The sequence below is a fragment of the Bacillus sp. 01N42_2 genome (genome assembly GCF_056399565.1).
In genome coordinates, this window is the sequence record NZ_JBFTRO010000002.1 from 230,687 (window position 1) to 461,372 (window position 230,686).

Sequence of the window (230,686 nt, forward strand, 5' to 3'; positions counted from 1 at the left end):
TAAAAATGGAGAACCAGTTTTCTCATCCCCCGTGCTTACATCTATTAAAATGATTTCTTGCTGTTGAGCATTATAAACAATAAGTTCATCTGCTTCTTCTCCCTCCAAAAACCCTAAAATAGGTCCTCTGCGAGAATTATACTGAATACTTGGGTGATAGAAATACATTCTGTTTTTAATATACCAGTTAATAACTCCATCGAATTTTTTGAGATAATCCCTTATGATATCAGACTGTTTGAGTGTTAATTCTTCAATTTTTTCTTGCTGATTCTCTAGTTTTCTTTTTTGTTCTTCTAATTGTTTTATCCAATCTTGTTCTAATAATTCTGCCATAAAACAAATTCCCCCTTTTTTGTATAGTATAACATATCCACATTATCCACGAATTACCCATATGTTATATACTGTGCAACTGCCTGAAGTGCCGTCAGCCCTTGCCACCCTTGTTTTCAAGCAATATCCCTAAAATGAATTCCACGTATGCTTTTTGAAGGGAATCAATAAAAATATGCAGAAAAAAAGACTCATCTTGTTTATAAGATGAGCCTGCTTATATTTTAAATTTCTTCATGGCGTTGTTCATGGCATCCTGGTTAATTCCAATGTATCAAAGGGTTGTCCGCTGATCTGAGTGATTGAAAATCTCCTGCAGCACGGCAACATCTTTTGTTTGCTTGTAAAAATGGTACCCGAATGTTTTCCTCAGCGTGTGTGTGCCTATATCAATATCATCCAAACCGACATGCTCAGCGGCAGCCCTTAAAATTTTATAGGCCATCGACCGGGAAATGGGCTTGTTGACCCCTTCGCGGCTTTTGAAAAGATATTCAGCATTAATCGGTTTGATGAATACCTAAACAGCTAAAAATCAGTGGGCAAAATGTGGGCACGAGGGATACATCCCACACGAACCCATTCTACATCACACGCTTAAACATCTTCTCCATCTCATACGTGCTGTGATGAATAATAATCGGCCGGCCGTGCGGGCATGTGAACGGGTCTGTCGTTCGGCGCAAATCGTCCAAGAGCGCTTTGATTTCATCGTTGCGCAAATGGCGGTTCGCTTTGATCGAGCCTTTACAGCTCATCATAATGGCCGCTTCCTCCCGCAGCTTTTTAATGTCGATCCGCTTGGCGTCAAGCACCTGCTGAATGATTTCTTCAATCAATTCAGCCTCTTCTCCTTTTGGAAACCAGGCCGGATGACAGCGGACGATATAACTGTTCGTGCCGAATGCTTCTAAAAATACCCCGACGCTTTCAAGCTCCTGCTGGTGCTGTTCAATAATCAGCGCTTCATTTGCCGCATAATGAAAGGTGAGCGGCACGATCATATCCTGCACTTCAGGCTCAACCTGCCCGACTTTTTCCCGGAAATATTCGTATTTAATCCGCTCTTGAGCCGCATGCTGGTCAATGATATATAACCCGTTTTCGTTTTGGGCTAAAATATAGGTCCCGTGCATTTGGCCGATCGGATACATCACCGGGACCCTTTCTTCCCGTATTTCTTCAGAGACAGCCTCCTCTTCAGGCTCCGGAATATCGGAAACAGGCGCTTCCGGTTCCGGCATGCTGATCTCCGACGGCACGTCATCAGCCGCTTCCTTCGGGAGGAACTCTTCTTCTATTACCGAAGCCGGCTCTTTTACGACCGAACTCAGCTTCATCGGCGAGTACGACGTTTCCGGCATTTTTTCCGGCAGTTTCCGCTCAGGGGCACTTTCCTCGAACGTTATGAATTGCTGTTCGTTTTTGACCGGCGCCGGCGCTGATTTTTTCGGAAGCTGGGCGCTCGGAATAAGCCGCTGCTTTTGAAATACTTCCTTTATCCCGTCGCGGATCAGCTCATGCAGTTCCGTCTCTTTGCTGAGGCGGACTTCAAGCTTCGACGGATGGACATTGACATCGACCAAAATCGGGTCCATCGTAATTTCGATAAACGTAATCGGGTGGCGGCCGATCGGCAGAAGCGTGTGATAGCCCTCATGCACCGCTTTTACAAGCGGGAAATTCTTAATGTATCTACCGTTAATGACAGATGACATGTAGTTTCTGGATGCACGCGTGATTTCCGGCAGCGCAATGTAGCCCTTGACTTCAAAATCAAGCGAGCTGACATGGAGCGGTATCATTTTTTTCGCAACCGCCGTCCCGTAAATCGCGGCCAGCACATGGCGCACGTCTCCGTTGCCGTTTGTCTGCAGAAGATTTTTCCCCTGGTGGCGGAGGCGGATGGATACTTCCGGATGCGCAAGGGCGATCCGGTTGACGACATCCGTAATATTACCGAGTTCCGTATGCACGGTTTTCATATATTTTAATCTGGCGGGTGTATTGAAAAACAGGTTGGTAACGATGATCTCCGTTCCTTTTCTGCTGGAGGATTTCTGTTCAGAAATGATATTCCCGCCTTGAAGAATGAGATGAGTTCCCGCTCCCTCGCCGATGCTCGTTTTGATTTCCAGATGAGAAACAGACGCGATACTTGGCAAAGCTTCTCCGCGGAAACCGAGTGTTCTCACCCGGAACAGGTCGTTTTCATCTTTGATTTTACTGGTCGCGTGGCGGCGGAAAGCCCGTTTGCAATCATCGGTTTCCATACCTTCGCCGTTGTCAAGCACCCGAATCGACGAAAGTCCCGCTTCCTCTATATCGATTTCAATGACTGTGCTGTTTGCGTCGATGGCGTTTTCCACCAATTCTTTAACGACAGATGCAGGCCGTTCCACCACCTCACCGGCCGCTATTTTATTTGAAAGTTCATCTGACAGCTGGATGACTTTTGCCAAGTCCGTCACCTCTTTCTATTTTAATTTTTTTTGCAGCTTGTACATTTCATTCATTGCCTCAAGCGGCGTCATATCAAGAATATTGATTGACTTGAAAGCTTCAAGCACTTGTTTTTCTTTTTGAGAAACAGCCGGTGCCTTCTGTTTTTTATCACTGTCAGCAAAAAAGGACAGTTGTGCCGGTTCTTCTTTGACGGCAGGCTTTTTCTCAGGTGCCGCCGGAAGCTCCGGTTTATCTCCTGTCTGCTCAAGCTGTTTTAAGATCTCCTGCGCGCGGCTGATCAGATCATCCGGGAGCTCGGCAAGCTGGGCGACATGAATGCCGTAACTTTTATCTGCGGCTCCTTCTTTAATTTGATGGAGAAACACGACCGTGCCGTTATATTCCTCGGCGCGCACATGAACGTTTTTCAGCTGAGGGAGCTTATCTTCAAGCACCGTCAGTTCATGATAATGCGTGCTGAACAGTGTTTTAGCGCCGATATGATCATGAACATATTCAATAATTGCCTGTGCCAGCGCCATTCCGTCGTACGTTGATGTCCCGCGTCCGATTTCATCAAACAGAATCAGGCTGTCTTTTGTGGCGTTTACAATCGCGTTTTTCGCTTCCAGCATTTCCACCATAAAGGTGCTTTGTCCGGAAATCAAATCATCCGCAGCCCCGATTCTCGTAAAGATTTGATCAAAAATCGGCAGAACCGCTTCTTTTGCGGGCACAAAACAGCCGATCTGGGCCATGATGGACAAGAGTGCGATCTGTCTCATATACGTACTTTTACCTGACATATTCGGACCCGTAATCAGGAGCATTTCCCGTGAATCGCCCATCAGGCAATTGTTCGGCACGTATTCTTGACTGTCCATCACTTTTTCAACGACAGGATGTCTCCCCTCAATGACTTTGACCTCGTTATCAGAAAAGACGGGTTTTGTGTAATGCCTGTTTTCACTGATCGTGGCAAAGCATTGCAGCGCGTCCAGCTCACTCATTTGCTTAGCAAGACGCTGCAGACGCGGAATAAATTTCTTAACTTTTTCCCGCAGTTCGGCAAAAAGCTCATATTCCAGCTCGCAAATGTTGTTTTCCGCCTCTAAAATAAGCGCTTCTTTTTCCTTTAATTCCGGCGTAATGTACCGTTCGGCGTTTGTGAGCGTCTGCTTCCGCTCATACCGCCCGTCCTCAAGCAGATGAAGGTTTGCTTTTGTGACTTCAATATAATAGCCGAACACTTTATTAAAGCCGACTTTCAATGAACGGATGCCTGTATAAGCGCGTTCCTGCTGCTCCAGTCTGGCAATCCAGTCTTTGCCGTTTTTGCTGGCGTCACGGTACTCATCGAGCTTCTGGTGATAGCCGTCTTTTATTAAGTTGCCTTCTTTTAAAGATAACGGCGGGTTTTCATGAAGCGCATCCTCTAACAGATCAAGCAGATCATTGCACGGATCAATCAAACCGGCGCGTTCTTTTGCTTTTTTATGGTTAAGAGACCCTACAAGCTCTTTAATGCTCGGCACCTGTTTTAATGATTCTTTCAGCTGGATTAAATCCCTTGCATTGACGTTTCCGAATGCGACCCGGCCCGCAAGACGCTCTAAATCATACACTTCTTTAAGGCGCTCGCGCAGATCTTCACGCTCAAACAGATGATTGATCAGCGTCTCCACCATTTCCTGGCGTTCTTCGATTTGGGATGCTCTGATCAGCGGACGGTCAATCCATTGTTTGAGAAGCCGGCCGCCCATTGCTGTCTTCGTTTCGTCCAAAAGCCAGAGCAGCGAGCCTTTTTTGCTTTTTGAACGGATCGTTTCCGTCAGTTCAAGATTCCTCTTGGAATACAGGTCAATTTTCATCGCTTCTTCCAATTCATACACTTGAACCGGCTGCAGATGATCCAGACTCCGTTTTTGCGTTTTCTGCAAATACGTATATAAACGCATAAACGTCTTTGTCAGCTCTTCGCCCGGCAAGTGCTTTGCGATTTCGATCTGTTCTGTCATTTCTCCGTCTTCGATGGAAATCGTTGCGCCGCACCGTTCTTTCAGCTGGGCCGCTGTCTTTTCATTAAACTTGCTTGAGACGACAATCTCCTTTGCGCCGACTGAATAAATCTCTGACATGACATCTTCAATCCGCTCAATAAATACGGCCAGGTTTTCTCCGGTCGTTAAATCCGATAAAGCGAGGCCGTATCCGTCACGAAATTCGGAAACGGAAGCGATAAAGTTGTTTTCCGACTCATGAATGCCTTTTCCGTCCATCACGGTTCCCGGCGTGATCAGCTGGACGACTTCCCGTTTCACAACGCCTTTAGCCGCCTTCGGATCTTCCGTCTGCTCACAGATCGCGACTTTATAGCCCTTTTTAATCAGCTGTTCAATATAAGCCGCCGCAGAATGATAAGGCACGCCGCACATCGGAATTTTGTCAGCTGAACCTCCGTCTCTGCTCGTCAGTGTAATTTCAAGCTCTTGTGACGCTTTTTTTGCATCTTCAAAAAACATTTCATAAAAGTCACCTAGCCGAAAAAATAAAAAGGCATCCTGGTGCTCTGCCTTTATTTTCAAGTATTGCTGTATCATAGGCGTATAACTAGCCATCATTTAATCCCTCACTATGTATCTTCTGTTTTCCGCATCCCATTATAACATAAACAAAAGAGTGATATCTTTATATATAAAAAAGAGACTTGGGGTGCTGACTCCCCTAGCCTCTGCTTATTCTTCAGGATCTCCGACTAAAAATTCAGGGTTAATATCCTCTAATTCTTCGTCAAGATCGTCTTCCCAATCATCATCATCGTCTTCTTCCCAGTCTGGATTTACTTCTACGACTACTTTCGTTTCCCCGACCACTTCCGCTAAAAACTCCCGCTCGGCCTGAACGACGATTTTATTTCCGTTAGGAGAAATGGTGACCTCAAGACAATTCGGCTGCTGCAGCACTTTGGCGATGACTTCGTGTTCGTCATCTAAGTAATTAGTATCTCTGTATCTGAGTTTAATCACATCAACATATTTCACTCTCTCGGTTACAACTTCCGTTTTTGTATTATCAGCGTAAGAGTACCAGACGTTTATATCATAATACCCTTCAATTTCTACAGTCTTCCCGATCTTTTCGGCATCATATTTGTGATTGATAATCCAGCCGCCCAATATACTTGACGGTTTTTCATCAGGTGAGATTGTATTTGTGCACTGGGTGAATTTTCTGCCTTTCGCAACTACCGCTTTCGTAATAATTTCCCTGTATTCAGACATTCCGATAGGCCTCCTTGTTCTTCTTCGTGTTATCTTATGCTGGGCATTTGTCTCATGTGCATTTTTATAATAAAAATATAAAAATACAAAGTTTCTGTTTCATTGTATGCAGCCTCGCCCAGAAACTTTACTTTTAAGTCTGATAAAACTTTTTGAGGGAAAATGGGCCGAAACAACAGATAAGATGAAAATTTAGTACATATAACAATTAGTTCTTGAAAGACAAAAAAACACGGGCCGATGATGGCCCCGTGTTTAAAGAGAACAGCTGTTGTTCGAATGTTTTACTTTTGAACCGGTTTCTCCTGTCAGCAGGTTGCCGCCGGTAGACGTAATGATTTCATTTGTCACCTGATTGGAAATCGTATGGGCGACAAGCTGAAGAAGATCATTGACCTCAATCTGGGAATCTCTGAATTCCTGAATGATCGGAATTCCTTCAAGCTCTTCCTGCAGGGCGTCAATTTTACTTTCCACTTGTTTCAAAGCTTCAAGCTTTTCATAATGCTTCAGGTTAACGGCTTGCTTTTGCAGAGCTTTAATCTGATTGATAATCGCAGAGACTTTTTCATTTTCATTAATCTGCGCCTCGGCGCGTTTGAAAAAATCAACTTCTTCTGTTTCAGAAATCATTTTCGCAAGGTTTCTTGCCTGCTGGACAATGTCTTTCTTAGAGTAAAGCGTCATTATTATTTCACCTCGATTGCTTCTCCTGCCATCACACCGTCAAGCGACCATGTTTTCGCCTGTTCGATTTTGACGCGTACAATCTTGCCGATGGCGTCTTTCGGCCCTTTGAAGTTGACGAGCTTGCTTTTTTCCGTATAGCCGGCAAGAATGTCAGGGTTATTTTTGCTTTCTCCCTCAACTAATACTTCGACAGTCCTGCCTTCATATTCCTTCATTTTTTTGGCTGAAATTTCTTTCACCAAGTCATTGAGGCGCTGAAGACGTTCTTTTTTGACCCTCATCGGAACGTTGTCTTTCATCTTCGCTGCAGGCGTGCCTTCACGGGGAGAGTAGATAAACGTATATGCGCTGTCAAATTCCACTTCGCGATATAACGAAAGCGTTTCTTCAAACTGTTCATCCGTTTCATTCGGGAAACCGACAATGATATCGGTAGTGAGTGAAGCGTTCGGCATCGCCGCTTTAATTTTTCCGACAAGCTCCAGATAGCGTTCTCTGTCATATTTACGCGCCATCATTTTTAACATCGCCGAGCTTCCTGATTGAACCGGAAGATGGATATGGTCAAGCAGGTTGCCGCCTTTGGCGAGCACTTCGATCAGATGGTCATCAAAGTCACGCGGGTGGCTCGTCGTAAACCGGATTCTCGGAATATCAATTTTACGCAGTTCGTCCATTAAATCACCGAGTCCGTACGTCATGTCCTCAAAATCTTTTCCGTACGCATTAACGTTTTGACCGAGCAGCGTAATTTCTTTATAGCCTTCGCTTGCAAGTCTTCTGACTTCCTGGATTATTTCTTCAGGACGGCGGCTCCGCTCTTTTCCGCGGGTATACGGCACAATGCAGTATGTGCAGAACTTATCGCAGCCGTACATAATGTTGACCCAGCCTTTAATTTTTCCGTTGCGGACCTTCGGAAGGTTTTCAATGACATCCCCTTCCTTCGACCACACTTCAATAACCATCTCTTTTGATAAATAGGCTTCTGATAACAGTTCCGGCAGGCGGTGAATGTTGTGCGTGCCGAAAATCATATCGACAAACGGGTGCTTTTTAAGGATGCGGTTTACGACTGATTCTTCCTGTGACATACATCCGCATACACCCAGAATCAGATCCGGGTTATTTTTTTTGAGCGCTTTTAAATGGCCGAGCTCACCGAACACTTTGTTTTCAGCGTTTTCCCGGATGGCGCAGGTGTTTAATAAAATGACATTCGCATCATCGACCGAATTTGTCGCTTCATAACCGAGCGCCATAAAAATACCCGCCATGACTTCCGTATCATGCTCGTTCATTTGGCATCCGTACGTGCGGATATAAAACTTCCTGCCTTCTCCGAGACCTTTAAATTCTTCTGAGATTTTAAAATCGTTATGATATTGAACGGATTCTTTGCCCCGTTTTTTCGCATCTTTTAAAGAAGGCGGAATATATACGGCTTCAAAATACTTACTGTAATCCTTTTCGGATTTTTTGTCCGCTGGATTTACTTGTCCGCTTTCCTGCTTTTGCTTTTCATTCATGTTCGAATGTCTCCTTTCAACCGAAACTTCCACCCTCAAGTATACTGGTTAAAAGCGTTTGGCACAACCGCCAGCCTATTATTGTACACCTTATTGAGAATAAGAATCAATAAGAAATAAAAAAGAGGGAATCATTTCCCTCTTATACAAGCTGAAGCTCTTTTGCCGCTGAACGGATCACTTCAAGCGCCCGGTCAAGCTCCTCTTTTGTATGCTCCGCCGTAATTATGGTGCGGATTCTCGCTTTTCCCTGAGCGACCGTCGGATACACGATGCTTTGGGCAAAGACGCCGCGGGTCAATAAAAGGTCTGATAATGCCTGGGCTTTTTCTTCCTCCCCTATTAATATCGGCACGATCGGTGTTTCGCTTTTTGTAAGGGTCAGCCCCATTTGAACCAGTTTGTCTTTGAAATACGCCGTGTTCTCCCATAGCTTTTCCATATGCTCCGGCTCTTCCAGCAGGACGTCAATGGCTTCTATGCATGCGGCCGTTACCGCAGGCGGATGAGAAGTGCTGAATAAGAAAGGACGGCCTTTATGGCGCAGATAATCGATCAGAACCTGCGACCCTGCGGCATATCCGCCAAGAACCCCGATGGCTTTGCTTAATGTGCCCACCTGAATGTGGACTCTTCCGTCAAGCCCAAAATGATTAACCGTTCCCCTTCCGTTTTTTCCGAGTACGCCGGAAGCATGCGCATCGTCAACCATGACAAAAGCATCGTACGCCTCTGCAAGTTTGACAATGTCAGGCAATGGAGCGATGTTGCCGTCCATTGAGAATACGCCGTCCGTGACGATGAGGCGCATACGGTAATTCATTGATTTTTTCAGCACCCTTTCCAAATCGGCCATATCGACATGGCGGTACACCTTTTTATCTGCTTTCGTCAGCCTGATCCCGTCGATAATGGAAGCGTGGTTCAATTCGTCAGATATCACGATATCCTCTTTTGTAAGAATGCTTGATAAAACGCCTTGATTCGTTGTAAATCCTGATTGAAAAACAAGTGCCGCTTCTGTTTTTTTAAAGTTTGCCAGTTTCTTCTCCAGCTCATTGTGCATTGTAAATGTTCCCGCGATTGTCCGGACGGACCCCGTACCCGCTCCGAATTCCTCCGCAGCGCGTTTGGCCGCTTCGACAAGCCTTGGATGCGACGTCAGACCGAGATAATTGTTCGATGAAAGCTGAATAACGTTCTCCCCTTTGACTGCCACCGACGGCCCCTGCTTCGTTTCAATTTGTTTCATTTGCTGCCATGTGTTATTTTCTTTCATTTTATCAAGCTCTGCTTTTAGATATTCAAATTCTTTCATGATAGAACCCTCCCTTTATGGAATCAAAATGACTTTGCCGCACTGGCCCTTTCTCATCAGGTCAAACCCTTTTTCAAATTCTTCAAGCGGAAACTGATGGGTAATCACCGGAGTCAGATCAACAAGGCCGGATTCAAGCAGATGCGATACCTGACGCCATGTTTCAAACATTTTTCTGCCTGTGATGCCCTGAACGGTCAGCCCTTTAAAGACCACGTCATTTGTCAGGTCAATCGTCACCGGGTGTTCCGGCAGACTCAGCATATGAAATCTTCCTCCGTTGGCCGCCATCTTTAATCCTTGTATTATCGCTGCAGGGTGCCCTGACATTTCGCAGACAAGGTCTATTCCTTCTCCGCCAGTTAAGGCGTCAATGACCTTAAGCGGATCTTCCTTGTCAGCTGGAATCGTGATTTCGGCTCCTAATTTTTTTGCAAGAGCCAGTCTGTAATCATTTTTATCAATGGCCGCAATACGGGATGCGCCGGCCGCTTTAGCCACCGCCACCGCCATGAGTCCGATCGGCCCGCAGCCGATAATTGCAGCAGTGCCGCCCGCCAGATGGCCGCTTTCCAGCACCGTGTGCACCGCGTTGCCAAGCGGCTCTTGAACTGAGGCGACGGCAGGATCCATGTCAGCAGGGTTTTTCCAAATGTTTTGAGCCGGCACTTTGACATATTCAGCGAAGGATCCGGCTGTATCTACGCCAAGGATCTTTGTATGAGTGCACACATGATGTTTTCCTGTTAAACAGGGGACACAAGTTCCGCAGACGAAGTGGGTTTCCGCCGATACATAGTCACCTGTTTTGACATTTGTGACGTGCTTGCCTGTTTCTGCTACGATACCGCTGAATTCATGTCCGAATACTTGAGGTGTTTTGATTCGTTCCTGCGCCCATTGATCCCAATTATAAATATGCACATCTGTACCGCATATAGATGCGGCCTGTACTTTAATGAGAACTTCATTCTCATTAATGGAAGGTATGGAAATTTCTTTCAAAATTGCTCCGAAAGCGTTTTCATTTTTGACGACAGCTTTCATCTTTCCTTCCAACATGTACACTCCCCCTCAAAAAAACACTGTAATAACTGGATTGTAACATGGCTTAAGAAGGAGGTAAACAGCAGTGTCTATTCAGTAAATACAATTGCTTCCGTCCGGAAAAATGGGCGGGATTTTTTTTGAATATTATATGAATAAAGCCATTTATCATCTCTTCGTACTATCAATATAATATTGTGAGAAAATATGACAGCAATAAAAACAACCTGCTCGCCTTATGCAAGCAGGTTGAGAATGAACAGGTTTTGGTTTAACGGGGTTCGACGATTAACTTAATCGCCGTTCTTTCTTCTCCGTCAATCTGTATATCTGTAAAAGCCGGAATACAAATCAAATCTACGCCGCTTGGCGCGACAAAGCCTCTGGCAATCGCAACCGCTTTAACAGCCTGATTTAAGGCACCCGCCCCAATTGCTTGAATTTCGGCAGCTCCGCGTTCCCTTAATACGCCGGCAAGCGCGCCTGCCACTGAATTTGGACTTGATTTCGCTGAAACTTTTAAGATTTCCATTTCTGCTCCCCCTTAGTTTTACAATGGATAAGTGAGTGTTCATTAGAACAATCATTATTAGATGTTGCTATCCAAAAAGCCATCCCCACAATGCTTTTCAAAAATAGCGGGCTACCTTCCATTTCTACTATATTCACTAAGAAGTTGCTATATTCCTGCTTTTCCTTTTAATATTTTTATAAAATAAACACATGATCACCTATTCAAAGAACATATGGTCATCATTGATTAAAATCCGTTCGATATTTACGGCTTTTTTCGTTTGCTCGTCGATGTCGATGAGCACTCCGCTCAGTGTTGTCTTACCTTCCGCAACGGTAAACCGGACAGGAAGATTGGTTTTAAACCGCTTGATGACCGTTTCTCTGTCCATACCAAGGATTCCGTCGTACGGACCCGTCATGCCTACATCAGTAATATATGCCGTTCCTTTCGGCAAAATGCGGTTATCTGCCGTTTGTACGTGTGTATGCGTGCCTACCACGGCAGAGGCTCTTCCGTCTGTGTACCAGCCGATCGCAATTTTTTCGCTTGTCGCTTCGGCGTGAAAATCAATAAAAATGTACGGTGTGCGCTTTTTCGCTTCTTCTATTAACTCATCCGCTTTAGCAAACGGATCATCAAGCGGCGGAAGAAACGTCCGTCCCTGTAAATTCATGACGGCAAGCTCTTTTCCGTTCGATTTAATATAGGTAATGCCTTTTCCCGGCGTACCTTCCGGGAAGTTCGCCGGCCGGACAAGATGCGGCACATCATCAATAAAGTCGAAGATCTCTCTTTTATCCCACGTATGGTTTCCCATTGTAATGGCATCGGCTCCGGCTTCCATCAGGCTGTGGTAGATCTTTTCCGTCAGTCCTTTTCCGTGTGCTGCATTTTCTCCGTTAATAATCGTAAAATGCGGTTTATGTTTCGCTTTCAGTTTCGGGACATATTCTTTTACCATGTCGCGGCCCGGGGAACCGACAACATCCCCGATAAATAAAATTCTCATAAATTCCATTCCTTTCTTTTCTGGGGCTCAAAAAAATAAAGTGATGCGCTAAGCATCACTTTATTTTGCATACTCTACGGCTCGAGTTTCTCTGATCACGGTCACTTTAATGTGGCCCGGATAATCAAGCTCGTCCTCAATTCGTTTACGGATATCACGCGCCAAACGATGGGCTTCTAAATCATTAATGGAGTCCGGTTTGACCATGATGCGAACTTCACGGCCTGCCTGAATCGCAAATGATTTTTCAACACCTTCGTAAGACTCGGAGATTTCTTCAAGCTTTTCAAGTCTGCGGATATAGTTTTCGAGCGTTTCACTTCTCGCACCCGGTCTTGCGGCTGACAGTGCATCAGCGGCAGCGACCAGAACGGCGATAATGGAAGTCGGCTCTTCGTCTCCGTGGTGTGACGCAATACTGTTAATGACGACTGGATGCTCTTTATATTTGGTCGCAAGCTCCACTCCGATTTCCACGTGGCTTCCTTCCACTTCATGGTCAATTGCTTTACCGATGTCATGCAGAAGACCGGCCCGCTTGGCAAGCTTTGCATCTTCTCCAAGTTCGGAAGCCATTAAACCGGCTAAAAACGCCACTTCCATGGAATGTTTCAGTACGTTTTGCCCGTAACTTGTACGGAATTTCAATCGGCCGAGAATCTTGATCAGGTCCGGATGAAGTCCGTGAACGCCGACTTCAAACGTCGTCTGTTCACCCATTTCCCGGATATAGTCATCAACCTCGCGGCGGGATTTTTCAACCATTTCTTCAATGCGCGCCGGGTGAATACGGCCATCCTGCACGAGTTTATCAAGAGCGATTCTTGCCGTCTCCCGTCTGATCGGATCAAATCCGGAAAGAATGACTGCTTCAGGGGTATCATCAATAATCAGGTCGATACCTGTAAGCGTTTCAAGCGTACGGATGTTACGCCCTTCACGGCCGATGATACGTCCTTTCATCTCATCATTCGGAAGATTGACGACCGATACCGTCGTTTCGGCAACATGATCTGCTGCACAGCGCTGCAAAGCAAGCGACAGAATGTTTTTCGCCTTTTTGTCCGCCTCTTCTTTCGCACGGTTTTCGGTTTCTTTTGTCATGATGGCGATATCATGTGAAAGCTCATTTTCAACCCGGTCAAGAATGATTTGTTTCGCTTCATCCCGTGTCAGGCTCGAAATGCGTTCGAGTTCTGACTGCTGCATACGAATCATCTCATCCACTTTGCTTTCCATCTCTTCAATATGTTGTTGTCGTTCATTCAGAGAATGATCTTTCTTCTCCAACATCGCTTCCCGTTTATCAATTCCTTCATGTTTACGGTCAAGATTTTCTTCTTTTTGAAGTAAACGGTTTTCTTGTTTTTGAAGCTCATTTCGTCTTTCACGAACTTCCTGTTCAGCATCTATTCGAAGTGTATGGATTTCGTCCTTTGCTTCAAGCAGAGCTTCTTTTTTCAGTGCTTCAGCATCACGCTTTGCATCTTCAAGGATTTGCTCGGCAGCACCGCGTGCGCCCGCAATCTTTGCTTCGGCAATGGTTTTACGAACATAGTAGCCAACAACTAAACCGAGCAGAGTCAGCAAAATGGAGATGAGAACCGTCATTAGGGTCATACTTTCACCTCCTCTTGCTATGAACTTGGTTGTTGCTTAAATAAGTGCCGGCATGTACATTGTCAGATTTTCTCAACATACAGAACCTTCACAGGGAATGAATCTCTCATGCCCTTGTCAAGTTTAAATGGTTTAACAATCATGTTAAAAAAACAAATGTTACAACTTCATTGTAATTGTGTCGGAAATACTTGTCAAGCTTGCCAGCTTAACGATTCGCCTTCGGCTCAGAATCTTCACCATGTATATATCATACCACACCTTTATCTGCTTTTCGCAAATGAAGGCTCGTTTAGTCCGGCTGGTTAAGCAATTGGTAAATTCTATTGTTTACCTGCCCTAATTTGGCGTTATTCTGAATATTTGACAGTAAAATGACATATTTGCCTGCCGAATGGCTGAAGCTGTTCAAAATGTTGTAACCGGGCATCACACCGTGATTGGAATAGCTTCCCGGATCAATGTAAAATCCCATACCGTAAGCGACACTGCTTCCGGCTGTGAACATTTTTGTAAAGCTTTGTTTTGAAAGGAGCGTGCCGTTGACGACCGCTTTATCAAATTTATAAAGATCTTCAGCACTCATATACATGTCGCCCGCCCCATACAGCTGCGATAAGTCCAAAATGTGAGGCGTTACAAGCTGTCCGCTTTCATCAACTTTGTAGCCGACGGCAGGATATTTGGCTTCAGCAAATGTTTTGTAAAATCCGGCATGTTTCATTCCGGCCGGTTTGAATACGTGGTCTTTTATATATTGTTCGTATGACTCCCCGCTGACCTGAGATACGATATAGGCGAGCACTGAATAATTGGAATCTCTATAATCCCAAACCCCAGGCTGCCGTTTAATTCCGCGGTATTCTATATCCTTAATTAAATCAATGGGAGAAATCGGTCCCTGACCCTCAATATGTCCGTTTATGCCGGACGTATGATTGAGCAGGTTTTTCAGTTTGATGCGCGTGCCGTTAGGAAAATTCGGCAAGTATGTACTGACGGGGTCACTCGTCTGAAGCAGCCCTTTTTCTTCAAGCTGCAGGACAGCCGTCGCAATTAACGCCTTTTGTGAAGAACCGATATAATATGATGTTTCCGGATTGTTTTTGATTTTTTGTTTTCGGTCCGCATAGCCAAAACCTTTTTTCAGCACAACTTTTCCATCTTTTACGACCATTGCTGTGCCGCTGAACCCGATCTGTTGCAAGTAATTGCTGATTCGTTTATTGTGATCGATTGATTTAGGTGTTTTCTCTTTTTGCGTCTTTTCTTTTTTTTGTTGAGTCTGGTCATTTGAAGAATCAGATTGAGCGGCGGGAGCACTTTTAACAGAATCCTTCTCCCGGTGATGCGCTGTGACGGTCCAGATCATAATAAAAACAGTGACAAGCAGCAGAAAAAGAAACAGCCCTCCCGTTTTCATCAATTTCTTCTTTCTTTTTTTGTTAATTCTTGTGCGGCGGGGGCTCGTCATCTTTTTTCCTCCTCAGATATAATTTCAACTTTCGCCATGATGTTAGACGAGTGAAGGGTGAAAAAAGTTGTAACATTTCAGATAAAATTTTCCGAAACAGCCAGTGTTTTTTTTAACACACAAAAAAAGAGCGGAAATTGCTTATTCCGCCCTTTTAATCGTGCTTTTATTCTTCAAATTCAAGCTCTTCCTGAGTTTCTTCCGATTTTTCCGTAACACCGTTATTGTCCAAACCGTAATGTTCACGGATTTGTTCTTGAATCATCAGCATGATGTCTTTATTTTCTTTTAAGAACTGCTTGGCATTTTCACGGCCCTGTCCGAGGCGTTCTTCTTCATATGAATACCACGAGCCGCTTTTTTGCACGATATCAAGTTCAGTTCCAAGGTCGATGATTTCCCCTTCTTTGGAGATTCCTTCACCGTACATGATGTCCACTTCAGCCGTACGGAACGGAGGAGCGACTTTGTTTTTTACGACTTTAATTCTCGTTTTATTCCCCATCACGTCGTTGCCCTGCTTTAATTGCTCGGCACGGCGCACTTCAAGACGCACGGAAGAATAGAATTTCAGCGCGCGTCCGCCCGGTGTCGTCTCCGGATTTCCGAACATAACGCCGACTTTTTCACGAATCTGGTTAATAAAGATTGCGATTGTTTTAGATTTATTGATGGCCCCGGAAAGCTTACGGAGCGCCTGAGACATGAGACGCGCCTGTAAACCGACGTGTGAGTCACCCATGTCACCTTCAATTTCAGCTTTTGGAACAAGCGCCGCAACAGAGTCAATGACTACGATATCAACAGCTCCGCTTCGCACCAGCGCTTCAGCAATCTCCAGCGCCTGCTCTCCCGTATCCGGCTGAGACAGAAGCAGCTCTTCGATATTGACACCGAGCTTTTGCGCATAAACAGGATCAAGGGCATGCTCAGCATCAATAAATGCTGCCTGTCCGCCTTTTTCCTGAACCTCAGCGATTGCGTGAAGCGCTACGGTCGTTTTACCTGAGCTTTCAGGTCCGTACACTTCAATAATCCGTCCGCGCGGGTATCCGCCTATTCCGAGAGCGGTATCAAGTGCAAGGGAGCCGCTCGGCACCGTTGAAATTCTTGTATCCGTTTTTTCCCCGAGCTTCATGATGGAACCTTTGCCGAATTGTTTTTCTATTTGCTTAAGAGCCATATCTAAGGCTGCCTGACGATCACTCATTTATTTTTTTCCTCCTTTATCTTGCCACTACATATACTATACCTTGTTTACTGACATTTGCCAAGAAAAAAGCGAACGCATATTCGGATTTTTTCCGCGTTCGCTTTTCTTCAAAAGAACATAATTCCCTTCGTAAAAATTAAAAATCAGAGAAAACGCCCTTTTAAAACTTTATTTTTGATCCAGCATTTTTAAAATGAGATGGCAGCCGTATTTAGCGGCACGCTTTCTGATGCCGGTTCTTGATCCGGCAAAGTTAAATTCATGCACCTCTTCTTTTCCTTCCGCGGAAATGCCGATAAAGACGCGGCCCGGGGCATGCCCTTCCTGCGAATCCGGACCCGCAACTCCTGTAAAGCTGATACCGATATCGCTTCCGGTCAGCTTTCTGACACCGGCGGCAAGCTCGCGCGCGCACTCTTTGCTGACCGCTCCGCTATCTGTGAGTGTCTCGGCTTTCACACCGAGCACATGCTGTTTCACGCTGTCGGAATAACAGACCACGCCCCCTGCAAAAAGTTGAGACGCGCCGCTTAAATCAGTCACCCACTCTGAAAACAGTCCGCCTGTAAAGCTTTCGGCAGAGGAGATCGTGATTCCGTTCTGTCTGCATGCTTTTGAAAGCTCCTTCACCAGGGACGTATCATCATATCCGTAGAAAAATTCACCGACACGCTCTAAAATGGCGGCTTCCGTTTCTTTTAAAAGCCGTTCTGTTTCTTTTTCATCGGCATGTTTCGCCGTTAAACGAAGCGTGACCTCGCCGTCAGCAGCAAGCGGCGCAATCGTCGGATTCGTCTGCGCGTCAATGATATCTTCTAAATCAGCTTCAAGCTGAGATTCACCGATTCCGAAAAACCGCAGCACGGTTGAAACGATTTTCTCATTTGAACCGAGCTTTTTAAGAAGCAGCGGCTTCGCTTCATTTTCAAACATCGGACGCAGCTCGCTCGGCGGTCCGGGAAGCAGCATATAAAGCCTTGATCCGTGCTCTGCAAGCATTCCCGGCGCCATGCCGAAATGATTCGCCAAAACGTCCGAGCCCTCAATAACGAGCGCCTGTTTGCGGTTATTCGGCGACATGGTCCGTTTTGTTTTCGCAAAATACTCTTCAATCGACCGGAACGCTTCGTCATTCAGAACGAGCGGGCGTCCCAATGTGTTTGCAATGGTTTCTTTTGTTAAATCGTCCTTGGTCGGTCCGAGGCCGCCTGAAAAAATAATCAGGTCCGAGCGCTCTTCGGCAATGCGGATGACTTGCTTAAGCCGCTCCGGATTGTCACCGACAGCGGTGTGGTAAAACACGTTTACGCCGATTTCCGCCAGCTCTTTACTGATAAACTGAGCGTTCGTATTGGCGATCTGGCCGAGCAGAAGCTCTGAGCCGACTGCAATGATTTCCGCTTTTTTTGCTAATTCCATGTTCAAGTCCTTCTTTCTTAGTTAGATGTTTTTAACGCATCCCAGTTCTTCGCAAAATAATCCCAGCCGGAAATGACTGTGAAGAGCACAGCCACCCATAAAGCGATATCGCCGAACGGGAAAGAAACGAGCTCAAACGGGAGATTATGAAGTAAAAGCGCTGCAACAGCGATGATCTGAGCCCATGTTTTAATTTTCCCCAGCATATTGGCGGCTACGACTTCCCCCGTTCCCGCCAGCACAAGTCTTAGTCCCGTTACGGCAAATTCGCGGCTGATGATGACGATGACCATCCACGCCGGCGCAAGGTCAAACTGTACAAGCGTAATTAATGCCGCAGACACAAGCAGCTTGTCAGCCAGCGGATCTAAAAATTTCCCGAAGTTTGTCACGAGGTTCAGCTTTCTGGCATAGTAGCCATCCACCCAGTCAGTCGTTGATGCGATAATGAATAAAACAGCTCCCGTAAGATGTGCGACCGGAATCGATTCATCCCCTATATGAAGGCTGCCCCACTGAAAAGGAACAAGCATGATAATCATAAATACAGGAATTAAAGCGATTCTTGCCAGTGTGATTTTATTCGGTAAGTTAAACATAAAGCCCCTCCAATAATATGTACTCGGACGTGAAGAAAAAGTCATCTTAATCGTTCAGATGACTTTTTCCCCTTTTATTTTTTCATCTTGATTGTTATGGTCTGCGCCATCACATCATGCGGATTGAGTTCATAGGACAGAACCTCTCCGTTGATTTTAATTTTCAGGTTAGGGGCATAGCCCGTGCGTATTTCAATCTGCTTTTGATCTGTGATGTCTTTTTTGTAGGTTTCGCCTTTTTGCAGCGTTCCTTCTTTTAATGAACCGCCGCTGTCATCACGGACGCGGATCCAAGCGTTGTCGGAAGCAATCAGTTCAAGCTTGTACTTATCAGCTCCGGAAACATTGTATGAAGAAGCGGAGCCTTCTGTTCCGGCCGCTTTGATCTCTGTCTTTTCACTGCTCTTTTCTTTCTTTTTCTGCTCTGGCGCTTTTTTGTCTTTTTTGCTGTCAGTCTGCGCTCCGTCATTTGTATTGCCGTCGTTTTTCAGCGCAGAATCCTTAGGAATCTCATACTTGCTCTCACTTTGGGTGACGGCCTTATTGCTGTCAGTCTGCCCGGACTTGCTTATTCCAAACTGAATAATCGCATACAGGATCGCAATGACGATAATCACACCGATGACAATAAGAACGGTCGGAAGCCATTCCGCCGCCTTTGAGGACTTAGGCAGCTCCCTTTGCATGGCGAGACCGGAGATTTTCTCCGACACATCGTCATGATACGTGTTCGGGATGTCTTTTTTATATTCTTCAAATAATTGGTCTGAATCAAGCCCGACAGCTTCTGCGTATTGCTTGATAAACGCCCGCACATAAAAATTGCCGGGAATGACATCATAGGAGCCTTCTTCCAGAGCGGTTAAGTATCTTTTCTGAATTTTCGTCGCCGCCTGGAGTTCATCCAATGACATCCCTTTTTCCTCTCTGGCTTCTTTAAGCCGGATTGCTAATTCTGTCACAACAAACACCTTCCAATATTAAAAATCAAAGCTTGAAAAACCGGTCTGATCAAATATTTGCGGTTCTTCTGCATGTTCATATGTAATGACTTCGTCAGGATCATTTCTGAGTTCGATAATATAATCGAAATCATCGAGCGTATACTCCGAATTTTGAACAAAAATATCCGGGTGCTCCACGACCTTTGTCGCCGGGAGCCTCATAATTTCACTGACGAGCTGAAGATGGCGCTCAGAGCCCCGTCTTGTCGAAACGATGCCATCAAGGATAAACACGTTTTCCGTGCTGTATTCATCGGCAACCAGCTGGCTGCGGATTGTTTGTTTTAACAGCGTTGAAGATACGAAAAGCCACCTTTTGCTGGCACAGACGCTTGAGGCAACGATGGACTCCGTTTTTCCGACCCGCGGCATTCCCCGGATTCCGATCAGTTTGTGCCCTTCTTTTTTAAACAGCTCAGCCATAAAGTCAACCAAAAGGCCAAGCTCGTCCCTTTCAAAGCGGAAGGTTTTTTTATCATCGGCATCACGCTGAATGTATCTTCCGTGACGGACTGCGAGACGGTCGCGAAGCCTCGGTTCTCTCAGCTTCGTTACTTTAATGGTCTCCATTGTTTTTAAAATTGATTCCAATCGTTTAATTTGATCTATATGCCGGCATCTGAGCAGCATTCCCCTTCTGGAAAGGTCGACACCGTTAATTGTGACAATATTAATTGACAGCATCCCGAGAAGAGATGAAATATCCCCGAGCAGGCCGGGGCGGTTCACTTGAATTTCATATTCAAAATACCATTCGAGCTTTGCCAAATGATATACCCCCTCCATTGTGGCAAATTTTTACCTTCCTTTATCATAAAACATTTTTCTCTAATTAGAAAGAAGAATGTTGCTCTATAGAGGAAAACATAAAAAAAGAGAGGAGAAATCCTCCCCTCTTAATGAGTGCTGTTATTTTCAACAAGCTTCACCATCATATTTGCAATGGCGCGCTGTTCATCTTCAGAAGCAACGCTCCAAAGATCAGCAAGCACTTTTTCCTGATGGTTTTTCGAGTCGACTTCGTTCGCAAGGTAACCGCCGATTTCTGTAGCGAGGTCAGTGATCGTTTCATCACTCATCCCTTTTTCCTGTGCATAGTTCAATCTGTCACCAAGGAAATTCTTCCAATTATCCCAGTTTTCTAATACTGACATGTTGGCTTCCTCCATTTCATCTGTTGTTACAAAATTATTTTGTCCGTGCAGATGCAAACTATACACACATTTTTTTCAGCAGTGCCAGCCGCCGTTTACCGATAATATATGTCCGGTAATATAGGAAGCCTTCTCCGATAATAAAAACGCTGCCGCTTCGGCGATTTCCTCGGGATTTGCCAGCCGGCCCGCGGGTATTTCCTCTGCCAATGCTTCTTTTTCATCAGACGTAAACTGATCAAGCATATTCGTATCAACGGCGCCCGGTGAGACTGCGTTCACGCGGACGCCGCTCGGAGCGAGCTCTTTGGCAAGCGCTTTGACGAACGAATGCTGCGCTCCTTTGACCATGCTGTATAACACTTCGCACGATGCGCCTGTTTCTCCCCATACGGAACCGATCGCGACGATGCCACCGCTTTTTTTCCGGATCATGCCGGGCACCAGATTACGCGCCAACAAAAACGGGCTCGTCACATGCAGCTGCACCATCTCCCGGGCCGTGTCATCCGTCACGTCCGTAATCAGGCCGAAATGACTTTTGCCGCTGTTTAATATCAGAGCGTCCACAGGCTGTTTAACGGAGCGGCTGAGTGTCTCCGCGCCTTCCGGTGAGGACAGATCCGCCTGAATAACGGAAGCTTTTACACCGAATGATGCGCTCAACCTTTCCGCAAGCCTGTGTGCGGCTTCTTTATTAGAATGATAATGCAAAAGCACGTCATATCCGTTTTTTGCGAGGACTTCACTTATACTTTGTCCGATTCCGCCGCTTGCTCCGGTGACGAGCGCTGTCTGTTTCATCAATCAACATTCCTTCTTTCCCCAGAAAAACATCCCTCAGGGCGTGAGGGATGTTTTTTTATGATTTTGGCACGACTTTGCAGACTGTCAGCCTGTCTTCTGACACTTCTTCTTTAATGACCCGCTCTACGTCTTCCAGGGTAATCTGCTCCAGTACGGTTACAACATCAAACAGACTCATATCTAAAAAGGCGTAGCGCGTGAATTGGTTGGCGATATATTCAGGCGAATTGAGCGCTTTTAAAAATGACCCGATTTTCTTTTTTCTCGCCAGGTCAAGTTTTTCCGCAGTCACGGCTGATCCCGCATCAAGCAGCATCTGTTTTAATTCGTCAGCAAGCTTATCCGGCTCCGGTGTATCTCCTCCGACAGAGGCAAAACCGAATCCGTATTCAGCCGTATAATCAAAGCTGAAGGTTTCATCAATGTAGCCTTTGTCGTACAAGTCGCCGTAATGCGGTGAGCTTTTTCCGAAGAGACATTCAAGCATGAGGTTCATGCTGAGCTCGTGCTTCAACAGCTCCCGCCCCGTTTTATAAGGGTTTTTCGCCTTTAAGCCGACAAGACATTTTGAGCCTTGGACGTTCATTTTTAATTCCTGCTCCCGGCGGAAAACCGCTTCCTGCTCCTGAACTTCTTCACGTTTGATTTCAGGCTGATCTGTAAACGGCTTTTTCTCCTGGTTTTTCCGCACCTGGCTGATGATCGCTTCAGGATCAACGGGACCGACGATAAAGAGCAGCATATTGCTCGGGTGATAAAATGTTTCATAGCACTCATACAGCAGATCTTTCGTAATATGTGAGATGCTTTCTACCGTTCCGGCAATGTCAATTTTCACGGGGTGGTCTTTATACATATTTTCGATAAGACCGAAAAACAGCCGCCAATCCGGATTATCATCATACATGTTAATTTCTTGGCCGATGATGCCTTTTTCTTTTTCCACTGATTTTTCCGTGAAATACGGATCTTGAACAAAATCCACGAGTGTTTCCAGGTTTTTCTCTACATTTGAAGTGCTGGAGAACAGATAAGCGGTTCGTGTAAATGAAGTAAAGGCATTTGCCGATGCCCCCTGCTTACTGAAATCCTGAAACACGTCGCCGTCCGCTTTTTCAAACAGTTTATGCTCAAGAAAATGCGCGATTCCGTCAGGGACGTGAACCATTTCTTCCTTATTTAAAGGAACGAACTGATTGTCAATGGAACCATACTTTGTCGTAAACACGGCGTATGTTTTATTAAAGCCCTGTTTCGGCAGCACATAGACATCAAGGCCGTTTGCCATTTTTTCATGATACAGCGTTTCTTGCAGCTGTTCGTAGTTTATCGGTTTAGTCAAGATGCTCCCCCCGTCCCTTTTAAGAAATAAGTCGTATCCAGCTTGATGTTCTTTCCGACATTGATAATGTCCTCTTTCGTCACTTTCTCGATATTGTCAAGGAAAGTTTCGATCGGTATCTCCACTTGGGCTGAAGCCTGCTGATACAGAAATTCCGCTAAGCCGTATGCCGTATCAATCGTTTCTAACACTTGGTTTTTAATAACGGCTTTCGTTTGGGCGATATCGTCCTCTGAAAAATCACCGTTTTGCATAGCCTGAAATTGTTCTTCAATAATGGTGACGGCCTGCTTATAATTTTTCACTTCAATGCCTGACATGACCATCAGGAGCCCTTTGAAGCTTTCCACCCTTGAGGCTGCATAATAGGCGAGGCTCGCTTTTTCACGGACATTTATAAACAGCTTTGAATGAGAAAAACCTCCGAACAGCCCGTTAAACACTTGCAATGCCGGATAGTCCGGATCTGTGTATGTCGTATTGGTCCGGAATCCGATATTCAGTTTGCCTTGTTTGACGTCCTCTTCATCAATGACTTCCTTCGGGTCAGGCTGTTCATTCGCCGTGCTTCTTTCTAAAGGCTGCTGCGCCCGTTCGGCCGTTTTAAAATACGTATCAACAGCCGTTTTCACTTGATCTGTGTCAACATCACCGATGACATACAGGTCCAGCTGATCTTCGCGTATGGCTTTTTGATAGGCTTCATACAGATCTTGCGGCATAATATGTTCGACATCATCGATCTCACCGTTGACGTGAAGGGCATACGGTTCGCTTTTGCACATTTCCTGAACGAGACGGAGATTAGAATATCTCATTTTATCGTCATATACGGCTTGAATCCGCTGTTTCAGCGTCCGTTTTTCCTGCGTGACATAAAGGGGCAGGAAGGCGCCGTTTTCCAAAGCAGGCGAAAAGACAAGCTCTGATAAAAGCTGAAGCCCTTTTTCCAATAATGGTGTGCGGTCCTTCAGATATTTTTCATTGGGAATCTCAAGCCGGAACGTAATAACATGACGTTCTCCCTTTTTTGTCAGATCAGCGGAAACGGATGTCCCGTACAGCTCATCGAAATAAGAACGCAAATCAGCGGTTTTCGGCCGGCTTTCTGTACCGCGGAGAAGCACATGAGGAAACAACGCCCTTTTTGTTACGAGCTCTTTTGTTAAAGGAGCCAGCATTTTAAACGTCAGTGAAACGGTTTTAAATTTCTCAGTCTTTACGATGTGGGCGGTGATTCCGCCGTGCTTTGACTTCATTTCATTTACGTAAGTCATGTGAAACCTCCTTCGTTCATTCTTTAATAGTATGTATTATGACCAAAATTCAGCATTCGCAAAAAAGAGTGCGCAGATGTAATTATATCAACTGGAGGATTTATAAGGAAACAAAAAACCTCTGCCAGAAAACAGGCAGAGGCATTGTACGTTATTTTTTCAAATTGAAAGGCCACCAGTTGGCTCTTCCGAATATTTTCACCATGACCGGTACAAAAAACGGAAGGACAACAATTGCATACATGAGGAGGCCGGTTAATACCACGGTTGCAATTTCCAAAAGGGAAAGAACGCCTGACGGCAGCATGGCCGCAAAGGTTCCCGCTAAAATAATTGCCGCCGAAATGATGACCGATCCCATATTTTTCATACTGCTGATCATCGCGGCTTCCGTTCCTTCTTTTTTCAGCTCATTAAAGCGGTCCATTAAAAAGATGGAATAATCCACACCAAGAGCCATCAGAATGACAAAGCCGAAAAACGGCACGGCCCAGTTTACGCCCGGATACCCGAAGAAGTGTGTAAAGATGTATTCCGTCACCCCGATGGATGCGAAATACGTCAGGACGAGCGAAGCCACTAAATAAACCGGCATAATGAGGGAGCGCAGCATCACGATGAGAATCAGAAAAATGCCCGCCAGCATAAACATTGCCGTCCGTTTGAAATCTGAATCCGATACTTCTTTTAAATCGGCATTCATGCTGGAAACCCCGGAGACGCCGAAAGAGGCATTTTTCAGATCCGTGTTCGGAATGATCCTTTTAACGCTCGCTTTGATCGCTTCAATATCTTGAATAGCCGTATTTGAATAAGGGTTGTTATCAAGAACAACTGTTAATTCTGTCGTTTTTCTGTCATCAGACATGTACGTATTAAACACGCTTGTGAAATCGCTGTTTTCCAAGGCGTCTTTCGGCACAAACCAGCCGGCCATTTCTTTGTCTGACGCCTTATGAAGCTCACCCAGATAATCATTCGCCCCCATCATGCCGCTTGACACTTTCTTAAGCCCTTTTACACTATCGTTAAGGCCGGAAGAAAGATCGCTGAGCTGGGAAGAAAAATCACCGAGACCGCTCTGCATTTTTTTCTGACCTTCCGCGAGCTGCCCTGCCGCCGATTCAAGGCGCGGCATTTGTCCGGCGAGAGCCCCCTGGCCGTCTGACACTTGCTGAAGGCCGTTTTCAATTTGGGTCAGGCCGTTAATCATAGTGTTAATTTGGGTGTCAATCTTTTTCTGGGCGGCTGACAGTCGGGAAAATTGTTTTTCCGCTTGCTGCAGATGATCCTTTTGACTGTCAACCTCTTTAGAAAACGCTTCGGCGTCTCTATTTGCTTTGGAAACGGCTGACTGTACATCTGTAAAAGCAGATTTGATCACTTGATAGGACGGATCAGCTTTCACTGCCGGTATCGATGCTTCCAGTTTTGCAAACGGCAGCCGGTTAAGCTGTTTGTTCAAATCAGCAAGCTGCCTGCTCGCTTCATTTTTCATCGGCAGAACGGTTTTGACCAGCTTTAAAGCGTTTTGCGTTTCTGAAGCGAGACCGCTGTTTTGGCTGAGCTGCATAGAGAGCATTTGTTTCTGTTCTTCAATCTGCTTTCTCATTTGAGCGACGCCGGCTTTATTCTTATTGACGCCCGCCTGCAGTTTATTCAGGTTTTCTCCTATATCAGAAAGCCCGGATTTCAGAGACAGTGTTCCGTCAATAAGCTGATTGACGCTTTTTCCCGACTCTTCAATTTGCGGCTGTGAATCAGCTAACGACTTTGCGGCATGCCCTAAACCGTCCGTTATTTTTTCAAGTCCTGTATTGCCTTTATCAAGCCCTTCTTGAAGCTGTTTTGCCTGATTTGTGACAAATAATTGATTCAATCCGTTTCCCGCAGGGCGCGTGGCGCTTCTGACCGTTTTCACACCTTCTGTCTTTTCAAGTTCTCTGCTGATTTTTTCGATATCAATCAGGTGTTTTTCGGTATTTAATTTGTCGTCATTTTTGATGACAACTGTCGCCGGAAGAAGTTCTCCGGGGCCGAATGCGTCTGAAATCGTATTAAACGCGCGAACGGATTCATATTTATCCCCGATTTCGTCAAGGCTGTTGTAAGATAGAGCGCCTTTGTAAAGAAGGATAGGCGGGACGGTAAATACCGCCACGATTGCAAGACTGATGAGCGGCCTTTTAAATGAAAACCGCCCTGCCGTTTCCCATGCTTTGCTTTGCGGATGGGAAATATCGCCCTTAACAGGCCAAAACAGTCTTTTTCCTAAAACAGCCATAAAAAACGGCACGATCGTCATGAGTGCAAGCAGCAGCACTGCGACGCCGACCGCAACGGCGGCTGCCGACTGATACAGTTTAAATGTCGCAAATCCGATGCAGGCAAATCCGATCAATACCGCTCCGCCGCTGTATAAAACCGTCTTTCCGGCCGTTTTATAGGTCACGACGATCGCTTCTTTTATATCAGCGCCGTGAGACAGTTCTTCTTTAAAGCGGCTGAGAAGCAGGATGCAATAGTCTGTGCCGATTCCGAACATAATCGCAACCATAAAAATCTGCGTAAAGGTTGAGAGCGGGAAATCCAGCTGATCGACTAAAAATGCGACAATGGACTGGCTGACTAAATAAGAAATTAATACAGATAAAAGCGGCACAAACGGAGCAACCACTGACCGGAATACAAGAATCAGCACGATCAGGATAAAAGCAACCGTTATATATTCAGTCTTTTTTAAGCCGTCCTGCGAGCTTTTCAACACATCTTCGTCAATCAGCGACTGGCCTGTGATGCCGTATGATACGCCGTACGGTTTCAGTTCTTTATCAATTTTGTTTTTTATTTTGAGGATGTCATTTTTCGATGTATCAAGCTGCAGCTGAACGAGCATCGTTTGTCTGTCTTTTGACAGAAGTTGTTTTTTGACGTCTTCATTTTTTTCCCCGAAATATGAGGTCACCGTTTTAATATGAAGCGCTTTTTTATGTTCAGATAAGGTGTCCACAGCCTCCTGCAAACGAGCTTTTTTGTCTGTCATTAAGCCTTTCTCGTGAAATACGATGACGGCTGAAGAAGACGGTGCGTCTGAATCAGACATTTCATCAAGCAGTTTATGGGCGTAAGAAGAGGAATATCCGTCCGGTACGGAAATCTGGCCTTTCTCCCGTGTCAATTCAGCCATATCAGGCGCTGTAAGCATAAACATCACCGTTGCGGCGATCCATGCCGCGGCGATAATCCAGCGGGCTTGGATAATCTTTTTCATTATGTCTGCCGATCCTCCTCTGTCATCATCAGTCGATATAATTTTTCGTATATATTAACGAACATTTCCGCCTCGTCTTCATCAAAATGCATAATGTATGAACGAACGAGATCCTCAATCCGCCGCTCCACTCGGTGAAATACTTCCGTCCCCTTTTCCGTGACGTTTAACAGAATGCTCCGGCGGTCGCTTTGGCTCCGTTCTCTTTTGATGTATCCTTTTTCATACAGGCGGTTCGTCATGGATGTAATGGCGCTTTTGTTGACGTGGCATACCGCTGCCAGTTCAATTGATTTGCAATCGGGATTGAGCATAATATAGCGGAGTATGTAATATTGATCCAATGTCAGCTCTTTGTTCACTTTTTCGGCGATAATGCTGTCAATTTTTTTTAAGACGTGCAGGTATACATCGGAATAACGCTGAATGAGCTGTTTTACTTTTTCTTCATGCACATTTTCCCCCTCCTTTAATAGTTAATATGTTTAACTATTAAAGGATAACGAGCTGACGGTATCATGTCAATATTCAGAATCAAATAAAAAAAGACAGTGCAGATTACACCGTCTTTAATGATTCCTTTTTTTCTTTTGCTTGTGAAGAGATATTTAACAGCGCTAAAAATACTGATACAATGCCGCAAAAAGCAGATAAAATGAAAATCAGCCAGCCCGCATTTGACATCAGTGCGGCAAATATCGGCGGTCCCGCCGCTACTCCGATAAACCGCATGCTGTTATAAAATGAGGTGATGGTTCCCGATTCCTCGTTGTCTACGCCTTCTGTGATGACAGCGTCTAAAGCCGGCAATGCCATTCCGATACCGATACCGCTGACACACAAGAAGATAAATAATAAATAAAAACTGTGATTCCACCACAGGCCGATAAATGACAGTGTCACGGCACTCATTCCGAAAACGATGCAAAACTTCATTTTGCCTTGGTCTTTCCCGATTTTTCTGCCTGCTATATACGAACTGACGGATAAAAATAAAAGCGGGATTGCCAAAAGCGCTCCTTTCGCCACACCGTCAATTCCGTACTTCTTCTCCAGCGAGTCTGATAAATAAAACAGAACCCCGAACAGCAAAAACATAATCACGCAGCCGATGATAAATACCGTAAAGAGCCAGCGGCCGTCACGCTTAAATATGTGACCCACATTTTTCACGAATTCGGAAATAGAAGGCACTTCTTTTTGCTTTTTTTCCGGCTTATCCACCATAAACAAAACGAGAAAAAAACTGATGAGCGAAAAAAACGGAATGAACCAAAACGGCATAAACCAGAACCAAGCAGCCAAGAGCGACCCGAGAATCGGACTTAGTACTTTCCCGGCTGTGTTTGACGTTTCAATGTCGCCGAGCCCCGCGGTAATCCGCTCATCATCACCCTTGAACAAATCACCGATAAACGGCATCACAACAGGAGCCGCCCCTGCCGAACCGATTCCCTGAAGCACCCGTCCCGCCAAGATAATGGGATATGGATGCTTGAACGCGGTCGAAGCTATCGCGGCAATCGCGCCGCCCGCACCGGCTATGAGAAGACAAGGCAGAAGGACCTTTTTTCTTCCGAATTTATCGGACAGATATCCGGCAATCGGAATACAAATAATCGCCACAATCGAATATACCGTTATAATTAACGATACTTGAAAAGACGATATGGACAGCTTCTTTTCAATCATCGGAAGGACAGGAATCAGCATCGAATTCCCGAGTGTCATGACGAGCGGTACAGAAGCCAAAGCAATGATATTTTTCGTTCCATTTTTCTTCTTACTCAACTTATTCACCCATTCACTATACTTGGTTGTTTCCTGTTTTATTGTGTCTTGCGGCAAACAAAGTATGTACGAACGGCGCAAATAAAAAAACAGACACATGACGCGTCTGTCTTAAAAACGTTTTCTGACAACATGAAAGCTGAACTTATCAGCCCGGAAATAATTTAATGAATACAGCACAGGCTCATCATGCTGATTATAGTGGGTTTGTTTCAGCAATAAAAGCGCCGTCTCCGGTTCGCACTCCAAAACCGGTGAAATCGTATCGTGGTATCCGATCGGTTCAATATCAGCAACGGCATAGCTGATCACAGATTCGGAGTTTTTTTCCAAGAGATCAAAAATGGATTCCTGTTCATGACAGAAAGAATTCGGCAGAATATCCATCGGAATCGTATCCAGACAGTAAACGACCGGAGTGCCGCTTGCCGTTCTCACGCGCTCCAAATAAAAAAGCTCCTGCTCAGGCTCAAGCCGGAATCTTGCGATATCTTCATCAGACGGTGTAATAACCTGAGACGACAAAAAAATCGTACCCGGCACCATGTTCGCTTGCTGAATCATTTTCGTCACACTGTTGAGCTGTTCAATACCTGAAAGAAACAGCGGTTTTGTATGGACGAAAGTGCCCACACCGTGCCTTCTGATAATCACATGCTCCTCTTCAAGGATACGTAAAGCTTCACGCAGAGTTGCCCGGCTGACACCCATCGATTTTGAAAGCTCAAATTCAGAAGGAAGCTTTTCCTTTTCGGTGTAAATTCCGTTTTGTATATCCTCTTTGATTCGCTCAATCACTTTTAAATACAAGTGACGATTGTCAGCTTTTGTAGACATGTTTCCCCTCCGTAAACCACTTTCATAAATTATTGAACAATTGGGACAACTATATCATGTTTTGATAAAAAAATAAATAGGAATGATTTTGGCGGTATCATTTTAAGCGAAAGCTCTCTCCTTTTTAAGAAGAGAGCTCATCATATTGTTCTTTTGATAATAGTACTTCCCTCGGTTTGCTTCCTTCATACGGGCCGACGACGCCCCGTTCCTCCATTGCGTCGATCAGACGCGCGGCCCTCGTGTATCCGATCCTGAACCGTCTTTGAAGCATGGAGACAGATGCCGTCTGCATGCCGATAATCAAATCGACCGCTTCGTCATACAGATCATCCGTCACTTCACTGTGTGTTTCCGCGGTTTCTTCCGGAATCATTTCTTCTTGGTACTGCGCTTTTTGCTGTGTGATGACATGATCTACGACATGCTCAACCTCTTCATCCGATAAAAATGCTCCCTGGACCCGCACAGGCTTATTCGCGCCTACAGGCAGAAACAGCATATCTCCGCGGCCGAGAAGCTTTTCAGCGCCGCCCATATCTAAAATCGTCCGTGAATCGGTCTGAGATGAGACGCTGAAGGCAATTCTCGACGGGATGTTGGCTTTAATCACTCCGGTAATGACATCGACTGAAGGCCGCTGTGTCGCGATAATCAAATGAATGCCTGCCGCCCGAGCCATCTGTGAAAGTCTCGTAATCGAATCTTCCACGTCGGAAGAAGCGACCATCATCAGATCGGCAAGCTCGTCAACGATGACGACGATGTACGGCAGTTCGGGCTGCTTTACTTCTTCTTCGGCATTTGACCGTTTGATATGGTCGTTATAGCCTTCTATATTTCTCGTGCCTGTATGGGAGAACAGTTCATAGCGCCGCTCCATCTCATTGACGACCTTTTTTAAAGCCTGTGAGGCCTTTTTCGGATCTGTCACGACCGGCGCAAGCAGATGAGGAATGCCGTTATACACATTCAGCTCAACCATTTTCGGGTCAATCATCATCATTTTCACTTCATGCGGTTTGGCTCGCATCAGGATACTCGTAATAATACCGTTGACACAGACGCTTTTCCCGCTTCCCGTGGCCCCAGCGACGAGCAGATGGGGCATTTTGTTCAGTTCGGCAAGCACTGCCTCCCCGGAAATGTTTCGCCCCAACCCGATCAGAAGCTTCGCATCCGGCTTGTCGTTGAGCTTGGATTCAAGCACTTCTTTTAACGAAACCATCGCAACTTCAGCGTTCGGCACCTCGATGCCGATTGCTGATTTCCCCGGAATCGGCGCTTCTATCCGGATATCCTTCGCGGCAAGCGCGAGTGCGAGGTCATCACTCAGATTCACGATTTTACTGACTTTGACCCCAACGTCCGGATAGACCTCATATTTTGTGACCGCCGGACCGAGATGAACCTGCGTCACTTTCGCCTTTACGCCGAAGCTTTGAAAAGTCCGTTCGAGTTTTCTTGCATTCTCGTAAATGTTCTTCTTATCTGTCTGCTGGCCTGTATGTTTCGGGTCAGCCAGAATGTCCAATGAAGGCATTTGGTAATCCTTATTTTCAAGCTCTGTAAACGTCATGGGCGGAGCCGCAGCCGCCGGTTCGTCACTGTCTTGAGCGGCGCCGGAGGGCTCTTCTTTTACCATTTGAGCCGTCTCCTGCGTCTCTTCAGAAATCACCGGTTCGTCACGCTTCTCCTGACGGTCTGAGAAGCTTGAAATAATCGGCTCTGAATGGATGAGCGGCGTAATGATTTCCTCATCCTCTTCTTCTTGCTCAGGCACTTCTTTTTTCTTTTGAACCCGTTTTTGTTTTTTGCCCGATTTGGTTTTTGTTTTCGGCGAAGACATATTCGTTCTGACCGTTTTCATATCCTCAAGAAATGCCTGCCATTGACCGCGGATAAACCGGCCGACGGGGCTCGTCCACTTTTTGAGCGTTTCCTGCAGTGAACGCCCCGTTACAAGAATCAGCCCCATTAAGATCAGCACGATCGCCATGATCTGTGAACCCGTTGATGCAAATAAAAAGTGGGAAGCTGCAAACAGTACCGCGCCGATCATACCGCCGCCCAAATCAGGCGAGGCGGCCTGCTGTTTCATATCCATCATAAACAGCTCCCACGTGTTGCCGATGACACTTGCGGACCGAATCGACCCGTGATGAGACAGATTTTTAAAGAGCTGTACGTGAGACAGCAGCAAAATACTGGCGATAATACAGTACAATCCGGCTTTCCTTCTCGTTAAAAGACTTGGACTCTTCTTTTTCCAAAACAGCGAAATTCCCAGAAGGAAGAGCGCAATTAAGCATAAAATAAACCACTCTCCAGCAAAAAAACGGAACAAGTACACAAATGTCTGTCCCACAACGCCGAGCTGCAAAACAGCAATAATCGAGATTGCAACGCAGAGCAGTCCGCTTAGTTCGTATTTTAGATTGAGCTTACTCTCTTGTTTCTTTTTAGATTTCCGTTTTTTCTTTGCCACACTCATCACCTTACTGCGTTAAAAAATGTAAAATCATACATCATGAAGAAAAGCAGCCTTTTACCGGCTGCGTTTTCTGTAGGATTCCCCTATTATAGCATATTTTGCCCCCGAGAAACGGACTGAATGCCAGTTAGATTTTCAACTTGATTTTTTGCCCCGGAGCGATGTCCGGATTCAGAAAATCCATCGGGTTCGTACTTAAAATCTGTACGACTTCAGCTTCATTTCCCTTCATTTCGACTAACAGCGGCACACCGGCATAGTCTACCTGTTCATGCGCGCTTTGCTCTCTTTCCTGACCGTAAACGACTTCTTGAGGCATGACGGTATAAAGGATCATTGAATCATCATTCCTTCCTCGCCCTTTCGTTCTTCAATCAGCTGATTCAGCTTTTTTATCGCCTGTCCGACGCCGCCGACCGCATCAATTAATCCGTAATCAGCCGCATCTTTTCCGACTACGTTCGTTCCGATGTCCCTGGTCAGGTTTCCTTTTGAAAACATCAGTTCTTTGAATTTTTCTTCGGAAATATTTGAATGATGGGTCACAAAGTTGACGACCCGCTCCTGCATTTTGTCCAAGTATTCAAATGTTTGCGGAACCCCGATAACCAGACCTGTAAGCCGAACGGGGTGAATGGTCATAGTCGCTGTTTCCGCGATAAAACTATGATCACATGACACGGCGATCGGCACACCTATCGAGTGTCCCCCGCCGAGTACGATTGAAACGGTCGGTTTTGACAAAGATGCGAGCATCTCTGCAATCGCAAGCCCCGCTTCCACATCACCGCCGACGGTGTTTAAGATAATCAGAAGTCCTTCAATTTTCGGATTTTGCTCAATGGCGACGATTTGCGGAATGACGTGTTCATATTTGGTTGTTTTATTTTGCGGCGGCAGCTGGACATGCCCCTCAATTTGGCCGATGATTGTCAGACAGTGAATATTGGTATCTTGAGACATTTGAGGCAGAGATGTCTCTCCCAGCTGCTGAATTTTGCTCATAATGCTGTCTTTCGCATCTGATTTTTCGGGCTGCTGTTCTTCGGTGTTTTCCATACGATGATCCATTTTATCTTCACCCTTTCCGAATGTCTCTTTGTATTATGAACAAAGAAGCGGGTTTCCATCCGGGAGATGAACAAAAACAAAGCCGGAGCATCATGCGCTCCGGCTTTTGTGTCCATTATACTTCCATAATGATCGGAATGATCATCGGCTTGCGTTTTGTTTTTTCATAAAGGAATTGGTTCAGCGCATCGCGCATGGCTTGTTTCAGCGTGGACCATTCTACGGCGGATGTTTCCGTCGCTTCTGTCACGATTGAGCGGACGAGCTCAGTAGCTTGTACAATTAAGCCTTCTGATTCTCTGACATATACGAAACCGCGCGTAATGATTTCAGGACCCGATACGAGGTTCTTTTTCTGCTTATCAAGCGTAATCACGACAATGAGAATGCCGTCTTGTGACAATAAGCGGCGGTCTCGCAGCACGATGTTGCCGATGTCGCCGACACCTAGGCCGTCAATCAGAACGTTTCCGTACGTGACTTTATCCCCGATTTTCACATTCTGACCGCGGAATTCAACGACGTCGCCTTTTTCAATTAAGAAAATGTCGCTGCGTTTCATGCCGATTTCTTCAGCGATTTTGGAATGCGCTTTTTGCATTCTGAATTCACCGTTAACCGGAATTAAATATTTCGGTTTTAACAAATTAAGCATGAGTTTTAATTCTTCCTGCGAACCGTGACCGGACACATGCACGCGTTTTTGGGCGAAAATGACTTGAGCCCCGGCGCGGACAAGCTGGTTGACGGTTTTGGAATATACCAATTCATGTCCCGGAATCGGTGTTGATGCAATGACAACGGTATCTCCTTCTTCAATGTTAAGCTGCTTGTGCGCCTGCTTGGCCATCCGCGTAAGAGCGGCTAACGGCTCACCATGGCTTCCGGCTGTAACAATTGCCACTTCCCGTTTCGGATATTTTTTGACATCCTGCACCGGAATGAACAATTCATCTTCTGCTTCAATATAGCCGAGCTTGCGCGCAAGCTGAAGCACGTTTTGCAGGTTTTTTCCGGCGATTGCAAGTTTGCGGCCGTTCTGGGCGGCAGCCTGAATCACTTGCTGAATCCGGTTGATATTAGACGCGAATACGGCAACGATGACGCGGTTGTCTGAATTGTACATCGCATCGGAAATTTCACCGCTTACATGTGCTTCTGACGGAGTATATCCCGGGCGCTCCGCATTGGCGCTGTCAGAAAGCAGGGCAAGCACACCGCCGTTTCCGATTTTGGCGATTTCGCCGATATCACATGATTGGTGATAAGCAGGTGTCTGGTCAAATTTGAAGTCTCCCGTGCATACAATAGAGCCAAGTGATGTTTTAAAGCTGACTCCCACTGAATCCGGAATGCTGTGGATCGTTTTAAAGAACGATACTTTTGTTGATTCAAATGTAATGACTGATTTGGAGTGAACTTCACGTAAATCAGCTTTTCGATTATGCCCGTACTGCTTGAGTTTTTCTCTCAGCAAAGCAAGCGTTAGCTTCGTTCCGTATACCGGCACCGACAGCTTGTTCAATAAATAAAAGACGCCTCCGATGTTTTCATCGTGTCCGTGTGTCAGAAAAATGGCCTTCACGCGGTCAGCCCGTTCTACCAAGTAAGAAATATCCGGAATCACGACATCAATACCGAGCATTTCATTTTCAGGGTGCATGAGCCCCGCATCTACTACAAATATGTCCGAGTCAATTTCAATGACATATAGGTTCTTCCCAATTTCTCCGACACCGCCAAGGGCGATAATTCTGACGTTTTCTGTATTTTTCTTTTTCAAAATCTGTATCCTCCTAGTCTCATACCCGTCCATCATCACTTGTTCCTATTATAACTGATATCAATTTTAGAAAACAAGAAGAAGCGGAAGGTTTAGGGAAAACCAATATGTAGACAAAACGGTCAAACTCACGATAAAAATGAGAATGACCGCGTATTTTAACTGTATAAATTTTTTCTTACAGTTCGCTGATGACGCTGCTCAGGCTCAGGCGCTCATCTTCATTCAGCGGAATAAGAGGAAGACGCACAGATCCGACATCAAGGCCTTTCAGCTGAAGCGCCGTTTTGACCGGAGCCGGATTAGGCGCTTTAAAGAGCTCCTTCATGATCGGGAGAAGCTTCTGATGAATCAGTGCCGCGGTTGCCGTCTGCCCGTTTGTATAGTTTTTAATCATTTGCTGCATGTCAGAACCTACAATATGGCTGGCCACTGACACGACTCCTCTTCCGCCGACTGCGAGGATAGGAAGGGTTAACCCGTCATCACCTGAATAGACGTAAAAATCTTCCGGTGTTTCGGCGATGATTTTCGTAATCGCGTCAAGATCACCGCTCGCTTCTTTAATCGCAGAGATATTCGGAATCTCCGCAAGTCTGATGGCCGTTTCCGGCGCAAGCGAAGCGACCGTTCTGCCCGGCACGTTGTAAAGCATAACAGGAAGAGACGTTTCTTCAGCTATGGCTTTAAAATGACGGTACATGCCCTCTTGGGAAGGCTTATTATAATAAGGCGTGACAAGCATAACGCAATCGACGCCGGCTTCTTCAGCTTTTTTTGTCAGTTTGATGGAGTCTTTCGTATTGTTGCTTCCCGTACCCGCAATAACAGGCACGCGTCCGTTCACTTCTTTGACTGTAAATTCAAAGAGTGCAATTTTTTCTTCCGTTGAAAGTGTCGGAGATTCGCCGGTCGTCCCTGCGACGACTAAAGAATCCGTGCCGTTTTTCAACAAATAGTCGATTAATGTAGACAGTTTTTGAAAGTCTACATTCCCTTTACTGTCAAAAGGGGTAATCATCGCTGTAGAAATATTTCCGACATTCATTTTTTTCACCTCATCATGATTCAATCACATTTACTTTGAAAGTTCAAACACTTCATGCAGCGCATTTACGGCCGTTACCATATCTTTTTCATGAACGAGCACCCAGATCGTCGTATGGCTGTCGGCGGATTGCAGAATCGGAATGCCTTTATCTGAAAGTGCGGAGACGATTTTTGACGTAACACCCGGCACACCCATTATTCCGGCACCGACCGCTGACACTTTCGCACAGCTTTCCGTCACTGTCGGTTCATAGCCTAATTCGGCCAAAATGCTGCGCGCGGCTTCCGTTTTACTGCCGGCTACGGTATAAACGATTTCACTCGGCGTAATGTTAAAGAAATCTACGCTGATGCCGGCGTTCGCCATTGCTTTAAAGACTTCTGTCTGAACATTGTATTGCCCCATTTTGGCGGGAACTTTAAATTGCGTTACGTCTTTTACATGAGCAATCCCCGTGATCAGCCGTTCGAACACATCGCTGCCGACGTTAGACGAATGATGGGACGTCACCAGAGTTCCTTTTTCTTTTGAATAAGTCGAACGCACGCGGATCGGCACCTTTGCCTGCATGGCGATTTCCACCGCGCGCGGGTGAATGACTTTCGCGCCCTGATAGGCTAGGTTGCAGATTTCCGTATATGTGACATTCGGAAGCGGCTTAGCATTTTCCACGATTCTCGGATCAGCTGTCATGACGCCTTCCACGTCCGTAAAAATGTCGATAAACTCAGCATCAACCGCCGCGCCGAGCGCCGCTGCTGATGTATCGCTTCCTCCTCTGCCGATCGTCGTCGTGTCGCCTTTTTCAGTCGCTCCCTGAAATCCTGCCACAACGACGGCATCATGGCTGGCGAGTGTCGCGAACAGCCGCTCTGTTTTCATTTCTATAATCTTGGCGTCAGTATGCTGGGCATTGGTTAAAAAGCCGGCCTGGGCTCCTGTTAAAGCTGCGGCTTTTATGCCGTTTTCCTTCAGCATGCTGGTAAAAACAACAGACGAAATCGTTTCTCCGCAAGACAGAAGCATATCCTGCTCTCTCGGAGAAATGTCGGACTGGCTGCCGTAAAGAAGCCCGATCAAAGAATCCGTCGCGTACGGGTCTCCTTTTCTTCCCATCGCCGATACGACAACGACAACTTTATATCCTTCACTGATGGCATCTTTAATGTGTTCTAACGCAAGCTTGCGGCCTTTGTCATCTTTTACGGATGTTCCGCCGAATTTTTGAACAATGATTTTCACTATTTTCACTCCAAATTAGTCTGACGTAACAGAAGAGAGCAGGCAGAGCCTTACTCTCTTCTGTTCGCCTATAGAAAATACGTTTGTTTTATACGAGGTTCAGTTTTTGCAGGCTTTCCGCAATTTGAACTGAGTTCCAAGCGGCGCCTTTTAACAGGTTATCAGAAACAACCCACAAATGAAAACCGTTTGCTCTATCCAAATCTTTACGGATTCTTCCTACAAATACATCCCGTTTGCCGACGCAATCAGCAGGCATCGGGTAAAGCTGCTCCGCCGGATCATCCTGAAGCGTAACACCCGGAGCCTCTTCTAAAAGCTGTTTAATGTCTTCCACGGTTGCGTCATCACGGTCAAGCTCAATGTAAACAGATTCTGAGTGGCCTGTTTCAATCGGCAGTCTGACACATGTCGCAGCCACTTCCAGCTTCGGCATATGCATGATTTTTTTCGTTTCATTAATCATTTTCATTTCCTCAAACGTATAGCCGTTATCTTGGAATTTATCAATTTGCGGAATGGCGTTAAAAGCGATTTGATAATGCTTTTTGTCCCCTTTAACCGGCATAATGGACGGTTCTGCAGGCTCATTGTTTAAAATCGCCTTCGTCTGGCTGTACAGTTCTTTCGCCGCTTCATTGCCGGCTCCGGACACAGCTTGGTAAGTAGATACAATGACTTTTTGCAAGCCGTATGCTTTGCGGATCGGTTCAAGCGCCGCCACCATCTGAATCGTTGAACAGTTAGGGTTGGCGATAATGCCGTTATGTTTATGCAGATCACCTTCGTTCACCTCAGGCACTACAAGCGGTGTATTTTCATCCATGCGGAATGCGCTGGTATTGTCAATTACGATGGCTCCCCGTTTTACAGCCTCAGGCGCCAGGCTTTGTGATACGCTTCCGCCGGCGCTGAATAGCGCGATATGAACGCCTTCGAAGCTTTCCGGAACAGCTTCCTGCACTGTATACTCTTCGCCTTTAAACGTTACTTTCGTACCAGCAGAACGCTTTGAGGATAGTAGTGTGAGTGTTTCGATTTCAAAGTTTCTGTCTTCCAATGTTTTCAGCATTTGCTGCCCTACGGCTCCCGTCGCTCCGACAACTGCTACGTGTAATCCTCTTCCCATCTGTAAAACTCCTTCCGCCAATTAAGCATCATTTGTTGAATTGACTTTGCATTTTACGTTTTATTTTACCATAGAATAGTCACGGATTGACCGAATTTTTTTATTCCGGAATGATTTTATGTGTCTTGATTTTTTATTACTGATGCTGTACAAGCACAGGCTGAACCTGCTGATGCAAAAGCGCTTTTTCTACCGTAATCGGAAGGAGATCCATTCTGGCGACAAGAGATGTCGGTTTTCTCACGTGGTCATCCTGGCCGAATGGGATGAAAAATATGTTTTTTGCGGACATCAGCCTCATTAAATTCGTTCCGTTTAAACCGAGGCCGTCATTTGTCGAAATGCCGAGCACGACCGGGCGGCTGTTGCGGATCGTGGCTTTCGCAGCCATAAGGACGGGGCTGTCAGTCATCGCATTTGCGAGTTTGCTCATTGAGTTTCCGGTTAAGGGGGCGATGACCATGCAGTCGAGCGGAAGTTTCGGCCCGAGAGGCTCCGCTTTTACGATGGAATCAATTACCTCAAAACCTGTTGTTTCTTCAATTTTTCTGACCCAATCTCCCCCCTCTCCAAAGCGCGTATCGGTCGATTGGACGGTCGACGTCACAATCGGCCGGACTTCAGCCCCTTGTCTGACAAGTGCTTCTATTTGCGGAAAAACCTCCTCATATGTGCAATGTGAGCCGGTTAATCCGAATCCGATTCTTTTCCCATTCAGAGACATGGCTAATTCCCCTCTTTCTTTAAGTCTGCCAAAAGCTTGCTCAATACGTTCGCAATAATCTGTCCGGCTGTTTTCGGAGCCACAATTCCCGGAAGACCCGGAGCAAGCAGCGCTTTAATGCCCTGTTTTTCAGCATATTTGAAATCCGTTCCGCCCGGACGGGATGCTAAATCCAAAATCAAGGTCTTCGGCGTCATGCGCGATAAAACGCTTTGATTCAGAATCAGACTCGGTACGGTGTTAATACAAATATCAATATCATTTACATGATCAGTAAGTTCTTCAATTTGAAAAGGAGAAAGCCCCATTTCCGATATACGGGCCAAATGAGCCGAACTCCGCGCGCCCACTTTTACCTTCGCTCCTAACGCTGCAAACGTCCGGGCGATCGTCATACCGGTGCGCCCCATGCCGAGAACGGCGACATTTGACCCGTGAATGGTATAATCCGTATGCTGAATCGCCATCATGATTGTCCCTTCAACTGTGGGAATCGAGTTGAATATCGCGATGTCATCCCGCTCAAATAATTTAACAAGCTTGCGGCCGGCTTCGCTGGCGATGCCCTCAAGGTATGCATTAGAGATGCCTGAATAAATCACGCAATGCTCCGGTGTCTGCTCAAGGTAGCTCTGCTTTAATACCACTTCTTCATTTGAAAAAACCGTTGAGACAATGCCTTCTCCGGTCGTTGCCGATACAGGCAGGATGATACTGTCTATTTTCGGAAATGGAATCTCATCAATTTTACATTTGACGGTTCCTGTAAAACCGTCATCCAATTGGTCAAATCCTGCAAGATAAATATCGGCATGCTGTTCTGTCAGCTTCCTTATAATCTCAAGCTGTCTTGCGTCACCGCCAATAATCGCAATTGTCAATCCGGTTAACATTTGAAACGTTCACCTTCTTTACAGTTACTGGATCTTTTAAGTGTCATCCTCCTCTTCATCGTATGTGCAAAGAGAAAGGGCGGTGAATGTACAGCGTCTTTTTCATAAAAAAAGCACCGGCTCTTTGAGCCGGTGCTTGCGAAAAATGAATACAGTCTACTCTTCAGGAGGAGTGATCTCCCCGGGAACGTCTAAAATGATCATGTCTGACCCGATTTTTTGAATATGGTTCCAGGGGACACGGATGTCGTGGCCTTGTTTTCGCAATCCAAACCATTTTACCGTCGGGATCAACAGCGCGGTAATTTGCCCGTCCTGTTCATTAATTTCCAAATCAGTCTGGCCGAGCACACCGAGCCGCTCCGCCCGTTTAATGTCTACAATTTCTTTACCTGACAGTTCACTGAGCCTCATGATAGCCACCCCCTTGTACTATATGATTCCGGGCAAAAAAAAATGCCTGCCCCCCTAGAGAGGCAGACTTCCCGTTTAAGATGAGGCCGGCATATTTCCGGTCGGACTGATGAGCGATAATGCGTAATCATCCGTAAATAATCGGCGGCTGAGACCGTTGACGCTTTCCAGGCTGACTGCATTTAATTCAGCGATAATTTCATCCATCGTCTTATGCTTTCTGAGCAGAAGTTCGTTTTTCCCGTTCCGGCTCATTTTGCTGTTTGTGCTTTCTAAGCTGAGCATTAAACTTCCCTTCATTTGCTCTTTGCTGTTTTCCAGTTCTTTCGGGGTAATGCCGTCACGTTTTAACACCGATAACGTTTCTTGAATGGTTTCAGACAGAAGATCGAGCTGATTGGCGCCGGTGCCTCCGTAAATCGTCAGCATACCGCTGTCTTCATAAGAACTGTGATAGCTGTATACAGAATAAGCCAGTCCTTTATCTTCACGCACATCCTGGAAAAGACGGCTGCTCATGCTTCCGCCCAGCACATTGTTTAAAACGATTAAATCGTAAACATCCGGATCTCCGACTTTCAGACCTTTGAAACCAAGGCAGAGGTGCGCCTGTTCCGTGTCTTTTTTTCTGGTGAGCTTTTCATAATGAAACTCAGGCTCGCTGATGCCGCTAGCTTTGCCCTTCGCTTCGTATGTACCGAACCATTTCTCCACGTCTTTAATGAATTGTTCCGTAACATTTCCGGCGACAGAAATGACGACGCGGTCCGGTGTGTAAAAGTCATCCATATGCTGTCTGAGAGAATCGCCGTTAAACGATGAAAGGGTTTCCTCCGTCCCGAGAATCGGGTAGCCGAGCGAATGATTGCCGTATGTCGCTTTGCTCAGCAGATCGTGGACAATGTCGTCCGGCGCGTCTTCGTACATTTTGATTTCTTCATATACGACGTTCTTTTCTTTTTTGAGTTCATCTTCGTCAAAAGCAGAATGAAAGAACATATCAGCCAGCACATCAAGTGCGTAGTTGGCATGCTCATCCAGCACTTTGGCGTAATAACACGTATATTCTTTTGAAGTGAAGGCATTCACTTGGCCGCCTATCCGATCGAAGGATTCTGCGATTTCCCGTGCGGACCTGGTATTTGTTCCTTTAAAAAACATATGCTCGAGAAAGTGCGAAATACCGTTTGTATCCGGCGTTTCATGGCGTGATCCCGTTCCGATCCAGACGCCGATTGCCACAGACCGCACCGTTGGATTATTTTCAAGCACAACTCTTACACCGTTTTGGCATGTATAGCGTTTTATCAAGTTTGTTCCTCCTATTCAAAGACAGGCAAACTGCCGCCTGCTACTTCATCAGCCTGTTTTCATCCATTAAGTCAGACACCGAGCCGAGCGCATAGCCTTTTTCTTTGATTTTTGTAATCAGTGTTTCCAGGCTTTTCGCAGTCGGATCAGTCGGATGCATTAAAATCATGGCTCCGTTATGTATTTTGCTCAACACCCTTGTTTGTAAAACAGCCGGAGACGGTTTTTGCCAGTCTATGGTGTCAACGGTCCACATGATGGTGCCCATTCCTTTTTCCGCCGCAAGGTCGACCACAGCTTTTCTGAAGCTGCCGCTTGGCGGCGCAAACCATTTCGGCTTCATGCCGAGCGTCTCGCTGATTTGTGCATTGGTTTTGTCAAGCTGTTCGGAAATGCTTCCTGAAGTCAGTTTGCTCATATCAGGGTGATTGTATGAATGATTTCCGATTTCGTGTCCGTCTGCCGCTATTTTTTTCCCAAGTTCCTGATTGTTTTTTAGCCATTTCCCTTCAAGAAAGAAAGTTGCTTTGACCTGATGCTGTTTCAGAATAGGCAGCATTTGCTCCACGTATTCATTTCCCCAGGCGACATTTATCAGGAAAGCGACCATCGGTTTATCGGGATTTCCTTTATAAATGGGTTCGGGCGCAAGAGAATCGAGATGGACTTTCGGTTTTACCTGCTCATAGACAAGATCATCTTCATGAAATTCTCCATCCTTTTTCATTTGTTTATAGGATTTTTCCACATTGACCTTTAAACCGTTATATCCTGGTATACTCTTCCATATTTTATCAATTCTCGCATCTTGCGGCTTCACTTCATACTCCGGCGCTTTTTGCAGCAATTCCTCATAAAGCGGATCTTTTGATGCTGACACAGTCACTGCGTCTTTTTTCATTGCGTCTATGTAATCAACTGTATACGGGTTTTTTATCATTTCAAACGAAACAAAAAAAAGAAATAAAAAAACGGCAAACGGCACGAATTTTTTCAACATGTCCTTCCCCCCTCATCACACATTATGTATAAAGAGGACAAGGTAGAACCCGCTGTTGTCTTTCTCAAAATAAAGAAGCCGGGTCTCCCAGGCTCCTTGTTAGGTTTTCATTTAAGATTGTTGTTGTTCCTGCTCTTTTTCTTTCTCTTCGCGCAGCACTGCTTTACGCGACAGGTTGACACGTCCCTGTTTATCAATTTCCGTTACCTTCACAAGGATTTCGTCACCGATTTTCACAACATCCTCAACCTTGCCGACCCGTTCGAGCGCAAGTTCAGAGATGTGAACGAGACCGTCTTTTCCGCTGAAGATTTCAACGAAAGCGCCGAATTTCTCAATCCGTTTGACTTTACCGAGGTAAAGCTGGCCTACTTCGACTTCTCTGACAAGATCTTCGATGATTTTTTTCGCTTTTTGGTTGCTGCTTTCATCAGTAGAAGAAATAAAAATGGTGCCGTCTTGTTCAATGTCAATTTTAACACCGGTATCTTCAATGATTTTGTTGATTTGTTTGCCGCTCGGCCCGATAACGTCACGGATTTTATCCGGATTGATTGTCATCGTTAAAATTTTCGGTGCATATTGAGAAAGTTCTTTTCTTGATTCACCAAGCGTGCTGAGCATGCTGTTCAGGATTTCCATTCTTCCTTTTTTCGCCTGCTGAAGCGCTTCTTCAAGGATTTCTCTTGAAAGGCCTTCGATTTTAATGTCCATTTGCAGCGCTGTTACGCCTTTTTCCGTACCGGCTACTTTAAAGTCCATGTCACCGAGGGCATCTTCCATTCCTTGAATATCCGTTAATACTGTGTAGTACTCGCCTGATTTCACAAGTCCCATCGCGATACCTGCAACAGGCGCTTTAATCGGAACACCGGCGTCCATCATGGCAAGCGTGCTCGCGCAAATGCTGGCCTGTGAAGTGGAACCGTTTGATTCAAGCACTTCGGATACGAGGCGAACCGTATACGGGAAGTCTTTTTCATTCGGAATGACCGGCTCAAGCGCACGCTCTCCAAGAGCCCCGTGACCGATCTCACGGCGTCCCGGTCCGCGCATCGGGCCTGTCTCCCCTACGCTGAATTGCGGGAAGTTATAATGATGCATAAACCGTTTTGATTCTTCCACGCCTAAACCGTCAAGAATCTGAACGTCGCCAAGAGCGCCTAATGTACATACGCTGAGCGCCTGGGTCTGTCCTCTCGTAAACAGCCCTGAGCCATGCGTTCTCGGCAGAAGGCCGACTTCTGAAGAAAGCGGGCGGATTTGATCGACGCCGCGGCCGTCAGGACGGACTTTTTCTTCTGTGATCAAACGGCGCACTTCGTTTTTCACAAGTTTAGACAGTGTCTGTTTCACTTTTTTGATCGTATCTTCATCGTGCTCTTCTTCTTCAAATTTCGCGACGACTGCATCTTTCACTTTACTGATCGCATCTTCGCGCGCATGCTTTTCATGAACTTGAATGGCGCTGAGCAGATCCGGCTCCGCAAGACTTTTCACTTTCTCGCTGAGCTCTGCATCAATTTCATACAGTGCGATTTCCGTTTTTTCTTTGCCGACTGCCGCAACAATTTCTTCTTGGAAAGCGATCAGGCGCTTAATTTCTTCGTGGCCGAACATAATCGCTTCAAGCATGATTTCCTCAGGAACTTCATCCGCTCCCGCTTCCACCATGTTGATGGCGTCTTTTGTGCCTGCAACGATAAGGTTAATATCACTTTTTTCAAGCTGGTCAACCGTCGGATTGATGATGAACTCCCCGTCAATGCGGCCTACCGTCACACCCGCAATCGGGCCTTCAAACGGAATATCGGAAACGCAAAGAGCGAGTGATGAACCGAACATTGCAGCCATTTCAGATGAGCAGTTTTGATCGACACTCATGACAATGCTGATGACCTGTACTTCGTTACGGAATCCGTCTGCGAAAAGCGGGCGGATCGGGCGGTCAATCAGACGGCTGGCTAAAACGGCCTTTTCACTCGGACGGCCTTCTCTTTTAATAAAGCCGCCCGGAATTTTACCGACTGCGTATAATCTTTCTTCATAATTAACGGTAAGCGGGAAAAAATCTAGCGGTTTCGGTTCTTTTGATGCGGTTGCTGTGCTGAGCACTGCGGTATCGCCGTAGCGGACCATAACAGCGCCGTTTGCCTGTTTGGCAAGCTGGCCGGTTTCTACTGTAAGCTGTCTGCCGGCCCAATCTATGGTAAAGACATGTTTCTCTTGTCCCATTCGATTACGAGCTCCTCTCTTAATGTGTGAAATAATCAATTACTCCTATTATGAACGAAATGAATTGAACATATCAATGTCAAAGTAGTATGTAAAAGGATTTCATTATTTTTTATTATTATTTTTTTCGCTTTAATACGATAAAAAAGCGGGAATCCTCCCGCTTTTTACGATTATCGACGTAAGCCTAGTTTGTTAATTAACTCACGGTAACGAGTTACGTCTTTATTACGCAGATACGTAAGAAGATTACGACGTTTACCTACCATTTTAAGAAGACCGCGACGTGAGTGGTGATCTTTCTTATGAGTACGCAAATGCTCGTTCAAGTTGTTAATTGAGTCTGTTAGGATAGCGATCTGAACTTCTGGAGATCCAGTATCAGATTCGTGTGTTTTGAACTCACTGATGAGTTGATTTTTACGCTCTTGAGTAATTGCCATCCTGTTTCACCTCCATATTATAATTAGCCCCAGTTACCTAGCAACCGTCGGTGACTTCGGATTGCCAAGCAATGGTTTTAAGACTACGAAACATATGATACTAAAAATCGCGCCCATATGCAAATCTTTTAGAATAAAATTTGTGTACTTTTGATGTTTTTTCCGTTATTTGCTGAAAAAACGGATCGCTTCTTGTTTGTCTTTCTCAATCTGAGCCGTCAGTTCGTCGATGCCGTTAAACTTCCGTTCGCTCCGGATGCGTTTATACCACTCGATTTTAACGTCTTCTCCGTATACATCCTGTTGAAAATCAAATAAATGAACTTCAATTGACGGCTGATCGGGACGCTTTTCATAAAAGGTCGGTTTGTAGCCGATATTGCAGACGCCTTCATACACCCTGCCTTTTATTTCGGCCTTCACGGCATACACGCCTGTCGGCGGCACGATATAACTGTTGTGCAGACCGATATTCGCCGTCGGAAAGCCGATGGTGCGGCCTCTTTTGTCTCCGTGGATCACAGTGCCCCTGATAAAATACGGCTGGCCGAGGAGCGTGTGTGCCAGCTCCACGTCGCCATCCTGCAGCGCTGACCGGATATAAGTTGAGCTGATCTTTCTGTCCTGCTCAGTCTGTTTTTCGACAGTCGTGCATTCGGCCTTGCCGTCTAAATCGTCCGGCAGCGTAGCCATCGTGCCTTTTCCGTATTTTCCGTACGTAAAATCAAAGCCTCCCACCGCGTGCCGGGCGTTCAATCCTAAAATATACTCCTCGGCAAACTGTTTTGGAGAAAGAGCCGCAAACGATTCATCAAACTTTACGATATACAGCACATCAGCGCCTAAACGGCTGATCTGGCTGATTTTATCTTCAAGCGGCGTAATCAGATCCTTTGGCTCTTTGTCTCTGCCCAGAACATGGGAGGGGTGCGGATGAAACGTCATGACGGCAAGCGACAGGTTTTTTTCTTCGGCAATTTGTCTGGCTGTTCCGATTACTTTCCGGTGTCCCAAATGAACGCCGTCAAAGTAGCCGAGGGCCATGACAGACGCCGGCTGCTCTTCTTTTTGTAAATGATGCGGATGAGAAATATGTATCGTCTTCACAGAACGGTCACCTTTTTTCTTATTGTTCGCTTTTTTGCATCAGCACTTTAGCCGGTTTCAGCAGTCCATGTTTTGAAGGGTGCGGCATATAAATGGCCACACATTCTCCGGCTTCGGTACAGACAGCTATACGGGCGTCAGCTGTCATTGCAGAAAATTCCGCCGGTATGTCAAACACTGACCCGTTTTCAGCTTTCTTAGCTAATGTATCACTTATGACCCATTTCGGCAAATGATTGAGCGCTCTTTCGATAGGCACCGCATGCTCTGCAACCGTGCCGGCTGAAACCTGCTGCTCAAGCTCTTCAAACGTAAAACACTCATCCAGGCTGAAATCGCCGGAAGCGGTGCGGATGAGGTGGGACATATGAGCGGGATAGCCAAGCTTTTCACCGATTGTCACCGCCAATGTTCTGACGTAAGTGCCTTTTGAGCACGTAACTGTGAAACGGAATGACGCTGTATCATCCTTATAAGTGACAGGTGAAGTAAGCGCGATATCCTCAATCGTGATATTCCGCTTCGGCCGTTCCACTTCAATACCCGCTCTGGCGTATTCATAGAGCTTTTTCCCGTTGATCTTGACCGCGGAATACATCGGCGGCACTTGTTCCTGCGGCCCCTTCAGTTCGTCTAAAACGGCTTTGATATCCGCTTCTTTTATCGGCTCCTTGACAGGTTTTACGCTGACGGTTTCCCCCGTCTGGTCTTCAGTCGATGTGGAGAAACCGAGAGTGATCTCAGCATCGTACGTTTTTGATTTGTCGGTGACGTACTCAACAATCTTTGTGGCCCGTCCGACACAGATCGGCAGTACGCCTGACACTTCCGGATCAAGCGTTCCCGTATGCCCGACTTTCTTTGTTTTTAACAGTTTTCTTATTTTCATTACACAGTCGTGAGAAGTCATGCCGACCGGTTTATGTAAAAGGAGAACTCCGTTAACCATCTGTCTTTCGCTCCTTTGTTATCATTGTATCCCTGTAAAACGCAGAAAAGAGGACAGACGACAACGCCCATCCTCTTTTCCCGTTATTCAGACGGTTTATCTGAATGCAGTTCGTGAATCAGTGTTTCAATACGGTTGCCGTATTCAATTGATTCATCAAATTCAAATTCAAGCTCTGGCGTTTTGCGGAGTCTGATTCGGCTGCCGATTTCAGAACGGATAAATCCCTTCGCTTTCTCAAGCCCTTTCAGCGCCTCCTCTTTCTTTTTCTCTCCGCCGAGAACGGAGATATACACCTTCGCTATTTGCAAATCACCTGAAACACGTACGTCTGTTACAGTCAGAAATCCGATTCTCGGATCTTTCAGCTTTCGGCTGATAATATCTCCGAGCTCTTTTTTCATCTGTTCGCCGACACGGTTTGCTCTCATACTCAATTCAATCACCTCTAAGTTAAAACCACTCTGTTCTAGTGATCGTCCGTTCTATTTCGGGAAAGGAGTCAATAAACGCGAGTACGCGCTGAATCTCCTTTTCCGCCTGAACGTGAGAGGAGGAGACGACGGCGATTCCGAAGCTGGTCCTCTGCCAAGTGTCCTGATAGCCGATTTCTGCGGCCGACACGTTGAACTTATTCCGGACCCTCGTTATAATCCGCTTCAGAACGGCCCGTTTCTCCTTTAATGATCCCGCATCGTAAATGATGCATTCACATTCCGCAAATCCGATCACTTTCTTTCGATTTCCTGCATGACATACGCTTCAAGGATGTCACCTTCGCGAATGTCATTGTATTTCTTAATTGTAATACCACATTCATATCCTTGTGAAACTTCTTTCACATCATCTTTGAAGCGTTTCAGAACGTCTACTTCGCCTTCGAAGATAACGACGCCGTCACGGATCAAGCGGAGTCCGCTGTCACGTGTAATGTGGCCGTCTGTTACATATCCGCCGGCAATCGTACCGATTTTCGACACTTTGAATGTTTGGCGCACTTCAACCTGGCCGATGACTTTTTCTTCGTATTCAGGATCAAGCATTCCTTTCATCGCCGCTTCAATTTCTTCGATGACTTTGTAAATGATACGGTGAAGGCGGATATCTACATTTTCTGCTTCAGCCGTGCTCTTAGCATTTCCGTCTGGGCGCACATTAAACCCGATAACGATTGCATTTGAAGCAGATGCGAGAATGATGTCTGATTCCGTAATCGCACCGACGCCTGTGTGAATGATTTTCACTTTTACGCCTTCTACTTCAATTTTTTGAAGAGCGGCCGTTAACGCTTCTGCAGAACCTTGAACGTCCGCTTTTACGATTAAGTTGATGTCTTTGACATCACCTTGTTTAATTTGTTCAAACAGATCATCGAGGCTCAGCTTCGCTTTGTCGCTGCGCTGTTCGTCCAATTGTTTGGAAGCGCGCGCTTCACCGACAGAACGGGCTGTTTTTTCGTCTTTAAAGACGAGGAATTGATCGCCAGCCTGCGGTACGTCGTTTAAGCCTGTGATCTCTACAGGTGTGGACGGTCCGGCTGTTTTCACGCGGCGGCCGAGATCATTGACCATGGCCCGCACGCGGCCGAATGTGTTTCCGACAACGATCGGATCTCCGACATGCAATGTTCCCGTTTGAACGAGAAGTGTCGCGACAGATCCTCTTCCTTTATCAAGCTCAGCTTCAATAACCGTTCCTTTTGCCTGACGGTTCGGATTGGCTTTCAGCTCTTCCACTTCACTGACAAGCAGAATCATTTCGACAAGCTCGTCAATTCCCTTGCCTGTAAGCGCGGACAGAGGAACGAAAATCGTTTCTCCTCCCCATGCTTCAGGAACGAGTCCATATTCAGTCAGCTCCTGCATGACACGGTCAGGGTTCGCGCTCTCTTTATCCACTTTATTCACGGCAACGATAATCGGAACCTCAGCCGCTTTCGCATGGTTGATGGCTTCGACCGTTTGCGGCATAACGCCGTCATCGGCCGCTACGACTAAAATGGTAATATCGGTTACTTCCGCTCCGCGCGCGCGCATCGTTGTGAACGCCGCGTGTCCCGGTGTATCTAAGAACGTGATTTTTTTGCCGTTTTCTTCGATCTGGTAAGCCCCGATATGCTGGGTGATTCCGCCCGCTTCTCCTTCAACAACCTTTGTTTTTCTGATGCTGTCAAGAAGGGTCGTTTTCCCGTGGTCAACGTGGCCCATGATTGTCACGACAGGCGGACGGATTTGAAGATCTTCTTCTTTGTCAGCCTCTTCATACTTTTCAAGCTCAGTTTCTTCAAGCACAATCACTTCTTCTGTTTCCACACCGTATTCAGATGCGATCAGTTCGATTGTGTCTTTGTCAAGCTCCTGGTTAATCGTAGCCATTACGCCCAGAAGCATCAGTTTTTTAATGAGTTCAGACGGCTCTTTGCCCAGTTCCTCGGCTAAAGCTCCGACTGTTAAAGAGCCGGAAAACGTAATTTTCTCAGGAAGCTCTTTTTTCGGCTTCAGCGGTTTTTGCTGATGCTGATTTTTGTTGTTATGATTGCGTTTGTTTTTGTTTTTGTTGTTGTTGTTCTTCTTGTTTTTGTTAAATTGATTATTCTGCACGTCATTCTTCTTTCCGTCTCGAATTTTGTTTGGTTGATTCCCAGCAGGCTGCTGATTAACCCCTTGCGGCTGCTTGTTTTTGTTCGTTTCCGCAGGCTTTTGAGATTTAACGCCGGCGCCGCCTTTTTTAAATTTCGCATCAAGCTGCTTAATGGTCTTTTCTTCAAGCGTTGCCATATGGTTATTTACTACTATATCCATGTTTTTCAGCGCAGTCAAAATTTCCTTACTTGAAACATTGATGGCTTTTGCATATTCGTATACTCTCATTTTAGCCATTCGTTCACCCCCAAAAATATTAATCGAGCAAGCTGATCAGCTTATTCGCAAAACCTTGGTCAGTGACGGCGACAACGACACGTGATTCCTTGCCGATAGAGCGGCCGAGATCCGCGCGGCTTTCGACTTTTTTATAAGGTACTTTATAATAATTGCATTTATCGGATACTTTTTTTGCAGTATTCGCAGATGCATCTTCTGTCAGCAGAACAAGTTTTGCACGCGCATTTCTAATTTCTTTTATAACCAAGTCCTCGCCCGACACGACCTTACGAGCTCGATTGGCCAGACCCAGCAAGGGAAACCATTCCATTCCAGACATGTTATTTTTTCACCTTTTCCGCCAGTTCCAGCAATTCTTCGAAAATCTGGTCATCGATTTGTGATTGAAATTGATTTTGCAATGTGTTTTTCTTTTTCGCAGCTAAGATGCATTCTTTCTCCAGGGTGATATAGGCACCCCGCCCGTTCTTCTTGCCTGTCGGATCGACTGAAATCTCTCCTTCTTTTGAACGGACAATTCGGATCAGTTCCTTTTTAGGCTTCATTTCCCCCGTTACCACACATTTACGCAGAGGAATTTTTTTTCGCTTATTCACCTAAAGTCACCTCTTATTCATCCGATTCTGCTGTTTCAGGCTCCATAAAGAGCGGCTCTAAATCGTCATCTTCTTCATGCTCTCTCGGAAAGATGCCAAGTTCTCTTGCATCCGTTTCACTTTTGATATCAATTTTCCAGCCTGTCAGTTTCGCAGCTAAGCGGGCGTTTTGCCCTCTTTTTCCGATCGCCAGAGAAAGCTGGTAATCAGGAACAACGACAGTCGTGGCTTTTTCTTCTTCGTTGACGATGACATCCAGCACTTTAGATGGGCTGAGCGCATTGGCAACAAATTCAACCGGATCATCAGACCAGTTGACGATATCAATTTTTTCGCCTTTCAGTTCATTGACGATCGCCTGCACGCGCTGGCCTTTAGGACCGACGCATGAACCGACGGGATCAACGTCAGCATCATCAGTGCGGACAGAGATTTTGGAGCGGTCGCCCGCTTCTCTGGCAACGGATTTCAGCTCGACCGTTCCGTCATAAATTTCCGGCACTTCGATTTCAAAAAGACGCTTCAAAAGACCGGGATGCGTTCTTGATACGTAGATCTGCGGCCCTTTTGTCGTTTTTTCGACTTTTGTGATAAATACTTTAATCCGATCGTGAGGTTTATAGCTCTCATTCGGCATTTGTTCGTTAACGGGCAGCAGCGCTTCAATCTTGCCGAGAGACACGTAAATAAACTTGCTGTCTAAGCGCTGTACAATTCCCGTCATGATGTCTTCTTCACGATCGATAAATTCCGAGTAAATCACGCCGCGCTCAGCTTCACGGACACGCTGCGTCACAACTTGTTTCGCCGTCTGCGCGGCAATGCGGCCGAAGTCTTTCGGCGTTACTTCTATTTCAACGACATCTCCGACAAGGTAGTTCGGATGGATGTGCTGGGCGTCGTCAAGCGAGATTTCAAGCCTTGAATCGTATACCTCGTCTACGACATCTTTTCTTGCGAACACGCGGATGGTGCCCGTTTCACGGTTCAGATCGACCCGTACGTTTTGCGCCTGGTTAAAATTTCGCTTATACGCAGAAATTAAGGCAGCTTCAATTGCTTCGATGATAATGTCTTTACTGATGCCTTTTTCTTTTTCAAGAATCGTGAGGGCATCTAATAGTTCACTGCTCATGTTAGCGGTCTCCCCCCTTAAACACTAATACTTCATTGATTAAAATGTTACAGCTAATCTTGCGTTAGCTATTTTTTCATACGGAATATTGACCCGTTTCTTTCTTGTTTTAATTGTCATCTCTATTGTAGCAGTTTGTCCATCAAATTCAGCCAATTTGCCTTCAAACACTTTTAAACCGTCAATCGGTTCGTACGTTTTCATGTACACATTTTTACCCAGTGATTTTTCGAAGTCGGCTTTTTTCTTTAATGGACGCTCGGCTCCAGGAGAAGATACTTCAAGAAAGTAGTTCTGAGTGATCGGATCGGCCTCATCCAGCTTTTCGCTTAACGCTTCGCTGACTTTGGCGCACTCCTCAATATCAACACCGTTATCGGAATCAATAAACACGCGAAGGAACCAGTTTTGACCCTCTTTGACAAATTCAATGTCTACGAGTTCAAGCTGAAGGTCATCCAGTATGGGCTGAGCCATTCCTTGAACGGTATCAGTCACTTTTTTGCTCATGTTTTTCCTCCTTGTGCTGTCGATATCATATCAGCCGTTCCTCTGCATAAAAACCCTGCTTCTAAAGAGCAGGGGCTTTGAGAAAACGATGGACATGTCGAGGCAAAATTGCCTGTTCAATACAAAAGAGCGGGTTTCCCCACTCTTTGCCTCGGTAATCGTTAGCATTTCCAATAAAACTATACCATAACCATATATTTAATGCAAATCAAACTCCGCTCAGACGGCTGTCCTCAAAGCTTAAAACAGAGACAGCTGATTTTGATCCGGGAGCGACTCCAGACAGCCGTGGCGGTCTAAATACTCTAAAATGGTTTTTGACACTTTTCCGCGTTTTTGAAGGTCCTCTTTTGAAAGGAACTCTCCTTCTTCCCGCGCTTTTACAATATTGAGAGCGGCATTGGTTCCAAGCCCCGGAATCGAGTTGAACGGCGGAATCAGACTGTTGCCGTCAATGATAAATTCCGAAGCGCTGGAACGGTATAGATCGACCTTCTGGAAAGAATAGCCGCGTTCACACATTTCAAGCGCAAGCTCTAACACGGTCAGGAGGTTTTTTTCCTTCGGAGAAGCATCAAGCCCTTTAGAGCTGATATCATCCATCACCGCTCTGATGGCAGTCGAGCCCTTAATCATCGTATCAATGTCAAAGTCATCTGCACGCACGGTAAAATACGCAGCATAATATAAAAGCGCGTGATGCACTTTAAAGTATGCAATCCGCACCGCCATTAATACGTATGCGGCGGCGTGGGCTTTCGGGAACATGTATTTGATTTTTTTGCATGAATCAATATACCAGTTCGGCACATTGTTCTTTTTCATTTCTTCTTCCCATTCCGGCGTCAGGCCTTTGCCTTTACGGACAAATTCCATGATCTTAAAGGCCAGTGAAGGCTCAAGGCCCTGATAAATCAAGTAAACCATAATGTCATCACGGCAGCCGATTACTTCGCTCAGTTCACACGTATTGTTGTGTATCAGTTCCTGCGCATTGCCGAGCCATACGTCCGTTCCGTGGGAAAGCCCGGAAATCTGGACAAGCTCAGAGAACGTCGTCGGCTTCGTATCCTCAAGCATCTGCCGCACAAATCGCGTCCCGAATTCAGGAATGCCGAGGGTCCCCGTTTTACAGCCGATCTGTTCTTCAGTGACGCCGAGCGATTCTGTGCCTTGGAAAATCTTCATGACTTCCGGATCATCTGTCGGAATCGTCTTCGGATCAATTCCGCTTAAATCCTGAAGCATCCGGATGACTGTCGGATCATCGTGCCCCAATATATCAAGCTTCAGCAGGTTGTCATGAATGGAGTGGAAGTCAAAGTGAGTTGTTTTCCATTCAGAACCCGTCGCATCAGCCGGGAATTGAATTGGTGAAAAGTCGTAAATATCCATGTAATCCGGCACAACGATAATGCCCCCCGGGTGCTGACCGGTCGTTCTCTTAACGCCGGTGCATCCCTGTACAAGGCGGTCGATCTCCGCGCCGCGCATATGAAGGTTGTGGTCGCCCGCATAGCCTTTCACATATCCGTAAGCCGTCTTTTCCGCAACGGTGCCGATCGTTCCCGCGCGATAAACATTATCTTCCCCGAACAGCACTTTCGTGTAGTTATGGGCATGCGGCTGATACTCACCTGAGAAGTTCAAGTCGATATCGGGTACTTTGTCACCTTTAAAGCCTAAGAACGTTTCAAACGGAATATCATGTCCGTCCTTTTTCAAAGGAGTGCCGCAAGACGGGCAGCTTTTATCCGGAAGGTCAAAACCGGAACCGACTGATCCGTCATTAAAGAATTCGGAATACCGGCAGCTCGGGCACACATAATGCGGAGCAAGCGGGTTCACTTCAGTAATTTCCGTTAAGGTCGCCACAAGTGATGAACCGACGGACCCCCGGGAGCCGACGAGATAGCCGTCATCCAAAGACCGTTTGACAAGCTTATGTGAAATGAGATAAATAACGGCGAATCCGTGGCCGATGATGCTTTTTAATTCTTTTTCTATTCTCGCTTCAACAATTTCGGGGAGCTCCTCACCGTAAATGCTTCTCGCGCGCTGATAGCTCATTTCACGGATTTCTTCATCAGCACCTTCAATTTTCGGCGTGTACAGGTCGTCTTTAATCGGCTTGATCTCTTCGATCATCGAAGCGACTTTCTGCGTATTATGAACTACGATTTCTTTCGCTTTTTCCGCACCCAGAAAAGAGAAAGCCTCCAGCATTTCATCTGTCGTTCTGAAGTGCACTTTTGGCAGTTCATGCCTGTTTAACGGGTTGGCGCCGCCTTGGGAAGAAATTAAGATCTTTCGGTAAATTTTATCCTCATCGTTTAAATAGTGGACATTTCCTGTGGCAACGACCGGCTTATTCAATTTTTCCCCGAGCTTCGTAATGTTGGCGATGATTTCTTTCAGCGCTTTTTCATCCCGGACGAGCTCAAGCTGCAGCAGGTGTCTGTATACTTCCGGCGGCTGCACTTCAAGGTAGTCATAGAAGGATGCGATATCTTCAACCTCTTCAGGTGATTTTTGCATCATACCTTCAAAAACCTCTCCCCTGTCACAGGCAGAGCCGATTAACAGGCCTTCTCTGTATTTATTAAGCTGTGACCTCGGAATGCGCGGCACTCTGTAGAAATATTGAATATGAGAAATCGACACGAGCTTAAACAGATTTTTCAGGCCGGTCTCATTTACGGCAAGCAATGTTGCGTGATAAGGTCTCGATCTTTGGTAAGCATTGGATTGTCCCATATTCTCATTCAGCTGATCATGATAAAAAATATCTTTTTCAGCCGCGTCTTTGAGCATTTTCAACAGCAGGTATCCCGTTGCTTCAGCGTCAAAGACCGCACGGTGATGCTGGGTTAATTCAATATCAAACTTTTTACATAACGTATTTAAGCGGTGATTTTTAAATTCAGGATACAGGAAACGCGCGAGTTCCAGCGTATCAATGACCGGATTTTTCGCTTTTTCCGTTTTCAGAAGGCGCTTGTACGCTACATTTAAAAATCCCATATCAAAGCTGGCGTTATGAGCCACAAGCACATCATCGCCAATCCATTCTTTAAAATCCCGGACGACGTCAACGACATCGGGAGCGTCGCGGACCATGTCATCCGTAATCCCGGTAAGCTCTATCGTCGTTGCTGACAGCGGATGATGCGGATTGGCGAACGCTTCAAATTTATCAATGATTTCTCCGCCTCTTATTTTGACTGCGGCCAGCTCAATGATTGTGTCATACACGGCGGACAGACCTGTCGTTTCAACGTCAAAGACGACATATGTGTCCTCTTCAAGAAGACGGTGAGCGGGATTGTATGCGATCGGAACGCCGTCATCTACGATGTTGGCTTCCATTCCGTAAATCATTTTAATGCCGTGTTTTTTCGCGGCGGAATAGGCATCCGGGAAGGACTGCACGACGGCATGATCAGTTAAGGCAATCGCTTCATGCCCCCATTTTTTCGCCTGTTCGACAAGCTTTCCGATTCCCGTTACAGCGTCCATTTGACTCATCGGGGAATGCAGATGAAGCTCTACCCGCTTTTCGCCTTCAGGAGCCGTGTCTTCACGGGTTTCGGCTTTTATTTCATTCACGTCATTTGCAATCATGACGAGGTCTCTGACGAATGTATCGTTTTGGATGCTTCCCCGCGCTTTCACCCACATGCCCTTTTTCAGTGTTTTCATCAGGGCGGCGTCTTCTTTTTCTCTCGCAAACATTTTTACTAAAATACTGTTTGTATAGTCCGTGATTTTGAAAATGCAGAGCGTGCGTCCGCTTTTCAGCTCGCGTGTTTCAGCATCAAACACATAACCCTGCACCGTAATTCTTCTTTCTTCATCCATGATGCTGTCAAGCGTCCGGATTTCTTCGTTCTCTTTAATTTGATAGCCGATGACAAGCGGGCCGGACGGCGCTTGATCCTCATCGCCCTCTTTTTCCTTCTTCTCCATTTCGATAAGCGCCTGCATCGCCCGCTCCTGATCTTCAGCAAGCTTTTGCTCGCGGAATTTCTGGACTTCTTGGTCAGACACGAAAGTTTCGGTATCCAGCTGCAGTTCCGGAAAACCGAATTGGCGATAGCTGTGCTGAATCAGAGCGCTGTATTTATTTTTGAGCGCCGATGCTTCTGTATCTGTTTTTGTTTTCACGATCAGCTTGTTTCCCTTGAGCTTCGGTTTCTGCTGATTCAAAAGTGCCACCATCGGCGGCGAGGTTCCTTCAAGCTCTTCGATACAGCGTGTCCAATAATCCTGTACAAGCTCCTCTGACACTCTAGGATCAATGACTTGAATGGACGACGTGACCCGGGCAATGTGAGCAAACGATTGTGTTAACCTCATCATGAATGAGTCATATATTTGATACGGCAAAAGAGCCTTAAAGCGAAATTGAAAATGCCAGGCCTTTTCTGCTTTATGGATTGTCAGTTTATCAATCTCTCCGTCTTCAAAGTATGTCATGAAGGTATCATCTGTCATATTAAGCTGCTGAAGAAGAATCTGAAACTGTCTTCTGTTTACTGATAACTGTTCCATTCAGACAGTATCCCTCCCTTAAAACATCATAAGTGAAGGTACCTCCGCAGGTGATGAGGTACCTTCTTTTTTCTCTATTTTAACATGATTTTGTACGATTCGTTATGGTGATTACTTCGTCTTGATAAATTCAGAAAGCTCATCCACTGAAACTTCGGCAGATTCACCGGTTTTGCGGATTTTTACTTCTACGATGCCTTCATCTGCACGTTTACCGACAGTGATGCGGATCGGAAGGCCGATCAGGTCAGAGTCAGCAAATTTCACGCCTGCGCGTTCAGCGCGGTCATCGTATAACACCTCATAACCTTCGGCTTGGAGTTTACCGTATAGCTGCTCGGCAAGCTCTTTTTGCGCTTCGTTTTTCATATTCAGCGCCAAAATATGAAGATCATACGGAGCAACGCTTTTCGGCCAGATCAGGCCTTTTTCGTCGTGGTGCTGTTCGGCGATTGCTGAAAGCGTTCTTGATACGCCGATTCCGTAACATCCCATCAGCATCGGCTGCGCACGCCCGTTTTCATCAAGGTATGTCGCATTCATCGCTTCAGAGTAACGCGTACCGAGCTTAAAGACTTGTCCGACCTCAATCCCTTCAGCGAAGCGGATCGTGCCTTTTCCGTCAGGTGACGGATCGCCTTCCTGAATGATTCGAAGATCGGCATATGCTTTTACAGACGCATCGCGTTCGATGTTTACGTTTCTGTAATGGCGGTCTTTTTCATTCGCGCCGCTTACTGCGTTTACCATGACTTTCACAGCCTGGTCGGCATAAATCTCAATGTCGCCGGCAGCGCCGATCGGCCCCGCAAATCCCGGCTCCGTGCCAAGCTTCTCCGCTACCTCTTCATGAGACGCAAGCTCAACCGCTTCCGCGTTCAGAAGGTTTTTCACTTTTACGTCATTGACCTCATGATCGCCCCTTACTAACACGAGAACAAATCGGTCATCTGCTTTAAACAGCATGGATTTGATGCAGGCGCTCGGTTCAATCTGAAGGAAAGAAGCCAGCTCTTCAATGCTTTTAACATTCGGCGTATCAATTTTCTCCAGCGCCTCGGGTTTTTCATTGGAAGGCTCGCTTTTCATCACAACTTCGGCCATTTCCGTGTTGGCTGCGTAAGAGGATTCATCGGAATAAGCGATGGTGTCTTCCCCTATTTCGGAAAGAGCCATAAATTCATGCGTGTCTTTTCCGCCCATTGCGCCTGAGTCAGCGATAACGGGACGGACGTTTAATTCGCACCGTGCGAAAATGCTGCTGTATGCGCCGTACATGTTTTGGTATGTTTCCTCCAGACTTTCTTCAGAGGCATGGAAAGAATACGCATCTTTCATGATGAATTCGCGTCCCCGCAATAACCCGAAACGCGGGCGTTTTTCATCTCTGAATTTAGACTGGATCTGGTAAAGAGTGAGCGGCAGACGCTTATAAGATTTCACCTCATCGCGCACGAGAGAAGTAATGACTTCTTCATGCGTCGCGCCTAAAGCAAATTCGCGGCCGTGACGGTCTTTCAGACGCATCAATTCAGGCCCGTACGTATACCATCTGCCTGATTCCTGCCATGTTTCGGCCTGCTGAAGGGCCGGCATCAGCATTTCCACCGCGTTGATTTTTTCCATTTCTTCACGCACGATCTTCTGAATGTTTTGAATGACCCTGTAAGCAAGGGGCATGTAGCTGTAAACCCCGCTCGTATTTTGTCTGATAAATCCCGCTCTCAGCAGAAGCTTATGGCTTTTTGCTTCAGCATCAGCCGGCACTTCTCTCAGGGTCGGAATAAGCGTCAAACTTTGTCTCATGTCTTCGCACCTCTGATTTTTTACTAGTCAATTATAAGAATAAACGCTGGATATCGTTCCATGTGACAACCAGCATAAGAAGCATTAAGAAAGCTACGCCGATAAATACGACAAATGCTTCCTTGTCACGGTTAATCGGCTTACCGCGGATTGCTTCAATGAATAAAAACAGCAGCCGTCCGCCGTCAAGCGCCGGGATCGGCAGCAGGTTGACGATTCCAAGGTTGATGCTTAAAAATGCCGCAAACTGGAATAGATTGATGATGCCGGTTTTTGCAACCTGATCCGTCATATCATAAATCCCCACAGGACCCGAAAGCATATCAAGCTTAAACTGGCCTGTCACGATTTTGCTTAAGTTGGTCAGGATCGCCTTTGTGACATCAACAGTAGATGTCGCGCCGTAAGCGATCGCTGCGAACGCGCCTTTTTCAGTCGGCGCATAAGAGCCGAAGCGGCCGATTGTTTTTTTGTTTTCATCTTTTACGGCTTCAGGGGTAACCGAGATATGAAACGATTTGCCGTCCCGTTTGACGGCGACATCGATTTTTTTCCCGGGATTGTCTTTTACCGCTGTCACGATGTCAGTCCATGACCGCATTTTTTCACCGTTAATGCTCTGGATATAGTCGCCTTCTTGTAAACCGGCAGCCGCAGCACGTCCATTGTCTGTCAGCTTCCCGAGCTCAGGCTGATTCGAAGGCACGCCCTGAATAAATCCAAGCATGACGAGAATGACATACGCTAAGATGAAGTTCATAATCGGACCGGCAGCAATCGCCTTAATCCGCTGCCATACGGGTTTTGACCCGAATTGACGGTTGTAAGGCGCAATCTGCACTTCTTCTCCGTCTACGATGAAAAAAGAGGTCTGGCTGACAGTAAAGGCCGCCAGCTCATCTTCTTTCCCCTGCTCGTACCCGGTAATCTTCATTTCGTGCTCAAGATCAGCCGTCTCTACCTCGATAATTAAAGCGTCGGGGTATTTTTCCTTTTGATTAATGATGACTTTTTCCACTTCGTCGTCTTTATTAAAAAGAAGACCGACGGTATAACCCGGTTTGACTTCAATCATCTCCGGATCTTCACCGGCCATGCGGACGAACCCGCCGACCGGAAGGAGCCTGATCGTATACACGGTTTCATTCTTTTTAAATGAAAAGATTTTGGGCCCGAAACCGATCGCAAACTCGCGGCAAAGGATTCCCGCTCTTTGGGCGAGCAGTAAATGCCCCAGCTCATGGAAGAAAACGAGCGTTCCGAAAATAATAATAAACGCGATAACTGTATTCACGAACATACCACCTTATGTGAGTATTGAATTAACGTATCCCCGGGTGTCTTTGTCCACTTCTTGGATATCCGCAAGACTCGGATCCTGAATTACGCTGTGGCGGTTCAATGCTTTTTCAATCAGATCTTCAATCGTTAAGAACGAAATCCGTCCGCCAAGAAAAGCGGCAACTGCTTCTTCATTAGCCGCATTTAAAACCGTCGGCATCGTTCCCCCTATTTTACCTGATTCAAAGGCAAATTGTAAGCAGCGGAACCTTTCAAAGTCAGCTTTCGCAAAATGGAGGCTTCCGATCTCCCATAATTCAAGCCTTTTTGTTTCAGGCAGAGGCAGCCGGTCCGGATATGTCAGCGCGTATTGAATCGGCACCCTCATGTCCGGATTTCCGAGCTGGGCGATGACGCTTCTGTCGTGAAATTCAACCATCGAATGAATGATGCTCTCCTTATGTAAAACAACGTCAATCTGTTCATACGGAATGTCAAACAGCCAATGCGCTTCAATGACTTCAAGCCCTTTATTCATCATTGTAGCCGAGTCAATCGTAATCTTTGCGCCCATCGACCAGTTTGGGTGATTAAGGGCATCGGCAATCGTTACAGACTCAAGCTCCTGCCGCGTTTTATCTCTGAAACTGCCGCCGGATGCGGTAATGATCAGACGCTCGATATTTTTGCTCTGTTCGCCTTGCAGCGCCTGAAAAATAGCGGAATGTTCGCTGTCGACCGGAAGAAGAGGAACGCCGTATTGTTTTGCGTGTCCTTTCACTATATGCCCGGCAGTGACGAGAGTTTCCTTATTTGCAAGCGCAATTGTTTTTTTCTGTTCAATCGCTTTCAAAGTCGGAATTAAACCGACGCTTCCGAGCAGCGCATTGACCACGATATCCACTTCATCCATGACTGCCGCTTCAATCAGGCCTTCTTCTCCGATGCCGATTTGACATTCATGAGAAAAAGACGCCTCTTTCACTTTTTGATATGTATCCATGTCGCCGACTGCTACATATTTCGGCTGAAACGTTCTGATCAACGGTATCGCTTTCTCGGCATTTTTACCGAAAGTCATCGAGACGAGACGGAATTGATCTTGATGCATGCGCAATACGTCTAACGTCTGCTCTCCTATTGATCCTGTTGCTCCTAAAAGACAAATATTCTTCAAAATGCCACTCCCATTCTATGCGTCCAGATCGGTCTTGTTTTCATATTAGCCTTTCTCATGAAAAAAGCGCAAGCAGAAAGTATAAGAACGGCATGACAAACAAAAAGCTGTCAAATCGATCTAAAATGCCGCCGTGCCCGGGAAGGATTTTCCCCGAATCCTTCACATCATAGTGCCGCTTAAGCGCTGATTCAACCAAATCCCCGATCTGTCCGAAAACAGACAGAACAAGTGTGATGACCAAAAGAATCGGGTATGAAATCGGAAGATGCGCAAACAGCTGGAAAACAGCCGTAAAAATAAGAGCGATCGCAATACCGCCAAGAAACCCTTCCACCGTTTTGTTGGGACTGATTTCAGGCCACAGCTTCCGCTTCCCGAGCGACTTTCCGACGAAATATGCGCCCGAGTCTGTTGACCATATGACAACGCAGGCATAAAAGATATACAAAAGCCCGTTTGTTTCAATGTTTCTGATTTCAATAAAATAATGAAAACACAGTCCGATATATACCGTCGCGAGGACGATGAACCCGACTTCGTCAAACGTAAAGGTGTTTTTCACAAGCACCGTATAGCTGAGCAGTATCAGTACGGCGAAAATCGTCACTTCCATTTTCGCGTCAAAAAAATGATACTCATCCGGCATCATATACAGCCATAACAGCAAGAGGCTGATCAGCCCCGGAAAAGAAAAAAATCTGAGCTTTTTCATCCGCAAAAGCTCAAAAAGCGCTATACTTCCCATCACGTAAACAAATACGGTGAACGGCAATCCTCCGAAAATAACCAAAAATAAAAATAGTGCCGCTGCCAGAACACCCGTTAACAATCTTTGTTTCATTTCCACCATCCTCTAAATTCCGCCAAACCTCCGGCCCCGCTGCTGAAATTCTCCCACTGCCTGCAGAAAGTGATCTTCTTTAAAATCGGGCCACAGGACATCTGTAAAAACAAATTCACTGTAAGCCACCTGCCAAAGCATAAAATTGCTCAGTCTGATTTCTCCGCTCGTTCTGATAAGGAGTTCCGGATCCTGAAGTGATTCCGTCATTAAATGCCCGGAAAAGAGCGCTTCATCAATGTCTTCGATATTCAGCGTGCCGCTTTTCACCTGTTCGGCCAATGCTTTTGCCGCATTGACGATTTCCGTGCGCCCGCCGTAGTTCAAAGCGAAATTGAGAATCAGCCCGTCATTTTGTTCTGTATCTTTTACGGCCTTCTCAATCGCCCTGTACGTATGAGAAGGGAGCGCAGATTCATCTCCGATAATTTTCACCTGTACATTTTCCTCTATCAATTCAGGAAGGTACGTATTCAGGAACTCTTCCGGAAGCTTCATTAAAAAGTCGACTTCCATCTTCGGGCGCTTCCAGTTCTCCGTGGAAAACGCATAAAGCGTCAGAACTTTGACGCCGAGCTGATTTGCGAGCTTTGTCACCCTTTTTACCACTTTCATTCCTTCATGATGTCCGGCAATCCGCGGAAGTGAGCGTTTCTTCGCCCAGCGCCCGTTTCCGTCCATAATAATGGCGATGTGTGCGGGAATTTCACCCTTCAGTATGTCTTCTTTTGTATACCGTTCTAAGTTGGAAGCCGCATTCTGCTGATTCTTCCAATTTTTGAGTATGTTGAGCATGAGATTCCTCCGTCACCCAAAAAGGTTGCATTGCTGATGATCAATGTAATCAACAGTATTAACAAAAAAACCCCCTGTAAACATGAGAGGGTCTTTTCACATTATCTATTGTACATAGTTTTTCATTAAACTTCCATGATTTCTTTTTCTTTGTCCTTTGTGACACTGTCAATTTTTGACACATATTCATCTGTCAGCTTTTGAACATCTTCACTGGAAGCACGAAGCTCGTCTTCTGTAATGTCTCCGTTTTTCTCAAGCTTCTTGAGTTCATCATTGCTGTCACGGCGGACATTACGGACTGCTACTTTCGCTTCTTCCGCATATTTTTTCACGACTTTGACAAGTTCTTTACGTCTTTCTTCCGTCAGAGCCGGGATCGCGATGCGGATAATTGTGCCGTCACTTGTCGGAGTTACGCCAAGATCAGCTTTCAGGATCGCTTTTTCAATATCGCCGATTGCTGTTTTGTCATACGGTGTGACAACAAGCATACGCGCTTCAGGCACATTGATGGAAGACAGCTGGTTTAAAGGTGTTTGGGCACCGTAGTATTCTACTGTCACTTTATCCAATAGAGACGGGTTGGCACGTCCTGCGCGGACTGACGCCAATTCCCGTGAATAAGCGGCAACCGCTTTTTCCATGCGTTCTTTTGTTTGTGTTAATACTTCGTTTGACAACGTTATTTCCCCCTTACGATCGTTCCGATTGATTCGCCGATTACGGCACGCTTAATATTTCCTTCTTCCATAATAGAAAAGACGATCAGCGGAATATCATTATCCATACATAGTGAAGAAGCCGTAGAATCCATGACTTCCAGCCCGTCTTTTAACACATCGAGATAAGATAATTGTTCGTATTTAACGGCTGACTCATCTTTTCTCGGATCAGCATTATACACACCGTCGACATTATTTTTCGCCATTAAGATCACATCCGCTTCGATTTCAGCGGCACGCAGCGCTGCGGTTGTGTCCGTAGAGAAATAAGGGTTTCCTGTTCCCGCGGCAAAAATCACAACGCGTTTTTTCTCCAGGTGGCGGATGGCTTTTCTTCTGATGTAAGGCTCAGCGACCTGACGCATTTCAATTGATGTCTGCACTCTGGACTGGATTCCGAGAGTTTCAAGACTGTCCTGCAGGGCAAGTGAGTTCATGACAGTGGCAAGCATGCCCATATAATCGGCAGTCGCACGGTCCATTCCTAAGTCACTGCCTGTTTTTCCGCGCCATAAGTTGCCGCCGCCTACGACTACGGCCACTTCGACGTCAAGCTCAGCGATTTCTTTTACCTGTTTAGCTATGGATTGGATGACAGTCGGATTAATCCCGTTTCCCTGTTCTCCTGCCAACGCTTCTCCGCTAAGCTTTAAAACGATACGATTGTATTTTGGTTTTTCCATAATAACCTCCAAGTGTAAACATTGCCGTTTCCTATTATGCAAGAGAAAAAAAAGTTTGTAAATATAGTTTTAAAAATAGGGAACACAAGTAGTGTCCCCTATACTGCCTGAAAAGCCGCGAAAGATTCGCCGAGGCTTTCCGCCATTATTTTTTCACTTGGTTCATAACTTCTTCAGCAAAGTTTTCTTGGCGTTTTTCAATACCTTCTCCAACTTCGTAGCGGACGTATGTTTTAACAGATGCGTTTTTCGCAGCCACAACTTGTTTCACTTTTTCGTCTGGGTTTTTAACGAAAGGTTGGTCTAATAAGCAAATTTCTTCGAAGAATTTGTTCAGACGGCCTTCAACCATTTTAGCTACGATGTTTTCCGGTTTGCCTTCTTGAAGAGCTTGCTGAGTCAGGATCTGACGCTCATGGTTTGCTTCTTCTTCAGACACTTGGTCGCGTGAAATGTAACGAGGATTTACCGCTGCAACATGCATTGCGATGTCTTTTGCAAGATCTTCGTCAGTTGTTCCGCTAAGAACAGATAATACGCCGATGCGGCCGCCCATGTGAAGGTAAGCACCGAACGCTTCGCTGTCTTCTTTTGTAAGAACAGCAAAACGGCGAAGAGTGATTTTCTCTCCGATTTTAGCAACGTTGCTTGTGATGTATTCTTCAACAGTAGAACCGTTTTCCATCTTTTGTCCCATTGCTTCTTCAAGATCAGCAGGAGCGTTTGTAAGAAGGTGGTCAGCAAGCGTGTCCAGAAGCTCTTTGAAGCCTTCGTTTTTCGCAACGAAGTCAGTTTCAGAGTTTACTTCTAAGATAACGCCTTTGTTGCCGTCAGTTTTAATAAGAGTAGAACCTTCAGCAGCGATACGGTCAGCTTTTTTAGCTGCTTTCGCAATTCCTTTTTCTCTCAGAAGGTCGATTGCTTTGTCCATATCTCCGTCAGTTTCAGTCAACGCTTTTTTACAGTCCATCATACCAGCGCCTGTTTTTTGACGCAGTTCTTTTACCTGCTGTGCAGTAATAGCCATTTAAATTCCTCCTTATATGTGTAAACAAGATATGTATAGATACATTTTTCTTGAAAAAAGGTGATAAAAGGCAGTCCCTCTTATCACCTTTTGATTAGGTTACGCAGTTGTCGTTTCTGTTTCAGGTGCAGTCTCTTCAGCAGCTTCCGCTTCTTCTTCGCCTTGCTTCGCTTCTAAGATTGCATCTGCCATTTTAGAAGTAAGAAGTTTGACAGCGCGGATTGCGTCATCGTTTGCAGGGATTACGACATCAATTTCATCAGGATCACAGTTTGTATCTACGATTCCGATGATAGGAATGTTCAATTTGCGAGCTTCCGCAACAGCGATGCGCTCTTTGCGAGGATCGATGATGAATAATGCATCAGGAAGACCCTTCATGTCTTTAATTCCGCCGAGGAATTTTTCAAGACGCTCTAATTCTTTTTTCAATTGAACAACTTCTTTTTTCGGAAGTACTTCAAACGTACCGTTTTCTTGCATTTTTTCAATGTCTTTAAGACGTTTAATACGTTTTTGGATTGTTTCAAAGTTTGTTAATGTACCGCCCAACCAGCGTTGGTTGACAAAGTACATGCCAGAGCGCTGAGCTTCTTCTTTAACAGAATCCTGAGCTTGTTTTTTTGTTCCGACGAAAAGGATTTTTCCGCCTTCAGCAGCAAGATTTTTAGTGAAGTTGTAAGCTTCCTCTACTTTTTTGACTGTTTTTTGAAGGTCAATGATGTAGATTCCGTTACGCTCCGTGAAAATGTAACGCTTCATTTTTGGGTTCCAACGGCGTGTTTGGTGACCGAAGTGAACACCAGCTTCAAGCAATTGCTTCATAGAAATGACTGACATGTTATTTCCTCCTAATATAATGGTTTTTTTTCCTCCGCTTAAGTCATTTTTGTACAGAACTGCCGCCTGCAGCACCCTCTGCATAAATCGTTAAGCGTGTGTATTTAACACCAAGACATAATATAACACAGCTTTATGCGACAATCAAGAATCCTTTACAGCTTTGCCGCGAAATTTTAAAAACAACTCGATTTCTGTCTTTCCGCTCTTCATCCGTTTGGCAATTTCCGCGGGAGTGAGCCCCTGTTCATATAATTCTGAAACGCGATCTTCAAACGAATGCGCGCCGTTTTCCTCACTTTCAGCCTGTTCCGTTGCACTGATGAGCTTTTCCATGTGATCCGGAATATCAGGCTCTTTTTGCGGTTTGACGGGCCGGGATTCCGCGTCTTCTGCGTCCGGCGCTTGATCAGCCCGGTTTTTGGCATCTTCGAGTCTTTCATTTTCTTCTTTTAACTCAAGCAGAAACGCAGCAAGGGTGTTTTCCGTCTCTTCAAGAATCTTCTTCTGCTGACGCTCCGTCTCCTTGAGGGCTGAAAACCTCGTGTACAGAATAATGACGGCATAAAGCAGTATGCCGTGAAGCATAAAGCTTAAAAGCCATAATAGTGTTGACATGTTTTTCACTCGCTAACCATGAGTTCATTATTGAATTACTTTTTCAAGCAGATGCTTTAATTTAAACAGCGCCTTTGAATGAATCTGCGAAATCCGGGAGGTCGAAAGATTCAGGACTTGTCCGATTTCGGTCAGTGTCAGTTCTTCTTTATAAAATAAGCTGACGACAAGCTGTTCTTTTTCAGAGAGCTCGTGAATTTTGCCCGCAAGCTGGGCGATCAGCTCGTCCTTCATGATTTTTTCTTCCGGCGGCACATTTTTGTCATCTCTGATCATGACTTGAATATTCTCACCGTCATCCTGGTCGTGAAGCTTTTCATCAATTGATAAGAGATTGGCAAAAAACCCTTCATTCATCGTTGATACTACGTCCTGCTCCGTCATCCCCAGTTCTTCTGCGATCTCTGAAGGCGTCACATTCCGAAGGTAGCGCTGTTCAAGTTTTTCGATCGCCGCTTCGACTTTTTTTGTCTTCTCCCGTGAAGTTCTGGGCAGCCAATCTTCTTTACGCAGCCCGTCGATGATTGCACCGCGAATTCTAAACGAGGCATAGGTATCAAATTTTAAATCCCGGCCGGGGTCAAATTTTTCTAGGGCATCATATAAACCAAGCATACCAAGGCTCATTAGATCGTCTTTATGCACCGACTTCGGCAGTCCGACGGAAATTCTGCCGACATGATATGTGACCAGCGGCATGTAACGGCGCATTAAATCATCACCGGCTTTAGGATCTTTCCACTCTTTCCAGCGCGACCAAAGCACCTGATCTTCATAATTCAAGGATTGCATTGTTATCCCCCTACCTCATACCTTAATTAAATCGTTGTTTCACCTTGTTTAACAGTTCGGATGTGCAGCATGCAGGACTTTGGCTCAAATTCAATCGTCCGGCCGCTTGAGCCGCCGGTATCTTCACTGATGACCGGAATGTTATACAATGAAAGCTGCTCTTTAATGGCCGCTACGTTCCTTGGGCCGATTTTCATCAGATCGTTTGTCATTTTAAACTTAAACATCTCAGCTCCCCCTGCGAGCTTTGCCTTCAGGGCAAACCTGCGGCATCCGGCTTTCAAAAGCATGTCAATCGTCGTCTTTACGGCGGTGTCTGCATATTTTGCGCGGTTCAGTTCCGCCGTTTTCGATAAACCGGAGTCCGGCAGCATCACGTGAACGAGTCCCGCCGTTTGTTTGTCTTTATCGTATAAAACCAGTCCCACGCATGAACCGAGTCCCGAAGTCCGGATTTTATCCGGATAACGCGCGATTTGAACATCCGCAATCCCCACTTTAACAACTGCGGCTTCCGCACGGCTCATAAAGCCGCACCCAATGAGACGAAGAGCTTTTCAAAAGAATCATAGTCCGGAAGCATAAACATATGGGCTTTGAGCTCCTGCTGGCTGCCTTGGTCAAAAATAGAAGTATCCACGACAATGGCATGTTCCCCGACTTGGCTGAGCTCCATCAGTCCTTCACTGATAACCGCACCGAACATATCCAGTGAGATTTCCGGCACACTCGGATAAATCTCGAGCTTCGTCAAATCAGCCAATGCCGTTAAATAGGAACCTGCTAAAATATTGCCGAACTCATGTAAAGCAGAAGAACTCAAATGATCCTCACCCAACTGGTCAATATCAAAATCCGGATTTCCGATCAGCTCTCTGATAAACTGTTCCGCTTGATCAAAAGGCATGATGAGAAAGATAGAACCGGTCATGTCGCCTTCCATTCTTAAAAAGATACTGGCGACCGGCGTTTCGGCACCTCCGAAAAAATCAGCGAGCTCATCAAATGTCAATAAGGTCGCAAACGGCACTTCCATATCTATCTTTCTGTTCAGCAGCTGAGCCATGGCAGAGGCTGAGTGACCCGCCCCGATATTTCCGACTTCCCGCAAAATATCCATCTGCTCTTCTTTGATCGCTTCAAACTTACTCATGTTGTCTTATCCCCTTTAAGCATTCGGCTCTCCGGATGCAGATGCAGAAGCACCTTTATCCAGCACCGCATGCGCATCAATAATATTGAGGAGCCTGTTATCTTGCTTGACGATCTGTTTAATCCACACATCCGCTTCCTTTGTCTGGCTTTCAGGCGCGGATTCAATTTCATTTTCATGCACGGTGATGACGTCATTAGCCTCATCCACAACCCACCCGACATCGGCGTCGCGGTAAGAAATAATGATAATCCGCGTCTCTTCTGTGATGTCCTGTTCAGGCTGGTTCAGACGTTTTCTTAAATCAAGAACCGGCGTAATCACCCCGCGCAGATTGATAACACCGCGGATATAAGGTTCCACACCCGGGACTCTCGTCGGTTTTTGCCACTTTTCAATTGATTTCACCTGGGAAACTGAGATAGCGTATTCTTTCCCGTTTATCATAAACACAATCATTTTTTCACCTGTTTTGATTTCAGCAGTCATAAGGGCACCTCCTCGTGTCGTTTTAGTAGATCAGCGCATTGCAATCAATAATCAGCGCCACTTCTCCGTTTCCGAGAATCGTAGCGCCGGAAATCGCAAAGACGTTCGTTAAATAGTCTCCGAGTGATTTCAGTACGACTTCCTGCTGGCCGATAAAAGAGTCCACGACAAAAGCAGTAGATTTATCGCCCTTTTTCACGACGATCACATGGAACTGATCCGCATCCTGTTTTGAATCCGTAATGCCGAATTCTTTTTTCAGGTAGACAATCGGAACAATCTGTCCTCTGAAATCAATCACTTCTCTGTCATGCGTCTGCAGGATATCTTTCTTTTCGATCACAGCCGTCTCTATAATAGAAGAGATCGGTATCGCAAAGGTCTCTTCTTCAAGTTTAATGAGAAGGACGGAGATAATTGAAAGTGTCAGCGGAAGCTGAATACTGAAAAGAGAACCCTGCCCTTCAGCGGATTTGACACTGACCGAGCCGCCGAGTGATTCAAGTTTGTTTTTCACAACGTCCAGGCCGACACCCCGGCCCGAAATATCAGAAATTTGATCGGCAGTCGAGAAGCCCGGAGCAAAAATAAGCTCGTAAATCTCATTATCTTCAAGCGTTTCAGCATCACGTTCGGTGATGACATTTCGTTCGAGCGCTTTTTCGAGAATTTTCTTTCTGTTCAGGCCGGCCCCGTCATCTTCAACCTCAATAAAGACATGGTTTCCGCTGTGATATGCCTTAAGTACGACATGGCCAGATTCCGGTTTTCCTTTATTCACCCGCACTTCAGGCGCTTCGATGCCGTGATCGATGCTGTTTCTGATTAAATGGACAAGCGGATCGCCGATTTCATCAATCACCGTGCGGTCAAGCTCTGTTTCAGCGCCGATGATGGACAATTCAATTTTCTTATTTAATTCCTTTTGAAGCTGGCGGATCATTCTCGGGAAACGGTTAAAGACGGTTTCTACCGGAACCATCCGCATATTCAGAATAATAGATTGAAGGTCTCCTGAGATTCTGGTCAGGCGTTCAACGGTTTCAGTCAATTCATTGTGATCAAGCTCTTTGGCGATCTGCTCAAGACGTCCGCGGTCAATGACAAGCTCTTCAAAAAGGTTCATTGAAGAATCCAGTCTTTCAATGTTGACACGAATCGTTTTCGAGCCGCTGTGATGCTTCGGCTGTTCTTCCGTTTTCGCTTGCGGGTTCGGCTGCTTTTCAGCCTTTTTAACCGGAACGTCCTTCACCGGTTCAGCTGCTTGCGGTTTTTCAGCTGTTTTTAACGGCGCACCGACAGAAACTTCGACGTTCTCCACTTCTGAAATGCCGCTGATGAGGTCTTTAATTTCCTCAGCAGACTGCTTTGTCAAGAAGCACACCTGAAAATCCGTTCCGAAATCTTCCGTCTCAAGCACTTCCGCAGCTGGTATCGTTTTTGCGACTTCACCCGCTTCATTCAGCTTTTCAAATATCATGTACACGCGCACGGCTTTGAGCATGCAGTTTTCATTCAGGGAAACCGTTATTTCATAGCGGCTGAATCCTTGCTCTTCTGCCTCTTCGATGACAGTCCGTTCGAACTCATCATAATTCCATTCAGCTGAAGCTTGTTTCGTTGAAGCCGGCGGTTCTGCTGTTTCAGCTGAAGCGGCAGTCTCATGCACCGCGTTTACATCGAGCTTTGCGCTCACTTCAGAAATATCACGTTTGCCGTCTCCTCCGTCAATAATGGACTGCACCATCTCTTCAAGATGATCCAGCGCTTCAAACAGCACATCCAGCCAATCTGATGTGACCGGCATCTCTCCGTTGCGGATGGCGTCCAGCACATTTTCCATCAAGTGAGTTAAATGTGCCAGATCAGTATATCCCATCGTTGCGCTCATGCCTTTCAGCGTATGGGCAGCTCTGAAGATGTCATGCACAATCTGAAGGTCTGACGGATCTTTTTCCAACAGCAGCAGCTTTTCGTTACATGTCTGTAAGTGCTCTTTACTTTCATCAATAAAGACATCTAAATATTGATTCATATCCAATTGATTCACACCCTCTCTTTTTTCACACATCCGGTGATGGATGCCGCGATTTCTTCCACATGTTTAATCTCATGAATGAGGCCCGCTTTTATCGCTGACTTCGGCATCCCGAACACAACACAGGATTCGTCGGATTCCGCAATCGTTTTAACGCCGCCTGTTCTGAGCATTTCTTTTACCCCTTCGGTTCCGTCGCTGCCCATACCGGTCATAATAACGGCTACCTTTTCATAATCGGACAATCGGCTTGCCGAACGAAACAAATAATCGGCCGACGGTTTATGCCGGCTTTCCGTATCATGAACGTCAAGAATGATGCGGAGCCTTCCGCCTTCCTCGGCAACCGTCATATTTTTTCCGCCGGGCGCGATGTACACCCATCCGGCTTTCGCCTCTTCACCGTTTTCCGCTTCTTTAACCTGAATATCTGACAAATGGTTGAGTCTGTCTGCAAGTGAAGCGGTGAAGCCTTCAGGCATGTGCTGAACGACAAATACAGGCGCCTTTAAATCCTTCGGAAGCTTCGGAATCACCTTTTGCAAAGCCCGCGGTCCGCCTGTAGAGGTCGCAATGAACACGGCCTGCTTAGCAGATTTTGCTTTCGGCCTCTCAAATCCCACAGCAGCCGGACGTTCCGGGGTGAGGGGTTCTTTCACCGCCGGCTCAGTTTCTTTTGCGAAGGACAGTCCCGCCGCAATCACCCTTTCAATCAGCTGTTCTTTAATTTTATAAAGATCAAGTGAAATCGCTCCGGAAGGCTTGGTGATAAAATCAAAGGCACCCATTTCCAGGCAGTTGATCGTTCGGTCTTTTCCTTGCTGCGTCTGACTTGATACCATGATTACAGGAAGTTTATATATGCTGATAATTTTCCGCAATGTATCCGTTCCGTTCATGACCGGCATTTCAATATCAAGCGTGACAACATCCGGCTTGAGAAGCTCTATTTTTTTCAGCGCCTCTTCTCCGTTTCTGGCTGTCCCGATGACTTCTATCTGCACTTCCGCAGCCAGAAAATCGGTAATCATTTTTCTCATAAAAGCTGAGTCATCAACGACAAGCACACGAATCACTGTAAAGTCCTCCTCATTAAAAAAGAAGATAATCTCTCAATAAATGCCGGTTTCTCTTCTCTTGGTTTGTTTTCTTCCGTTTGAAACAAGACATCCGTCAGAAGACGGACGGACCTGCTGGCTTTTGCTTGAGGACTTTTTATTAAAAAAGGCACCTGGTCAATGACAGCTTGACTTACCAGCGGATCATCCGGGATGGAGCCGGCGAAACGCACCTCCACGCCTAAAAACGTGTGAATCGCGTAAGATAGGCGGCTGTATGTGTCCAGCGCCTGTTTTTGGGCCCGGGCGCGATTGACGGCAATGTTTATGGTCAGCCGCTCATCCGCGAGGGTGAGATGTTTGATCGCGCTGTAGGCATCCATAATTGCCGTCGGCTCAGGCGTTGTCACGGCGAGAATGTCTTCAGCCGATAAAATAAACGGCAGCTGTTCTTTTGAAAGTCCCGCTCCCATATCAAACAGAACGTAATCAAAATCGCTTAATACAGCGGAAAGACCATTCATAAATGCTGACCACTTCTCTCTGTCAGCTTGATAAATCGCCTCAAGCCCCGTTCCTCCGGATATGTAGTGAAGGCCTTTCGGACCGGAGGACAGTGATTGAGCCAACGCGTACCGATTCTCCATCACATCAATAATAGTGCGGGTAGGTGCCGCACCGATCAGCACCTCAATGTTGCCCATCCCGATGTCAAGATCAATGATGAGTGCTTTTTTTCCTTTTTCCTGCAGGGCAACGGCCATGTTTAATGTTAAATTAGATTTTCCGACGCCGCCTTTGCCGCTGATGACGGCTAATGTCTTCGCTTTTTTTTCATAAAACTCCGGCTTGGCCATTTGCCGCTGTCTCATTTTTCTTCTTAATGACTCTGCCTGATCGGGTTTCATGTCAAAAGCATCCTGACAAATTGTTCTGGTGAAGCCGACAGGATGTCTTCAGGCACATCCTGTCCATTTGTCAAATAGGCGGCCCCGATTCTCGATTCAGAAAGCACTTGAAACACGGAGCCGAGTGAGGCGGTTTCATCCGTTTTCGTAAAAATGAATTGATTGACCGGCACACCGGAAAATTGTTTCAGCACCTGTTTCATATCTTCATATTTTGCAGATGAAGATAACACGAGAAAGGATTGTAAGCCTGCTTCAAACGGAATCATCTCTTGCAATTCCGTAATATACTGCTCTTCTTTAAAGTTTCTTCCGGCTGTATCAATGAAAACATGGTCATATTCAGCGAATTTTTCCTGCGCTTTCAGACAGTCTTCCTTTGAATAACATACTTCAAGAGGAGCCTGAAGCAGTTCCGCATATGTCTTCAGCTGTTCGACTGCGGCAATCCGGTAAGTATCCGTCGTCATAAATGCAATTTTTTTGTGCTCTGTCAGCGTTGATGCGGCTGCAAGTTTTGCAAGTGTGGTCGTTTTGCCGGCCCCGGTTGAACCGAAAAGCACGACGTATTTTGATTGAATCCCTTCCTGCCACCTGTCTGCTGAGGGGAGTTTTTTCACTAACAAATCCTGCAGTTTCGGGCTGACATTGTCTTCAGTTAAATCACCGGCGGCAATCGAAGAACGTAGCAATTCACTCAAAACGGCGTTTTGCGTATGATCCGGAAGACCTGCTTGCTTCAATAGTCTCTCGGCTTTTTTTATTGGTTCGGGGAGCACTTCTTTATAACGTGCCAGATCACCAGATGTAGCATGATCCGGAAGACGCGGCGGCTGAACAGGCTCGGCTTTTTTCACCGTTTCCGTCTTTTTCATGTCTTCACCGGGAGCCGGCGGCGTTTTTCTCGTTTCCCTGACGTCACGATCTAAAACGGCGACTACTTCAACAGCCGGCTGCGACCGCAGCCCCAGCCATTTTCGCTTCTTTACTTGTTTGGAATGTAAAATGACGGCATCGTTGCCGAGTTCCTTTTTAATTTGCTTCGCGGCATCCTGCATTGAAGCGGCTGTAAATTTTTTTATTTTCATTAAATATCCACCACTCCAATGCTCTGTACTTCAACGTTTGCTTCCAGCTCATTATAAGAAAGAACCGGAAGATCAGGGAAATAGCGTTCTAACAGCTGTTTTACATACATTCTGACAGCAGGCGAACAGAGAAGAATCGCCGTCTCCTGCCGGATGGAAAGCTGCTCGGCCTCTTTAGCGACAGAACGGATGATACTGTCTGAAACCTCAGGATCAAGCGACAGGTAATTGCCCTGTTCAGTCTGCTGCACGCCGTCTGCAATTGCTTTTTCGACCCGGCCTGAGCATGTGATGACTTTCAGCGTTTCATGGTCTCTCGCATATTGGGCCGTGATTTGTTTGGCGAGCGACTGTCTCGCGTATTCCGTCAAAAGATCTGAATCGGTCGTTAATCTTCCGTAATCGGCAAGTGTTTCAAAAATGGTCACCAAGTTTCTGATTGAAACTTTTTCTCTCAGCAATTTAGCAAGCACCTTTTGAATATCGCCGACAGAAAGAGGATTTGGCGTGACTTCCTCAACAAGCACGGGATAATTTTCCTTCAGATGATCGATCAGCTGCTTTGTTTCCTGTCTGCCGACCAGTTCATGGGCATACTGCTTAATTTTTTCCGTAATATGCGTAGATACGACTGACGCCGGATCAACAACTGTATACCCCAGCATGTCCGCTTCATCTTTCGCAGCTTCGCTGATCCATTTTGCGGGAAGCCCGAATGACGGTTCAATCGTTTCAATTCCTTCAATCACGTCATCTTCAGGCGTCGGTGACATCGCTAAGTAATGATCAAGCAGGAGCTCTCCTTTAGCGACTTCATTGCCTTTAATTTTCAATCTGTATTCATTCGGCTGAAGCGCGATATTATCCCTGATGCGCACAACCGGAATGACAAGCCCTAATTCAAGCGCCAGCTGTCGTCTGATCATGACGATGCGGTCAAGAAGATCACCGCCCTGCCCCGCGTCTGCGAGCGGCACCAATCCGTATCCGAACTCAAATTCAATCGGATCAATATGTAAAAGCTGCACAACGCTTTCCGGGCTTTTCAGTTCATCCGCCTGAGCCTCTTCTTCAAGAATTTCTTCCTCTTCTTCGCTCGGCTTATCCGTTTTGGACAGCTTATAAGCGCCGAATGCAAGCAGACCGGCAATCGGCCCCGTCAGCAGAATGCCGATCGGCGTGAGAAGACCAAGCAAAAGAACAGTTCCCGCGGCTACATATAAGAGCTTCGGATAAGCGAACAGCTGGCCTGTAATATCATGACCGAGGTTCCCTTCAGATGCCGCTCTCGTCACGACAATCCCCGTAGCCGTTGAAATAAGCAAGGCCGGCATTTGAGAAACGATACCGTCACCGACCGTCAGCATTGTAAAGTGAGAAGCAGCTTCTTGTATGCTCATCCCCTGCTGCAGCATGCCGATTACGATCCCGAAAATAATATTGATCATCACGATGATGATACCCGCGATCGCATCCCCTTTGACAAATTTGCTCGCACCATCCATCGCGCCGTAAAAATCCGCTTCCCGCGCGACTTTTTCACGTCTGTGTTTCGCGTCCTGCTCCGTAATCATGCCGGCGTTTAAATCCGCGTCAATACTCATTTGTTTTCCGGGCATCGCATCGAGCGTAAATCTCGCCGCCACTTCCGATACCCGCTCGGCGCCTTTAGTAATGACGATAAACTGAATAATAATCAAGATTATGAAGACAACAAGCCCTACCAGCACATTTCCGCCGACAACGAAATTCCCGAATGTCTCAACAACCTTTCCCCCTTCTCCATGAGAAAGAATCGAACGAGTCGTCGACACATTGAGCGCAAGCCGAAACAGCGTCAATAACAGCAGCAATGACGGGAATATCGAAAATTGCAGCGGTTCTTGCATATTCATTGTGGTGAGAAGCACGATCAACGCAAGAGAGATATTAATGATGATCAATATACTTAACAACCATGGAGGGAATGGAATCACCAGCATTGCCACAATGAGGACAACACTTATTAAAACCGATAAATCTCTTGTTGACATGCTGTTTTTCTCTCCTTTTGAATCTGAAATTCACTATACTTTTTGTTTTGTTTTATAGACATAAGCCAAAATTTCCGCAATGACTTTGAAAAACTCTTCCGGCACGGCCTGGTCGATGTCAACCTGATCATATAACGCACGCGCGAGCGGCCTGTTTTCAATCGTCATGACATCATGTTCTTTGGCAATCTGCCTGATTTTTAATGCGAGATGATCGACCCCTTTGGCAACAATATAAGGGGCATCCATTTTCTTTTCATCATATTTTAGAGCGATCGCATAGTGGGTCGGGTTGGTAATGATGACGTCAGCTTTCGGCACTTCCTGCATCATTCGCCTCATCGCCATTTCCCGCTGCTTCTGCTTAATTTTGGACTTGATAATCGGGTCGCCCTCCGATTTTTTGTATTCATCTTTTATATCCTGCTTTGACATTCTGATGTTTTTCTCATAGTCAAAACGCTGATATAAGTAATCGAGCCCGGCCAGCAGCATTAAAGCCCCTGAGCCCGCAAGCCCCATCCAAAGAGTGAGCTTAGATACAAATGTGAGCACTTCCGCAGGCGTTAAAAGCGGAAGGCGGAGAATATCGCCATAATGCAGCCAGAGCACCATAAAGGCGGCAAAACCGACTACGGCAATCTTCAAAATCGATTTAACCAGTTCAACAATCGCCCTCATGCTGTATATCCGCTTAAATCCTTTCAGCGGGCTGAGCTTGTTCAGGTCAGGTTTGAGAACTTCTGCAGAAAACAGAAAACCCACCTGCATGTAGTTGCTCACGACACCTGCCAAAAGCGCGACCAGCATAATCGGCGCAAGGATGAGGCTGATATCTTTCACTGTATCCACAAAAAGCTCATGCACGTTAGACGCTGACAGATCTAACGCTATCGATTTCGTATAAAACGTTTTAATAAAGGACAGCAGCCTGTCCCGCATGTAAGGGCCGAGCGCGATCAGCGAAAGAAAGATAATCAGTAAGGAAACGGCTGTATTCACATCCGTACTTTTCGGGACCTGACCTTTCTTTCTTGTATCTTTTCGTTTTTTCGGGGTGGCTTTCTCCGTTTTTTCACCGGCAAAGAATTGCAGATTCAGTCTGAGTCTCATCACGTCACACCGACCAATGCCAATAAATTTCGCATTGTTTCAACGGTAAGGCTGAAGATATTGCGGACGAGGACAAACATCACCGCCATACAAACGATCAGCATAATAAAACTCACGGCTATTTTCAGAGGAAGCCCGACAACGAAAACGTTCAGCTGCGGCACCGTTCTCGCCACAATGCCAAGCGCCAAATCAACTAAAAACAGACTGGCCACAACCGGCGCAGACATTTGAAAAGCGATAATAAACATGGCATTGAAGCTTTTTGCGATAAAAAGTCCAAAGTGCTCATTTCCAAACGACGGAAATGCCTGATCAAGCGGAATATACTGAAAGCTGTAATAAATCCCGTCCAATAATAGATAATGGGCGTTTACGCTGAGCATAAATAACAGTGCCAGTGTATAAACGAATTGGCCGATCAGCGGGCTTTGCGTTCCTGATTGCGGATCAATGACATTCGCGATGGAAAAACCCATCTGAAAATCAATAAAGGAACCCGCGATCTGAATGGCTGCCAGCATCATGAAAGCAATCAGCCCGAGGCTCAAGCCTACAACGGCCTCTTTTATGACAAGCAGCATATACTGTTCCCCTATGTCAACTGACGGCGCATGTTTCAGCGTACTGAAGCAGATCACCGAAAGAAAGAAAGCAAACCCGATTCGGTGAACCGCCGGCAGGTTCCGGTGCCCGAATATCGGCACCGTTACAAAAAAAGCAGAAATTCTAATAAAAACCAATAAAAAAGCGGGAAATAAATCAATGATGGAATTCATTTGATTCTACCCTGCAAATCGGTTCAGATGAGAGAACAGATCAGTTGTAAACGAAAGAATCGTCGACAGCATCCAAGGACCGAAAAAGATCAGTCCGAGCATTACCGCCACGATTTTCGGAATGAACGCAAGCGTCTGTTCCTGGATTTGAGTTGTCGCTTGAAAGATACTGACGAGCAAACCGACGATCAGCGCGATCGCCAGCAGCGGCCCGCAGATCATCAGTGTTACGTATACGGCTTTTTCCGCCATGGAAATTACAAATTCTGAACTCACAATTAGCACCTACCCTAAAAGCTGTCAAGCAAAGATTTCACGATTAAATACCATCCATCGACCAAAACGAAAAGCAATATTTTAAAGGGCAGAGAGATCATAACCGGCGGAAGCATCATCATTCCCATTGACATTAAGACGCTCGCCACGACCATATCGATAATTAAAAACGGAATAAAAATCATAAAGCCCATTTGAAAAGCGGTCTTGAGTTCCGAGATCGCATAAGCGGGCACCATCGTCGTCAAAGGAATATCCTGAATCGATTCGGGCTTTTTCATTTTGGCGTAGTTCATAAACAGCGCCAGATCCTTTTGCCTTGTATGCTTGCTCATGTATTCTTTAATCGGCTTCTCGGCTTTTGTATATGCTTCATCGAGACTGATTTTGTTGTTCATCAGCGGCGTTAAGGCATCCTTATTAATCTCTGAAAAAGTCGGAGCCATAATAAAAAACGTTAAGAACAGCGCAAGACCGATTAATACCTGATTCGGAGGCATGTTCTGCGTCGCCAGTGAGGTTCTCACAAAAGACAGGACGATGACGATTCTCGTAAAGCAAGTCATCAAAATCAAAATACCCGGCGCCACTGAAAAGACGGTCAAAAGCAGCAGTAACTTAACAGTAGAGCTGACTTCGGTCGGACTGCTTGAATTAAAAAGATTAATAAATTCATTCATGATGATACGGGCCTTTCTTTTTTCCTTCAGAACGGCTTTGTTTCAGCTCGCTCAGCTGTTCTTTCAGCGCTTTTGAAAACGAGGGAAGCATCGTTTGCGGCTTTTTTTCTCCATCCTTACGCGGATTTACGAGTTTGGTCCATTCCACTTTTGAGGACATCGCCTCTTCGTATTGGCTCAGAATCGCCTCTCGCTCTTTTTCATCTTCAATTTCTTTTAAAAGCTGTATCGTCTCGCCGACACCGACTACAAGTACGCTGTTCCCCACTTTAATCAGCTGCACGGAACGGTTTTGGCCGACTGACGTTCCGCCGATATTTTCTACATATTGAAACGGCTTCAGCAGACGGTTTCTTTTATTCATCAGTTTGACAAATCCATAGATCAGCAGAATGACAAATAATAACGCCCCAATCATCTTTACAAAATCAAAAGCGGAGACAGAAGATGCAGAAGCATCCCCTATCTCTTGATCAGACGTTTGTTTCGATGTATCGTTTTTTTTCTCTGTTTTGTTTGTTGATTGTTTGTCAAACCATTCGTTGACGGTGGAATTATCAGACTCCGCCGCAAATGCAGGAAACGGATGTACATTGAGTAAAACGAAACAACAAATCAAAGCTAGTAAACCATGACTCTTTTTCAACAGTCGTACACCCTTTAGCTTAATGTTTTATTAATAGCTTCAAGCACGCGGTCCGCTTGGAACGGCTTCACGATAAAGTCTTTTGCGCCGGCTTGAATCGCGTCAATGACCATTGACTGCTGGCCCATTGCCGAACACATGATGATTTTCGCCTGCGGATCGATTTGTTTAATTTCCTTTAGTGCGGTAATTCCGTCCATTTCAGGCATTGTAATATCCATTGTCACAAGGTCGGGTGAATGCTCTTTGAATTTTTCGACCGCCTGTGCTCCGTCTGAAGCTTCAGCTACAACGTCAAAACCGTTCTTCACCAAAATATCCTTGATCATCATTCTCATAAATGCTGCATCGTCTACAATTAAAATTCTGTGTGCCATAATCTGTTTCTCTCCTCTATGTTCGCTTATTTTAAATTGTTAAGGCGGTCTGCCTGACTTAAAATGTCAGTAACTCTCACGCCGAAGTTTTCTTCTATGACAACGACCTCGCCCTTTGCTACGATCCGCTGATTGACCAGGATGTCAACGGGTTCACCCGCCAGCTTGTCAAGCTCAATAATGCTTCCCGCAGAAAGTTCAAGGATTTCTTTGACGCTTCTCTTCGTTCTGCCGAGCTCGACCGTAACGGAAAGCGGGATATCCATCAGCATATCAAGGTTGTTTCTTGAACCGTGCGCCGCCGCTGCATTTTGATCAAACGCCTGGAATTCCACCGGAGCGACTTGAACGGGAGCAGCTTTTTTAGCGGTTCCCTGTCTCTTCGGAAGCTCGGGTTTTGCCTGCGGTTCCTGCTGAACGGCCGGTTCCGGCTGCGGCATTTCGTATGTTTCCTGCGGCTGTGATACGGCTTCCGCGGCTTCTGCCACAGGCTGATCTGTATTCATCAGCTCCGCGATCAGATCTTTCGCAAACGTAAGCGGATAAAGCTGCATAATGCTCGAATCGATTAATTCACCGACTTTCAGGCGGAATGAAACTTTTACGAGCAGGTCATCCTCGGGTATTCTGTCCGTCCCTTTTTCTTCCGTCACATCCAGAAGTTCAACCCGCGGCGGAGAAATGTCGATCTTTTTACTGAATACGGTCGACATCGATGTAGCAGCCGAGCCCATCATTTGATTCATTGCTTCCTGCACAGCGCTCAGGTGGATTTCCCCGAGGGACGGATCGGCGCCTTGGCCGTCTCCGCCAATCATCAAATCCGCGATGATGGCTGCGTCGCTTTGTTCTACGACGAGCAAATTGCTGCCGTCAAATCCTTCTGTGTAGTTCACTTCAATGGCAACATACGGATGAGGAAATTCATCACTGATTTTGCTTTTTGAAATGACGGTCACACTCGGTGTCGTAATGTCCACTTTTTGATTTAAAAGAGTGGACAGCGCCGTAGCTGAGCTGCCGAATGAAATATTCCCGATTTCTCCGATCGTATCGCGCTCAAGTTCAGACAAGGTCGCCTTTTGAGGCTGTTCTGTATCCTCTTGACTTCCTGTGCCATTAAGAAGAGCATCGATTTCATCTTGAGATAATCTATTGTTCATCTTGTTCACCTCTTATGTCGTGATCTAAAATTTGCACTGCCTGTCTTCGATTCACCCGGCCGGCCTGCCCTAAAAACTTCGGTTTGTTTCCGACCAATACAGTAAGAGGATCAGTCACTGATTTGTCCAGAGTTATACAGTCCCCGGCTTCCAAACTTAAAAATTCTTCTATTGTCAGTTCAGAAGCTCCCAAGAGAGCTACTACGGGAATTTGTGCCGTCATGATGCGCTTTTCAAGCGACTTCGTTTCTTCGGGCTTCGCTTCATTCCGATCTGATTGCATCCAATAATGTACGGAAAGCTTAGGGATTATCGGCTCAAGCACGACATGGGGAATACAAAGATTAATGACACCGCTGATTTCACCGATCTGCGTATTGAGAGAAATGACCACGACGGTTTCATTTGGCGAAACCATCTGCACAAACTGAGGATTCACTTCAAATTCAGTCATTTCAGGATCAATATCAGCAATGGATTGCCAAGCTTCTTTGTAATTGCCCAGTGCATTTTCAAATAAGTTAGAAATAATGTTCGTTTCTATTTCCGTAAGATTGTCAGCTTTGTTATGGGTGATGCCGATGCCTCCCATGACGCGGTCGAGCATGGCGTATGCGATGGTGGGATTAACCTCCATCATGATCCTGCCTTCCATCGGATGAACATCGAACAAATTCAGGATCGTCATGTTCGGTATGGAACGGATAAATTCTTCATACGGCACCTGGTCAACTGAGCTGACAGATATATGGATATATGTTCTGAGCTTGGCGGAAAAGTGTGTTGTGAGAAGCCTCGCAAAGTTATCATGTATCCGGGTTAAACTCCGTATCTGATCTTTCGAAAACCTGAGCGCCCGTTTAAAATCATATACCTTTACTTTTTTCTCTTTAACTTCCTTTTTCAGCTCTTCCGCATCCGCCTCACCCGTCGAAATGGCTGAAAGCAGTGCGTCTATTTCATTTTGAGAGAGAACTTCTCCAGACATTTTCTTCACCTCCGTATTCTGTCAAATTTGTTTTTATTGCAGATTAAAGGAGGTAATGTACACTTTCTGAACTTTTCCTTCTTGGAGATAGCTGTTTACTTTTTCTTTTAAGGATTGTTTAAACGCTTCTCTTCCTTTATCTCCCTCAATCTCTCCGGCGCTTGTATCGGCTAAAATGGAAATGATGTTGTCTTTCACCTGAAAATCGCGTTTTTCAAGTTCTTCCTTCGCTTTTTCCGAGTCGGTTTCAAGCTTGATGCCGATGCGGATGATGCTGTCGGACTTTAAGTTCGTCGTGATATCGTCGACAGACACAGTGGCTGCAACGACTTCATCGATTGTAGGCTTTTTGTCTTTGTCTGAATGTCCGCTGACGACAAAATATGCTGCCGTTCCGAGGCCGGCAACGACAATTAAAATAATCAGCATAATAATGACTAATTTTTTTTTCATTCTTCTTCCTCTATTCCCTGATCCAGTGAAAATATTTGTATGCTATGGTAAAACGAAATGACTTTTTTAAGAACTGCTTCTTCCGGTTCTTTCACTACGAACTTTTTGCCGTTGGACAGCGTAATCGTCGTGTCGGGGAAGCACTCAATCTGTTCGATAAACAGCGCGTTCAGCGTAAAAGGCTGGCCGTTTAAACGGGTGACTTGAATCATTCAATCCGGAGAAGCGGCCTTACCGCCTCCCCTCCCTCCTTACCGTTTCAGATTAACCAGCTCCTGAAGGATTTCATCTGAAGTCGTAATGATTTTTGAGTTTGATTGGAAACCTCGCTGAGCAACGATCATTTCGGTAAATTCATCTGTCAGATCAACGTTTGACATTTCAAGATAGCCTGCCAAAAGCTTACCTGAGCCGTTTTCGCCCGGAGCGGTGACAGCACTCGCAGCTCCTGAACTTAATGATTGTCTGTAAAGGTTTCCTCCGATTTTTTCCAGACCGGCGCTGTTAGGGAACGTGACCAGACCGATTTGTCCGGCATCATGAACCGCATCCCCTGCATCAGTGTATGTAACGGTTCCGTCTGCACCGATACTGTAATCTTTCGCGTCAGTCGGAATATTGATTTTGCCCCCGCCGATTTTTTCAAGGTAGTAGCCGTCAGTCGTAACAAGGTTGCCTTTATTGTCCTTCCCAAAATTCCCCGCACGTGTGTAAACGATTCCCGCACCTGTATTAATCTGAAAGTAGCCGTCTCCGTCAATGGCTAGGTCGGTTTTATTCTGTGTAGCCTGCGGGGCGCCGGTTGAATGAACGACATCAATGGAAGAAGTCGCAGCACCCAAGCCGATTTGTTTTGAATTGGTCACGTTTGAACCGCCGGAGACTGTCTGGCTGATCAAATCTTTAAATGTAACGCGGCTTTTCTTAAATCCCACTGTGTTGACGTTGGCGATGTTATTGCCGATTACGTCTAGTTTTGTCTGAAAGTTTTTCATGCCGCTGATACCGGAATATAATGAACGTAACATGTTAAATTCCCCCTAGGTTTCTTTTTATTTAGATGTATCGCTGACTGCCGTGACATCCCACGGGCTGACCTCTTTGCCATTTTCAAGCACGAGCACGTAATTACCGTTTGAGTGTTTGACTGAATTGACAGGGCTTGTCTGGTCCTTCCCGTCGCTGTCGCTGAATGTGACATTTTTGCCGATCCAGTTCACATACATCGTAAACGGATCTTGATTTTCTACAAATTTAGTCATCGTCGTATTCATATTCATCATTTGCTCCAATGAAGAAAATGTCGCCATCTGACTGATGAATTCTTTGTCATCAACCGGATTGAGCGGGTCCTGGTTTTGAACCTGTGTCATTAAGATCTTCAGAAATTCGTCTTTCCCTAAATTCGTGCTGCTGTTTACGGCGGCGGTGCTCTTCGTATTAGAAGCGCCCGCTGCAACATAATCCGAGTTTACAGATGTCAACTATTCTTCCTCCATTTCATTGAGAGAAAGCTCCTCCAGCATATCTCCGAAATCGCCTGACTGCTGCTGGTTTTTCTGCTCTCTCTGTCCCTGCTGCTGCTGTTTATTGTGATCGGCTGTCTGACCGTAAACCGGCTGCTGATCCCCGCTTTGAAGCGGGACGGTAAAACGGTCGATTTGGACCGACATATTCGGAAGCGACTGTTTCAGCTGAGGAAGATGCTGTTCCAGCAGCTCTTTCGCAGACTGGCTTGATGCGATTATTTTGCTTTGAAACATCCCGTTTTCGTTTGTCACCTTTATCGTGACAAAACCGAGGTTCTCAGGATTAAGACGAATCGTAAAGCTTCCGGTCGTTTTCCCGAAAGGCGTGTATTTCATCTGTTTCCAGCCGCTGATGACCTGGTCTGTTAACGGTTTATTTTCTGCCGGCGGCTGTTCGGCTCCTGCGGACGCTTGCTGAATGCCGGCAAGACTTCTCGTTCCCGAAAACAGTATATGCGCGGACAATTTGCTGTCAGATGCTTTCACTTGAGAAATCGTGCCGCCGTTTTGCTGTTCCGTTTTCCCGGCAGACTCTTGGGACGATTCAGATGATTGAGATAACACAAAAGCTTTCAGCTCAGTTTCAGCCATATTCCATTCCTTTGTTCCTTTTTGAGAAAGGCCCGCAAGCTGCTCAGCGACGCTTTGAAAGCTCTTCAGCTCAGCGGCCGACATAGAATAAAGCTTAGATGCAGATTCATTTTTCGGAAACAGCGTCTGCCGCAGGTCTTGAATCACGCGGTCCGGTACGCCTTGTTTTTTCAACGCTGCTAATAAACGGTCGCCTTCCTGATAAACCGCCTTTGCCTGTGCGCTGTCCGGCTGATTCTCTTGATGCGCAAATAGCTGGGCTGCGGCTTCTTGAATGAAAAGGAGGCCTGTTTCAAGCGCGTCTCGCCCGGAATCCCCGTCATTAGCGGGCGAACCCGGCTCAATCTTTTCAGGCTTCACCCCATGCCGTTTGCCGGCTAACATGTCTTCAACAGATTCAGCAAGCTGCTTCAATAAAGGAAGAGCTGTTTCAGCCGTTTGCTTTCCTTCAAGGGCTTTGACCGCCTCAAGCAGCTGTTTCAGCTGAAGTTCTTTATCTTCCGGGCCGGCTTTCAGCCAATCACCGATTTTCGAGAGAGCATCATTCAGCTCTGCATCACTTGTTTTCGCCTCATCTCCGGGCTTCTGTTGAGAAGTGATTTCCGACAGAAGCCGGTTCTGAAATAGGCCTAAGCTGTTTACATTCATCTTCACATTGCTGTTTTGCGCAGTCTGCGTGCGATTCCCCGTTATTTCAAGCAGCTTCAACTTACATCACTCCTTATTTCCGTCAGCGGATAGTTTTTCTGTATATTTAGCCGCTTGTTCAGGAGTCATTTTCGTCAAGATTTCAGCAAGCTGCTTTTTACTTAGTCCGTTTAAAATATCGAGGGCTTCTTTTTCTTTCAGCTTTACGATAATGCTTGCCGCTTTACCGCTGTCCATACTTTTATAGATGTTGATCATTTTATCTTTTCCCGCTGAACCCGAAGCGTCTTTTTTCGTTTCATCCGTTTTCTGCTGCTGTTCCGTTTTCTGCTGCTGTTCCGCTTCCTGTTTCAATGAACGGATTTTCTGGTTCAGATTGTCGATTTCGGATTTGCTTGTGTCCAAATCTTTATTTAAAATGTTGATTTCACTTTTTTGTTCCTTTATGGTCTTTTCAAGAGAAGCCGTTCGGTCTTCCTTCTGCTTTTCCGCTGCGCTTTTCGTTTCTTTCGTTTCGGGTACCAATTCTTTTAAAACAGGCGTTTTTGCGGCTGTTTCCTGAATCGGCTTCATCACATCTACGCCGGCAGCCCAAAGGACGATGCTTGCAACGATGATCAGAAAAATCAGCGGGATAATGATAAAAAGCAGGATTGAACCGAACTTTCCAGATCCCTTTTCTTTATCGGCCATTTTATTCGCTCCTAATGCCCCTGAATCATAAACTGCTTGATTGAAATATCGTCCATTTCCCTCATTTCTGCAGCTTTGTCTTCAAGAGCAAACATATTAAATTGTTTTTCCCGCATTTTTTCAAATTTCTTTACTTCAATGTTTTTTTCGGTGAGCTGTTCCTGCTTCTCATTCATTTCATTTCGTTTCATAATGACAAGTTTTTGATAATGATAGATGGTGTTCTCAAGATTGGAGACGAATTGCTGATAATGTCTCATTTCCTGAACGCTCATCCCGCATTTCAGCTTTGATTCTTTGTCTTTTTCGAGCGATTCTTTTTTGCTCATATTTTCATATAGTTTTTCAGCCACTGTTTCAAATTCAGAAACCGATTGTCTGTATTCAGACAATGTTTGGTCTTTTTCATTCTCTTTTAATTCCAGCAGCTTTTGAAATCTGAATTGGTACGCCACGATGTTTATTCCTCTTTTCCTGTCATACTCGTCAATACCGCAATACTGTCTTCCAATTGAGCAGGTTCTTCCGTTCCTTGTTTTAAAAATTGAATGAGCTGCGGATAAAACTGAATCGCTTCATCAATTTCTCTCGATGACCCTCTTTTGTAAGCTCCGATATTAATGAGGTCTTCAGAGTTTTGATAAGTTGACAGAAGATCGCGGAATTTGTTGGCCGCCTCTATATGCGCGGCGTCTGAAATATTAGACATAACCCTGCTGATGCTCTTCAGGATATTCACCGCCGGGAACTGCCCTTTGTTGGCAAGCGCCCGATCGAGAACGATATGCCCGTCTAATATTCCGCGCACCGTATCGGCAATCGGTTCATTCATGTCGTCTCCGTCAACGAGAACCGTATAAAAAGCGGTTATCGTCCCTTGTTCATTCGCACCCGTTCTTTCCAGTAAACGGGGCAGAATAGCGAACACGGAAGGTGTATATCCTTTTGTTGTCGGCGGTTCCCCCGCTGCCAGCCCGATTTCACGCTGAGCCATCGCAACCCTCGTGACGGAGTCCATCATGAACATGACATTCCGGCCTTTATCACGGAAATATTCCGCAATGGCGGTCGCTGTATATGCCGCTTTCAAACGCATTAATGCAGGCTGATCAGAAGTCGCGACTACGACAATCGAGCGTTTCAAGCCTTCTTCGCCTAAATCCTTCTCAATGAATTCCCGCACCTCGCGCCCCCGTTCACCGACGAGTGCGATGATGTTTAGATCGGCTTCGGTCTGCTTTGCGATCATTCCCATCAAAGTGCTTTTTCCGACTCCGCTTCCGGCAAAAATTCCGATTCTCTGCCCTTTTCCTACTGTCAGCAGACTGTCAATCGACCTGACACCGACACCCATCTTTTCCCGTATCGGCGGCCGTTTCATCGGGTTTGGCGGCGGCTGTTCCGTCGAAACGGGAGACAATCCTTTCGGAAGCGCCCTGCCGTCAAGAGGCTCACCGAACGCATCAACAACCTGTCCGATCAAACCTGCGCCTACTTTGATACGGAGGGACTCGCCGGTAGCCTCCACAATGCTGCCCGGCGCAATGCTTGCCGCTTCCAGATAAGGCATTAACAGTATGTTTTCATCCTGGAAGCCTACAACCTCAGCTTTAATCGCTTTTTTTGAATGACCTTTCGGATAAATGAGACAAACATCTCCGATCGAGCTTTCGGGCCCTTTTGATTCAATCATCAGCCCGATGACACGTTTAACCTTACCGTAGCGTTTGTACGGATCCGCTGTTTCAATCGAGTCTATTAAATACTGTGTCTTCATTGCTCCGCTCCCGCCTCAAGCGCCGTTAAAAGCTTTTGCTTTAATTGCATCAGCTGGGTGTCTATTCCTGCATCAACCCGTCCGAACGGTGTTTCTATGGAGCACGTTCCCTTTGCAGCTTTTTCATCTGCATACAAGCTTAACCTGCATTCTTTGTATAACAGCTGCTGAATTTCATCCATATGCTGATGAACCGTCTCATAATATTCCGGGTCCACATAAATGGAAATGTCATCATAATCTTTCACTTCGGCTATTACCTGTTTGACTAACAGAAGAAAAGCTTCTTTATCATCACTTTTTTGCCGCCATACTTTTTTAGCGAGCGCAACGGAAAGCTCAATGATTTCTTCCTCAGCGCTTTCCAGCTTTTCCTCGACTGACTGTCTGGCCATTTCCATAACGGCATTGGCCCGGCTGATGAGGTCTGCGTATTCGGCCTGAGCCTCGGCTTTTCCCAATGCCATGCCTTCGTTATATCCTTCTGCCTTTGCATCTTCCATCAGTCTTTGTTTTTCATCCGCCCAGCGGCTTTTCTCTTCCTCAATCTGCCGGAGGGTGTAATCCAGCTGATTTTTCGCTTCTTCAGATACCCTGTCGGCTTCTGCTTTGGCAAAAGCCATGAGAGCTTCAGGATTTTCTTCCTCCAAGTCGAGCTGGGGATGCGTTTTCCTGACTTCCTGCAAGGAAAGCTTGCGCCGTTTTTGTTCAGGAGAAAATGATGATTGCTGTTTAATGATATTAGACAATAATATCGTCTCCTCCGCCTCGCGCGATTACAATTTCACCGGCTTCTTCAAGCTTGCGGACGACGCCCACGATTCTTGATTGCGCCTCTTCCACATCACGCAAACGCACAGGCCCCATAATTTCCATTTCTTCTTTAAACGTTTCAACCATACGCTGTGACATATTGCTGAAGACGATCTCTTTGACTTCCTCGCTCGCAACCTTCAATGACAGCAGGAGGTCGTCATTTTCAACATCCCTGATCACGCGCTGAATCGCACGGTTATCAAGGGTGACAATATCTTCAAAGACAAACATCCGTTTTTTGATTTCATCCGCCAATTCAGGATCTTGTATTTCTAATGAATCAAGGATCGTTTTTTCCGTTCCTCTGTCTACGCCGTTCAACACTTCAACAACGGCTTCTATGCCGCCTGTCTGCGTATAATCCTGCGTAAAGGAGGAGGACAGCTTTTGTTCAAGGACCCGCTCCACTTCATTTATGATTTCAGGAGACGTCCTGTCCATAACCGCAATCCTTCTCGCCACCTCAGCTTGAACGTCCGGGTTCAGCTCAGACAAAATCTGTCCGGCCTGCACCGGGTCAAGGTAGGATAAAATCAGCGCCATCGTTTGCGGATGTTCCTGCTGAATGAAATTCAAAATCTGTTCGGGCTCCGCTTTTCTTGCGAAGTCAAACGGCTTTACCTGCAATGAAGAGGTCAGCCTGTTTAAAATGCTTACCGCTTTGTCTTCTCCGAGCGCTTTTTCAAGCACTTGGCGGGCGTAATTTAAACCGCCTTGAGAAATATAATCCTGAGCGATTGCGATATTATGAAATTCTTCAATGATTTCATCTTTTCTCTGATGATCGACGCTTCTGACTCCCGAAATCTCGAGAGTCAATCTTTCAATTTCTTCTTCAGACAAATGCTTGTACACAGAGGCTGATACATCAAGACCTAAGGAAATCATGAGGATGGCTGCTTTTTGTTTTCCTGTAAGCTTGTTCTGATCACGTTTCGCCATTTTCCATTCCCCCTAATCCTCGTCCAGCCAGCTTCGAAGCAATTTTGCAAAGTCTTCCGGTTTTTCTTTAGCCATTTTTTCAAGCTGTTTTCGTCTGACTGTTTCTTCCGTTTCATTTTTCTCTTCGTTGATATCAGGCAATCGAACCGGCTCCGGCGCCGTTTCATATTCGTATTCTTCATACTCATCCTCTTGAGAGCGTTTCTTTCTGATGAGGAGAATAATAAGCAGAATAATGGCTGCAAGCAGCACCCCGCCTGTAATGTATACCCAGATCGGGAGACCTGAAGATTGTGCCGAATTTGTGTTCAGGCTTGTTTTTCCGTCAAACGGCTGTACGGATACAACGATTTTATTGTTGATATCATTGGCTGTCAGGTTTTGATTTTGCGTTTCATTTTTATCAAGGGACGTTCTGACAACCGTTCCTAAAATCTTCTGTATATCAGCCTGTCTCTGTGCTGATAATGAGGCGGCATTTTTCGGATTCGGCGGTTCCACCATGACCTGAATGCCTAAATCACGCACTTTATACGGGCTTTCTGCGATTTCTTTATGAATGCGGTTGACTTCATAGTTGATTTTATTGCTGCTTTTTTCGTAGTCTCCGCTGTTTGAACCGTCATTCGCCTGTTTATAGTTCGCGGTGTCATTGCTGCCCGTTCCGGCTGTTCCGCCGTTGGCCGCGCCGTCGCCTTTATACGTTTCCGCAACTTTTTCGGCGCTTACCGCTATGCCTTCCATGTTATCTTTATCGACAGGCTCGACAATGTCTTCAGTGCGTTTTTCTTTCGTGAAGTCAATATCTGCCGTAACCGAAACCACGACTTTATCCTGCCCCATCATTGTGCCGAGCAGTGATTGGACATGTTTTTGAATATCCTTTTCGACCTGCGACTTAATCCCTTGCTGAGAAGCATAACTGTCAGAAACGGACCCTGCACCGCTGTCACTTTTGTCATAATATGTAGAATTTTGATCCATTATGACGATATTATCTTCTTTTAAGTTCGGGACACTTTTAGAAACGAGATGGTACAGCCCGTTGATCTGGCTTTGATCAAGCGAGTAGCCCGGTTTAATCTGCAAAACGATCGATGCGGATGCTTCCGGCTGATCTTCACCGACAAACACGGCTTCTTTCGGCATATTGATCATGACCTTCGAGCTTTTAATACCGTCCATTTCATTTATCAGGTTTGACAATTCAGTCTGAGTCGCCTCAACTTTTAAAACGTCAAACTCATTATCTGTCAGGCCGAAGCCCGCATTCTGTCCGAAAAACGAATAATCAATTGAACCCGTTTTCGGCAGGCCTTCCGCGGCAAGCTGGACTTTAAGCGAATCCACTTGGCTCTCAGGAACCTTAATGACCGTGCCGCCGTCAGCAAGTTCAGAAGACACCTTTTTCGTATCGAGCTCTTCTTTAATCTTCCCCGCTTCTTCCGCGGACAAGTCTTTATAAAGAGGCACCATCTTTTCAGACGAAGTAAAAATAATAACGACGATGAGTAAAATAATGAATGCGGCCAAGCCGCTTACCATGAGTATCTTCTGTGTTTTTGATCTGTTATTCCAAAACGCTGCCGTTTTGGTTTTCATTTGCGTTAGAGTACGATTCATGTTAACCCCCGGTCATTCCAGTCATTCTCTTTCATCTGACCACTACATCTGCATTCTCATGATTTCCTGATAGGCTTCCACGGCTTTATTGCGGAATTCGGTAGCGGCCGTCAGAGAAATATTTGCTTTTTGGGCAGCGATCATGACCTCGTCAAGGTTTACATCCTTTCCTGCAGCCAGTTTGTTCGTTATTTGGTCAGATTGCACTTGCGACTCATTTAACGAATCAATTGAGTTTTTTAAAAGCTCCGAAAAGCTTGTTTGATTTGAAGAATCAGTTTTTTGAGCTTGATTTAATTGATTCGTTACGTTTTGAGTGTTTTGGGTTTGTTGAAGCTGAAAAGGAGTAATAGCGTTAACCACTTACATCACCTTACTTTCCGATTTCTAAAGCCTTTAAAAGCATGCCTTTGGAGGCGTTCAATGCCGTCACGTTTGCTTCATATGATCTCGTGCTGCTGACAAGATCCACCATTTCCTTTAATGGGTCTACATTAGGTTTTTGTACATATCCGTCTTTATTCGCATCGGGATTTTCCGGATCGTAAACGAGATTAAAAGCGGATGGGTCTTCCGTAATCGAAGATACTTTTACGCCATTTCCGGCGTTTCCGATTCCGTTCATCTTGGAATTTAAAAGGGACGAAAATGATTCGCCTCCGGATTGGAGAGAAACCAGCTTTCTTCTGTAAGGCACCCACTCGCCATTGACCTGCTTCGCTCTCGTTGTGTCCATATTGGCCAGGTTGGACGATACGACGTCCATCCGGACACGCTGTGCAGTTAAAGCAGACCCAGAAATATTTAAGCTTTGAAAGCCACTCATTATTTTCCTCCTGTCAAGACTGTTTTCAGGGAATTGAATTTGCCGCTCATTCTTTCAACCAAAGCCTGATAATTAATTTGGTTTTCGGCTAAATCTGTCATTTCTTTGTCGATATCGACATTGTTTCCGTTTTGTTGGTACGATGTGTCACCGCTGGACACGATGGAATAATCGTCCCCCGAATCCGTAAAGTCAACGTGTCGATAGTCGGTTTTTACAGCCTCAAGATTGGATGTTTCCTGATCTAACAAATTTCGGAAAGAGACTTTTTTTGCCTTATAGTTCGGTGTATCTATATTGGCGATATTATTAGTTAAGACTTTTTGCTTAATGTCCGCTCTCCCCAAGGCATTCTCAAGATTTTGTATAGTTCCAGAAAATAAGTCCAAATCCACTTACCTCCATTTCAGATATTTTTCTCCTAAAAATCCTTGTCGAGAATTGTAAAACCATATGCTTATTGTAAGAAATAACAGGCTTAAAGTCTATGAAGTTAGGCTAAAAAAAAGTGCTCATTTGTATCTATTTTGCGCATAGGTATTAAGTCCTAGAGTATTTGGACTACAAGCATTTGGTTAATATAAGACTGAAAATAGCTGAATTTCTGTATCTTCCCCTTTTTCTCACACAGCAAGATGGATTATCTCAGATCAGATTCCAATAATCAACTTTAAACTCCAACTTTTCACCTATTGTCCATAAAAAAAGCAGGATCCCCACTTTTAGGGATCCTGCTTTTGGATTAATGAGATTTTAGGTTTTCCAATTCAATAAGGAATTTATTGTTCAGAACTTTAATGTAAGTCCCCTTCATTCCCAGTGATCTGGATTCAATAACGCCGGCGCTTTCGAGCTTTCTCAGCGCGTTAACGATGACTGAACGGGTAATGCCTACACGGTCGGCAATCTTACTTGCCACAAGCAAGCCTTCGTTTCCGTCAAGCTCTTCAAAGATATGCTCAATCGCTTCAAGTTCACTGTAAGACAAAGAACTGATCGCCATTTGAACAACTGCTTTGCTTCGCGCTTCTTCTTCGATTTCTTCTGCTTTTTCTCTTAAAATCTCCATTCCTACAACGGTTGCTCCGTATTCAGCAAGAATGAGATCATCATCTTCAAATTGGTCCTGCAGACGGGACAGAATCAATGTGCCCAGACGCTCTCCTCCGCCGATAATCGGCACAATCGTCGTTAAGCCCGCTTGGAACAGGTCTCTGTTTTCAACAGGAAAAGCCGTATATTCGCTGTTGATATCAAGGTTTGAAGATGTCTCCGGAACGTTGAAAAGGTTTTTCGTGTACTCTTCCGGGAACTGGCGGTCTTCAAGCATTTTTTTCATGCGGTCATTTTCGATCTGCTGATTAATAGAGTAGCCCAAAAGCTTTCCTCTGCGGCTGACGACGAAAATATTAGAATCGATGACGTCGCGAAGCGTTTCTGCCATTTCTTTAAAGTTTACGGGTTTGCCTGCCGCAGCCTGCAGCATGCTGTTAATAATTCGTGTTTTTTGTAGTAAAGCCATGTTAAATAATCCTCCTAGAATTCCTGTTATTAAATTTTCACAATATAAATTGACTTAGATCTTTGTTGTTTGCAATCGATCCGAGCTTTTCTTCAACGTATTGCGGCGTGATGGCGACTTTTTCCATCGTCACGTCCGGCGCTTCAAACGACAGGTCCTCCAAGAGACGTTCCAATATCGTGTGAAGCCTTCTTGCTCCGATGTTGTCCGTATCCTGATTCACATGATAAGCCACTTCGGCGATCTTACGAATAGCTTCGTCAGAAAATTCAAGAGATATACCTTCTGTCTGCAATAAAGCCTGATATTGTTTTAACAGCGCATTATCAGGTTCGACGAGAATTTTCACAAAATCATCCACCGTCAGCTTGCTCAGTTCTACACGTATCGGAAAGCGCCCCTGCAGCTCCGGAATCAGATCAGACGGTTTGGCCATATGGAATGCCCCGGCGGCTATAAACAGCACGTGGTCGGTTTTGACGGAGCCGTATTTCGTGACGACGGTCGAGCCTTCGACAATCGGAAGGATATCCCTTTGGACGCCCTCTCTCGAGACATCGGCCGAGGAAGAAGCTCCTCCGTTTTTTGCGATTTTATCTATTTCGTCAATAAAGATGATGCCGCCCTCTTCAGCTCTTAACACGGCCTCCTGGCTGACTTCATCCATATCGATTAATTTGCTTGCCTCTTCATTGGTCAGAACCTTTCTTGCCTCTCTGACCGTCATTTTGCGGCGTTTCTTCTTTTTAGGCATCAGATTGCTCAGCGCATCCTGCATATTCATGCCCATCTGCTCCATGCCGGAGCCTTGCAGCATGTCAAACATCGACGGCTGCTGCTCTTCCACCTCTACGGAGACGTAATGGTCTTCGAGCTCTCCCAATGCGAGCTGATGCGCCATGCGCTTTCTTTTCTCTTCAAGGCTCGCTTCTTCCTGCTGATCGCTTTCATCATCGCTTGACGGCTGGCTTCCTCCGAAAAGCATTTCAAACGGATTTTTCACACCCGCTTGTTTTTTCTTTCCCGGAACGAGAAGCCGCACAATGCGTTTGTTTGCATTTTCTTCAGCCTGTTCTTTCACTTCGCTGATTTTTTCTTCTTTAATGAGCCGCACGGATGTCTCAACAAGGTCTCTGACCATTGATTCGACATCTCTGCCTACATAGCCGACTTCTGTAAATTTTGTCGCTTCAATTTTTATAAATGGCGCACCGGTAAGCTTGGCGATCCGTCTGGCGATTTCTGTTTTCCCCACCCCTGTCGGACCCATCATCAGGATGTTTTTGGGAACGATCTCATCTCTCAGTTTTTCATCAAGAAGACTTCTGCGATAGCGGTTTCTTAATGCCACGGCGACAGCTTTTTTTGCATCCTGCTGTCCTACAATGTATTGATCCAACCGATCTACGATTTGTCTCGGTGTTAACGGTTTGTTTTCCATGCGCCTCAAGTCCTTTCTATTCAAGTTCTTCCAAAATGATCTGATCGTTTGTGTACACACAAATCTCGCCTGCGATTTTCAAAGCGGCTTTTGCAATTTCTTTGGCGGACAGGTTTTCTCCGGCATAAGTTTTCAGCGCTCTTCCTGCTGACAGGGCGTAGTTTCCGCCGGAGCCGATTGCCAAAACGCCGTCATCCGGCTCAATCACTTCACCTGTTCCCGATACGAGAAGCAAGGTATCCTGGTTCATGACAATCAGCATGGCTTCCAGCTTGCGCAGCACTTTATCGCTGCGCCATTCTTTCGCAAGCTCAACCGACGCACGTTTTAAATTGCCGTTGTATTCTTCAAGCTTCGCCTCAAACATTTCAAAAAGTGTGAAAGCGTCTGCAACAGATCCCGCGAAGCCGGCCAGAACCTTTCCGTTAAACAGCTTTCTCACTTTTCTCGCAGTATGTTTCATGACTACAGCCTGACCGAATGTGACCTGGCCGTCTCCTGACATAGCGCTTTTTCCTTTATGCTGGACGGCAAAAATCGTTGTCGCATGAAAAGATGACATGAGAAGGGCCTCCTTTTAATTTTCTTTAAAAGCTCTCGGATGGTGGGACATATATGTGTTTCTCAGCATTTCCTTCGATACATGCGTGTATATCTGCGTGGAAGACAGATTAGAATGGCCCAAAAGCTCCTGGACGCTTCTTAAGTCAGCCCCTTCATTCAGCAGATGGGTCGCAAACGTATGCCGAAGCATATGCGGGTGTATATGTAAAGTGCCGGATGCCTTTTTTACAAGCCCGCTTAAAATATACCGGATGCCTCTGGCGGTAAGCGGACCGCCTCTTTGATTGACAAAGAGCAAATCATGAGGCTCTTTTGCTTTTTCAAGCAGGCACGGCCTTCCGCTATTGATATACAGCTCCAGCGCATCACGGGCATATGAGCCGAACGGGATGTAGCGCTGCTTCCTGCCTTTCCCGTGAACGAGCACCGTATCCATAGATAAGTCAAGATCGCCGACAGTGAGCGTACAGCACTCACTGACCCTCATTCCGGTCGCATATAGAAGCTCAAGCAAGGCCTGATCGCGCATCCCTGACGGCTTGCTTCTGTCTGAAACAGCGAATAGTTCCTCAAGTTCTTTTTCATAAAGAAACTTCGGAATCCGTTTCTCTTGTTTCGGCAGATGAACAAGCTGAAACGGATTCTCTTCAACAAGCTTTTCCCTCATCAAAAATTTATAGAAGCTTCTCAAAGCTGAAATCTTCTTGCTGATTGTTTTTCTTGACAGGCCTTTTTCATAAGCTTCTGTCAAAAATATTCTCACATCATGATATGCAGCTTCTTTCAATCCATTTATATTTTGAGCATGCAGAAACATCCCAAATTCTTCAATCGAATTAACATAATTCACAATAGTATATTGTGAATAATTTTTTTCAATTTGTAAATATTCAACGAATAACTTTAAAAAAAAGTTAACATTCTCCGCCATTATTATGACCTCCCTCTCCGAAGGGCTTTTAAATGGTATCATATAATGCATTGAAGTTGCAATGAAAAGCTATATCGTTTTCGAAATAGTTTGAATAGTTTCAATTGCGCGTTTAGCGTATTCTTCATTTCGTTCTTTTTTGTTTTTAATTTTAACAGGCAGTTCTTTTAACAGGCCGAAGTTTGCGTTCATCGGCTGGAAGTTCTTCTGGTTCGTCGTCGTAATGTAATGAGCCATGCTTCCGATCGCCGTCTCCTGAGGGAATGTCACAAGGTCCTGACCGAGCACAAGTTTGGCCGCATTGATTCCCGCCACAAGGCCTGAAGCAGCAGATTCAACATAACCTTCTACGCCGGTCATTTGGCCTGCGAAAAACAGGTCGTTCCGCTGTTTAAATTGATATGTCGGATTCAAGAGGCTAGGCGAGTTGATAAATGTGTTTCTGTGCATGACGCCGTATCTGACGATGTCAACATTTTCAAGTCCGGGGATCAGTTTAAGCACTTCTTTTTGGTCTCCCCATTTTAAATGTGTCTGAAAACCTACAATATTATATAGCGTTCCTGCCGCGTCATCCTGTCTGAGCTGCACGACTGCATAAGGCCGCTTGCCTGTTTTAGGATCTTCCAGCCCGACCGGTTTCATCGGTCCGAACAGCATCGTTTTCTTGCCTCTTTTCGCCATGACTTCAATCGGCATGCAGCCTTCAAAGAAAATTTCTTTCTCGAATTCTTTTAACGGAACCGTCTCAGCCGTCGTCAGCGCTTCATAGAAACGGTCAAACTCTTCTTCTGTCATCGGGCAGTTTAAGTATGCCGCTTCTCCCTTGTCATAACGGGATTTTAAGTAGACTTTATCCATATCAAGGCTGTCTTTTTCAACAATCGGCGCCGCCGCGTCATAAAAATACAGGTACTCTTCTCCGGTGAGTTCTTTCAGCTGCTGTGAAAGCGATTCTGACGTAAGCGGTCCGGTCGCAATAACTGTCGGGCCTTCCGGAATCTCTGTTACTTCCTCAGTAAGTACCGTTACGTTCGGATGGTTTTTCACAAGATCCGTCACGCTTTGCGCAAATTCATGACGGTCAACGGCAAGCGCTCCCCCTGCCGGAACCGAACATTTATCAGCAGATTGAATGATTGCTGAGTCAAGCGCCCGCATTTCTTCCTTTAATACGCCTACCGCATTGGCAAGCGTATTTGAACGGAGGGAGTTGCTGCATACCAGTTCGGCAAATTTATCAGTATGATGGGCTGCCGTCTGCTTTACGGGCCGCATTTCATATAGTTTTACTTGAATTCCTCGTTTTGCAAGCTGCCATGCCGCTTCACTTCCGGCAAGGCCTGCTCCGATTACATTAACTGTTTGCTGGTTCATTTCTTTTCATCTCCTGTTGTTTGTTGCTTCCACACAAAGAAGGTGAGCAAGGCTCTGCTCACCGCTACTTCTGTGGTTCTTCCTTATAATCGCATTCGACGCATTGGACTTGTATGCCTTTTTTAAGCTTTTTCTCTACGAGCATATTTTCACATTTCGGGCATTTTCGTTCAATCGGTTTATCCCAAGATACGAAGTCACAGTCAGGATAACGGTCACAGCCGTAAAAGACGCGTTTCTTTTTTGATTTTCGTTCGACAATGTTTCCTTCATGACACTTAGGACATTTCACGCCGATTTGTTTAACAATCGGTTTTGTATTGCGGCAGTCAGGGAAGTTGGAGCATGCCATGAATTTGCCGTACCGGCCCATTTTATAAACCATCCGGGAGCCGCATAACTCACAATCTTCGTCGGCGTATTCAGGTTCAATTTCCACTTCTTTCATTTCGGCTTCCGCTTTTTTCACACGCTTTTCGAAATCGGAATAGAAGCTGTCAATGATTTGAACCCATTCTGTCTGACCGTCTTCAACATGGTCAAGGTCTCTTTCCATTTTTGCCGTGAATTCAACGTTAATGATTTCCGGGAAAAACTCCATGATGAGATCCAGTACAATCTGTCCGAGCTCAGTCGGCACAAACCGTTTATTGTCTAATGCCACGTAACCGCGCCGCTGGATCGTGTCAAGAGTCGGCGCATATGTGGAAGGACGGCCGATACCGAGTTCTTCAAGCGTTTTAACCAAGCGCGCCTCTGTGTAACGCGGCGGCGGCTGAGTAAAGTGCTGCTCGGGCTCAATATCTTTCGACAAAACCGTGTCTCCCTCTTTAAGGTCCGGAAGCATGCGGTCTTTTTCTTCCAGCTGATCGTCTTTACCCTCTACATAGACTTTCATGAAGCCGGCGAATTTGACTTTACTTCCGTTTGCCCGGAATGTCAATCCGTTATTGCTGAGATCGACACTCATCGTATCCAGAACGGCTGGCGCCATCTGACTTGCAACAAAGCGCTCCCAAATCAGCTTGTATAATCTGAGCTGGTCTCTGCCAAGCACCGCTTTTAAATCGGCAGGTTTTCTGAGTACTGAAGTCGGGCGGATCGCTTCGTGGGCATCTTGAGCGTTTTCATTTTTCTTTGCCGGTTTCCGTTTTCCCGCTAAGTACTCTTTTCCGTACGCCTGATCAATAAAAGCTGACGCCTCTTCAACAGCTGTGTTGGAAATCCTCGTTGAGTCCGTTCTCATATACGTGATGAGTCCGACTGTACCTTCTTTACCGAGATCAATTCCTTCATATAATTGCTGAGCGATCATCATCGTTTTCTTCGCTCTGAAATTCAGCTTTCTTGCAGCCTCCTGCTGCAGGGTGGACGTTGTAAACGGCAGAGCGGGATTTCGTTTCCGCTCTTTTTTCGTAACCTTGTCTACTGTATACTTATTGCCTTTCAGCTCAGCAAGAACGGCTTTTACGTCTTCTTCACTTTTTAAAGGAAGCTTTTTGCCGTTTTTTCCGAAAAAGCCGGCTTCAAACGTCTCTTTTCCTTTTAGAAATGAGCCGGTAATCGTCCAGTACTCTTCAGGTTTAAAGTCGTTGATTTCCTTTTCCCGGTCAATGATGATCCGGAGCGCAACGGATTGCACGCGGCCCGCACTGAGGCCTTTTTTTACTTTTTTCCAAAGAATCGGGCTGATTTTGTATCCGACGAGCCGATCTAATATGCGGCGCGCCTGCTGCGCATCCACAAGATCCATGTTAATCATGCGCGGATGTTTAAATGATTCTTTAATGGCGTCTTTTGTTATTTCATTAAAGACGACCCGGCAGTCAGAGTTGAGATCCAGATCAAGACTGTGCGCGAGATGCCATGCAATCGCTTCCCCTTCTCTGTCGGGGTCGGCCGCGAGATAGACTTTTTTTGCTTTCTTTGCCGCTGTTTTTAATTCTTTTAAAACAGGGCCTTTTCCGCGGATCGTAATATATTTCGGTTCAAAGTTCTGTTCGATGTCAACTCCCATTTGACTTTTTGGAAGATCCCGGACATGTCCCATTGAAGCTTTAACTTTATATTTCTTTCCTAAATAACGTTCAATCGTTTTCGCCTTTGCCGGCGATTCCACGATGACTAGATAATCAGACATTTTCATCCCCCTCAAGAGGTGTTCTCTCTCTTTTCAAGTATCAATTCATTTTAGAGCTGCCTTTTTATGGCTTTCAACATTTCATTCTTTATGATGAACGTCATTTTATACATGAAAATAATGTGCAACTTTAAATCCTCACTATTATTAAATATTACAATACCGTTTGTCAAACGATATTTCAAAAGGGTTCCGTATACTGAACGCCTCGGGCGGTCAGCTCTCCGTCAATATCCTCTGCGCACAATACAGCTTTCGCCCCTTCTTGAATGAGTTTTATAGGTCCTCCGGAATATGGATTAAATATGGAACCGGGAACTGCAAATACCTCTCTCCCTTGATCGAGGGCCTGATAAGCTGTGATTAATGAACCGCTTTTTTCTTTTCCCTGCACGACTACAATTCCTTCACTTAATCCGCTGATTATACGGTTTCTCATCGGAAAGTGCCACTTTTTCGGCTTTGTTTCAGGAGGATGTTCTGAGAGTAGGAGGTGGTGTTCAGCCATGTATTCTGCTAACAGGAGATTTTCCCGGGGATAAATGTGATGGAATCCGCCGGCTATCACGCCGATCGTAAGCCCTTTTGCCCTGATGCTCGCCTTATGAGACAATCCGTCTATGCCGGATGCAAGCCCGCTTACGATGACCCAGCCTTTTTTTGAGAGTTCGGCGGTAAGATGCCCAACCGCTTTTATTCCGTCTTCCGTCGGTTTCCGCGTGCCTACAATCCCAATTTTTCGGCCTTTTCCAAGAAGCTGCGTGTTCCCTTTTGCAAACAAGACAGCCGGCGGATCATAAATCGTTTTAAGCCATGAAGGATAACGGCTTGATGAAATCGGAATGACAGTAATGCCTTCGCGGCGGTATTCGGACAGAACTTCATCGAGTTCCGGAACCTTGCGCTCTATTTCTCGAAAAATGGCTTTCGGAGCCGTTTTCCCTTCTGATAAAACAGTTAATGGATGCGGATCCCGTAAAAAAGACAGGGAGTGATCTGCTTTCCACCATTTTAATAGAAGAGACGGGGAAATAATTTGATTGATACTGCAGACCATTAAACAGCGCGATGCTTGATCCAAATCTGGCAACCTCCTTTTTTTACAGTAAAAACAGGAACAGCCGCTACGGCTGCCCCTGCTTCAATCAGTGAGTTTTGCACGTTTCAAATAAGCCTTTTTCTTTTAACACCTTAATCAGCGTTTCGCCCATTACAGAAGGGGTTTCCGCCACTTCAATCCCGCAGGCGTTCATCGTTTTGACTTTTTCTTCTGCCGTGCCTTTTCCTCCGGAGATGATGGCGCCCGCATGGCCCATGCGTTTTCCCGGAGGAGCGGTTTTACCGCCGATAAAGCCGACAACAGGCTTCGTCATGTTTGCTTTCACCCACTCAGCCGCTTCCTCTTCAGCTGTGCCGCCGATTTCTCCGATCATGATGACGGCATGTGTTTCAGGATCTTCATTGAACGCTTTTAACACGTCAATAAAGTTCGTGCCGTTGACCGGGTCACCGCCGATTCCTACAGCGGTAGATTGGCCTACGCCGGCTTCTGAAAGCTGATGGACGGCCTCGTATGTCAATGTTCCCGAACGGGATACAACGCCTACATGCCCCTTCTTATGAATGTATCCAGGCATAATGCCGATTTTGCATTCTTCAGGCGTAATAACACCAGGACAGTTCGGCCCTATTAATCTCGTTTTCTTTCCTTCCATAAAGCGCTTCACTTTCACCATGTCCAAAACCGGAATGTGCTCAGTGATACAAATGACAAGATCAATTTCCGCGTCAACCGCTTCCATAATTGCGTCCGCCGCAAACGGAGCGGGCACGTAAATGACTGACGCATCAGCGCCTGTTGTACGAACCGCTTCTGCGACCGTATTGAATACCGGTACGCCTTCCGCCTCCGTTCCGCCTTTACCAGGTGTTACACCGCCAACGATATTCGTGCCGTATTCCAGCATCTGCTTTGTATGAAATAAAGCGGTAGAACCTGTAATCCCCTGTACAATAACTCTCGTATCTTTATTGATAAAAACACTCATTATCTGGTCCCCTGCCTTTCATTCTTTCCTAAACTAAGGATACGATTTTCTGCGCGCCGTCTGCCATTGATTCCGCAGATGTAATGTTTAAGCCTGATTCATTCAGGATTTTCTTTCCTAAATCTACGTTTGTCCCTTCAAGGCGCACGACCAGCGGCAATGTCAATCCGACTTGTCTCGTCGCTTCAACAACGCCCTCGGCGATGACATCACACTTCATGATGCCTCCGAAAATATTTACGAAAATTCCTTTTACGTTTTGATCGGAAAGAATGATTTTAAAAGCTTCCGTTACTTTTTCAGCGGTGGCGCCGCCCCCGACATCCAGGAAGTTTGCAGGTTCTCCGCCGTAGTGTTTAATGATATCCATTGTAGACATCGCAAGACCCGCGCCGTTTACCATACAGCCGATATTTCCATCAAGGGAAATGTAGCTCAAATCGTATTTTGACGCTTCGATTTCTTTCGGATCTTCTTCGTCTAAATCTCTGTATTCCATAATATCTTTTTGTCTGTATAACGCATTGCTGTCAAAGTTCAGCTTAGCATCGAGCGCCATGACGTTTCCGTCTCCCGTGACGACGAGAGGGTTGATCTCGGCGATGGAGCAGTCCTTCTCAACAAATGCTTTATATAAACCGAGCATAAATTTAGCGGCTTTGCCGACAAGCTCTTTCGGGATGTTAATTGCGAATGCAATTTCCCTTGCCTGATAGCCTTGAAGGCCGACAGCCGGATCAATAACCGCTTTTTTAATTTTTTCAGGTGTTTTTTCCGCTACTTCTTCAATCTCCGTTCCGCCTTCTTCAGACGCCATTAAAACGATTCTTGAAGTGGCGCGGTCAAGTACAAGCCCGACATAGTATTCCTTTTTAATATCGCAGCCTTCTTCAATAAGTAAGCGTTTTATTACTTGTCCGTCCGGACCCGTTTGATGGGTGACGAGCGTCTTGCCTAACAGTTCTTCTGCATACCCCTTCACTTCATCTATTGTTTTTGCAATCTTTACCCCACCAGCTTTGCCGCGGCCGCCAGCATGGATTTGCGCCTTTACGACATAAACCGAGCTTGACAGGCTCTCTGCTTTTTCAACTGCTTCCTCTGCTGTAAAAGCCACTTTACCTTCAGGAACAGACACCCCGTATTTTCTGAGGACTTCTTTTCCCTGGTACTCATGGATATTCATTTCCCATCCTCCTAACTTATGTAGCAAAACTAAAAATAGACTGCGCTTTCATTCTATATAATACTGGAAGAATTGTCTAGGGTTCAAAACAAAATCTTTATATCCTTCCGAACATTCTAACTTTTATTTTATTGAAAATATAAATTTATACGGAGTCCGGGAAATGAATGTTCCTTATTTTTCGTTTTTCAGGCTTTCATCCAGTCGGTAAACAAATGAAAAAATTTCAGCAACGGTCTCATAAAGCGCTTCCGGTATCTGATCGTCGACCGTTAAATGGCGCATTAATTCGACAAGGGTTCTGTCTTCCTGAATGGGAACCCCCGCCTTCTCAGCTTCTTTTATGATATTTTCCGCGACATGCCCCCTGCCTGTTGCGACAATCTTCGGGGCTTGGTCTTTCTGCCGGTCGTAATGCAGGGCGACAGCTCTTCTTAACGGCGTTTGCTCTTTCATATTTTCACATCCACTTTTCGTCCGCCGTCTTTTTCTATAAACTCTTCCACAAGAGCGCTCTGGTCTTTCGGTCGCCGCTTTTTAGCCGTAACGCCCGACAGACTGAAGCCGGTTTCTTTTACAGCCTCTTTTAAAGCCGGTACGAGAGGGTCGATGGCCGCCTGAAGCTCAAAATCGGTCTCAACCGTAATGGTCATTACATTTTGCTGAATCATACAGTCCACAACGGTTTCTTGCAGCGTTTCAAGGTGCAGCAAAAACAGGAGCCTGCAATGTGACGGATCGAGTTTTCCGTCCGGCTTCTTTCGTCCTTTAAAGAGAACTGTGATGTCATTCTCATACGCGGACGCTCCCAACGGAAATGACAGCACCATCTGCGTAAAAGATGGATTCTGCTGCTCAATAAACAGCTGTCCGTTTAATTTATGAATGAGCGGTTCTGCCTCTTGTTTAACGGATTGGGGCGCGTCTTGAAGCGTCCGGACGGCTTGGAGAGCCGTTTTCAGCGCTTGTTTCTCCGGCTGCGGAGCCGCGCCTTTTTCAAGCGCTGTAATGAATGATAATTCATCACGGGTGCCCAGCCCTTTTTTGATTCTTTGCAAAAGGCTTAATACGTCATGTTTTTCCGCATATTTCAGTTCAGTAAGCTGAACGGCTTTTTCGAAAACAGCCGCCTCCTGTTCTGTCAGATGTACGTTTTGGAGAACAGGTGCTGTTTTGGATGTTTTATCTTGAGAAATGAAAGCCTTGATGATCTCCGCCGTTTCTTTTACGAGACGGGTTTCATTCTTTTCGGCTGATGTCATTAATTTTTCGATAAGCTGTCTTGCCGCTTTTTCAGGCAGCTCCGTATCTGTCCGGGCACGCGGAGGAGAAGGGCGGCTTGTGGCTGCCTTTACGTTTTCACGAGTCTCTCGGACAATTGGTGATTGTTTTAATTCCGTCCGTTCCCCTTTATCCATCGCCTCGGTTTCTGAAATCGGCATGCGTGCGGCCTCGGCAAGCTTCTTCAAGAGGCGCTCTGCATGAAGATCCGTTTCCGCGTCTAACACGCCAGAAACCGCCTCTTGAAGCGCGGACAGCTCTTTTGCCGATTGCGGAGCCTGATTGATTGCCTGAAGCAGTCCGGAAAGAAGGCGGCGGGTCGGAACCGGATATTTAACGGCATGAATGGCTGACAAGACTTCAGGGTGCGCGGGCAGTTCCCGTTTCAGCGCAAATACGATTGTTTCTGCCGCCTTTTTCAATTCGGCGGCCGGAAGCGATTCAGCCCAGCGGATGCAGGCTTTGAGGCTGTTTTCCGTCATCGGCAGCTTCTGCTGCATAAACGTTTCGGCAATCTGCAGAGATACCGGGTTCGGTTTGACGGAAAGAGCGTTTAACAGTCTTCCCGCCGCTTCCTGAACGGTTTTCGGGCTTCCATCAAATTGGTCAACAACATGAAGCCGGCCTATTTTTTCCGCCGGCTGTCTGTCATAAGAAAACCAGTAATATGCCTGAGGACGGAGGGCGGTTTCAAGCTTTCCCTGCATCGTCCGGCCGCCGATTTGGATAAGCGCGCTTTGATCGTCCAGCAAACGGAGAACCTTCCCTAACAGCAGTCTTTTTTCGCCGCTGTCTTTACCGCCGTCTTGCCGATCCTGAGAGATTTCCGCCGTCAGCTGTCTGAAAGCCGCTTGGATTTCGCCGCTTATGTTCATGTCTTAAGCCTCTTTTCTAACAATAAGATTGAACGGGAGCGAATGTTTTTCGGTGAATAGTTGTCGGTCCGTATGCCTGAAGAGCTTCAAGATGTTCTTTCGTTCCGTAGCCCTTATTTTTTTCAAAGCCGTACATGGGATAGGTTTTGGCGTATTCCGCCATGAGACGGTCCCGCGTTACTTTAGCAATGCAGGCTCCGGCGGCAATTGACACGCTTTTGGCATCCCCTTTTATAACAGATGACTGCGGAATGTCAAGCGGAAGCGTCATGGCATCTGCAAGCAGATAATCAGGTGTTTCCGTTAAAGCATTGACCGCTTTTACCATCGCGAGTCTCGCGGCCTCATAAATGTTGATCCGGTCAATGACATCCGCATGGACAATGCCTACTCCTATCGCTGTGGCTTCTTCCGTAATCCGATCGTAATACTCCCCGAGCTTCTTTTCCGACAGTTTCTTCGAGTCCGTGAGCCCGAGAATCTCGCATTCTGCCGGCAAAATGACAGCACCTGCGACAACCGGTCCGGCAAGCGGCCCTCTTCCCGCTTCGTCAACGCCTGCAATCAGGCGGAAGCCCTTGTTGTATGACAGCCTTTCGTATGCCGTCATGTTCAGCCACTGCTCTTTAAGGGCTTTTTCCTTCGCGTGTTTTTTCAGCCATTGCTCTAAAAGCGTCTGTACGCTTTTTCTCGGATCTTTTTCACATTGGGCAAGGAAGGGGTCTCTTTCATCTTTGACCTCTTGCAGGCGTTCTTTTACGCTTTTTACGGTTAATGTATTCACGTTCTCTTCTCCCTTACATTATGTATATCGGTATTCTGCGGAAAAAATAAAGACCCGCATCGCTGCGCGTCTTTATTCTGATGGTGTTTCAAATGAAAGCCTGCCGAACTTTTCCGTCCGGATGTCCCGGATGATGACTTCTGTCGTTTTATCGTAGTCAATCAGTCCGCCGCCCATTAAACAGCCGCGTTTTTCACCGATCGCGTCAAAAAGAGCGGCGATATCCTCAGGGATTTCCTGAAGTCCGTAACGCTCCTTTAGGCGGTCTGGATAATGCTCTTCCAGAAAGCGCAGCCCGAAAACGGCCACATCCTGCAGGTTGATAATGGAATCTTTAATCGCCCCGGTGATCGCCAGGCGCAAACCGACAAGCTCGTCTTCAAATTTAGGCCATAAAATCCCCGGTGTATCGAGCAGCTCTAATTCCTTGCCTACCTTTACCCACTGCTGGGAAGTGGTAATGCCGGGCCTGTCTCCCGTCTTGGCAATGTTTTTTTTGGCCAGACGGTTGATGAGCGTAGATTTCCCGACGTTCGGAATGCCGATGATTAATGCGCGGATCGCTCTTGGCTTAATGCCTTTTGCTTTCATTTTATCGAACTTATCTTTCAGCAGTTCTTTCGAGGACGGCACGATTTGATGCAGCCCCTGTCCGTTAACGGAGTTTATTGAAAGAGAGGGAATCCCCTGTCCCTGAAAGTGATCCTTCCATTGGGCCGTTACAGCCGCATCGGCCTTATCGGCTTTATTTAAAAGCATAATGCGCGGCTTATTTTTTAAAATTTCCTCAATCATCGGGTTTCTCGATGACATCGGTATTCTCGCATCCACCAATTCGTAGACGATATCAATTAACTTCAGTTTTTCTGTTACTTCCCGTCTCGCTTTAGCCATATGGCCCGGGAACCATTGAATGGTCATGTGACTTCGACACCTGCCTTATTTGCCGGAACTGTATGTCCCGGTGATCTCTTATGTATTTTACGTTGCTTGTTCCGCTTTTACAAATGTCATATAAAAAAAGAGCCTGTTACGGGTAACAAGCTCTTTTCGTTCGTTATCATTATCGTCTGATTTCTTTAATACGAGCCGCTTTTCCGCGAAGTTCACGCAGGTAGTAAAGCTTAGCGCGACGTACTTTACCGTAACGTACAACTTCGATTTTCGCGATTTTTGGTGTGTGTACAGGGAATGTACGTTCAACGCCAACACCGTAAGAAATCTTACGAACTGTGAACGTTTCGCTGATTCCACCACCACGACGCTTGATCACAACACCTTCGAAGATCTGGATACGCTCACGGTTACCCTCAACAACTTTTACGTGTACACGTAAAGTGTCACCAGGACGGAACGCAGGAAGATCAGTGCGAAGCTGTTCTTTTGTGATATCTTGAATTAGTTTTTGCATCGTTTTCAACTCCTTCCAACAGATGCTCTTAGCCACAACTGCAAGGCACAGCGGAACATCGTTTTCAAGCTTTTGAAGGATAAGCCTTCTTAAGCCACAAGTAGTATCTTATCATATCTTCATTGCCTGCGCAATAGAATCTATTCGTTTTCCCACTCGGAAATCCATTTTCTTTGCTCATCGGTGAGAGGATAGTTTTCAAGAAGATCCGGACGTCTTAAAAAGGTTCTTCTGATTGATTCTTTATTGCGCCATTCTTTTATTTTGGCATGGTTGCCGGACAGAAGCATCTCAGGCACTTTTAAGCCTTTATAATCTGCAGGCCTTGTATAATGCGGATGCTCTAAAAGCCCCGTGCTGAAGGAATCCTCCACGTGGGATGCTTCTTTTCCGAGGACGCCCGGCAAAAGCCTGACAACACTGTCGGCAATCATCATGGCAGGGAGCTCTCCACCTGTCAGCACAAAATCCCCGATGGAGATTTCATCCGTGACAAGGTGTTCCCGGATCCGTTCATCATACCCTTCATAATGTCCGCAAATAAACATCAGATGTTCCTCTTCCGCCAGCTCCTCGGCTTTCTTCTGCGTATAACGTTCACCTTGCGGGCAGACGAGAATAATGCGCGGCTTGGCATCCGTACCGGCTGTCAGCTTTTCAACGGCATCAAACACAGGCTGCGGCTTTAACACCATCCCGGCTCCCCCGCCGTACGGGTAATCATCAACCGTTTGGTGTTTATTATCCGAAAAAGCCCGGAAATTGATGACGTCAAAACGGACAGCCTCTTTTTCCTGTGCTTTTTGCAGGATGGATGAGCCGAGAACCCCTTGAAACATCTCGGGAAACAGTGTTAAAAAGTCGATTTTCATTCGTCTATTAACCCTTCCATTACATGAATCTTAATTTTCTTCTCATTTATATTAATATCCTTGACCACAGAAGCGATATACGGAATGAGCGCATCTTTTTTCCCTTTTCTTGCAACTACCCATACGTCATTAGCCCCGGGCGTCAAGATTTCCTTCACTGTGCCGATCAGTTCCCCGTCCTCTGATACCACTTCACAGCCGATGATTTCATGAAAATAAAATTCATCTTCTTCAAGCTCTCCCAAGTCTTCTTCAGGGACTTTGATCACCATGTTTCTTAGGTGTTCGACTTCATTAAGACTCGGCATTTCTTTGAATTGCAGCAGGTGAAACTGCTTGTGAAGCCTGTGGGTGCTGACCGTTACTTTGATTGGCTCCGCAGCCCCTTCCGCAAACAAATAGAGCGTATTGCCGGGCTTGTACCGTTCTTCGGCAAAGTCGGTTTTAGAAATGACCCGCACTTCGCCTTTAATGCCGTGGGTATTTACAATTTTGCCTACATTAAACCATCTGTTTGTCATATTATCACCTCGGGCGAATTTCAATTACTACCCCGTCTTTTATGACGATGGTATTTGCCGCTGTTTTTTCATGCCAGTTATCACCGACGTTGATTGAAAGCAGCGCATCGATCTCCTTTTCCTTCACTTCGCTTCCGAGCGGGAGCGAATGTGTCTGGCTTATTTGGAAATCGATCATTTTGATTTTGTCTTGTCTTTTCTCAATGGCTTTTTTAAAAGATTCCGCTACATCGGGATTCTGCTGATCTTTTTCATGTTTTCTAAGCTGAAAATAGAGCTGGCTGCATTCTCGTTCAAGCGTTTGCTTTTTTTCTGCAAAAGAGGCCAAAAGCTTTTCCTTGCTTTGCTCGGTCAGAACCTGCATAACGGTAACCCTGTGAATAATCTGCATAGGACCAGACTCCCCACTCTTCCAACATATTTCTGTTCATTTGCCTTTTTTACGTGTAAAAAAAGGGGAGGTGCCGGCCCTCTCCCTTTCAGTCAAATATTTCAAATTGAACTTTCTTAGAAGACTGTGCGCCAGCTGCAAAAACGACGGTTCGAATCGCTCTTGCAGTCCGGCCTTGCTTTCCGATAATTTTACCGGTATCTGACTTATTGACAGATAAGCGCAGCGCAATCTTTTGATCGGTCTCTTCTTTTGTGACCGTTATGTCTTCCGGATGGTCGACAAGCGGAGCCACAATGCTGACAATCAAATCTTCCAAGTTCTGATCAGTCATTACTTGCCTTGTTTAGCGTTGTGGAATTTTTCCATAATTCCTTGGCTTGAGAACAAGTTGCGGACTGTATCAGAAGGTTTAGCTCCTGTTTGCAGCCATTTAAGAGCAAGCTCTTCGTTGATTTTCACTTCAGCCGGCTTTGCAACCGGGTTGTATGTTCCGACTGTTTCGATGAAACGGCCGTCACGCGGTGAACGAGAATCTGCTACAACAATACGATAGAAAGGAGATTTTTTTGCTCCCATACGTTTTAAACGAATTTTTACTGCCATTTTACTAGCACCTCCGAAAATATTTCAACAAGATAGTATATTAACAATGATAAAAGTGTTTGTAAAGTGTTTTTTCTTAACAACGGTTTTATCATGTATAACCGATTACATAAAAGGTAGTTTAAAGCCTTTTTTCTTCCCTTTTGTCATGTTGGTCATCTGCTTCATCATTTTTTTCATTTCCTCAAACTGCTTTAAAAGACGGTTGACTTCCTGAACGGATGTTCCGCTTCCTTTGGCAATCCGCTTCCGCCGGCTGGCGTTAATGATATCCGGCTGTTCTTTTTCAAGAACAGTCATTGATTTAATGATCGCTTCCACATGATTCAGCTGTTTTTCATCGACTTGGATGTTTTTTAAGCCTTTCATTTTGCCTGCGCCGGGCATCATTTGCAACAGTTCGTCAAGAGGCCCCATGTTTCGGACCTGGCCGAGCTGCTCAAGAAAATCATCCAATGTGAAGCTCATCGTTCTCATTTTCTGCTCAAGCTCTTTGGCTTTGTCTTCATCAACTGTCGCCTGAGCTTTTTCAATCAGGGTTAACACGTCACCCATTCCGAGAATCCGGGATGCCATACGCTCGGGATGGAACGCTTCTAAAGCGTCGAGTTTTTCTCCCATTCCGGCGAATTTAATCGGCGTTTCAGTGACTGCACGGATAGAAAGCGCCGCACCTCCGCGGGTATCCCCGTCAAGCTTTGTTAAAACGACGCCCGTTAAACCGAGCTGGTCATTAAAGCTTTTGGCGACGTTCACCGCATCCTGACCGGTCATTGAGTCGACGACAAGGAAAATTTCTTCAGGGTTTGCGACTTCCTTTACGCCGGAGAGCTCATCCATCAGTTCGTGATCGATGTGCAGCCGTCCGGCGGTATCTAAAATCACATAATCATGATGCTCTTCCTTCGCTTTTTCAATCGCCTGTCTGGCAATTTCCACCGGGCTGACCTGATCGCCAAGCGAAAAGACCGGCATATCAAGCTGTTTCCCCAGTGTTTCCAGCTGCTTAATCGCAGCGGGACGGTAAATATCTGCAGCCACGAGCAGCGGTTTGCGGTTATGTTTTTTGCGCAGCAGGTTGGCGAGCTTCCCCGTGGTTGTCGTTTTACCGGCACCTTGGAGCCCGACCATCATAATAACGGTCGGCGGGCGTTTGGCGACGGCAATTTTGCTTTCTTCGCCGCCCATCAGCTCGGTAAGCTCTTCTTTTACGACTTTAATAACCTGCTGACCGGGTGTCAGACTCTGCATGACGTCCTGTCCGACAGCCCGTTCACTTACTTTTTTCACAAAATCCTTTACGACTTTAAAGTTAACGTCAGCCTCAAGAAGCGCAAGACGAACTTCACGCATCATCTCTTTTACGTCTTGTTCGCTGACTTTTCCTTTTCCGCGGATTTTTGAAATCGTCTTTTGCAGTCGGTCGGCTAATCCTTCAAATGCCATTGTTTGCCGCCTCCTAATCTAATTTCTCAAGCGCTTCAATCAGAGCCGTCATTTTTTCCTCTTCCTGCAAGCCGGAAGCAAGCTCTTTCAGCTTTGTAAACATTTCTTTACGCTCCTGAAACTTTTTAAAAAGGAGCAGTTTTTCTTCATATTGTTCAAGCATCGCTTCAGTCCGTTTGATGTTATCGTAAACGGCTTGCCTTGAAACGTCATACTCTTCGGCTATTTCACCAAGGGAGAAATCGTCCAGATAATAAAGCGACATATAGCTCTTTTGTTTTGACGTCAGCAACGACTGATAGAAGTCAAACAAATAGTTCATTCTCGTCGTTTTTTCGAGCGACATTTGAGCTCTCCCCTTTGTTAAGTCAAATCCCTTTACAAAAACATAGTTTACATGGTTTCAGAGCGTGTGTCAAGTTTTTATCTTGTCAAAGCATGAGGCTCTTTTTACATAATCAGTTTTTAAAAAAATTCGTATAGACCGCCGTTAAAATACTCGAATTCTTGTTTTGATACACGATAGCGGCAATAGCCTTCGTAAAAAGCATTGAGCCATGCTTCATTTGTGACAAAATGACGGATCGCTAATGATTCATCATATCGCGGATCTCCCGCCGATATTCCCGCAGCATCGATAAACAGACAGACCTCTCCGTCTTTCACCAGCACATTATCAGTCGTGCAGTCACCGTGAATCATTGTCTGCTGAACAGGAACAGGTCTGTACCGGTCCAAATCCTTCAAAAGCTCTGCACTTCCTTCAGCCTGTCCTTTTTTGACATATTCCCCGGCTCGTTTGATTTGCAGATCGAGCCAGTCTGTTTCCAGCTGTAAACCAGGGACCATTTCGGTTTCATGCAGCCGTTGCAGAAACTGGCCGAAACTTTTGATCAGCTTTTTCTTTTCAGTATCCCCTTTTGCTTTTCTTAAAGCAGAAGTGAGGGTGATTCCATCCTCAAATGACATGACGATATGGCTGGCATGCTGTTCCTGTATCATCCCATAATAAATAGGAACAGGCAGACGACGAGTTTCCGTCAGTTGTTGTAAAACGAAGGCTTCTCTCATTAACCATTCCCGATACTTCTGTTGAAAAGAACTTTTCAGCAAAAATGCGTCTTGGCCGGTCACTATTTTCCGAACGGTTGAAGTGCCTCCCTGTTCATCCAGCAGCGACATATGGTTTATCGCGCCGATCTTCCTTTCCAATTCAGCTTTCAGCCATTTGTCCAACAACTGCTCCCTCCATTCCGAGTATCAATGCGTATAAAAAAACGAGTATAAAATGGAAGGTTTTATACTCGTTTTTTATTCATTAATCCTCGGCTTTTTCAACTAAATCAGAAAAGAGACCGTATACGTAAGATTCTGCATCAAACCGCTGGAGGTCGTCAACCTTTTCTCCGAGGCCGACCAGTTTCACGGGGATGTGAAGCTCATTGCGGATCGCCAGGACGATACCGCCTTTTGCGGTGCCGTCAAGCTTCGTTAATGCGATACCCGTCACATTCGTCGCTTTGGAGAATTCTTTCGCCTGCGCCATCGCATTCTGACCTGTCGTCGCGTCAAGCGCAAGCAGAACCTCATGCGGAGCCTCAGGCACTTCGCGTTCGATGACGCGTTTGACTTTTTCAAGCTCTTTCATTAAGTTTACTTTATTCTGAAGGCGGCCGGCCGTATCACAAATCAGCACATCCGCGCCTCTTGCTTTAGCCGCGTGTACGGCATCGTAAATAACTGCCGCAGGGTCACTCCCGGCAGCCTGCTTAATGACAGGCACGCCAGTACGCTCCCCCCACACTTCAAGCTGTTCAATCGCCCCGGCTCTGAAGGTGTCTCCGGCAGCAAGCACAACGGATTTGCCTTCATTCTTCAGCTTATGGGCCAGCTTTCCGATCGTTGTCGTTTTTCCGACGCCGTTTACGCCGACAAGAAGAATAACATTTAAGCGCCCGTCCTGAATATTCAGTTCAGAAATCTGTTCGTCGCCGCTGTTATAAATGTCGACGAGCTTTTCAGAAATGACGGACTGCACTTCCTGAGGGTCTTGGATGTTTTTCAGCTTCACTTCTTTTTTGAGCTCGTCGATCAGTTCCATGACCGTTGTGAAACCGACGTCAGCGCTAATCAGCACTTCCTCAAGCTCTTCGAAGAAATCTTCGTCGACTTTCCGGTAGCGTGAGACGAGCTCGTTCACTTTATTTGAGAAGGAATTTCTTGTTTTTTCGAGACCGTCTTTAAATTTTTCAGAGACGGAGTCTGTCTGTTTCGTGATTTTCTCTTTTAATTTTTTAAAAAAGCTCATCTTTCAACCTCTTTCCTCGTTACTGAACGAATTCTTTTGTTTCTTCCAGTTTGACCGAAACCATTCGGGAAACGCCGGATTCCTGCATCGTAACACCGTAGAGGACATCCGCTTCTTCCATGGTGCCTTTTCTGTGGGTGATGACGATAAACTGGCTGTCGCCGCTGTATTTTTTTAAGTATTGCGCAAACCTGAATACATTGGCTTCATCAAGCGCAGCTTCCACTTCATCAAGCACGCAGAACGGAACGGGCCTTACTTTCAAAATGGAGAATAAAAGGGCAATGGCGGTCAGCGCCCGTTCTCCCCCTGACAAAAGATTTAAGTTTTGCAGTTTTTTGCCCGGAGGCTGGGCGATAATGTCCACCCCTGAGTTGAGAAGGTCATTCGGATCGGTCAGCTTCAGTTCAGCGCGCCCTCCTCCGAACAAGGAACGGAACACGTCGTTGAATTGAGAACGGATCTGGATAAACGTTTCATGGAACCGCTTCGTCATTTCTGAATCCATTTCTTCAATGACTTGGAACAGTGTATTTTTCGCATCCGTCAGATCATTTTTCTGCTCCGTTAAAAACTGATACCGTTCGTTCACTCTTTCAAATTCATCGATGCTGCCGAGATTGACCGTTCCGAGCTCTTCAATTGAAAGCTTGATCAGTTTGACCCGTTTTCTCGCCTCTTCAGGCTCGAGTTCGAGCTGATATTGTTCTTTTGCCCCTTCAAAGGATAAGCTGTACTCCTCACGTAAATATTGCAAGAGGTTATCAAGCTCAACTTCCATCCGGCCGAGTTTTACCTCTTCATCTTTCAGAATTTCTGTTTTTTGCCTGTACAGACGCTTCATCTCTTTCAGTTCAAGCTCGTTCGTATCAAGCGCCCTCTGAAGTTTCACACGCTGATCGCGCCGGCTGGCGATCAATTCGATCGTTCTCGTTTTATCGTGAAGCTTATGATGGGCTGCTTCTTCAAGCTGCTCCTCACCGCTTGTGCTGGATGTCATCTCTGAAGTCAGGAGGCTTAAATCTTCCCGTATTTCTTTCAGGGCGAGCTGCGTTTCTTCAAGCTCTTTTTTCAGCCTTTTGAGGTTGTCTTCCTCACTCGAGCACGCCTGTTCTTTTTTCGCCGCGGCCACTTTACATTCCGTCAGTTCATGAGATAGCGTTTCTTTTGTTGAGGATAGGGTCTGCTTTTGTTTTGTCAGCCTGTCCATCTCTTCCTCAAGCTCTTTCAGCTGGCCGGATGCCTCACTCAGCTGTTCTTCCAATGCTGATTTTCGCGCCTCTTTTTCCCGGCTGCTTTCCGTCAGTGATGCTTTCTCCTGATCGTAAAGCTCCAGATGGGTATTGATGTTCTTTTCGGCGACTTCGAGTTCATACAGCCTGCCTTTTACATCCTGCTGCTTTGTTCTGAAAGCCTCACCGTCTTCACGGAGACCGTTCAGCGTATGTTCAAGCTCTTGAATGGCTTGTTTCAGCGATTTGACCTCTTTTTCGAGGCTAGCTGTTTTTTCTTCCATTTCGGCGAGCCGCGCAGTCACCGTCTCAAGCTCACGGCTTCTGCCGAGCAGAGAATTGTTTTTCTTTTTGACTGCGCCGCCTGTCATTGATCCGCCGGGATTGACGACATCGCCTTCAAGCGTCACGATGCGGTAGCGGTGCCCGACAAGCTTGGCAAGTTCATTCGCACCTTTTAAATCTTCAGTGATCAGCACGGTGCCGAGAAGGTTTTCAATGACATTCCGATACGCCGCATCATACGTGACAAGCCCGCTCGCTGCGCCGAGAAAAGACGGATGCTTCGAAGCCGTCTGTTCATCACGGGTTTGGAGCTGGCGCGGTTTCATGACCGTAAGCGGCAGAAACGTCGCGCGGCCGAAGGAATTCTGTTTTAAATATTGAATCGCTTTCCGCGCCGCCTGCTCATCGTCTGTGACAACGTGCTGCGCCGCCGCGCCGAGTGCAATCTCGATCGCCGTTTCATATTTTTGTTCAGTGGAAATCAGTTCGAGAACGGCGCCGCGGATGCCGCCAAGCTGCTCCTTCTGCTTCAGTACTTCTTTTACGCCTTGGTAAAACCCTGAAAAATCGCCTTGCATCGTTTCAAGCATATCTTTTTTGGATCTGGCCTGCTGTACAAATTGATACGCCTGATACAGGGCTGATTCTTTCTTTTCATACTGGCGTTTTTTCTGTTCATATGCGGTCTGGACTTCGCGAAAGCGGCCGACCTGATTGTCAATATCAGCTTCAACTGCGGCCAGTTCTTCTTCGCATGCCGCTTTGCGGACGGAAATATCATTTCGTTCCTGAAGATATTTTTCATTGTTTGCGGTCAGTCTCGCCTGCTGGACGGCAGATTGGGACATCTGGTCATCTAAAAGCTGCAGCTCGTTGCGGATCGACGCCTGACTGTTTAACAATTCGAAGTAATCGCTTTTTAATTGTTCGATTTTCTCTTCGACGTTTTCATTATGAAGGCTGAGCGCCTGCTGCTTTTCTTTCACCTGGGCATTTAACCGCTTCACTTCGGCACGCAGCTTATCAAAGACGGCAGACTGTTTTTCAATAGCCGATTTCAGTTCTGCTTCCTTCTTTGTGTAATGTGTGACCGATTCCTCAAGCTGTTCCCGGTTTTGCGCGGCGTTTTTTTTGCGCTCTTTCAGCACTTCTTTCCGGCCTTCCAGCTTTTCAAGCTCTTCACTTGTCACGAGCAGAACCTGCTGCAGCTCGTTGACGGATTCGTCGAGCGCGTGGATTTTATCTCTCGTCTCTTCTATCGCCGCTTCTTTAGCGGAGATCGCCGACGATTCCGCCAATTCTTCTTCTTTAGCAGCCTGCACCTTGTCTTTTAAACCCGACCATTTGCCATGCAGTTCTTCGATATCAAAGGCTGTTAGGGCGATTTCGACGTGCTCAAGCTCTTTCTTTTTTTCTAAGTAGTCTTTGGCGATTGATGCCTGGATTTTCAGCGGTTCGACCTGATCTTCGAGCTCGTGAAGAATATCTTCCACCCTGTTTAAGTTATCCTGCGTCTCAAACAGTTTGTTTTCCGCTTTTTTCTTTCGTGTTTTATATTTCAGCACGCCTGCCGCTTCTTCAAAAATACTGCGGCGGTCTTCCGCTTTGCTGCTTAAAATCTCTTCGACTTTCCCCTGGCTGATAATGGAAAACGCTTCTTTCCCGAGCCCGGAGTCCATAAATAAGTCAATGATGTCTTTCAGGCGGCAATGCTGATTATTGATGAGAAATTCACTTTCTCCGGAACGGTAAACCCGTCTCGTCACGCTGACTTCGTGATAATCGATCGGGAGAAAATGATCTTCATTATCAAGCGTTAACGTGACTTCCGCAAGGTTAAGCCGCTTGCGTGAATCACTTCCGGCAAAAATGATATCTTCCATTTTTCCGCCCCGAAGCGAGCGGGCTGATTGTTCGCCGAGCACCCAGCGGATGGCTTCGGTTATGTTGCTCTTTCCGCTGCCGTTCGGACCGACAACGGCCGTGACGCCTTTTACAAAGTCAACGGATATCCGTTCTGCAAATGATTTAAATCCTATAACGTCTAAACGTTTGAGGAACATCCCAGATCCTCCTTATCGTATAAGTATCTCAATATTATCATAATCCCCCGCTTATATCAGGCGCAGACATATTGAAATCCCCCTAGGGATACAGGGGGATTTTATTGTTTCGTATGGTGTTTTTGCAATTTTGCAAGAGCTTCCTGTGCGGCGTGCTGCTCGGCTTCTTTTTTGGAACGTCCGTTCCCGATGCCCAGCGCCTCACCTTTAAGAGAGACAAGCGCCTCGAATTCCCGGTTGTGGGCAGGTCCTTTTTCATTGAGAATTTTGTACTCAAGCGATCCTTTTCCGTCCCGCTGCACAAATTCTTGAAGCTGGCTTTTGAAATCCATCACATGAGAAAAAGCACCATCGTTTATTTTAGGGAACACGTACTCTTTCAGGAATTGCTGAACCGGCTCAAGGCCCTGGTCCAGATACAGTGCGCCGATAAACGCTTCAAACACATCCGCTAAAAGCGCAGGACGCTTTCTGCCGCCCGTCATTTCTTCTCCTTTACCCAAAAGAACAAGATCGCCGAATGACAATTCGTGGGCAAGGGAGACGAGTGACGGCTCGCATACGATAGCGGCTCTCAGCTTCGTCAAATCTCCTTCACTCATGGCCGGATATTTGGCAAATAAGAATTGGGAGATCGTCAGTTCCAAAACAGCGTCACCTAAAAATTCAAGCCTTTCATTGTCTTCATACGGCTTTTTCCGATGCTCATTCACATAAGATGAATGTGTAAATGCTTGATACAAAAGTTTCTCGTTTTGAAAATGAACCGAAATCCGTTCTTGGAACTCTTTAAATTGCTCTATTTTTTTATAGAACTTTTTTTTATCTTTAAAATGTGAGTGTTTTGACATAGTAACCTCCATAGGCACATCAGGTTCACCGCGCTTCCCGCCGTAAACGGAATCGGCAGCGCGTACAGCGTCAGACGCCGGTAACCGAACGGTTAAAGGGCTAAAGCCCCGCTGTCAGGCGGGACTTTTAGCATCAGCTTATTGCTGGTTTTGTATGTAGTTCACAGCGTCGCCGACTGTTGCAATCTTTTCAGCATCTTCGTCAGAAATCTCCATATCAAACTCGTCTTCAAGTTCCATAACAAGCTCAACTACATCTAGGGAATCAGCACCTAAGTCTTCCTTGAAAGAAGCTTCAAGTTTGACGTCAGCTTCATCAACGCCAAGGCGGTCTACGATGATTTTCGTTACACGCTCTAATGTATCTGCCATAGCAATTCACCTCCCCTCAAGTATTATAGAGGATTCGTTTTTAAAAAACTAGAGAAACTAGGATGAAATTTTAAAAACAAATCTTTACATCACCATTCCGCCGTCAATATGGAGGGTCTGGCCCGTCATATAACGCGATCCTTCAGAAGCAAGGAACGTGACAACGCTGCTGATATCGGAAGGATCACCGAAACGCGCGAGCGGAATCTGCTTCAGCATTTCATCTTGGACTTCTTTAGAAAGCTTGTCCGTCATATCCGTGGAAATAAAGCCCGGAGCGATGGCGTTGACCGTAATATTACGGCTCGCAAGCTCTTTGGCAGATGACTTTGTCAAGCCGATCACACCGGCTTTTGCCGCCACATAGTTCGCCTGGCCCGGGTTTCCGCTGACGCCTACGATTGATGATACGTTGATAATCCGGCCTGAGCGCTGTTTCATCATCTGTCTAGTCACGGCTTTCGTGCAGTTGAAAACACCTTTCAGGTTAATGTTGATGACGTCATCCCATTCATTTTCTTTCATTCTCATCAGGAGATTGTCCTTTGTGATTCCCGCATTGTTCACGAGAATGTCGATTGAAGAGAATTCGGCGACAGCCTCTTTCATCATGTTTTGTACTTCTTCGGAATTTGATACATCGGCTTTTACCGCGATCGCATTTCGGCCCAAAGATTTGATTTCATCTACGACCTCGTTCGCTTTCGCTTCACTTCCGGAGTAGTTGACAACTACGTTACATCCGTTTTTCGCAAGATCAAGCGCGATCGCCCGCCCGATTCCGCGGGACGCTCCCGTTACGACTGCTGTTTTTTCATTAAGCATCCTGATTCTCCTCCTTCAGCGTTTGAATCGCCAATTCAATGGTTTCATGGTCAGAAACCGCGATTGTTTTCAGACGGCGGTTCACTTTTTTCACAAGGCCTGAAAGCACTTTTCCGGGACCGATTTCAACAAACGTCGTAACGCCTTCGTCAATCAGTTTGTTAATTGTTTCTTCAAAGCGTACAGGTGAATAAAGCTGTTCGATCAGCTTTTTCTTGATATCGTCTTTTTCTGTCATGATGTCAGCCGAAACGTTTGATATAACGGGAACAGCCGCACTTTTCAGCTCACATGCGCTGAGCACTTCTTCGAGTTTTTCCGCCGCGGGCTTCATTAATTCAGAATGGAACGGTCCGCTTACTTCTAGCGGGATCGCCCGTTTTGCCCCGTTGTTTTTCGCTTCTTCTGAAGCAAGCTCCACGCCTTTTGCCGTTCCGGAAATCACGATCTGGCCGGGGCAGTTCAGATTTGCAAGCTGTACGAGGTGGCCGTTTTCTGTCACTTGATCCGTCACCTTTTTCAAGGATTCCGCATCCATTCCGAGAATAGCGGCCATTGCGCCTTCTCCCGCCGGTACGGCTTCATTCATGAATTCTCCCCGTTTTCTTACCGTGTAAACGGCATCTTTAAATGTCATCGCTCCCGCCGCAACGAGCGCCGAATATTCTCCGAGGCTGTGGCCGGCTGTGAAATCCGGCGTGATGCCGGATTCTTTAAACTTTTCCAATACGGCAATGCTTGTTGTTAACAGCGCAGGCTGCGCATTGTATGTAAGGGTTAATTCTTCAGCATCGCCTTCAAAAATGAGCGAGCTCAGCTTTGTTTCAAGCGTTTCATCCGCTTCATCAAAAATACGTTTTGACGCTTCTTCGCGTTCGTACAGGTCTTTTCCCATACCGATATATTGTGATCCCTGTCCGGGAAATAAAAATGCAATCTTACTCATGGTGTGATAACCTCCAGACTACTCATCTGTTTTTTCTTCTTTTACTTCTTCTTCTATAAATGCGGCCACGTTTTGGCTGACCATTTCTCTCGCCTGGCGCAGCGCGTGATAAACAGCGCGTGCATCAGAAGAGCCGTGCGCTTTAATAACAGGCGCCTTTAAACCGAAAAGACTCGCCCCGCCGTACTCAGAATAGTCCATTTTCAGTTTCATTTCCATCAGCTTCGGCTTCAGCACTCCTGCTGCCAGCTTAGAAACAAAACTTGAAGTCAGTGTATCTTTCAGCATTTTGAAAATTGATAACGCTGAACCTTCCAATGTTTTCAACGTGACGTTGCCCGTAAAGCCGTCTGTAACGATAACGTCAGCAGCGCCTTCCAGCAAGTCTCTCGCCTCTACGTTTCCGACAAAATTCACGTTTGTTTCTTTTAATAATTCAAACGTCTTTTTTGTCAGGTCGTTTCCCTTCTTTTCTTCCGTGCCGACATTTAACAAGCCGACGCGCGGCGAGCTGATTCCGAGAACCTGCCGGGCATATACAGATCCCATTATTCCGTACTGGACAAGGTGCTCCGGCTTGGCATCGACATTGGCGCCTACATCTAAAAGAAGGAAACCGTCGCCTGATACGGTCGGAAGCGTCGGCGCAAGGGCCGGCCGGTCGATTCCTTTAATTCTGCCGACAATAAACAGCCCCGCTGTCATCAATGCACCCGTATTCCCCGCTGAAATGCAGGCGTCCGCTCTGTTTTCAGCCACTTCTTGCGCCATCAGCACCATAGAAGAGTTTTTCTTTCTGCGTACGGCGCGGACCGGTTCATCCGTCGGTTCAATCACTTCATCGGCGTGCAATACGGTGATGCGGTCTGATGTTGTTGGCAAGTGTGATTCTATCGTTGTCTTGTCACCGACCAGCGTAATATGAAGATCTTCAAATGCCTCAATACTCTTCATTACTCCGTCAATAACAGCTTTGGGTGCGTTGTCGCCTCCCATTGCATCTACAGCTATTCTCATGCATGCTCCACCTTTATGATTGTTTTGAACGGTACATGTCAAAGTTGCCGGAGAATACGACTTCTTCTCCCACATAACTGTTTACTTCCACTACCGTTCTGCCTTTTTCTTTTTCGACTGCCGTCACTTTGGCTTTCGCAACGACGCGCTCGCCCTCTTTCACCTGTCTTGTAAAGCGGATATTTGCGCTTGCGGTCAGCGCCAGCTCATCATCTATGACGGCTACGGCGAGTGAGTTCGCCTGCGCAAACAAATGATGCCCCCGCGCAATCTGATTGCGGCTGAAAACATGTTCGCGTCTTACTTCTAATATAGAAATGGCCTGGCCGTCAAGCTCCAGATCAATGATTTCACCGATCACTTCATCTAAAGGCAGTGATTTCACTTCATCTTCAAGCGTTTGCTCTGCCACGTTTTTAATTCTTTCCCTCAGCTCCGGTATTGAGAGCTCTAAGCGGTCTAAACGGATCGTCTGAATGCTGACGCCGAATTTCCCCGCTAATTCTTCATCTGTGATGAAGGGTGTCGATTTGATCGTCTGCTGCAATAATTTTTGGCGTTCTTTCTTGCTTCTTCTCATCTATAAACACCATCCGGACAATTAAGACTAGGTACTAATAGTAGTATATAATTTCATAGATTGGAATGCAATGATTGTTTTTTGAAAGCCGCCGAATTTTGCAGAATCAGCTTAATTTCTCCCCTTCTAATACACCACTTGAAAGCAATTGATCACGAAGCATGCTGTACTCGTCATCTTTCCAAAAAGCTTCTGAAGACACAAGATTGGCCGCATCCTGACGGGCCGTCTCCAAAGCTCTGTAGTCATGAACCATATCCGCCACCTTGAACTCGGGCATACCGCTTTGTTTTTTTCCGAAGAAATCGCCGGGACCGCGCAGTTCAAGATCCTTTTCAGACAGTTCAAACCCGTCATTTGTCTCCGACATGATTCTCATCCGCTCTTTCCCGGTTTCGGATTTTGGATCGGCCATCAAGATGCAGAAAGATTGGTGGTCTCCCCGTCCGACCCGGCCGCGGAGCTGATGGAGCTGAGATAATCCGAAACGGTCGGCGTCATAGATGACCATAATTGTCGCATTCGGCACGTTCACCCCGACTTCTACGACGGTTGTTGACACGAGAACCTGACATTGATTGGCGCTGAATTCTCTCATCACCTGATCTTTTTCATCAGAATGGAGTTTCCCGTGCATCAGACCGACATTCCATTTGCCGCGGTACACATCAGACAGCATGTTATATACGTCAATCGCATTCTGCACATCCAGCTTATCCGATTCTTCAATGAGCGGACAGATTATATAGGCTTGTCTGCCCTGTTTCAGCTCTTTTTCAATAAAAGCCAAAATCCGCTCCAGCATGTCGTGTTTCACCCAATACGTTTCGATTTGCTTTCGTCCCGCGGGCATTTCATCTATCACGGAAACATCCATTTCTCCGAAGACGGTAATGGCCAGCGTTCTCGGAATCGGAGTGGCTGTCATAAACAGCACATCCGGATCCTGGCCTTTATTCTTGAGTTTTTTGCGCTGTTCGACCCCGAACCGGTGCTGCTCGTCCGTAATAACAAGGCTCAGCGCTTTAAATTCCACTTCATCCTGGATTAAAGCATGGGTCCCTACTAAAATATCAATCTCTCCGAGAGCAAGCCGCTCCAAAAGCTCCCTGCGCCGCTTTCCTTTTACAGAACTCGTCAAAAGCGCGATATTCACGTCTTCATTTGCAAACAACGATACGAGAGAGTCGGCATGCTGTTCGGCCAGAATTTCTGTCGGCACCATTAATGCCCCCTGATACCCCGACAGAATCGCAGCGTACAAAGCGATGGCGGCGACCGCCGTTTTTCCCGAACCGACATCACCTTGCAGCAGACGGTTCATTCTGTATGGCGATGTCATATCAGCGGTAATTTCACGGAGCACGCGCATCTGTGCGTTCGTGAGCGAAAACGGAAGGCTGTCTGTGAAAGCGGCGAGCTTTTCAGCAGGATACACGTGGCTGATCCCTTTTGACTGTTCTCTTTCCGCTTTACGGAACGCCTGCATCTTCAGCTGAAACAATAAGAATTCTTCGTACACAAACCGGCGTCTTGCCTGCTGCAGCGATTCCCTCGTCTCCGGCTGATGCATCGTCTGCAGGGCTTGTTTGTAATCAAGCAGCTTGTAGCGGATTCTCAATTTTTCAGGAAGCGGATCGGCCGCACTGTCCAAATGATGCTGCAGCGCATCCTTAATAAATCGTCTCATCATTTTAACGGTGACGTTTTCTTTAACGGAATAAACAGGCTCAATGCTTTTATCTTCTTGATGAGGACCGTTTTTTAGTTCCTGCACGGATACGGTCTGCCTGTGTTTATCCCATTTACCGGATATCGTGACGACAGAACCGAGCGTCAGTTTCTTTTTTAAGTACGGACGGTTAAAACAGACCGCGGTAATTAAATAATTGCCGACAAGCACTCTGAATGTCAGCCTGTTTCGTTTTTTGCCGTAATAGGTAAGAGAAGGTTCTGAATGAACCTTCCCTTCTACCGTCACTCTTTCTTCATGTTTTACTTCCTCTAAATCCCTCAGCTCATAGTCGTCATAACGGTAAGGGAAATAATTCAGAAGATCAGAAATGTCATAGATACCCAGTTCGTGCAATGTTTTTTCTGTTTCCGGCCCAATGCCCTTAATCTCCGCTATACTAGTTTGCTGATGGTGTTTCACTTGATTTCAGCGCTCCTCCGAAAATTTTTTTCTCTAATTCTCTTCCCGTCGGTGTCGCGGCTAAACCGCCTTGTCCCGTTTCACGCAGTGCTGTCGGCATCGTCTGGCCGATTTTGTACATCGCGTCTATTACCTCATCGCAAGGAATGCGGCTCGTAATCCCTGCCAGCGCCATATCCGCCGCGATCATCGCATTGGAGGCTCCCATTGCGTTCCGTTTGACACACGGCACTTCTACCAGGCCGGCGACCGGATCACATACGAGACCGAGCATATTTTTCAGCGTAATCGCCATTGCTTCCGCTGATTGCTGAGGCGTTCCGCCCGCCATTTCCACAATCGCAGCGGCAGCCATACCGGATGCTGATCCGACTTCCGCCTGACAGCCTCCAGCCGCTCCCGAAATACTCGCGTTATTTGCTACGACAAAACCGAACGCGCCGGCTGTAAACAGAAAACGGATCATTTGTTCCGTCGTAGGGTTCAGCTTATGCTTTACGGCGAATAACGTTCCCGGCACAACCCCGGCAGAGCCGGCGGTCGGTGTAGCGCAGATCGTTCCCATCGCCGCATTGACTTCATTTGTGGCTACAGCTTTAGACACGGCGTCTAAAATCAGATTGCCTGACAGGCTTTTTCCCGATTGGATGTACGCCTGCAGTTTCACGGCATCTCCTCCTGTTAAACCGGTCTGGCTCGTGACGCCGTTCAGCCCTTTTTCAACCGCCGCTTCCATGACGGAAAGATTGCGTTCCATTCCTTGAAAGATCTCTTCCCGCGTTTTTTGTGTCACTTCCATCTCTTGGGTGATCATCACTTCTGAGATCGGAATTTGTTTTTCTTGAGTGATTTCTATTAATTCTTTTACATTACGAAACATGTCATTTTCCTCCTGACTTTTTAGTCAGCTATCTTAGTAACCTGTATAATATTAGGAAGTGTTGAAAGTTCGTCCAGCACTTCTTCTTCAATATTCTGATCGACCTCAATCGTCATCAGCGCAAGCTGGCCGACTTCCTTACGCGCCACTTCCATATGTCCGACGTTGATTGAGAATTTCGCAAGCACATTGGCAACGCCTGCAATTGTGCCGAATTTATCATTATGAACGACTAAAATAGCCGGGTGGTTCCCGGAAAGTCGCAGCTCAAAGCCGTTAAGCTCCGTAATTTCTATTTTCCCGCCGCCGATTGAAATACCGGTTAAGGCAAGCTCCCCCTCATCATCAGAAATGATGATACGCGCCGTATTCGGATGAACGGGCACGGCATCCTCTGTGCGGAACTCTATATCTATGCCCTTCTCTTCAGCAATTTGAATCGCTGTTTTAATCCGTTCATCAAATGTATCAAAATCAAGCAGGCCGCCGATAATCGCGACATCAGTGCCGTGGCCCTTATACGTCTCTGCAAATGATCCGTAAAAAGACACAACGATCCGGCGGGGCTCCCGTCTGAATAAGCTTCTGGCCACTCTGCCGATCCGGGCTGCGCCTGCGGTGTGTGAACTGGACGGGCCGATCATTACCGGGCCGATAATATCAAAAACGCTTCTATATTTCATGCTGGTTTGTTCCTCCTTAACATCACTTCATTCAGCGCTTTTCTTTAGACTAATTGAACATTTATCAATTGGCAAGCAGGCACACTGCCGCACTGCCGCAGGTAAATTAAGGCATAAGAATAGAAGGGCCTGATAAGCCCTTCTATTCTGCCGCAAATATATATGGATAAAGAGGCTGTCTGCCGTTATGGATTTCAACTTCGATATCTTCACAGACGCTTGTAATATACTCAGCGAGTTTCTCAGCTTCTTCTTCCGGCGCGTCTTCTCCGTACAGGATGGTGACGATTTCATCTTCTTCTCCGATCATCTCATCCAGCAGTAATTTCGCCGCATTTATCCGGTCTTCGGCGCTGCCGATAATCGAACTGTTTAAAATGCCGATAAAATCACCTTTTTTTATATCCTTGCCGTCGATATGGGTGTCTCTGACTGAATATGTCACCTGTCCGCTTTTCACATTCCGGATGGCTTCAAGCATATTGGCTTCATTTACATCAGCCGGCTGGTCAGGGTTAAACGCAAGCAGGGCGGTCATGCCTTGAGGCACCGTTTTTGCCGGAATGACAATGACATTTTCTTCAGCCACGCTCGCCGCCTGATTGGCAGCCATCACAATATTGGAATTGTTCGGAAGAATGAAAACCGTTTCCGCATTCACAGACTGAACGGCTTCAACAATATCTTCTGTGCTCGGATTCATTGTCTGGCCGCCTTCGATAACGTGTGAGGCGCCGATGCTCGCAAACAGTTCAGAAATGCCTTCGCCCATTGCCACAGTCACGATCCCAAAAGGTTTACGGGATTCTTTCATTACACCGGCCGGCTTTTTTTCATCATGTTCTTGGCTGATGATGGACGTATGCTGCTCTCTCATGTTTTCAATTTTGATTTTAATCAAATCGCCGTAACGCTGCGCGAGATTCAGCACGTTCCCTGGCTCTTCGGCATGAATGTGAACTTTCGCCAGCGTATCATCAGCCACGACCAGCAATGAGTCACCGAAACGGCTCAGTTCATTTCTGAATGTCTCTTCTTCGAACGTCCGTTTATCTTGATCCAGCCTTACCATCACTTCCGTACAAAATCCGAATTCAATGTCTTCTGTACTCAGCATGCTCTGCGCGCTTTTATGATGTTCGGCATTCACCATATCATCGAGTGCCGGAAGAACCGCTTTTTTCGGTACGGACTCTCCTTTTAAGGAAGCCAAAAAGCCTTCATATACACAAAGCAGACCTTTTCCGCCGCTGTCAACGACACCGACGTCCTTTAAAACAGGAAGCAGATCCGGCGTGCGGTTGAGCGACGCTTCCGCTTCTTCAATAACGGCCTCCATGAGAGCAATGATATCGGTTTCTTCTTTGGCCGAGGCGACCGCTTTTTTAGCCGCGTCCTTTGCCACGGTTAAAATCGTTCCTTCAACCGGTTTCATGACTGCCTTATATGCCATATCCACTCCCGCTTGGAGTGCGGCGGCAAATTCTTGGGCATTTATTTCTTTTTTGTTTTCAATGCTCTTTGTGAAACCTCTGAATAATTGGGACAGGATCACCCCTGAGTTTCCTCTTGCTCCCATAAGCAGGCCTTTTGACAGGGCGATGCCGACTTTGCCGATGTCAGGTGAGTCAAGGTGTTCTACCTCTCTTGCACCGGATGACATCGATAAATTCATGTTTGTTCCGGTATCGCCGTCCGGCACGGGAAACACGTTCAGCGCATCCACCGCGGATGCGTTTTGAGACAATGTCTCAGCCCCCGCCAGAATCATTGCCGCAAAAGCTCTCCCATCTAAGTTTCGTCTAGACAATACTCATCCTCCTCACTACGGGTTCGTTACTCGTACGCCTTGGACATAAATATTTACAGAATCAACTGCAAGTCCGATTGTTTGATTTACTGTGTATTTTACCTTCGTCTGAACATTGTGGGCTACTTCGGATATTTTAGTGCCGTAGCTGACAATAATGTACATGTCGATATGTATTTGTTCTGCTTCCTGACGGACATGTACGCCTTTTGCAAAGTTCTCTTTCCGGAGGATTTCAGACAAACCGTCTTTAATCTGGTTTTTAGAGGCCATCCCCACTATTCCGTAACAGTCAATGGCAGCGCCTCCGGCAACCATTGCGATGACTTCGTTGGATATATCAATCTGTCCGTATTTTGTCTTCATTTCAATGGACACACAGGTTCCTCCTTCAGGTGCATAGAGTTATCATTATTCTACTATATGTATCCCATTATGAAAAGAAAAGATACAGACAGCGGCGCTCCAGCGCGGAAATGTGATTGGTTTTACATGTCAAGTGATTTTTCTTGAAAGTAAGGTAAACAATAGTTGCAAACGGTTTTTAGCTGTGGTAAATTATTTAAAGTATTGTATAACGAAAGCATCTGAGACACTATGTTTGAAAAGATGTTTCGCGCAGTTAGGAGGGAAACAAATGGCACGTAAATGTTTTATTACAGGTAAAAAAACAAAAGCCGGAAACAACCGTTCTCACGCAATGAACGCTTCTAAACGTACTTGGGGCGCCAACCTTCAAAAGGTCCGCATCCTCGTTGACGGCAAACCTAAAAAAGTATATGTATCTGCCCGGGCTTTAAAATCCGGAAAAGTTGAGCGTGTATAAGCAAAAATGAACGCCTGCCCTTTTATGCGGCAGGCGTTTTTTATGCGTTCAAAGAGGGCGATTTCAGCTCCTAGGGCCTACTCTTTTCTAAATGAGCCCAGCATCGCCCGGACAATTCCTCCTAAAAACTTCGGCAATTTAATGGTATAAAATTTCATTTTGTCCCCTCCTATAAGTTCCGTATCCGCTGCGTTCATCACTTTAGGATTCATGGTTTTTTCCGCATATGGCAGAAGCCGCTTTTTTAATCCGCGCTCCTTACCATTATTAATATGCCTTTTGCAAACGAAAAAGTACCTCGTGAATGAATGAGTTCGTTACTAATACATAGTGTGGAACCCATGGGAATATGACAATTATCCAGAGGATATTTAAAACCGTCGAGCGTCAGGCCGTCTGCCGCTTCAGCAAACGGAATAAAAGAAACATAGCGTCTGCTGCTTTTTTCTTCAATTGTATAACGGCCGGGTCCGAACATCTGAATCTCATTCTGCCTGTCGATCAGTTTAACATCAGTGTCCTTATTTACGGCTTTATACAGCAGCTGAATGTTCCCTAAAAAATGATCGGCTCTTCCGCCCGTCACACCGAATATCCGAATGTGCTCCGGTTCTTTTTGTAAAGCCCAGTCAAGAGCGAGTTCCAGATCGGTATAATCTTTTTCCGCCTGATACACATGGAGGGACGGCGCAGCTTCTTGAATCTGCAGGAGTTCTTCTTCCGTAATGCTGTCAAAATCACCGAAAGCTTCCTGCGGAATGAACCCGGCCTCCAAAAGAGCGACCGTCCCTTTATCCACTCCGACCCACGTCGTATCTCCGTCTGTGTACGCGGACAGCTCGGGAATAAACTCCCGGGGGCCGCCCGCAACAATATTGATTGTCTTCATATATTATCCTTTCTCTCTTAAATACGAAAAGAGCCGGCGGCTTTCACCGGGCTCTTTTTCAGCATGTTTATTCTGCGTTTCGGATGTCAGCGATGGCTTTTTTCCGATCCGGCTGATTATATACGGCAGACCCGGCAACAAGCAGGTTGGCGCCCGCTTCAGCGCATAAAGGAGCTGTTTCTTTATTAACGCCGCCGTCCACCTCGATTAAAAGCTCAGAAAGGCCTTTCTCCTCAGCCAGCTGTTTGACCTGACGGATCTTCGGCAGGACCGAATGAATGAAGCGCTGTCCTCCAAAACCGGGGTTAACCGTCATTAACAGCACAAGGTCCAGCTCATCGATCACATGTTCAATGATTTGAACGGGCGTATGCGGATTGAGCACAACTCCCGCTTTTACCCCCTGCTCTTTTATCAATTGAATGGTCCGGTGAAGATGCGGACATGCCTCGGCGTGGACGGAAAGGATGTCCGCACCGGCTTTTGCGAATGCCGGGATGTAGCGGTCCGGGTTTTCAATCATAAGATGGACATCCAGCGGCAGATCAGTCACCGGACGGACGGCTTCAACGATAAGCGGCCCGATTGTAATGTTAGGGACGAAATGGCCATCCATGACATCAATATGGATATAGTCCGCCCCTCCTTTTTCCACGTCTTTAATTTCCTCGCCCAGTGAAGCAAAATCGGCGGAAAGAATTGATGGCGCAACCTTAATCATATTAATACCTCGGCTTTCTCTCTTTTATTTCCTGCATAAATTCTTTGTAATGCTCATAGCGGTATGTCCGGATGTCTCCTTCTTCCACCGCTTGCTTTACCGCGCATTTCGGCTCCTTAAGATGCAGACAGCCTCTGAATTTGCACGAGGCGCTTATGTCTCTGATCTCAGGGAACGTGCTGCCGAGCTCTTCTTCTTCAATATCGGTAAACTCAAGCGAACTGAACCCGGGAGTATCCGCCACAAGACCGCCTGATGTATGAATGAGCTCCACATGTCGCGTCGTATGTTTCCCGCGTCCTAAATGTGCGGAAATCTCGTTTGTTTTCAGTTCAAGCTCCGGGCTGATCGCATTTAAAAGCGAAGATTTTCCGACTCCGGACTGGCCGGCAAACACCGTGGTTTTGTTCCCGAAGTGTTTCACAATGTCTGTTAAGCCGCTGTTTTCTTTTGATGATGTCACATATACGTCATAACCGATCGCCTGATAGTCTTTCACATAAGACAGAATCTTCTCTTTCGTTTCCGCGTCTGAAGTTAAGTCCATTTTGGTTATGCAGATGATCGGGTGAATGCCGTTGGCTTCCACAAGGACGAGAAAACGGTCCAATAATGACGTGCTGAACGCCGGCTGAACGGCGGAAAAGACGAGAACGGCCTGATCGACGTTTGAAATCGGCGGCCTGATCAGCTCGTTTGTTCGTTCTTTGATTTCCAGCAGGTAGCCTTCTTTATCATTTTCAGCCTGATAAACGGCATAATCACCGACAAGAGGCGTTATTTTATTTTTTCTGAAAATGCCCCGGCCCCTGCATTGAATGATCTTGTTCTGTGATTCATCCAAGACATAATAGAATCCGCTTAATGCTTTAATAATTTTGCCCTCAGGCATACGGTCCCTCCTTGGTCAGTCTTTATCTTCAGGGTATTCAATCGTCTTATAGCTGACGACTTTATGATCGACCATCACTTGATAATACCCTTTTTGTCCCTGATCAATCTTCAATTCAATCGTTTTTTCAGTCGGCTCTTTAATTTTAAACGAGTCATACGTATCAGAGATGCTGTGGTCTTTATCATCGATGGCGATTTGCACTTCAAGCTCGTCCCCTTCATGTTCGGGTTCGTAGGGAATGCTGATTTTTTCTTTTACCGTTTTCGCCGGTTTTTCTTCAGGTCCGAGCGAAAACGTCACTTCAACATTACTTCCCGGCTTAACCGCTGTGCCGGCTGACGGCTCTTGCTTCATGACTTGTCCTTTTGGCACGTCATTTGAATGCGCTTCTTTTTCAACAAGCTGCAGGCCGTTATCTTCAAGATACCCCGAAGCTGCTTCTTTGCTGTAAGTTTTTAAGTCCCTCAGCGTAACATCCGCCGGCCCGAGGCTGACCGTTAAGCTGACTTCATCATCGCTTGCGACCATGTCGGTGCCGGCTGACGGACTCTGGTCAATCACGGTGCCTGCCGCACTGTCATCATTCTCTTCCTTTACATTGACATGTTTGAAGCCTTTATCCTTCAGCGCTTTTTTCGCGTCGTCGATCTGCCGGCTTTTCACGTCGATCAGCTGGGTTTTCGGTTTCCCGATACTTTTGTACAGTTTTACAGAAGAGCCTTCTTTAACGGCAGATCCCGCTTTCGGATCAGTTTTGACCATTAATCCCTCTTCGATTTTTTCATCTTCAATGTCCGCCATATCAGGGTCGGCTTCGAGACCGTTCTTTTCCAGCAGGGCTTCCGCTTTTTCATACTTCATGCCCCGTACGTCGGGGACGCTTACATCTTTGGGCATAAAAAGAGATGGGAACACGGTGACTGCAAGAACAGCCGCCATAATGAAAATGAAGCAGACAGCCATCAGAATCCACGGCCATTTCCGTTTTTTCTTTTTGGCGGGCTGCTGTTCCTTATCGTCCGTCTCCTCCGGCGTTTCCGCATGAGGCGCAGTTTTTGCACCGTCAGTAATAACGGGAATCGCTTTCGTCATTTCCTCATCATCCTGCACGGAAAATTTTTGTTCATTCAGCCTGCCGGCGTCAAAAGCCGTTCTGATGTCCGCTTCCATGTCCTCTGCGCTGTCATAGCGGTGAAACGGATCTTTGGCGGTTGCCTTTAAAATAATGTTTTCAACGCTCTGCGGAATCGAAGGGTTCCACTTTCTGGCGGAAGGCGTTTCTGCCTGCAAGTGCTTTAATGCTATGCTTACGGCTGATTCTCCGTCAAAAGGGATTTTGCCTGTTAAAAGCTCAAACAGCACGATGCCGAGCGCGTAAATATCTGATTTTTTCGTTGCCAGACCGCCTCTCGCCTGCTCCGGAGACAAATAATGAACCGAGCCCAGCACAGAATTCGTATGTGTGATTGTCGTCGAAGTGAGAGCTGTGGCGATGCCGAAATCCGTCACCTTAATATGCCCTGAATGATCTATCAAAATATTGTGCGGTTTAATATCCCGGTGCACAATATGATTTTGATGGGCATGAGCGATGGCTGAGACGATCTGCTCCATAACGGACAGCGCTTCTTTCGGATGAAGCGGTCCGTGTGCGGTTATGTATTCCTTTAATGTCATGCCTTCCACATATTCCATGACAATGTAATAAATATCGCCTTCCTCCCCGATATCGTAAATACTGACGATATTCGGATGGTCAAGGCTTGATGCCGACTGTGCTTCTCTTCTGAAACGCCTGATAAACTCAATGTCATTCACAAAGTCAAACCGCAGAATTTTAATTGCGACTTCACGTTCGAGAATGATGTCCTCAGCTAAAAAAACGTTCGCCATTCCGCCGCCGCCAATGGGCCGGAGAATATGATAACGCCCGCTGATCCGCTTGCCGGTTAGCACTTGTCTTCACCCTCTTTTGCCTCTGCGGAAAACTCAATCAATACAGCCGTGATATTATCTTCGCCGCCGTTTTGATTCGCTTTGCTGATGAGAAGGTCTACTTTTTCCTGAGGAGCAGATTCGGCTTGAAGCATTTGTTTGATCTCGTGATCTTCTATTTTATTTGAAAGTCCGTCAGAGCATAAAAGCAGCTGATCGCCGTCAGACAGCTCAAAAGAACGGGCGTCGGGGCTGATGGATTCATCTGTCCCCAGCGCTCTCGTCAATATATTTTTCCGCGGATGATGCTCGGCGTCCTCTTTCGAAATTTCTCCCGTCTTGACCAGCTCATTCACAAGCGAGTGGTCTTCAGTCAGCTGAACGAATTCACCCTCTTGAAGCAGGTAGCACCGGCTGTCTCCGATATGGGCCACAGTGACAAACTTCTCCGTGAATAAAGCGCAGACAACGGTGGTGCCCATTCCCCGGCATTCTTCATTCGCTTTTGCGTGTTCATACACCCTGACATTCGCCTCATGAATCCGGTCTTTGAGCCAAACCTCACAATCAGACGGCAGAGACGGAACGGATTCGGCCCGGTTCCACTGCTCTTCCATCGCTGCAACCGCCATCCTGCTCGCCACATCTCCGGCAAGATGACCGCCCATGCCGTCTGCGACAACCGCAAGCACCGCTTCTTCTTTTGTGAAAATGCCCGCCGCATCTTCATTATGCTGGCGGACTTTACCTGTATCTGTTTTCAAGGCTGTAATCAACCTCTTCACCTCGTCTCGTCTTGACGCTCCTTCGCGCGAAGCTGACCGCAGGCCGCGTCAATGTCATGGCCTTGCTCTCTTCTGATCGTGACATTTACACCGCGGGATTTTAACGTTTTTTCGAATGCGAAAATCTGATCTCTCGGTGTGCGGACGTAATCCCGTTCAGGCACATAGTTTACCGGAATTAAGTTGACATGGCATTTCACGTCTTTTAACAGTTCTGCAAGCTCTTCCGCGTGTTCGACCTGATCATTTACGCCTCCGAACAGCCCGTATTCAAAGCTGATCCGTCTGCCTGTTTTCTCGATGTAATATTTGACGGCTTCCATAAGGTCAGGAAGCTTATAGGCTTTGTTAATCGGCATCAGACGGCTTCTGATCTCCGTATTCGGGGCATGCAGTGAAATCGCGAAATTGATCTGCATTTTTTGATCGGCGAAATCGTAAATCTTCGGAATGATGCCGCTTGTGGAAACCGTGATATGACGCGCTCCGATGTTCAGTCCTTTATCATGGTTAATGATTTTTAAGAAAGCGAGCATTTCATTGAAATTATCAAACGGCTCTCCGATTCCCATGATGACGACTGAGCTGACGCGTTCATCCGTTTCATCAAGCGCCTTTTGCACTTTCACGACTTGAGCGACGATTTCTCCCGCCTCAAGATTCCGTTTCAGTCCGCCAAGTGTTGACGCGCAAAATGTGCAGCCGATCCGGCAGCCGACCTGTGTCGTTACACATACAGAATTGCCATACTCGTGTCTCATTAAAACCGTTTCAATTGTATAACCGTCGTGAAGCTCGAATAAAAATTTCATCGTGCCGTCTTGTGACGTCTGCTTTACAGCCGTTTTCAGCGTTGTCAGCACAAAATTGCTCTCGAGTTTTTCACGCAGGCTTTTTGAAAGGTTTGTCATTTCCTCAAAAGAAGAAACCCGTTTTTCATAAAGCCATTCAAAAATCTGTGCTGCGCGGAACGGCTTTTCGCCATTCTCGGTCAGCCATTGTTTGATTTCATCTAATTCAAAAGAGTAAATGGACGGCTGTTCAGTCCGCAGCTCTTTCCGTATGCTTGTCTTTTTTAATTGTGTCATTTTTTATCCCTTCTTTCTCATGCTGCTAATAAAGAAACCGTCTGTTCCGAAATAATGCGGAAGAATTTGAAGGCTTCCATCCTGAACAAAGGGTCTCGCCTTTTCAGGCAGCCGCTTTTCAAGAGACAAATCGGGTTCAAACTCAGGGTGTTCTTGTATAAACGCATGCATAACTTCATCATTTTCTGTCCGGTCCATTGTACACGTACTGTATACGAGTGTGCCACCTTTTTTTACTAATGGGGCGATTTCCCTTAAAATACCGAGCTGGATCTCTGACAGCCGTCTGCTGTCATCCGGCGTCTTTGTATATTTCATATCAGGCTTTCTTCTGATGACGCCGAAACCTGAGCACGGGGCATCAACGAGAACCCGGTCAAACCGTTCTGCGCCAAAAGCGTCCCCAGCTTTTCTGGCATCCATCGTTTGCGCGTCGATGATCGTAAGTCCGAGCCGTTCCGCGCCTTCTTTAATCAGCTTCACTTTATGGCGGTGAAGATCAAGCGATGTGAGGCTCCCCTCGTTCTCCATTAATTCCGCGATGTGAGCCGACTTTCCTCCGGGTGCGGCGCATGCGTCTAACACGGTTTCCCCCGGCTTCGGGTCCAGCGCCCGCGCGACGAGCATTGAGCTTTCATCCTGGATGGATACTTGCCCGCTTTGGAAAAATTCCGTGTTTGCGATGCTGCCTTTTAAAAGCTTAATCGCATCAGGAGAAAGGTCTCCGGCTTCCGCTTCCAGACCCGCATTTTCCATCTTATCCAGCATCGTTTCCCTGTCGGCCTTGATGTGATTGACACGGAGCGTCTGTTTCGGCGGAACGAGATGAATCCGGCAGATCTTTTCGGCCGCCTCAAAGCCGTACGCCTCAACCCACTCCTTTACAAGCCATTCGGGATGGCTCGTCTCTGTTGAAAGGCGGAGAATCGGGTCTTCAATTTCAGCGAATGACGGCGCGCCCTCACGCTGCAGGGAGCGCAGGATGCCGTTGACAAAGGACGCGATTCCCTTATGCCCGCGTTTTTTGGCGATTTCCACTGCTTCATGGATGGCGGCGCGATCCGGAATTTTTTCTAAATATTCCATTTGATAAGCGGACAGACGCAGCAGCTGAATCACCCATGGCTTCACCTTATTCGGCTTGCGGATAAAAGGCTTCAGTATATAGTCTAGAGCGATTTTATTTTGCAGCGTTCCGTAGACAAGCTCTGTCAGCAGTCCCCTGTCCTGATCGCTGAGCGTGTTCGTTTTGATAACCGATGTAAGAAGCAGGTTGCTGTATGCCTGATTTTGCTCAAGCTTCTCAAGCGCTTCAAGGGCAAGCTCACGGACATTAATTTTTTTCATCTGCTGCTCCTAACACGTCACCTGACTGAACATTTTTTCCTCTTACAAAATCCTCGCCCTTCATCCGTTTTTTACCTGACGGCTGCAGCTCTGTGATCAAAAGAGCGGTGCCGTTTCCCGATGCGACGACAATGCCGTTTTGCTCCGTGCGGATGACTGTTCCGGGCGCTGCCTCAGTTTTTGCCGCAACTTTTTCAGAGGCCCATACTTTGATATTTTGTCCGTTCAATGTTGTATAGGCGACAGGCCAAGGGTTTAAGCCTCTGATCTGGTTGTAAATGTCTTCCCCGGGCTTTGTCCAGTCGATCCGCTCCTGCTCACGCTTAATGTTAGGCGCGTAAGTCGCTTTTGATTCGTCCTGCCTGATCGGTTTAATATTTCCGGAAATGACATTCGGAACGGTCTCTGACAAAAGCTTCGCCCCCGCTATGCTTAATTTGTCGTGAAGCGTGCCGACATTATCCGTTTCATCAATTTCCACTTCGATTTTAGAAATCATATCACCCGCATCAAGCTTTTCTACCATATACATGATCGTCACGCCCGTTTTCTTCTTGCCTTGGAGAATCGAATAATGTATCGGCGCTCCGCCTCTTAATTCAGGCAATAGTGACGCGTGCACGTTAATGCAGCCGTATTTCGGGCCGTCAAGCAGCTGCTTGGGCAGGATCTGTCCGAATGCCGCGGTAACAATCAGGTCCGGCTTCAGGCTGAGCACTTTTTCTATTTCTTCTTCAAGCCTTACTTTTTCGGGCTGAAGCACGGGGATGCCGTGACGTTCAGCTTCAGCCTTTACGGGAGGCGGCGTCATGATTTTTTTTCTGCCTTTGGGGCGGTCAGGCTGCGTAACGACCCCAACCACTTCATATCCGTCTTCAATAAGCGTGCGCAGCACGGGAACTGAAAAGTCGGGCGTTCCCATAAAAACGATCCTTGTCATCCAATCATCCTTCCATTTCTGCCAGTTCTTCTTCAGTGTAGTAAGCCGTAATTTTTGATGTGAATAAAATGCCGTCTAAATGATCCATTTCATGCTGGACGGCTCTGGCCAAAAAGCCTTCCGCTTCTAAAACAAACGGTTTTCCTTTACGGTCGTAAGCTTTTACCTTTACGTAATCCGGGCGGGTGACGTCGCCGTAAACCCCGGGAAAGCTTAAGCAGCCTTCAACTCCGGTCTGCTCACCGCTCTTTTCAAGAATAACCGGATTTACAAGGTCGATCCGGCCGCTTTCTTCACCGATATCAACGACGGCCGCTCTTTTTAAAATGCCGATTTGCGGCGCGGCGAGGCCGACGCCATCCATTTCAAGCATCGTATCGTACATATCATCAAGCAGTTTTTTTAATTTTTTATCAAACACTGTCACTTCTTCAGCGGGTGTCTCCAGAACTTCCGCGGGGTGTGTGACGATTTTTTTTACAGCCAAAATTTTGCCCTCCAAAACTAATGTTACATCAGCATGTACGGATTCATATCGATTGAAATCATCACATGCTTTTGTGCAATGTCGCGTTTATAGTGCTCCAGTATTTTTTTTAACTGAATCTGCAACTCGTTTTCCTGTCTGTATTTTATCACGCATTGATAGCGATATCTATCTTTGATCCTGGCAATCGGGGAAGCCGCCGGCCCAAGAATTTTCGTGTCGGGCCCGCACCCCGCTCTTAAATAGTTTGTAATCTTTTCTGCGGTGACCGCGGCTTTTGCCGCTTCTTCATGAGAAACGGTCACCAGCGCCACGTAATAATAAGGCGGATATGACTGAGCCCGCCTGTGCGCCATCTCCTGCTGAAAGAAAGTTTCATAGTCATGCGTTTTCGTCAGCTGAATGCTGTAATGAGACGGTGTATACGTTTGAATGACCACCGTTCCCGGCTTTTCATGCCGGCCGGCCCGTCCGCTTACTTGGGTCAACAGCTGAAATGTCTTCTCAGCCGCCCTGAAATCAGGGATGTGAAGCGTCGTATCTGCGCTTAATACTCCGACGAGTGTCACGTTCGGAAAATCAAGCCCTTTTGCGATCATTTGCGTGCCGAGCAGGATATCCGCCTTTCCTTCACCGAACGCGGACAATAGCTTTTCGTGGGCGCCTTTTCTTGAAGTCGTGTCCACATCCATCCTGATGACGCGCGCCTGTGGCAGCACTTTGGTAAGCTCTTCCTCCACACGCTGCGTTCCCGTGCCGAAAAAGCGGATATGTTCACTGCCGCATTCCGGACATGTTCCCGGAACAGACTCCTCATGACCGCAGTAGTGGCATTTCAGCCTTTGCCCGTAGCGGTGATAAGTCATTGAAATGTCGCAATGCGGACATTGCGGTACATAGCCGCAGTCCCGGCACATGACAAACGAAGAATACCCCCGTTTATTCAGAAAGAGAACGGCCTGCTCTTTTTTCGCAAGCTTCTCTTCCAGCTGTTCCATCAGCTCTATTGAAAACATCGACCTGTTGCCGTTTCTCAGCTCTTCTCTCATATCAACGAGAGAAACATCCGGCATGAGCTGGCGATTTACGCGGTGTTTTAACGGAAGCAGCTCATAAACGCCTTTTTTCGCCCGCGCAAATGACTCCAATGTCGGCGTGGCGCTCCCGAGGACGACCGGACAGCTGTGGTGCTCGGCCCGGCGGATGGCTACGTCCTTAGCATGATACCGCGGCATTTCCTCCTGCTTATAGGAAGATTCGTGTTCTTCATCAATAATGATCATGCCGAGATTTTCAAACGGGGCAAAGATGGCCGACCTGGCTCCGACGACAAGCCGGACTTCCTTGCGCTGAATCTTCCGCCATTCATCGTATTTTTCACCTGTGGATAAACCGCTGTGCATGACCGCAACCTGAGAGCCGAAGCGGCCTTTAAAACGGTTCACCATTTGCGGCGTCAATGAGATTTCCGGAACGAGCACGATAGCTTCTTTTCCCTTTGCCAGCACCTTTTCAATGGACTGCAGGTAAATTTCTGTTTTGCCGCTTCCCGTTACGCCGTGAAGCAGAAAGACGTGGTGGACATGATCGGCTACGGCTTGTTTAATCGGCTCAAAAGCGGCCTGCTGCTCTTCAGTAAGGGCTAGCGGCTCTGTTTTTTTGAACATTCTGTCCTGATAAGGATCGCGGTAAACCTCCTCAAAACTTTCCGTAAGAAGCCCCTTTTTGAGAAGCGTTTTCAGCGTCGCTGAACTGGAATCGGTCTTTTTGCAAAGCTCAGCCGCGGAAATCTTTTCTCCCCCGCCGATAAAATAAGTAAGCACGGCGAGCTGTTTAGCAGCCTGCTTTGTCAATGAATCTGCGTGCCGGGCGAGTTCCTCTCTGTCTGCCCCCGCCTCGATCATGCGGATCATTTTTTTATTCGTTTTCTGGGCAACCTTATACGTGACATCAATGCTTCCTTTGCGCACGAATTTTTGAAGCGACGAAAGAAGGCGTTCATCGGTAATATCCGAGTACAGAAGACTTTTCTGATTTCTGAAGAGGTGTCTGATGTCCGGTGTCAGCGCTTCTTCGTCAACGACTTTCAGCTCTTTTTCGTACTTCGCCTTCAGCGCTGCCGGCAGCATGGCCTGAAGCGCCGTGATTTTAAACGACAGTGTTTTGTCAGAAAGCCATGAAGACAGCTGCATCAGTTCTTCAGTCAGAACGGGCGTCAAATCAAGAAGCTTCTCCACTTCCTTCATTGACCCGCCGTTTAATTCAGACGAATCTTTCAAACCGGTCACAAACCCTTGAAGCTTGCGCGGGCCGAACGGGACAATCACCCGCATGCCGACTTCGATCATTCCCTTTAAATGATCGGGGATTTTGTAATCAAAGGGTCTGTCAATGTTTTTGGAGCTTACATCAACAATGACTTCAGCTACATTCATACGGGTTTTCGGTCCTCGTCTTTCAAAGCTGTTATTTCCTTCAGCATTTCAAAGGAAACATCAAGTTTAGACATAAGCGCAAGCTCCCGCTTTCTTCCGTCCCGGAAATAGAAGGTGACGAGATTCGTATCTGTGCCAAACCCGGCTCCTTCGGCTTTCACGTCATTCGCCACGATCATATCAAGGTTTTTCTGTTCAAGTTTTCTGCGCGCATAGCGTTCGATGTCTTGAGTTTCAGCCGCGAAGCCGATCAGAAGCTGGTGTGTTTTCCGTTCGCCGAGTTCTTTCAGTATGTCTGCCGTACGGTTGAATTCGATCACGAGTGAACCGTCTTTCTTCTTCATTTTATGTTCAGAAACAGCCGCCGGCGTAAAATCGGCCACGGCCGCCGTCTTAATGACGATGTCACATGCATCAAACACAGATAGCACGGCTTCTCTCATATCTGCTGCTGATTGCACGGGAAGGAACTGATACAGCCCCTCAGGAGGTTCTATTGACACCGGACCTGAAATCAGCGTCACCCGCGCACCCAGCCGGACGGCAGCTTCGGCAGCGGCATAGCCCATTTTGCCGGTGGATTTATTTGTGAAAAAGCGGACGGGGTCCACGGCTTCGCGCGTCGGACCCGCCGTAATGACAATATGTTTTCCTTTCAGCGGCGCATCATCTTCAGGCTCCTTAAAGTGCTCTCTCACACGCTCAACAATAAGCTCCGGCTCTTCTAACCTTCCTTTGCCTACATATCCGCATGCCAAATAGCCTTCACTCGGCTCAATAAAACGGACGCCGTCCTGATAAAGCACGGAAATGTTCCGTTTCACCGCCGGATGATCATACATATGGACATTCATCGCAGGCGCCACCCACACCGGAGCCTCCGCCGCCAGCACCGTCGTTGTGAGCATATCGTCAGCAATTCCGTTGGCAAGCTTGCCGATGACATTTGCCGTAGCGGGTGCGACGATAATTAAATCCGCCCAGTCAGCGGCGTCAATATGAGAAATCACCTTCGGATTTTGTTCTTTAAAAGTATTTGTATACACTTCATTCCGGCTCAGCGCCTGAAATGTCAGCGGAGAAACAAACTCACGCGCGGACTCGGTCATAATCACTTTTACGTTCGCACCGGCCTGAACCAGCTTGCTCGTGAGCGCGGAAGCTTTATAAACAGCAATCCCTCCGCTTACGCATAGCAGAATGTTTCGGTTTTTCATGAAGTCTCTCTCCTTTATGAAAGCATTGGACAAATCCCAAACGGAAAAAAATAACAACCTATGTAGAGATAGGTTGCTACGTGTGCTTGTTATTCGCTGTCTTCTCTTTCAAACGAAAGCAGGCCCGCGTCAATTTCTTCTAAAGCTTTGCCTACATATTTGTGAGAAATGGTATGTTCAATCTGCTGGTCTTTTTTGATCTGCATTTCACGCGCGCGTCTTGCAGACACAGTCACCAAAGTATATTTAGAATCTAATTTATTCATTAAAGAGTCAATTGACGGATCTAACATAAGTTATTCTACCTCCAGCATTTTCTTATATCTCGGAGCAACGCGTTCACGCTTTAAGTGCTCGGCGAGAACAATTGCGTTAATTTTATCACAAGCCGTTTGGATATTGTCGTTTTCCACGACATAATCATACGCGTCCATCATTTCGATTTCAGCTTTGGCGGCCTTCATTCTGTTTTCAATTAAATCGTCTGTTTCTGTCCCTCTTGTCACGATTCTGTTTTTCAGCTCAGAAAGACTCGGCGGCGCTAAGAAGATAAACAGGCCTTCCGGAAATGCATTCCGCACTTGGAGCGCGCCCTGCACTTCAATCTCTAAGAAGACGTCTTTTCCTTCTTGAAGCGTCTGTTCGACATAATCAACGGGCGTTCCGTAATAGTTGCCGACATATTCTGCCCATTCAAGCAGTTTGTTGTTTTCAATCATGCGTTCGAATTCATCTCTTGATTTAAAGAAATAATCGACGCCGTCGACTTCGCCCTCTCTCGGGTTTCTCGTCGTGACTGAAATTGAGTATTCAAATTTTGTGTCTTCTTGTGAAAATATTGCTTGCCGAACCGTTCCTTTTCCAACTCCGGAGGGACCTGAGAGAACGATTAATAACCCTCTTTCTTTCATGCGGCAATTACCCCTGCCCTTCATCCATAATTTCTTCTTTCACAGAAAGTCTGTGTGCAACTGTCTCAGGCTGGACGGCAGATAGGATAATGTGATCACTATCCATGACGACAACTGCACGGGTTCTTCGTCCGTATGTAGCGTCTATTAGCATTCCGCGGTCTCTTGCATCCTGGATCATTCGCTTTATTGGCGCAGACTCCGGGCTGACAATCGAAATCATCCGATTGGCGGAGATGATATTGCCAAATCCGATATTAATCAGTTTAATCGTCATCTTCTACGTTCCCCCTGTAAAATAGACGTCTCTAGTGTAACCTGAAGAGACCGTCTGTAAACAATACGCACAGTCGCTATTCTATATTTTGCACTTGTTCCTTCAATTTTTCAATAGAACTTTTCATTTCCACGACAAGCTTTGTGATTTGATGATCATTGGCTTTTGAGCCGATCGTGTTCGCTTCGCGGTTAAGTTCCTGAACGAGGAAATCAAGTTTGCGGCCGACTGCACCGCCTTCTTTTAATATATCACGGAATTGAACAAAATGGCTCTTTAATCTGGTAATTTCTTCCGTTATATCAGAACGGTCGGCGAAAATGGCGCATTCCGTGATCAGCCTGCTTTCGTCAATCGCGTCCTCCGTCCATTCCTTCATTCGGGCGTAAAGACGCTCGCGGTAATGGGTAACAACGGACGAAGCGCGGTCTTTCACCCGTTCGGACAGCGTCTCAAGCCGCTCAATGTGCAGAAAGCAGTCTTCCGCCAAAAGCCGGCCTTCTTTTTCCCTCATGTCACAAAGTTCCTTTACCGCCAGCTCAGCAGCCTCCCTGATGACTTCTTCAAGCTTGTCATCACGCATCTGCTCTTCATGAATCTGTGCAATGTGTTCAAAAGCAAAGAAATCCATTGCGTCGGGTTCAGCGGCCAGGCTGTAGCGATCTTTCATGACGCGGGCGGCGCTCACATATTCATCAAGGAGCTCCCAATCGATTTTCAGGCTTCTTTTTATGAGCGCGTCACTGTTTACAGTAAGAAACAGTTCTACTCTTCCGCGCTGTATATGCTGCAATATGATTTGTTTCAGCTTATCCTCTACATATAGCAAAGGCCTTGGCAGACGGGCGGTCACTTCTTTGAACCGGTAATTGACGGATTTCAACTCAACGGTTGCCGAAAGATCGCCTTTTGTGCTGCTTGCGCTGCCGAAGCCTGTCATACTCCGTATCATATGAAACACCCAATTCTTTCCCATTATCAAAATAAAAGGGCAATAGACATGCTATTACCCCTAAGATTATATCATATGGAATTATTTTTTTCTTGTCAAAAGTGAACCCGCCAGCAAAAAAGTAGGTATGCCCGACATGCCGAGAATCAGCATCCAATCGCCCGGCGTAATCGGCACAGTTTTGAAAATAGGCTGCAGCGGCGGATAATAGATGACGATGGCCATCAGGAAAACAGAAGAAACGATGGCGCCGAGCAGATAGATATTTTCAAACGGATTACGGGAGAAAACAGACGTTTCGCTCCGGCAGTCAAATACGTGTATAAGCTGAGCCAGAACAAGAGTCGCGAATGCGACGGTCTGTGCATACGGGAGATTTTCAGGGTTGCGGTGATACACGACGATAAACGCTAAAATGGTTGCGGCTCCGATTAAAAATCCTCTTGAGATGACTTTCCAGCCCAGTTTTCTCGCAAATACCCCTTCTTTCTGATGCCGCGGCTTCCGCCTCATCAGGTCATCTTCCGGCTGATCCATACCGAGCGCCATAGCCGGCAGCCCGTCAGTGACTAAGTTCACCCACAATATCTGAATCGGAACGAGCGGCAGCGGCAGAGCGAGAAGCATCGCAAACAGCATGACTAAAATCTCACCGACGTTGGAGGCGAGTAAATACCGGACGAATTTTCTTATATTTTCATAGATATTTCTCCCCTCTTTTATGGCTGATTTAATCGTAGCGAAGTTATCATCTACCAGAATGAGAGAGGACGCTTCCTTTGCCACATCCGTTCCCGTCACGCCCATGGCAACGCCGATATCAGCCTGCTTTATGGCCGGGGCGTCATTTACTCCGTCTCCTGTCATGGCGACGACGTGTCCGTTTTCCTGAAACGCTTTGACGATTTTCAATTTATGTTCAGGTGATACGCGTGCGAATACGTAAATATCATCGACCGTCTCCGTAAGCTCTTTTTCAGAAAGCTTATTCAGCGTTTTTCCGTCCATCACACGCCCTTTTTTCGGAAGAAGCCGCAAATCTTTCGCGATCGCCTTTGCCGTTTCGACGTGATCACCGGTAATCATCACCGTTTTAATGCCTGCTTCACGGCATTCTTTAATGGCCTGTCTGACCTCCGGACGGGGCGGATCAATCATGCCGGACAGGCCGAGTATCGTCAGGTTCTTTTCCGCCTGCTCCATTGTCGGCTTTTCACCCGGATTTAACGGTTTATAAGCAATCGCGATCGTCCGGAGGGCTTGCGACGCCAGTTCTTTCAAGACCGCTTCTGCCTCAGCTTTCTTTTCTTCTGAAAACGGCGCACTTCTGCCGCCGTGCATCATATGTGACGAGCGTTCAATCAGCACATCAGGCGCTCCTTTGGTGATGACGAACCGCTTTTTTTCCTTATCTTCGGCGATAACGGTCATCATTTTGCGGACGGAGTCAAACGGAAACTCGGCAACAACCCGGTATTGTTCACTGAGCCAGTCGTTTGAATAGCCGCCTTTTCTCGCGGCCGTCAGCAGCGCTCCTTCTGTCGGATCGCCGTCAAGCACATAATGACCGTCTTTCAGTTCTATTTCGGACGTATTGCATAATGCGCCGAAAACCAGCATCTGTTCAAGCATCTTCTCATCTTTCGGCTTGATTTCCCGCTCATCGCGTGTAAAAACTCCCGCCGGCTCATAGCCGATACCTGACACTTTAAATGTTTTTCCCCCTGACCACATATGGGTGACGGTCATTTTGTTTTGTGTCAGCGTGCCGGTTTTATCAGAACAAATGACAGAGGCGCAGCCCAATGTTTCAACTGCCGGGAGCTTTCTGACAATTGATTTTTGTTTGATCATGCGCTGAACGCCGATTGATAATGCCACCGTAACAATGGCGGGAAGCCCTTCCGGAATCGCTGCGACGGCCAATGACACCCCGGCCAAGAACATGCTGTAAAGCTCATGTCCCTGTAAGACGCCGACTGCAACGACCAATACCGTCAAAAGCAGCGCGATGATAATCAAGATTTTGCCGAGCTCTTCCAGTCTTCGCTGCAGCGGTGTTGAAAGGTTGCCGGCGGATTCCAGCATATCGGCGATTTTCCCCATTGCCGTATTCATTCCTGTACCGACGACGACGCCGACACCGCTGCCGCGCGTTACGATCGTCCCCATAAACGCCATATTGTTGATATCGCCTAAAGAAACATCCGGCTTTCTCAGCTTATCAGCTTGTTTGACAACCGGGATCGATTCCCCGGTCAGCGCCGATTCTTCGATTTCAAGGCTCTTCGCTTCAACGATCCGGACATCAGCGCCGATCCGGTCGCCGCTTGAAAATTTCACGATATCGCCGGGAACGAGCTCCTTGGACTGAATTTTCTTCCAGCTCCCGTCCCGCAATGCTGACACATACGGCGTTGACAGCTCTTTTAATGCATGTAAAGACTTCTCCGCCCGTCTCTCCTGAAAAAAACCGAGCACCCCATTGACAAATACAATCGCCATAATCGCCACGGCATCTACATATTCGCCTAAAAACCCGGAAATTAAGGTTGCCACAAGCAGCACGAGCACCATAAAATCTTTAAATTGGGCGAAAAACACGACGATCGCCGGTGTCCTCTTACCCTCCTGAAGCTCGTTCGGTCCGTGCTTTTCAAGGCGTTTTTTCACCTCTTTTTCGGTCAATCCCTGTTTAATGGACGTATTTGTTGCTTTCAGCAAATCGGTTTGACCCATTTCATGAAACTTCATTCTTCTCGTCCACTCCCCTGCCTCGCTTTAGAGATGTCACTCTGTAAACAAGCTTATTCTGACTCGTCCCTTTTCATGCTATAATTATCGAATGCAGGAAGAAGGAAAGGGTGTTTTATATGTCTTTTGATGGCATGTTTACATACGGAATGACACATGAATTAAACAGCCGGATCGCCGGAGGCCGGATTACGAGAGTCCACCAGCCTTTTAAGCACGATGTGATATTCCATATCCGCGCTAACGGAAAAAACCATAAATTATTATTATCGGCGCATCCGAGCTATTCACGGGTGCACGTGACAAACCAGGCCTATGAAAATCCGAGCGAGCCCCCGATGTTTTGTATGCTGCTCAGAAAGCATATAGAAGGCGGCTTTATTGAGAAAATAGAACAGGCCGGATTAGACCGGATTATGATATTCCGCATAAAAAGCAGAAATGAAATCGGCGACGAAACCGTCAGAACACTGTATGTTGAAATTATGGGGCGCCACAGCAATATTATTCTCACTGACGGAGAAGGTGCCATCATTGACGGACTGAAGCATTTATCTCCGTCGATGAACAGCTACCGGACCGTTCTGCCGGGCTATGATTACAAACTCCCTCCCGCTCAGGAAAAAATTTCGCCGCTTGCTGCGGATGAAGAGGACATTTTGCGTCATCTCAGTTTTCAGGAAGGGCGGCTTGACCAGCAGATCGTCAGACATTTCTCCGGGGTTTCTCCGCTGTTTGCAAAAGAGGCCGTTCACAGAGCGGGCCTCGCTAACAAAATAACGCTGCCGAAGACGCTGACAGAGATGTTCCGCAGCGTGAAGGACTGCAGGTTTACACCGAATATCACGACAGCAGGCGGAAAGGAATACTTTTATCTCCTGTCTCTCACGCATGTAAACGGAGAAGAGCGAACCTTTCAATCACTGAGTGAACTGTTAGACCGGTTTTATTTCGGAAAAGCAGAGCGCGACCGCGTTAAACAGCAGGCCCAGGATCTTGAGCGGTTTGTCGCAAATGAACGGAAAAAGAACGCCAACAAGATTAAAAAACTGGAAAAGACGCTGGACTACTCAGAGAACGCGAAAGAATTCCAGCTATATGGCGAGCTGCTGACGGCGAATTTGTATATGCTGAAAAAAGGCGACAAAGAAGCGAACGTCATCAATTACTATGATGAAGAGAGTCCGACGGTGACCATCCCTTTAAATCCGAACAAAACACCGTCCGAAAACGCGCAGATGTATTTTACAAAATATCAAAAAGCGAAGAATTCCGTTGAGGTTGTAAAAGAACAGATCCGCCTGGCCGAGGAGGAAATCGCTTATTTCGATCAGCTGATCCAGCAGCTTTCCTCCGCTTCCACAAAGGATATTCACGAAATAAGGGAGGAGCTTGTCGAAGGCAAATATCTGCGTCCGAAACAGCAAAGAGGACAGAAAAAACAGAAACAGCACGTTCCTGTTTTAGAGCAATATGAATCTTCGCAGGGATTGACGATCCTTGTCGGCAAAAATAATAAACAAAATGAGTACTTAACGACAAAAGCCGCCGCAAGGGATGATGTATGGTTCCACACGAAAGACATTCCGGGTTCCCACGTTGTGATTAAAAGCAGCGATCCGGATGAACAATCCATATTGGAAGCAGCTGCGATCGCCGCTTATTTTTCCAAGGCGAAAGATTCCGGCTCCGTACCGGTTGATTATACAAAAATCAGACATGTGAAAAAGCCAAACGGCGCAAAGCCCGGCTTCGTCACCTATGACAGCCAGCATACCGTATTTGTCACACCTGATGCCGATCTTGTCATACGGCTGAAAAAATAAACGCACCATCAAGCTGATACCGCACTCAGCTTGGTGGTGTTTTTTTATTACCTCATTTCTGAACATAAATGGAGACACTCTCTGGAACCGATCTTTAAAGGATGTGAACGGTTTCCCGTCAAGTAAAGATCGGCTTGGTCCTTTGTATCCGGACGGCGGTGACCCCCGTGTCAGCGTTCACATAAGCAAATTCTGAACGAAACAGCCCGCTTCCTTTTTTTGAATCATTTCTCCTCGTCTCGAAAGCAGCAAGACAGTCAGGAAAGCATAAAAAATACCCTGCCTGATGACAGACAAGGTATAGTTTTTATAGTCTTCTTCTTTTCTCAAACAATCGATCCACTTCTTCAGCCAAATCATCAGTAATCAAGGGCTCAATGTTTTCAGCCAGTCTTTTCGTATGTACCGGGCTTGCGCCGCTTGTTGATACTGATACTTCAATGCGTCCTTTGCGGATGATCTTCGGCATATACACGCTGCCCTGTTCAGCGTTGCTTACACAGTTGACCAGCTGCGTTTCAGAAGCGCTTGCGGCTATCTTCTGATTCACGCCTCGGTCATTTGTCGCGGCAATAATAAAAAAAGCGGGCGTGAGATCCTTCATTTCAATTTTCCGGGCAATCCAGCGGATGCGTCCTTCATCCGCAAGCTGTTTAATTTCAGGCAGGACATCGGGACTGATTACAGTAATATCCGCGCCTTCCGGAAGCACTGTTTTCAGCCTTCTTAAGGCAACATTGCCCCCGCCCGCGATGACAATTCTTTTTCCGCTGAGATTAATGTGAAGAGGCAGCATACTGTCCCCCCTTAAAATCAAACTGCCCGCCGGGGTTTCGAACAGCCTCTGTCACACGGTTCAAAAACGCCTGCTTAATATGCGGGTGAAAACCTAAGTATGAAGCGAGATGCACATTTCGATTGACCGTCTGAAGCTTTTGGACTTCCCGTTGAATTTCAGTCATTAAAAGCCCTGTAAACAGAAGATACGGGACGATAAAAACGGGTGCTCCGCCATCTTCTTCAAGGCCTGCAAACACTTCTTTATAGTGGGGATCACAGGCTGTTAAAAAACAAGGGATGACTTCTTTAACAGGTGTGATCGCCTCAAGTTTTCCGGCAATCTCACTGACGGCATTTTTAACCGCCGGATCTGTGCTTCCTCTGCCGATCAGCACCACTTTCGCCTGCTCAATCGGCACTCCGGTGTCCTCAATGCGATGATGCACCGCTTTGACGACTTCATCATCCACTCCGATCGGGACACCGTATGTTACTTTTATATCGGGATGCCGGGCCGCTGCACGGGCGATTTCAGCCGGAATGTCATGCTTTGCGTGGGCAGCGGTCAAGAGCAGCAGCGGCACAGCCGCGATATGAGTGGCGCCTTGTTTGACACATGCTTCAAAGCCCGCTTCAATAGACGGTTCCTGCAGTTCTAAAAAACAGATTTCCTGAATGGGAGCGTCAGCGTGCGGCATGCACCCTTTTAAAAACGCGGCCGATTCTGCCTGCGCTTTTTTCAGCCGGCTTCCGTGCCCGATGTATAAAATCGCCTGCTTCATTTACAACGCCTCGCTCAGATCCGGATTTTTCAGTTCAGATTCAAACCAGTCCAGCTTGCAGTGATAATTAACGACATCACCGATGACGATTAAGCTCGGATTTTTGATTTCTTCTTTTATCACTGTGTCTGAAAGTGTGCTGACGGTGCAGACGACTGTTTTTTGCCTGTCCGTCGTTCCCCAATGAATAAAGGCCGCCGGAGTGCCGCCGTCTCTGCCGTTTTCCAGCAGCATTCTTTCAATCTGCCGGATATTTTTAATCCCCATATAAATCACCAGCGTATCAATGCCCGTCGCCAGTGCTTTCCATTTTTCTTCAAAGTCGTCTTCTTGTTTATAATGCCCTGTAACAAATGCGACATTGGAGCTCGCCTCCCTGTGCGTCACGGGAATGCCGGCGTAAGCAGCTGCCGCGATTCCCGATGTAATGCCGGGAACGATCTCAAACGGAATGGCGTTTTGCGCGAGAGCCTCCGCTTCTTCGCCCCCGCGGCCGAAAACAAACGGGTCGCCCCCCTTGAGCCTGACCACGGTTTTTCCCTTTTTCGCATACTTCACAAGGAAACGGTTGATCGTATCCTGCTTCATAATATGAAAATCCGGGAGTTTTCCGCAGTAAATCAGATCCGCTTCTTCTCTTGCATACTGTAAAATCTCTTTGTTTACCAATCTGTCATATAGTATAACGTCCGCTTTCTGTATGGCTTTCATTGCCTTGACCGTTAATAAGTCCGGATCTCCCGGACCGGCTCCAACGATAAATACTTTCCCCATAGCATGTCTCCCCGATCCGTTTTGACATCTTCACAGAACAGCCGCGAGGCCGCACCTCAGCTATTTTACCATATCCCGCCATTAGGGAGGATATCCGGCTGATTGCGCGGCCTTTTCGGACTTATTATGCTAAGCTGTTTTTCACAAAATCAATCAGTCTGCCGGTGCATTCTTCGCGTTCATATTTTCCTGAATCAAGTACGAGCTCAGGCGCATTCGGCTCTTCATACGGTGAGTCGATTCCCGTAAAGAACGGAATTTCGCCGTTTCTGGCTTTTTTATACAAACCTTTCGGATCGCGCTTTTCACATATATCGAGGTCGCATTTCACATAGATTTCATTAAATTCGCCTTCTTCCACGAGCTCCCTCACCTGATCTCTGTCCTCACGGAACGGAGAAATAAAGGCCGTAATGACGATGGTGCCCTGCTGAACGAAAAGCTTTGCCACTTCCCCGATTCGGCGTATATTTTCCTTGCGGTCATCATCAGAAAATCCTAAGTCCTTGTTTAAGCCGTGACGGATGTTATCTCCATCAAGCACAATGACTTGATAGCCCTGTTCAAACAGCTCGCGGGCTGCGGCGTTTGCAATCGTAGATTTCCCTGAACCGCTTAAACCCGTCAGCCAGAGGATAGAGCTTTTATGCTTGTTTTTCTGCTGGTATTCTTCTTTCGTTATTGAGGCTTCATGCCATACGATATCACGATTTGTCACTCTTTTTTCCTCCTTAAGAAACGCCTGCTTCTTCTTTCGTTTTCAGCCCTTTAATCAGCACATCGACAACTTCAGGACGGCTGAATTCCGCCGGCGGCATGACGCCGCTTCGCAGCATTTCTCTGACCTTTGTTCCCGACAGAATGACGTGGTCTTCTCTGTCATGCGGACATGTTTTGGCCGTTCCCATGTTGCCGCATTTTTGGCAGAAGAAGCTGTGCTCGAATTTCATCGGTGTAATCCCGAGCTCATCCGCTGTAAATTGATCAAACAGCTCTTGCGCTTCGTATGTTCCGTAGTAATCACCGACGCCGGCATGATCGCGGCCGACGATAAAATGCGTGCATCCGTAGTTTTTGCGGACAAGCGCGTGGAAAATGGCTTCTCTCGGCCCCGCGTACCGCATTGCCGCCAAAAATACGCCGAGGAAAACACGGTCTTTCGGATAATAATGATCGAGCAGCACCTGATAGCTTTCCATTCTGACATCCGCCGGAATGTCATCTGATTTTGTTTCACCGACGAGCGGGTTCAAAAACAGGCCGTCAACCGTCTCAAGCGCGGTTTTCTGGATATATTCGTGAGCGCGGTGAACCGGATTTCTCGTTTGGAAACCGACGATGGTTTTCCAGCCTTTTTCTTCAAAGCTTCGTCTCGTTTCAGCAGGTTCAAATGTAAACTCAGGAAACTGCTTTGACGCTTTTTTAATTAACGTGATCGGCCCGCCGACATACGTATCGCCGCGTGAAAATAGTTTTTTCACGCCTGGATGAGCGTCATCATCGGTTTTATATACGTGAACGGCTTCTTTCTGTTTATCCGGCGTATAAATATCTTCGATGTCCACTGCGCCGTATGTTTCTCCGCCGTAAGTCAGTTTTACGGTGTCTCCGACAGCAAGCTCAGCCGCTTTTTCTGAATCGACCGGAAGCGTAATCGGCAAAGACCAGACGGCCCCGGATGCCAGACGCATATTTTCAACGACTGACACGTAATCTTTTTCTGTGAAAAATCCTTCAATCGGGCTGTAGGCACCGATTCCGATCAGCTCTAAATCAGCAAACGAAATCAAATCCAGCTCAATTTCTTTTTGGACGGATGTAAGATCATACTGCTCATTCACCCGATTAACTAATGTTCCTCCGTGCGGTGCTAGACTCATAGTACATTTTCCTCCCAGTTAACAGATAAATAAACTCAGATTAATAGTTAAATGCCCCCGCCTTGTTCATGGACAGAGCGCTTCTCTTTTCGGATGGCTTTCATCAGACTGGCGGCTCCGCCAGCTGCCAAAAGCACGCTGGCCATCATAAAGATGGAATAGTAATCTCCTTTTAACAGCAGAGAGACAAGCAGATACGAAATCGACAGTGACAAAAACGGTGAAACGACCCATACTTTGAGCATCGTTTTCACGACTTCTTTATGAAAAACGTTCGGCCCGTTTTTGGCCATTCCGATACCGATGATTGATGATGATGTCACCTGCGCCAAAGGAACCGGCAGACCGAACACGGAACTGATAATGACAAGCCCGGCCCCGGTTCCGGAAAGCAGTATGCCTTCGCCGGCAGAAAATCTCGTAATCTTTTTCCCGTTGGTTTCAAGCACTCTGCGTCCTAAAAGCAGAGCGCCGAGAGCAACAAAGATGCCTCCGTACAGCGTCCCTTTGGACACGCTGAGCACGCCGGCGGCAACTAAAGGCCCTACCGCATTTGCGACGTTGTTCATTCCGGCTGAAAAAGCTTCCCAAAACCCCGCAATAAGCAGGACAATCCCCAAAACCTTCTGTTTCCGGCTCGAAATGACTCGAATATTCAGAGAACTGGATACCTTCGATACGAGAAACGTGAAACAGAACGCGACAAACGGAACGAGCACCCAAAAAATCACGATGACCAAAAGATGCTGCAGAAACAATACTTTGTACGCGACGCCGACCCCGACAATCGCCCCGACGGTGACCTCGCTCGTCGACAGCGGAATGCCGAGCACATTCGCCGTGAATAACGATAACGCCGCAGCTCCGATAATAATGCAGACAATGGTGAGCGTAATGGTCTGTTCGGGAATGATTCCGCCGCTGATCGTCTTAACGACTTCTCCGCCGCCGATAACCGCCCCTGACAGGACGCCGGCCGCGCAGATGATCAGCGCATACGTTTTCTTTTTAACGGCGCCGGACCCGTAAGCGACTCCCATTGAAGCCGCGGCTCCGCTGGCTCCGATATTCATGGCGAAAAACAGGCAGAATAAAATAGCGGCTAATTCCATTGTGCAGCTCCTTTATTCATGCAGTCCGCATTCTGTTTTCGCCATTCCGTTCCATCTGCCGCTCCGCAAGTCTTCTGCGGTAAACGCAGGTGAAGTGCACGGTTCACAGCCGATGCTCGGATAGCCCTGATCATGAAGAATGTTGTAATCCAGCTCATGCTTGGATGTATATCTCCAGATGTCTTTCCACGTCCAGTGGATCAGCGGGCATACTTTAATGGAATGAAACTTATCGTCTTTATTCAGGAAATTCGTATTCGCCCGGCTCGGCCCTTGATCGCGTCGGAGGCCGGACAGCCATGCCGGACGCCCGGCAAGCGCTTCTCTTAACGGCAGAATTTTTCTGATGAAGCAGCACTGGTTCGGTTCTCTTTCCCACAGTTTATCTCCATGAGCCTCGGCCTGTTCCTCAAGAGTAAGGCTGGGCTTTTTCAGGATGATGTTCAGTCCCGGGTAACGTTCTTTCACTTTTTCGATCGTTTCATATGTTTCTTTAAAGTGAAGTCCTGTATCGAGAAACACGATTTCCGCGTCTTTTTTCACTTTAGAAATTAAATCGATCAGGACGATTCCCTCAATCCCGAAGCTGCACGCGTAAACAAGCTGGTCTCCGTAGTGGCCGTATGCCCATTTTAAAACGGACAGCGCGCCTTTATAGGAATCGTCTTCCGGAAATGTAATCGCCGGTTCCTCCCATGTGTCATACGTTAGCATTTTTTCTTTCCTCCTCCCGGAGACAATCAAACAGCTGTTGTTTTCTGCCGGTTGTCTTATCCCTCAATCTTTTTTCATATAAAAAACTTTCAATCCAGCGGAATGAAAGACAGTGACCCGTTATAGCCCTTATCTTCAAAATGCTGTGCATTTTTCTGGATGCGGCACCTTGCATGATACGCAGGTTGCCGGGCGTCATCGGTCCAGTCCCTCAGCCGCTCTTGATAAGCTTTTTAGATTTGTACTAAATTTTAGCACAATTCTAACAGAAGTCAACCCGAGTTTTTTGATAGGAATAATAAAACAGGCCCTGAGGCCTGTTTTTATTGTCATTATTTTTTAAACCAATCTTTTGACTCGGGATTTTGTTTCCATGATTTCAGTTTCTCAATGTCATCTGAATGTATCGTTCCGTTTTCAAGCGCTACTTCAATCAGCGTGTCATAATCTGTTAACGAGTAGTACGGCAGACCCGCTTTTTTAAAGGCTTCTCTTGCTTTCGGCAGTCCGTATGTAAAAATTGAAAGGACACCGAGAACTTCCGCGCCCTCTCTTTGAAGGGCCGCCGCAGCTTCAAGCACGCTGCCGCCGGTAGAAATCAAGTCTTCAATCACGACTGTTTTTTGTCCTTTTTTAACGGCGCCTTCAATTTGATTTCCTTTGCCGTGCGCTTTCGGTTTGCTTCTGACGTAGCACATCGGAGCGCCTGTACGGTCCGCGAGAAGCGCAGCATGCGGAATGCCTGCCGTTGCCGTGCCGGCGATCATCTCCGCCTCGGGGAAATGCTCTTTCAGCAGTCTGCCGAGCCCGTCCGCCACATCATTTCTCACTTTTGGATACGACAATGTCAGACGGTTGTCACAATAAATAGGTGATAAAATGCCGCTCGCCCACGTAAACGGCTCATTCGGGCGTAAAAAGACAGCTTTAATGTGTAATAGATGTTTTGCGATAGCCTGTTTCATCGGCGAACGCCCTCCCATTCCAGTTTAATGGCTTCATATGCTTTAACGGGGTTTTCAGCTTTTGTAATTGAACGGCCCACGACAATGGCTGACGAACCGTTTTCTTTCGCAAATGACGGAGTCGCCGTCCGGACTTGATCATCAGCGGCGTCATTGGCCGTGCGGATGCCCGGCGTGACTGTCAGAAATGACGGCCGGACCGCTTCATAAATGGCTTTTGTTTCATGAACCGAACATACCACGCCGTCCAGCCCGCACTCTTCAGCCATTTTGCCGTAATGCACAACCGTTTCTAACAGCGGCTTTTGCAGCAGAAGCTCTTCCTTCGCCATCTGCTCTGAAGTGCTCGTCAGCTGGGTGACTGCGATTAATGACGGGCGTTTTTTGCCTGCCGGGGTGCCTTCTTCAAGCCCCTCAAGAGCTGCGCGCATCATGCGTCTGCCCCCTGCGGCATGTACATTGACGAGATCAACGCCGAGGCCCGCAAGCCGCTTCATCGCTTTATTGACTGTAGTCGGAATATCATGAAGCTTCAAATCTAAAAATATATCACAGTTCCGTTCTTTTAATTGATGAATGATGGCGGGTCCTTCCTGATAAAAAAGTTCCATCCCCGTTTTGACAAACAGCTTTTCCTTTTCAAACAAATCTAGAAACGCTAAAGTTTCTTCTCCTGATGCAAAATCAAGCGCGATGATGGGCAGGTTGTTTTGCATGTTTCCAGCTCCTTCCGATGCATTCACTTACAGATTGATAACCGTATTGGCGCAGCACATGAGGGAGCTGTTCAATGATTTCCGGGCAGACGAACGGATTGACGAAGTTGGCCGTCCCTACGGCAACCGCACTCGCTCCGGCGAGAAGAAATTCTAATGCATCTTCTGCGGTCTGGACGCCGCCCATCCCGATAATCGGAATTTCAACGGCCTGGCTGACTTCGTATACCATCCGGATGGCGACCGGTTTGATTGCCGGGCCTGACAGTCCGCCCGTTTTATTTGCTAAAATCGGCCGTCCCGTCTTAAGATCAAGCCTCATCCCGACGAGTGTATTAATCATCGTCAGCCCGTCAGCACCGGCCGCTTCAATCGCTTTCGCAATTTCGGTTATGTTTGCGACATTAGGAGAAAGCTTCACATACACAGGCACTGAGGAAACTTCTTTCACCGCTTTTGTCAGATCGGCCGCCATGGCGGGATCAGTTCCAAAAGCAATCCCGCCCGTTTTGACATTCGGACACGAAATGTTCAGCTCAAGCGCATGCACATTCGGCGCTTGGCTGATGCGTTCGGCCACTTCTTTATAGTCTTCCACCTGAGAACCCGCGACGTTTGCGATAATCGGCGTGTCAAACTGTTCGAGCCAAGGCAGCTCATGATTGAGCACATGCTCCAGACCGGGATTTTGCAGTCCGATGGCATTCAGCATTCCCGCGCTTGTCTCCGCCACTCTCGGTGTCGGATTTCCGAAGCGGGCTTCGTTCGTGGTGGCTTTAATCATGATGCCTCCGAGGCATGATAAATCGTAAAATCCGGCATATTCCTTCCCGAAACCGAAACATCCGGAAGCGGGGATGATCGGGTTTTTCAATTGGAGACCCGGCAGAATCACCTCTAACATTACAGCGCCACCTCCTCAGCTTTAAATACCGGCCCGTCAAGGCAGACTTTTACATACGACGTATCGCTTTCGCCCGTACGGCACACGCAGGCGAAGCAAGCCCCTATTCCGCAGCCCATCCGCTCTTCCATCGAAAGGTAAACCTCTTTATGGCCGTACTGCTGCTTCAGCGCTTTCAGCATCGGTGTCGGCCCGCAGCTGAGCAGGACATCGAATTCGAGCTGCTTTTCGCGGATGACATCGGTGACAAATCCTTTTTCTCCATATGTTCCGTCAGCCGTCGCCACGTAGGTATCTCCGTACGCGAGACATTCCTGTTCGTAAAAAACATCCTTTGCTGATTGAAACCCAAGCACGTGAATAACGTTTACGCCTTTTTCCGTCAGTCGCTTTGACAGTTCCTGCAAAGGCGGAACCCCGACTCCGCCTCCGACTAACAGCGCGGTTTTGCCGGATTCTATCCGCCGGACGGGGAATCCGTTGCCGAGAGGGCCGAGAACGTCTATCCTGCCGCCCTCTTTTTTCTCAGACAAAAGACGCGTCCCCTCACCGTCAGCTCTGTAGATAACGGATACTTCATCCGCGGCGAAATTGACGTCCGCAATGCTGAGCGGCCTTCTTAATAGCGGCGTGACCGCGTCACTTACCTTCAGATGAAGAAATTGTCCCGGCTCGGTAAAGTGCCGGACAACCTCTCCTTTCAGCACCATCTTATAAATCCGGTCGGCAATTTCTGAGTTGGATTGAACAGTCAAGTGCGCTTTCTTCATACCGTAACGGCCGCCTTTTGATTGGTTTCAGATGCAGGCATATGATCCGCCCGGAATGTCATGCTTTCCAACACCCGCAAAATGGCTTCGGCCGTATCTAAAGATGTCAGGCAGGCGACTCCGTTCTCAACGGATTCACGGCGGATTCTGAAGCCGTCTCTGGCCGGCTGTTTTCCTTTTGTCAGCGTATTGATGACAAATTGCGCTTCTCCATTTCTGATGACGTCGATGAGATTCTTCCCTTCTTCGCCGATTTTCCCGACAACCTGAGCCGGAATCTGAGCGTCTTTCAAATAAGCGGCCGTTCCTTCCGTCGCCATGATGTTATAGCCGATAGCATGGAACCGCTTCGCGATCAGAAGTCCTTCTTCTTTATCTTTATCAGCAACAGTCAACAGCACCGAGCCGTAATTCGGAATTTGAATGCCAGAGGCAATCAGCGCTTTATAGAGCGCTTTTTCAAGAGTTGAATCTTTGCCCATGACCTCTCCCGTCGACTTCATTTCAGGCCCTAATGTAATATCCACTCTTCTCAGCTTCGCGAATGAGAAGACAGGCGCTTTCACATATACCCCCTGCTGTTCAGGCTGCAGTCCCTCTTGATAGCCGAAATCAGCAAGCTTTTGGCCGAGAATGACCTTTGTCGCCAGATTCGCCATCGGGATCTTTGTGATTTTGCTTAAGAACGGCACGGTTCTGCTTGACCGCGGATTTACTTCAAGCACATACACTTCACCTTGCGACAGGACGAATTGGATGTTCAGCAAACCGACGATGTTGAGGCCTTTTGCCAAGGCTACAGTGTATTGTTCGATTTTTTTCTTAATGTCTCCGCTTAAAGACTGAGGCGGATAGACGGCGATTGAATCCCCTGAATGGACGCCGGCCCGCTCGATATGCTCCATAATTCCCGGGATGACGACTGTTTCGCCGTCAGATACGGCGTCGACTTCGATTTCTTTCCCCGTCAGATAACGGTCGATTAACACCGGATGCTGCGGGTTGATTTTGACCGCATTTTTCATATAGTGAAGCAGCTCTTCTTCGTGATAGACGATCTCCATCGCCCGTCCGCCGAGCACATATGAAGGGCGGACAAGAACCGGATAGCCGATGGATGCGGCAATTTTGACCGCTTCATTCACCGACACAGCGGTTTTTCCGAGCGGCTGCGGCACGTTCAGCGCCTCAAGCGCCTGCTCGAACTTATCCCGGTCTTCCGCACGGTCTAAATCCTCAAGTGATGTGCCGAGAATCTTGACGCCGCGGGCGCTCAATTCTTCCGCAAGATTGATCGCAGTCTGGCCGCCGAATTGGACGACGACGCCTTCCGGCTGTTCCAAATCAATGATATGCATGACATCTTCAACCGTCAGCGGTTCAAAATACAGCTTGTCTGAAATACTGAAATCAGTTGACACTGTCTCAGGGTTGTTGTTGATAATAATCGCTTCATAGCCTGCCTGCTTGATCGCCCAGACAGAGTGAACGGTCGCATAGTCAAATTCGACGCCCTGTCCGATGCGGATTGGGCCGGAGCCGAGGACGACGACGCTTTTTCTTGATGTCACTTCTGATTCATTTTCTTCCTCATATGTGCTGTAGAAGTACGGGGTTTCTGATTCGAATTCCGCCGCGCACGTATCCACCATTTTATATACAGGCTTGATGGCTGCTTCTTTTCTCATTTGGTACAGCTCTTGTTCCGGCATATTCCATTCCCGGCTGATGTATTTGTCGGAGAAACCGAGTTCCTTCGCTGTCTGCAGGACGGTGAGGCTGCCTTTTTCCGCTTTCAGCTTGGTTTCAAAAGCGACCAGCTTACAGAGCTTGTGCAAAAAGAAGACGTCAATTGCGGAAAACTCATGAAGCTGTTCGACTGTGTAGCCTCTTCTGAACGCTTCTGCAAGGTAAAACAGCCGTTCATCTCCGGCCTTTCTGATCCGTTTTTCCAAAAGTCCGTCAGAAATTTCTTCCGCATCCTTCAGTTCCAGGTGATAGACATCAGCTTCCAATGAGCGGACCGCCTTTAACAGCGATTCTTCAAGGGTGCGTCCGATAGCCATGACCTCTCCGGTGGCTTTCATCTGCGTTCCGAGTCTGCGGTTTGCCGACTCAAATTTATCAAACGGCCAGCGCGGGATTTTTGACACGACATAGTCAAGCGCAGGCTCAAAAGCCGCATATGTTTTTCCCGTTACGGGGTTCATCATTTCATCAAGAGAAAGCCCGACTGCGATTTTCGCCGCAAGCTTTGCGATTGGGTAACCTGTCGCTTTTGAAGCGAGGGCGGATGAGCGGCTCACCCGCGGATTCACTTCGATAATGTAATATTGGAAGCTGTCGGGATCGAGCGCGAGCTGAACATTACAGCCGCCTTCTATGCCGAGCGCGCGGATCAGCTTTAATGAAACATTGCGCAAAAGCTGGTATTCCCGGTCGCTCAGCGTCTGGCTCGGAGCAACGACGATGCTGTCGCCCGTATGGATGCCGACCGGGTCGATATTTTCCATATTGCAGACGACGATCGCGTGATCTCTGCTGTCTCTCATGACTTCATATTCGATCTCTTTGTAGCCGGCGATGCTTTTTTCCAATAGGCATTGATGGACGGGGCTTAGTTTTAATCCGTTTTCGACGATCTCTTTCAGCTCCGCTTCATTCGAGCAGATGCCTCCTCCCGTTCCGCCTAATGTGTAAGCGGGGCGCACGATAACCGGAAACCCGATCCGGCCGACAAATTCCTCAGCTTCCTGCAAAGTGCGGATAATCTCGCTTTCCGGCACCGGTTCATTCAGCTCATTCATCAGTGTACGGAATAAGTCGCGATCTTCCGCCTGCTGGATGGCGGACAGTTTTGTGCCGAGCACTTCCACTCCGCATTCCTCGAGAACCCCGAGTTCAGACAGCTCGACGGCAAGATTCAGTCCGGTCTGCCCTCCGAGGGTCGGCAGGATGGCATCCGGCCGCTCTTTTCTGATGATACGCGTGAGAAATTCCGTCGTCAGCGGTTCGATGTATACCCGGTCGGCCATTTCCGTATCCGTCATAATCGTTGCCGGATTTGAGTTGACGAGAATGACTTCATAGCCTTCTTCCTTTAAAGCGAGACACGCCTGTGTGCCCGCATAATCAAATTCCGCCGCCTGTCCGATAATAATCGGGCCTGATCCGATCACTAAAATCTTTTTAATATCTACGCGTTTTGGCATACCGCTTCCCCTTCTTTCTCAGTTGTTTCGATCAAGTCAATGAATCTGTCAAATAAATGATTGGCATCTTCCGGCCCCGGTGAAGCTTCGGGGTGGTACTGAACCGTAAATGCCGGCAATGTTTTATGCTTGAGGCCTTCGATCGTTTGGTCATTGATCGCAATGTGCGTCACTTCAAGCTCCGTCTCATCTATAGAAGAAACTGTATATCCGTGGTTTTGAGCGGTTAAAGCGACTTTCCCTGTCGCAAGCTCTTTAACCGGATGGTTGGAGCCCCTGTGTCCGAATTTCATTTTTTCCGTATCCGCTCCTGATGCCAGCGCAAATAATTGATGGCCGAGACAGATTCCGAATAACGGCACCTTCCCGAGTATGCCTTTTATCATCTCAATCGCTTCCGGCACATCTTTCGGATCTCCGGGTCCGTTAGATAGCATGATGCCGTCCGGCTTCAGCTGGAGCACTTCTTCCGCCGTTACATTGTACGGCACAACGATGACATCACATTTTCGTTTGTTTAATTCTCTTAAAATGCCGTGCTTCATGCCGAAATCAACGAGTACGATGCGTTTGCCGCGGCCCGGACTCGGATAAGCCGTTTTCGCCGATACTTGAGCGACTTGATTTCTCGGCAGTTCCGTTTCTTTCAGACGTGCCAGAACCGCTTCGACATCCTCCTCGCAAGATGCAAATGTTCCTTTTAATGCACCGGCCGTGCGGATCATTCTTGTGAGCTTTCGCGTGTCAATCCCTTGTAAGCCGGGGATATTTTTCATTTTTAAATACTCGTCAAGCGTGTAAGCAGATCTCCAGTTGGAAGGCAGCTCGCACAGTTCTTTTACGATCAGCCCTTTTACAAAAGGAGTGATGGATTCAAAGTCATCTCTGTTAATCCCGTAGTTGCCGATCAGAGGATACGTCAGTGTCACGATCTGCCCGCAGTAGGAAGGGTCTGATAAAATTTCCTGATAACCGGTCATTCCCGTGTTGAATACGACTTCACCCGCGGTATGCTCCAGGCTCCCGAATGCTTCACCCTCAAATACCGCTCCATTTTCCAGCACTAGTCTTCTTTTCATTTGACGAGTCTCCCTTCTTCATATGCAAGCTTACCGGCAGCCATCGTTGCAACAGGCCAGCCGAAGCACTTCATCTTGTTGAATGGCGTATTTTTTCCTTTAGATAAAAATGTATCTTTGTCAATGGCCGCTTCTTTTTCCAGATCAATCAGGGTGATGTCAGCCGGTGCGCCTGGTGCAAGCGTTCCGTACGGAAGACCGAACGCTTCGCAAGGTTTTGTTGTCATGAAATCAACCAGCTGCTTCAGCGTCCACGTCCCGTTTTTCACAAAATGTGTGTACAGAAGCGGAAAGGCTGTTTCTAAACCGACGATACCGAAAGGCGCAAGCTTCATGTCCGTGTTTTTCTCTTCTTCTGTATGCGGCGCATGGTCAGTGGCGATGAAATCAATCGTGCCGTCTAAAAGCCCTTCGATCAGCGCCGCTCTGTCCTCTTTGCTGCGAAGCGGCGGATTCATTTTAAAATTGGTATCAAGTCCCGGGATATCTTCGTCACAAAGCAGCAGGTGGTGCGGCGACACTTCGGCTGTCACGCGGATTCCCGCTTTTTTTGCGTCTCTTACGGTTCTGACGGATTCTTTCGTGCTGATATGACACACATGGTAATGGCAGCCCGCCGCTTCCGCCAGAAGCACGTCACGGGCGATATGTACCGCTTCACAAATGGAAGGTATACCGTTCAGGCCGTTCGCTTTTGAAAAAGAGCCTTCATGCACGCTTCCGCCGTAAATAAGTGAGTTATCCTCACAATGAGCGACAATCGCTTTATTTATTGAAGCCGCCCGTTTCATGGCTTCATACATCATTCCGGCCGTCTGAACGCCGACGCCGTCATCGGTAAAGGCGAATGCGCCCGCTTCATGAAGCGCCTTAAAATCTGTCATTTCTTGGCCGGTTTGTCTGACCGTAATGGATGCGTAAGGAAGAACTCTGACAGATGAGGTTTCTTTGATCCGGTTTTGCAGCCATTCCATCTGCTCTTTCGTATCCGGCACGGGTCTTGTATTCGGCATGGCGGCGACTGTGGTAAAACCGCCGCGCGCCGCAGCTTTAGAGCCAGTTTCAATGGTTTCTTTTTTCTCGCCGCCCGGTTCTCTGAAGTGCACATGAAGGTCCACGAGTCCCGGTGAGACGAACAGTCCGTCAGCGTCAATCACCGTTTCTCCGTCTTGCGCGGTCAGAATGCCGGTTTCCGCAATGATTTCTCCTGTTACCCGGATATCCTGTTTCACTTTTTCTCCCTGTTCATTTAGCATCCAGCCGTTTTTAATGAGATAAGACATAAGCCGCTTCTCCCCTTTTCGCATTGGTTTGCAGTGCTCTTTTTAAGACTGCCATTCTGATATACACACCATTTTCCATTTGTTTAAAGATTCTTGATTTTTCGCATTCTACTAATGTTGTGTCAATTTCGACTCCTCTGTTTACCGGTGCGGGGTGCATGATAATGGCATGCCGCTTCATGCTTTCCGCCCGCTTTGCGGTCAGCCCGTATGCTTCCAGGTAGCCTTTTTGGTCGGCTTCTGTCTGGTGCCTTTCATTTTGGATGCGGAGCAGCATGACGACATCTGAAGCTTGTATGGCTTCATCCGTCTGTACACAGGTGCCGAAGGCGTTTTTCTCATCCTGCCATTGCGGCGGCCCTGAAAACAGCACGCGTGCGCCGAGCCTTGTCAGCACCTCGGCATTTGACCTTGCCACCCTGCTGTGTTTGATATCGCCATGAATGGAAACCGTCAGACCCTGAAAGGTCTCAAATTCCTCTTGAATCGTCATTAAATCGAGCAATGACTGAGTCGGATGCTGGCCGCAGCCGTCGCCTGCGTTTAAGATCGGAATATTGACTCTGTCTATCAGATCTTTGTAATATTCATCCGTGCTGTGCCTGATGACGCAGGCGTCCGCTCCGATTGATTCCAGTGTTCTGACCGTGTCGTATAAGGACTCGCCTTTTTGAACGCTTGTGCTCGTGCCGTCTAAGCTGAGCACGTTCATTCCGAGTTTCTTTTCCGCCACTTCAAAGCTGAACCGCGTTCTCGTGCTCGGTTCAAAAAACAGATTCGCAACGAATTTTCCCGCGAGATCAGGGCGGACTGTACCCTCTTTTATCGCTTTTGCCTCACGCAGCAGTTCTGTAATTTCAGCCGCGCTCAGTTCAGACATCGCCGTTAAATGATTCATGTTTTTTCTCCTCCGTTTCCGCTTGAAGGCCGTAAAAAACACCCCGGTCTATAGACTCGGGGTGCGGTTAAAGAGAGAAGCGGCGTACAGCTTCTTCCCGTTATAACCCTTCCAAGCCTCTCTGGACTTTCTTTAAAAGGTTTACATATGATTTTGTTTTTCCGTTACGTCCGTGTCTTCGTCATTTGTGTGCGGCAGGACAAGGTTCAGAATGACTCCGACGATTGCCGCAAGCGCCATGCCGGATATTTGAAACCCGCCTTTTGATACTTGAATGAACGCACCGCCGACGCCGATCACGAGGATGACGGATGTGATAATTAAATTTCGCTTGTTTTCATAATCAATGTTGTTGTCAATCAGCATTCTCAAGCCGCTGGAGGCGATGATTCCGAAGAGCAGGAAGGAAACGCCTCCCATAACCGCTGACGGAACAGAGCTGATCAGCGCCGAAACTTTGCCGATAAATCCGAAGCACAGCGCAATCACGCCGGCGCCGCCGATGACAAAGACGCTGAACACTCTTGTAATTGCCAGTACTCCGATGTTCTCGCCGTATGTCGTCGTCGGCGGGCCGCCGATTAACGAAGCGATGATCGTCGCAACACTGTCCCCCATTATGGAGCGGTGCAGTCCCGGCTTTTTAATGAAATCCTGCCCGACAACTTTACTCAGCACCATTTGATGGCCGATATGTTCTGACATCGTCACGAAAGCGACCGGCACCATCGCAGCCGCAATGCCCAACGTCACTGACGGCGTATAGTCTTTGAAAGGGATGATAAATTCAGGAACGGCGAACCATTTTGCATCAATGACCGGCTGGAAATTGACGATGCCCTGCGTCAGTGCAAACAGATAGCCGCCTATAATGCCGATCAATACCGGAATCAGGCTTAAAAATCCCCGTAAAAAGATGGCGCAGATAATGGTGATGGCCAAAGTGACGCCGGCTACACTGAAATGTTTCAGGCTGTAGACGAGTTCCTTCGCATTCGGATCGGCATACATTGCCATATTGACGGCTGTACTCGCCAATCCGAGGCCGATGACGATGATGACCGGTCCGACGACCACCGGCGGCAGCAGCTTCATCAGCCACCCCGTTCCAAGCTGCCTGATGAGCAGTGCGATCAGGCCGTACACAATTCCCGCCAGGAAGGCGCCGACCATGGCAGCCCCCGGCCCTCCCGCCGCTTTCACCAAGATAATCGGTGAAATAAAAGCGAATGATGAGCCGAGATAAGCGGGAATCCGGCCTTTTGTCACCAAGAGATAGGCGAGTGTCCCGATTCCGCTCGTGACAAGCGCCACTGCCGGGCTCATTCCGACCAGTTTCGGCACGAGTATGGTTGAGCCGAACATGGCGAATAAATGCTGCAGGCTGAATGACAGCCAGGACAATGGATTGGGGACGTCCCTGACTCCCAGGTTTACTTTTTTCTTACTCATGGCGTTTTCCTCCCGGTTGACTTTCAAATGGTATAAAAAAACCTCTTTGCTTACGCAAAGAGGCATACAAAACCCGGCCGCGTCGATCCGCCCGGCTTTGTGTTTTAAAATCCTCTTTGCAGACTCTCTGGAATGCATTTAAAAAGGGTGATTATTCATTTTCGTATATGGCGACCATATCAGTCTGATCAACTTCACTCAGCTGAACCATCACTTTTTCAGCTTTTGAAGTCGGGATATTTTTCCCGATATAGTCCGCTCTGATCGGCAGCTCCCGGTGCCCTCTGTCGACAAGCACGGCAAGCTGTATCGATGACGGCCGTCCGACATCAACGAGTGCATCCATCGCCGCTCTCACCGTTCGGCCGGTATAAAGCACATCATCGACCACAATAACCTTTTGGTCTGTGATATCAGCCGGAATGTCCGCACCTTTTACAAGCGGTTCCTCATTGCTCGTTTTTTTTGTGAGATCGTCACGGTAAAGGGTAATATCAATTTCTCCGACGGTGACCGGATTTCCTTCAATCTGTTCAATCCGTTCAGCCAGCCGCTTTGCTAAATAAATGCCTCTTGTTTTAATCCCTACAAGAATGCAGTCATTCATTCCTTTATTCCGTTCGATCATTTCATGGGCTATCCTTGTCAGCGCCCTTCTGATGGCCTGTTCGTCGAGAATAACAGCTTTTTGATTCACTCGTGACACCTCTCCATTCGTATATAAGAAGAAAAAACCCCTCCTGCCAGAGCATAGAGGGGTTCCTTTCCAGGACGAAGACACACACGTATCTCTTCTGTCCTTTCCGTTATCCTTCTCAGCCTCTCTGGACTGTGTTAAAGAATCTATTCAGCTTGTTTTTATTATTTCAGAAAAGAAAGTCGCTGTCAATGGCTATTTCTCAAATGTTCAATGAGTTTTTTCATATCTTCAGGAAGGGGCGCTTCAAACTCCATGTATTCGCCCGTCCGCGGATGATCAAAACCTAATATTCCGGCATGAAGCGCCTGGCCGTTGAAATCAATGGTTTTTCTCGGTCCGTACTTCGGATCGCCTGCCAAAGGAAACCCGATATATTTCATATGAACGCGGATCTGATGCGTTCTTCCGGTTTCAAGACGGCACTCTACGAGCGTGAAGTCTTGAAAACGCTCAAGCACGTGGAAATGCGTGACGGCGTTTTTGCTGCCTTCTCTTGTTACGGTCATGCTTTGACGGTCTTTCTTATCTCTTCCGATCGGAGCGTCAATCGTTCCGTCATCATGTGAAATCAACCCGTGGACAACCGCTGTGTACTTTCTCGTCACGGTTTTATTGACGAGCTGATTAACGAGTGATTCATGCGCCATATCGTTTTTGGCGACCATTAACAGGCCGGAGGTATCTTTATCAATACGATGGACGATTCCCGGGCGCATGACGCCGTTAATGCCTGAAAGATCATTGCAGTGAGCCATCAGTCCGTTTACGAGCGTCCCTGTCACATGGCCGGGCGCCGGATGTACGACCATGCCCCGCGGTTTGTTCACAACCAAGACGTCCTGATCCTCATAGTAAATATCCAGATCCATCGGCTCTGCAAGCACGTCCAGTTCTTCCGGTTCAGGAATGGTGACGGTTACCTGATCGCCGGGCTGCATTTTGTAGTTGGCTTTGACGGATTTGCCGTTAACGGTTACCAGTCCCTCTTTCACCCATTGCTGCACCTGAGTGCGTGACCAGTTTTCTCCTGCTGCGGCCAAAAATTTATCAATCCGTTCGCTTTTTTGTTCAGGCTGAACGGTTATCTCAAATTGATTCATGTTATTGCTCCTTCTTTTTCCCGCTGTCAAACAGCATATGAATAAATAAAAGTATGACGCCGACGCACAGTGAGGAGTCCGCGATATTAAAAATCGGATAGTGATAATTCACGATGATGACGTGAATAAAATCGACTACTTCCTGGCGTGCCGCCCGGTCGATAAAGTTTCCGGCTGCACCTCCCAGCATTAAGCCGAGAGAAATTCCGAGTAACATCTGCCCTTTTGCATAACGCTGTATGTAATAAACGATTCCGATAATCACGGCGATGGTAATGACGTAGAAAAACCACATTTGGCCGGCTAAAATTCCCCATGCCGCTCCCGTGTTGCGATGAGAGGTGATATAAAGCACCTGATCGATGACAGGTATGCTTTGTCCCAATTCCATATGGCTGACGACAAGCCATTTGGTTAATTGGTCGGCAATAATAATAAAAAGAGCGATAAGATAATAAAGCACACACGTTCCTCCAGTATACAGTTACTTTTATCCTTTATGAATTTTATCAGTAAAAGATGCCGGAGTAAAGGCAGATCATAAGGGCATGAAGACAGACGCTGTCACTCATACAGCGCCTGATCATATGCATAATCTCCGGATACCCAGTATGGAAGGGTTTTCTTTTCAAATTGAGCGGGATAATAAAAATCATCAGCAGTTCTGGCCGTCGGCAATACCGCGAGCTTGTCAATCGGAATGGGGGCGCCTGTTTTTTCACAATAACCGTACGTATTGTTTTCAAACTTAGACAGGGCAAGAAGAACATCCTGAAGTTCTTCTTTTATATGATAGATCAGAGTTGCTTCTTGGTCGTTCATTGAAGGTTCAACAGATGCTGACATTTGAAAGCAAGAATATTCAAATAATCTTGATTGAAGTTCTTCTTTCATCATGAGAAGCTCCGTGTGGATTGCGGTCAGTTGATCATTCATTCATCACAACTCCTGCTCTTGATTTATAGCTTTATTGTTGCCCCCAGAGCGCCATTTGAAGCCCATAAGATTTTTCCTATCGTTCTAATCGATGACATTAGTGGCATGTAAAAAACGCCCGGCTGTCAGCCGGGCGCTTTCTCATTCATTAATTTTGATAATATTTTTCAACGATTTCCGCATTGCGCAGTGATAATGTCGGATACTTCGGATTAGCGCCGACATCTTTAGAAATCACGCGGGACCGCTCACACATCTGACCTTCCGCTTTTTCTACGGTCATTTTTCCTGTTGTGAAGCTTTGCGCGTTTTCCGGCGCTTCGCTTTCGTCTTTTACTGTCAGTTCCGAGACGATAAACAGCTGTGCGATGTTTTCTTTAATGGATGACAAGAGGTCGCGGTTTTCTTTGTTCGGATACAAAGTCAGGCTCGCTTCCAATGATCTCCCGATAATTTTTTCGTTACGGGCCATTTCCAAAGCTTTCAGCACGTCATTGCGAAGCTCCATGAAGCGGTCGAATTTTTCTTCTGTCGCTTGACTGTCCGGAACAGAGATGGTTTCCGGCATATCTGTCAGCTGCACGCTCGCCTCTTCAACAAATGATAAGTGAGACCACATTTCATCCGCCGTATGAGGGAGAATCGGTGCTGTCAGCTTCACTAACGCCAGCAGCGTTTCATAAAAGACGGTCTGCATGCTGCGGCGGTCCGGATGATCCGCATGCTCGATGTACACGACATCTTTTGCGAAATCAAGATAGAAAGAGCTGAGCTCGATCGTACAGAAATTATGAATGCTGTGATAAACAACCGCAAATTCGTATTCATCGTACGCTTTTTTCACTTTATCGATCAGCTTATTCAGCTTGATCAGCATATATTGATCCACTTCACGAAGATCTTTTACATCAACCGCATTGACGCTTGGATCGAAATCGAACAGGTTGCCGTGAAGGAAACGGAACGTGTTGCGGACTTTCCGGTATACTTCCGCGACCTGCTTCAGAATATCTTCAGAAACCGGGTGATCGGCCTGATAGTTTACGGAAGAAACCCATAAACGCAGAATTTCAGCTCCAAGCTGTTTTGCGATTTTTGTCGGCTCAATCGTATTGCCGAGTGATTTACTCATTTTACGGCCGTTTGCATCAAGTGTAAATCCGTGGCTTAATACGCCTTTATACGGCGCTTTGCCGGTGACTGCAACGGCGGTAGAAAGAGATGAGTTAAACCAGCCGCGGTATTGGTCAGAGCCTTCAAGGTATAAATCAGCCGGGCGGACGAGATCATCACGTTCCTCAAGAACGGCCTGGTGAGAAGAACCTGAATCAAACCATACATCCATAATGTCTTGCTCTTTCGTGAAGATTCCGTTCGGGCTTCCCGGATGTGTAAATCCTTCCGGCAGAAGGTCTTTTGCCTCTCTTTCAAACCAGACGTTTGAGCCGTGCTGTTTGAACAGCTCAGAAACGTGTTCAATCGTTTCGTCGGTGATGATCGGCTCACCGTTTTCAGCATAAAATACCGGGATCGGAACGCCCCAGACGCGCTGTCTTGAAATACACCAGTCGCCGCGGTCGCGCACCATGTTGTAAAGGCGCTGTTCGCCCCACTCCGGCACCCACTTCGTTTGTTTGATGGCATCAAGCAGCTCCGGTCTGAAATCTTTAATTGACGCAAACCATTGCGCTGTCGCTCTGAAGATAGTCGGTTTTTTTGTTCTCCAGTCATGCGGATAAGAGTGTGTAATAAACTCGAGCTTTAAGAGCGCGCCGTTTTCTTCAAGCTTCTCCGTGATCGGTTTATTGGCTTTATCGTAAAACATTCCTTCAAAGCCCGGCGCTTCGTCGGTCATGTTGCCTTTTTCATCGACAGGGCAAAGTACTTCTAAGCCGTACTTTTGGCCGACGATAAAGTCATCTTCCCCGTGGCCCGGAGCAGTATGAACACAGCCTGTTCCGGCATCGGTTGTAACATGGTCACCGAGCATGACGAGTGAATCTCTGCCGTACAGCGGATGTTCTGCAGTGATGTATTCTAACTCTCTGCCTTTATACGATGCGACAACTTCAGGATTTTCAAAGCCGCATGCCTCCGCTACGCTTTCGATTAATTCAGCCGCTACTACATAACGCTTGTCTCCAACCTTGATGACATTGTATTCAAGATCAGGATGAACGGAAATTCCGAGGTTGGCAGGCATTGTCCACGGTGTCGTTGTCCAGATAATAAAGCTTTCTCCGTTCTCGAGAACGCCTTTACCGTCTTTCACCTTAAATGCAACATAAATGGATGCCGAACGTTTGTCCTGATATTCAATTTCCGCTTCTGCTAAGGCAGATTCACTTGAAGGCGACCAGTTGACAGGCTTCAGGCCTTTATAAATATAGCCTCTTTTCGCCATCTCGCCGAAAACGCGGATCTGCTGCGCTTCAAATTCAGGCTGGAGCGTAACATAAGGGTTTTCCCAATCGCCTCTGACGCCGAGACGCTTGAATTGTTCGCGCTGTCTTTCGATCTGCTGCCATGCATATTCTTCGCAAAGCTTGCGGAAATCGGCTACGGACATTTCTTTCCGGTTCACTTTTTTGTTTTTTGTCAGTGCCGTTTCAATCGGCAGACCGTGCGTGTCCCATCCCGGCACATACGGGGCGTTGTAGCCGCTCATTGATTTATAGCGGACGATAAAATCTTTCAGGATTTTATTCAGGGCATGACCCATGTGGATGTCTCCGTTTGCATAAGGAGGTCCGTCATGCAGTACGAATTTCGGGCGGTCTTTCGTCCGTTCTTGAACAAGACGGTAAATATCCTGCTCCTCCCATTCTTTCTGCATGTCAGGCTCACGGTTCGGCAGATTTCCGCGCATCGGAAAATCTGTTTTCGGCATTAACAGCGTATCTTTGTAATCCATTTTCATTCCTCCACAACATTTTTCAGAAAATAAAAAAAGCCCTCTCATCCCATAAGGGACGAGAAAGCTTATCTCGCGGTACCACCCTTTTAGAAAAAACGATCATCCGTCTTTTCCTCTCGAACATCGTAACGTGATGGAACGTCCTTTCCTACTCTCGGTTCAGAAAGGAAACTAAAGGGCTGATCTGCATGATTCCGGCCATCCCGGGCTTTCACCTTCCCCGGTTCGCTTTATGGCCCGCTTTGAGTCATGCCGGTCCCTTTCATCGTCTTTTCATCTGAATTTATGAACGTATTATATTCGAACGGGCCGGAGAATGTCAAGAAAATCTGAAAATTATTCTTTTTCCTCAAATACCGCGTCGACTTCGTATTCTAACAGATGATCCCAATCATCGTTTTTCAGCAGGTCGAGCTGCGCCTCAATCAGCATTTGGAAACGCGTTCTGAACACTTTAGACTGTTTTTTCAGCTCTTCAATTTCCATTGCGATTTTTCTTGATTTGGAAAGCGACTCATTGATGATTCGATCAGCATTTTTTTCTGCTTCACGGACGATCAGCTTCGCCTCTTTCTGCGAATTGCGCTTTACGTCTTCTGCCGCTTCTTGAGCTACGAGAATTGACTTATTCAGCGTTTCTTCAATATTGGCAAAGTGGCCGATTTTTTCATCCAGCTCGTTCACTTTCGCCTCAAGCTCCGTTTTTTTACGGAGTGCGATTTCGTAATCTTTTCTGACCTGCATTAAAAATTCATTTACTTCATCTTCATCATATCCGCGAAAACCTTTTGTAAACGTTTTGTTATGGATATCATTCGGCGTTAATGGCATATTGCCACCTCCATTTTACATTTCAGTACGGTTATCTAGTTCACATTATAAAACAAATACGGCCATAGATGGAGAAAAAATCTGAAAAAACGACTCATTTTTGCCGTTCGAATGTGACTTTCCATTTGTCTTTTTTCGTTTTTCCGTCTACTTTTGTCAAACTGCATCGTCCGAAGCCCCGAATCGAGAGCATGTCCCCTTCAGCAACCTGATAGGACGGATCCTCAACGGCTTTCCAATTCACCTTAACGAGCCCGTTCTTCACAAGGGTCTGCGCTTTCTGCCGGGATTGCCTGCTCATCGAAGCGCAGACAGCGTCGAGGCGCAATGAAGAAACCGTGTCATCCCTTATTTCGACATCTGAAGCGGGAATGTGAAGGGCCGAAAGCTCGATTTTCTCAAGCTTTACCGGCGCTTTGCCCGCTTTGGTCAGCTGAGTGCCGACAAAATCGGCGATTTCACCGGAAACGATAAGCTGCACGGCCTCCTCTGAGAAAATCAGATCGCCGTATTTCTGCCGCTTTAAGCCGATCCCCATTAATGATCCGAGAAGAGAGCGGTGATCGATGTTGACGAATTTTTCAGCGTATTGAACGTCAAAGGCCTGAAGCTCAAAATCATCTTGTCCAGGTTCCATATATTCAGGGTATAAAATCGCGCGTTTGCGCTCAGCTCTGTCATATCCCCCGAAAAAGGCAAGACCGCACGTATCGCCGATGACGGCTTTTACAATCACCTGTTCCCGCGGATCTAAGAAATCGGTCAGCTTCATCCGATATTGGTCCAGGACAATCTCTTTCCATTCAAGCGCCTGGTCGATAAAAGGCCGCTCGTCGTGTCTGAAGTGCTGGTAAATATCGCTCATGTTCTTTCCTTTCTATGTAAAGAGGCTTGGCTGGTGCCAAGCCCGTATCAAACTGTCGCATTCAAGTATACATTGCGATCATGCGGTATAGGCCCCAAAGTCCCGTCGTGGCAAACCGAAGCACGATAATCGCTACAATCGGGGATATATCCAGCATGGCAATGGGCGGAATGATCCTTCTGAACGGCTCTAAATACGGTTCGCAAATCGATGCGAGAAACCGTCCGACCGCCGTTTCTCTCGTACTCGGCACCCATGACATAAAGATGTAGATAATCAGGGCAAACGAGTAGATGTAAATTAAATAACTCAGAACGGAAAAAATTTGATAAAGAATCATCCTGCTTTACCACCTCTGATGTTCGTCTTCATTTATAAGCTCCGAAATCGTGCCGGAAACATCGACATTATCAGGCGTGCACAGAAAAATATCCGAACCGATTCTTTGAATGTCGCCGCCGATGGCATAGACGGTTCCGCTTAAAAAGTCGACGATTCTTTTTGCCTGATCATGCTGGATGCGCTGAAGATTGACGACAACCGCCCGCCTGTTCTTTAAATGATCGGCGATTTCCTGCGCTTCCGCATATACACGCGGTTCACTCAACACCACTTTAGAGGATTTCTGAACACTTTGCAAGCTTACTACGTTCTGTTTGCCCGCAGGCTTCTGAGCGTAGGCATTCTGTTTATCTTTCTGCTGTTCATGCTCTTCCGGACGATCCTGCTCCGTTTCAATGTATTCGTATTCGTACTCCTCCTCATCCATCGAGAAAAAGTTTTTCAGTTTATTTTTCATGCTCATTTGTTTACACCCCCCGTTTCATTTCCGACTAATGAAGAGCCGATTCTGATAAAAGTAGCGCCCTCTTCAACAGCGATTTCATAATCATTTGACATGCCCATTGACAGTTCCCGGCACGGTGCGTTTGTCTGGTCCAGCTTCTGCACCTGGTCCCTCAGATCACGCAATTGCTGGAAACAGGCTCTGATCGTTTCTGTATCGTCTGTCAGGGGAGCCATCGTCATCAGGCCCTCTACAGAAATGTTTCTAAACTCAGAAAGCTCTCTGATAAAGGGAATGACCTCCTCTGTTTTCAAACCGTGCTTAGACGGCTCAAGCGAAGTATTCACCTGCACAAAACAGCGAACCGCATGCTGCGCCCGTTTTTCAATTTCTTTAGCTAATGACAGTCTGTCTAAGGAATGTATATAAGATACACGGTCAACGACGGCCTTCACCTTTCTGGACTGAAGACTGCCGATAAAGTGCCACACGGGGCTGCCTTTAATGACATCCTGCTTACGGATAAGCTCGGCATCCCGGTTTTCTCCCAGACTTGTAATACCGGCATCCACGGCCTCTTGAGCCCTTTCGGCTGATACGTATTTTGTAACCGCGATGACAGTTACATCTTCGGGGCTTCGGCCCGATCTGTTACATGCTTCGTTTATTCTTTCGTTTATATGTCGTAATTGATCAGCAACACGCAAGATAACTTATGCCTCCTTCATTCCGATAAAGGACATCATGCGTCCCGTTTTTCCTTTGTCGCGGCGATGTGAAAAGAATAGTTCACGCTCTTGTTCGGTGCATAAACCGCTGACTGAAATGTTTTCTTCCGGAATGCCGCAATGTATCAGAAGAAGGCGGTTGACCTCTTTTAAATCAAGCTGATACCGGCCTTTTTCCGTTTCGCGTATGGCGGATTCTGCGGAAAACGGCAGCGCCCGGACTTCATTGATGACGCGGTCGTCGACGGTATAGCTGTCCGCGCTGATGGACGGACCGATGACGGCCTGAATATCTGTTAAGCGGGAGCCTTCTTCGGTTACCCAGCGTTCCGTCATGATGCGCCCGATTTGTCTGACCGTCCCATTCCATCCGGCATGGGCAGCGCCGATCATTGATTTCACCGGGTCATAAAAATACAAAGGCACACAGTCTGCAAAACACAGGGCCAAAAAAAGATTTGTATCTTTCGTATAGAGCCCGTCCGTCCCGCGGAATGCGGAGGAATAGTCTCTCGCCCCTTTTCCTTTATCTCCCGCTGTCACGCATCGGACGCGGTTTTCATGTGTCTGATCGGCGAATACCCAGGAATCCAGATCAGTACCGCATAAGGACGCTATGATTTCACGGTTTTTCACAACATCATGAGCTTCGTCCCGGACGTGCAATCCGGTATTTAATGACTCATACGGAGGATTGCTGACACCGCCGTTTTTCGTTGTGAATCCGGCGATGACCTTTGTGTTATGCTGATTCACACGGTTCCAGTCTTCTATCATGAGTGCCGAGGGGGTGGTAAAACTAAACGGGTGATATGTATTCATGAAGATCCAACCTTTCGACAAACATTAAAAAGCGAATTTCCCACTCATTTTAACACAATTTTAAGCATACGTTTAGCGGCTGATTGAAAAATGAGATAAATAAATGTGCCGGAAACATTGAGATTTCCGGCTTTTTACAAGTAAAGGGAGGATTATGCTCCCCCCTTTGGTTCGTTTACACGCACTAAGATGACATCTTCCCCAATTTTAACTATATTTCGCCAAGGAATGATCATTTCCTCTTCTTTTCCGAAAAAACCGAGAACTTTTCCGCTGCCGCCTAAAATAATCGCCTGAATTTTTCCCGTTGTCACGTTAATATCAATATCACCGATGCTTCCGAGTTTTTTTCCGTTCGACACGTTGACTACATCTTTTATTTGAAATTCAGATATGCTGATCATTTGTATCACGCCCTTTGCCCGTTCTTTTTCCTATTATATGAGCGGCCGGGCTGAACCTTGTCACATCGGGCAATCTTTTTTGCGGCTGCACCAGGTGTGGATAAATCTCAGCATGATTTTCGTATAGTCCATCAGCTCATCGACGGACACTTCTTCGTTTACGGAATGGGCGTTTTTTAAATCGCCGGGTCCGTATATGACGCTCGGAATCCCGGCATGATAAAGCCATCCTCCGTCTGTTACGGTTTGGGAAACATCAATGACGGGCTCCTGTTGTTTGACGGCTGAGTGCGATTCCGCCAGAACAGAAACGGCCGGATGGTCCGGGTCGATTTCCAGCGCCGGGAACACCTCTCCTCTGTCTTCAATCATGGAAGACCCGCCCCATTTGAATACCGGCCTGTTTTCCCTGAGCCACAGATCACCGTCAGAGACACGATTGATATAGTCTTCGATTTCTGCCGCAGCTTGTTCGTGCGTTTCGTTCGGGTAAAAGTGGACAGTAATCCATAATCGGCATTCATCGGCGACAAACGCTGCGTGCCTTCCCCCTTCAATAACGGCGGGGTTGATCGTATTGGTGCCTGGCGCAAAGCCGGGATAGCTTTTCGTTACTGCCCAGTGGCGTTCCAGCTCTCCCAAGGCAGTGATGATTTTCGCCATTTTTTCGATTGCGCTCGCTCCGAATGTGCCTCCGCCCGCATGAATCATATTGCGCCTCATGCCGTCATGAAATGTTTGTTTGCTTTTCAATTCTATCCAGCCGGTGATGACTCCGCCCTGCCCTTGAATATGCAGGCTGCTCGTATCCGCGACAACCGCAAAATCCGCGTGATAGCCGGGTTTGCAGCATTCCAGCGTCCCCGCCTCGCCGACTTCTTCTCCGATCACAGACTGTACAATGAGGTCGCCCGCAAGCTCAATGCCTGCATCATGTATCAGCTTCAGAGAAAATAGAACACACGCCAATCCGCCTTTCATATCAGCGGCGCCTCTTCCGATCAGCATGCCGGCTTTAACGAGCGGCTGAAACGGGTCAGAGTCCCAGTCTTCATCCCTGACTTCGGCTACGTCAATGTGTCCGTTTAAAATCAGGCTTTGATGCCCGCTTGAATCTGTCCCTTTTAAAACACCGACTACGTTCGGATCTTCCGGGTACACATCCCACATATCGACCGAGCAGCCCATTTCTTTTAAAAATCCGGCCACCCACTTCTGAGCTTCTGCTGTATTTCTTGCAGGCGGAGCCGGTGTCGGAAAAGCAATCAACCTTTCAGCAATATGTATTAAATCGTCCCGCCGTTTATCCGCCTGCTGCAGCAGCATGTCAAGCTGGTTCATTGAACATCTCTCCTTTTGCTGTATTAAAAAACCCGTTTCATCAAATGAAACGGGTAAAAACGGATTTTCCTCCGCTTTTTTCACCGCTTCCCTCCGCCGGCATGATCCGGATCAGGTCCGTTAAGAGTTGAGACCAACGTCTCTCTCAGCTGCATGTCAGCAGCACCCCCAGGGTGAATTGATTTTATTTGACGGATGATGCCGCTTTTGCACGCGTTAAAAATGGACGGCCGTTGTTCCATAAGACATTGACAGGCATATCGAAAAACGCTGTAAGCCGCTCGTCAGAAAGCATGTCCTTGATTTTCCCGGCAGCGAACACCTCGCCTTGTTTTAAAAGCAGCGCCTGATCAAATACCGGCAGAATTTCTTCAGCATGATGAGTGACATAAAGGATGGACGGCGCATTTTCTTTTTCAGCGATCGACGTTATCGTATCCAGCAGCTGCTCTCTTGCCATAAAATCGAGACCCGTCACGGGCTCATCCAAAATCAGCAGTTCCGGATCAGCCATAAGCGCCCGCGCAATCAGCGCTCTTTGCCTTTCCCCCTGAGATAACGTTTCATACCGTCTGTCCGCGTAGCTGATGGCGCCTAAATCTTTCAGAAGACCGATCGCTTTTTCCCTCACTTGTTCACTCGGTGTTTCATAAAGCCCGATTGAAGCGTACGCGCCGCTGAGGGCGATTTCAAAAGCGGAATCCGCGGCATATAATTTGTGCTGCAGACCCGCTGAAACAAGACCGATTTTTTTTCTGAGCCTGTCACCGAGCTCTGTTTTGCCGAATTGATGACCGAGCACCTGCATCTCTCCTGAAGTGGGAAAGTAATAAGAACATAACATATTCAGCAAGGCTGTTTTTCCGGCTCCGTTCAGTCCGAACAGCACCCAATTTTCGTTTTTCTCAACGCGCCAGTTGATATCTTTCAAAATCCATTGGCCGTTTCTTTTTAATGACACATTGTCCAGCTGTAAAATCATTGCAGTTCCCCCGTTATTTGTTTCAATTTTCTTAAAACTTTTACACATTAGAATACATCACTTTTTCGCAAACGTAAACCGGCGCACGAAAAAAGCCTTTAAAACAATGTTTAAAGGCTTTCTCCGTTATTGATGGATATTCTTATTCATTTGTTTAATGGCTGCCTTTTCAAGCCTTGAGACCTGAGCTTGGGATATGCCGATTTCTTCTGCGACTTCCATTTGGGTTTTCCCCTGGAAAAAGCGCTTTCGCAAAATCATTTTTTCCCGTTCGTTCAGTCTTCTCATGCCTTCTTTCAGAGCGAGCTCCTCAATCCATTGTGTATCCTTATTGCGCTCATCGCTAATCTGGTCCATCACGTAAATCGGATCGCCGCCGTCATTATAAATCGGCTCAAACAGTGATACCGGATCTTGGATGGCGTCAAGGGCAAACACAATTTCTTCATGGGGCACTTCAAGAACTTTGGCGATTTCCTCTGCTGTCGGCTCCCTGCTTGTCTCACTGATTAACCGCTCCCTTACTTGAAGCGCTTTATATGCGATATCGCGAAGCGACCTCGAGACGCGGATCGGATTGTTATCCCGCAAATATCTGCGGATTTCTCCGATAATCATCGGTACAGCGTATGTTGAAAACTTAACATTATGGCTTAGGTCAAAATTATCAATGGATTTCATTAGTCCGATGCAGCCGACCTGAAATAAGTCATCAACATACTCTCCTCTGTTGTTAAACCTCTGAATGACGCTTAAGACAAGGCGCAGATTGCCGTTTACAAGCTTTTCCCTCGCTGAATCATCGCCCTCATCCTGCAATTGCTTAAACAGCTTTCTCATCTCTTCATTCTTGAGCACCGGTAATTTGGAGGTATCCACCCCGCAAATTTCGACTTTATTTCTTGACACGTTTTTCCCTCCCACTAGGAGCTGCTGTACAACGTTAAGTATCTCCTCGGGTGGGAAAAATATGCACCGCTATTTTACAGAAATAAACATCCGGCGCCGGCAATCCTTGCAGCAGTAAGGACCGTCAGATGGAAAAAATTTTACACCATTTTGTTAAACTCTTTTCTCAGTCTTTTAATAATCCGCTTTTCGAGCCGGGAGATATAAGATTGTGAAATCCCCATCATATCGGCTACATCTTTTTGTGTTTTTTCTTCTTCACCGACAAGCCCGAATCGCAGTTCCATGATCTGCTTTTCTCTATCATTTAATTGCTCAAGCGCTTTTTTCAAAAGTTTTTTATCCACATTGGCTTCAATGTCTTTTGTAATAATATCATCATCTGTGCCGAGCACATCCGAAAGCAGCAGTTCGTTTCCGTCCCAATCAATGTTCAGCGGTTCATCAAAGGACACCTCTGAACGGATTTTATTGTTTCGGCGCAAGTACATCAAAATTTCGTTTTCAATACATCGCGACGCGTAGGTTGCGAGTTTGATTTTCTTTTCCGGATTAAACGTGTTTACCGCTTTGATCAAACCGATTGTGCCGATGCTGATTAAGTCCTCGATATTGATGCCGGTGTTTTCGAATTTGCGGGCAATGTAAACGACAAGGCGTAAGTTTCTCTCAATCAGGATGGCCCGCGCCGCCTGATCCCCGCTCGGCAGCTTTAATAAGAGCACCTGCTCCTCTTCTTTAGACAAAGGCGGCGGCAGCGCTTCGCTTCCTCCTATGTAATATACTTCATCACTTTTCAGTCCGAGTTTCATCAGCCATTTATACCACAAATATGTCAGACGCAGCTTAAGTTTTTTCATCTTCCTCCCCCTTCTAAATACAATGCGTTTTGAGTATGATGAATAACAGACTTTTCGTCAGGATACATGCTTCACAGCCTTCCCGGTCAGCATCTTCGGGTGAACGATTCCGTCAAATTCACCGTCCGCTGATAATTGTTTCGCGCTGATGCCGATCAGGCATTTTTCACATGCAATCATCTCGTCTTTCGTTATAATCGTGACGTAATCCGGCTTTAAACAGAGTAAAAATTGATTGTCCTGGCCGACGCCCCTGTATGGAATCAGCCTCAGCTTATCCGCATGGCGGAATGAATCATCAAGCTGCTCTATCACTTCAAGCGGACTGGCAGATTTGATGATGTCCGTTTCCTTTTCACTGAGAATCGGAGCGAATTTGTCAATGTGAAGGATCATGACCGGCGTTTTTGTCAGCGGGTCATACAGCTGATTCCCGGAATCCACCAGGCCTTTTGCGCGGATTGTCTGTCCGCTGAATTCTGCCTGAACCATGACAAGTTCATCGTACTGAATGGACTTCGTCTCGATGTCTTCGATTCTCTTTTTCGAAAAAAACCATACGGCCGGAAATCCGATGACAACAAATATCCAGCTGATCGGATCGCCGAAGCCGGTCTGGCTCGTAACCATGGCGCCGTGTTTTACAATTGATTCTGTCTGCAGCAGGGAATGTACGCCGATCATTCCCCCGCCGACGAGAAAGGTCGCGAAATAAAAGGCGAACAAATTTTGAAAAAAGTACCGAAACCGTTTAAAGCCAAAAGCCGTAAGCACGATGACAACTGAAAATGCCATTTTTCCCGCCGGATGCTCTACAAAGGGAGAAACAGGCGTAAACATCAGAAGCACAATGGCTGATCCGATGAAACCGCCGGCGGCCACTCTTCTTTTTTTCACCTGGCGTTTTAAAATAAAGGCGGTTAATAAAAGCAAAAGAGAATCAAAACAAAAGTTCAACAGCCAAATGACATCCAGATAGATTTTCACATCTGACCCCTTTCCTCTTTTGTCTTACATATCTGTTTCTCTCTCTTGTTTCATAAGTATAAAGCAAGCTCTGTGGGAAAGTCTGTCAATTAATGTTGAGGGGAAAGTACAATTTTTAAGGGATAACCGTTTTATTTGTCGAGGGTCGAAGAGATTGATTTCCTATTGACCGTCTCAGCCAAAAAAGCGCTGCCGTGTCCCGGCAGCGCTCTGTTTTACTCATTGATATAAAGTTTTCCTTTTGCTGTCTGTCTCGTTTCATTTCCATAATCATCTCTTGCAATAACGTCAATTTTTGCTCCGCTTGCTTTGATGGAAGAAGTCGCCGTCCAGTAACCCTCATATCGTCCCGGAGAAATTTCTCTCAGCGGAAGCTCCGTCGCGTTTTGGGTCCCTGCCCGGGCGTTTGTCAGAGGCATACGGATCACGAATGAGGCGTCTAATTTCTTCCCGCTTGAAAAAGCGATTTTCACTGATTCTCCGGCTTTTAATTTTTTATCCGCTCCGGGAACCAATCCGGAGATGACGGGAGCGTGATAATTGACATCAATCACCGTCTTTTTCGTTGTTTTGTTACCCGCTTCGTCTGAGGCCGTGACTTTGATTTCGTTGCTGCCGTTTTCCAAAAGGATTCTTGCTTGATAAGAGCCGTCACTCACCTCGGCCTTTTTGCCGTTCACCTTCACCCATTTTAAATGGGCGTCGTAAGCTTTTCCTTTTACAGTCACCGCTTCTTTATTTGTTTTATCTCCGTTTGCCGGACTGTCAATCGTCACATCCGGCTTATCCTGATCGAGTATGACCGTGACAGGGCGTGACTCATCGGTTGATCCCTTGTCCGTCACAGATGCCGCCGTCAGCCGATTGGCATCTTTACGCAGTGTGACATCAGCCTGGAAATGGCCGTCTGCATCTGCTTTCGTTTCAGCGGCGGTTTTACCGTTATTGGTCAGGCGGACTGCGGTTCTTGGCGAAGCCGTTCCTTGCACCGTGATTGACTTCTTGTTTGTAAATGACCGGTCAACAGGCGACGTGATCTCAGGCACGGAAGCTTCGTAGTCGACTAAAGCCCTGATCATAAAGTTTCCGTCTGATTTATCGGCTTTTGACCAGCTGCCGTCGAGGTATTGCCAGTTTCTGTTCGAATATGGACTGCCGTCGTCAGATGACAGGGCAGGTGAATAAGGATCGGGTTTCGTCTGGCGGAGCACAAGATAAAAATCCTTTCCGACCTCGATTCCTTTTGAGCTGAGATCCACTTTGGTCCATTTTCCGTTTCGAAGCGCTTCAGCTTGGAACGGGCCGGCAATTTTGCTGCCCGGGCTCCCGTCAGGGCCGGATGCATCATATACTTCTGCTTGAAATTCGGTACCGCCCGGATCAGGCCAGTCCGCGCCCCAAAATTTAAAGAGGCCTCCTGTCAGCATACCGTGTTCTTTTCCGTCTTTAAGCGTCATCTTAACGGCAGATTTGCTGCCTGCCTTAAAATAGGACAGTCCGGCTTCTTCAGTCCCGTTATCATAAGCAATTTCCCCTTCATAGCCGATATACGGCTTAAGCTTGGCGTTTTTTTCAGCATCCCCTTTGATGTCAACAGAAAATTCGCTGTTGTAAAAGCCTTTTGCGGCTACTTTAATGGTGTATGAGCCTTCGTACGCCCGAAGCGAATATTCACCCTTGTCATTTGTCACCGCAGGCTCAATTGCAGCGTCCTCCACTACATAAAGCGCGGCCCCTTCCACCGGTTCGCCTGTCGACTGATTGGTGATGGTTCCTTTTAGCGTGCCGGACGGCATTTGTTCCAGTGTAAAGTCTGCCTGTGCGGTTTTGTCTGCTTGAACAGAAACTTGTTTTGCAGCGGGTTTAAATCCGTATGCCTCGGCTTTCAGCGTATAGTTTCCCGCTTTATGAGACAGGCTGTAGCTTCCGGTTGCGGGGTCGGAATACACGGATTTCCCCGTCTCGGCGACACTGATTTGCGCTCTGAGCGGCAGGAGATTCGTTTCACGTTTCACCGGTTTTCCGGATGATTTCACCGCCGGTTTGGCCAGTTTCGGACTGACGGCTTTTTTCTTCAGATGTCCGGGCGGTGTTTGTCTATTGTGTTTGCTTTTTTTGGCCGCCTTGCCGAGAGGGCTGCTTGAAAGCCGGACGTCATCAATATACCATCCGTCTTCATTGAGTACTTCGTCTGACTGCATATTAAACATAAGCTTTATATTTTGGCCTTTATACGCGGATAAGTCTGCTTCTTCATCATTCCATCCTGCGGAGTCACCATTGTAAACAGCTGCCTGCTCCCAATTCGATTTTCCTTCCGGCAGAACGAACACGTACCCGTAATCAAAAAATTCTTCGAGCTTGTGCCAGCTTTTAAATTGCAAAAACAACCGTCCTGAATCTGGAACCTGGATCGGAGGCATCACTAAATTCATATTGGCCGAATCGGCATACGGTCCGGACAGATTCGTCGCATACACTTTATCTCCGGAAAATGCAGCGCCGGGGCCTGAACTCGGAATCCCCCATTCCCATTGGTCATGTGTCCCGTAACTGGACCAGCCGGCCGGCTGTGATTCAAAATCTTCTTTGTACCCCGCCGTAATGCTCGGTTTTACGTCAGCCCGGTACGTATCAGATTCTGCAGAATGACCCCCGAAATCTTTTATTGTCCATTTATAACTTACCGTGCTGCCCGTTACGTGCGGAATTTCTGCCTGGTAGAGCCCCTTTTTTTCATCACCGCTTTTTTGAACGGCGGCGATCGTTTTCCATTCTCCTTTATCAAATTGATAGGAAAGTAACACCTCAGTCACGCTTACATCGTCTTCTGCTGTAACCGTTAACGGCAGATTTGCCCCTTTGTAAGCTACTTGGACGGGTTCATGATGCCAGCTGGGCGGATTGTGATCTTCGCCCGCAGAAGATACTTTGCCTTCTACGCTTCCGATTCCGTCTGTTACGGCAGAAACGGCGTCAAAAGCATTGACTAAACCGTGGCCGTAGCCGTTATTCGGTGATTCCGGAAAAACGGAGTCTGTCAGCTTTTCAGCGGTGCGCGTCAAAACGTCTTCCATTTCATCAACCGTAATAGAAGCGTTCGCCTGCCTTAACAAAGCCGCCGTCGCCGCCACATGCGGCCCGGCCATTGAAGTTCCGTTCCAGCCGCCTTCATATGTTCCCCCAGGAATAGAGGAACGGATATTCACTCCTGGAGCCGAAATATCCGGCTTAGTTTCATGATACGGTGAGGGGCCTTGAAGTGAGAAATCAGCAAGTTTCTTGTCGATGTCAGTCGCGCCTGTCGCAAATGCTTCCGGATAATTGGCCGGATTTGCGATTGAACCAGGTCCTCCCGGTGTAAATAAATCTTCATTTCCCGCAGAGAATTCCGGAAAAATCTCGGCTGCTCTCCATGCATTCACCATATCGCGGTACCACTCGTCCATTCCTGAACCGCCTGCCCAGGAATTATTGACAACATCCGGCGCCATCTCGGGATGCGGAGTGCCGTTTTTATCTTTTGGCGCGAGCACCCACTCACCGGCATCCAAAATATCGGCATCGGTTCCTCCGTCATCTGAAAATGCTTTTACTGCGATCCATTTCGCGCCCGGAGCGACACCGATTTGATTTGAGCCGTCAGGTTCTGAACCCGTCATCGTGCCTGTTACATGAGTGCCGTGTTCAAGATCATCGTAGGGCGCGTCTTTTTTAGACACGGCATCATACCAGTTCATTTCATGGTTCGGCGCTGCGGGATTTTCAGGATCGTACCCCCGGTATTTTTCCTTAAGCGCCGGGTGATCCCACTGAACCCCTGTATCAATCGAGGCGACAACCGTACCGGTGCCGTCGTAACCAGAGGCCCAGGCCTTCGGCGCATCAATTTGGCTGATGTTCCATTCAACGCCTCCCTTTGCCTTGATCTCTTTTTGTTTTTTCTTCAATTGAAAAGGAGCTTTTGATTGAGTAAGCTGTCGCTTTTCATTCGGGAGAACTTTTTCTACTTCAGGAAATGAGGCAACTTTCTCCATCACCTCTTTCGAAGCCGTGACTGCCATTCCGTTGACAATATAATAGGAATGGATGCGGTCCGCCTTGCCTTTCTTTTTTTGTTTTTCCAAATATGTTTTTATATTCTGCTGGGCATCATGAGCCGCCAGTTTTAAAGAAGAGACGACCGCTGACCGCTTTTGATATTCTGTTTTTGCTGCCGAAAGCGATTGGGACTTGGCATTTTTCTCTGCTTCTTTAACCGCTTTTTTCGTATCGGCTTTCTCTTTAAATTTGATGAGAAATGTGACTTTATCATTTTTCTCAAAACGCTTCTTGACTGAATCGGAAATCTTATGCTGAACGCTCTTAGAGGAAGAAAGATCTTTGGTGGCAGAAACTGTTCCCGGTGTGGTCTCCGCTGCGGCTGCACCCGGAAACAGCAGTGAACTGACGACAATCGCGCTTAAAACGGAGCCTGTCCATCTGTTTCTCATTTTTTTCTTCAATCGTATCCCTCCTTATTTGGAAACGCAATATAAATTTGTATTCCTCCCCTCTCAATTGGAATGGTTTGTCATTTCGATGCTGCACGTTAAATGTAGACAATCTTCTATTCAGATATTGTCACATTCTGTCAGAAAGCCGGACGAAACTAGAAAACAATCAATTGGTCATAGGTATAAAGTTTCTATTTTCATTGTATAGATCATGGGGATAGGCAGGAAGACTGAGCGAAAAAAGAAAAAGGACAAAACCATGTGGTTTTGTCCTTTTTGCATCAGCCGCGTTTGTTGCGGTTTCTTAAAAATGTAGGAATATCAAGGGCATCATCCGCCGGCTGTGAAGTATGGCGGTTTACCGTGTTTTGATGCTGTGTTTCTTCTCGTTTCGGCTCACGTTTCGCAGCAGGCTGGCTTTGAGACTTCAAGCCTTGGTTTAAACTCGGACGCTGCGGTTTTGAGTCGTCTTTCTCCTGTTCGATAAAACCAGTCGCGATGACGGTAACGACGATTTCATCTTTCAGATTTTCATTGATAACTGAACCGAAAATCATATTCACATCAGGATCAGACGCAGAAGCGACGATATCGGCTGCTTCCTGCACTTCGTAGAGGCTCAGATTTGTACCTCCCGTAATGTTCATTAAAACACCTTGCGCTCCGTCGATTGCCGCTTCAAGGAGCGGGCTGGAGATGGCCTTTTTAGCGGCTTCGGCAGCACGGCTTTCGCCTGTAGCGATCCCGATACCCATCAATGCTGAACCTTTGTTGGACATGATGGTTTTAACATCGGCAAAATCTAAGTTGATTAAACCAGGCGTCGCGATAAGGTCTGAGATACCTTGCACCCCTTGGCGAAGCACGTTATCAGCTTCACGGAATGCTTCAAGCATCGGTGTGTTTTTATCGACAATTTCTAAAATCCGGTCATTCGGAATAACGATCAGCGTGTCAACGGCTTCTTTCATCGCCGTGATCCCGCCGGCAGCCTGCAGCTGGCGTTTTCGTCCTTCAAATGTAAACGGTCTTGTTACGACTCCGACAGTCAAAGCGCCTAAGTCTTTTGCGATTTGCGCAATAACCGGTGCGGCTCCCGTTCCGGTACCGCCTCCCATTCCGGCTGTAACGAACACCATGTCAGCGCCTTTTAACGCTTCTTCGATTTGTTCTTTACTTTCTTCAGCGGCTTTTTTGCCGACTTCCGGATTCGCTCCCGCTCCGAGACCGCGGGTCAGCTTTTCTCCGATCTGCATTTTCACTTCTGCTTTTGACAGGTTAAGAGCTTGCGCGTCCGTATTTACCGCGATGTACTCTACACCCTGTACTTCGTTTTCAATCATTCGGTTGACCGCGTTATTACCGCCGCCTCCTACTCCGATTACTTTAATTGATGCTAAGCCGTCTATGTTTGTTTCGAAATCCAACATGCTAAATCCTCCTAATCTGCCGAATGACTATCAATCTATTCCCAAAACATGCTTAATAGTTTTTTCATTTTGCTCGGTTTGTTGTGTTCGGCTTGTGTTTTTTGTTTTGCTTTTGGACGCTGCTGCGCCTCAGGCCGCTGATGATGTTCTTCTTCGTGAGAGACCGCGATTTCCTGCACGGCTTCTTCCGGCATATGAAAGCCTATTTTTCTTCCCTGAATTCTGGCATTTCGGCAGGCAAATTGTATCAAGCCGACACCCGTCATATATTGAGGGTCTCTTACACCGATATAATTCGGGCTTGCGACCCTGACATTGTGCCTCAGCACTTCCTGTGCCAATGAAAGCACGCCGGGCATTGCGGCCTGTCCGCCGGTCAGCACAAAGCCGCCGGGCAGATCTGTAATTCCCATATGCTCAATTTCGGCTGCGGCAATCTCAAGAATCTCTTCCACTCTTGCTTCAATAATATTGGCAATTTCCTGCTGTGTAAAAGATTGCTTTTGATTCGTTCCTATGACGGTGACTTCAAATACTTCATCTTCTGAAGCCTCATCGTAGAATGCATGTCCGAATTGTTTCTTTACTCTTTCAGCCTCTTCGGTGGAAGTGCGCAATCCGATCGATACATCTTTCGTGATGTTTTCGCCTCCGAGCGGAATGACGGCTGTCTCCTTCAGGTGCCCCTGTTCAAATACCGCCACCGTCGTCGAGCCGCCGCCGATATCAATCATGGCGACTCCGAGGTTTTTTTCGTCTTTTGACAAAGCCGCTGAACCGGCCGCAAGCGGCTGCAGGCAGATATCTGTAATTTCGACGCCCGCTCTCTCCACACAGCGAAGCAAATTATGTAAGATCGTTTTGGAGCCGGTAATCAGCGTGCCTTCTACTTCCAGGCGCACGCCGAGCATTTTTTTCGGATCGGTAATTTCGTCTCTTCCGTCAACGATAAACTGTTTCGGAACGACGTCAACGATCAGCTGCTCGTGCGGAACTGACACGACCTGTGCCGCTTCCATTACCCTGCGGACGTCTTCAACGTGAATTTCTTTGTTTTCACTGGAAACAGCGACAACGCCGTTCGTATCTTGAATATGAATATAATTTCCATTAACGCCGACAATGGCTTTTTTCAGCGGAAAACCTACCATTCTTTCAGCTTGGTCAAACGCTTTTCTTATAGAATGAACGGTTTCATCTATATCAACGATTGAGCCTTTTTTCAACCCTTCAGACGGTACATTTCCCACTCCGATAATGTTAAGGGAATCATCTGTCATTTCTCCGACGATCACTTTTGTATTGGACGTACCGATGTCAAGACTGACGTAAAGTTCATTGTTGTTCATTCTATGGCACCTCCTCACATTTCGATCAAATTCTATTCTATTATTTGCGGAACAACAATACAATGGATGTGGCTTTACAAGTGTGTAACAAAAACAACAGCATCAACAAATTTTCATCTGATTTCTCACAATTTATGTTTAATGAAACTATTCGTTATATTCTATGTATATCCTCTTTTATATCGCATTTTTTTTATTTTTTTTGGAGATGGCCCACCTTACCGTAAGATTTCTTGTCACGGGGTCATCCTGTGCAATCCAGATGCAAATATACCCGCTTTCCATTAGTCTACACTAAGATGAACCTTCAGAAAAGCGATAGATATTGCCAGAAACATCCGAAAAAAGAAGAAACAGGAGGAAAATTCCAAATGCAATGATCACTGCAGAAGACACGCCCATTGCATTAAGAATTTTCCGCTTGTCCGGCAGCCGGAATCCCCGGCAAAAAACAAACATAGTCATAACTATTCCGCTATCGGTTATATCGGCTGCCATGCTGATTGTAACAGTCCCTTTTGAATCACCTTAAAATTAGTTCTTTAGAACTATTGATCAGTTTCTTTTTTCTTGCCGGATTTACCTTTTTTAAATTCTTCAAAATATGTAGCGACTTCTAAGTGGATAATTCCCTTTTTTCCGCCGTCCAGCTGAGAAACGATAGAAGGATAGGTCTTCATCCGGGCGGCAAACGTTTTAATTGAAGCGGTCACCACATATCCGTCGTTCATATACAGCTTAATCCGGTCCTGATCCATTTTTACCGGAGTGTAGTAGATTTCAGAAATCGACTGCTTTAACGAACCTGAAAGCTTATCAAGCTGATCTGCCATTTTGACCCGCTTTTTCGCGTTTGTCCAGTCTACCAAAATCGGACCCGCGTCATCGGGCGTGACTTCGTTCGGCAGCACGGTGCCGTTCTCCAGCACTTCATAATACACATCATTCCGCTGCAGATACGCGATGGTCTTATATTCTTCAATGTGAATTCTGACTTTGTTAGGAAATGCTTTTGAAAGCTCCGCCTTTTTCACCAGCTTATTCTGCTCAATCTTTTCTTCTGTTTTTTTCTTGTTCAGACTCCAGAACTCGGTCTGTCCGTTATGTATATCAGAAAGCGCGCTGATCTCTTTTACAGACACGTTTTCGTTTCCGGAAACGGTGACAGAAGAGACTTTGCTGATCGGCATCTGCAAATACACGATGATTAAAACCATCATAAAAAAGAGCACAATGAATGAAATCAGCCGGCGGTTTGCTTTTTGTTTCCGCTGCTCTTTGATTTTCGGAATCCGTTCTTCAATATTTACGATTTTTTCTCTTTCATGATTCGGGTTCACTGCCTGTCCACCTCGCTAAGAATGAAACAGCTTGACATTCGTCTGATTGAAAAACAAACGGCATGCTGTGATGCCGTTTGACATTTGTTAAAAGTATATCACATGAGCTCACGGAAATCAGAGAACCTTTTAGCGATTCCCGCCGATGATTTCAACTTCTGTATGCATGTCAACATCATACTGCTCACGGATGGTCTTTTTCACATACTCAATCAGGTCAAGGACGTCCTTGGCAGTCGCCCCGCCGGCATTGACGATAAAATTCCCGTGCATTTCGGACACTTTCGCTCCGCCGATCTGATATCCTTTTAATCCCGCTTTTTCAACGAGGTTTCCGGCATGATCCGGCAGCGGATTTCTGAATATGCTTCCCGCGCAGGGGCTTGAGTACGGCTGAGTATTTTTTCTGTAATCTTTGTTTTGCTGCATTTGCGCCGTGATGGCTTCCCGTTCCTTTTGCTCAAGCTTTAGAATTGCCTCAAGACACACGCCGGGACGTTTTTTCTGCAATACAGACGTTCTGTAGCTGAAGTCCATCTCTTCGTTCGTCAGCCATTCGATCGTGCCGTCTTCAAATAAGATACGGGCTTTCACAAGAATCTCACTCATATCAGATCCATGCGCCCCCGCATTCATATAGACGGCTCCGCCGATTGATCCCGGAATGCCTGCTGCAAACTCGAGTCCGGACATTCCTTTTTTACTCATCGAAGTCGCAAGACGGACGACTGAATAACCGCCTCCGACCGTCACCTGATCGCCGTCAATCTCCAAATGATCGAGACCCGCTCCCAGCTTAATAACAACTCCTCTTATGCCTTCATCAAGCACGAGCAGATTTGAACCGCGGCCGATAACCGTCCATGGCAGGTCATGTTTCTTCACAATATCCATAATATCTTTGACCGCTTCCACACGGTTGGGGATGATTAAAATATCCGCCGGACCGCCGATTTTCATCGTTGTATGATTCGCGAGCGGTTCTTGTTCCAGCACTTTGCCGACTTCGCGGTCTCTTAATTCCTGAATTACGTTCTCCATCGTAAACCTCCGCATTCCATTTGCTCTATTTTTTAATGTCTTCCATGATACTGTACAGTCTGGCTGCCGCATCGGGAACACCGAGTGATTTTGTCCGCTCACTCATGTCTTTTAGCGTTTCGTCATTCATTACGATTTTGTCCAGCGCAGCGATCAGTTTTTCTCCGCTGAGCTCGGTTTCTTTCAGTACGATTGCAGCGTCATGCTGGCTGAGCGCCTTCGCATTGACTTCCTGGTGATTGGCTGTCACGTACGGGCTCGGAATGAGCACACTCGGAATGCCGAGTGCGGTGATTTCCGCAATCGTTGTCGCCCCGGCTCTGGCCACAATAACATCGATTGATTTTAAGTACTCCGGCATTTGGTGCAAAAACGGTTTTGTCACCATATTATCAGCGGCTTTTCCGCCTTTCAGCTCAGCCGTTACCTTCTCATAATGCACTTCCCCGGTAATATAAAGCACTTGGTAAGGTCTCGTTTTCAATTCTTCCTGCATATCAATAACGGCACGGTTAATAGGAGCCGCACCTCTGCTTCCGCCGAAAATGAGCACCGTTTTTTGATCTTCTTTCAGCCCGAATTCAGTTAACGAGCGGCCTGTCTTAATTGAGACGACTTCAGAGGCTCTCGGGTTTCCCGTAAAAACAACTTTTTCAGCAGGAAAATGCGATTTTGCCTCTTCAAAGCAAATCGCCACCTTATTAACATATTTCGAGAGAAACTTATTCGTGATGCCCGGAAGGCTGTTTTGCTCATGAATGATCGTCGGAATTCCCATTTTTGCCGCCGCGTATACAACTGGACCGCATACATAGCCGCCTGTGCCGATAACGGCATCTGGTTTAAATTCTTTTAAATACGATTTGCTTTTCTTCACGCCTTTTAAGAAACGCAAGACCGTTTTTACATTTTCAAAAGAAAGTTTTCGTTTGAAACCTGTAATTTCAATGGCGCGAAACGGAATATTTTCCCTTTCAACAATTTTTTTCTCAAGACCGTTCTCTGTTCCGATATATAAAAATTCCACGTCCGGGTGCCGGCGCTGAACTTCTTTAATAAAGGCCAAAGCCGGATAAATATGTCCTCCGGTTCCGCCCCCGCTTACTGCAATACGCATTCGTATGTCCCCCTTAATCACATAGCGATAACCCTGTTTTTTAGGACAGGGTTATTGATGTTGTCTGTTTTTTTATAAATGACGAATATATCATGAGTGATGAGGCAAGATACAGATCAATACCTCGAGTACCGGCTGACATTTAAAAGCACGCCGACCGCTGCAAGCATCAGCGTCAATGATGACCCCCCGTAGCTTAAAAACGGCAGCGTAATTCCTGTTACCGGGATCAGCCCCGTCACAACACCGATATTAATCATGACTTGAATAGCAATCATAGAAATAATACCGATGGCGACAAAGCTTCCGTATAAATCCGGAGCGCCGAGCGCAATCCTGACGCCCCGCCATAATAAAATACTGAACAGCAGCAATATGAGCGAGCCGCCGATAAAGCCGAGTTCCTCAGATAAAATAGCAAAAATGAAATCGGTTTGCGGCTCCGGCAGGTAAAAAAACTTTTGCCGGCTTTGGCCGAGCCCCATTCCGAACAGACCGCCCGGACCTACGGCATAGAGCGACTGAATGATCTGAAATCCGCTTCCAAGCGGGTCCTCCCACGGGTTTAAGTAGGAGGTGATCCGTTTAATCCGATAAGGAGCGGACAGAACAAGCGCCGCAAATCCGCTTAAACCGATAAGTCCGAGAAACGCGAAATGAGCGATTCGCGCACCGGAAACAAATATCATCACGATGCACGTACCCACCATCACCGTCCCCGTTCCAAGGTCGGGCTGGCACATGATAATAATAAATGCAGAAAACACGATTCCGAGCGCGGGAACGAATCCGCGTCTGAATGACGTAATGTTCTTCTGTTTTTCAGAAAGAAATTTAGCCAGAAACGCAATCATCGCGAGTTTCATAAACTCCGAAGGCTGAATGCTGAACGCGCCCACTCCGATCCAGCTTCTTGAACCGTTCCGCACCATTCCGACTCCCGGAATCAGTACAAGCACAAGCAGGAAAAAACAAATGATCAGAAGCAGCTTCGACCATGTGCGCCATGTCCAATAATCCACATTCATAATGAAAAACATGGCAATGACGCCGATTCCCGCAAACAGCAGCTGCCGTTTCGCAAAGAAAAACGAGTCGTCAAATTTATAATCCGCCCAAACCGCACTTGCACTGTAAACCATAATTAATCCTATTGTTAAAAGCAATAACGTAATGATAACTAATAACAAATCAGGCGCTGTTTTTTTAGTAGTCAAAGCAATCGACACCCCAAGCATAAGTCATTTAGGGCTGCCGATGAACAGAGACAAGCCCTTACTTAAGCATATGCACGGCATCTATAAACATGTCACCGCGTTCTTCAAATGTTTTGAACTGATCCCAGCTTGCACACGCAGGTGACAAGAGGATGACGTCTCCTTCATTTGAGAGCGCAAACGCCGCAGATACTGCTTGTTCAACATTATCGACACGTTTGACATGTTGTATTCCCAGCTCATTGCCCAGTTTTTCTATCTTCGGCGCCGTCTGGCCGAACGTAAGGACCGCTTTGACATTGTCCATATACGGTTTCAGATCGTCAAAGCCGTTGCCGCGGTCAAGTCCGCCTGCAAGCAGTATAACCGGAGCTTTGAACGCGGAGAGCGCTTTGCTTGTGGCCAAAATATTCGTCGCTTTGCTGTCATTATAAAATTTACGATTCTGAATCGCAGTCACATACTGCAAACGGTGTTTAACACCGGTAAAGCTTGTCAGCACCTTCTGAATCGCTTTATTGGATGCGCCCGCCGTTTTTGCAGCGGCTACAGCAGCTAGAATATTTTCTAAATTGTGCGCGCCCGGCAGTACGATATCATCAACAGGCAGAATCGCTTCATCGCCGAACATCAGCATTCCGTCTTTAATGAATGCGCCGCCGGACAGTTCCTGATGAACTGAAAACGGAACGGTGCCGGCTTTTCCGCCTTCGGCAAGCCGCACGACTGTTTCATCGCTTTGGTTCACGATGGCCGTATCGCTCTCAAACTGATGCAGATACACCTTCTGCTTGGCTTTTTCGTAATTTTCACGGCTGTGGTGATAATCCAAATGAGCGTCAAATACATTTAAAATCAGGCCGATTTCAGGTCTGAACGCATGAGTCCCCATCAGCTGGAACGAAGAAAGCTCCGTGACGATCCATTCATCACCGTCAGCACGATAAGCCACTTCACTGGCCACAGTGCCGATATTCCCCGCGATCAGCGCCTTTATCGAGTCAGCCTTCAGCATTTCGTAGACCAGGGTCGTCGTTGTTGTTTTCCCGTTCGAGCCTGTAATGCCGATGAATTTTGCATTGGTGATATAATACGCAAGCTCGATTTCCGTCCAGACCGGGATGCCTCTTCTTTGCGCTTCCTCCACCATGATATTTTCATACGGGATTCCCGGATTTTTGATCAGAATGGTTATATCATGCTGATCAAAAAGTGATGTCGGATGTTCACCGCAGATAACCTCAATTCCTCTTTCTGAAAGCCTTTGGGCAGGTTCGTTTTCTTCAAAGGCTTTTTGATCATTTACGACGACGTTAATGCCTTTTTCATGAAGAATCGACGCAGCCGCATATCCGCTTTTCGCCAGTCCGAGGACCAGAAAGTTTTGTTTTTGCAAAAAAAGTTCGTTTTCCACTTATAACCACACCTCGATGTAAATTCCTAAAACGGCAAGCAGCAGTCCCGCAGTCCAGAATGTGACGACAACTCTCCATTCAGACCATCCGACCAATTCGTAATGGTGGTGAAGCGGACTCATTTTAAAGATTCGTTTTCCTGTCGTTTTAAAGCTGATGACTTGTAAGATAACAGATAAGGTCTCAATAACAAAAACTCCGCCGATAATGACGAGCAGAATTTCAAGCTTCGTCAGAATGGCAACGGTCACGATCGCTCCTCCGAGCGCAAGCGAACCGGTATCCCCCATAAATACTTTGGCGGGATGGGCGTTGAATACAAGAAAACCGAGAACGGCGCCGACAACGGCAACCGAGAAAATTGCAACGTCATATTGTGACTGGTTCCACGCAAGGATGGCGAAAGCGCCGAATGCGATAGCAGCGGTACCGGACAAGAGACCGTCCAGACCGTCTGTCAGATTGACGGCATTTGAACCTCCGACAAGCATAAAGAGAACGAGGATAAAGTATCCCCAGCCGAGATCGATTGACAGATGTGTTCCCGGCACCCTGATGCCGGTTGAAAAATGGCAGTAATGATATACTCCGTAGAATACAATGGCGATAATGATCTGGCCGATCAATTTCTGTTTCGATGTTAATCCGAGATTCCGTTTCATCACCACTTTAATATAATCATCCAAAAAGCCGAGCAGGCCGTATCCGATCGTGACAAACAGCAGAAGAAACATTTCCGCGCTCAGATGCGAAAATTTCTGCGTCATGACAATCGCCGTAATGGCGATGGATACGATAATCATGACCCCGCCCATCGTCGGCGTCCCTGATTTTTTCATATGTGATTTCGGCCCTTCTTCTCTGATGCTCTGGCCGAATTTTAAACGTCTTAAAAACGGGATAAGAATCGGAGATATCAGAACACTGATTAAAAATCCCATTATTATTGTAAATAAAATCACTTGCTCAAGCATTGCTCTTTTCTCCTCCCGTTTCGTTCAAACGACATACGTATTTATCATATTCAGATTGTTTCCCCGTAATTCTTTTCATTTCCCTCATTCTAACACTCTTTCCTGTTTTACTTTTTATTCAGCTCAACGATAGCTCTTCCCGCTACTTCGGCGTCATCAAAGTCGAATGTTTCATTGCCGATCTGCTGATAGGTTTCATGCCCTTTTCCGGCAATCAGGACCACATCACCCTTTTTTGCGTTGGCAATGGCAAAAAAGATGGCCTGCTCGCGGTTGGCGATACTGTGATAGTAAGTTCCTTCTACCCCTCTTTCCATATCTCTTAATATGGCCAGCGGGTCCTCGCTTCTCGGGTTATCTGAGGTAAAGATCGGTTCGTCGGCGATCCGCACCGCAATTTCCGCCATTTTCGGGCGTTTTGTTTTGTCCCGGTCACCGCCGCAGCCGACGACGACGAAAAGCTTGCCCTCTGTCATGTCTTTGCATGTATTCAGGACGTTTTCCAGACTGTCAGGCGTGTGCGCGTAATCGACGACGACAGGAAACGGCTGATTGTGATTCACCAGTTCAAACCGGCCTCTGACACCTTGCAGCTCTTCAAGAGCGCTTGTGATCGTATCGAACGGGAGACCCGCTGCGATCGCTGTCGCCGCTGCAGCCAGTACGTTATACACGTTGAACCGGCCGACGAGTGAAACCGTGATCTGCTTTGTTCCTTTTGGCGTAACGAGTTCAAAGCTTGTGCCTTGCGCAGAGATCTCAATTTGTTTCGCCATGACATCGGCATCGTTTTCGATTCCGTATGTAAGGATGTGCGCCGCCGTCACTCTTTCAAAATAAGCGCTGGCTTTGTCATCTGCGTTTAAAACGGCCCGCTTCGGCTTTTCATGGTTGAAAGAGCCGCCCAGCTGCGAAAACAGGAGGCTTTTAGCCTGTCTGTAGTCTTCCATCGTCTTGTGATAGTCTAAATGGTCCTGCGTCAGATTCGTGAACACGGCGATATCATAATCGCAGCCGTGAACCCTGCCGAGTGACAGAGCGTGAGAAGATACTTCCATAATAGCTGTATCAACATGCTCGTCATTCATTTTCTTGAACGTTTTTTGCAGTGTGACGCTTTCGGGTGTTGTATTTTTGACCGGGAATGTCTCATCACCGATTTTAATGTACATCGTTCCGATTAAACCGGTCTGTCTTCCCGCTTTTTTGAAAATCTCATCCACCATATGCGTCGTTGATGTCTTGCCGTTTGTGCCGGTGATGCCGATAAGCTGAAGTTTCTTTGTCGGCTGCCCGTAAAACGCGTCAGAAAGAACGCTGAGCGCCCGCTGTGACCGGCGGACGATAATGACAGGAATATCGACGTCAAGCTCTTTCTCGGCGACGATGGCCGCTGCGCCGTTTTCTGCGGCTTTTTGGGCGAAATCATGTCCGTCCACCGTATACCCTTTTATACACACAAAAAGACTCCCTTTTCTCACTTCCCTGGAGTCCATCTCAATTGAAGTTATATCAGGGTCATGAAAGTCATTTTGAACAGGTTCGGCCATTAAATATGTAAGCAGCTTTGTAAGTTTCATTGTATCAAACCTCTCAGAAATTCTATTCATTCTTTTATCATGATAATTGTTTATAAAAGTCAGAATGGCTTTTAAACATACAGTTCATATTTTAGCGTAAATAAAAGGATACATCCAGTTAATCTTAAAAGTTATCTTCTTTTTTTCTCTTTATGATAAAAGGCAGCCGAAAACAATCGGCTGCCTCAAAAAGACTCATTCTTCACTCAAGTAAACACGGATCTTTGAGCCTTCTTTTACTTTCGTTCCGGCTGCAGGTGATTGTTTCACAATTTTGCTTCCTTTTCCTGAGGAGTCTATATTCAAATTGACAAGCAGCGACTCAAGATCAGAGACAGACATCCCTACAACATTCGGAACCTCTATTGTTTTTGTGTCGTTCCATTGATATTTTTTCTCGATTTGATTTTTTCGCGGTTTGACGCCGAGCTCCGGCAGACTGTCTCTCATAATATTTCCGACAATCGGCGCGGCGACGGTTCCCCCGAATTGAATCGTGCCTTTCGGATTATCAACCGCGACATATACGACAAGGCTCGGGTCATCAGCCGGCGCAAAACCGATAAAGGAGACGATATGATTGTTTTCGAGATATTTGCCGTCTTTGACCTTTTGCGCCGTTCCTGTTTTTCCGCCGACGCGATATCCTTCTACAAAGGCATTCCGCCCCGTTCCTTGCGCGACGACGCTTTCTAAAGCGTATCTGATCTGCTTTGACGTTTCCTGGGAAATAACTTGTCTTTTCGCAATCGGCGATTGTTTCTTAACGGTTTTTTTCGTAACGGGATCAACCCACTCTTTGGCGATAAAAGGAGTATAAAGCGTTCCGCCGTTTATTGCTGCGGATACGGCTGCCACCTGCTGAATCGGCGTGACGGAAACCCCTTGTCCGAAAGCGGTTGTCGCCTGTTCGACCGGGCCGACTCTGTCAAGCGGAAATAAGATCCCCGTTCCTTCCCCCTGCAGATCGATGCCTGTTTTCTTTCCAAATCCGAAGTCCTTAATATATTGAAACAGCTTTTGTTTTCCGAGCCGTTCCCCAAGCTGTACAAACCCAGGGTTGCAGGAATTTTGAACGACTTCAAGGTAAGACTGCGAACCGTGGCCGCCCTTTTTCCAGCATCTGAGGCGGGCGCCGTCCACCTCGGCAAATCCTTTGTCATAAAAATGATCTCTTTGCAAGTTTACTTTTTGCTCTTGGAGCGCCGCCGCAAGCGTAATAATCTTAAAGGTCGAACCCGGTTCATACGTGCTCCATACCGGCAGATTCCGGTTGTAAACGGACGGATCCACTGATTGATAGTCAGCCGGATCAAAATCAGGACGGCTTGACATTCCCAGCACTTCCCCGTTTTTCGGATTCATTGCGACCGCAATCATTCCGTCCGGGTTGTATTTCGCTGCTGCATTGTCGAGCTCTCGTTCTATAATCGTCTGAACCTTAGCGTCAATCGTCAATTTCATATCAAGTCCGTCTTTCGGAGGGGTGTAATCATCCGCTTCATCAGGCATTTTCTTCCCCTTGGCATCCGTATAAAATTTCACGGAGCCCTTTACACCTTTTAAGTCATCATCATAATAAGCCTCCAGTCCGAGAAGGCCCTGGTTATCAATACCGGCAAAACCGAGAACATGGGACAAAAAGCTTCCGTACGGATAATGACGGATGCTGTCTTCAGCTACATAAACCCCTTTTAAATCGAGCGCTTTGATTTCTTTCGCTTTTTTATTTGAAATTTTCCGGCCCTCGGGTGAGATTTTTTCTATGGAAGTTTTCTTTGTAATGTGTTTATAGACCTTCTCTTCCGACATATTTAAAACTGACGCGAGAAGCTTGCCCGTTTTTATGGGATTTTGAATCTGGCGCGGTACGACAAAGACGGTCGGCGCGCTTTTATTAGTAGCCAGCTTCACGCCGTTCCGGTCAAGGATCTCTCCCCGCTCAGGCTCAAACGGCAAATTCCGGCTCCAGGAATCCTTAGCCAGCGAAGTCAGCTTTTCCCCCATTACAAATTGGACATAGCCTAATCTGCTGTCAATGATCAAAAAAATGATCACGCCAAAAAGCAAAACCAGTAATAAACGTTTTCGAACCGTTACATTTGAAACGCGCAAGGGACCGTCCACTCCTTATTTAGGCTTGTTTCATTTTATGCCTCAGCTTGGATACATAGAACGGCGCGCATAAAAAAGAAGCCCGCGGGCATCCGCGGACTTCTCTGTCCCGTTAATCAGGATTTTTAAATTTCACCTTGATCACGGTATTTCCCTTCAGTTCTTTGCCTTTTTTGACACTTTGGCTGGCAGCGTAACCTTCGCCGCTCACATCAATGTGAATGCCTGATACCTTGCTGAATTGAAGCACTTCCCGTCTCGACCATCCGGACATATCAGGCATTATCATCTTTCCGTCTGTTTTTAAGAAGATTTTCTGATTGGTAATCACATCTTCCCCGGCTTTCGGATACTGCTCTTTTACGGCAACATCACTGCCGATGACAATCGGTGTGAGATGTTCATTTTTCGCTTCCTTCTCAGCATTCGTAACCGTCTTGTCTGTCAGGTCAGGGATCTTTTGGCTTTTCGTTTCTTCCTGGCCGGAATCTGACTTTTCCGTCGGCTCGATGTTCAGATAATGCAAACTGTTTTTCATCGTCGGGTTAAAGATTTCCGCGACAGGATCGGAACTGCTTTGGCCGGCTTTTAATTGCGGCTGCTGCACGGCTACATAGATGACGAGCTTAGGATCATTTTTCGGTGCCATGCCCATGAATGAAAACACATAGTTGCTCGTTCCTTTTAAATATCCGCCCGTCCCCGCGATTTGCGCGGTTCCCGTTTTCCCCGCAACATCAAAACCTTCAATTTTATAAGGTTTTCCCGTTCCGATGTCTGACGTCACAACTTCTCCGAGCAGGTCCCGGACTTGTTTGGCCGTATCAGCCGAAATCGGCGTGCCTGCTTGTTCGGGCTTTGTCTGCTTGACGACTTTTTTCGTATCAGGGTCGACGATATGGTCAATGACGTAAGGCTTCATCATTTTGCCGTTATTGGCAATCGCCGTGACTGCCTGAAGCTGCTGAATCGGCGTTATCGCCGATGCTTGGCCGTAAGCCGTGGACGCTTTATCAAAATCATATTTGAAGTTAATTTTACTTGATACTTCACCGGGCAGATCAATCCCTGTTTTTTGATAGAGCCCGAATTTGTGCAGATACTCATTAAACCGGTCAAACCCGAGTTTTTTGTCTGCCAGTTTGGCGAAAGCAACATTTGACGACCTCATGAGGCCGTCATGGAAGCTTGTCATGCCCCAGCCGGCTCCATCGTTCCAATCTCGTACTGTTCCGCCGCCTACTTTATATGTTCCTGATTTATATTTCTCGTTTGCAGAAAACACGTTTTCCTGAATCGCCGCGGCAAGCGTAAAGATCTTCATCGTCGATCCCGGTTCATACGCGTACGACACTAAGTCGTTGTAATAATTGGTGACGTTTCTGAGATTCGGATCAAAACTCGGACGCTGCCCCATCGCAAGCACTTTGCCTGTTTTCGGTTCTACGACAGCCGCCATGATTTTTTTCGGTTTATACTTTTCCGCCACTTTCGTCATGCTGTCTTCTAAAAAGGTTTGAATTTTCTGATCAATGGTTAAATATACATTGTCACCGTTTTTAGGTGCGGTGATTTTTTCTTTGCTGTTCGGAAGTTTCCAGCCGGATTTATCACTTTCATACGTGACGGATCCGTCGCGTTCCGTCAGATAGCTGTTCAGTATTTTTTCCAGCCCTAAAGATCCTTGTATCTGGTTTGTTTTTTCATTTACATCGGCATAGCCGAGAACATTTGATAAAAACACACCGTTCGGATAGTAGCGCTTCGTATCTCTTAAGAAAGAAATACCTGGAAGCTTCATTTTTTCGATCTTTTGCTTTTTCGCATAAGAGATATCGCGGCCGGCTGAACCGAATTCCACCTGCTTCGCGCCATTCCTGTTTAAGATGTCCAGAATCTCGCTTTTGTCAAGTTTAATAACACTCGCAAGCTTTTCCGCTGTTTTCTCTTTATCCTTGACATACTGAGGCTTCATCTTTTTATCAAGTATGGCAATGAGCTTATAAGTCGCCGTGTCCTCAGCGAGCACTTTGCCGTTCCGGTCAAGAATGGAGCCGCGGCTCGCTTCTATCGTCCGCTTTTTTTCGTGCTGCTCGGTCGCTTTTGTTGCAAGTTCCACCCCGTTAGCTTTACCGGTTAATTGAATGTACGCCATTCTCCCGAGAATGACAAAGAAAAAGAGAGCGAAACAAATACTCAGTATCGCTGCTCCTCTGTTCATAAACTTATTTTTTTTAGGCATGGGTTATCATTCCTGTATGTTTTTCACTTTTTTATCTTTCAGGTTCAAACCGTGCTTTTTAGCGATATCCATCAATCGCTGCGGCTGGCTTAAATCACCCGCCGTTTTTTGGAGATCACCGATCTGCTTATTCTTCTCTGATACTTTCTCCTCCAGTTTTTGCACCTCAATATTGGATTGGTACGCCGCGTATGCCTTTGATACGATAAACATTGAAGTGGAGAGAACGGCAATGGCAAACAGGACGAGCAGCACCTTTTCCCCGAGTGTAATGGAAGCCCTTTTTTTGACAATCACCTTTTTTTCGGGACTTATCACTGGCCGTTGTTGTTTTTCCTGCTGGTAAGCTAAGTTGCTCATAGGCTGATGACCTCCTTTATGTTGTCATTTGCTGCCCGTTATTTTCGTTTCTCCGCAATGCGGAGCTTCGCTGAGCGGGCGCGGTTATTTTCTTCAAGCTCCTCTTTTGATGCCGTAATGGGTTTTCTCGTAATCAGTTTTAATTCCGGTTCAAATTCTTCCGGTATCACAGGAAGACCCGGAGGCAGTTCGGGAAGTGATGATTTTTCCTTGAATGTCGTCTTGCACATTCTGTCTTCCAGTGAGTGAAAAGTGATCACAGATACCCTTCCGCCCGGCTTCAGCATCTCTATCGCCTGCAAGAGAGCCTCTTCAAATACTTGAAGCTCATCGTTTACGGCGATTCGAATCGCCTGAAATACGCGTTTGGCCGGATGACCGCCGCTTCTTCTCGCCGGAGCCGGTATCGCGTCCTTTATTAGATCGACCAGTTGGCCGGTTGTTTGAATAGGCGATTTCTCTCTTGCCTCTTCAATTTTTCTGGCGATTTGCTTGCTGAATTTTTCTTCTCCGTATTTAAAGAAAATCCGCACAAGATCCTCATACCGCCATTCATTTACGACCTCTTTCGCCGTAAGGGCGGCCGACTGGTCCATCCTCATGTCCAGCGGTGCGTCATGATGATAGCTGAATCCCCGTTCCGGTGTATCAAGCTGCGGTGAGGATACTCCTAAATCAAATAAAATTCCGTCGACACTCGTAATGCCGTGTTCGTGTAAACATTCTTTTAAATAACGAAAGTTGCTTTTCACCAAAATGAGCTGTCCTTTGTACTCAGACAATGTTTGCTTTGCGTTTTCAAGCGCCGTGTCATCTTGGTCAAAGGCGATTAAACGCCCTTTTTCCGATAATTGCTGCAATAAATATGTACTGTGCCCGGCGCCTCCCAGGGTGCAGTCCACATAGGTTCCGTCCGGTTTGATATTTAAACCGTCGACGGTTTCACGTAGAAGTACTGTCTTATGCTGAAACATTTGTGTCGGTCCCACCTTTATCAGGAATGAATTGAATTGTCAGTTGCTGTGATGCACGAAGATCCATTATATATCAAATCCAATCATGTTTTCAGCAATTTCAGCGAATGAATCTTCTTGCTCTTCTGTGTATTGTTCCCAGATTACCTTACTCCACAATTCAATTCGATTGGAAACCCCGATGACAACACATTCTTTTTCCAGTTTTGCGTAATTCAGAAGAGATGACGCAATATTAACCCTTCCCTGCTTGTCCAGTTCGCATTCGGTCGCACCGGAAAAAAAGAAACGGGTAAATGCGCGGGCGTCTTTTTTGGTGAGCGGCAGCGCCTTCAGCTTTTCTTCGATCAGCTTCCATTCATTCATCGGGTAGCCGAAAAGACATTGGTCAAGTCCTCTTGTCAGCACAAACTGCTCACCGAGGCCTTCTCTGAATTTTGCGGGTACGATCATGCGGCCCTTTGCATCAATTGTATGCTGGTATTCACCCATAAACATGATAAGGACCCCCACTTTCTCCCCTAAACTCACCACTATCCGCCACTTCTCTCCACAACCTCATTTTACACTGTTTAAACATAAAAAAAAACCCTGAACTATTCAGGGTTCTTTAAAACTTTGTTTCAAAGTTTGACAATCTGATGTTGGTTTTGAAAAGAAAATGGCAGATGTTTGAAGGTTGTGAAGAATTTTGGACCGTAACGGTTCAAATAATACATTACATTCCAGATCCGTTCCTGCGGAGCGCCGAGCGGTCTGATGCTGTTTTGGATTCTTTCATAGTCACGAAGCACAAAACCTTCTTTTTCTTCAATTCTTTTTGTTACCGTCCGTTCTAGAAACAAGAGCTGATCTTGAATGAAGGCGGCATTCTTCTGTAAGAGCGGCTCAAGGCTTGAATCGACTTTAAGCGCTTCGTCCCTTGCTTTTTTATGGGCAGCTTCAATCTGCGACTTCGCCTGTTCCATCACAGAAGAAAATTCTTCAGGAATCTGCTCGTTAAAATAAGTCTCCTTCAGATGTCCGGTGCCGTGTTCGATCGCTTCCTGAAGCGGGATATTCCGTTCTGAAAGCTTCTTTTCAATATGGCGCTCAAGAATCGTAATGTTTAATCTCGGCACTACCGGAGTCATAGAAAAGCCCATTAATGAGAAAGCCTGCTTCAGCTCGCCCCAATAATTGACTTCCCCCGGCCCTGCGATAAACGCAAGAGTCGGGATGAGAAACTCCTGCATCAGCGGCCTTGTCACAACGTTATTGCTGAAACATTCCGGTTTTTCTTCCATATGAGTATGAAGTTCGTCGTCCGTCCACTCGAGGTCTAGCTCCTTAATGACAAAAACGCCATTTTCTTTTTCAATTAAGAAGCGCTCTCCCTCATACTCGTAAAATAAGTTGGCCTGTTCTTTGTCCGACTCAATAATCGGGTGATAACCGGCTTCCCGCATAAGACGCTGCTGATTTGACACTGCTTCGGCAAGTTCATTATTGTGCTTTAAAATCTGCTGAAACATTACCGTTTCCAGCTTTTTAATCCCGGGATCTCCGGAATTCATCAGAATAAGTCCTTCTTCTTGAAACAAGCCGGCAATTAACAGTTCGAAAAAGTCCGTAAATGTCTCTGATGAGCGTAAACATCGCTTCACATTTTGAAGGAGTGCGTTTGTGTGATCCGTTTCCTCAAAAGAAGCGAACACTTCATCAATCCACGCCGCACATTTTTCCTGATCAAGAGAGGTATTGGCCGCCGATGTTTTTTTCCAGTAAGACTGCGGCAGCTTCTGTTTCACCGGGCCTTTTTTCTCTGTTGACGTATGCACATAATTGATTTCTTCCAGATCGTGATCTTCACCCGCCACCCAGAAAATCGGAACGACAGGAATCCGGAGCGCCTCTTCCTGCTGTCTGGCAAGTACGATAATGGAGATAATCTTATGTATGGTGTAAAGGGGTCCTGTTAAAAGACCGGCCTGCTGTCCGCCTACAACTGCTGCGCTTTTTGGATCTCTCAGTTTTTTGATGGAGGCCTGCATGGCGGCGGAGTTAAATTTTTCGTGATACGAGGATAGGTAATCGGCTAATTCCTCTCTGGCAAACGGCCTTGAAGACAGGTCATGAAGCCGCTTTTGCCATACATCCTCAGAATGAATATCATAATCAAAAAATGAAGACATGTTTTCTCCATCTATATAGTGCTGCACAAACGTATTTTGACTTTTGATGGAAAGTTCAGTTAGCTGCATCTGTCTGGAACTTCCTTTCTCCAATAAATAGTTAGGTTTCCGAAATGAGTATAGCATGTTACCGGAAAACCTCAAAAGACTTTGTTTCAGTTTCTTTCTAACGCTTTTATGCTGCGGTATAAAAACGGGAGATGAACGGCCGGCAATCCCCGGCTCTCCGCTTCTTTCACAAGGTAGCCGATAATCGCATCGGCCTCCGTCCGTCTTCCCGCCAAGATATCGACAAGCATGGAAGAATGATTTTTTTCCGTCCGGCTGCAAACGTCGCAAACCCTGTTCCACGCTTCCTCTCTATCCGCGAGTCCAAGAATTGTCTCCGCTTCTTCAAACACGTTTCTCATATATTTTTTGTAAGCGGCATTTGTTAACAGCTCTCCGTTTTTCACGCGCAGCAATGCAGTTAACGGGTTGATGCATACATTTATGATCAGTTTTCCCGTTAACAGCTGATACCAGTCGTTTTCATCATATACGGGAAAATCCCGGTGCATGCCGGAAAAGATGTTGATGAGCGTTTCCGGCCGGGATGCGCGGAATACACTCCATCTTACGGCACCGGTCCCAGTATGTTCAACGGCATGATCTGATATCCTTTTTGCCCCGTGCTCAACCGTGCCGGCATAAAGCGAATGATCTGTATGCCAATCTTTGATGTCGTGTATGTGTCCCATGCCGTTTTGCAAAAACAACACATTCGTCCCTTTTATTGTCTTAAGATCCGGCAAAACATCGCTGAGCTGGTGCTGTTTAACAGCTGCGATTAAGAGATCGAATCCGGAAGTGATGCCAGTTTGCGCTCTGCATGACGCCGTAAATTCTTTTCCGTCTTTCACCAGCCGTATACCGCCTGAGTTAATCGCATCAGCCTGCTCCGTCCGCCGCGTGATGACCGTTACCTGATGGCGGGACGATAAGTAGTAAGCACATAAAAGGCCCACCGCTCCGCCGCCGATAATTCCGATTTTCACACTTTCACACCCTATATCTGCTTTTTTCCATATTATCATAGCAGAAGCCGCCGCAAATTACTTCAATTTCGTTTTGAACAAAATGACAGACGAACATATTATAGTTGGAATTTTCAATTAAAGCGTTTACAATAATAAGTAGAACACAACAAAGGGGGAGTTTGTGTTGAAAATAGAGCGCCTGCTCATCAACTTTAAGACACTCGAAGAATTTAAAAGGTTTAAAGAATACGGGATGCAGGAGCTGTCCATGCTTGAAGATCTGCAGGATAATATCATTGAAAATGACAGCACCTCGCCTTTTTACGGGATTTACTTCGGGGATAAACTAGTGGCGAGAATGAGTTTATATCAGGTAAGCGGAAGCACGAATCCGTATTTTGATCAGCGTCAGGACTTTTTGGAACTATGGAAGCTTGAGGTTCTTCCTGGCTATCAAAACAACGGATACGGCAAAGCGCTTGTCGATTTTGCAAAATCCTTCAGAATGCCGATCAGGACGAATTCACGCATGAAATCAGCAGAATTCTGGGATAAGATGAATTTCGAGCCCGTTAAATATGATATGGCGCGCGACAAAGGAGAAAACCCTTACATCTGGCATCCTGATATGGACGGTGAAATGACATCCGGGGAAACGGCATAATAAAAAACCGGCCGGGACAACGCCCTCAGGCCGGTTGATTTTACAGGCTCTGCGCCGATTTTCTTTCATCATCTTTCAAATTGACCATCCTTCTCGCCCTGTCCATAATATCAATTAACGCTTTGTAATCTTCTTCCGTCATCTCCAGCTTGTTTCTCAGGCTTTCGTTTTCCTCACGCAGATCCTCGACTTCTTTTTGCAGCGCGGTCAGCTGTTCTGTGAGTTTTTCTTTTTCATGACGCACATCCGCTGCGGCCGGCGACTCTTTAAATTGCTGCAGAAACAAAATCACATCATCAATGGACAGCTCTTTTTCTCCTTCCGCCCTGCGGATCGGGGGCTGCTTGACGGTTCCCGGCAGATTGGCGGAATGCACCCCGATTTGCTTTCTTAATTCCTTCCGCTGTTTTTTCGCCAGTTCTATCCCTGACTGATATTGTTTCCTGACATAAGAATTCCACCTGAACCCGCAGGCGGCAGCCGTTCTCGTCAGCGCTCTGCCGACTTCTTCAAAAGCGGAAAGCTGGGTCCCGCCCTCCCGTATGTGCCTGAGCACCACCTCGGCCAGCAGCAAATCTTCATCTTGCGTCCACGCATCTTGTCTCGTAATCGTCAATCGTATCTCCCTCCATATTTGCTCATTTACCTCATACATATGCCGCTGATAGATTAGATAGACTATTGGCGCTCACAATTTTTTCGGCGGAAGCAGGCTGGAGGGAGAAAAAAAGAAAAGCGCAGGAACCGAAATTCCCGCGCTTTTCTTCATACATTAATTGCTTTTTACATTTATGTCTTTGCCGTTGTATGATCCGCATGCTTTACATACACGGTGAGACAATTTCATCTCTCCGCATGACGGGCATTCTGTCATACCAGGTACATTTAGTTTGAAATGTGTACGGCGCAATCTTTTTTTCATTTTAGAAGTTCTTCTAAAAGGTACAGCCATTATTCCCACCTCCTTAAAGAGTTAAGATTCATCATCTTGTGTTAAGAGCTTTTTCAGATCCGCAAGTCTGGGGTCGATCTGATTTTTCTTCTCTTCCTCAGAAATCACTTGCCAATCCTTTCCCACTTGGGGAGCGGCCCCTTCTTTTTGTTCAGTTTCACAAAAGATTTGCATAGGAATTTCTAAAAGAATCTCTTCTTTTACGATCGGAGTCAAGTCGACGGTATCGTCTTCAGCAATATGAACGTCCTCATCTTCTATATCATCCGTCTTATGAAATCTAAACAGTTCTTTTGTCGCGATTGTAAATGGATACGGCACATCAACTAAAGTTCTTGAGCACGGCAAAACCATTTCGCCTGAAATCGTAAAGTCAAACGAAACCTGCTTGGATTCAATCTCCGCACGGCCCTTCACCCGGACGGGAGAAATGCGGCGGATGTCAGAATTCAATTTTGTCAGCTCATTCAACTCAACTGTTTCATCAAATTCAAAGCTCTTTTTCGCCATTTGATGAAGCTGATAAATCGTCCATTTCATTTGTATCACCTCAGGAAAGCAACAAACATGATTATAGCTTTTCAGAATGTTTTTGTCAATATTTTTTCTTTACAGCATAATGCCGCCGTCATGCAATCGTTGACAGCCGGATAGGCTAATCATACACTAAACAAAACGGACGAAAATATGCACTTCATTTGCAAATGTACCATACGAAGCAAAACATAGCAAGAAAGGCGGAACAAATATGAAAGCAGTCGGCCTGGTTGTTGAATATAATCCCTTTCATAACGGACACCGCTATCATGCGGAACAAGCAAAAATCAAGACGGACAGCAGCGTCGCGGCAGCGGTGATGAGCGGCCCTTTTTTGCAGCGCGGGGAACCGGCCGCCGTCTCAAAGTGGGCCCGGACAAAAATGGCGCTGGAAAACGGCGTGGATATCGTCATTGAGCTCCCTTATATATATGCCGTACAAAAAGCGGAATTATTCGCGCGCGGCAGTGTCTCGCTTCTTCACCAATTAGGATGCAGCAGCTTATTTTTCGGCAGTGAAAACGGACGGATTGACCCCTTTATTGAAGCCGCTGAAGCGTTCAGCCGAAAGGAATCTGACTGCAGCCAGATTCTGAAAGAGGAGCTGAAAAAGGGGCTCAGCTATCCGGCCGCCGCCTCAAAAGCTTTTTCACACATATTCAAAGGACAGGACATGCTTGATTTGTCTAAGCCGAATAATATTCTCGGTTTTCACTACGTCAAAGCGATACATGCCTCCGGTTCCGCCATGAAGCCTTATACGACAGCCAGGGTCGCTTCCGGGTATCATGACGCCGAGCTTCCCGGGGATGACAGCCGGATAGCCAGCGCCACAAGCATCAGAAAAGCGCTGCTAGAAGAGGGAACGGCGGCCGTAAAGAGCTTTCTCCCTGAAGCGTCTGTGCGCGAGCTGGACGCATACAGAAACTCATACGGATTATGGCATAGCACGGAAGACTATTTTTCATATGTAAAATACAGTCTCAGCACTCTGTCTGCTGAAGAATTAAGCCGAATCTATGAAGTGGAAGAAGGCCTTGAGCACAGAATTCTGCGCACCATCAGACAAGCCCGCTCCTACCAGGAAATGATGGAACTATTGAAAACAAAAAGATACACGTGGACGAGGCTGCAGCGGATGAATACGCACATTCTGACACGGACGAAGAAAGAAGACATGCACCGGCTTTTAAAGCCTGCAAGCGCACCTTATATCCGTCTTCTCGGAATGACGAAAAAAGGACAGGCATACCTGTCGGCAAAGAAAAAAGAGCTTACCGCGCCGCTCGTCAGCAAGCTCTCCTCTTTCTCCCATCCCGCTCTGGATCTGGACATATCGGCGGGACGGGTTTACAGCCTGCCGATAAAAGAACCTGAACGCACATGGTTTGAGAAACAGGAATTTTCACAAGCGCCGATCCGCTATGATGAAGACGAAAAACGTTTTTTGAATGCGTAAAAAAAGCACCTGACTGTATCAGGTGCTTTTTACTTTCAGCTTATCCAAATAATCAAGTGCGTCCTGCATGGTGTCGACCGGAACGATCTTCATATCGGACTTGATAGCTTTTGCCGTTTTTACCGCATTTTTATAATCAGAGTTTTCAGCACCGTTTTGGTTCGGCGCAAAGAAAATATCTTTCCCCGCTTTGTCTGCGGCGACGACTTTCTGATCGATTCCGCCGATCGGCCCGACTTTGCCGTCAACATCGATTGTTCCCGTTCCGGCTATATTGTAGCCTTTTGTTTCGTCAGGTTTTGTCAGCTGGTTGTAAATTTCTAAAGACATCATGAGACCCGCAGAAGGCCCGCCGATGTTTTCAATGCTGAAATGAAGATCGGGCTTCACTTTCACGTTCCGATCCGTATATAACGCGACACCGATACCCGCTCTTTTCGGGTCGTCCGGGAATGATTTCAGCCCAATGTCAACGGTCTTTTCTTTCGTGTCCCGTTCAATGTGAAACGTGACTTTCTCCCCCGCTTTTTTGCTGCTGATATAATCAATCAGCTTTTCAGCGGATTCGTATTTTTTTCCGTCCGCGCTGATGATTTTATCACCGACCTCTATTTTTCCTTTTGCCGGCATGCCGGAAACGACTGAGCTGGCGTAAATGCCGTTAAATGAGTATTTTACCTGTTTGCCGGCTTTTTGATAAGCGGCAATGACCGCGTTTTCTTGAGAGCTTTTCATCATCTGCAGCTGGCGCTTCATATAGTCTGAATCTGTTTCGCCCTCTTCTTTTATGCTTTCATCCGGGACGATTTCATCGTAAGGATGCACTTTCGCCCAAAGATATGTATACGGATTGGCTGGGCCTACTTTGACAGTCATCAAGGAAAGGCTTCCTTTTTCAGGATATCCTCCGTCCACCTTAATCAGCGGCCTCAGCTCTGATGCTTCTCCCGGCTGTGTGATGTAAAACGGAAGCTTAATAAATGTAACAGCGATTAATAAGATCAGGATGATAAACACCCAGCGAAAATGTTTTGCTTTCATATGAGTTAGCCCTCCCAGTTCTCTATTTCTTGTTTAATCCGGCCGATCATGCGGTCTGCGGCTTCTTCGCCCGCTGTGATCATATGATCAATGTTGGCAAAAGAGCTTGAACTGAATGATTCAAGAGAAGGGCGGATCATGACGTCTGCGGCAATGGTCTGGTGACGGACCAATTCATTTTGCAGTATATCCATACTTTGCATGATTACATCAAAAATATGTGCCGCTTTTTCCGTTTTTTTCACCCGCGATACGTCAGAGGCGATAACGATATCAGCGCCCATATCCTTTACCGCGGAAACCGGGATTCTGTCAACCACCGCGCCGTCGACTAACATGCGCCCGTTCATTTTTTGCGGGACGAAAACGCCGGGTATGCTGATGCTCGCGCGGACGGCTTCGGATACGGAGCCTTTTGTAAAAACGAGTTTTTCTCCGGTCTGGAGGTCGCATGCCACGATGCCGAGCGGGATCCGCAGTTCTTCTATCGGCTTGCCGTACGTATACGCATGTACGAGCTGCCTGATGCGGTCCCCTTTCAAAAATCCGAGACGCGGCATCGTATAATCCGCATACAGCCGCCGCTTAAATGCTTTGGCGACTTTTTTCATCGTGGCCACGTCATGCCCGGCCGCATAAAAGCTTCCGACTAACGCTCCCATGCTGCTGCCGGCAATCATATCAATTGGAATCTGATGCTTATGTAAACTGGATAACACTCCGAGGTGGGCAATGCCTCTTGCCCCTCCCGAACCTAACGCTAACCCGATTGTAGGTTTGGCCAACGCGACGAACCCCCTATAGACATCCTATACATGAATTCTATGGTCTAAATTGAACCCCTATGCTCGTATATTAGTACAGGATGACAAATAGGTACTTGCCCGGCCGTCCTTAAGGTCTGTTCTATATTTTATCATGATATAAATGTCAGTGTGCAATTTTAGCATCGGGGAGGTAAGAATGAACTTGTCTAAGTTTCATACATTTTTGATTTCATTGTTTTTTATTTTTTTGACGGCGACGGTTATTTCACACCCGCAGGCCTCATTCGAAGCCTCCAAAACCGGTCTTTCCATGTGGTGGGAGGTAGTTTTTCCTTCGCTGCTTCCGTTTTTTATTTTATCTGAGCTTTTAATCGGATTCGGTATTGTCAGGTTTGTCGGCCTTTTACTCGAACCCTTTATGCGCCCCATTTTCAGAGTGCCGGGGGTCGGCGGATTTGTACTGGCTATGGGCATGGCTTCAGGAAATCCGGCCGGCGCGAAACTGACTGCACGGCTGCGCCAGGAGAAACAGATCTCCAGAGTGGAGGCTGAACGACTCGTCTCTTTTACCAATTCATCCAATCCGTTATTTATATTCGCGGCTGTGGCGGTCGGCTTTTTTCATAACGCCTCTCTCGGCATTCTTTTAGCATCGGCTCACTATCTCGGAAACATCGCCGTCGGCCTGACGATGCGTTCATACGGACGGAAAGAAGAAACGGCGTATAGCGGTAAAAAGACGATCGCTCTTCCTTCACTGAAAGAAGCATTTCTGGCGCTGCACAAAGCGCGGCTTTCGGAGAAGCGGCCGCTCGGAAAAATTTTAAGCGACGCCGTCACGTCTTCTGTACAAACCTTGCTGATGGTGGGCGGTTTTATTATATTGTTTTCGGTTTTCAGCCGGTTATTATCAATCGTACAAGTCATGGATGTGCTTTCTGTATTTACGAACGCGCTTCTTTCGCTTTTCCATCTTCCCGTAAGTCTGGACATTCCTCTTATCAGCGGAATGTTTGAGATTACGCTTGGGAGCAAGCTGGTCAGTGAAGCGGATGCCGCTTTGCTGCCGAAAGCGATGATTGTGAGTTTTATTCTCGGTTTCAGCGGCCTTTCCGTACAGGCCCAAGTGGCCGGCATTTTATCGGAAACAGATATCCGCTTTAAACCGTTTTTTGCGGCACGTATCCTTCAAGGCATTTATGCCGCCCTTTTTATTCTTTTACTGTGGAAGCCGCTTTATCTTGCATTGGACGAACCTTACCAGTCCGTATTCCTTCCGCTCCGCGATCAGAGTGCGGCCTCGGCTGCCGTCAGCGGATGGAACACACTTGTTGAAGCCGGCCCCGCCGTAACCCTGGCTGCCCTCACCGTATACGCACTGATTTATTGTTACAGGCTGTCAGCACGGATAAAAAAAGGATGAGACGCCAAACGCGCTTCTCATCCTTTAAATTTCTGCTGCAGCGCCTGTTCGACTTCCGGAGGAACAAACTCTGAAACAGGCCCGTTATATTTTGCGACCTCTTTTACAATGCTTGAACTTAAAAAAGAGTACTGATTGTTCGTCATCATAAAAAAGGTTTCTATTGACTCGTCAAGCACGCGGTTGACAGAGGTTCCCTGCATCTCATATTCGAAGTCAGAAACAGCTCTGAGTCCCCTGATAATCGCATTCGCCTGCTTTTTTTTGGCGTAGTCGATCAACAGTCCCCCTGACGTCTCGACCGTAATATTCGGTATGTCTTTTGTCACTTCCCGCAATAGCTCACAGCGTTCTTCGACTGTAAACAGCGGCTGCTTGGAAGAATTGTTAAGCACGCATACGTACACATGCTCAAACACGTTTGCTCCCCGCCTGATAATGTCCATGTGTCCGTAGGTGACGGGATCAAAACTTCCGGGACATACAGCTATACTTGCCACATCATTACCCCCTATTTCGGTATATCGTCACTCCTGTAAGCCCGTAAATTTCCCTTCTTGTTACAGTAAGCGTGCCGACGGCTTCAGGAAGCGCAACCGCTTTATCATGCTCGGCTACGACAAAACCGCCTTCATTCAGCATGTTCTCTTCATCAATCATTTCGATAAGCGCTTTCAGCTTTTGTTCCTTATACGGAGGATCTAAGAAAATTCCGTCAAAACCTTTTTCCCGTTTCGCCGCGGCATAGAGGGCCCGCTCTGCATCATTGCGGTATACTTCCGTTGAAGACAGCAGATCCAGCGCTTTTAAATTCGCTTTTACCGTTTGGATAGCTTTGAAATCACGATCCACAAAGATACAGCGGTCAAATCCGCGCGACAGCGCTTCAATTCCGAGACCGCCGCTCCCCGCAAACAAATCCAGCCCCGTTCCTCCGTCAAAATACGGGCCGATCATATTAAAAATAGACTCTTTTACTTTATCCGTCGTCGGCCTTGTTGATGTGCCCGGCACAGCCTTTAAGGCTCGTCCTTTTCTTGAACCGGAAATTACTCTCATTTTTCACACCACTTTTTCTGAAAACTTTGATGTTTCGCATCGGCTGAGCCGTTATGTACAAAAACAATCCCTATCTTATCATAAAGCATTCTTTCAAACAATGAGCGTGAAATCATGTATACATGCTCACATTCTTGTCAAAACTACGTGTAACAGCATCAATAAATGATGTTGTTGCCAACCGCGGAGAAGACTTACGTTTCCCCATAAGTTCTTCCTCCGGTTTCTCCTCTCCCTTTGCCTTCTCCTTAACTTGTTAAGGAATAGAAGGACCCCGCAGGTTTCTGCGGGGATTTTTTTATATGCCGATCTTATAATCGTACTCTTTTGCTTTATCAAGCTTTGATTCAAATTCCAGCTTTAAAAAGGGCTTATATGAAGGCTCTACTTTCTTCACATATGAATAAGAAGAAATCTTTTCCATCGTTTTTTCGATTTGGCCCATATCGCAATACAGCACTGCGTATTTCAGCCGCTTGGAAACATAATGAACGTTGCCGAATTTTCTCAGCATTTTACTGTGTTTTAAAGAATGCAGATATACGATTATGCCTTGGCGCTTGCTTTCCATCATGATCACCGCCTGACTCTCTGTTCATTTTATGTAAAAGACGAGACGGCCGTCTCGTCAGGAAACTTTGCATCCGCAGCCGCCGCCGGAACCGCAGCCGCCGCCGCAGGATGACAGGCCGTCAAAATAAGGATTCCCCGTCGGAACTTTTACATGCTCCGAAACGGCCGTGCCGAGTTCGATGCTGATCTCGTCAAGCAGCGACTGAAGCTCAGTCTCCGCTTTTTTAAATTCGGCCACCTTATCATTTAAATCCAGCTCCCGCTTCAACTCTCTCATTTTGCGGGAAATTTCTCTATAATCAGGATGGTATTTGCCAAAGCGCTGCACATCCTCATACTGCTCTTTAATGCTCAAAAAAGAACGAATAATCCGCCCTGCCTCTTCATCTTCATGGAGACGCTTGTAACAATCACGGTAATTTTCAGCCGTCTCAGACTGCAGAATCATGCCGGCAAGCTGCTCCGCTTCACTTTGAAGCCGGACGGACTCAATTGTTGCATACATTAATACGCACCTCCAGTTGTTAGTTTACCACGAAACCTGCCAATTGGAAAATGCGGCGTTTAAATGCTTTTTTAATCCTGCGAACGCATGGCGTGAACCATCTGCATCATCATCTGCGCCATCTGAATCCCGTTTGAGAATTGGCTTACCCGGTGCGGTATCGTTTTTTCATAAAAATTCATCATGTCCAGCTGAAATGAATTGAGATCGTCCGGCTTTCTCGCGAGTCTTCGGTACCAGACGGGGCGCTGCCGTATAAACTGTTTCCGTTCCTCATCTGCAGATATGAATTCCTGAACCTCTTTTCGCATACACGATCCCCTTCTTTAATCCTTCCTGAACGAAAAAGGATGTTGTCCGGAGCCTTGCCGGGGCTGCTTCGTATCGCTGCTCGAAAATTGGCTTAAAAGGCTTTGCAATGATGAAATAGACTGGCTCATTTTATTGATCTGCTCATTCATTTGGTTGATATCCATTTTTTTGACGGCAGTGACCATTTTTGAAACGAAATCGTTCTTTTCAGCTGGTTCCTGTTTGGTTTCCGCTTCAGAAGCAGACTGAACGGCCTCGTCTTTAAAAGGGTCCCACATCGAATCGTCCTCGCCGAGGAGAACCCAATTTTCATAGACTTCCTGCCAGCTTCTTTGTTCCTTGCGAACATTTTGGATCAGTTTGGGATGCTTTTTTACGAATTGTTTAAAATCATCTATTGATTGCCGTGATTGCTGATTCGCCACAATTCTCACCCCCTCCGAAAAGTTTTGCCTGCTATAATGTATCGGTTCAGGCGCCTTAATGTTCGCCTAAATTGCGAAAAAAAGCAGGTATATGCAAAAATAATTTTTCCCGGCAGGAGCCCGCTCGCGAAAAAACATAAAAAAACCGCGGGGGGCTGCGCCCCTCTGCGGTTTTTACTGCCAAGGCTTAATGAAGTTTTGCGTATAATATTTCCGGTCCACGCCGACCCCGAGGTGTGTGTAATCAGGGCTTAACAGCGCTTTTCTGTGTCCTTCGCTGTTCAGCCAGCCTTCCACTGCCGCCGGACCGTCCACATAGTTGTATGCAATATTTTCACCGGCCTCACGGTATTTCACATCGCCTTTTTCCAAGCGGTCCTTCAAAGTCCCGTATTTCTTTGAGACATGGGAGAAATACTTGTTGTCCTTCATGTCCTGGCTGTGGCCGAATGCCACTTTTGCAGCGCCTTCGTCCCATTTCAGCCTTGCAAGTCCGTGTTTCACGCGGATGACATTTGTAATATCGAGAATCTGCTGTTCGCTCGCCCGTTCAATGCTGTCCCATTTTTTATCGGAAACAGGCTCGGGTTCTGTGAGTCTTCCTCTGTACATAACCTCGTACGGCCTTTGTTTTACTAGCGTTTCCGCATCAAATGCCCTGATGCTTGACAGATTCCCGTCAAATTTGTCCATGTACAGCTGAACATACATACCGCCGATCTTAACAGTGGGACGGGTATTGATATCTTCTTCAGAAAACTCAAACCGGTACGTGTTACCCTTATCCGTCACATTGACAAACGGAGCAACCTGCGTCGTTTTAAAGACTTCGCCCGTCGATTCGCCGATCTTAAACGGTTTTGCGTTGATGCCGCTTCCTGAAGCGTATAAAGTCACGGCTTTATCATTCAGAATACCGACTTGTACATATTGGTCTTTCCCCTGGTTGTACACCCACCATTCATAATCATAGGCAGAAGGATCTTTCCGGGACGGTTCCCCGAGTTTCTTTTTCACATCGGCAGCAGATTTCCCCATGAGAGAAAGCAGTCCGGATGACGGTATTTTCAGCCGTTTTCCGCTCGCCTCCTCATTGGAAACCTGAGGCTCCTCCTGATTCGTTTTTTTCTGAGGAGCCGATCCATATTGTATAAACAGAACATACGCTCCGTAAATAAGCAAAAGGATAACGAGAGCCCTGGCGATATTTTTCAACCTCTCACCCCCATGAAATCAAACCGTTCTATTATTGTTTTTCTTATACAGTACAGCCTATTTGCAGCGTCCGTCATTTATGTTTAATGGATAAACCCTTCCGGACCTTCGTCTTCAGAAATGTCAGACAGCACCCGGCCTGCTTGCTCATTTGATTGCTCAGCCAAGGAAAGGTCGCCGAGCGTGACAATGCCGACCAGTTTTTTATCCCTTGTGACGGGGATTCTTCTGAGCTGATGTTCAGCCATCATATGGAGCACTTCTTCTACAGAAGCGTCTTCTTCTGCACTGATAACCCGCTCTGTCATTGCGTCGGTTATTTTTTGAGAGTTCGGCTTTTTAGAAGCAATTCCCCGTAATACGAGATCTCTGTCTGTCACGATCCCGACAAGGGTCGCTCCGTCCTCATCCACTATCGGAATAGCGCCGACATCCGCGTCTTTCATCTTCACCGCAGCTTCATATACATTATCTAATACTGTACAATATTGCAAGTCTGACGTCATGAGCTTATTGATCTTTGTCATTGCGGAATTCCTCCTTTTTTCTGCTACTATTGTCGTCAAATTTTTCTTTTTGCATACTTTCACCGTATGAATCATTGAATGTGCAACGCTTTCATACTATGATTGTCAGGAAAGGTAAATTTTAAAAGGAGGGGGAAGGTTTGAAGTTTGAAAACAGCGGTCTTGAAGGGGTAACTGCGGAGCTCAGCCGCTTGAATGATCTGATGGAAAGCAAAGGGCTCATTCTGGCCGGACAATGGGATTATGAAAGAGTGACTTACGACAAAAAGTTTTCAGTTGCTGAGGGGACATTTTATCTGCGGATTCAAGGAACGGCAAAAGAGGGCGATGTAGGCGGCAGCCGTGCCGTGATTCAGCTGAAGGCCCCTCTTTTAGGAAAGCATTATTATCCGCACGGCGTAGAATACGGCAGCGATGAAGAATTTCCGGAACATGTCGTCGCAAAAAGCAAGGCATTACTGCTTGAATTGGCAGAGTCTTTAAAAACAGTGCAAATGTAATAAAAAAGTACAGCAGAATATGCTGTACTTTTTTTATGAGACGGTATGCTCGATATACGGCGGCTCTGAAAGCGTATCTTTTTCCCGTTCCGTTCTGACCCACTGAAAAAAGACGACAGCCAAATATGTTCCGTAAACAATCTCTTGTATGATTTTCATCAGTACTGCCCCGAGCTGCTGATCTTCCAGAGGAGGAAGCGTGTTAAATATCTCCGGACCGGATAAAGGGATCTTCTCCGCCAAGTCTAAAGGGACACAAAGCTTCATAGCTTCGGCCCAAGCCGCCGGATCTGTGTACGTGGCATACATGGGCGCCCCGCTGAACATAATGAGTGCACACGCCGGCGTTAACAGAATCCCGTCCGCCATAATGTACCCAAGCTTCATTAAACCGCTGAGCCGGGGCAGACCGTCCACCTGATGCACAAGCGGCCACCACATAAAAAACGCCGTTACGAAGATGAGTCCGTTCATCAGCGCGTGATACAGCGAATCCGTTTTGACGAAATCAAATATAAACGGAATGTGATACAGTGAAAAAATGCCGTTAAACAGCAGCAAAGCGATAAGCGGCTGTGAAAAAAATGAAAACAGCCGCTTTACGACGGGACGGAAAATCAGTTTTTTCCATGCCCAGCCGGGAATTCCGGAAATCAAGAGCGGCGGCACAACTAAAAACAGAACCGCCATCTGCACCATATGAGCGCTGAACATCACGTGGCCCAATAAGTCAACCGGACTTCCCGCAGCCGCGTAAAAAAACAGTGCGGAAAGCACAAACAGCACCTTCTCTTTAACCGACACACGTCCTTTATGCCGGCTGCACCAGTAAAAGTAAACACCTGTTATCACGGCAGTTATACAAAACAGATACGGGCTCCACATGGCGCGAAACCCGAACATTTCCAAATTAATCAAATCTCTCACTCCCCGCCGCCCCGATTACCACCAAATAATCGTGACAAATGCAAGCACGGTGATAAACGCGACAAATATTCCCGAATACAGAAATAGTGACGGCGCTTCATGCCCTTTCTGGCTCATATGCATAAAGTAAAACAGCTGAAAGATGACCTGGATGACCGCAAGCAGGATAAGAAACGGCATCGTAAACCATCCGGCAATGCCGTCTGCAGCCACCGTCAAAAACGCGACAAGCGTAAGGCCGATCATCAAACCGAAGGATATGACCTGATATTTCATCTCCTCGGCATTTTTCTTTTTCCGATATTCGAGATCCGTACTGACAGTCCCTCTGTTTTTGTTATCGTCCATCGTTATCCCACCATCCCCATCAAATATACAACGGTAAAGATAAAGACCCACACGACATCAATGAAATGCCAATATAGACTGGCCACATAATATTTCGGCGCATTATAAAGGCTGAGCCCTCTTTTAGCATTCCGGATCATCAGTGCGCTGATCCATAATAAACCGAACGCCACGTGTGCTCCGTGTGTGCCGACCAGCGTGTAAAACGCCGAGCCGAGCGCAGAGCTAGTAATGGTAAAGCCGAACTCGTGAGTGTAATGCTTAAATTCATAAATTTCCACCCCTAAAAATCCCGCTCCCAATAAAACGGTAATCAAAAGCCATACCTGCATTTTTTTAAAGGAGAAATTTTTCATATGATACATTGCATACACACTCGTTAAGCTGCTCGTTAACAGAAGCATCGTGGCGATAAACACGATCGGCAGCTCGAACATGTCAGCCGTTGACGGCCCGCCCGCTTTAGATTCCCGCAAAGCGAGGAATGTCGCAAAAAGCGAGGCGAACAGAACCGTTTCCCCGCCGAGAAACAGCCAAAATCCTAAAAACTTATTTTTCCCTTCAAGCGTTGCTTTTTCAGGAGAAGCCGGAAAGGTTTCAGCCGTCATTTTTTCCTGTAGCTGCATTACGCCTTCACCCCTTTATCATCATTCGGCAGATCTTCTTTGTGAATATGATAGCCGTAATCATCGACCAAGGACCGAAGCAGCATGGTAAAGAATGTGATGCCGAGGCCTATAAAGATAACCGGAAGCCCCCATGAATAGTCAGAGTGGTATAAAAACCCGAACGCTGCGACAAACAGCCCGAAGGACATGATAAACGGCATGATGGAGCCGTTCGGCATATGAATGTCCTCTACAGGCTCTGCAGGCGACATCCCTTCATTTCCGGCCTGCTTTTCAATCCACAGCGGATCAAGTCCCCGCACAAACGGAAGCTGTTTAAAATTATATTCAGGCGGCGGCGAAGAGACCGCCCATTCGAGCGTACGTCCGTCCATCCATGGGTCATTCCCGACGTATTTCCCTTTTACAGAAGTATAAATAATATTAACGACGAGCAATACAGCCGCGCCCGCCATGAAAAACGCGCCGATTGAACTGATCAGATTGCCGGTATCAAGCCCCTGGCCGGGCAGATATGTGTAAACGCGCCGCGGCATTCCCATTAAGCCGAGGAAATGCTGAATGAAGAAGGTAAGATGAAACCCGATAAAAAACAAGACAAAGGAAATTTTCCCCATCGTTTCATGAAGCACCTTCCCGAACATTTTCGGCCACCAGAAATGCACGCCCGCCAGGATGCCGAACACAACGCCGCCGATGATGACGTAGTGGAAATGCGCTACGACAAAATACGTATCATGGAACTGATAATCTGCCGCTGCGGCCGCCAGCATGACACCCGTCACACCTCCGAGCACGAAAGACGGAATAAAGGCGACGGCATACAGCATAGGCGTCGTGAATTTAACGTTTCCTCCCCAAATCGTCAAAAGCCAGTTGAAAATCTTAATGCCCGTAGGCACCGCAATCGCCATCGTTGCAACCGCAAATATTGCATTGGCAATCGGTCCGAGTCCAGTCGTAAACATGTGGTGAACCCATACCATGAATCCGAGAAAGCCGATCAGCACGATCGCAAAAACCATAGAGGAATAACCAAACAGACGCTTTCTCGCAAACACAGGAATGATTTCTGAAAAAATCCCGAAAGCGGGAAGAATTAAAATGTATACTTCCGGATGCCCGAAAATCCAAAACAAGTGCTCCCAGATAATCGTATTTCCGCCCAATTCAGGGTTAAAGAAATTCGTCCCGAACAGACGATCCAGCATCATCAGCGCTAAACCGACGGTGAGCGGAGGAAATGCGAATAAAATGAGTGCCGACGCCACAAATGTCGTCCACGTAAACAGCGGCAGTCTCATATACGTCAAACCTGGCGCCCTCATATTAATAATGGTTGCCAGAAAGTTGATCCCCGCAATCAGCGTCCCTAAGCCTGATATCTGCAGGCCGAGCACGAAAAAGTCAACGCCGTGCCCTTTCGAATTCAGCGCAAGCGACGCATACGCCGTCCAGCCTGCATCTGGAGCGCCTCCTAAAAACCAGCTCAGATTCAAGAAGATTCCCCCGAAGAAAAACAGCCAGAACCCAAGCGCATTCAGAAACGGAAATGATACGTCACGCGCCCCGATCTGAAGCGGCACAACCGCGTTCATCAGCCCGAATAACAGCGGCATTGCCGCCAGGAAGATCATTGTCGTGCCGTGCATCGTCATAATTTCATTAAACTGCTGCGCATTCACAAAATCGTTTCCCGGTCTCAAGAGCTGAATCCTGATAAGCATGGCCTCAAGTCCGCCGACGACGAAGAAAAATCCCCCGGCGATCATATATAAAATCGCGATTTTCTTATGGTCAACCGTCGTCAAATAGTCCCAAAGCATAGAGCCTTTTCTTCGCTGCCCTGTAAGCGTATTCATCATTTGCGACCTCCCCCCTGATATCTCCCTGTCCTCACTTGTTCTCCGCTTTCAGCCCTTTTAAATATTCATACAGCGCATCCGTTTCAGAGTCCGAAAGCTTCGGATAAGTGCCTGTCATCTTATTGCCCGGTTTAATGCTGTCCGGATCTTTCAGCCAAGCTTTTATGTTCTCTTTATTCGCATCCTTGATGCCGGCCACTTTGACACGTTCGCCGAAGGTAGCCAGGTTCGGAGCCGTTCTTGCTGCTTCAGCCCGTTTATCATTAGGCTCAACCGCATGACAGCTCAGGCAGTTTTTTTCCTTAAACAGCTCTTCTCCTTGCGCGGCTAAATCGGAATCTGTTGTATGCTTATAATTTTTCATCGCTTTCGTCCATTGTTTAAATTCTTTTGACGGCAGCGGTTTCACTTTGAAATCCATCAGCGCATGTGAAGGGCCGCACAGCTCCGCGCATTTCCCGAAGAAATATTTGCCCGCTTCTTTGCTGCGTTTAGAATCGAAGGTCAGAAAGAAAGTATTGTCGTTATCCGTATTCGTATCGATTTTTCCCCCGGCTGACGGAATCCAGAAAGAGTGTTTCACATCTGAGGACTTCAGCTTGAAATAAACGCGTTCATCTGTGGGAACGATCAGCTCCTGACTGGTCACAAACCCGTAATCAGGATACTCAAATTCCCACCAGTATAAATTCGCCCTTACATTAATCACGAGCGCATCCTCTGCTTTACGGTTTTTCTTATCCATCGGCGACGTATCCGCCAGCGCCAGTGTCTCGATGACAACCGGGATGACAAGAATAATCAGAAGCAGGATCGGAATAACGGTCCAGGTGATTTCCAAAAAACGGTTTCCCTCCACCTGTTTCGGTATCGTGTCTTCCCCTACACGCGACCGTCTGAATCTCACAATGACGTAAAAGAAAATAACTGCTACGACCGCAACGACGACAACCATGATAAGTGTGCTGAGCACCGTCAGATCATACTGTTTATCAGCCACTTCGCCGGCAGGCTTGAGTGTGGACAGAAACGGTTTTCCACAGCCGCTCAATAAAAGCGGCACTAAGGCTAATAATGATAAAAGACGCCAACGCTTTAACATTTCACCCAACCCCTTTTTTGAATCAGTACAAAATGCACGAGCAGTAAATCTGCTTCCAGCTGAAATACTTCATTTCCTCATTTCTTAAAATATGAGATTTTTTACTTAAAATTCCATCTATGTATAAAAGCAAAGCCGCCTGATTAAACAAAAGGTCAAGGCGGCGTTTACTAGTTGTCATTGTTTGTTTTGGCGATCAAACAAGCTCATTATTCAATTAAAACAGCGTGAAGACCACCATTGCTACGAAATAAATGGTCATGTAATTAAGCGAATAGACAAACATAAGAGTTGCCCACTTCATAATGTTTTTCATACGGAAACCCATCAATCCGAGAACAAGCCATCCTATATTCAGCAGAGTGCCGAGAATGACGATCGGAAGACCGAGACTGCCGAGGAAAAACGGAAGCGGCAGCAGGCATGCGACCCAGACGATAATCTGTCTTTTCGTCACCTCAAAGCCGTGCACTACCGGAAGCATCGGAATGTTCGCTGCTCTGTAATCTTCCGTCTTCTTAATCGCAAGCGCTAAAAAGTGCGGAATCTGCCAGATGAATAAAATCATGAATAATACCCATGCGACAACACCGATGTGCCCTTCAACCGCTGTCCAGCCGATTAACGGCGGAACGGCGCCCGATACACTTCCGACAACCGTATTAATCGTATAGCGGCGTTTCGTCCACATTGTATAAAGAACAACGTACGTAAACACCCCGATAAAACCGATGACTGCCGCCATTACGGTGGTCATTAAAAGCATGATAAGTCCTAAAGCAATGAGTAAAATTCCTGACCACAGCGCTTGATTCGGCTGAATCTTTCCGGTAACCGTCGGTCTTACTTTCGTGCGTTCCATTAAATGATCAATATCACGGTCATAATAGTTATTAACCGCACAAGAACCGGCGATGATCAGTGAAGATCCTATTAATGTAAGAAGCACGGTGTTTAAATTGCCTAAAAAACTCAGACCGGATATATGTAACGCAAGCCACATGCCGGTAAAAGTCGTAATTAAATTCGAATTGACGATTCCTATTTTAATAAGCGAAAGGAAATCCTTCCATGCCGTCGTCTCTTCAATCTGTCCGTCTATAGCTGTATCGTTTAAAATTCTGGAATTAGCCATAACGTAAACCTCCCTTACAAACCTAAAGCAGGTTTTTTAAGACCTGCAACTCTATCATACAAGATAATGACCTGTAAAAAAACATCCTCTTAAATATTAAACGAGAAACAGGAATTTATTTGTGAACGTTTTATGAATTTTACCACATCCGCCGATTGCATAATAAAGCGGTTACTTTATTTCTATCAGACCCATCTGGAATAATCAACCCCATTATCTAAGAAGTCCTGATTCTATTATATTTTTGTGAACAAACAGAATTGAGAATTGCCACAAAACACATATTCGCTTACACTTGGTACGTATATCATTTTGTCCAGTTTGTTAAGAAGGTGAATGTAAAATGAATAAAGCTTTAAAAGCACTCGGTGTGCTGACGACATTCGTCATGCTCGTCGTGCTGATCGGCGGCGCTCTTGTCACAAAGACAGGGTCGGGTCTAGGATGCGGAAGACAGTGGCCGCTTTGCCACGGCCGCTTTTTCCCGGAGCTTAATGCCGCTTCTATCATTGAATGGAGCCACAGACTCGCAAGCGGTGTCTCAATCGTTCTCGTGCTGAGCCTCGCGTTTTGGGCATGGAGAAAAGTCACGCCTGTTTTCCGTGAAACAACCTTTCTCGCCATTATGTCCATTATCTTTTTATTTTTACAGGCGCTTCTCGGCGCATTAGCGGTTGTTTTCGGATCAAATGCGCTTGTTATGGCGCTTCATTTCGGCATATCGCTGATTTCTTTCGCTTCTGTACTGATTTTGACGCTGCTCATATTTGAAGCGGATAAATCAGACAAAAAGCTCGTCAAGCCGCTCAGAATCGGCAGGAAAATGCAGTTTCATATGATCGGCCTTTCGATTTACACGTATATCGTCGTTTATACGGGGGCTTATGTACGCCATACGCAATCAAGCCTTGCCTGTCCTGATGTTCCGCTTTGCAGCAGACTGCACCACGGGCTTCCGTCCCAATTTCAGGAGTGGGTGCAGATGGGCCACAGAACGGCAGCGCTGCTTCTGTTCATATGGGTCCTTATCGCTTTCGTGCATGCGGTGCGCTCCTACAAAGACCAAAAACAGATTCTTGGTGGCTGGACGGCGGCTCTTGTCTTTGTTTTATTACAGGCGCTCTCCGGAATCATGGTTGTTTATTCAGAAATGGCCACCGGTTTTGCACTTGCCCATTCACTCTTTATTGCCGGGCTGTTCGGTGTTCTATGCTATTTCTTATTATTAATCGCCCGCTTCCGTTGTGAATCAAAACAGCGGAACATTTGAGGCACATGAAAAGACCGAAGCATCAGAGCTTCGGTCTTTTTACATACAAAAAACCTGATCGCACATGGATCAGGTTTTTTAATGTTCATTCTTTTACGCTTTTTCAATCTCGATCAGTAAATCGCCTGTCTGAATCGGTTCTCCGTTTTTCACATGGATCTGCTGAATCGTCCCGGAGAACGGCGCCTGCACCGTCGTCTCCATTTTCATCGCTTCATTAATCATCAGATGATCGCCTTTGTTCACCTTCGCGCCGGTTTCAGTTAACAATTTAATAACGGTTCCCGGCATTGATGCCGCAATGTGGCTTGGGTTTGTCCGATCGGCTTTTAATTTTTCCTGTACGGACGATTTAATGCTTTCATCTTTAATGACTACCTCACGCGGCTGGCCGTTCAATTCGAAATAAACGACCCGTGTCGCGTCCGGCTGCGGTTCACCGATAGATACAAGTTTCACGATCAGCGTTTTTCCGCGCTCGATTTCCACCTCGATTTCTTCACCGAGCGTCATGCCGTAGAAGAAAGTCGGTGTGTCCAATACGGAAATATCACCGAAGCGTTCAGCTGTTTGTACATATTCAGTGAAAACCTTCGGATAAAGCGCATATGCGATTGCGTCCTGGTCACTCAATTCCATCTGATGTGTTTCTTTCCATTCTTCTTTAATGCCTTCGAAAGATACCGGTTCGAGCAGCTCACCGGGTCTTACCGTAATCGGCGTCTGCCCTTTCAGCACGAGCTTTTGCAGTTTTTCCGGAAATCCGCCGTGCGGCTGGCCGATCTGCCCTTTAAAAAGCTCAACGACAGAATCCGGAAAATCAAGCGTTTCGCCTTTATCATAAACATCTTGTTCTGTTAAATTGTTTTGCACCATGTAAAGCGCCATATCTCCGACGACTTTGGAAGAAGGTGTTACTTTAACGACGTCGCCGAACATGCGGTTGACGACGCTGTACATCTCTTTCACCTCATTCCAGCGGTCACCCAGGCCGACGCCTTTTGCCTGCTGCTGCAAATTGCTGTACTGCCCGCCCGGCATCTCGTGATTATAAATCTCAGTGTGCGGAGACTTCATCCCGCTTTCAAATTCACTGTAATATTGACGGACAGATTCCCAGTATTGTGACAGTCTTTCAACCTGCCGGACATCCATTTCAGGACGGCGGCTGTTCCCTTCAAGCGCATGGTAAAATCCGCTTGCGCTCGGCTGTGAAGTCAGCCCCGCCATTGAGCTGACGGCGACATCCACGATATCCACACCCGCTTCAACAGCTTTGGCATAGAGAAAGACGCCGTTGCCGCTCGTGTCATGCGTGTGAAGATGAACGGGAATATCAATCGTTTCCTTCAGCGCGGAGACAAGTTCATATGCGGCCTGCGGTTTCAAAAGACCTGCCATGTCTTTAATGCCGAGAATGTGCGCACCAGATGCCTCAAGTTCTTTCGCCATGGAAAGATAATATTTCAAATCATACTTCGTCCGGCTCTTATCAAGAATATCTCCCGTATAACAAATCGCAGCCTCTGCCACTTTTCCGGTTTCACGGACGGCATCGATGGCCAGCGTCATCCCTTTCACCCAGTTCAGGCTGTCAAAGATCCGGAATACATCAATACCTGACTCTGCTGACTGCCGGACAAATTTTTGGATGACATTGTCCGGATAGTTGGTATAACCGACGGCATTTGATGAACGAAGCAGCATCTGGAACAATGTGTTCGGCACTTCCTTGCGGAGATCTTCAAGGCGTTTCCAAGGATCTTCTTTTAAGAAACGGTACGCTACATCAAATGTCGCGCCTCCCCACATTTCAAGGCTGAACAGTTCAGGCCACAGGACAGCCGTGGGGTTCGCGATTTTTTTCAAATCATTTGTTCTGATTCTGGTCGCAAGCAGAGACTGGTGGGCATCCCTGAACGTTGTATCAGTCAGGAGTACGGACTTTTGCTCTTTCACCCAGTCAGCAAGCCCTTCAGCGCCTCTTTCATCGAGAATCTGTTTCGTGCCGTTTACCGGCTTTTCTCCGATACCTAACGTAATAGCCTGAGGCTTATCAAACGCAGGTTTTTCTTTTTTCCCGATTCCCGGAAAACCGTTTACCGTTACATTGCCGATGTAAGAAAGCATTTTTGTTCCGCGGTCCTTCTGTTTAGGAAAAACAAACAGTTCGGGCGTTGTGTCGATAAACGATGTATCATATTGCCCGGTCAGGAATTTTTCATGCTTTGCCACGTTTTCAAGAAACGGGATATTGGTCTTAATGCCCCTGATTCTGAATTCCTGCAGGTTGCGGACCATTTTTGCCGATGCCTGCTCAAACGTCAGCGCCCATGTCGACAGTTTGACGAGCAGTGAATCGTAATAAGGCGTGATAACCGCGCCCTGGAAGCTGTTCCCTGTATCAAGACGGACGCCGAAGCCGCCGCCTGAGCGGTAAGCCATAATTTTACCCGTGTCAGGCATAAAGTCATTCAGCGGATCTTCAGTGGTCACACGTGATTGTATCGCATACCCGATTGTAAAAATGTCTTTTTGCTGAGGAATATTGACGGCACGGCTGTGGAGTCCGTGGCCCTGCGCAACGAGAATCTGCGTCTGTACGATATCAACCCCCGTAATCATTTCCGTAATCGTATGCTCCACTTGTACGCGGGGATTCACTTCAATAAAGTAAAACTCACCATCCGCTACGAGAAATTCCACGGTTCCCGCGTTGATATAGCCGACATTTTTCGCAAGGGCGACAGCCGCTTCACAGATCTCGTCCCTTAATTCAGGCTGTAAGGATACACTCGGCGCCACCTCAATGACCTTTTGATGGCGTCTCTGAACGGAACAGTCCCGCTCATACAGATGGACGACATTGCCTTCTTTATCTCCGATCACCTGAACTTCAATATGCTTAGGATTTTCGATCAGTTTTTCAACATACACTTCGTCGTTTCCGAATGCGGCTTTCGCTTCTGATTTAGCCCGCTCAAACGAATCTTTCAATTCGCCCTCGCTTCTGACGATTCTCATCCCCCGGCCGCCGCCTCCGAGCGACGCTTTAATAATAAACGGATACCCGTGAACTTTTGCGAATTGTTCGACATCTTTTAATGTTTCAGCAGGCCCGTCACTCCCCGGGATAACGGGGATGCCGGCTTTTTCAGCCTGCTCTCTGGCCTTGACCTTATCTCCGAACATATCCAAATGCGCTGACGTCGGTCCGATAAATACGATGCCCTCTTCTTCACAGCGTCTCGCAAATTGGATATTTTCAGACAGAAATCCGTAACCCGGATGGATGGCGTCAACGCCGTTTCTTTTCGCAATCTCAATAATCCCTTCAATATCAAGATACGCGTCTATCGGTTTTTTGCCTTCTCCGACAAGATAGGCTTCATCCGCTTTATAGCGGTGGTAGGAACCCGAATCTTCTTTTGAATAAACGGCTACCGTTCTGATGTTCAATTCTGTGCACGCCCGGAAAATCCGGATCGCAATTTCTCCCCTGTTTGCTACTAACACTTTTTGGATGGATTGTTGTGACAAATTTCTCTCCCCCTTGGCCTAGTAAATATGTAGTTTATAATAAAGGAATATCCGTCCTGTGTATACATTTGTTTTTTACAGATACACAGATTTTTCCGTCTGCCGTCTTTTTACCCCCTTAGACGGAACGGGTTCCCTCTTTTTCTTCTTTTCTGAGTACTTGACATGCATACTGACGTTCACCAATATACCGGCGCTCGTCAATAATAAAAACATGGATGAGCCTCCGTAGCTGATAAACGGCAGCGGAACACCCGTAATGGGAATTAAACCGCTGACACCGCCGAGATTGATGAAGGTCTGAATCGCAATCATACTGGATATCCCGATTGCCAGGAGACTGCCGAACGGATCTTCACATTTTCTCGCAATATAAAAACCTTTTAACACAACAAAAGCAAGCAGCACAATGACGAACAGGACGCCGAAAATGCCGAGCTCCTCTGAAATAACCGCCATGATAAAGTCTGTATGCGATTCCGGCAGATATCCGTATTTTTGAATGCTTTCTCCGAGACCGAGGCCGAAAAAACCGCCTGAGCCGATCGCATAATACGAATTTATAATCTGCAGGCCTGATGTGCCGGCATATTTAAACGGGTTTTCAAGGCTTTCAAACCGGCTCATGCGCCCAGGCGTTAAAATATCGTCCCATTTCAAATAAATGATCGGGCTGACAAGAAGTAATACGATTCCCGCCATGATCACCAGCCTGAGCAGCGTCTTTCCGCTGAATCCCGAACACATAATGACGCAAAACGCGATCAGACCGATAATCATCGCCGTTCCGAAGTCAGGCTGAATGGCGATAAGCGCACAAATGACTACGGTGACGATCACCGGCGGAGCAACTCCTGTCAAAAGCTGATCGATATAGCTTTGTTTTTTCGCGTACACCGCGGCAAGATACAGAATCAGGGTCAGCTTGACAAATTCCCCCGGCTGAATGGCCATTCCGCCGATTTTAAACCAGCTTTGCGCGTTTCCGGCAACATGTCCGAAAACAAACAGCGCGCAAAGCGCAGCCACTGACGCAAGCAGTAATATTTTCTGGACCTTCTGATGGGCGAGCACTTTGTACGGGAAAACGGCCGCGATGATAAACAGCACGAGCCCTGCAATGACGGCGAACAGCTGCCGTTTAAAAAAATAGTCGCTGCTCACGCCGTAACGCATAACGGCGGTAATCATACTTGAACTGTATACCATTACCAATCCGAAACTGCACAGCAGAATAATAGCGCTTATCAATGAATAATCGTAAGATTTTAACATTCTTTTAAACATAACATCCTCTTTCCTGCTTAAAGCTTACGTTTAATACCTATTGCGTATTATATTTTACTATAATTCATAAACAATTTACGCAGTTTCTTTATAGTTTTTCGGATGAAATGCAGATTAATAGACCGTCTCACGAAAAGAAGATGCAAAAAAACGGTTTACGGTTATAAAAAAACCCAAACCGTTGAATAGTTTGAGTTTGATCATTTATTTTCCTGTAAACGCGTCATGCAGTGCAGACAGTTCTCTTTCAAGTCTGTCCAGCAGCTCTTTTCCGTCGTTTTCATCAACTAATCCCAGGCGGACAGCAAAATCGATTTCCCTCGACAGTCCGAACATCTGAGTATCCAGGACCTCTTCGTACAGAGGACATTGAGGCATCGTTAAGTTATCCATTTGTACTCGGATCAGCTTCAAAATCTTCTCAGCATCTGACTTCAACAGTTCGAATGCTTTCTGCTGATGGTCAACTATAATCTCTGAAGCCAAAAGTATCCCTCCGTTCCCCAGGCGAGTACCTAATTCTTCTATTTATCATAAAGGGTATCAGGTGAAATTGCAAGAGGATTTAAGCAGATGTCATGATAAAAAGTGTTTCAAAAAATACTCAGCCTGTATTTCTCAGACATGATTTCCAGAAGCTTCACACCCGCGATGCTGTTGCCTTTTTCATCAAGCGCCGGGCCGAATATACCGATTCCGAAATTGTATGGCGAAATGCCCATGATTCCTCCCGAAACCCCGCTTTTGGCGGGAATGCCGACCTTGATCGCGAATTCCCCGCTCGCATTGTACATGCCGCATGTCACCATAAACGTCTTGCAGATT

222 protein-coding genes, 1 pseudogene, 2 riboswitches and 1 other annotated feature (2 of these 226 cut by a window edge) are annotated in these 230,686 nt (G+C 46.7%); of the genes and pseudogenes, 7 read left to right on the forward strand and 216 right to left on the reverse strand.

Annotated features, from left to right (window positions below; genetic code table 11):
• The 126 genes and pseudogenes from AC1DN5_RS04845 to AC1DN5_RS05470 form a co-directional block, all read right to left on the reverse strand.
• A protein-coding gene (locus AC1DN5_RS04845) for a hypothetical protein (RefSeq protein ID WP_366969376.1) crosses the window boundary here: on the reverse strand, positions 1 to 336 show its 5' portion. The gene continues 144 nt to the left of window position 1, outside the view; 336 of the gene's 480 nt are visible here — the first part of the coding sequence; its start codon is at positions 334 to 336; its stop codon lies beyond the left edge, outside the window.
• Between the two features lie 274 nt (positions 337 to 610).
• A pseudogene (locus AC1DN5_RS04850) lies at positions 611 to 832 on the reverse strand (tyrosine-type recombinase/integrase); the annotation flags it as partial.
• Between the two features lie 88 nt (positions 833 to 920).
• Positions 921 to 2,798 carry a DNA mismatch repair endonuclease MutL gene (mutL, locus tag AC1DN5_RS04855; protein WP_045926524.1) on the reverse strand — a complete coding sequence of 626 codons (1,878 nt, stop codon included), beginning with the start codon at positions 2,796 to 2,798 and terminating at the stop codon, positions 921 to 923.
• A 15-nt stretch (positions 2,799 to 2,813) separates the two neighbouring features.
• Positions 2,814 to 5,399, reverse strand: a complete 2,586-nt coding sequence (mutS, locus tag AC1DN5_RS04860; protein WP_045926534.1) for a DNA mismatch repair protein MutS — start codon at positions 5,397 to 5,399, stop codon at positions 2,814 to 2,816.
• 117 nt (positions 5,400 to 5,516) lie between these two features.
• Positions 5,517 to 6,062 (reverse strand): outer spore coat protein CotE, encoded by a 546-nt coding sequence (cotE, locus tag AC1DN5_RS04865; RefSeq protein WP_016936056.1) that lies wholly within the window; start codon positions 6,060 to 6,062, stop codon positions 5,517 to 5,519.
• Between the two features lie 255 nt (positions 6,063 to 6,317).
• Positions 6,318 to 6,749 (reverse strand): regulatory iron-sulfur-containing complex subunit RicA, encoded by a 432-nt coding sequence (gene ricA / locus AC1DN5_RS04870; RefSeq protein WP_016936057.1) that lies wholly within the window; start codon positions 6,747 to 6,749, stop codon positions 6,318 to 6,320.
• Between the two features lie 2 nt (positions 6,750 to 6,751).
• Positions 6,752 to 8,281 carry a tRNA (N6-isopentenyl adenosine(37)-C2)-methylthiotransferase MiaB gene (gene miaB / locus AC1DN5_RS04875; protein WP_003154116.1) on the reverse strand — a complete coding sequence of 510 codons (1,530 nt, stop codon included), beginning with the start codon at positions 8,279 to 8,281 and terminating at the stop codon, positions 6,752 to 6,754.
• A 142-nt stretch (positions 8,282 to 8,423) separates the two neighbouring features.
• A complete protein-coding gene (locus AC1DN5_RS04880) occupies positions 8,424 to 9,602 on the reverse strand; it encodes a glycine C-acetyltransferase (protein ID WP_116746183.1) in 1,179 nt (392 codons plus the stop codon).
• Between the two features lie 12 nt (positions 9,603 to 9,614).
• The gene (gene tdh / locus AC1DN5_RS04885) at positions 9,615 to 10,661 is read right to left on the reverse strand and encodes an L-threonine 3-dehydrogenase (RefSeq protein ID WP_366969377.1); all 1,047 of its coding nucleotides are present in this window, start codon (positions 10,659 to 10,661) and stop codon (positions 9,615 to 9,617) included.
• Positions 10,662 to 10,917: 256 nt separating this feature from the next.
• On the reverse strand, positions 10,918 to 11,178 hold the full coding sequence (spoVS, locus tag AC1DN5_RS04890; protein WP_003154135.1) for a stage V sporulation protein SpoVS: 261 nt from the start codon (positions 11,176 to 11,178) through the stop codon (positions 10,918 to 10,920).
• 199 nt (positions 11,179 to 11,377) lie between these two features.
• Entirely contained in the window at positions 11,378 to 12,172 is a 795-nt protein-coding gene (locus tag AC1DN5_RS04895; protein ID WP_049628495.1) for a TIGR00282 family metallophosphoesterase, read from the reverse strand.
• Between the two features lie 60 nt (positions 12,173 to 12,232).
• Positions 12,233 to 13,792, reverse strand: coding sequence for a ribonuclease Y (gene rny / locus AC1DN5_RS04900; RefSeq protein WP_016936061.1), 1,560 nt, complete (start codon positions 13,790 to 13,792; stop codon positions 12,233 to 12,235).
• Between the two features lie 292 nt (positions 13,793 to 14,084).
• Entirely contained in the window at positions 14,085 to 15,266 is a 1,182-nt protein-coding gene (locus tag AC1DN5_RS04905) for a serine hydrolase domain-containing protein (RefSeq protein WP_441397034.1), read from the reverse strand.
• A 166-nt stretch (positions 15,267 to 15,432) separates the two neighbouring features.
• Positions 15,433 to 16,476 (reverse strand): recombinase RecA, encoded by a 1,044-nt coding sequence (gene recA, locus AC1DN5_RS04910; RefSeq protein WP_016936063.1) that lies wholly within the window; start codon positions 16,474 to 16,476, stop codon positions 15,433 to 15,435.
• 171 nt (positions 16,477 to 16,647) lie between these two features.
• Positions 16,648 to 17,898 (reverse strand): competence/damage-inducible protein A, encoded by a 1,251-nt coding sequence (locus AC1DN5_RS04915; protein ID WP_366969378.1) that lies wholly within the window; start codon positions 17,896 to 17,898, stop codon positions 16,648 to 16,650.
• A 17-nt stretch (positions 17,899 to 17,915) separates the two neighbouring features.
• Positions 17,916 to 18,497: a CDP-diacylglycerol--glycerol-3-phosphate 3-phosphatidyltransferase gene (gene pgsA / locus AC1DN5_RS04920; protein WP_016936065.1), complete on the reverse strand. Its 582-nt coding sequence runs from the start codon at positions 18,495 to 18,497 to the stop codon at positions 17,916 to 17,918.
• 74 nt (positions 18,498 to 18,571) lie between these two features.
• A complete protein-coding gene (locus AC1DN5_RS04925; RefSeq protein ID WP_047474929.1) occupies positions 18,572 to 19,459 on the reverse strand; it encodes a helix-turn-helix domain-containing protein in 888 nt (295 codons plus the stop codon).
• A gap of 18 nt (positions 19,460 to 19,477) precedes the next feature.
• Entirely contained in the window at positions 19,478 to 20,269 is a 792-nt protein-coding gene (locus AC1DN5_RS04930; protein WP_007409819.1) for a DUF3388 domain-containing protein, read from the reverse strand.
• Positions 20,270 to 20,397: 128 nt separating this feature from the next.
• Positions 20,398 to 20,655: a DUF3243 domain-containing protein gene (locus AC1DN5_RS04935; RefSeq protein ID WP_003154150.1), complete on the reverse strand. Its 258-nt coding sequence runs from the start codon at positions 20,653 to 20,655 to the stop codon at positions 20,398 to 20,400.
• A gap of 75 nt (positions 20,656 to 20,730) precedes the next feature.
• Entirely contained in the window at positions 20,731 to 21,459 is a 729-nt protein-coding gene (gene ymfI / locus AC1DN5_RS04940) for an elongation factor P 5-aminopentanone reductase (RefSeq protein WP_095240826.1), read from the reverse strand.
• 58 nt (positions 21,460 to 21,517) lie between these two features.
• Positions 21,518 to 22,804, reverse strand: coding sequence for an EF-P 5-aminopentanol modification-associated protein YfmH (gene yfmH, locus AC1DN5_RS04945; RefSeq protein ID WP_016936068.1), 1,287 nt, complete (start codon positions 22,802 to 22,804; stop codon positions 21,518 to 21,520).
• Positions 22,801 to 24,081: an EF-P 5-aminopentanol modification-associated protein YfmF gene (yfmF, locus tag AC1DN5_RS04950; protein WP_366969379.1), complete on the reverse strand. Its 1,281-nt coding sequence runs from the start codon at positions 24,079 to 24,081 to the stop codon at positions 22,801 to 22,803. The genes yfmH and yfmF overlap by 4 nt, the downstream gene beginning before the upstream one ends.
• A gap of 151 nt (positions 24,082 to 24,232) precedes the next feature.
• Positions 24,233 to 27,352: an MMPL family transporter gene (locus AC1DN5_RS04955; RefSeq protein WP_366969380.1), complete on the reverse strand. Its 3,120-nt coding sequence runs from the start codon at positions 27,350 to 27,352 to the stop codon at positions 24,233 to 24,235.
• A complete protein-coding gene (locus tag AC1DN5_RS04960; protein WP_366969381.1) occupies positions 27,352 to 27,807 on the reverse strand; it encodes a MarR family winged helix-turn-helix transcriptional regulator in 456 nt (151 codons plus the stop codon). The genes AC1DN5_RS04955 and AC1DN5_RS04960 overlap by 1 nt, the downstream gene beginning before the upstream one ends.
• 103 nt (positions 27,808 to 27,910) lie before the next feature.
• Positions 27,911 to 29,143: an MFS transporter gene (locus AC1DN5_RS04965; RefSeq protein WP_016936072.1), complete on the reverse strand. Its 1,233-nt coding sequence runs from the start codon at positions 29,141 to 29,143 to the stop codon at positions 27,911 to 27,913.
• Positions 29,144 to 29,254: 111 nt separating this feature from the next.
• The gene (locus AC1DN5_RS04970; RefSeq protein ID WP_016936073.1) at positions 29,255 to 29,980 is read right to left on the reverse strand and encodes a GntR family transcriptional regulator; all 726 of its coding nucleotides are present in this window, start codon (positions 29,978 to 29,980) and stop codon (positions 29,255 to 29,257) included.
• A gap of 124 nt (positions 29,981 to 30,104) precedes the next feature.
• Positions 30,105 to 32,468: an FtsK/SpoIIIE family DNA translocase gene (locus AC1DN5_RS04975; protein WP_366969382.1), complete on the reverse strand. Its 2,364-nt coding sequence runs from the start codon at positions 32,466 to 32,468 to the stop codon at positions 30,105 to 30,107.
• Positions 32,469 to 32,601: 133 nt separating this feature from the next.
• Entirely contained in the window at positions 32,602 to 32,811 is a 210-nt protein-coding gene (locus AC1DN5_RS04980) for a YlzJ-like family protein (protein ID WP_016936075.1), read from the reverse strand.
• Complete coding sequence (locus AC1DN5_RS04985) at positions 32,808 to 33,545, reverse strand: ClpP family protease (protein ID WP_047474942.1); 738 nt, start codon at positions 33,543 to 33,545, stop codon at positions 32,808 to 32,810. The genes AC1DN5_RS04980 and AC1DN5_RS04985 overlap by 4 nt, the downstream gene beginning before the upstream one ends.
• Positions 33,546 to 33,660: 115 nt before the next feature.
• Positions 33,661 to 35,328 carry a ribonuclease J2 gene (rnjB, locus tag AC1DN5_RS04990; protein ID WP_016936077.1) on the reverse strand — a complete coding sequence of 556 codons (1,668 nt, stop codon included), beginning with the start codon at positions 35,326 to 35,328 and terminating at the stop codon, positions 33,661 to 33,663.
• Positions 35,329 to 35,506: 178 nt separating this feature from the next.
• A complete protein-coding gene (gene dapA, locus AC1DN5_RS04995) occupies positions 35,507 to 36,376 on the reverse strand; it encodes a 4-hydroxy-tetrahydrodipicolinate synthase (protein ID WP_003154166.1) in 870 nt (289 codons plus the stop codon).
• Positions 36,377 to 36,406: 30 nt separating this feature from the next.
• The gene (dapG, locus tag AC1DN5_RS05000) at positions 36,407 to 37,621 is read right to left on the reverse strand and encodes an aspartate kinase (protein WP_366969384.1); all 1,215 of its coding nucleotides are present in this window, start codon (positions 37,619 to 37,621) and stop codon (positions 36,407 to 36,409) included.
• Positions 37,622 to 37,709: 88 nt separating this feature from the next.
• Positions 37,710 to 38,750 (reverse strand): aspartate-semialdehyde dehydrogenase, encoded by a 1,041-nt coding sequence (asd, locus tag AC1DN5_RS05005; RefSeq protein ID WP_064778922.1) that lies wholly within the window; start codon positions 38,748 to 38,750, stop codon positions 37,710 to 37,712.
• Positions 38,751 to 38,886: 136 nt separating this feature from the next.
• Positions 38,887 to 39,474, reverse strand: coding sequence for a dipicolinate synthase subunit B (gene dpaB / locus AC1DN5_RS05010; RefSeq protein ID WP_099744055.1), 588 nt, complete (start codon positions 39,472 to 39,474; stop codon positions 38,887 to 38,889).
• A gap of 2 nt (positions 39,475 to 39,476) precedes the next feature.
• Positions 39,477 to 40,367, reverse strand: coding sequence for a dipicolinic acid synthetase subunit A (gene dpaA / locus AC1DN5_RS05015; RefSeq protein WP_016936081.1), 891 nt, complete (start codon positions 40,365 to 40,367; stop codon positions 39,477 to 39,479).
• Between the two features lie 156 nt (positions 40,368 to 40,523).
• Positions 40,524 to 40,781: a YlmC/YmxH family sporulation protein gene (locus AC1DN5_RS05020; RefSeq protein WP_003154176.1), complete on the reverse strand. Its 258-nt coding sequence runs from the start codon at positions 40,779 to 40,781 to the stop codon at positions 40,524 to 40,526.
• 75 nt (positions 40,782 to 40,856) lie between these two features.
• A complete protein-coding gene (locus tag AC1DN5_RS05025) occupies positions 40,857 to 42,092 on the reverse strand; it encodes a M16 family metallopeptidase (protein WP_016936082.1) in 1,236 nt (411 codons plus the stop codon).
• A gap of 40 nt (positions 42,093 to 42,132) precedes the next feature.
• On the reverse strand, positions 42,133 to 43,092 hold the full coding sequence (locus AC1DN5_RS05030) for a polysaccharide deacetylase family protein (protein WP_016936083.1): 960 nt from the start codon (positions 43,090 to 43,092) through the stop codon (positions 42,133 to 42,135).
• A gap of 111 nt (positions 43,093 to 43,203) precedes the next feature.
• Entirely contained in the window at positions 43,204 to 45,327 is a 2,124-nt protein-coding gene (gene pnp / locus AC1DN5_RS05035; protein ID WP_016936084.1) for a polyribonucleotide nucleotidyltransferase, read from the reverse strand.
• 173 nt (positions 45,328 to 45,500) lie between these two features.
• On the reverse strand, positions 45,501 to 45,770 hold the full coding sequence (rpsO, locus tag AC1DN5_RS05040) for a 30S ribosomal protein S15 (RefSeq protein ID WP_003154182.1): 270 nt from the start codon (positions 45,768 to 45,770) through the stop codon (positions 45,501 to 45,503).
• A 165-nt stretch (positions 45,771 to 45,935) separates the two neighbouring features.
• On the reverse strand, positions 45,936 to 46,877 hold the full coding sequence (gene ribF / locus AC1DN5_RS05045; protein ID WP_016936085.1) for a bifunctional riboflavin kinase/FAD synthetase: 942 nt from the start codon (positions 46,875 to 46,877) through the stop codon (positions 45,936 to 45,938).
• 19 nt (positions 46,878 to 46,896) lie between these two features.
• On the reverse strand, positions 46,897 to 47,826 hold the full coding sequence (truB, locus tag AC1DN5_RS05050; RefSeq protein ID WP_060962774.1) for a tRNA pseudouridine(55) synthase TruB: 930 nt from the start codon (positions 47,824 to 47,826) through the stop codon (positions 46,897 to 46,899).
• 83 nt (positions 47,827 to 47,909) lie between these two features.
• Positions 47,910 to 48,263 carry a 30S ribosome-binding factor RbfA gene (gene rbfA, locus AC1DN5_RS05055; RefSeq protein ID WP_003154185.1) on the reverse strand — a complete coding sequence of 118 codons (354 nt, stop codon included), beginning with the start codon at positions 48,261 to 48,263 and terminating at the stop codon, positions 47,910 to 47,912.
• A 16-nt stretch (positions 48,264 to 48,279) separates the two neighbouring features.
• Positions 48,280 to 48,558 (reverse strand): DUF503 domain-containing protein, encoded by a 279-nt coding sequence (locus AC1DN5_RS05060; protein ID WP_016936087.1) that lies wholly within the window; start codon positions 48,556 to 48,558, stop codon positions 48,280 to 48,282.
• The gene (infB, locus tag AC1DN5_RS05065) at positions 48,555 to 50,705 is read right to left on the reverse strand and encodes a translation initiation factor IF-2 (RefSeq protein ID WP_049628483.1); all 2,151 of its coding nucleotides are present in this window, start codon (positions 50,703 to 50,705) and stop codon (positions 48,555 to 48,557) included. Before infB ends, AC1DN5_RS05060 begins: the two co-directional genes overlap by 4 nt.
• Positions 50,706 to 50,724: 19 nt before the next feature.
• Positions 50,725 to 51,027 carry a YlxQ family RNA-binding protein gene (locus tag AC1DN5_RS05070; protein WP_003154192.1) on the reverse strand — a complete coding sequence of 101 codons (303 nt, stop codon included), beginning with the start codon at positions 51,025 to 51,027 and terminating at the stop codon, positions 50,725 to 50,727.
• A gap of 1 nt (position 51,028) precedes the next feature.
• The gene (gene rulR, locus AC1DN5_RS05075; protein WP_003154193.1) at positions 51,029 to 51,304 is read right to left on the reverse strand and encodes a glucose-induced regulator RulR; all 276 of its coding nucleotides are present in this window, start codon (positions 51,302 to 51,304) and stop codon (positions 51,029 to 51,031) included.
• Between the two features lie 13 nt (positions 51,305 to 51,317).
• The gene (gene nusA, locus AC1DN5_RS05080; protein ID WP_016936089.1) at positions 51,318 to 52,439 is read right to left on the reverse strand and encodes a transcription termination factor NusA; all 1,122 of its coding nucleotides are present in this window, start codon (positions 52,437 to 52,439) and stop codon (positions 51,318 to 51,320) included.
• A gap of 39 nt (positions 52,440 to 52,478) precedes the next feature.
• On the reverse strand, positions 52,479 to 52,949 hold the full coding sequence (gene rimP, locus AC1DN5_RS05085; protein ID WP_016936090.1) for a ribosome maturation factor RimP: 471 nt from the start codon (positions 52,947 to 52,949) through the stop codon (positions 52,479 to 52,481).
• A 240-nt stretch (positions 52,950 to 53,189) separates the two neighbouring features.
• Positions 53,190 to 57,503, reverse strand: a complete 4,314-nt coding sequence (locus tag AC1DN5_RS05090; RefSeq protein WP_060962775.1) for a PolC-type DNA polymerase III — start codon at positions 57,501 to 57,503, stop codon at positions 53,190 to 53,192.
• Between the two features lie 111 nt (positions 57,504 to 57,614).
• Positions 57,615 to 59,309, reverse strand: coding sequence for a proline--tRNA ligase (locus AC1DN5_RS05095; RefSeq protein WP_366969387.1), 1,695 nt, complete (start codon positions 59,307 to 59,309; stop codon positions 57,615 to 57,617).
• A 31-nt stretch (positions 59,310 to 59,340) separates the two neighbouring features.
• Positions 59,341 to 60,609, reverse strand: coding sequence for an RIP metalloprotease RseP (gene rseP, locus AC1DN5_RS05100; RefSeq protein ID WP_095240712.1), 1,269 nt, complete (start codon positions 60,607 to 60,609; stop codon positions 59,341 to 59,343).
• Between the two features lie 6 nt (positions 60,610 to 60,615).
• Positions 60,616 to 61,767, reverse strand: coding sequence for a 1-deoxy-D-xylulose-5-phosphate reductoisomerase (dxr, locus tag AC1DN5_RS05105; protein ID WP_045926447.1), 1,152 nt, complete (start codon positions 61,765 to 61,767; stop codon positions 60,616 to 60,618).
• Between the two features lie 55 nt (positions 61,768 to 61,822).
• Positions 61,823 to 62,620 carry a phosphatidate cytidylyltransferase gene (locus tag AC1DN5_RS05110; RefSeq protein WP_016936095.1) on the reverse strand — a complete coding sequence of 266 codons (798 nt, stop codon included), beginning with the start codon at positions 62,618 to 62,620 and terminating at the stop codon, positions 61,823 to 61,825.
• A gap of 3 nt (positions 62,621 to 62,623) precedes the next feature.
• A complete protein-coding gene (locus AC1DN5_RS05115) occupies positions 62,624 to 63,406 on the reverse strand; it encodes an isoprenyl transferase (RefSeq protein ID WP_016936096.1) in 783 nt (260 codons plus the stop codon).
• 125 nt (positions 63,407 to 63,531) lie between these two features.
• The gene (gene frr / locus AC1DN5_RS05120) at positions 63,532 to 64,089 is read right to left on the reverse strand and encodes a ribosome recycling factor (protein ID WP_016936097.1); all 558 of its coding nucleotides are present in this window, start codon (positions 64,087 to 64,089) and stop codon (positions 63,532 to 63,534) included.
• A 2-nt stretch (positions 64,090 to 64,091) separates the two neighbouring features.
• Positions 64,092 to 64,814 carry a UMP kinase gene (gene pyrH / locus AC1DN5_RS05125; RefSeq protein WP_016936098.1) on the reverse strand — a complete coding sequence of 241 codons (723 nt, stop codon included), beginning with the start codon at positions 64,812 to 64,814 and terminating at the stop codon, positions 64,092 to 64,094.
• Between the two features lie 145 nt (positions 64,815 to 64,959).
• Entirely contained in the window at positions 64,960 to 65,841 is an 882-nt protein-coding gene (gene tsf / locus AC1DN5_RS05130) for a translation elongation factor Ts (RefSeq protein WP_064778915.1), read from the reverse strand.
• Positions 65,842 to 65,940: 99 nt separating this feature from the next.
• Positions 65,941 to 66,681, reverse strand: a complete 741-nt coding sequence (gene rpsB / locus AC1DN5_RS05135; RefSeq protein WP_047474981.1) for a 30S ribosomal protein S2 — start codon at positions 66,679 to 66,681, stop codon at positions 65,941 to 65,943.
• Positions 66,682 to 66,825: 144 nt separating this feature from the next.
• Complete coding sequence (locus tag AC1DN5_RS05140) at positions 66,826 to 67,299, reverse strand: DUF6115 domain-containing protein (protein ID WP_064778914.1); 474 nt, start codon at positions 67,297 to 67,299, stop codon at positions 66,826 to 66,828.
• Positions 67,300 to 67,326: 27 nt separating this feature from the next.
• Positions 67,327 to 68,091, reverse strand: a complete 765-nt coding sequence (gene sigD, locus AC1DN5_RS05145; RefSeq protein WP_003154217.1) for an RNA polymerase sigma-28 factor SigD — start codon at positions 68,089 to 68,091, stop codon at positions 67,327 to 67,329.
• 26 nt (positions 68,092 to 68,117) lie between these two features.
• On the reverse strand, positions 68,118 to 68,618 hold the full coding sequence (cheD, locus tag AC1DN5_RS05150) for a chemoreceptor glutamine deamidase CheD (protein WP_064778913.1): 501 nt from the start codon (positions 68,616 to 68,618) through the stop codon (positions 68,118 to 68,120).
• On the reverse strand, positions 68,615 to 69,244 hold the full coding sequence (gene cheC, locus AC1DN5_RS05155) for a CheY-P phosphatase CheC (protein ID WP_016936102.1): 630 nt from the start codon (positions 69,242 to 69,244) through the stop codon (positions 68,615 to 68,617). Before cheC ends, cheD begins: the two co-directional genes overlap by 4 nt.
• A gap of 15 nt (positions 69,245 to 69,259) precedes the next feature.
• Positions 69,260 to 69,733: a chemotaxis protein CheW gene (gene cheW, locus AC1DN5_RS05160; RefSeq protein ID WP_016936103.1), complete on the reverse strand. Its 474-nt coding sequence runs from the start codon at positions 69,731 to 69,733 to the stop codon at positions 69,260 to 69,262.
• A 22-nt stretch (positions 69,734 to 69,755) separates the two neighbouring features.
• Positions 69,756 to 71,774 carry a chemotaxis protein CheA gene (cheA, locus tag AC1DN5_RS05165; RefSeq protein WP_188154048.1) on the reverse strand — a complete coding sequence of 673 codons (2,019 nt, stop codon included), beginning with the start codon at positions 71,772 to 71,774 and terminating at the stop codon, positions 69,756 to 69,758.
• A 5-nt stretch (positions 71,775 to 71,779) separates the two neighbouring features.
• Positions 71,780 to 72,847, reverse strand: a complete 1,068-nt coding sequence (locus AC1DN5_RS05170; RefSeq protein WP_366969389.1) for a protein-glutamate methylesterase/protein-glutamine glutaminase — start codon at positions 72,845 to 72,847, stop codon at positions 71,780 to 71,782.
• Positions 72,844 to 73,737, reverse strand: coding sequence for a MinD/ParA family protein (locus AC1DN5_RS05175; RefSeq protein WP_366969390.1), 894 nt, complete (start codon positions 73,735 to 73,737; stop codon positions 72,844 to 72,846). The genes AC1DN5_RS05170 and AC1DN5_RS05175 overlap by 4 nt, the downstream gene beginning before the upstream one ends.
• Complete coding sequence (locus AC1DN5_RS05180) at positions 73,734 to 74,825, reverse strand: flagellar biosynthesis protein FlhF (protein WP_327814225.1); 1,092 nt, start codon at positions 74,823 to 74,825, stop codon at positions 73,734 to 73,736. Before AC1DN5_RS05180 ends, AC1DN5_RS05175 begins: the two co-directional genes overlap by 4 nt.
• Positions 74,825 to 76,858, reverse strand: coding sequence for a flagellar biosynthesis protein FlhA (gene flhA, locus AC1DN5_RS05185; RefSeq protein WP_188154044.1), 2,034 nt, complete (start codon positions 76,856 to 76,858; stop codon positions 74,825 to 74,827). The genes AC1DN5_RS05180 and flhA overlap by 1 nt, the downstream gene beginning before the upstream one ends.
• Before the next feature lie 33 nt (positions 76,859 to 76,891).
• A complete protein-coding gene (flhB, locus tag AC1DN5_RS05190) occupies positions 76,892 to 77,971 on the reverse strand; it encodes a flagellar biosynthesis protein FlhB (protein WP_047474991.1) in 1,080 nt (359 codons plus the stop codon).
• Positions 77,971 to 78,750, reverse strand: coding sequence for a flagellar biosynthetic protein FliR (fliR, locus tag AC1DN5_RS05195; protein WP_016936110.1), 780 nt, complete (start codon positions 78,748 to 78,750; stop codon positions 77,971 to 77,973). The genes flhB and fliR overlap by 1 nt, the downstream gene beginning before the upstream one ends.
• Before the next feature lie 6 nt (positions 78,751 to 78,756).
• Positions 78,757 to 79,026, reverse strand: coding sequence for a flagellar biosynthesis protein FliQ (fliQ, locus tag AC1DN5_RS05200; RefSeq protein WP_013352270.1), 270 nt, complete (start codon positions 79,024 to 79,026; stop codon positions 78,757 to 78,759).
• Positions 79,027 to 79,040: 14 nt separating this feature from the next.
• Complete coding sequence (gene fliP, locus AC1DN5_RS05205) at positions 79,041 to 79,706, reverse strand: flagellar type III secretion system pore protein FliP (protein ID WP_016936111.1); 666 nt, start codon at positions 79,704 to 79,706, stop codon at positions 79,041 to 79,043.
• Positions 79,699 to 80,352 (reverse strand): flagella biosynthesis regulatory protein FliZ, encoded by a 654-nt coding sequence (gene fliZ, locus AC1DN5_RS05210; protein ID WP_095240719.1) that lies wholly within the window; start codon positions 80,350 to 80,352, stop codon positions 79,699 to 79,701. The genes fliP and fliZ overlap by 8 nt, the downstream gene beginning before the upstream one ends.
• Positions 80,353 to 80,366: 14 nt before the next feature.
• Positions 80,367 to 80,729 (reverse strand): chemotaxis protein CheY, encoded by a 363-nt coding sequence (gene cheY, locus AC1DN5_RS05215; protein ID WP_003154238.1) that lies wholly within the window; start codon positions 80,727 to 80,729, stop codon positions 80,367 to 80,369.
• Between the two features lie 26 nt (positions 80,730 to 80,755).
• Positions 80,756 to 81,892, reverse strand: coding sequence for a flagellar motor switch phosphatase FliY (gene fliY / locus AC1DN5_RS05220; protein WP_327814220.1), 1,137 nt, complete (start codon positions 81,890 to 81,892; stop codon positions 80,756 to 80,758).
• Positions 81,882 to 82,880: a flagellar motor switch protein FliM gene (gene fliM, locus AC1DN5_RS05225; protein WP_016936114.1), complete on the reverse strand. Its 999-nt coding sequence runs from the start codon at positions 82,878 to 82,880 to the stop codon at positions 81,882 to 81,884. The genes fliY and fliM overlap by 11 nt, the downstream gene beginning before the upstream one ends.
• Positions 82,881 to 82,913: 33 nt before the next feature.
• Entirely contained in the window at positions 82,914 to 83,333 is a 420-nt protein-coding gene (gene fliL / locus AC1DN5_RS05230; protein WP_016936115.1) for a flagellar basal body-associated protein FliL, read from the reverse strand.
• Entirely contained in the window at positions 83,330 to 83,545 is a 216-nt protein-coding gene (gene swrD / locus AC1DN5_RS05235; RefSeq protein WP_003154243.1) for a swarming motility protein SwrD, read from the reverse strand. The genes fliL and swrD overlap by 4 nt, the downstream gene beginning before the upstream one ends.
• 39 nt (positions 83,546 to 83,584) lie before the next feature.
• Complete coding sequence (gene flgG, locus AC1DN5_RS05240) at positions 83,585 to 84,361, reverse strand: flagellar basal body rod protein FlgG (RefSeq protein WP_049628471.1); 777 nt, start codon at positions 84,359 to 84,361, stop codon at positions 83,585 to 83,587.
• A 24-nt stretch (positions 84,362 to 84,385) separates the two neighbouring features.
• Entirely contained in the window at positions 84,386 to 84,817 is a 432-nt protein-coding gene (flgD, locus tag AC1DN5_RS05245) for a flagellar hook assembly protein FlgD (protein ID WP_342007760.1), read from the reverse strand.
• Positions 84,818 to 86,161, reverse strand: coding sequence for a flagellar hook-length control protein FliK (locus AC1DN5_RS05250; RefSeq protein WP_049628469.1), 1,344 nt, complete (start codon positions 86,159 to 86,161; stop codon positions 84,818 to 84,820).
• A gap of 6 nt (positions 86,162 to 86,167) precedes the next feature.
• A complete protein-coding gene (locus tag AC1DN5_RS05255) occupies positions 86,168 to 86,794 on the reverse strand; it encodes a MotE family protein (protein WP_016936119.1) in 627 nt (208 codons plus the stop codon).
• An 11-nt stretch (positions 86,795 to 86,805) separates the two neighbouring features.
• Positions 86,806 to 87,249, reverse strand: a complete 444-nt coding sequence (fliJ, locus tag AC1DN5_RS05260) for a flagellar export protein FliJ (protein ID WP_016936120.1) — start codon at positions 87,247 to 87,249, stop codon at positions 86,806 to 86,808.
• Positions 87,250 to 87,254: 5 nt separating this feature from the next.
• Positions 87,255 to 88,571: a flagellar protein export ATPase FliI gene (gene fliI / locus AC1DN5_RS05265; protein WP_016936121.1), complete on the reverse strand. Its 1,317-nt coding sequence runs from the start codon at positions 88,569 to 88,571 to the stop codon at positions 87,255 to 87,257.
• Positions 88,568 to 89,320, reverse strand: a complete 753-nt coding sequence (gene fliH / locus AC1DN5_RS05270; RefSeq protein ID WP_049628467.1) for a flagellar assembly protein FliH — start codon at positions 89,318 to 89,320, stop codon at positions 88,568 to 88,570. The genes fliI and fliH overlap by 4 nt, the downstream gene beginning before the upstream one ends.
• A complete protein-coding gene (fliG, locus tag AC1DN5_RS05275) occupies positions 89,313 to 90,329 on the reverse strand; it encodes a flagellar motor switch protein FliG (RefSeq protein WP_003154256.1) in 1,017 nt (338 codons plus the stop codon). Before fliG ends, fliH begins: the two co-directional genes overlap by 8 nt.
• Before the next feature lie 12 nt (positions 90,330 to 90,341).
• The gene (fliF, locus tag AC1DN5_RS05280; protein ID WP_049628466.1) at positions 90,342 to 91,952 is read right to left on the reverse strand and encodes a flagellar basal-body MS-ring/collar protein FliF; all 1,611 of its coding nucleotides are present in this window, start codon (positions 91,950 to 91,952) and stop codon (positions 90,342 to 90,344) included.
• Positions 91,953 to 91,994: 42 nt separating this feature from the next.
• On the reverse strand, positions 91,995 to 92,315 hold the full coding sequence (fliE, locus tag AC1DN5_RS05285) for a flagellar hook-basal body complex protein FliE (protein ID WP_016936124.1): 321 nt from the start codon (positions 92,313 to 92,315) through the stop codon (positions 91,995 to 91,997).
• Between the two features lie 10 nt (positions 92,316 to 92,325).
• Positions 92,326 to 92,778 (reverse strand): flagellar basal body rod protein FlgC, encoded by a 453-nt coding sequence (gene flgC / locus AC1DN5_RS05290; protein ID WP_016936125.1) that lies wholly within the window; start codon positions 92,776 to 92,778, stop codon positions 92,326 to 92,328.
• On the reverse strand, positions 92,778 to 93,167 hold the full coding sequence (gene flgB / locus AC1DN5_RS05295) for a flagellar basal body rod protein FlgB (RefSeq protein WP_016936126.1): 390 nt from the start codon (positions 93,165 to 93,167) through the stop codon (positions 92,778 to 92,780). The genes flgC and flgB overlap by 1 nt, the downstream gene beginning before the upstream one ends.
• A gap of 353 nt (positions 93,168 to 93,520) precedes the next feature.
• The gene (gene codY, locus AC1DN5_RS05300; RefSeq protein ID WP_013352252.1) at positions 93,521 to 94,300 is read right to left on the reverse strand and encodes a GTP-sensing pleiotropic transcriptional regulator CodY; all 780 of its coding nucleotides are present in this window, start codon (positions 94,298 to 94,300) and stop codon (positions 93,521 to 93,523) included.
• 37 nt (positions 94,301 to 94,337) lie between these two features.
• Positions 94,338 to 95,741, reverse strand: coding sequence for an HslU--HslV peptidase ATPase subunit (gene hslU, locus AC1DN5_RS05305; protein WP_016936127.1), 1,404 nt, complete (start codon positions 95,739 to 95,741; stop codon positions 94,338 to 94,340).
• Positions 95,742 to 95,757: 16 nt separating this feature from the next.
• Positions 95,758 to 96,303: an ATP-dependent protease subunit HslV gene (gene hslV, locus AC1DN5_RS05310; protein ID WP_016936128.1), complete on the reverse strand. Its 546-nt coding sequence runs from the start codon at positions 96,301 to 96,303 to the stop codon at positions 95,758 to 95,760.
• A gap of 15 nt (positions 96,304 to 96,318) precedes the next feature.
• The gene (gene xerC / locus AC1DN5_RS05315; protein WP_047475018.1) at positions 96,319 to 97,236 is read right to left on the reverse strand and encodes a tyrosine recombinase XerC; all 918 of its coding nucleotides are present in this window, start codon (positions 97,234 to 97,236) and stop codon (positions 96,319 to 96,321) included.
• A 69-nt stretch (positions 97,237 to 97,305) separates the two neighbouring features.
• Positions 97,306 to 98,613 carry an FADH(2)-oxidizing methylenetetrahydrofolate--tRNA-(uracil(54)-C(5))-methyltransferase TrmFO gene (trmFO, locus tag AC1DN5_RS05320; protein ID WP_016936130.1) on the reverse strand — a complete coding sequence of 436 codons (1,308 nt, stop codon included), beginning with the start codon at positions 98,611 to 98,613 and terminating at the stop codon, positions 97,306 to 97,308.
• A gap of 64 nt (positions 98,614 to 98,677) precedes the next feature.
• Positions 98,678 to 100,753: a type I DNA topoisomerase gene (gene topA / locus AC1DN5_RS05325; RefSeq protein ID WP_045926121.1), complete on the reverse strand. Its 2,076-nt coding sequence runs from the start codon at positions 100,751 to 100,753 to the stop codon at positions 98,678 to 98,680.
• A gap of 181 nt (positions 100,754 to 100,934) precedes the next feature.
• Positions 100,935 to 101,834 carry a DNA-processing protein DprA gene (dprA, locus tag AC1DN5_RS05330; protein ID WP_366969395.1) on the reverse strand — a complete coding sequence of 300 codons (900 nt, stop codon included), beginning with the start codon at positions 101,832 to 101,834 and terminating at the stop codon, positions 100,935 to 100,937.
• 64 nt (positions 101,835 to 101,898) lie between these two features.
• The gene (gene sucD / locus AC1DN5_RS05335; protein ID WP_016936133.1) at positions 101,899 to 102,801 is read right to left on the reverse strand and encodes a succinate--CoA ligase subunit alpha; all 903 of its coding nucleotides are present in this window, start codon (positions 102,799 to 102,801) and stop codon (positions 101,899 to 101,901) included.
• A gap of 28 nt (positions 102,802 to 102,829) precedes the next feature.
• Positions 102,830 to 103,987, reverse strand: coding sequence for an ADP-forming succinate--CoA ligase subunit beta (sucC, locus tag AC1DN5_RS05340; RefSeq protein ID WP_016936134.1), 1,158 nt, complete (start codon positions 103,985 to 103,987; stop codon positions 102,830 to 102,832).
• Positions 103,988 to 104,161: 174 nt separating this feature from the next.
• Positions 104,162 to 104,443 (reverse strand): FlhB-like flagellar biosynthesis protein, encoded by a 282-nt coding sequence (locus tag AC1DN5_RS05345; protein ID WP_327814211.1) that lies wholly within the window; start codon positions 104,441 to 104,443, stop codon positions 104,162 to 104,164.
• Entirely contained in the window at positions 104,440 to 106,143 is a 1,704-nt protein-coding gene (locus AC1DN5_RS05350) for a glycosyl transferase (protein WP_327814210.1), read from the reverse strand. The genes AC1DN5_RS05345 and AC1DN5_RS05350 overlap by 4 nt, the downstream gene beginning before the upstream one ends.
• A 16-nt stretch (positions 106,144 to 106,159) precedes the next feature.
• The gene (locus AC1DN5_RS05355; RefSeq protein ID WP_366969397.1) at positions 106,160 to 106,927 is read right to left on the reverse strand and encodes a ribonuclease HII; all 768 of its coding nucleotides are present in this window, start codon (positions 106,925 to 106,927) and stop codon (positions 106,160 to 106,162) included.
• Positions 106,928 to 106,999: 72 nt separating this feature from the next.
• Positions 107,000 to 107,848 (reverse strand): ribosome biogenesis GTPase YlqF, encoded by an 849-nt coding sequence (ylqF, locus tag AC1DN5_RS05360; protein WP_047475028.1) that lies wholly within the window; start codon positions 107,846 to 107,848, stop codon positions 107,000 to 107,002.
• Between the two features lie 142 nt (positions 107,849 to 107,990).
• Entirely contained in the window at positions 107,991 to 108,338 is a 348-nt protein-coding gene (gene rplS / locus AC1DN5_RS05365) for a 50S ribosomal protein L19 (protein ID WP_003154288.1), read from the reverse strand.
• 140 nt (positions 108,339 to 108,478) lie between these two features.
• On the reverse strand, positions 108,479 to 109,210 hold the full coding sequence (gene trmD / locus AC1DN5_RS05370) for a tRNA (guanosine(37)-N1)-methyltransferase TrmD (protein ID WP_016936139.1): 732 nt from the start codon (positions 109,208 to 109,210) through the stop codon (positions 108,479 to 108,481).
• Positions 109,207 to 109,731, reverse strand: coding sequence for a ribosome maturation factor RimM (gene rimM, locus AC1DN5_RS05375; RefSeq protein ID WP_016936140.1), 525 nt, complete (start codon positions 109,729 to 109,731; stop codon positions 109,207 to 109,209). The genes trmD and rimM overlap by 4 nt, the downstream gene beginning before the upstream one ends.
• Before the next feature lie 4 nt (positions 109,732 to 109,735).
• The gene (locus tag AC1DN5_RS05380) at positions 109,736 to 110,122 is read right to left on the reverse strand and encodes a YlqD family protein (RefSeq protein ID WP_016936141.1); all 387 of its coding nucleotides are present in this window, start codon (positions 110,120 to 110,122) and stop codon (positions 109,736 to 109,738) included.
• A gap of 88 nt (positions 110,123 to 110,210) precedes the next feature.
• Positions 110,211 to 110,456: a KH domain-containing protein gene (locus tag AC1DN5_RS05385; RefSeq protein ID WP_007611392.1), complete on the reverse strand. Its 246-nt coding sequence runs from the start codon at positions 110,454 to 110,456 to the stop codon at positions 110,211 to 110,213.
• Complete coding sequence (gene rpsP, locus AC1DN5_RS05390) at positions 110,456 to 110,728, reverse strand: 30S ribosomal protein S16 (RefSeq protein ID WP_003154296.1); 273 nt, start codon at positions 110,726 to 110,728, stop codon at positions 110,456 to 110,458. The genes AC1DN5_RS05385 and rpsP overlap by 1 nt, the downstream gene beginning before the upstream one ends.
• 105 nt (positions 110,729 to 110,833) lie before the next feature.
• Positions 110,834 to 112,174 carry a signal recognition particle protein gene (ffh, locus tag AC1DN5_RS05395; RefSeq protein ID WP_047475037.1) on the reverse strand — a complete coding sequence of 447 codons (1,341 nt, stop codon included), beginning with the start codon at positions 112,172 to 112,174 and terminating at the stop codon, positions 110,834 to 110,836.
• A 13-nt stretch (positions 112,175 to 112,187) separates the two neighbouring features.
• Complete coding sequence (locus tag AC1DN5_RS05400) at positions 112,188 to 112,520, reverse strand: putative DNA-binding protein (protein WP_003154299.1); 333 nt, start codon at positions 112,518 to 112,520, stop codon at positions 112,188 to 112,190.
• A gap of 119 nt (positions 112,521 to 112,639) precedes the next feature.
• Complete coding sequence (locus AC1DN5_RS05405; RefSeq protein ID WP_045926115.1) at positions 112,640 to 113,410, reverse strand: phosphotransferase family protein; 771 nt, start codon at positions 113,408 to 113,410, stop codon at positions 112,640 to 112,642.
• Between the two features lie 82 nt (positions 113,411 to 113,492).
• Complete coding sequence (ftsY, locus tag AC1DN5_RS05410; RefSeq protein WP_047475039.1) at positions 113,493 to 114,482, reverse strand: signal recognition particle-docking protein FtsY; 990 nt, start codon at positions 114,480 to 114,482, stop codon at positions 113,493 to 113,495.
• A gap of 19 nt (positions 114,483 to 114,501) precedes the next feature.
• The gene (gene smc / locus AC1DN5_RS05415; RefSeq protein ID WP_366969399.1) at positions 114,502 to 118,062 is read right to left on the reverse strand and encodes a chromosome segregation protein SMC; all 3,561 of its coding nucleotides are present in this window, start codon (positions 118,060 to 118,062) and stop codon (positions 114,502 to 114,504) included.
• Between the two features lie 101 nt (positions 118,063 to 118,163).
• Entirely contained in the window at positions 118,164 to 118,913 is a 750-nt protein-coding gene (gene rncS / locus AC1DN5_RS05420) for a ribonuclease III (RefSeq protein WP_003154303.1), read from the reverse strand.
• Positions 118,914 to 119,051: 138 nt separating this feature from the next.
• A complete protein-coding gene (acpP, locus tag AC1DN5_RS05425; protein WP_003154310.1) occupies positions 119,052 to 119,285 on the reverse strand; it encodes an acyl carrier protein in 234 nt (77 codons plus the stop codon).
• An 84-nt stretch (positions 119,286 to 119,369) separates the two neighbouring features.
• Positions 119,370 to 120,110 carry a 3-oxoacyl-[acyl-carrier-protein] reductase gene (fabG, locus tag AC1DN5_RS05430; RefSeq protein ID WP_016936146.1) on the reverse strand — a complete coding sequence of 247 codons (741 nt, stop codon included), beginning with the start codon at positions 120,108 to 120,110 and terminating at the stop codon, positions 119,370 to 119,372.
• On the reverse strand, positions 120,103 to 121,056 hold the full coding sequence (gene fabD / locus AC1DN5_RS05435; RefSeq protein WP_016936147.1) for an ACP S-malonyltransferase: 954 nt from the start codon (positions 121,054 to 121,056) through the stop codon (positions 120,103 to 120,105). Before fabD ends, fabG begins: the two co-directional genes overlap by 8 nt.
• Before the next feature lie 18 nt (positions 121,057 to 121,074).
• Positions 121,075 to 122,073 (reverse strand): phosphate acyltransferase PlsX, encoded by a 999-nt coding sequence (plsX, locus tag AC1DN5_RS05440; protein ID WP_045926113.1) that lies wholly within the window; start codon positions 122,071 to 122,073, stop codon positions 121,075 to 121,077.
• A 13-nt stretch (positions 122,074 to 122,086) separates the two neighbouring features.
• Positions 122,087 to 122,653, reverse strand: coding sequence for a transcription factor FapR (gene fapR / locus AC1DN5_RS05445; protein ID WP_016936149.1), 567 nt, complete (start codon positions 122,651 to 122,653; stop codon positions 122,087 to 122,089).
• A gap of 106 nt (positions 122,654 to 122,759) precedes the next feature.
• Positions 122,760 to 124,808: an ATP-dependent DNA helicase RecG gene (gene recG, locus AC1DN5_RS05450; RefSeq protein ID WP_045926111.1), complete on the reverse strand. Its 2,049-nt coding sequence runs from the start codon at positions 124,806 to 124,808 to the stop codon at positions 122,760 to 122,762.
• Positions 124,786 to 125,688, reverse strand: coding sequence for an L-serine ammonia-lyase, iron-sulfur-dependent, subunit alpha (gene sdaAA / locus AC1DN5_RS05455; protein ID WP_045926110.1), 903 nt, complete (start codon positions 125,686 to 125,688; stop codon positions 124,786 to 124,788). Before sdaAA ends, recG begins: the two co-directional genes overlap by 23 nt.
• A gap of 20 nt (positions 125,689 to 125,708) precedes the next feature.
• Entirely contained in the window at positions 125,709 to 126,371 is a 663-nt protein-coding gene (sdaAB, locus tag AC1DN5_RS05460) for an L-serine ammonia-lyase, iron-sulfur-dependent subunit beta (RefSeq protein ID WP_064778898.1), read from the reverse strand.
• A 142-nt stretch (positions 126,372 to 126,513) separates the two neighbouring features.
• Complete coding sequence (locus AC1DN5_RS05465; protein ID WP_095240732.1) at positions 126,514 to 128,181, reverse strand: DAK2 domain-containing protein; 1,668 nt, start codon at positions 128,179 to 128,181, stop codon at positions 126,514 to 126,516.
• A 15-nt stretch (positions 128,182 to 128,196) separates the two neighbouring features.
• Positions 128,197 to 128,559, reverse strand: coding sequence for an Asp23/Gls24 family envelope stress response protein (locus AC1DN5_RS05470; protein ID WP_016936154.1), 363 nt, complete (start codon positions 128,557 to 128,559; stop codon positions 128,197 to 128,199).
• A 259-nt stretch (positions 128,560 to 128,818) separates the two neighbouring features.
• Here AC1DN5_RS05470 and rpmB point away from each other — a divergent pair, with 259 nt between their 5' ends.
• Positions 128,819 to 129,007, forward strand: a complete 189-nt coding sequence (gene rpmB, locus AC1DN5_RS05475; protein ID WP_003154328.1) for a 50S ribosomal protein L28 — start codon at positions 128,819 to 128,821, stop codon at positions 129,005 to 129,007.
• A gap of 77 nt (positions 129,008 to 129,084) precedes the next feature.
• On the opposite strand, the gene spoVM is transcribed toward rpmB, so the two are convergent.
• The 17 genes from spoVM to AC1DN5_RS05560 form a co-directional block, all read right to left on the reverse strand.
• Complete coding sequence (gene spoVM, locus AC1DN5_RS05480; RefSeq protein ID WP_003154329.1) at positions 129,085 to 129,165, reverse strand: stage V sporulation protein SpoVM; 81 nt, start codon at positions 129,163 to 129,165, stop codon at positions 129,085 to 129,087.
• Positions 129,166 to 129,251: 86 nt separating this feature from the next.
• On the reverse strand, positions 129,252 to 129,896 hold the full coding sequence (locus tag AC1DN5_RS05485; RefSeq protein ID WP_016936155.1) for a thiamine diphosphokinase: 645 nt from the start codon (positions 129,894 to 129,896) through the stop codon (positions 129,252 to 129,254).
• Between the two features lie 67 nt (positions 129,897 to 129,963).
• Entirely contained in the window at positions 129,964 to 130,617 is a 654-nt protein-coding gene (gene rpe, locus AC1DN5_RS05490; protein ID WP_016936156.1) for a ribulose-phosphate 3-epimerase, read from the reverse strand.
• 1 nt (position 130,618) lies between these two features.
• Positions 130,619 to 131,509, reverse strand: a complete 891-nt coding sequence (gene rsgA, locus AC1DN5_RS05495) for a ribosome small subunit-dependent GTPase A (RefSeq protein WP_095240734.1) — start codon at positions 131,507 to 131,509, stop codon at positions 130,619 to 130,621.
• 15 nt (positions 131,510 to 131,524) lie between these two features.
• Complete coding sequence (gene pknB / locus AC1DN5_RS05500; RefSeq protein WP_366969400.1) at positions 131,525 to 133,468, reverse strand: Stk1 family PASTA domain-containing Ser/Thr kinase; 1,944 nt, start codon at positions 133,466 to 133,468, stop codon at positions 131,525 to 131,527.
• Positions 133,462 to 134,223: a Stp1/IreP family PP2C-type Ser/Thr phosphatase gene (locus AC1DN5_RS05505; protein ID WP_016936159.1), complete on the reverse strand. Its 762-nt coding sequence runs from the start codon at positions 134,221 to 134,223 to the stop codon at positions 133,462 to 133,464. The genes pknB and AC1DN5_RS05505 overlap by 7 nt, the downstream gene beginning before the upstream one ends.
• A 5-nt stretch (positions 134,224 to 134,228) precedes the next feature.
• Positions 134,229 to 135,320 (reverse strand): dual-specificity RNA methyltransferase RlmN, encoded by a 1,092-nt coding sequence (gene rlmN / locus AC1DN5_RS05510; RefSeq protein ID WP_016936160.1) that lies wholly within the window; start codon positions 135,318 to 135,320, stop codon positions 134,229 to 134,231.
• A 3-nt stretch (positions 135,321 to 135,323) separates the two neighbouring features.
• On the reverse strand, positions 135,324 to 136,667 hold the full coding sequence (rsmB, locus tag AC1DN5_RS05515) for a 16S rRNA (cytosine(967)-C(5))-methyltransferase RsmB (RefSeq protein ID WP_016936161.1): 1,344 nt from the start codon (positions 136,665 to 136,667) through the stop codon (positions 135,324 to 135,326).
• Complete coding sequence (gene fmt, locus AC1DN5_RS05520; protein ID WP_016936162.1) at positions 136,654 to 137,607, reverse strand: methionyl-tRNA formyltransferase; 954 nt, start codon at positions 137,605 to 137,607, stop codon at positions 136,654 to 136,656. Before fmt ends, rsmB begins: the two co-directional genes overlap by 14 nt.
• A gap of 4 nt (positions 137,608 to 137,611) precedes the next feature.
• On the reverse strand, positions 137,612 to 138,094 hold the full coding sequence (gene def, locus AC1DN5_RS05525; protein ID WP_016936163.1) for a peptide deformylase: 483 nt from the start codon (positions 138,092 to 138,094) through the stop codon (positions 137,612 to 137,614).
• A 23-nt stretch (positions 138,095 to 138,117) separates the two neighbouring features.
• Positions 138,118 to 140,529, reverse strand: coding sequence for a primosomal protein N' (gene priA, locus AC1DN5_RS05530; protein ID WP_366969401.1), 2,412 nt, complete (start codon positions 140,527 to 140,529; stop codon positions 138,118 to 138,120).
• Positions 140,526 to 141,746 carry a bifunctional phosphopantothenoylcysteine decarboxylase/phosphopantothenate--cysteine ligase CoaBC gene (gene coaBC, locus AC1DN5_RS05535; protein ID WP_366969402.1) on the reverse strand — a complete coding sequence of 407 codons (1,221 nt, stop codon included), beginning with the start codon at positions 141,744 to 141,746 and terminating at the stop codon, positions 140,526 to 140,528. The genes priA and coaBC overlap by 4 nt, the downstream gene beginning before the upstream one ends.
• Before the next feature lie 89 nt (positions 141,747 to 141,835).
• A complete protein-coding gene (gene rpoZ / locus AC1DN5_RS05540; protein ID WP_003154346.1) occupies positions 141,836 to 142,039 on the reverse strand; it encodes a DNA-directed RNA polymerase subunit omega in 204 nt (67 codons plus the stop codon).
• A gap of 3 nt (positions 142,040 to 142,042) precedes the next feature.
• Positions 142,043 to 142,657, reverse strand: coding sequence for a guanylate kinase (gene gmk, locus AC1DN5_RS05545; RefSeq protein ID WP_016936166.1), 615 nt, complete (start codon positions 142,655 to 142,657; stop codon positions 142,043 to 142,045).
• A gap of 7 nt (positions 142,658 to 142,664) precedes the next feature.
• On the reverse strand, positions 142,665 to 142,934 hold the full coding sequence (gene remA / locus AC1DN5_RS05550) for an extracellular matrix/biofilm regulator RemA (RefSeq protein WP_003154355.1): 270 nt from the start codon (positions 142,932 to 142,934) through the stop codon (positions 142,665 to 142,667).
• Between the two features lie 76 nt (positions 142,935 to 143,010).
• Positions 143,011 to 143,886 carry a YicC/YloC family endoribonuclease gene (locus tag AC1DN5_RS05555; RefSeq protein ID WP_064779005.1) on the reverse strand — a complete coding sequence of 292 codons (876 nt, stop codon included), beginning with the start codon at positions 143,884 to 143,886 and terminating at the stop codon, positions 143,011 to 143,013.
• A gap of 81 nt (positions 143,887 to 143,967) precedes the next feature.
• Positions 143,968 to 146,640, reverse strand: coding sequence for a calcium-translocating P-type ATPase, SERCA-type (locus AC1DN5_RS05560; protein ID WP_366969404.1), 2,673 nt, complete (start codon positions 146,638 to 146,640; stop codon positions 143,968 to 143,970).
• A 119-nt stretch (positions 146,641 to 146,759) separates the two neighbouring features.
• On the opposite strand from AC1DN5_RS05560, the gene AC1DN5_RS05565 reads away from it, so the two are divergent.
• Entirely contained in the window at positions 146,760 to 148,466 is a 1,707-nt protein-coding gene (locus AC1DN5_RS05565) for an Rqc2 family fibronectin-binding protein (RefSeq protein ID WP_029575207.1), read from the forward strand.
• Positions 148,467 to 148,773: 307 nt separating this feature from the next.
• Here AC1DN5_RS05565 and AC1DN5_RS05570 read toward each other — a convergent pair whose 3' ends face one another.
• The 50 genes from AC1DN5_RS05570 to AC1DN5_RS05815 form a co-directional block, all read right to left on the reverse strand.
• Positions 148,774 to 149,262: a precorrin-2 dehydrogenase/sirohydrochlorin ferrochelatase family protein gene (locus AC1DN5_RS05570; RefSeq protein ID WP_016936171.1), complete on the reverse strand. Its 489-nt coding sequence runs from the start codon at positions 149,260 to 149,262 to the stop codon at positions 148,774 to 148,776.
• Positions 149,243 to 150,028, reverse strand: a complete 786-nt coding sequence (locus tag AC1DN5_RS05575) for a sirohydrochlorin chelatase (RefSeq protein WP_016936172.1) — start codon at positions 150,026 to 150,028, stop codon at positions 149,243 to 149,245. The genes AC1DN5_RS05570 and AC1DN5_RS05575 overlap by 20 nt, the downstream gene beginning before the upstream one ends.
• On the reverse strand, positions 150,029 to 150,802 hold the full coding sequence (cobA, locus tag AC1DN5_RS05580) for a uroporphyrinogen-III C-methyltransferase (protein ID WP_016936173.1): 774 nt from the start codon (positions 150,800 to 150,802) through the stop codon (positions 150,029 to 150,031). It lies immediately after the preceding gene.
• A 124-nt stretch (positions 150,803 to 150,926) separates the two neighbouring features.
• Positions 150,927 to 151,520 carry an adenylyl-sulfate kinase gene (gene cysC / locus AC1DN5_RS05585; protein ID WP_016936174.1) on the reverse strand — a complete coding sequence of 198 codons (594 nt, stop codon included), beginning with the start codon at positions 151,518 to 151,520 and terminating at the stop codon, positions 150,927 to 150,929.
• Positions 151,521 to 151,533: 13 nt separating this feature from the next.
• Entirely contained in the window at positions 151,534 to 152,682 is a 1,149-nt protein-coding gene (gene sat / locus AC1DN5_RS05590) for a sulfate adenylyltransferase (protein WP_016936175.1), read from the reverse strand.
• 47 nt (positions 152,683 to 152,729) lie between these two features.
• The gene (locus AC1DN5_RS05595; protein WP_016936176.1) at positions 152,730 to 153,794 is read right to left on the reverse strand and encodes an inorganic phosphate transporter; all 1,065 of its coding nucleotides are present in this window, start codon (positions 153,792 to 153,794) and stop codon (positions 152,730 to 152,732) included.
• A gap of 12 nt (positions 153,795 to 153,806) precedes the next feature.
• On the reverse strand, positions 153,807 to 154,508 hold the full coding sequence (locus AC1DN5_RS05600; RefSeq protein ID WP_016936177.1) for a phosphoadenylyl-sulfate reductase: 702 nt from the start codon (positions 154,506 to 154,508) through the stop codon (positions 153,807 to 153,809).
• Positions 154,509 to 154,634: 126 nt separating this feature from the next.
• Positions 154,635 to 154,739: riboswitch (SAM riboswitch) on the reverse strand.
• Between the two features lie 101 nt (positions 154,740 to 154,840).
• Positions 154,841 to 155,473 carry an orotate phosphoribosyltransferase gene (gene pyrE, locus AC1DN5_RS05605; protein WP_332873608.1) on the reverse strand — a complete coding sequence of 211 codons (633 nt, stop codon included), beginning with the start codon at positions 155,471 to 155,473 and terminating at the stop codon, positions 154,841 to 154,843.
• Complete coding sequence (pyrF, locus tag AC1DN5_RS05610) at positions 155,470 to 156,189, reverse strand: orotidine-5'-phosphate decarboxylase (protein WP_016936180.1); 720 nt, start codon at positions 156,187 to 156,189, stop codon at positions 155,470 to 155,472. The genes pyrE and pyrF overlap by 4 nt, the downstream gene beginning before the upstream one ends.
• Entirely contained in the window at positions 156,158 to 157,093 is a 936-nt protein-coding gene (locus AC1DN5_RS05615) for a dihydroorotate dehydrogenase (RefSeq protein ID WP_016936181.1), read from the reverse strand. The genes pyrF and AC1DN5_RS05615 overlap by 32 nt, the downstream gene beginning before the upstream one ends.
• On the reverse strand, positions 157,093 to 157,863 hold the full coding sequence (locus AC1DN5_RS05620; RefSeq protein WP_016936182.1) for a dihydroorotate dehydrogenase electron transfer subunit: 771 nt from the start codon (positions 157,861 to 157,863) through the stop codon (positions 157,093 to 157,095). Before AC1DN5_RS05620 ends, AC1DN5_RS05615 begins: the two co-directional genes overlap by 1 nt.
• On the reverse strand, positions 157,860 to 161,075 hold the full coding sequence (gene carB / locus AC1DN5_RS05625) for a carbamoyl-phosphate synthase (glutamine-hydrolyzing) large subunit (RefSeq protein WP_016936183.1): 3,216 nt from the start codon (positions 161,073 to 161,075) through the stop codon (positions 157,860 to 157,862). Before carB ends, AC1DN5_RS05620 begins: the two co-directional genes overlap by 4 nt.
• Positions 161,060 to 162,154, reverse strand: coding sequence for a carbamoyl phosphate synthase small subunit (locus AC1DN5_RS05630; protein WP_016936184.1), 1,095 nt, complete (start codon positions 162,152 to 162,154; stop codon positions 161,060 to 161,062). The genes carB and AC1DN5_RS05630 overlap by 16 nt, the downstream gene beginning before the upstream one ends.
• The gene (locus tag AC1DN5_RS05635) at positions 162,151 to 163,437 is read right to left on the reverse strand and encodes a dihydroorotase (protein WP_366969406.1); all 1,287 of its coding nucleotides are present in this window, start codon (positions 163,435 to 163,437) and stop codon (positions 162,151 to 162,153) included. The genes AC1DN5_RS05630 and AC1DN5_RS05635 overlap by 4 nt, the downstream gene beginning before the upstream one ends.
• Positions 163,421 to 164,335 carry an aspartate carbamoyltransferase catalytic subunit gene (locus tag AC1DN5_RS05640; protein WP_045926091.1) on the reverse strand — a complete coding sequence of 305 codons (915 nt, stop codon included), beginning with the start codon at positions 164,333 to 164,335 and terminating at the stop codon, positions 163,421 to 163,423. Before AC1DN5_RS05640 ends, AC1DN5_RS05635 begins: the two co-directional genes overlap by 17 nt.
• A gap of 141 nt (positions 164,336 to 164,476) precedes the next feature.
• Entirely contained in the window at positions 164,477 to 165,787 is a 1,311-nt protein-coding gene (pyrP, locus tag AC1DN5_RS05645) for a uracil permease PyrP (protein ID WP_095240745.1), read from the reverse strand.
• A 151-nt stretch (positions 165,788 to 165,938) separates the two neighbouring features.
• Entirely contained in the window at positions 165,939 to 166,484 is a 546-nt protein-coding gene (gene pyrR / locus AC1DN5_RS05650) for a bifunctional pyrimidine operon transcriptional regulator/uracil phosphoribosyltransferase (RefSeq protein WP_003154392.1), read from the reverse strand.
• Between the two features lie 188 nt (positions 166,485 to 166,672).
• Positions 166,673 to 167,587 carry an RluA family pseudouridine synthase gene (locus tag AC1DN5_RS05655; RefSeq protein ID WP_016936188.1) on the reverse strand — a complete coding sequence of 305 codons (915 nt, stop codon included), beginning with the start codon at positions 167,585 to 167,587 and terminating at the stop codon, positions 166,673 to 166,675.
• A gap of 1 nt (position 167,588) precedes the next feature.
• Positions 167,589 to 168,050 carry a signal peptidase II gene (gene lspA, locus AC1DN5_RS05660; protein WP_016936189.1) on the reverse strand — a complete coding sequence of 154 codons (462 nt, stop codon included), beginning with the start codon at positions 168,048 to 168,050 and terminating at the stop codon, positions 167,589 to 167,591.
• A gap of 101 nt (positions 168,051 to 168,151) precedes the next feature.
• Positions 168,152 to 168,523, reverse strand: coding sequence for a TraR/DksA family transcriptional regulator (locus tag AC1DN5_RS05665; RefSeq protein WP_095240746.1), 372 nt, complete (start codon positions 168,521 to 168,523; stop codon positions 168,152 to 168,154).
• Between the two features lie 148 nt (positions 168,524 to 168,671).
• Complete coding sequence (ileS, locus tag AC1DN5_RS05670; protein WP_016936191.1) at positions 168,672 to 171,437, reverse strand: isoleucine--tRNA ligase; 2,766 nt, start codon at positions 171,435 to 171,437, stop codon at positions 168,672 to 168,674.
• A 51-nt stretch (positions 171,438 to 171,488) separates the two neighbouring features.
• Positions 171,489 to 171,715, reverse strand: a binding site (T-box leader).
• Positions 171,716 to 171,776: 61 nt separating this feature from the next.
• Positions 171,777 to 172,271 (reverse strand): septum site-determining protein DivIVA, encoded by a 495-nt coding sequence (gene divIVA, locus AC1DN5_RS05675; protein ID WP_003154406.1) that lies wholly within the window; start codon positions 172,269 to 172,271, stop codon positions 171,777 to 171,779.
• Positions 172,272 to 172,365: 94 nt separating this feature from the next.
• A complete protein-coding gene (locus tag AC1DN5_RS05680) occupies positions 172,366 to 173,136 on the reverse strand; it encodes a YlmH family RNA-binding protein (protein WP_366969409.1) in 771 nt (256 codons plus the stop codon).
• A 61-nt stretch (positions 173,137 to 173,197) separates the two neighbouring features.
• Entirely contained in the window at positions 173,198 to 173,476 is a 279-nt protein-coding gene (locus AC1DN5_RS05685; protein ID WP_016936193.1) for a YggT family protein, read from the reverse strand.
• Between the two features lie 6 nt (positions 173,477 to 173,482).
• Positions 173,483 to 173,941, reverse strand: a complete 459-nt coding sequence (sepF, locus tag AC1DN5_RS05690; protein ID WP_045926086.1) for a cell division protein SepF — start codon at positions 173,939 to 173,941, stop codon at positions 173,483 to 173,485.
• Complete coding sequence (locus AC1DN5_RS05695) at positions 173,938 to 174,630, reverse strand: YggS family pyridoxal phosphate-dependent enzyme (protein ID WP_366969410.1); 693 nt, start codon at positions 174,628 to 174,630, stop codon at positions 173,938 to 173,940. The genes sepF and AC1DN5_RS05695 overlap by 4 nt, the downstream gene beginning before the upstream one ends.
• Positions 174,631 to 174,636: 6 nt before the next feature.
• Complete coding sequence (gene pgeF, locus AC1DN5_RS05700; RefSeq protein ID WP_029575208.1) at positions 174,637 to 175,473, reverse strand: peptidoglycan editing factor PgeF; 837 nt, start codon at positions 175,471 to 175,473, stop codon at positions 174,637 to 174,639.
• A gap of 152 nt (positions 175,474 to 175,625) precedes the next feature.
• Positions 175,626 to 175,877: a YlmC/YmxH family sporulation protein gene (locus AC1DN5_RS05705; protein WP_003154415.1), complete on the reverse strand. Its 252-nt coding sequence runs from the start codon at positions 175,875 to 175,877 to the stop codon at positions 175,626 to 175,628.
• 60 nt (positions 175,878 to 175,937) lie between these two features.
• Positions 175,938 to 177,218: an acetylornithine deacetylase gene (locus AC1DN5_RS05710; protein ID WP_366969411.1), complete on the reverse strand. Its 1,281-nt coding sequence runs from the start codon at positions 177,216 to 177,218 to the stop codon at positions 175,938 to 175,940.
• Between the two features lie 71 nt (positions 177,219 to 177,289).
• A riboswitch (TPP riboswitch) is annotated at positions 177,290 to 177,398 on the reverse strand.
• A gap of 4 nt (positions 177,399 to 177,402) precedes the next feature.
• Positions 177,403 to 178,200, reverse strand: coding sequence for an ABC transporter ATP-binding protein (locus AC1DN5_RS05715; RefSeq protein ID WP_366969412.1), 798 nt, complete (start codon positions 178,198 to 178,200; stop codon positions 177,403 to 177,405).
• A 126-nt stretch (positions 178,201 to 178,326) separates the two neighbouring features.
• Entirely contained in the window at positions 178,327 to 179,109 is a 783-nt protein-coding gene (gene sigG, locus AC1DN5_RS05720) for an RNA polymerase sporulation sigma factor SigG (RefSeq protein WP_013352181.1), read from the reverse strand.
• A 140-nt stretch (positions 179,110 to 179,249) separates the two neighbouring features.
• A complete protein-coding gene (gene sigE / locus AC1DN5_RS05725) occupies positions 179,250 to 179,969 on the reverse strand; it encodes an RNA polymerase sporulation sigma factor SigE (protein ID WP_016936200.1) in 720 nt (239 codons plus the stop codon).
• Between the two features lie 57 nt (positions 179,970 to 180,026).
• Positions 180,027 to 180,956 carry a sigma-E processing peptidase SpoIIGA gene (spoIIGA, locus tag AC1DN5_RS05730; RefSeq protein WP_016936201.1) on the reverse strand — a complete coding sequence of 310 codons (930 nt, stop codon included), beginning with the start codon at positions 180,954 to 180,956 and terminating at the stop codon, positions 180,027 to 180,029.
• 215 nt (positions 180,957 to 181,171) lie between these two features.
• Positions 181,172 to 185,461 carry a S8 family serine peptidase gene (locus tag AC1DN5_RS05735; protein ID WP_366969413.1) on the reverse strand — a complete coding sequence of 1,430 codons (4,290 nt, stop codon included), beginning with the start codon at positions 185,459 to 185,461 and terminating at the stop codon, positions 181,172 to 181,174.
• Between the two features lie 272 nt (positions 185,462 to 185,733).
• Positions 185,734 to 186,882 carry a cell division protein FtsZ gene (ftsZ, locus tag AC1DN5_RS05740; protein WP_016936203.1) on the reverse strand — a complete coding sequence of 383 codons (1,149 nt, stop codon included), beginning with the start codon at positions 186,880 to 186,882 and terminating at the stop codon, positions 185,734 to 185,736.
• A gap of 35 nt (positions 186,883 to 186,917) precedes the next feature.
• The gene (ftsA, locus tag AC1DN5_RS05745) at positions 186,918 to 188,231 is read right to left on the reverse strand and encodes a cell division protein FtsA (protein ID WP_003154425.1); all 1,314 of its coding nucleotides are present in this window, start codon (positions 188,229 to 188,231) and stop codon (positions 186,918 to 186,920) included.
• 548 nt (positions 188,232 to 188,779) lie between these two features.
• Entirely contained in the window at positions 188,780 to 189,571 is a 792-nt protein-coding gene (locus AC1DN5_RS05750; RefSeq protein ID WP_016936205.1) for a cell division protein FtsQ/DivIB, read from the reverse strand.
• A gap of 129 nt (positions 189,572 to 189,700) precedes the next feature.
• A complete protein-coding gene (murB, locus tag AC1DN5_RS05755; protein ID WP_016936206.1) occupies positions 189,701 to 190,612 on the reverse strand; it encodes a UDP-N-acetylmuramate dehydrogenase in 912 nt (303 codons plus the stop codon).
• A gap of 25 nt (positions 190,613 to 190,637) precedes the next feature.
• Positions 190,638 to 191,729 (reverse strand): undecaprenyldiphospho-muramoylpentapeptide beta-N-acetylglucosaminyltransferase, encoded by a 1,092-nt coding sequence (murG, locus tag AC1DN5_RS05760; protein ID WP_366969416.1) that lies wholly within the window; start codon positions 191,727 to 191,729, stop codon positions 190,638 to 190,640.
• A 116-nt stretch (positions 191,730 to 191,845) separates the two neighbouring features.
• A complete protein-coding gene (gene spoVE, locus AC1DN5_RS05765) occupies positions 191,846 to 192,946 on the reverse strand; it encodes a stage V sporulation protein E (RefSeq protein ID WP_003154430.1) in 1,101 nt (366 codons plus the stop codon).
• Positions 192,947 to 193,004: 58 nt separating this feature from the next.
• Positions 193,005 to 194,360: a UDP-N-acetylmuramoyl-L-alanine--D-glutamate ligase gene (gene murD / locus AC1DN5_RS05770; RefSeq protein ID WP_366969417.1), complete on the reverse strand. Its 1,356-nt coding sequence runs from the start codon at positions 194,358 to 194,360 to the stop codon at positions 193,005 to 193,007.
• Complete coding sequence (gene mraY / locus AC1DN5_RS05775; protein WP_007409707.1) at positions 194,361 to 195,335, reverse strand: phospho-N-acetylmuramoyl-pentapeptide-transferase; 975 nt, start codon at positions 195,333 to 195,335, stop codon at positions 194,361 to 194,363. It abuts the gene before it with no gap.
• 107 nt (positions 195,336 to 195,442) lie between these two features.
• Positions 195,443 to 196,915 (reverse strand): UDP-N-acetylmuramoyl-L-alanyl-D-glutamate--2,6-diaminopimelate ligase, encoded by a 1,473-nt coding sequence (locus tag AC1DN5_RS05780; RefSeq protein WP_016936209.1) that lies wholly within the window; start codon positions 196,913 to 196,915, stop codon positions 195,443 to 195,445.
• Between the two features lie 195 nt (positions 196,916 to 197,110).
• The gene (locus tag AC1DN5_RS05785; protein ID WP_016936210.1) at positions 197,111 to 199,030 is read right to left on the reverse strand and encodes a stage V sporulation protein D; all 1,920 of its coding nucleotides are present in this window, start codon (positions 199,028 to 199,030) and stop codon (positions 197,111 to 197,113) included.
• Between the two features lie 112 nt (positions 199,031 to 199,142).
• The gene (gene pbpB, locus AC1DN5_RS05790) at positions 199,143 to 201,272 is read right to left on the reverse strand and encodes a penicillin-binding protein 2B (RefSeq protein WP_016936211.1); all 2,130 of its coding nucleotides are present in this window, start codon (positions 201,270 to 201,272) and stop codon (positions 199,143 to 199,145) included.
• Positions 201,273 to 201,278: 6 nt separating this feature from the next.
• Complete coding sequence (gene ftsL / locus AC1DN5_RS05795; protein WP_016936212.1) at positions 201,279 to 201,632, reverse strand: cell division protein FtsL; 354 nt, start codon at positions 201,630 to 201,632, stop codon at positions 201,279 to 201,281.
• 38 nt (positions 201,633 to 201,670) lie between these two features.
• Positions 201,671 to 202,606: a 16S rRNA (cytosine(1402)-N(4))-methyltransferase RsmH gene (rsmH, locus tag AC1DN5_RS05800; protein ID WP_016936213.1), complete on the reverse strand. Its 936-nt coding sequence runs from the start codon at positions 202,604 to 202,606 to the stop codon at positions 201,671 to 201,673.
• Positions 202,607 to 202,672: 66 nt separating this feature from the next.
• Entirely contained in the window at positions 202,673 to 203,104 is a 432-nt protein-coding gene (gene mraZ, locus AC1DN5_RS05805) for a division/cell wall cluster transcriptional repressor MraZ (RefSeq protein WP_013352164.1), read from the reverse strand.
• A 125-nt stretch (positions 203,105 to 203,229) separates the two neighbouring features.
• Entirely contained in the window at positions 203,230 to 204,849 is a 1,620-nt protein-coding gene (gene bshC, locus AC1DN5_RS05810) for a bacillithiol biosynthesis cysteine-adding enzyme BshC (RefSeq protein WP_016936214.1), read from the reverse strand.
• Between the two features lie 86 nt (positions 204,850 to 204,935).
• Positions 204,936 to 205,817: a 2-dehydropantoate 2-reductase gene (locus AC1DN5_RS05815; protein WP_255034064.1), complete on the reverse strand. Its 882-nt coding sequence runs from the start codon at positions 205,815 to 205,817 to the stop codon at positions 204,936 to 204,938.
• 163 nt (positions 205,818 to 205,980) lie between these two features.
• Here AC1DN5_RS05815 and AC1DN5_RS05820 point away from each other — a divergent pair, with 163 nt between their 5' ends.
• A complete protein-coding gene (locus tag AC1DN5_RS05820) occupies positions 205,981 to 206,463 on the forward strand; it encodes an N-acetyltransferase (protein WP_016936216.1) in 483 nt (160 codons plus the stop codon).
• A 40-nt stretch (positions 206,464 to 206,503) separates the two neighbouring features.
• On the opposite strand, the gene gerR is transcribed toward AC1DN5_RS05820, so the two are convergent.
• The 3 genes from gerR to AC1DN5_RS05835 form a co-directional block, all read right to left on the reverse strand.
• Positions 206,504 to 207,079 (reverse strand): sporulation-specific transcriptional regulator GerR, encoded by a 576-nt coding sequence (gene gerR, locus AC1DN5_RS05825; protein WP_016936217.1) that lies wholly within the window; start codon positions 207,077 to 207,079, stop codon positions 206,504 to 206,506.
• A 156-nt stretch (positions 207,080 to 207,235) separates the two neighbouring features.
• A complete protein-coding gene (gene rpmF / locus AC1DN5_RS05830; RefSeq protein ID WP_003154457.1) occupies positions 207,236 to 207,415 on the reverse strand; it encodes a 50S ribosomal protein L32 in 180 nt (59 codons plus the stop codon).
• 21 nt (positions 207,416 to 207,436) lie between these two features.
• The gene (locus tag AC1DN5_RS05835; RefSeq protein WP_016936218.1) at positions 207,437 to 207,955 is read right to left on the reverse strand and encodes a YceD family protein; all 519 of its coding nucleotides are present in this window, start codon (positions 207,953 to 207,955) and stop codon (positions 207,437 to 207,439) included.
• A gap of 208 nt (positions 207,956 to 208,163) precedes the next feature.
• Between AC1DN5_RS05835 and AC1DN5_RS05840 the strand changes: the two genes are divergently transcribed.
• The gene (locus AC1DN5_RS05840; RefSeq protein WP_366969421.1) at positions 208,164 to 209,411 is read left to right on the forward strand and encodes a nucleotidyltransferase; all 1,248 of its coding nucleotides are present in this window, start codon (positions 208,164 to 208,166) and stop codon (positions 209,409 to 209,411) included.
• Between the two features lie 18 nt (positions 209,412 to 209,429).
• Here AC1DN5_RS05840 and AC1DN5_RS05845 read toward each other — a convergent pair whose 3' ends face one another.
• Together AC1DN5_RS05845 and AC1DN5_RS05850 are read right to left on the reverse strand one after the other, a co-directional pair.
• Positions 209,430 to 210,452 carry a SepM family pheromone-processing serine protease gene (locus AC1DN5_RS05845; RefSeq protein WP_016936220.1) on the reverse strand — a complete coding sequence of 341 codons (1,023 nt, stop codon included), beginning with the start codon at positions 210,450 to 210,452 and terminating at the stop codon, positions 209,430 to 209,432.
• Between the two features lie 5 nt (positions 210,453 to 210,457).
• Positions 210,458 to 211,237, reverse strand: coding sequence for a patatin family protein (locus AC1DN5_RS05850; RefSeq protein ID WP_014304961.1), 780 nt, complete (start codon positions 211,235 to 211,237; stop codon positions 210,458 to 210,460).
• A 178-nt stretch (positions 211,238 to 211,415) separates the two neighbouring features.
• Here AC1DN5_RS05850 and ylbJ point away from each other — a divergent pair, with 178 nt between their 5' ends.
• Complete coding sequence (gene ylbJ, locus AC1DN5_RS05855) at positions 211,416 to 212,642, forward strand: sporulation integral membrane protein YlbJ (protein ID WP_366969423.1); 1,227 nt, start codon at positions 211,416 to 211,418, stop codon at positions 212,640 to 212,642.
• A gap of 17 nt (positions 212,643 to 212,659) precedes the next feature.
• On the opposite strand, the gene coaD is transcribed toward ylbJ, so the two are convergent.
• The 8 genes from coaD to AC1DN5_RS05895 all read right to left on the reverse strand — a co-directional run bounded on the left by coaD (position 212,660) and on the right by AC1DN5_RS05895 (position 217,258).
• Positions 212,660 to 213,142, reverse strand: coding sequence for a pantetheine-phosphate adenylyltransferase (coaD, locus tag AC1DN5_RS05860; protein WP_016936222.1), 483 nt, complete (start codon positions 213,140 to 213,142; stop codon positions 212,660 to 212,662).
• A 4-nt stretch (positions 213,143 to 213,146) separates the two neighbouring features.
• Positions 213,147 to 213,701 carry a 16S rRNA (guanine(966)-N(2))-methyltransferase RsmD gene (gene rsmD, locus AC1DN5_RS05865; RefSeq protein WP_016936223.1) on the reverse strand — a complete coding sequence of 185 codons (555 nt, stop codon included), beginning with the start codon at positions 213,699 to 213,701 and terminating at the stop codon, positions 213,147 to 213,149.
• 298 nt (positions 213,702 to 213,999) lie between these two features.
• The gene (locus AC1DN5_RS05870; RefSeq protein WP_016936225.1) at positions 214,000 to 214,272 is read right to left on the reverse strand and encodes a YlbG family protein; all 273 of its coding nucleotides are present in this window, start codon (positions 214,270 to 214,272) and stop codon (positions 214,000 to 214,002) included.
• Positions 214,273 to 214,329: 57 nt separating this feature from the next.
• The gene (ricF, locus tag AC1DN5_RS05875; protein WP_016936226.1) at positions 214,330 to 214,779 is read right to left on the reverse strand and encodes a regulatory iron-sulfur-containing complex subunit RicF; all 450 of its coding nucleotides are present in this window, start codon (positions 214,777 to 214,779) and stop codon (positions 214,330 to 214,332) included.
• A 71-nt stretch (positions 214,780 to 214,850) separates the two neighbouring features.
• Positions 214,851 to 215,090: a YlbE-like family protein gene (locus AC1DN5_RS05880; protein WP_099744272.1), complete on the reverse strand. Its 240-nt coding sequence runs from the start codon at positions 215,088 to 215,090 to the stop codon at positions 214,851 to 214,853.
• A gap of 15 nt (positions 215,091 to 215,105) precedes the next feature.
• A complete protein-coding gene (locus AC1DN5_RS05885; protein ID WP_047475165.1) occupies positions 215,106 to 215,516 on the reverse strand; it encodes a YlbD family protein in 411 nt (136 codons plus the stop codon).
• A gap of 174 nt (positions 215,517 to 215,690) precedes the next feature.
• Positions 215,691 to 216,731: a CAP domain-containing protein gene (locus AC1DN5_RS05890; RefSeq protein WP_016936228.1), complete on the reverse strand. Its 1,041-nt coding sequence runs from the start codon at positions 216,729 to 216,731 to the stop codon at positions 215,691 to 215,693.
• Between the two features lie 83 nt (positions 216,732 to 216,814).
• The gene (locus AC1DN5_RS05895; RefSeq protein ID WP_366969426.1) at positions 216,815 to 217,258 is read right to left on the reverse strand and encodes a CBS domain-containing protein; all 444 of its coding nucleotides are present in this window, start codon (positions 217,256 to 217,258) and stop codon (positions 216,815 to 216,817) included.
• Positions 217,259 to 217,398: 140 nt separating this feature from the next.
• On the opposite strand from AC1DN5_RS05895, the gene AC1DN5_RS05900 reads away from it, so the two are divergent.
• Complete coding sequence (locus AC1DN5_RS05900; protein ID WP_016936230.1) at positions 217,399 to 217,758, forward strand: YugN family protein; 360 nt, start codon at positions 217,399 to 217,401, stop codon at positions 217,756 to 217,758.
• A gap of 33 nt (positions 217,759 to 217,791) precedes the next feature.
• Here AC1DN5_RS05900 and ctaG read toward each other — a convergent pair whose 3' ends face one another.
• The 6 genes from ctaG to cyoE all read right to left on the reverse strand — a co-directional run bounded on the left by ctaG (position 217,792) and on the right by cyoE (position 223,764).
• Positions 217,792 to 218,676, reverse strand: a complete 885-nt coding sequence (gene ctaG / locus AC1DN5_RS05905) for a cytochrome c oxidase assembly factor CtaG (protein ID WP_366969427.1) — start codon at positions 218,674 to 218,676, stop codon at positions 217,792 to 217,794.
• 24 nt (positions 218,677 to 218,700) lie between these two features.
• The gene (gene ctaF, locus AC1DN5_RS05910) at positions 218,701 to 219,033 is read right to left on the reverse strand and encodes a cytochrome c oxidase subunit IVB (protein WP_007409686.1); all 333 of its coding nucleotides are present in this window, start codon (positions 219,031 to 219,033) and stop codon (positions 218,701 to 218,703) included.
• Positions 219,034 to 219,035: 2 nt separating this feature from the next.
• Positions 219,036 to 219,659 (reverse strand): cytochrome c oxidase subunit III, encoded by a 624-nt coding sequence (gene ctaE, locus AC1DN5_RS05915; RefSeq protein WP_013352146.1) that lies wholly within the window; start codon positions 219,657 to 219,659, stop codon positions 219,036 to 219,038.
• Complete coding sequence (gene ctaD, locus AC1DN5_RS05920; protein WP_366969428.1) at positions 219,659 to 221,527, reverse strand: cytochrome c oxidase subunit I; 1,869 nt, start codon at positions 221,525 to 221,527, stop codon at positions 219,659 to 219,661. The genes ctaE and ctaD overlap by 1 nt, the downstream gene beginning before the upstream one ends.
• A 31-nt stretch (positions 221,528 to 221,558) precedes the next feature.
• Positions 221,559 to 222,629: a cytochrome c oxidase subunit II gene (gene coxB / locus AC1DN5_RS05925; RefSeq protein ID WP_095240761.1), complete on the reverse strand. Its 1,071-nt coding sequence runs from the start codon at positions 222,627 to 222,629 to the stop codon at positions 221,559 to 221,561.
• A 217-nt stretch (positions 222,630 to 222,846) separates the two neighbouring features.
• Complete coding sequence (gene cyoE, locus AC1DN5_RS05930; protein WP_016936234.1) at positions 222,847 to 223,764, reverse strand: heme o synthase; 918 nt, start codon at positions 223,762 to 223,764, stop codon at positions 222,847 to 222,849.
• Between the two features lie 343 nt (positions 223,765 to 224,107).
• On the opposite strand from cyoE, the gene ctaA reads away from it, so the two are divergent.
• Positions 224,108 to 225,034, forward strand: coding sequence for a heme A synthase CtaA (gene ctaA / locus AC1DN5_RS05935; protein ID WP_441397036.1), 927 nt, complete (start codon positions 224,108 to 224,110; stop codon positions 225,032 to 225,034).
• 93 nt (positions 225,035 to 225,127) lie between these two features.
• Here ctaA and pyc read toward each other — a convergent pair whose 3' ends face one another.
• The 4 genes from pyc to glsA form a co-directional block, all read right to left on the reverse strand.
• On the reverse strand, positions 225,128 to 228,574 hold the full coding sequence (pyc, locus tag AC1DN5_RS05940; protein ID WP_188154021.1) for a pyruvate carboxylase: 3,447 nt from the start codon (positions 228,572 to 228,574) through the stop codon (positions 225,128 to 225,130).
• Between the two features lie 75 nt (positions 228,575 to 228,649).
• Entirely contained in the window at positions 228,650 to 229,861 is a 1,212-nt protein-coding gene (locus tag AC1DN5_RS05945) for an FtsW/RodA/SpoVE family cell cycle protein (RefSeq protein WP_016936237.1), read from the reverse strand.
• Between the two features lie 204 nt (positions 229,862 to 230,065).
• A complete protein-coding gene (locus tag AC1DN5_RS05950) occupies positions 230,066 to 230,347 on the reverse strand; it encodes an Fpa/YlaN family protein (RefSeq protein ID WP_016936238.1) in 282 nt (93 codons plus the stop codon).
• A gap of 107 nt (positions 230,348 to 230,454) precedes the next feature.
• Positions 230,455 to 230,686, reverse strand: partial view of a glutaminase A gene (gene glsA / locus AC1DN5_RS05955; protein WP_016936239.1) — the final stretch only. It continues 698 nt past the right edge of the window; only the last 232 of its 930 coding nucleotides appear in the window; its start codon lies off the right edge, out of view; the stop codon is at positions 230,455 to 230,457.

Coding starts and splice junctions, on each gene's coding strand:
- AC1DN5_RS05635 (WP_366969406.1), bottom strand. CDS start 163,437: ATGTCTTATCTCATTAAAAACGGCTGGATGCTAAATGAACAGGGAGAA.
- AC1DN5_RS05780 (WP_016936209.1), bottom strand. CDS start 196,915: ATGAAACTTACAAAGCTGCTTACATATTTAATGGCCGAACCTGTTCAA.
- fabG (WP_016936146.1), bottom strand. CDS start 120,110: ATGCTTAATGAAAAAACAGCAGTCGTAACGGGAGCGTCCCGCGGAATC.
- flhB (WP_047474991.1), bottom strand. CDS start 77,971: ATGAGACTCAGACTGAATCTGCAATTCTTTGCCGGTGAAAAAACGGAG.
- sdaAB (WP_064778898.1), bottom strand. CDS start 126,371: ATGAAATATAGAAGCGTTTTTGATATTATCGGCCCGGTAATGATCGGC.
- tsf (WP_064778915.1), bottom strand. CDS start 65,841: ATGGCTATTACTGCACAGCAGGTAAAAGAACTGCGTCAAAAAACAGGC.
- plsX (WP_045926113.1), bottom strand. CDS start 122,073: ATGAGAATAGCTGTAGATGCAATGGGAGGCGACAACGCACCCAAAGCT.
- ctaD (WP_366969428.1), bottom strand. CDS start 221,527: ATGATGAATACGCTTACAGGGCAGCGAAGAAAAGGCTCTATGCTTTGG.
- cheW (WP_016936103.1), bottom strand. CDS start 69,733: ATGACTGCTGAAATCAAAACAGGTGAAAAAATGATTGTGTTTATGATA.
- AC1DN5_RS05595 (WP_016936176.1), bottom strand. CDS start 153,794: ATGGAATTAGCCGCTATTTTATTCTGCCTGTTTTTCGCCATGAATATC.
- AC1DN5_RS05845 (WP_016936220.1), bottom strand. CDS start 210,452: ATGAAAGCAAAACATTTTCGCTGGGTGTTTATCATCCTGATCTTATTA.
- ftsA (WP_003154425.1), bottom strand. CDS start 188,231: ATGAACAACAATGAACTTTACGTCAGTCTTGACATCGGTACGTCCAAT.
- rpsP (WP_003154296.1), bottom strand. CDS start 110,728: ATGGCAGTAAAAATTCGTTTAAAACGTATGGGAGCAAAAAAATCTCCT.
- acpP (WP_003154310.1), bottom strand. CDS start 119,285: ATGGCAGATACATTAGAGCGTGTAACGAAAATCATCGTAGACCGCCTT.
- pyrH (WP_016936098.1), bottom strand. CDS start 64,814: ATGGAAAAACCAAAATACAATCGTATCGTTTTAAAGCTTAGCGGAGAA.
- codY (WP_013352252.1), bottom strand. CDS start 94,300: ATGGCTTTACTACAAAAAACACGAATTATTAACAGCATGCTGCAGGCT.
- rseP (WP_095240712.1), bottom strand. CDS start 60,609: ATGTTCGTGAATACAGTTATCGCGTTTATTATTATTTTCGGAACGCTC.
- AC1DN5_RS04980 (WP_016936075.1), bottom strand. CDS start 32,811: ATGATCCTTTATACCGTCATGCCTCAAGAAGTCGTTTACGGTCAGGAA.
- mraY (WP_007409707.1), bottom strand. CDS start 195,335: ATGCTTGAGCAAGTGATTTTATTTACAATAATAATGGGATTTTTAATC.
- truB (WP_060962774.1), bottom strand. CDS start 47,826: ATGGTTAACGGAGTTCTCCTTTTACATAAACCGGTCGGCATGACTTCT.
- AC1DN5_RS05705 (WP_003154415.1), bottom strand. CDS start 175,877: ATGATCAGCATATCTGAATTTCAAATAAAAGATGTAGTCAACGTGTCG.
- ctaA (WP_441397036.1), top strand. CDS start 224,108: ATGAATAAAGCTTTAAAAGCACTCGGTGTGCTGACGACATTCGTCATG.
- cheD (WP_064778913.1), bottom strand. CDS start 68,618: ATGAGCCGTGCGGAAGCCGCAGTTGTTAAAGTGGGGATTGCGGATGTT.
- AC1DN5_RS05020 (WP_003154176.1), bottom strand. CDS start 40,781: ATGAGGCTCAGTGAACTGTCAGGTAAAGAAATTGTAGACATTAAACGG.
- rpoZ (WP_003154346.1), bottom strand. CDS start 142,039: ATGTTAGATCCGTCAATTGACTCTTTAATGAATAAATTAGATTCTAAA.
- dapA (WP_003154166.1), bottom strand. CDS start 36,376: ATGAATGTCGGAAATATTTCTACAGCGATGATTACCCCTTTTGACAGT.
- AC1DN5_RS05140 (WP_064778914.1), bottom strand. CDS start 67,299: ATGTCAACACTATTATGGCTTTTAAGCTTTATGCTTCACGGCATACTG.
- rlmN (WP_016936160.1), bottom strand. CDS start 135,320: ATGACACAATTAAAAAAGACAAGCATACGGAAAGAGCTGCGGACTGAA.
- ylbJ (WP_366969423.1), top strand. CDS start 211,416: ATGAACTTGTCTAAGTTTCATACATTTTTGATTTCATTGTTTTTTATT.
- sigE (WP_016936200.1), bottom strand. CDS start 179,969: ATGAAAAAACTTAAGCTGCGTCTGACATATTTGTGGTATAAATGGCTG.
- sat (WP_016936175.1), bottom strand. CDS start 152,682: ATGAGTCTAGCACCGCACGGAGGAACATTAGTTAATCGGGTGAATGAG.
- carB (WP_016936183.1), bottom strand. CDS start 161,075: ATGCCAAAACGCGTAGATATTAAAAAGATTTTAGTGATCGGATCAGGC.
- AC1DN5_RS05180 (WP_327814225.1), bottom strand. CDS start 74,825: ATGAAAATAAAAAAATTTACAGCCGCTTCAATGCAGGATGCCGCGAAG.
- flgG (WP_049628471.1), bottom strand. CDS start 84,361: ATGTTACGTTCATTATATTCCGGTATCAGCGGCATGAAAAACTTTCAG.
- bshC (WP_016936214.1), bottom strand. CDS start 204,849: ATGCAGCTAACTGAACTTTCCATCAAAAGTCAAAATACGTTTGTGCAG.
- sigD (WP_003154217.1), bottom strand. CDS start 68,091: ATGCAATCCTTGAATTATGAAGATCAGGTGCTTTGGTCGCGCTGGAAA.
- AC1DN5_RS05600 (WP_016936177.1), bottom strand. CDS start 154,508: ATGCTAACGTATGACACATGGGAGGAACCGGCGATTACATTTCCGGAA.
- xerC (WP_047475018.1), bottom strand. CDS start 97,236: ATGGCGGAGAATGTTAACTTTTTTTTAAAGTTATTCGTTGAATATTTA.
- rpsB (WP_047474981.1), bottom strand. CDS start 66,681: ATGTCAGTCATTTCTATGAAGCAATTGCTTGAAGCTGGTGTTCACTTC.
- ftsZ (WP_016936203.1), bottom strand. CDS start 186,882: ATGTTGGATTTCGAAACAAACATAGACGGCTTAGCATCAATTAAAGTA.
- AC1DN5_RS05090 (WP_060962775.1), bottom strand. CDS start 57,503: ATGGAACAGTTATCAGTAAACAGAAGACAGTTTCAGATTCTTCTTCAG.
- sucC (WP_016936134.1), bottom strand. CDS start 103,987: ATGAATATCCATGAGTACCAGGGAAAAGAAGTCCTCAGAAAATACGGG.
- fliM (WP_016936114.1), bottom strand. CDS start 82,880: ATGTCTGGAGAAGTTCTCTCTCAAAATGAAATAGACGCACTGCTTTCA.
- recA (WP_016936063.1), bottom strand. CDS start 16,476: ATGAGTGATCGTCAGGCAGCCTTAGATATGGCTCTTAAGCAAATAGAA.
- rpsO (WP_003154182.1), bottom strand. CDS start 45,770: ATGGCAATTACTCAAGAGCGTAAAAATCAACTCATCAGTGAGTTCAAA.
- ftsL (WP_016936212.1), bottom strand. CDS start 201,632: ATGAGCAACTTAGCTTACCAGCAGGAAAAACAACAACGGCCAGTGATA.
- sdaAA (WP_045926110.1), bottom strand. CDS start 125,688: ATGTTTCGTAATGTAAAAGAATTAATAGAAATCACTCAAGAAAAACAA.
- fliP (WP_016936111.1), bottom strand. CDS start 79,706: ATGAATGAATTTATTAATCTTTTTAATTCAAGCAGTCCGACCGAAGTC.
- rpmB (WP_003154328.1), top strand. CDS start 128,819: ATGGCACGTAAATGTTTTATTACAGGTAAAAAAACAAAAGCCGGAAAC.
- AC1DN5_RS05655 (WP_016936188.1), bottom strand. CDS start 167,587: ATGAATCAATTTGAGATAACCGTTCAGCCTGAACAAAAAAGCGAACGG.
- AC1DN5_RS05555 (WP_064779005.1), bottom strand. CDS start 143,886: ATGATACGGAGTATGACAGGCTTCGGCAGCGCAAGCAGCACAAAAGGC.
- AC1DN5_RS05255 (WP_016936119.1), bottom strand. CDS start 86,794: ATGGCCGATAAAGAAAAGGGATCTGGAAAGTTCGGTTCAATCCTGCTT.
- miaB (WP_003154116.1), bottom strand. CDS start 8,281: ATGAATGAAAAGCAAAAGCAGGAAAGCGGACAAGTAAATCCAGCGGAC.
- coxB (WP_095240761.1), bottom strand. CDS start 222,629: ATGTTAAAGCGTTGGCGTCTTTTATCATTATTAGCCTTAGTGCCGCTT.
- ricF (WP_016936226.1), bottom strand. CDS start 214,779: ATGTATGCAACAATTGAGTCCGTCCGGCTTCAAAGTGAAGCGGAGCAG.
- AC1DN5_RS05095 (WP_366969387.1), bottom strand. CDS start 59,309: ATGAGACAAAGTTTGACGCTTATTCCGACCCTGAGAGAAGTGCCGGCT.
- priA (WP_366969401.1), bottom strand. CDS start 140,529: ATGAATGTAGCTGAAGTCATTGTTGATGTAAGCTCCAAAAACATTGAC.
- AC1DN5_RS05665 (WP_095240746.1), bottom strand. CDS start 168,523: ATGAATGATCAACTGACCGCAATCCACACGGAGCTTCTCATGATGAAA.
- rpmF (WP_003154457.1), bottom strand. CDS start 207,415: ATGGCTGTACCTTTTAGAAGAACTTCTAAAATGAAAAAAAGATTGCGC.
- fapR (WP_016936149.1), bottom strand. CDS start 122,653: ATGAGAAGAAGCAAGAAAGAACGCCAAAAATTATTGCAGCAGACGATC.
- AC1DN5_RS05945 (WP_016936237.1), bottom strand. CDS start 229,861: ATGTTTAAAAGAATGTTAAAATCTTACGATTATTCATTGATAAGCGCT.
- flgC (WP_016936125.1), bottom strand. CDS start 92,778: ATGAGTGGCTTTCAAAGCTTAAATATTTCTGGGTCTGCTTTAACTGCA.
- AC1DN5_RS05685 (WP_016936193.1), bottom strand. CDS start 173,476: ATGATTCTTTATCAAATTTTTTCCGTTCTGAGTTATTTAATTTACATC.
- AC1DN5_RS04905 (WP_441397034.1), bottom strand. CDS start 15,266: ATGACGAGCCCCCGCCGCACAAGAATTAACAAAAAAAGAAAGAAGAAA.
- fmt (WP_016936162.1), bottom strand. CDS start 137,607: ATGACAAGGATCGTTTTTATGGGAACGCCCGACTTTTCAGTTCCCGTG.
- cheY (WP_003154238.1), bottom strand. CDS start 80,729: ATGGCACACAGAATTTTAATTGTAGACGATGCAGCATTTATGAGAATG.
- AC1DN5_RS05870 (WP_016936225.1), bottom strand. CDS start 214,272: ATGGAAAGCAAGCGCCAAGGCATAATCGTATATCTGCATTCTTTAAAA.
- rplS (WP_003154288.1), bottom strand. CDS start 108,338: ATGCAAAAACTAATTCAAGATATCACAAAAGAACAGCTTCGCACTGAT.
- trmD (WP_016936139.1), bottom strand. CDS start 109,210: ATGAAAATCGACTTTTTAACACTGTTTCCCGAGATGTTTCAAGGGGTT.
- AC1DN5_RS05710 (WP_366969411.1), bottom strand. CDS start 177,218: ATGAACCAGCTTGACATGCTGCTGCAGCAGGCGGATAAACGGCGGGAC.
- fliY (WP_327814220.1), bottom strand. CDS start 81,892: ATGAACAATAGATTATCTCAAGATGAAATCGATGCTCTTCTTAATGGC.
- AC1DN5_RS04915 (WP_366969378.1), bottom strand. CDS start 17,898: ATGGAATTAGCAAAAAAAGCGGAAATCATTGCAGTCGGCTCAGAGCTT.
- tdh (WP_366969377.1), bottom strand. CDS start 10,661: ATGTTGGAAGGAAAGATGAAAGCTGTCGTCAAAAATGAAAACGCTTTC.
- AC1DN5_RS05640 (WP_045926091.1), bottom strand. CDS start 164,335: ATGAATCATTTAACGGCGATGTCTGAACTGAGCGCGGCTGAAATTACA.
- ftsY (WP_047475039.1), bottom strand. CDS start 114,482: ATGAGCTTTTTTAAAAAATTAAAAGAGAAAATCACGAAACAGACAGAC.
- gmk (WP_016936166.1), bottom strand. CDS start 142,657: ATGAAAGAAAGAGGGTTATTAATCGTTCTCTCAGGTCCCTCCGGAGTT.
- AC1DN5_RS05400 (WP_003154299.1), bottom strand. CDS start 112,520: ATGTCGCTCGAAAAAACGACGAGAATGAACTATTTGTTTGACTTCTAT.
- swrD (WP_003154243.1), bottom strand. CDS start 83,545: ATGATTCAAGTCACCCGTTTAAACGGCCAGCCTTTTACGCTGAACGCG.
- AC1DN5_RS05115 (WP_016936096.1), bottom strand. CDS start 63,406: ATGCTCAACATACTCAAAAATTGGAAGAATCAGCAGAATGCGGCTTCC.
- cheC (WP_016936102.1), bottom strand. CDS start 69,244: ATGAGTAAGTTTGAAGCGATCAAAGAAGAGCAGATGGATATTTTGCGG.
- mutS (WP_045926534.1), bottom strand. CDS start 5,399: ATGGCTAGTTATACGCCTATGATACAGCAATACTTGAAAATAAAGGCA.
- sucD (WP_016936133.1), bottom strand. CDS start 102,801: ATGAGTGTTTTTATCAATAAAGATACGAGAGTTATTGTACAGGGGATT.
- AC1DN5_RS05380 (WP_016936141.1), bottom strand. CDS start 110,122: ATGCAGATTATTCACAGGGTTACCGTTATGCAGGTTCTGACCGAGCAA.
- topA (WP_045926121.1), bottom strand. CDS start 100,753: ATGTCTGATTATCTAGTCATCGTGGAATCGCCGGCAAAGGCGAAAACG.
- asd (WP_064778922.1), bottom strand. CDS start 38,750: ATGGGAAGAGGATTACACGTAGCAGTTGTCGGAGCGACGGGAGCCGTA.
- murG (WP_366969416.1), bottom strand. CDS start 191,729: ATGCGTATTGCAGTAAGCGGGGGCGGAACCGGAGGACATATTTATCCG.
- cyoE (WP_016936234.1), bottom strand. CDS start 223,764: ATGGCTAATTCCAGAATTTTAAACGATACAGCTATAGACGGACAGATT.
- fliR (WP_016936110.1), bottom strand. CDS start 78,750: ATGAATTCCATCATTGATTTATTTCCCGCTTTTTTATTGGTTTTTATT.
- AC1DN5_RS05030 (WP_016936083.1), bottom strand. CDS start 43,092: ATGTTGAAAAAATTCGTGCCGTTTGCCGTTTTTTTATTTCTTTTTTTT.
- rsmD (WP_016936223.1), bottom strand. CDS start 213,701: ATGAGAGTAATTTCCGGTTCAAGAAAAGGACGAGCCTTAAAGGCTGTG.
- ffh (WP_047475037.1), bottom strand. CDS start 112,174: ATGGCATTTGAAGGATTAGCCGACCGACTGCAAAAGACGATTTCAAAA.
- fabD (WP_016936147.1), bottom strand. CDS start 121,056: ATGAGTAAGATTGCATTTTTATTTCCCGGACAGGGATCACAATATATC.
- AC1DN5_RS04970 (WP_016936073.1), bottom strand. CDS start 29,980: ATGTCTACAAAAGCTGACAATCGTCACTTGTATTTAAAAGTGATTGAG.
- AC1DN5_RS05575 (WP_016936172.1), bottom strand. CDS start 150,028: ATGAAGCAGGCGATTTTATACATCGGGCACGGAAGCCGGCTGAAAAAA.
- ylqF (WP_047475028.1), bottom strand. CDS start 107,848: ATGACCATTCAATGGTTCCCGGGCCATATGGCTAAAGCGAGACGGGAA.
- yfmF (WP_366969379.1), bottom strand. CDS start 24,081: ATGACTTACGTAAATGAAATGAAGTCAAAGCACGGCGGAATCACCGCC.
- fliL (WP_016936115.1), bottom strand. CDS start 83,333: ATGAAAAAAAAATTAGTCATTATTATGCTGATTATTTTAATTGTCGTT.
- ymfI (WP_095240826.1), bottom strand. CDS start 21,459: ATGAAACAGACAGCGCTCGTCACCGGAGCAAGCGGCGGAATCGGACAA.
- ctaE (WP_013352146.1), bottom strand. CDS start 219,659: ATGCAGCTACAGGAAAAAATGACGGCTGAAACCTTTCCGGCTTCTCCT.
- AC1DN5_RS05615 (WP_016936181.1), bottom strand. CDS start 157,093: ATGTTAGAGGTGATTCTGCCGGGTCTCCAATTGAAAAACCCGATCATC.
- AC1DN5_RS05880 (WP_099744272.1), bottom strand. CDS start 215,090: ATGCGAAAAGAGGTTCAGGAATTCATATCTGCAGATGAGGAACGGAAA.
- rimP (WP_016936090.1), bottom strand. CDS start 52,949: ATGAGCAAAAAAGTGACTGATACCGTTCAAGGAATGGCTCAGCCCATA.
- flhA (WP_188154044.1), bottom strand. CDS start 76,858: ATGTCAACAAGAGATTTATCGGTTTTAATAAGTGTTGTCCTCATTGTG.
- pyrF (WP_016936180.1), bottom strand. CDS start 156,189: ATGCAAAACAACCTGCCCATCATCGCGCTTGATTTTGCATCAGGAGAA.
- rncS (WP_003154303.1), bottom strand. CDS start 118,913: ATGTCAAAACACTCACATTTTAAAGATAAAAAAAAGTTCTATAAAAAA.
- AC1DN5_RS05570 (WP_016936171.1), bottom strand. CDS start 149,262: ATGCTGCCTCTTCACATTAATCTCAGCGGAAAAAGAATTGTCATCGCG.
- divIVA (WP_003154406.1), bottom strand. CDS start 172,271: ATGCCATTAACGCCGAATGATATCCATAACAAAACGTTTACAAAAGGT.
- AC1DN5_RS05350 (WP_327814210.1), bottom strand. CDS start 106,143: ATGAACATAAGCGGCGAAATCCAAGCGGCTTTCAGACAGCTGACGGCG.
- pgsA (WP_016936065.1), bottom strand. CDS start 18,497: ATGTTTAACTTACCGAATAAAATCACACTGGCAAGAATCGCTTTAATT.
- rpe (WP_016936156.1), bottom strand. CDS start 130,617: ATGATTAAGGTTGCGCCATCAATTCTTTCCGCCGATTTTGCTTCACTG.
- spoVM (WP_003154329.1), bottom strand. CDS start 129,165: ATGAAATTTTATACCATTAAATTGCCGAAGTTTTTAGGAGGAATTGTC.
- dpaA (WP_016936081.1), bottom strand. CDS start 40,367: ATGTTAACCGGATTGACAATTGCGATTATTGGCGGTGACGCAAGACAG.
- cotE (WP_016936056.1), bottom strand. CDS start 6,062: ATGTCTGAATACAGGGAAATTATTACGAAAGCGGTAGTTGCGAAAGGC.
- sepF (WP_045926086.1), bottom strand. CDS start 173,941: ATGAGCATGAAAAATAAACTGAAAAACTTTTTCTCGATGGATGAGGAG.
- AC1DN5_RS04935 (WP_003154150.1), bottom strand. CDS start 20,655: ATGTCAGTATTAGAAAACTGGGATAATTGGAAGAATTTCCTTGGTGAC.
- rimM (WP_016936140.1), bottom strand. CDS start 109,731: ATGACAAACAGATGGTTTAATGTAGGCAAAATTGTAAATACCCACGGC.
- pbpB (WP_016936211.1), bottom strand. CDS start 201,272: ATGCCTAAAAAAAATAAGTTTATGAACAGAGGAGCAGCGATACTGAGT.
- AC1DN5_RS05485 (WP_016936155.1), bottom strand. CDS start 129,896: ATGAAGACAATCAATATTGTTGCGGGCGGCCCCCGGGAGTTTATTCCC.
- AC1DN5_RS05175 (WP_366969390.1), bottom strand. CDS start 73,737: ATGAAACCCGATCAGGCAGAGTCATTAAGAAGAAAAATGAGACAGCGG.
- AC1DN5_RS05680 (WP_366969409.1), bottom strand. CDS start 173,136: ATGAGCGATATTTACCAGCACTTCAGACACGACGAGCGGCCTTTTATC.
- fliI (WP_016936121.1), bottom strand. CDS start 88,571: ATGAAGACACAGTATTTAATAGACTCGATTGAAACAGCGGATCCGTAC.
- AC1DN5_RS05110 (WP_016936095.1), bottom strand. CDS start 62,620: ATGGTGGAAATGAAACAAAGATTGTTAACGGGTGTTCTGGCAGCGGCA.
- ileS (WP_016936191.1), bottom strand. CDS start 171,437: ATGGATTACAAAGATACGCTGTTAATGCCGAAAACAGATTTTCCGATG.
- AC1DN5_RS05560 (WP_366969404.1), bottom strand. CDS start 146,640: ATGAAGTTTCATGAAATGGGTCAAACCGATTTGCTGAAAGCAACAAAT.
- rny (WP_016936061.1), bottom strand. CDS start 13,792: ATGACCCTAATGACGGTTCTCATCTCCATTTTGCTGACTCTGCTCGGT.
- AC1DN5_RS05715 (WP_366969412.1), bottom strand. CDS start 178,200: ATGATTTTACAGCTGGACAATGTGTCATTAAAAAGAAACGGCCAATGG.
- coaBC (WP_366969402.1), bottom strand. CDS start 141,746: ATGAAAAACCGAAACATTCTGCTATGCGTAAGCGGAGGGATTGCTGTT.
- AC1DN5_RS04985 (WP_047474942.1), bottom strand. CDS start 33,545: ATGGATCATCGTATGGAAAACACCGAAGAACAGCAGCCCGAAAAATCA.
- rsgA (WP_095240734.1), bottom strand. CDS start 131,509: ATGCCTGAGGGCAAAATTATTAAAGCATTAAGCGGATTCTATTATGTC.
- trmFO (WP_016936130.1), bottom strand. CDS start 98,613: ATGAACCAGCAAACAGTTAATGTAATCGGAGCAGGCCTTGCCGGAAGT.
- AC1DN5_RS05565 (WP_029575207.1), top strand. CDS start 146,760: ATGTCTTTTGATGGCATGTTTACATACGGAATGACACATGAATTAAAC.
- dpaB (WP_099744055.1), bottom strand. CDS start 39,474: ATGTCTCTGAATGGGAAAAGAATCGGATTCGGATTAACCGGCTCACAT.
- AC1DN5_RS05835 (WP_016936218.1), bottom strand. CDS start 207,955: ATGAAATGGACGATTTATCAGCTTCATCAAATGGCGAAAAAGAGCTTT.
- pyrP (WP_095240745.1), bottom strand. CDS start 165,787: ATGAGTAAGAAAAAAGTAAACCTGGGAGTCAGGGACGTCCCCAATCCA.
- nusA (WP_016936089.1), bottom strand. CDS start 52,439: ATGAGCAGTGAACTATTAGATGCCCTCACGATTCTTGAAAAAGAAAAA.
- rsmB (WP_016936161.1), bottom strand. CDS start 136,667: ATGAAAAAAATTAATGTCCGTGAGCTTGCCCTTGAAGCGCTTGAGAAG.
- murB (WP_016936206.1), bottom strand. CDS start 190,612: ATGGAGAACGTAATTCAGGAATTAAGAGACCGCGAAGTCGGCAAAGTG.
- hslU (WP_016936127.1), bottom strand. CDS start 95,741: ATGGAAAACAAACCGTTAACACCGAGACAAATCGTAGATCGGTTGGAT.
- fliG (WP_003154256.1), bottom strand. CDS start 90,329: ATGGCGAAACGTGATCAGAACAAGCTTACAGGAAAACAAAAAGCAGCC.
- smc (WP_366969399.1), bottom strand. CDS start 118,062: ATGTTCCTCAAACGTTTAGACGTTATAGGATTTAAATCATTTGCAGAA.
- rsmH (WP_016936213.1), bottom strand. CDS start 202,606: ATGTTTCAGCATAAGACAGTACTTCTACGTGAAACCGTCGACGGTTTA.
- fliF (WP_049628466.1), bottom strand. CDS start 91,952: ATGAATCGTACTCTAACGCAAATGAAAACCAAAACGGCAGCGTTTTGG.
- mraZ (WP_013352164.1), bottom strand. CDS start 203,104: ATGTTTATGGGTGAATACCAGCATACAATTGATGCAAAGGGCCGCATG.
- AC1DN5_RS04895 (WP_049628495.1), bottom strand. CDS start 12,172: ATGAGAATTTTATTTATCGGGGATGTTGTCGGTTCCCCGGGCCGCGAC.
- pgeF (WP_029575208.1), bottom strand. CDS start 175,473: ATGAATACATATCACCCGTTTAGTTTTACCACCCCCTCGGCACTCATG.
- ricA (WP_016936057.1), bottom strand. CDS start 6,749: ATGACGCTTTACTCTAAGAAAGACATTGTCCAGCAGGCAAGAAACCTT.
- remA (WP_003154355.1), bottom strand. CDS start 142,934: ATGACGATTAAACTGATTAATATCGGATTTGGCAATATCATCTCCGCC.
- hslV (WP_016936128.1), bottom strand. CDS start 96,303: ATGTCATCTTTTCATGCGACAACGATTTTTGCCGTCCAGCATAAAGGA.
- spoVS (WP_003154135.1), bottom strand. CDS start 11,178: ATGGAAATCTTAAAAGTTTCAGCGAAATCAAGTCCAAATTCAGTGGCA.
- AC1DN5_RS05385 (WP_007611392.1), bottom strand. CDS start 110,456: ATGACTGATCAGAACTTGGAAGATTTGATTGTCAGCATTGTGGCTCCG.
- AC1DN5_RS05070 (WP_003154192.1), bottom strand. CDS start 51,027: ATGTCTGGAATGGAATGGTTTCCCTTGCTGGGTCTGGCCAATCGAGCT.
- infB (WP_049628483.1), bottom strand. CDS start 50,705: ATGGCTAAAATGAGAGTATACGAATATGCAAAAGCCATCAATGTTTCA.
- pnp (WP_016936084.1), bottom strand. CDS start 45,327: ATGGGACAAGAGAAACATGTCTTTACCATAGATTGGGCCGGCAGACAG.
- AC1DN5_RS04955 (WP_366969380.1), bottom strand. CDS start 27,352: ATGAAAAAGATTATCCAAGCCCGCTGGATTATCGCCGCGGCATGGATC.
- AC1DN5_RS05895 (WP_366969426.1), bottom strand. CDS start 217,258: ATGACAAAGATCAATAAGCTCATGACGTCAGACTTGCAATATTGTACA.
- ctaF (WP_007409686.1), bottom strand. CDS start 219,033: ATGGACGATAACAAAAACAGAGGGACTGTCAGTACGGATCTCGAATAT.
- AC1DN5_RS05620 (WP_016936182.1), bottom strand. CDS start 157,863: ATGAAGAAAGCGCACTTGACTGTTCAATCCAACTCAGAAATTGCCGAC.
- pyrE (WP_332873608.1), bottom strand. CDS start 155,473: ATGAAACAGGCTATCGCAAAACATCTATTACACATTAAAGCTGTCTTT.
- AC1DN5_RS05840 (WP_366969421.1), top strand. CDS start 208,164: ATGAAAGCAGTCGGCCTGGTTGTTGAATATAATCCCTTTCATAACGGA.
- AC1DN5_RS05345 (WP_327814211.1), bottom strand. CDS start 104,443: ATGAAAGAGCAAACGCCGTTAAGAAGAGCTGTCGCCCTGCATTACGAC.
- cobA (WP_016936173.1), bottom strand. CDS start 150,802: ATGGGGAAAGTATTTATCGTTGGAGCCGGTCCGGGAGATCCGGACTTA.
- AC1DN5_RS05630 (WP_016936184.1), bottom strand. CDS start 162,154: ATGAAAAGAAGACTAGTGCTGGAAAATGGAGCGGTATTTGAGGGTGAA.